Source organism: Flavobacterium sp. P21, from assembly GCF_050632225.1.
GTDB lineage: Bacteria > Bacteroidota > Bacteroidia > Flavobacteriales > Flavobacteriaceae > Flavobacterium.
Genome location: NZ_CP192585.1, coordinates 1268774 through 1499459, shown reverse-complemented (window position 1 = coordinate 1499459; position 230686 = coordinate 1268774). Strand labels below are relative to the sequence as shown.

Here is a 230686-nt window from a genome sequence, read left to right as displayed (position 1 = left end):
ATTAGAGTTTAAAGAAAATAATATTCCTTTTGAAAGAGAAAAGGAATATTCAATTGAATATAAAGGAACTATTTTACCTCATAAATTTTATGCTGATTTCATTATTAATGAAGATATAGTTTTAGAGGTAAAAGCTATAAAAGAATTTTCAAGTGAACATATTGCTCAGATTTTAAATTATATTAAGTTATCTAATTCAGAAGTAGGATTGCTGATTAATTTTCAAACAAAATCCCTCCAATATAAAAGATATATTTTATAATTTAGAGAATCTGTGTTAATCACTTTAATCTGTGGCAAAAGAAAAAAATAAATGGAAACAGTTCAAGCAATAAAACAACGATTTGAGATTATTGGAAACGATCCGAAATTAAATCGTGCTATCGAAAAAGCCATTCAGGTTGCTCCAACTGATATTTCAGTAATGGTAACTGGGGAAAGTGGTGTTGGTAAAGAAAATATTCCTAGAATTATACATTCGCTTTCGCACAGAAAGCATGGTAAATATATTGCCGTAAACTGCGGTGCAATTCCGGAAGGAACCATTGATAGTGAACTTTTCGGTCACGAAAAAGGAGCTTTTACAGGCGCAACAAGCACACGTGAAGGTTATTTTGAAGTGGCAGACGGCGGAACAATCTTTCTTGACGAAGTTGGAGAATTGCCATTAACAACTCAAGTAAGATTACTTCGTGTTTTGGAAAATGGTGAATTTATAAAAGTAGGTTCATCTCAAGTTCAAAAAACAAATGTTAGAATTGTTGCCGCAACCAACGTGAATTTATTTAATGCGATCGAAAAAGGAAAATTCCGTGAAGATTTGTACTATCGTTTAAGTACAGTTGAGATTACTTTGCCTCCTTTGAGAGAACGAAATGACGACATTCATTTATTGTTCAGAAAATTTGTCGCCGATTTTGCTCATAAATACAAAATGCCACCATTAAGACTAGATGATGATGCGGTACAGCTTTTGCAGAAATTCAGATGGAGCGGAAATATTCGTCAGCTTCGAAATGTTGCTGAACAAATTTCTGTTTTAGAAACGAATCGCGACATTAGTCTGGCAACTTTACAATCTTATCTACCAGCAGAAGGAAGCAATTTACCTTCTGTTATTAGCGACAGCAAAAAAGAAAGTGATTTCAGTACAGAAAGAGACATATTATATAAGGTACTTTTCGATATGAGAAGCGATTTGAACGATTTGAAAAAACTGACCTTGGAACTCATGAAAAATGGTTCTTCAAAAGTGCAGGATATCAATCCAAATTTAATTCAGAAAATATACGGAAACCAGCAAAACGACAGCGAAATTGATTTTGAAGAAGAACCAAGAACTGCAGTAATGACAACTCCAGCTGTTCGTGAAGAAAACTATCAAATTCAAGACGACAATTATTTATTTGCCGAAACTATCGAAGAAGAAGAGATTTTACGTTTGGAACAAAAAGAAATCGAAATGATCAAAAAATCATTAGAGAAAAACAAAGGAAAACGTAAAGTCAGCGCCGATGAACTAGGCATTTCTGAAAGAACATTGTATCGAAAAATCAAACAATTCGATTTATAAAATAATTAAATTACAATTCCGAAATTCCAAATTCCAATTACTTATATTTGGACACAATTGGAATTTGAGATTTAAAACATTGGAATTCCCTCTTCAAATAGTATGAAAAAAATATATTCTTTATTTGCACTTTTGAGTCTGTTCTTATTGAGCGGATGCAATATTTACAACTTCACAGGAACAGGAACTATTGATGCAAAAACTTTTCAGGTTAACTTTTTTCAAAACAATGCTGATTTGGTTGAACCTGGAATCGACAGACAATTTACATTGGCACTTCAGGATTTGATTATGAATCAAACGAACCTGAATTTGGTAAGCAATAGTGGTGATTTGGTTTACGAAGGTGAAATCGTAGATTACAGAATAAGCCCGATGACAGCAACAGCCGTTGCAGACAGACGGCGCTGTTGGAGCCGCACAAAACCGTTTGACAATTCGTGTAAATGTTCGTTTTACAAACAAGAAAAACGAAAAGGATGATTTTGAAAGAACATTTGAATTTTACAATGACTTCCCAGGAACAGATCTTCCAACGGGAGCTGTTTTAAGTAATGCAATCCAAACTATTTTTGAAAGAATTACTCAGGATATTTTTAATGAGTCATTGGCTAAATGGTAATTTTGCTTGTTTAATCGTTTAATCGTATAACCGTTTAATCGATAAAACAACTAAAAACAAATCAACGATTAAATAGTTAACCGATTAAACAAAAAAATAAATAATGAACGTAACCGATTATACATACCTAATCAATAAACCTGACACCGTTACAGAAAAACAGGCCGAAACATTAGGAAGTGTTTTGAATGAATTCCCGTATTTTCAAAGTGCGCGCGCATTGCGATTAAAAGGACTTTACAAACAAAACAGCTTTAAGTATAATTATGCCTTAAAAGTTACAGCAAAGACATACCACTGATCGCTCGGTTTTATTTGATTTTATTACTTCGGAGGAATTCACGCCAATTCAGGGCGCGTATTATGACCGAAAGCTGAGGGACCTTTTAAACATCACCGTTTTTGATGTCGAAATTATTTCAGCGGAAGAAAAAAGAAACTTGCCGAAGTCCGAATCGATCCAATCGAAAAATCAATTTTAGATTCTATCAAAGAAGCCACAAATGTAACTTTTGAAGAACCAATAAAAGTAGAAGAAAAACCAATTGAATCTGTTATTGAAGAGCCAATTGAACTTTCTGCCAAAGAAGAAATTCCGGTTGTTAAAGAAACACCTATTATTAAGGAAAGTCGAACTTTTCTAGAAGACAGATTAGACGATGAAATTCCGAGTATTCGAATTGATCCAATTGAAGAATCAGTATTTAATGCAATTAAAGAAGCAGGAAATGTAGTTTTTGAAGAAGCTAAAACTATTGCAGAACCAACTGCAATTGAAATAATTCCAGAAACAACAATTATTGCAGAAGAAACTATAACGGAAGAACCTACAACAATCGAAATTTCACAAACAGTAGCACCTGTTGAAGAAACTGTAACGATTGAAGAATCAAAAGAAATCGAAGTTCCGGAAACTATAATTGCAATTCAAGAAACTGAAACAATCTCAGAACCAGAAAAAATCGAAATTCCTGAAGCAGTAAAAACTGCAGAAGAGAATCTAGAAATTGGAAAACCATTGGATTTTTCAGGAAATGAAACACATTCATTTCAAGAATGGTTGCAATTAGCAAGAACTGAGCCTATTGACAGAACCAAAGAAGCGCTAATGGAAAATAATTTAACGAAAAATCCTGTTGAAATTGCAGAACAAACGTTAGGAACAGTTAATCCAGAAGAAAAAATAGAGGAAGAGAAAAAGAAAAAGCGGAAATAATCGACCGATTTATTGAAGCAAATCCAAAAATCTCTCCGATAAAGCAAACAGCAATAACTGCAACTGCCCAGCTTGACATCAATAAAGACGATAGTTCATACTTAATGACAGAGACTTTAGCCAGAGTATATTTGGAACAAAAAAATACACAAAGGCAATTCAAGCATATGAAATATTAATTTTGAAATATCCAGAAAAAATTACTTTCTTTGCAGACCGCATATCGGATATAAAGATTTTACAACAAAATAACAATAACAATAATTAAGTAATGAGCACATTTTCAATTTTTTTAGTTTTAATCACAATAGTTTGTTTTCTATTGATCGTAGTAATCATGGTACAGAACCCTAAAGGAGGAGGATTATCTTCTACTATCAGTGGAACTCAAATGTTAGGTGGTGTACAAAAAACAACAGACTTTTTAGATAAAAGTACTTGGACATTAGCTACAGTTTTGATCGTTTTAGTTATTCTTTCAAGCTTAAGCTTTACAGGTTCATTAAATGATACTGGATCTAAGATTATTGAAAAAACAGAAGCTCCTGCAAATACACCTGCAACACCAGCACAGCAAACTCCTGCTCCAGCGGCACCAGCTAAATAATTATAGCTTGATATAAAAATCTAATGCCAGCCTGTCAAAGCTGGCATTTTTTTTAAGAAATAATGTCAGTTTATTGAGCATGGCACAATTTCTGAAAGTTTATTGAACAATAAAAAACGTATAATAACTTAATTAATAATATAAAATCATGGCTTTAAACATTAAACCGCTTTCAGACCGCGTACTTATCGAGCCTGTTGCGGCTGAAACTAAAACTGCCTCAGGTATTTTTATTCCAGATACTGCCAAAGAAAAACCACAAAAAGGAACTGTAGTTGCAGTAGGAAACGGAACTAAAGATCACACTATGACTGTAAAAGTTGGTGATACTGTTCTTTACGGAAAATATGCAGGAACTGAATTAAAATTAGAAGGTACTGATTATTTGATTATGCGCGAAGACGACATCTTAGCAATTATCTAAAAAAATATTGTATTAAGTACGAAGTATTAAGAATTAAGAACTTCGATAACTTGAAACAAATCAAACTTTAAACAAAATTAAAATGGCAAAAGATATAAAATTTGATATTGAAGCACGTGACGGTTTAAAACGTGGTGTTGATGCATTGGCAAATGCTGTAAAAGTAACTCTTGGACCAAAAGGTCGTAACGTAATCATCGGAAAATCTTTCGGTGGACCAACTGTTACTAAAGATGGTGTTTCTGTTGCAAAAGAAATCGAATTAAAAGACGCTCTAGAAAACATGGGAGCGCAAATGGTTAAAGAAGTAGCTTCTAAAACCAATGATTTAGCTGGAGACGGAACTACAACTGCTACAGTATTAGCTCAAGCTATCGTAAAAGAAGGTCTTAAAAACGTTGTCGCGGGTGCAAATCCAATGGACTTAAAACGTGGTATCGACAAAGCTGTTGAAACAATCGTGGCTGACTTAGCAAAACAAGCTAAAGTTGTGGGAAGCGATTCTGACAAAATCAAACAAATTGCTTCTATCTCTGCTAACAATGACGATGTTATTGGTGAATTAATCGCTACAGCTTTCGCAAAAGTTGGAAAAGAAGGTGTAATCACTGTTGAAGAAGCAAAAGGAACTGACACTTTCGTTGACGTTGTTGAAGGAATGCAGTTTGACAGAGGATATCTTTCTCCTTACTTTGTAACAAATCCAGAGAAAATGGAAGTTGAATTAGACTCTCCATACATCTTATTATACGACAAAAAAGTTTCTTCTTTAAAAGAATTACTTCCAGTTTTAGAGCCAGTTGCTCAATCAGGAAAACCATTATTGATTATTGCTGAAGATGTTGACGGAGAAGCTCTTTCTACTTTAGTAGTAAACAAATTAAGAGGTGCTCTTAAAATTGCTCGCTGTAAAAGCTCCAGGTTTTGGAGATAGAAGAAAAGCAATGTTAGAAGATATCGCTATCTTAACTGGCGGAACTGTAATTTCTGAAGAAAGAGGTTATACACTTGAAAATACAACTATCGATATGTTAGGAAACGCAAAAAGAGTTTCTATCGATAAAGACAATACAACTATCGTAAGCGGTGCTGGTGAAGCAGATATCATCAAAAACCGTGTGAACCAAATTAAAGGTCAGATGGAAACTACTACATCTGATTACGACAAAGAAAAATTGCAAGAGCGTTTGGCTAAATTAGCTGGTGGTGTTGCTGTTCTTTATGTTGGTGTCGCTTCTGAAGTTGAAATGAAAGAGAAAAAGACAGAGTTGATGACGCTTTACACGCAACTCGCGGTCGCTGTAGAAGAAGGAATCGTTGCTGGTGGTGGTGTTGCTTTATTAAGAGCTAAAATTGCTTTAGCTGATTTAAAAGCCGACAACGCTGACGAAGCTACTGGAATCCAAATCGTTTCTCGCGCTGTTGAAGCTCCATTAAGAACTATCGTTGAAAATGCTGGTCTTGAAGGTTCTGTTGTTGTAGCTAAAGTTTCTGAAGGAAAAGGTGATTTCGGATACAACGCAAAAACTGACGAATATGTAGATATGCTTACTGCTGGTATTATCGATCCTAAAAAAGTAACTCGTGTTGCATTAGAAAATGCGGCATCTGTTTCTGGAATGATCTTAACTACAGAATGTGCATTAATTGATATTAAAGAAGAAAATGCCGGAGGTGGAATGCCAATGGGAGGCGGAATGCCAGGAATGATGTAATTCATTCTCTTCTTAAAACTTAAAAGCGCCAGATTTCTTATCTGGCGCTTTTTTTGTTTGCCACGAATTTCACTAATTTCCACGAATTAGTTTTAATCTTTTGCGCATAGTTCAATTAGCCACAGATTAAAAGGATTTTTATTTCATGCGGATCATAGACTATAAAAATTTAAATTAATCTGCTTAAATCTGTAAAATCTGCGTGAAAATTTTTAATGTACCCAATAAAGAAATCCTTTTAATCTGTGTAATCTGTGGCAACTTCTTTTACACAAAGCATTAGTGGAAATTCGTTCAATTCGTGGCAACTCTTTTATTTAACATTCTCTTTTTCTTTAAAAAATCTGTTATCAATACCTTTGTTGCTTCACAATAATATAAAAAATGAAAAAGCATTTTACCTCACTCCTATCCTTAGTTTTTCTTTCACTTTCTTTCGTTTTACAAGCCCAAAACAATAAAGACAATTACGTTGTTTTAGTTTCTATGGATGGATTTCGTTGGGATTACGGCAAACAATTCAATCTTCCTAATTTAAAGCAAATTGAAAAAGTAGGTGTTCATGCCAAATCAATGAAACCTTCTTATCCGAGCAAAACCTTCCCAAATCATTATTCGATTGTAACAGGTCTTTATCCAGATCATCACGGAATCATCAATAATGTTTTTTATGATGCTACTTTAAACCAAGCTTTTTCATTATCAAGCGATGCAAAAAATGATTCAAGATTTTATGGTGGAAATCCGATTTGGAATTTAGCCGAGCAACAAGGCGTAAAAACAGCTTCGTTCTTCTGGCCAGGTTCTGATATTGACAAAAGAAATCCAAGTTATTTCAAAAAATACGATAATAAAATTCCGCACGAAGCGAGAATCGATACCGTTATGAAATGGTCTGCAGCCTTCCAGAAAAACAGCGTCCTCATTTGGTGACTTTATACTTTGACGAACCAGATCATACGGGGCATAATTTTGGCCCGCTTTCGCCTGAAAACAAAAAAATGGTCATCAAAATGGATTCTATAATGGGTGAAATATCTCGAAAATTAGATCAATTGCCTATCGGAAAACAAATCAATTTGATCATTGTTTCAGACCACGGAATGGCAAATATAAGCAATGACAAAAAAGTAGCGGTTTTAGATTATTTGAAACCAGAATGGTTGGGTTATAAAGATGTTGTAAATCCAATTATGAGTTTGCAAGCAAAATCTGGCTATCAAGACTCTATTGCCAATGCTTTGAAAAAGTTCCTCATATCAAATTCTGGAAATCATCTGAAGTTCCCGAAAGATTGCATTACGGAACAAATTCGCGCGCGCTTGATTTTGTTATAGAAGCCGATAAAGGATGGAGTTTAGTAACGAAAGAATCTCAAAACATCAAAGGCGGAACGCATGGTTATGACAATAATGAAAAAGATATGCACGCTATTTTCTACGCAAAAGGGCCGGCTTTTAAAGTAAACAAAAGAGTCAAAACATTTCAGAATGTTTCGGTTTATCCTTTAATTGCTCATATTTTAGGTCTTCAAACAGGAGAAATCGACGGAAAATTGAGCGATGTTTACACAATGCTCGCTAATTAGATAATTTTCTTATATGATAACAGCAAACCCAACAGATTTTGAATCTGTTGGGTTTCTTACTTTAAAATCTTTGCCAGCAAAACGCATATAAGTTACTACAATAAACGCACTTATATAATTATCTAATCGGCAAATTTCCAAATTATCTAATCATCTTACTTTAAAAAAACTTGCATGGTTTTTGTGAATTACAGATTAATATTACAATTAATTCTATAGCTTTATGGTAATTAAAATTGTTCCTAATATTTTCTGTATGAAATCAATCATTCGGTTTTTTAGTTTACTATTTTGTGTACATTCCTTTTCACAAGAGATTAGCAATCAAGATAAAATCACCAAATATCTTTCTGATTATTTTTCAGAGGACCGAGAGATTATCCATGTACAATTCAATAAAAATATTTATACAAATAACGAAGATATTGCCTTCAAAGGATACATCTTAAGCAAAAACAACAACATTCCAAATAGCTCTACTACAAATGTTCAATTAGTCGTTTATAATGATGAAGAACAAATAATTCAAAAACAATTGCTTCTTGCACAAGAGGGCATTTTTTCTGGCGGAATTCATTTAAATGAAAAATTCAAATCTGGTAAATACTATTTTCATTTTTATACGAACTGGATGAATAATTTCAAGGAAGATGATTCCTTTAATCAGACCATCGAAGTTATTGACAAAAACAATCCGTATGTTTTTGAAACCAATGAGCCGAATTGGCAAACAGCAGAAATAAGCTTGTTTCCCGAAGGCGGAATTATACTTAGTGATGTCGTCAATACGATTGGAATTAAGATTACAGACTGCAATAAAAAAGGAATAGAAATAACAGATGGCGTTATTTTGGACTCTAAAGCAAATGAAATTTCAAACTTTCGCACCAACAAAATGGGAAATGGTGTTATTTATTTAAGAGCACAATTAAACGAAAAATACACGCTAAAAATAAATACTGACAAATTAAAAATACAACAGCCTCTTGGCAAAATTGCAGAAACCGGATTAATCCTAACTCAAAAGGATTATACCGCTAAAAACAATTTGCTTGTTGTTCTAAAGACAAATGAAAAAGGGCTTCAAACCTTTCAAAATAAAAAATTCATTGTGCTCATTCAGCAAAATGGTAATTTAATGCAACACGAGGTTACCTTCAATAATAACAAAACAGAACAGCCAATTTTCTTTGATAAAAAATCCCTATCAAATGGCATTCATACGATCAGACTATTAGATGAAGATTTGAATGAGATCACAGAGCGATTAACTTATCTTGAAGAAGATCCGAATCCGTTGACAATATTTCAAACTAAAGCAACAGCTAACGACAGCATTATATTATCTGGGAAAGTGGAAACTAACAACGCACATTTGAGTATTAGTATTCTGCCGGAAAAAAGCATTTGCAATAATCAAAAAAATCAATTTTTGGAACTTATTATTTAAATACCTATTTAGACAAACCAGTAAGTGATACTTATTTTTATTTTAATCCAGACAATAAAACCCGAAAACGAGACATCGAACTCTTATTGGTTACACAAAACAGAGGCAAATACTTATGGGAAAACATTAAAGCAGGTCCGCCAAAAATCAGTTATGAATTTGAAAAAGGAATTACCATAAATGGGAAAGTGGAGAGAGAACAAAAACCGAATTCTAAAAATAAAATTTCTCTTTTTTCATTAAAAACCAACCTGTTTGATGAAACTTTTATTGATCAGAATAATGATTTTAAATTCGAGCATTTTTTTGTTCAGGATTCTACTGTTTTAGGCCTACAAATGAGCAATGAGAAAAACAACACTTTAACTACTAAAATAGAAGCACGAATTGCTAGAAATGAACCTCGCTTTGCTTTGGGACCATCATTCGAAAAAACATTCTGTCCAATAAAAAAAGTGCCTGAAAATGTTTTTAATTTCCCACCGCCTAAAATAAAAGCTACTACATTAAAAGAAGTAGAAGTGAAAAATACTCCCCAAAAAGAAGTCTTTATTCATAAATCAGACGTGAGCTTTATGGCTAGAGCCTTTAAAATTGACGGCAAATCACATCAGACTTTGCTAAATTTTCTATCTTCAAATGGCTACAATACAGGCATTGATCCCAGTACTAATACCGTACGTATAGCAGATCGCAGAGATGCTTATAAAGGTTGGGCACCGGGTTCTTATCTCACAGCGACTCCTCCAAATGTGTATATTGACAATTTTTTACTTTATGATTTTAATGATCTTTACTATCTTACGTTAGATCAAATAGATGAAATCTACATTGACCGAACCGGAAGCTCTGATGTTACAGCTCTAAGAGGACATGGCACAATTAAAATTTTCATGAAAACCGGGCAAAAAAACGAATATTTCAAAGTAAAACATACCTCATTAATTGTAACAAAAGGTTTTGCGCAAAATTTCACATACAAAACTGTACCATTAGAAGATCAGGTCGAATTTAATTATTTCGGAACATTGAATTGGTCACCAAACGTCGAATTAACCGATCATTCAGATTTTCAAATTAAAATTCCAAAGAATGGTCAAAAAGAAATAACAGTTTTAATAGAAGGTTTTACTAATGATGGATATTTAATTTCAGAAGTTAGAAAAATTCCTATTGGAGTAAATAATTAGAAAATTTGCCAATTAGAAAATTAGACAATCCTTTTTCTGTACAAAAACAAACCCGACAGGTTTAAAAAAACTGTCGGGTTTGTTGCGTTAATACCTTTGCGCATAAGACGCACTGCAGTACGTCTCTAAGGATATGCATGCTATTAATGCAATTATCTAATTATCTAATTAGCATATTTACAAACTATCTAATTATCTTCAAATTCTTTATTCAACTTGTACTAAATTTTATAAAATAAAAATTTCTCTAATCATTTTGGTCGTGATATATTTTTTGTTTCAAAAAACCTTAATCTACAATAAAAAAAATTTTTAGAGACAAAGTGATGCACAAAGCTCCAGTAATTTTGCCGAAATTTTAGAGGTAAAAGGCAATATGCTTTCTAATTATTTACTCAGAGTGAATTAACAATAGGACACATCAAAAAAACATTCACTCTAAACTGAAATAATTTTATCACCCTAAAGAAAATATTAAAGACATGAAAAACAAAAAATTTATTACAAAAATGAAGAAAATTACTTGTCTCCTATTATTAATTCAGAGTGGATTTATGATGGCGCAAACAAAAACCGTTGTTACCCAAAATGGGGAAAAGGTCACTATTCATCCTAATGCCAATAACGGTATAACAGCAAACGCAGGTTATATTCAACTAGGAGGAGAATTAATACAGGCTACAAAAATAAAAACAACGTCATCATCTACTCTTGCTTTAGATGGACTTATAGCAGGATCTAACACAGATAATGTTTTAGTAATTGATAGTGCCGGGATAATACGTTTTATATCTAGAGCAGAATTTGCCGGTGACAATCTTGGTAATCATATTGCTGAAAAAGATTTAGATATGAATGCTAAAAATATTGCTGGAGCCGCAAATATTACTGCTACAGGAAAAACAAGTACCGCAACAGCTCAAATCTCTACAGGCGCTACAACTGGTTATATCGCTACATCAGTAGACGCGACTGGTAATGTTGTTTGGACAGATCCTGCAACAATTTCTACAAAAGGTGACAATCTTGGTAATCATATTGCTGAAAAAGATTTAGATATGAATGCTAAAAATATTAATGCGGCTACAAATATTACTGCTACAGGAAAAACAACTACTGCAACAGCACAAATCAGTACAGGTGCCACAGCTGGTTATATAGCTACATCAGTAGATGCGGCAGGTAATGTTGTTTGGACAGATCCTGCAACAATTACTACAAAAGGTGACAATCTTGGTAATCATATTGCTGAAAAAGATTTAGATATGAATGCTAAAAATATTAATGCCGCTACAAATATTACTGCTACAGGAAAAACATCTACTTCAACAGCTCAAATCTCTACAGGTGCCGTGACTGGTTATATAGCTACATCAGTAGATGCTCGCTGGTAATGTTGTCTGGAAAAATCCTTCAGAAATTACTACTCAAGGCGACAACCTTGGTAATCACATTGCTACAGAAGATCTAAATATGAGTTCTTTTAATGTTAATGCTCGCTAAAAATATTACCGCTTCAGGAAAAACAACTACTGCAACAGCTCAAATCACTACAGGTGCTGTAGCTGGTTACGTTGCGACATCAGTAGATACAGCTGGTAATGTTGTTTGGACAAATCCAGCAACTTTTGCAACACAGCTAACTATTGACGAATTTACCACTACATCAGCTGGAACAGCTTCTTTTACACTAAGTATAGAACCACAAGCGTTAAAAACACAAATGTTTGTAAATGGTGTCGCTATTTCTAAAGAAGCATTTTCTGTAACTGGTACTACTGCAACATATGATCCTTCTAAAAATGGTTCATATGTATTAATGGCAAATGACCTAGTAAAATTTGTTTATCTAAAATAATAGTTTTTTAAGAATTTTATCGAAACAGATAAAGCTTCAAAACAATAATAGACAATAAAAAAGTCGCAAACCAAAATTTGCGACTTTTTCACTTTAAAAAACTTACTATTTTCAATATTTGTAATCGTTTCATTAAAAAATCTTTAATGTGGCTTTAAACGCTATGTTTTTTTTAGCTCAACAGACCTTAAATTAAAAATTATTTTTCAACTTTTTCTTCATTTAATAGCACTTCTCAAAGAAGTAAATTATTTTATTTTCTAATTATCAGGAAACCACTTTATAAGTAGGATCTTCAATAACATTTACCTTAATAACAGCATCGGCATTTTTTAGTAATTGCCTGCAGTCTCCGCTTAAATGCTGTAGCTCTACTATTTTATTTAGCTGAGTGTATTTTTTGGTCAAATTGTTCAGTGCTTCAATCGCTGACATATCAGAAACACGGCTTTCTTTAAAATCAATAATCACGTGATTAGGATCATTTTGAATGTCAAATTTTTCTAAAAAAGCAGTAACCGATCCAAAAAATAATGGCCCATAAATTTCATAATGCTTTACGCCATTTTCATCAATATAATGACGTGCCCGGATTCTTTTAGCACTTTCCCAAGCAAAAACCAAAGCCGAAATAATCACTCCAATCAAAACTGCCAAAGCCAGATTGTGCAGTACGATTGTAATTAAAGCCACTAGAATTCCAACAAAAATATCATGTTTCGGCATTTTATTAATAATCTTGAAACTTGCCCATTCAAAAGTGGTAATAGCCACCATCATCATAACTCCCACCAAAGCCGCCATCGGTAATTTTCCTATTACAGGCGCTCCAAAAAGTATAATCATTAAAATAGTCAAAGCGCCTATAATTCCTGAAAGTCTGGCTCTAGAACCTGCTCCAAGATTCACTAGAGTTTGAGCAATCATTGGACAACCACCCATTCCGTAGAAAAAGCCGTTTAAGATGTTCGAGCTTCCTTGTGCAATGCATTCGCGATTGCTATTGCCTCGAGTTCCCGTAATTTCATCAACTAAATTCAACGTAAGCAAACCTTCAGTCAAACCCACTGCCGCAACAATTACGGAATAAGGAAATATGATTTTTAAAGTTTCAAAAGAAAGCGGAATATTCGGAATGTGAAAAGGAGGAAATCCACCTTGAACTGATGCAATATCTTCAACTGTTTTAGTTTCAATATTAAAAATAATTACGATCGCAAAAACAACCATAATAGCCACAAGCGAAGCTGGCACTGCTTTTGTAATTTTAGAAAAAACCAAAACAATTGAAATTGTCAATGCAACCAATCCTAACATAATGTACAAAGGTGCTCCTTGAAGCCAAGAAACTTGCCCATTTACTACAGTTTTAAATTGTTCCAATTGCGACATGAAAATTACAACTGCTAAACCGTTTACAAAACCAAACATCACTGGCTGTGGCACTAAACGAATAAATTTTCCGAGTTTAAAAAGTCCGATACAGATTTGAACAATACCGCCGAGTGCGACAGCGGCAAAAACATATTCAATTCCGTGCGATTTCATCAGAGCAATTAAAACAATCACCGTTGCTCCTGCTCCACCCGAAATCATTCCCGGTCTTCCTCCAAAAATTGCTGTTACCAATCCCGCAATAAACGCCGCATACAACCCAACCAAAGGCGGAAATCCAGCCAAAATTGCAAAAGACAACGATTCTGGAATCATTGTCATAGCAACGGTTAAACCGGCTAAAATTTCGTTTTTGTAATTGACTTTTTGAGTAAAATCGAAGAGTTGGAATGCTTTTTTCATAGGGCACAAAATTAGAAAATAATGTGCGAAAACAACGCAAAGCTAACTATTAAGTAATAGTATTACTGAACATCGAAATATTAAAATAACGACTCCATTTCTATTTCGATCAAAAACAGATTAAAAATTTTGTATTCTATCCAACTTTTTGAGACTACAAATTATCATTTAAAAAAAAGACAACACTATTCATTATTTTTTTGCACATTATTATACTTTAAAAAAAGCGCAATTCTATATTCAACAAATTTCACCTCATAAATTTTATCTTTCTCATGATATGTAAAGTAGGCTTTTTTCAAACAAAATACTTGATCTTAACATCGCTCACAAACCAAATAACTCAGTGGCTTACAACAACATAAAAACAAAAAACCTAATTGCCAAACAATTCAAAAACAAAAAAACCAAACTTATTCTAGCACAATTAAAACTTCTAGCGGCAAGACAAACTTTAAAGCATATATACTTTTGTACCGAATAAAACAAACACTTTTAATCACATTTTTATCCTAAAAAAATTAATTAAAATTCTATGAAAAGGTATTTTATAATAACCGCAATTTGCTTGTCATTAAATTCTTTATCTTCATACGCACAAGTTGGCATGACAACCAATAATCCTAATAAAGATTCAGCTTTAGATTTAAACATAACAAACGGAACAAATACAAAAGGCTTATTACTACCTAAAGTTGCCTTAACAGCAATCAACATCGCATCTCCTATGTTAACGCATGTCGCAGGAATGCGTGTGTACAATACAGCCACTGACGGCTCAGGAGTAAATGCCGTAACACCTGGACAATACTACAATGATGGTTCCAAATGGGTTCGTTGTGCAGACGACAACTTGGGTAACCACATTGCAACTCAAACACTAAACATGGCCAACAATAACATTACTGGCGCGACAAATATCTCTACCCAAACAGCAAAAATTGCAAAAGGAACAGATAATGGCACCCCAGCAACTGGTAATATAGCAACTGCCGCTGATGATTCTGGTAATATTGTTTGGAAACCAGCTAATACCTTGCCAGGAGCCATTAGCAATGTAATTGAATATTTTGGTTCAGGTAAAGTGAGTGTACCTGCTAATACTCAAAAAAGTGTGCTTGCGGCAAAAAGCTTTAATGTACCCAGATTGTCTACATTAGTTATTACTTCTTCGGCTCTAGGAGCACCATCCGCTGTTGGAGCACCTGTACAAGGATCAATTGATTTATATTTTGATGGCGTTAAAGTTATTTCAACCTATTATTCAGGAGCAGATGCACCAAACAACTTATTATGGGGATTAAGCAATTTCTCTACTAGTAAAAAAGTAATTCAAAACGTAGCGACCGGAACTCACACAATTGAATTGAAAGCAAAAAGTTGGTACAATACTACAATGTTTAATACGGATCCTTACGCAGACAAATGGGCTGGCGCCCTCAGTACTGACACTCAGGCTTTAGCTTCGAGATTGACTGTAGTTGTATATAATCAGTAATATTCTGTTTTTCAGTACTTCTTTCTAGAACGCTTTAAACAATCATTTTTGTTATATCCACGCATCCAAAACAAAAAAACCAAATTTATTGCACAATTAAAACTTTAGCAGAAAAACAAACTTTAAAACACATATACTTTTTTTGCCGAAAAAACAAACACTTTTAATCACATTTTTATTCTAAAAAAATTAATTCAAAATTTTATGAAAAGGTATTTTATAATAACCGCAATTTGCTTGTCATTAAATTCTTTATCTTCATACGCACAAGTTGGCATGACAACCAATAATCCTAATAAAGATTCAGCTTTAGATTTAAACACAACAAACGGAACAAATACAAAAGGCTTATTACTACCTAAAGTTGCCTTAACAGCAATTAACGTCGCATCTCCTATGTCAGCACATGTTGCAGGAATGCAAGTGTATAATACAGCCACTGCCGGCTCTGGAGTAAATGCCGTAACACCGGGAGAATATTACAATGATGGTTCTAAATGGATTCGTTCTGAAGGCGACAACTTGGGTAACCACATTGCAACTCAAACACTAAACATGGCCAACAATAACATTACTGGCGCGGCAAATATTTCTACGCAAACAGCAACAATTGCAAAGGGAACAGATAATGGAACACCAGCGACTGGTTATGTAGTAACTGCCGCTGATAATTCTGGTAATGTTGTTTGGGGAGCACCTAATACCATGATAGGAACGATTAGCAATGTACTTGAATATTTTGGTTCAGGTAAAGTGAGTATACCTGTTAATAATCAAAAAAGTGTGGTTTCGTTACAAACCTTTACTGTGCCTAGATTGTCTACATTAGTTATTACTTCTTCGGCTCTAGGAACACCAGCCAATAATGGAGCACCTGTACAAGGATCAGTTGACTTATATTTTGATGGCAATAAAGTTATTTCATCCTTTTATTCAGGAGCAGATGCACCAAGTGGGTCATTATGGAGATTAAGTAATTTCTGCACTAGTGAAAAAGTAATTCAAAACGTAGCGACTGGAACTCACACGGTTGAATTGAGAGCAAAAAGTTGGTACAATACTACAGTGTTTAATACAGATCCTTTCTCAGACTCATGGAATGGTGCCACAAGTGGTGACACTCAAGCTTTAGCTTCGAGAATAACTGTAGTTGTATTTAATCAGTAATATTGTATTTTTCAGCACTTCTTTTTAGAGCGCTTTAAACAATCATTTTTGTCATTATTTTTCGAAATAAAGATGCACCATACTTCGTCATTTCTGTAAAAATATCAAAACAAAAGTGAAGAAATACAAATCTGTAAGGCAGGTATTTTGAAAATTGTTATAGACAAACAATAACGAATTATCTAAATAAATTAGATCTCGTTTATATCTACACAAAAATAAAGTAATGATAAAGTGAATTTATAATCCTTGGCCTACACAACAATAAAACAAAAAGCAAAAAAGCTGTAAACTTAAAATTTACAGCTTTTTTTTGTTATCTTGAGAAACAAGGAATCATGTAAAACCCGAAAAACGTTGCTGGCATGGATTAAAAATCTGCGCTAAAGCTTGACCCTAAAATTCTTTCAAACAAGCTTTAATCCAAGGCTTTTTAATCAAATAAATCATTCCAACCTCACGCAAGTATAACCAAGGCAGTTGACATAATCGATAATATTATCAAATTCTATATCAACGCCTTCAACTCGCAATATTTTATCGCAGTCTTCTAAATCAAAATTAATTTTATAGTCAGGAAATTGCGTTTGTATAACGGCAATAACATAGTTCTTGTCGGCTTCTTTCTGCACATTTGTTTTGAAAACTTCAACTATCATGGGGCCAGCTTTGATTCTCTTTTTCCTTAAAAAAAGTTTGTAGTGATATCGAAACTTAAAGTTAAGTAAAAACTTTCAGAGTTGAAATTTTTGCTTAAGTAAACTCTTTCAATATATAATAAAACTTCCGTTTTAGGATACAAATTCAATTCTTAGATAAACTTTTATTGTAAAACAACAAAATACTACTTACTAAACAATTAAATTTAATATTGTAGTAAAAAACCGTATAAATACGTAATGTAATCTTTTTAAATTATAGTAAACTTGTAAACAATTAACTCCGAATTTAAATAATCAAAAGTAACTTTTTAAACTATTAACTTATGGGAAATCAAAACTTAGAATTAGACGGTGAATTATTCTTAAGCGGTTCAACACCACCATTATCTCCATCTTACCAAAAGGAAATCGAGAGCACATACTATTCAGAAAATGCTTTGTTTGGAGAAACTACAAGATATCAACTTGAGTACCCCGCAAATAGTGAAACAACACTTTATGAAAGAGTATTATTTGTTACCAAAGACCCTACAAGCCTACCTAACACAAGAGAAAAATGTGTTAAATGGTGTTCAGCAGGACCAATTAAAACATGCTGTGGCTGGAAAATACAATATAAATGGCTATATGTTACAGGAGTACTTAAAGTTTCAACAGCAAGACCAGTAAATATTCAAGAAGCAATTGAAGATTGTTTAAAACAAGGTGCAATAGTCGTCGCCATTACAACTATAATTTCAGGCGGAAGTGTTGCCATTCCAGCCGCTGAAGCCGCTTTTAAAGCATGTCTAGCTTCAAAACTTGGCGAAAATCTTTTAACAGTAAGTATAACATTACATCATAAAAGAGGAGATTGGGAATAATGCTATTCATTATAAAAGCATTTAGTTCAAACGACTAATCTGCTTAAAAAATTTAATCAATTTTGAAACATAAAGCTCGACAGTAAATGTTGAGCTTTTCAAATTTATTAAAACCCAGTAGAAATACTCAATGCTGAATTTCTATTTATTATTATAATTTCCTAAAAAAAATAATTGAATTAGAACTCCAAAAAAATTAGCATCTAAAAATAATAGCCATGCTTAAAAGTCTTGACAATACTCAACTCGTAAAAATATAAACTTAAAATTATGAAAAATTGTGTTTTTGATTTTCATATCTTTTTTTAATATCAATCATGCTTTTAGCAGGAGCATTTGGTGGCTTTCTTAATTATCTAAATAATTTTGACACCGTAGAAGAATCTAAGAATTCAAAATTGGCAATTTCGAAATATATTTTTCTTGGAATTGGCGCGGCTTTTCTTGTACCACTTTTTTTAAAAATGATTGCTAGTAATTTAATAACTATTGTGAATAAATACGACAATTGTAACTATTTAATTTTTACGGGATTTTGTTTAATTGCGGCTATTTTCTCCAGAAAATTCATAACAACATTGGGCGAAAAAATACTCGAAACAGCGAAAAGAGCTGAAAAGATTGCAAGTGAAAGCAAACAAGAATCAAAAACTACTCAACTAGAACTAAATAATACGTTAGATCGTATTGAAGATGCAAATCTCGCTATTCATATAAACACAAGAAAAGAAGCGATTGCTCCAGCAAAAAATCCCGAAAAAGAATTATACAATCTAGTGAATTCATACATTATAAAAACAAGTATTCCAGATTACACCGAAAGATTAAAGCTAAAAGCTGAATTTGGAAGAAAAATGGGCGAAATCATTATTACCAATGGATTACCAAAAGAAAAACTTTTAAACGAATCTAAAGATGAAGGTATGTTTTTAGCTCTAGCTTATTCTGTACAATTAAGTCCAGACGTAAATGGTTTATCAATTTTGAATAAATTATCACCAAAAGTTTCTCAACTATATACTAAATATGCAATTTTATTAGGATATAAAACTCTTGCTCGAAATGGTTTTATTATTAGAGAAGACGTAAAATCTATTTATAATATAATTATCAAATTTAAAGAAACGGCTGACAAACCATTATTAAGAAATATTGACGAAACTATAACAGTTTTAAAATTTATTGATCAAAATATTGAATAATCAATGCTTTATCAAAATACAAAAACAAACTTAAAATCGTAATTATGAATATAGATGATAAAGACGATATAATGTTGCTATTTGATAAAAATTATGGACGCATAACCAATCTTTTAAAAATCTACAAATATTTGGAAGAAAATAAAGGTAAGGGAAGAAGACCGACTCATAATTTAGACATTTTACGAACTTCAATAGTCTTTATTCATTCAACTCTAGAAGATTATTTACGAAATATTTTAACTATAAAACTTCCAAATTCAGACCCAATAACATTAAATAATATTTCTTTACCAGGTATTTCAGAAAATGGGTGAAAGACAAAATTTGACTAGGGGACTTAGTAGCTTTTAAAAGGCTAAAAGTTGAAAAAGTCATAGAAAATTCTGTAAAAGAACATTTAAATTATGTTAGTTTTAATAACACCACTGATATATCTTCAAATTTGAAAAAAATTTCCATTACCATAACTCCAGAAATCGAGAGATCATTCCCTCCTTTAACTGAATATATAAAAAGAAGACACAATATAGTTCATAATGCAGATAGAGAGATTGAAGTCAAAAAAGGCCACCATAAAATTAAATCAATAAATTATGATAAAGTAATTAAATGGCAAAAAATTTTAGACCAATTCGTCTATAATGTAAATATGCAATTTAAAATTAATCAAATTTTATTTTATACTCAAAAAATGAAAAAGATTTTTCAAACAACCCCAAATTACTTACAGTCAATTTTATAAAAAAATACTGTATGAGAATTACTAGAAAAATAAACTTTTTACTTAACGACTATTGAAAAAGCAATGAAAAACAAAGGGAATAGACAATTTTAGTTTTATCTCGCATTAATCGTAAGTGCTTTTTCTAACAAGTAATTAATTACTTAAAAAAATAAGCGAAGTATCAAAAAAATCTTTTAAAATCTATTTTTAGCAAATAATAACAAAGAACGAGTTTTTTACTTCCTTCAAAATAACAAAAACAACTTAATACTTTATTTGAAATAAACTTAGCAGAACAGAATTATTCCTCTCTCTTCTTATAAACCGCAACCTTATCCTCTAAATACATAATTTCTTTTTTAAGGCTTTCTATTGTTTCTTTTCGAGAATCGGCGAGATCTTTATAATGTGATGAAAAATTATAATCTGAAGATTCTGATTGCAAATCGATAGTTCGTTTCAACATCGGACCTTCATTTTTTATCAACCATTCACAGCTATATTGTGGATAAATTTCAACAATTTTGCTAATCCATTTTGCCTGTATGTCGCTGTTTTTAGCAATAGCACGAGATAGAACACCTTTGCTTGCGCCAATTTTTTCTTCTAGTTTAGTTATCCCAATCCCTTCATTATTAGCCAAACATTTAATATTATCTAGAACTGTACTCATTTGTGTAAGAAATTATTTTCAAAATATTTAGTTTGTTGAAAATTATCATCTATATTTGTTTCCATATTTAAAACAAACTAAACAATGGGTAAAAGTAAAACAAAAAACTATAATTCCTACAATTCTACTATATTAGAAGCTTTATTTTTAAAATACGAAGTCTCAAAATATTACATCAGACAGTGCATAAACGGCTCTGTGCAAGGAATTAAAGCAGACAATATCAAGAAAGATTATTATATAATGGAAAAAGCACATGAAGATGTTGTTTCTCAACTCATTAAAAAAACATTAAAATAAATTGCAAAAAATAATACGGTTCTATTAAAAAAATTCGTTCCTATTGCATAATAGAATGAATGTGTTTTTGAGATTTAAATCCCGAGGCCTTCTCGCTATCGGGATTTTTTTCATCTACATCACAAAGCGAATCATTTACCAATAATTTGCATTCATCCACAAAAACAGGTATAAATACGCATAGTCACAATTTTATTTTATAGTAAAATTGTAATATCATTTATTCTTGTAGAATAAGATTTCCTAAGGGAAATCAGGTAAATTTTGTCACTTTTTTTTGGAACTTTAAGTGGGATTTTAATCGCTGGAACCGATTTTAAATCTCACTTTTTTATTTCTCCTTTATTTCAAGCTTTTCTCTAAATCAAAAAAAACTTTTTCGAAATCAAATTTCAGGCAGTATTTTTGCATGCTGTAAACGCCACGCATTAAAGCCCAGAATCAAGATGATCCTAGAACATTATATTCCGTTCAACAAAGAATTTTTATTAGAACAGCAAATTGTCGCTTTCGCTAAAAATTCTGAAGAAGAAGATAATTTTAAAAAATTGTTTGATATTATCGAACATTATTATCACTACGAATCTTTTAATCTGAATCGAAATCTGAAACAAAACTATGCTTTGTTTGATCCGGATTTGAGCAAAAAAGAGCGAAAGCAATTTATTGGCAAAAGTGATTTTTCGGCATTCAAGGAAACATTACTTAAGGTTTTAGAACGTGGAAATTATTACAGAATTGATCAAAAAACACTAGAGGAAGCTTTTACAGAATCTGATTTGATTGGTTTGAATCTCGAAATTGATTTCAACGCCTTCAAAGATTTTGAACTTTATGCTCGTGGGCATCATAAAGCGACAGAAAAAGTCAAAAAGTATTTCTTCTGGAAAAAAGAAATTGAAGTCGAATATTACGATCGGGTTTTAGTTTACCTTAATTATAGCGACGCCGATTTCCTTAATAAAAAGAAAGTCAAATTAGGCAAAATGCCAATTGATCCGGGTTCTATTTCCTTAAAAATCTTTAAGCGTGTTCCAAAAAATGACCTTGAAACGATTTTCCCGAATGCAATTCCGAGAATGTCAATCAAGGATAAAATGCTGTTGTGGATTCCTGGAGTTTTTGGTGGAATTTCATTACTAAGTGCAAAAGTAATTCCGGCTTTAATCAATATGTACAATGCTTATGAAACGGGCGAAACCATAGATTTATTAAACAGCAAAACTTCCTTAAATCAAGGTTTGATTGCACTGGGAATTTTATCTGCTTATTGTTTCCGCCAGTACAACAATTTCATAAATAAAAAAATCCGATATTCTAAATTGCTTTCTGATAGTTTGTACTTCAAAAATCTCGGAAACAACAGTGGTGCGTTTTATTCGCTCCTGAATTCATCTGAAGAAGAGGTTTTAAAAGAGACTATTTTAGCTTATTCTTTTTTACACAAAAGCGAAAAACCTTTAACCGCCAAAGAACTTGACCATCAAATAGAATCTTGGTTTAAAACCAAATTGAATACCGATTTGGATTTTGATGTCAATGATGCTTTATTAAAATTGAAAAATATCGGCCTCGGAATTGAAAATAATGGAAAATGGAAAGTTATTCCATTGCAAGAAGCGCTTGTCACAATTGATGAATTGTGGGATACTATTTTTGAGTATAACGTAACTCAAAAAATCTAATTTTGTTTCTCGCAGATTTGGCAGATTAAGCCGATTTTTTTGAAAATATACTTTTGAATCCTCTTTATATTGCCTTTAAAATAAAAAAATAAATCCGCTAAATCTGCCAAATCTGCGAGAGAAATTTTATTCTGTTTAAGTAAAAAGATTTTTCATTAGATTTACGTCAACTAACTACTAAAACCAAAAAAAATGAGAACATTAGATCAATGGTTTGCAGAATATGCCGTAAGTCATCAAAACCCAAAAAACAAAGCGATACATTATGTTTGCGTTCCTGCAATCTTTTTTTCGATTGTTGGTTTGTTAATGAGCATTCCGAGCGGTATTATCTCAAATTCGCTAAAACTAAACATGCCTATTATTGAAAATTGGGCTTTTGTGGTTTTGCTTTTTGTTCTTGTTTTTTACATTCGCTTATCGATTGCTATGGCGGTAAAAATTGCTGTTTTTTCGGGCATTTGTCTGGTTGCAAATTATTACATTGCCCAATTTGTGCCTTTATGGATGTTTTCAATTGGCGTGTTTGTCATCGCTTGGATCGGACAATTTTACGGACACAATATTGAAGGCAAAAAACCTTCTTTTTAAAAGACCTTCAGTTTTTATTGATCGGCCCTGCTTGGGTTGTCGAGAATATTTTTTCTAAGAAATAAAACTAAAACTTCCCGAGATTTACTAAAACTGTTTTCAACATGGGATTATTTTCACTTTTACTTTTTCCTATATTTTTTGCCATTTCAAACCGCTTCATCCTCAGATTATATTCTCCTTTGTGATAAGCTTGATTGATTGTAGAATAATAAACTGCTGGACAAATAATACTATTTTCATATAGTTCCAAGCAATTATTAATTGTCCTTTACTTTGCTAAAATATGAAATCGGAATTAAAATATTTCATTATATTAGCTTTATAACCAGAAAAGAATTACTAATCATAATCAAACATAAATATGGAAAATAAAAGCGCATTACGATTCACTTTTTCGATTATCGCAATCATTTTAGGCGTAGTATTGTTTAAACAATTTGACTTTGAAACACTAAAATTTGAGAAGCCAGCTTTGGCTATTATTTATATTGTTGTCTTTTTGTTTTCGATTTATGTACTGATTAAGAATTCCAAGAAGAAAACTGAGAAATAGAAGTAAGTTTAGAAAGCAACTTTATTTATTCATAATATTTTTGAAACAATCATATGAAAAATTTTCTTTTGCTAATTTTCATATTCTTAATTATTTCTTGTGATAAAAAAATAGAAAAGAACGAAACTTCAACAACCAAGACAAATCAGACTGTAGATTTTTTCGAACCTGCAGATCTTGGTGCTTTTGGCTCGAAAACGAGATTAATTATTTATGCTTATTTTGATGAATGTGGCGAGTGGGGCGGTCATAATGAAAGTTTTGAAATATTCGCAAAACCTGACAAAGAATTCTACGCAAATTACAAAAGAACAAAAGTCGATTGTAACAAACTTGGAGAACTGTACGGAAAGCCCGAGTTCCAGCAACCATACATAAACAAAGAAATTAAATTGGCTAACAAACAAAAAATTGCAATCAACAATTACTTATCACAACTAATAAAAAGTAAAATTAAAGAAGGATTTCCTGGAAATGCAGGACAAACTTTTGGCGCGATTAAAACTGATTCTACTTTAGTAATTGACGTTTATGATGGTGATAGAACGAATCTAAAAAATTACAATAATTTACTTAAGGAATTTAATTTGGAAATTGTCAAATATGAGTACCGATAAGTAACTTATATTCATTAAAAGATTAGTTTTAAAAGAATAAAAAGTGTAAACCTGTACATTTATCAGTTTAAGCTTTTTTCACTGTTACCCGTACGAAAAGCATTCAACAAATAAAAAATCCGTTTGATAATCGATGAAATAAAAATCCTATTTTTGAGAATATCCAAACTATATCTAACTTTTAAATTAAAAAAGTGTAAATCAAACAAGTTATTTTAAAATGATAAAAAATTGGTTTAAAAACTTTTTCAACACAACCAAAGTCGATTCTAATATCATAAAACAAGCCATTATTGATTATCGAATTCAAGGGAAATATTTAATGTTTGAACTTGGAAAAAAATTTGATCTTGACATAAAAAAAATAGATGATTATAAACAACTAATATCCCGAAGTAATGAAAATATTCCACGAAAAGGAAAACTATCGGAGCGTTGGAATTATTGTTTTCATGGTGGAGAATGTCGCTTTTACAACAAAAAACATCAACAAACAGTTGAGGTTGTTTTATGCAATTCTCCAGAATTTGGCCATATCAATGCTTGGTTTCTTTGGTCTTTTATGCAATCAACTGAAAAGTATAAAAACGAAGCAAAAAATATAGAATGGCAAGAGTTAAAAGTAATGATTAACAAACTATATAAAAGCGGGCAAATTAAAAATATCGAATGACAACAGAGAAAACATATAAATAATCCGCCCGAAAAATCTTCATTTATAAAAGTTTTAACCCATAAAAAGCCTGAGAATCAACATTCCCAAGCTTTTCAAATTTTATGGTGACCTTGACCGTACAAAATTCGAACTTTTATTAGAGGATTTAAAGATATTGAATGATATCTAATTTTGTGATTTAAACTTGAAATTACTATTAGGTTAGATATGTTTTTGTTGATTCAATAAAGTAGCAAGTCTCGCGAAATTTGCACTTAAGTTAACTAGAAGTATTCGTTAGATAAAAAATCTATTTGATGATATGTAAGTTTATTATCATATATTTGATAATACATGAACCTAACGTTTGTCAGATATATCTACCTAATTTTGGGTAAAAAGTCTAAAGTTGTCAGTAGTACAGCTATAAGCATTTTGAAAACCAACAAACTTTGAAAAACCAACAAATAATGAGAAATTTAATTTGCAAATTAGTCCTGCCGTTAACCATAATATCGTTTTTAATATTCAGAAAATGGTGGTATGTTTTTCCTGTTGACGCGCCCGACTCGATGATGTATGGATTTCCTCTCCCTTATGTTTGTGACGGCTGGTTTACATCAATGTCAAATCAATTTTTTGTAATGGAATTTATTATCGACTTGTTAATTTACTTTTTGTTTTGGTTTTTATTGATCCTCAGTATAAATCGTTTTTTTGTAAAGATTCGTATCCCACAAGTTTTAACGATAATCTTAATGACAATTAGTATATTATTTTTTTCTGGAGCTATATTTATTGTAGGTATTTCGGAAAATATTTTTAAAATAAAAAGGGAGTTTGATCTTGAAGTTAAAGAAACGGGATATAATTTTATTTGGCAAAATACACAACGACCGAACGTTAACAAATATATTAAGAAATAAAAACGGCTTATAGCGACTGTTACAACGGATTTAGGCAATTGGCTAATGGAAAATATGGTTTTGTGTCTGAATGATTTGGCAAATCCGAAGAGTGGACTAAATTTAGTCCCAAACCCGCTGTAGAGGAACGTTGGCACCAAGTTAGAAAAAACGAAAGGATGAAAATAACAATAATTATTATTTTACTGTCTTCAATTTTTTATTCATGCGAAAATTTTGAAAGATCTAAGAGAAAATCTATTTACTCTGAAACAGAAAGGAATTTTGAAACTGTTTCCTTGAAGAATAAATTGGTTGATTCCTTAATTAAATTTTCAAGTTTGGATGAATTTTTACTTAGAGATCGGGATAGTAAATTCGTTTTATATGGCGGAGAAATAAATAATACAAAAATTGGATTTATTGCCGTTACCGATTCAACATTATTCTTCTACCAAAAGTTCAAAAATAAATGGATTCTTAATGATAGCATTCCTTTTGATACTTATGCTTTTTCCTATGAAGTTATAGATTTAAACGGAGATAATAGAGATGATTTTATTATAAATAGTGCTAGGGATACTCATGGACAATCAATACCATATGTATTTATTTGCAACGAGAAAAATATTTTGAAATATAGAAAAGACATTAAATTATACAATATGACTTATGATCGTGATAAAAAGTTTATTAGAAGCTTTTATGAAAGTTGCGCATATTGTGTACATTCAAAAGAATTATATCGCTGGGTTAATGATTCATTAAAATTGATTGAACGTGTTGAATTAGACTTAACAAATGAAAATATTATTAAAACAAAATATTATAAGGAAATCAAAGGAAAATTAATCAATTACAAAACTATAAATGGTGATGCAGTATACGAAAAGGCACTTTGGATCGAGTAATTATAGATAAATAACCTGCTAACAATCCTTGATGGAATTCGAACTAAAATTACTTTTAAACAGTGAGATTTTGTAAAAATAAAAAATCACCGAAGGATTTCCGAACCACAAAAAAGCCTGAGAATCAAAATTCTCAGGCTTTTCCTTTTTTTGTGACCTTGACGGTACAGAATTCGAACCAATTATTGGAGGATTTAAAAATTTTAAATGATCACTAATTTTGTGATTTGAACTATTTATTAGTCTTGAGTTATCACTAATTCATTAATGCGGCAAGCATCAGCTAAATTTTCTCCCGCATTAGTACGAAAAGCATTCATTAAATTAAACCTCTTTTAAGAAGTTCATTTATTGTTTTATCATCAAGACTATCATCAGATATACTTGAATCCAGAATAGCAATATTGTTAGAAAGCTCGATAGATTTCAATTTATTATTTTCTAATTTAAGTCTTCCCAATTTCTTATTTTCTAAAAGATTGATGCTTTCCAACAATGTATTTTTTATACTTAAATCATTAAGCAAAATGTTTTTTGACAAATCAATTAATATTATTGGATTTTCATCAATATAAAGTCTTTCAAGCAACGAATTATTAGATAAATCAACTTTTGACAAACCACTTGAACTAATAAACAACTCAAGTAATTGGGTATTATGTGTTAGATCTAAATGAGTATGATTAATTTTTTCTGAAGACTCAGGCTCTGTATCTCCACCTAAATGAAGATATTTTAAGTTTATATTTTCTTCAAGATTAATTCTTGAGAAGGCATTATCAGTAATACGTAATTCTTCTAACAGAATATTTTGAGAAAGGTCTATTTCGGATATTTGATTCCAAGTTATATCCAATTTCTTCAATTTTGGAAATCTTGTAACATCTAACGAATCTATTTCTACATTTTCTAACGTAAGATCCTCTAATTCGGCTAATCCATTTTCATGCCAGATACAATGGCCGCCATATGAGCAATAGATTTTTTTAAGCATTTTGTTATTCTCATTTACGCTGGCTGAGATTAACATATGACTGATATGTAATTCTTCAAGATTTATATTTAAACTTAAATCTATATCATCTAGCTCATTTAATCCATCCAAAAATAATTGCCTTAGATTTAAGTTTGTTTTTAAATCTAAACTTTCCAGCAACAGATTATCTAGTTTTAAAACTTCAAGCCTTGTATTTTTTGAAAAATCAATTTCTGTAAGATGCTCACTTCTTTCAATGGTAATTTTTTTTAATTTTTCATTAAAAGTCAAATCTAATTCTTCTAAATCATAAGAATCTATAATCAGTATTTCCAGATTGGGAAAATACTTGATTTCATCGATACAAGTCAAATCATGACCTTCACAATTAAGCTCTGTAATTGATGCAACAGATTCTATGTTTAAATCAAGTATCATTTTTTTAAAGTTTTCATCTCTAAAATTAATCTGTGATATTTTCTTTTCTTTTGAATCCGATTTAAATCGACCAAACCAATTTAATATGCTATCCATCTAATACTTTTTTTATGTTTATATCTCTTGACCTTTTGGACATGTAAAAAAAATAGAATTTTGTTTTAAAAATCAATCTATCTCTAAATTCTTCAGACCGTTTATCGAAACTTACACACTCAATCGTCTTTAGATCACACTACACTAATTCATAATCATTACTTTATCTTTTTAATTAGAATTCATTTTTTTAATGATACAAAAAAGTAGGAGACAATAAATTAAGAGCGGTGGAGCAGAACCCGCGTAAATAAACGTGAAATTCCTTTTTAGTTTTACAAGCAGTCATTTTTTTATAACTACTGGTTTTATTCGGGTTTGTTTATTGATAAATAGCCGCTAAAAACAATTCCTTTATAACTCTCGCCTTCATCATCGTTAAAGATAACATAAGTCAAATTACCTTTTCTTCCATTCTTATAGATATATTCTGTACTGTAATCACTCTCTTTTTCGACCATTGCCCCATAAGGAAGTTTTGTAATAAAATACTCTTTGTTTTCAAAAAAGTCGTCGCTGTAGGTATTGTCATACATTTCTAAACCTTGCGGCGCAGTTACGAATCTTTCTCTGTTTTCATGTGGATCAAAAACTAGAATGTTTTCAATTTCTTTAAGATCTATATATTTTACACCTTCATTTTTTAGAAATATCTTCGCAAAGTATTTAGTTGATGTTCCTTGTTTTTGCACGTTTATTTCTCTTAAATACTTAAATGAAATACTTGAAGAAATTATTTTATAATTATTTGTGCTCTCAAGTTCGTATACTTTTAAAGAGTCTTGATCTGCATAAATTTCGTCGTTATTGTTTTTGGTATTGTATAATGATTTAGGCGGCTTTTCAACGGGAAAATCAGCTTTGCTTAATAAAAGGTCAACTGATAAAAGATTGAAAAAGTATCCTTTTGATGGATTCTCTTTGCTTTTAAAATAATCACTTATTTTTTTACCATCAAAAGACATATAACTGAAAGTGTAATTCTTTCTGTAGAACTCATAGCGTTCTTCATACTTAATTGGATAATCAGAAATAACATTCTTTGTTAAAGTATCGGTAATAGAAACAGTCCCGTCAAAGAAATTTTCATCATTGATGTGATAGCCTTCTCTTCGATAGCTTGATTCGGAATCCCCTCCATAGCTTTCGGCAAAAAATTTATGCTCTACTCGATTCAATTTATTTTCCCCATAAAATAAAGTCAATGTATCTGTTTTGTATTTTAAAACCAAACTTTCTTTTTTGTTATAAGGGACAAAAAAATCTCCTTTTTCTAATTCCGCTTTTACTGTTTTTTTATTATTGCTGTTTCTTTCTTTTGACAGGAAATGAAAAGAATGGTTATTATTAAAATTAGTTTTTTCATGTAGTTTTTTAGCTAAAATAATGTAATTATTGCATGTTATATTTATAAATAACTGCGTAAAGCATTTTATTCTTTACGCAGTTCTATAATTTGACCGATCTTTAGCTTGGTTTTATCACTAGACTAAATATACTATGGTTATTGCAAGAATAGATATTCTTTGTATTCGTGTATGTCTTCAAACTAATTTGGACTTTTCCTAAAGGAGTGTTTTTTTTTAATTATTTCAAAGATAAATTTAATTTTTGATTGGTTTTGTTTTTCAAATTTTGGCATTCATTTTTTCTTTTTTCATAGGCTTGTTTTTTTAAGTTTTTCCGTTCTTTTAAACGGCTTCTCTGGAATATTATATTCCTCAACTATTTGCGTTAAGTCATTAAGATTCCAGCCGGCTTTTTAAATCGCTTCTTAAATTTTTTTTCCGTGTATGTTTGGATATGCTAATTTCATGGAGTTCCAGTTTAAAGGTAACCTGAGCATAAAAGCTGAAAAAGAACCTAAAACTTAACAAATCCATGAAGGGGTTCGAACCGAAATCTCCTGTGAATATAGGCAGTTTCAAAGATAGAAGAAAATGTTAAAAATTTTCGAACCGCAAAAAAAGCCTGAGAATCGGCATTCTCAGGCTTTTAAAGTTTTTAGTGACCGCGGAGGGGTTCGAACCCCCAGCCCTCAGAGCCGAAATCTGATATTCTATCCAGTTGAACTACGCGGTCAGTTTATTTTATGTTTGTGATTTTAGAATGCAAATTTAATCTAAAATCTACATTCTAATCCCGAAACTTCGGGACTAAAATTATATTTACGAAAGTAATTTCTTCACAATTGTAGAAATGGTTTTTCCTTCAGCAGTTCCGCCCAATTGAGCAGATGCCAATCCCATAACTTTACCCATTGAAGCAATTCCAGAAGCTCCTGTTTCAGTGATAATTTTTGCAATAACAGCTTCTACTTCCTCTTCGCTTAATTGAGCTGGTAAAAACTTCTCGATTACTGCTACCTGAGCCAATTCTGGTTCAGCAAGGTCAGGACGATTTTGCTCTGTAAAGATTCTTGCGCTTTCTTTACGTGTTTTTACTAATCTCTGAAGTAATTTAATTTCGTCTTCTTCAGATAAATCTTCTTTAGATCCAGAAGCAGTTGAAGCCAATAACAATTCTGATTTAACAGCTCTTAAAGCTTCTAAAGCTACAGTATCTTTTGCTTTCATGGCGTTTTTGATTTCGTCCATGATTTGTGTTTGTAAACTCATGTTTATGTTTTATTTAAAATAAGCCAATGCCTATTAATTGATAGATTAATTTGGAATTTTTATTTAACTAACTCTATAGTTTGTCAGGCTGAGCGGAGTCGAAACCCTTTCCAACGAGAAGCCCTTCGACTACGCTCAGGGTGACAATATTGTTTTAAAAGTACTATTTAAAAGTCAAATTTCTAAATTCTGTGCGAAGATAAAAAAATAACCCGAAAATTAAATCCAATTTTCGGGTCATCCTTATATTAAGATTTTGAAAACTAATCTACGTTGTCGTGCAAAAATGAATTATTTGAACGCAATTGCAAATCGTTGTTGCTGTCTGTTCCTACAGAAATTCTAGAATTAGTATTATTAGATTGAGAATTCGATAAATCAATTCCTAATCTTTTGTAAGCTGGCTCTTTTTCCAACTCATCAATTCTTGAAACATTATTGTGGAATTTATAATTAAATTCTTTTAGTTTCTTTCTTCTCTCTTCGGCACGCAAACGCAATGTTTCTTCAATTGTCAATTCCATTGGAGAAACTTCAGCTGTTGTTGTGTAATCTGCTTGAGCAACAAAATCAACTCTTGGCTTCAAAGTGATGTTTAATTCTTCTGGCACAGTATCTTCAACCACTTTTTCAACTGGTTTCGAAGCCATTAAATCATTCTCCACTTCCATATATTCTTCTAAAGAATATTTGATGATTCCGTTGTCAGAAAGTTCTGTAACCGGAACAAATGAAACTGGATCATTTACTTTAATATTACGTGTTTCGTTTGTTAACTCAAAAACGATTTTATTTTCTTGTTCTGCAACTGGCTCTTTTTTCACTTCAGGCTCACTTCTGAAAAGTGGCAAATCAAATGAAAAAGTCGTTTGCTCTTCTTTTTCAAAAGTTCTTTGCTGTACTGGTTTTACCTCTTGGTAAGCTGGCACTTCTGGAGCAGAAATTTTAAAATCGATATCTGTAATTGGCGAAACGATTTCAAAAGTTACATCAAGATTTTTGATAAACTCAGACATCACTACCAATTCTTCTTGATTGATTGTTGGTGGCGTTACCGGAGCAACTGGAGTTTGAACTACGGGAGCAACCGTATCTTCCATTAAATCAAAAACAACTTTATCTTCAGATTTTGCAATAGGTGTTTCTGCATTCAAATCAAAAGATGCAAGCGGTTTGTTCGTCAAGTTGTGAACACTTCTTTGTTCGTCTTCTAACGTGTGAATAATTTTCTTTGGCTCAGTATTAACGATTTCGTTTTGTTGTTCAACATCAAAACCAGTCGCAATAATAGTTACAGCAATAGCCTCACCAAGAGCTTCGTCTTCACCAACTCCCATGATAATATTTGCGTTGTAACCAGCCTCCGCTTGAATGTGATCATTGATTTCTCCAATCTCATCAAGCGTTATTTCATTAGATCCAGAAACGATAAGCAACAATACGTTTTTGGCTCCTGTAATTTTATTGTCATTCAACAATGGAGAATCCAATGCTGATACAATTGCATCTTTTGCTCTGTTTTCACCTTCTGACACTGCAGATCCCATAATCGCAGTTCCGCTGTTTGCCAAAACTGTTTTAGCATCGCGTAAATCGATATTTTGAGTATAGTGGTGCGTAATTACTTCAGCAATACCTCTTGAGGCAGTTGCCAAAACTTCGTCAGCTTTTGAAAACCCAGCTTTGAAACCTAGATTCCCGTAAACTTCTCTTAATTTATTATTGTTAATTACGATCAAAGAGTCAACTTGCTTTCGTAATTTTTCGATTCCTAAAAGTGCTTGCTCCTGACGAACTTTCCCTTCAAATTGAAACGGAATCGTCACGATACCCACTGTTAAGATTTCTCTTTCTTTTGCTAATTGTGCGATAACTGGAGCGGCACCTGTACCTGTACCACCACCCATACCAGCAGTAATAAATACCATCTTAGTATTGCGATCCAACATTTTTTCAATATCGGCAATACTTTCAATAGCAGACTGTTGTCCTACATCAGGATTTGCTCCTGCTCCAAGACCTTCTGTTAAATTCATACCCAACTGAATTTTGTTAGGCACCGAACTATTTTGAAGTGCTTGCGAATCTGTATTACAAACGATGAAATCAACGCCTTTAATACCTTGCTTAAACATATGGTTGATAGCGTTGCTACCTCCTCCACCTACACCTATTACTTTGATTACATTTGATTGGTTTTTTGGCAAATCAAATGAAATGCTTCCAAATTCTGAGTTGCTCATCATCTTTTTGGTTTTTAATTCTTATTTAGTACATTTTTTACTTCTTGACTTGGGGCAAAAAGCAATCCTTTTCTCTTTTCTCTATTCGGCTTATATTTATTCAGCGTTGTCTAAAAAATCTTTGATTTTATCGACGTATCTGTCAAAAAATGATCTCCTAATTTTGGTTTCTGTAGATTCTGCTTCTACTTTATTTGTTCTTGTTTCTCTTAGTTCTTCAACAGTTTCTACTCTTTCAACGTAGTTTTCTTCAACTTCGTATCGTTGCTGAACTGGTTGTTGTGCTTGAACCGGAGGGTTTCTGTAAACTACTTTTGGCTGTTCATTTACAATTTCCATCCTAACAGCGCTTTGTGTACTGTTTTCAATACTGTTCATCACTAAACCAACAGCTGTTGCAAACAATGGGCTTGAAATTTCTTCGCTTGAATTTCCTGCTAAATGTTCGTTTGGATATCCAATTCTGGTATCCATTCCAGTAATGTATTCAACTAATTGTTTGATATGTTTTAGTTGTGCTCCACCTCCAGTTAAAACGATTCCTGCAATCAATTTTTTGCGTGGATCTTCGTGTCCGTAAGCTTTGATTTCTGCAAAAACCTGTTCGATAATTTCCACCACACGTGCATGGATGATTTTTGATAAGTTTTTAAGCGAAATCTCTTTCGGCTCTCTTCCTCTTAAACCAGGAATAGAAACAATTTCGTTGTCTTTATTTTCTCCCGGCCAAGCTGATCCGAATTTTATTTTTAAAAGCTCTGCTTGTTTTTCGATAATCGAACAGCCTTCTTTAATATCATCTGTAATTACATTTCCTCCAAAAGGAATAACCGCAGTATGGCGAATAATTCCATCTTTAAAAATGGCCAAATCCGTAGTTCCACCTCCAATATCGATTAATGCAACACCCGCTTCTTTTTCTTCTTGGCTCAAAACAGCATCTGCCGAAGCCAATGGCTCCAAAGTCAATCCTGACAATTCAATTCCTGAACTCTGAATACATCTTCCAACATTTCTGATTGAAGATGCCTGACCAACTACAACGTGAAAACTAGATTCTAATCTTCCGCCGTACATTCCGATTGGCTCTTTAATCTCAGATTGCCCGTCGATTTTGAATTCTTGTGGCAAAACGTGAATAATTTCTTCACCCGGCAACATTGCCAATTTATTCACCTGATCAATTAAAAGCTGAATATCTTTTTCGCCAATTACTTCCTCCGGATTATTACGGCTGATGTAATCTGTATGCTGAATACTTCTGATATGTTGCCCAGCAATACCCACAACAACATCTTTTATTTTGTAACCTGAATTGTTTTCCGCCTCAAGTATTGCTTGCTGGATTGATTGAATAGTTTGCGTGATATTATTTACCACTCCTCTTGCAACTCCCAAACTTTTGGATTTTCCAATACCCAAAATTTCCAATTTGCCATACTCATTCTTCTTGCCTATCATGGCAACTATCTTTGTCGTTCCAATATCTAGACCTACTGCAATGTTATCTTTTTCCATTTTCTATTATTTTGTGCAAACTACTTGTTCCGTAAACCTAAGGTCAATTTTATTGTATTTGTATAACGAACTATCTAAAACTGCTTTTTGAAAAAACGCTTTATAGTTTCTAAATTTCTTATCAACATTCATCGTTCTGCCAAAATCTATGAAGTAATCATAATTTCGATTAAACATTTTTAGGTCGCCATTAGGCATAATTTGTATTGCAATGATGTTTTTTTCAAAAACGCATCGTCATAAATTGTGCGAAATAAAGCGACTAAATCTTCGTTATTTTTTTCATTTATTGCCCCTGAAACAAGAGGAACTCGCGCTGTAAAATTGTCTGACAAAGGCATTTTATTTCCCTCGTAGTCAATATAAAAAGATCGATCACCATCAAGAATCCTTGCTATTGGTGTCTTCTGTTTTACCCTCGCTTTTAGAACACCATCGATACTTACAAAAACATCTGACTTCTCAATCATGTCTTGCGCATCAAGGGTTTTCTCTATCTTATTCAAATCTACTTCATCTTTTCTAATACTACTAGCGTCTCTTTTATTTTCTATCAACAATTTATTAACCGTTTCTGCTTTGACAAAAAGAGCATTTTCTCCTACAAAAACAACTACAGATTTCTTCAATTTTCTATCTCCATTTCGATGTTGGGCGAAGGAATATAGAAAAAGAACTAGTCCGAAAATAAGTACTAATCTAATATTTGTCCAATTAAATATTTTCATTTAGCATCTGTTTAATTGATGGTACCATCTCTCCAATATCACCTGCTCCTATTGTTACAATTATCGGCGCATCGTTTGCTTTGATTTGTGCCAATAAATCTTCTTTTGCGACAATTTTTTTGTTCGAATTTGTCATTTTGCCTAAAAGCCATTCTGAAGTCACTCCTTCCATAGGAAGTTCTCTTGCCGGATAAATATCCATTAAAAATACTTCGTCAAACTGAGACAAGCTTTCTGCAAATCCATCCACGAAATCCTTTGTTCTACTGAACAAATGCGGCTGGAAAATTGCCAAAACTTTCTTTCCCGGATATAATTCTCTAACTGCTTGATGAACAGCATTAATTTCTGTTGGATGATGTGCATAATCATCTATGTAAACTAACTTATCCGATTTAATCTGATAAGAAAAACGTCTTCTGATTCCTCTGAATGAAGCAATGGCTTTTGCAATGGACTCGGTCGGGGTGCCGAAAGTTTTTGCCATCGCAATAGCCATCAATCCATTCATTAAATTGTGTTTTCCAGGCAATCCAAAATGAAGATCTTTTATTATTTCTGATGGCGTTTGAACATCAAAAACATAGCTTCCATCTTCAATTCGAACATTGTAGGCCTTATATACCGCATCTTCGTTTATCGCACATTGAACGCCTTCTAAAGGCAATTCTTTAGTAATAAACAGATTGTTTTTATCTTCTACTTTTGAAGCAAATTCCCTAAAAGAATCTTCAATAGCATCACTTGTTCCATAAATATCCAAATGATCTGCATCCATTGAAGTTATACAGGCAATATTTGGATGCAAGTGTAAAAACGATCTATCAAATTCATCAGCTTCAACAACTGTCACGGTTTTCCCCGTTCCAATTAAATTTGAGTTGTAATTTTCTACAATTCCACCAACAAACGCCGTAACATCTGCTCCGCTTTCAAATAAAATATGTCCTAAAATACTTGATGTTGTCGTTTTGCCATGTGTTCCAGCAACTGCGAAACTAAATGTGTCTTTGGTGATAATCCCTAAAACCTCGGCACGTTTTTTAATTTCGTAATTTCTTTCAATAAAATAATTCCACTCTGAATGCGATTTCGGCACTGCTGGAGTAAAAATCACCAATGTATTTTCTACAAAATAATCAGTAGGAATCAAATTAATATTATCCTCAAAATGAATATCAATACCACTTTCAATTAATTCACTTGTAAGCATTGATGGCGTTTTGTCGTAACCTGAAACTTGTTTTCCAATATATTTGAAATAACGAGCCAGAGCACTCATTCCGATGCCTCCGATACCTATAAAATAAACGTTTTGTATTTGATTTAAATTCATAATTCAGTCTTAATGTCTTAAAGTCAAAAGTTTTTAAAGTCGCGCACTTTGCGTCTTTAACTTTTGACAACTCCTATTTAATTAACTTCACAATTTCAGCCACGATGTCTTGTGTAGCTTTCGGTTTTGCAAGTTTTTTAATGTTATCACTCAATTGTTTTTGTTTCCCTTCATCTTTTAACAACGCTTCAAAAACAATACTAAATTCGCCGTCTAATTCAGATTCTTTCAACAAAATTGCACCTTTTGCATCTACAATTGCTTGTGCATTTTTGGTTTGATGATCTTCGGCCACATTTGGCGACGGAATAAATATTACTGGTTTCCCAACAATACATAATTCTGAAACTGATGACGCGCCGGCTCTTGAAATAATCACATCCGCGTACAGCGTAAACAAAATCCATTCTTTCAATGAAATCAACCACTTTTACATTTGGCTGATTGTATTTTTTATAATCTTCAAAATATAATTTTCCGCATTGCCAGATTATTTGAACACCTTGCGAAAGAAAATTTTGCAATTCTTTTTCAATTAATTGATTGATTCTGCGTGCACCTAAACTTCCGCCCAAAACCAATAGTGTTTTTTTATTTGGATCCAAACCATAAAACGCAATTGCTTCGTCGCGTTTACTGTTAATATCGATTAAATCCTGACGCACTGGATTTCCAGTCAAAATAATTTTATCTGCTGGAAAAAAACGCTCCAAATTATCGTAAGCAACACAAATCGAATTTGCTTTTTTACTCAACAATTTATTTGTTATCCCCGGAAAAGAATTCTGTTCCTGAATAACCGTTGGAATTCCTGCTGATCCTGCCGCTTGTAATAATGGCCCACTAGCAAAACCGCCAGTTCCAATTACAACATTCGGTTTGAACTTTTTAATGATTCTTCTTGATTCCAATAAACTTGTCGCCAATTTTAACGGAAACATCATATTTTGCAAAGTCAATTTGCGCTGTAATCCAGCAATCCAAAGACCTTTAATCTCATATCCTGCCTGAGGCACTTTCTGCATTTCCATTTTATCTTTGGCACCAACAAATAGAAATTCTGCATCAGGAAATTGTAATTTTAATTCATTTGCAATCGCAATTGCAGGATAAATGTGCCCTCCTGTTCCTCCTCCGCTAAGTATGAATTTATACTTTGTCATCGTTCTAAAAATTACACCTTTTTAAAAAATCTTTATATTTTAATCTTATCTATTTAAAACTGCATTCATCGGATTTCTTGAATTATCTTCGATTGAATACATTGCCTCTTCTTCATATACTTCATCCGCAGGCAAATCTTCTTCTGCTAATTCTTTGTCAATTAATCTTTGAAGCGCTTCTTTTCGTCTCTCCTTCTCTTCTTTTTCTTCAGCTATTTCTTCTTCTTTTTTTGTAACACTAATGATAATTCCGAGACCTAAACATGTCATCCAGATCGAACTTCCTCCTGAACTTATCAGTGGTAATGTTTGTCCTGTAACCGGCAACAATTCAACTGCAACCGCCATATTGATCATCGCCTGAAATATCATCGGGAAACCGAGCCCAACGACAACAAGTTTTCCAAACAATGTATTGGCTTTATGCGATGCGATCACAAATCGGAACAAAAGCAATAAATACAAAATCACTATTGCTACGCCGCCAACCAATCCATATTCTTCGACAATAATGGCATAAATAAAATCGGAAGAAGATTGTGGCAAAAAGTTTTTCTGAACACTTTTTCCAGGCCCCAATCCGCCAAGTCTTCCAGATGCAATTGCAATTTTTGCTTTCTCAATCTGATAATCGTCTTCGTCAGGTTTATCAGTGGTAAAGTTCATAATACGACTTTCCCAAGTTGAAACCCTGCTGAAAAATCTCGAATCAGGAAAAGCTTTTGCAACTAAAAGGAAAAATGCCAACATCGCTACTCCTGAACCTATAATAATTCCGATATGTTTTAACGGATATTTCCCAATGAACGTAAGCATTAAAACCATTGCAAAAATCAACGCTGTCGTTGAAAAGTTAGCAGGCAGAATTAATGCCAATGTAATAAATACAGGAATCCAAAGCTGAACAAACGACACTTGAAAAGGTTCGTTTTCTTCTTTAGTTTTTGACAAATATCGCGCTACAAATATGAACAAAACAATCGAAGCCAATGTCGAAGTCTGAAATGTAATTCCGATAAAAGGCACCTGAATCCAGCGGCTCGCATTTGCTCCGGCAATAACTGTTCCTTTTAACAATGTATAAAGCAATAAAAACCAAACTATTGGCAAAGCAATTTTTGAAATCGCTCTGAAATAATGATACGGAACCCTATGTACCCAGTAAATAATCAAGAAACCAATACACACATGCGCTAAATGTTTCACTAAATAACCCAGTGTATTTCCTGTTCCGTGACCTATATATGCTAAATTACTACTCGCACTAAAAACAGGCATAAACGAAAACAGCGCTAATAAAGCCACGAATGACCATATTACTCTATCTCCTTTTAGTTTGTTTACTAGCTCCTTCATTTAATTTTAGATTTCTGATTTTAGATTTTAGATTGCTTTTTAAAACCTTTAATTTTATTGATTGATTCTTTTATTTACTGTTTTTAAACTGCTTACAAAAATTGCTGTTAATTCATTGGCTTCTTTCAAAATCATTTCTAAATCTGATTTATCACTCCAATCTTTTTCTTTTATAATTTCTAACCAAAATAAAGTTTCATCAGCTTCTTCTAAAACAATATTCATCTTGGAAATAAATTCTTTATCGCTTCTAGCTCTACAAACTGCTCTATAATTTGCTCCGACTGATGTTCCACTTCTTACAATTTGATTTGCAATTACTTTTACAATATATGTATTAGATAATTTTTCGGCTAAACCAATTATACTCAAAGAGAATGCTTTTGTTCTCAATTTCATTTCATCCGTCGTCATAATCAAAAAGAACTTTTATATTTTTTTAGTTCAAAGTTTAGCAACAATCTAAAATCTGAACTCTAAAATCTAAAATTATAAATTATGTACCGCTTGCTTGAATTGTTTTCCACGATCTTCGTAATTTTCGAACAAATCGAAACTTGCGCAAGCTGGAGACAACAAAACAGCATCACCCTTTTCTGTTAATCTTTGGGCAGTTTTCACTGCATCATTCATATTATTTACTTCCACCATAATATCAACAACATTTCCAAAAGCTTCAATAATTTTGCGATTATCAATTCCTAAGCAGATAATTGCCTTAACTTTTTCGCGAACTAACGACATTAATTCGTTGTAATCATTTCCTTTGTCAACTCCACCCACGATCCAAACAGTTGGCACATTCATGCTGTCTAAAGCAAAGAAAGTCGCATTAACGTTTGTCGCTTTCGAATCGTTGATATATTGTACATTCTGAATTTTTAATACTTTTTCTAAACGGTGCTCAACACCTTGGAAATTAGATAGACTTTCACGAATTGTTGCATTTCTAATTTGCATCAATTTTGCCACAGAGCTTGCTTGCCATTGCATTTTTCATATTATGTTTTCCTTCTAACGCAATGTGTTCTGTATCCATTGTAAACTCTTCTTGGTTGATCTTTATTTCCATTTTGTTGTTATTTATAGAAGCTCCTTCTTTAAGATTTTTAGTCAATGAAAAAGGAATTAATTTCGCTTTTGTTGTATTATTTTTTAACCACTCTGTGCTTGCCTCATCATCAGCATCATAAATCAGATAATCACTTTCAGTCTGATTCATTGTTATTCTGAACTTCGAATTGATATAATTTTCATATTTATACTCATATCGATCTAAGTGATCCGGGCTGATATTCGTAATTATGGCAATATCTGGCCTATAATCTATGATTCCATCAAGTTGAAAACTGCTTAATTCAAGAACGTATGCATCAAATTTATTTTCGGCCACTTGCCAAGCAAAGCTTTTTCCAATATTTCCTCCCAATCCCACATTCAATCCAGCCGATTTTAGTAAGTGGTAAGTCAGCATTGTAGTTGTCGTTTTACCATTGCTCCCTGTAATTCCAACTGTAAGCGCTTCCGTATAAGGCTTCGCAAATTCAATTTCCGAAATCACTTTTACTCCGGCCGCAATCAGCTTTTTTACTATTGGAGATTTCTCAGGAATTCCAGGGCTTTTCATCACGACATCGGCGTTCAGAATTAAATCTTCTGTATGCTGTTCTTCTTCCCAAGCAATTTTATTAATGATAAGAACTTCTTTATAACTTTCTTTTATCTTTCCGAAATCAGATACAAAAACATCATATCCTTTTTTCTTTCCGAGAATGGCGGTCCCCACACCACTTTCTCCTCCTCCAAGCACAACCAGCCTCATCTATCTTAATTTTAAAGTAACGATTGACAATATGGCTAACATGATGGCAACAACCCAGAATCTGGTTACGATTTTACTTTCGTGGTACCCTTTTTTCTGATAATGATGATGAAGAGGCGACATCAAGAAAATTCTTCGTCCCTCGCCATATCTCTTTTTAGTAAATTTGAAATAACTCACTTGTAAAACCACTGAGAAATTCTCTACTAAAAAGATTCCGCATAATAATGGAATCAATAATTCTTTACGAGACGGCAATCGCTAAAACCGCTATAATTCCTCCAATTGTCAAACTTCCTGTATCTCCCATAAAAACAGATGCTGGATAAGAATTGTACCAAAGAAATCCAATCAAAGCCCCAACAAATGCCGATATAAATACAGTCATTTCTCCCGAATTTGGGATATACATGATATTCAAATAATTAGAAAAAATGATATTACCAGAAACGAATGTAAATATGCCGAGTGCGAGCACCGATATTGCAGAAGTTCCGGCGACAAGACCATCAATTCCGTCTGTTAGATTTGCTCCGTTAGAAACCGCTGTAATGATGAAAATTACAACCGGAATAAAAATCAACCAAGCCCATTTTTCATATCCTTCGCCTGTCCAAGCCAATAGTTCAGCATAATCAAATTCGTTATTTTTTACAAAAGGGATTGTCGTTGCTGTTGATTTTTCCTCAACTGGTGCCGGCAAAATAACCGTTGTATTTTGTGATGCTTTAAAAACATCAGTTCTTCCAGTATCTGTTCGTACTGTAACAGCCGGGCTAAAATAAAGAACCGCACCTACGATTATTCCCAAACCAACTTGACCAATAACTTTAAAAATTCCTTTTAGACCTTCTTTATCTTTTTTGAATATTTTAATATAATCATCAATAAAACCAATTGCACCCATCCAAAGTGTAGTCACAATAAGCAATACGATGTATATATTATGCAAGCGTGCAAACAACAAAACAGGCACAAGGGTTGCAAAAATGATAATCAAACCTCCCATTGTTGGCGTTCCAGCTTTTTCATTTTGCCCTTGAAGACCAAGCTCACGAACCGTTTCACCTACTTGTTGACGACGCAAAAAGTTGATAATCCTTTTTCCGTAAATCGTAGATAAAAGCAACGAAAGCATTAAAGCCAAAGCCGATCTGAAAGTGATATATTGAAAAACTCCCGTTCCAGGTATATCTAATGTTTTGTCAAAATATTCAAATAAGTAGTATAGCATATTTTTCTATTTTTTAAATTCCAATTCGTAAAGTGGATTTTGGATTTTGGAATTTCAGTTTTGTTATTTCCCTAGTTGTTCTAAAATTTCTTTTACAGTTTCCATATCATCAAAATGATGGCGAACACCGTTTATCTCTTGATAAGTCTCGTGCCCTTTTCCTGCAATAAGAATAATATCATTTGGCTGAGCCAATTGACAAGCGGTTTTTATTGCTTGTTTTCTGTCCGTAATTCTTAGAATCTTTTTATAATTCTGTCCTTCAACTCCCGCTTCCATTTCATCTAAAATCACTTCAGGATCTTCGTTTCTTGGATTATCAGAAGTTAAAATTGCTTTATCGCTCAATTTTGAAGCGCTTTTTGCCATAACCGGCCTTTTTGTTTTATCTCTATTTCCGCCACAACCAACAACAGTGATTAACTGTTCATTTTTTGTACGAATGTCGTTTATCGTTTTTAAGACATTTTCAAGCGCATCCGGCGTGTGTGCATAATCAACTACCGCTGTTATCTTTTCATTTGAAACTATATATTGAAAACGACCCGAAACACTCTCTAAATCAGACAATAATCGTAACGCTTCCAGACTATCAATTCCTAATTCTACAGCTGTTCCATAAATTGCCAAAACATTGTATGCGTTGAAAGTACCAATTAGCTTTACCCAAACTTCATTATCATTAATTTTCAATAACAAACCTGATAATTGGCTTTCTAAAATCTGCGCTCTGTAATCTGCGTAAGATTTTAATGCGTAAGTCAGTTTTTTAGCAACAGTATTTTGCAACATTACCGATCCGTTTTTATCATCAATGTTTGATAACACAAAAGCCGATTTTGGAAGCGAATCAAAAAATGATTTTTTCACATCTCTATACTCAGCAAAAGTTGGATGATAATCTAAGTGATCGTGTGAAAGATTCGTAAAAATGCCTCCCACAAAATGCAAAGCTTCAGTACGTTTTTGATGAATTCCGTGCGAACTCACTTCCATAAAACAGTGCGTCACTCCTGCTTCTATCATTTCATTTAAAAAATGATTTATTGTAATCGAATCTGGTGTTGTATGCGTTGCTGGATATTCTGTTTCATCAACCATAATTTTTACAGTTGAAAGCAAACCAACTTTAAAACCTGCTTTTTTGAACAATTGAAACAATAATGAAGCAATTGTTGTTTTGCCGTTTGTACCCGTTACGCCAACTAATTTTAGTTTTGCCGATGGATCTTCAAAATAATTAGCGACCATAAAAGCCAACGCTGTATTGGTATCTTTTACCTGAATATAAGTTACATCATTTGCAATATTTGCCGGAAACGTATCGCAAATAATTGCTTTTGCTCCAAGCTGAATTGCCTTTTCGATGTAATCATGTCCATCAGAAAGTGAACCGCGAATGGCCACGAAAATATCATTTGCCTCTATTTTACGTGAATCAAATTCGATTTTCTGAATAGCAACATCCGTTGAACCTTTTACAGATTCAATAGCTACTTTATATAATATGTCTTTTAATACTTTCACGATAATTCTAATACAATTGTTGCGTTCTTGCTAATATTTTGACCAGCTTGAATCGATTGATTCTTCACTTTTCCAATTCCATTTACTTTTACTTTCAAACCTAAATTTTCAAGCAAAGCAATTGCATCCATTCCTGGCATTCCTTTTAAATTCGGAATTACATTTGTTTTCGTATTTGATACTTTATCAAACTTTGCATAACTGATTTCCTGCTTTGGAATCCTAGAATCCAGCTGTTTTATTTTATTTGTTGAAGGCGCATCTGTAAAAATCTTTTGAGCAATTCTTTTAAAAACCGGCCCTGCAACGTCTGCTCCGTAATAATTGTTTTTAGCTGTATTTGGTTTATGCACTACTACAATACAAGAATATTTTGGATGATCTGCCGGAAAATATCCTACGAAAGATGAAGCATAATACAATGCCGATTTTCCTTCTTTCCCACCATAATTCATCTGAGCAGTTCCCGTTTTTCCTGCCATCGAAAAATCTTTCGAATACAACTTAGAACCTGTTCCTTTTTTTACCACATTTTGCAAAACAGCTTTTACTTTTTTAAGTGTTTCTTCAGAGCAAACCTTTGGATTAATTACTTCTGTATCAAACTTTTTAATTGTTTTATTCCATTCTTTAATTTCCGAAACAAATTGCGGCCTTACCATTACACCATTATTTGCTACCGAATTATAAAACGCTAAAGTTTGCATTGGCGTCACTGAAACCGAATAGCCAAAAGCCATCCACGGAAGTGATATTCCCGACCAACGTTTTTCTCCAGGTTGAGGAATAATTGGCCTTCCTTCTCCTTTAAAATGCAATCCTAGAGGTTTATCCAAACCAAAACTTTTAATATGATCTACAAACTTAGATGGATTATTTTTATAGTTATCATAAACCGCCTGAACCATTACCGTATTTGACGAAAGTTCGAATCCGCGCGCTAATGATACTTTTCCATAACCTCCGTTATGCGAATCACGAACAGATCTTCCATAGTATTTAACCACACCACCATGACTGTCATAAACCGTACTTGTATCAGCAACTTTATCCTCTAAAATGGCCATTAAATCAACCAATTTAAAAGTCGATCCAGGTTCATGAGATTCTGCTACAGCATAGTTAGTCGTTTCAGTATATGTTCCATCCTCGCCTCTACCTAAATTTGAAATCGCTTTTACATATCCCGTTTCTGTTTCCATTACCACCACACAACCGTGATCTGCTTCATACTCTTCAAGCTGTTTCAACAAAGCATGATGCGCAATATCTTGAATAAAAACATCTATAGTAGAAATTACATCGTAACCATCAATTGGATCTACTTCGTTTACATCTCGAATAGGTTTCCACTGTCCTTTTGCAATTTTCTGCTTTAAGATTTTTCCATCTTTTCCATTCAAATAGCTTTTAAAAGCCCATTCGATTCCTTTTCCAACTTCAATTCCTGTTGCTGGATCAATTCGGTCGTAACCAATAGTTCTTTCTGCAATTTTACCAATCGGATGTTTTCTAACTGTTTCTTGTTCAATTATAATTCCACCTTTAAAAGCGCCTAAATTGAACAATGGAAAACCTTTAATTTTTACATATTCTGTATAACTCAGCTTTCTAGCAACCAAATAATAACGGTTTTTATTTGCTCTTGCTCTTCTTAATTCTTGTTCGTAATAACCTGCAGGTCGATCCAGAACAGTTGCTAATGAATCTGAAAGCGCTTTTACGTATTTCTCAAAAGTTTCTGTTTTTGGCGCTTTTGCATCAAAACGAATTTCATAATTCGGGATTGATGTTGCCAATAAACTTCCGTCAGCCGAATAAATATTTCCTTTGTTTGCCGGAATCACAAAATTTCTTACTGTACGCTGTTTTGCCAGTTGTCTATAATGATCGCCTTGAACCCACTGAATATTGGTTAATTTAACAACAATAGCAATTGCCATCAAAAAGATGAAAACTGCTACGAGGTAAATTCTGTAGGATATATGTTTATCGTCTACTGCCATATTCTTTTAAAGAAACTTTTTCTTCTTCTTTTTTAACTTCTATTTTTATTGGAGGAACCGTTGATGGAAAAATCTGTTTTTCAAGCATTTTATCCGATATTGTCGATTCCATTTTTAATTTCATCAATTCTGAACGTCGGTCAACAAATTCTGATCTCAATTCTTTTACTTCATTATTCAGTTTTGCAATTTCAAAAACCTTTTGTTCGTATCGCTGTGTATTTGCAATCATCAAAATGGCCAACAAAATGATGAAAACAATGAAACGCCAGTTTTTAATTGCGTCGTCATTGATCAAGAATCTTGCTTTTAATATGCCAAATACTCCACTTTTCATTTCTACCTATATATTATATCTTTTCAGCAATTCTCAATTTTGCGCTTCTCGCTCTATTGTTGATTTTGATTTCAGCGTCGTCTGGAACAATCAATTTCCCGATAGTCTTAAACGGAACTGAAAAATTCCCGTAAAAATCGCGTTCTGGTTCTCCTTCAAACATTCCGTTTTTAATGAATCTTTTTACCAATCGATCTTCTAAAGAATGATAAGAGATTACTGAAAGCCTTCCACCCGGATTCAAAATTTCTAATGACTGTTCAATAAATTCTTTCAGAACGTCCATTTCTTGATTCACTTCAATTCTGATTGCTTGATAAATCTGAGCCAATACTTTGTTTCTAACTTTTTCAGGCAAATATTTCTTCAAGGCTTCTTTTAGCTCATCAGTTGTTTTGATTGGATAATCTCTTCTCGCTTCAACGATTGTTCTAGCTAAAGCTGGCGCGTTTTTCAACTCCCCATAATCAAAAAACACGACGTAAATCCTGTTCTTCATATTCGTTAACCACTCGATAAGCATTCAAATCATTTTTTTGACTCATCCGCATATCAAGTTCGGCATCAAATCTGGTTGAAAAACCTCTTTCAGGAACATCAAACTGATGTGACGAAACTCCTAAATCTGCCAAGATTCCATCAACACCTCTAACACCATGAAAACGCAAGAACCTTTTTATAAATCTAAAATTCTCATTAATTAAAGTAAACCTTTCATCTGGCAGTGCATTTGCAAGTGCATCTTCGTCTTGATCAAAAGCAAACAATTTTCCATTTGGCCCCAAGCGTCTCAAAATTTCTTTTGAATGGCCACCTCCGCCAAAGGTCACATCTACATATATACCATCAGATTTAATGTTTAAACCATCAACTGTTGGATGAAGCAAAACCGGATTATGATATTCCATTGTCGTCGTCATTAATATTTCCCATTACCTCCTCGGCTAAATCAGCAAAATCCATATCTTCGCCGCTTATTGATTTTTCATATAAATCTTTATCCCAAATTTCCACAATATTAACCGCAGAAGAAAAAACAACATCTTTAGAAATACTTGAAAAAGCAACCAGATCTTTCGGCACCAGCAATCTTCCTAATGCATCAATCTCCACCATTTTAACCCCAGCAGTAAATCTTCGAATGAAATCATTGTTTTTTTCACAAAGCGATTAAGCTTGTTGATTTTTTGCATCATCAAATTCCATTCTTCCATTGGATATAATTCTAAACACGGCTGAAAAACGGAGCGTTTCAAAACGAAACCGTCTTGAAGCGATGAAGCCAATTGCTTTTTCAAAGGCGCAGGCATCATTAGCCTTCCTTTAGCATCGACTTTACACTCATATGTCCCAACAATTGTGTTCAAAAAAATCAATTAAGATGTTATAGGACAAAAATATAAAAAATATTACCACATTTTACCACAATATACCACTTTGTTAATAAGTTTAACCACTTTTCTACCACCTTCACTAAGCCATAGACAATCAATAGTTTAACTTATTAATAGCGTTTTCTTAATAACATTAATCATTCAAAAAAATTAAGCACTATTTTTCTTAAAAAAATGATTTTTATATCGATTTCTTAACATTTGGCTTTTTTATCAAAAAACACCCTAAAAGCTGATTTTTAACCACTTATAAATTCTACGTAAATTATCTAGTTAAAAAACGGTGGCAAAAATTCATTTTTATTTATTTAACCCTATATTTGTCCAAATTGAAATTGGCATTAGATTAAATGGACAAACACTACAAAAAAGAAGGCAAATACAGCTATTTTGAAGCTGGAGAAGGAACTCCTATCGTAATTTTACACGGGTTAATGGGAGGCCTTAGTAATTTTGATGGTGTAGCGCAATATTTTCCGTCGAAAGGATACAAAGTGGTAATCCCGGATTTGCCAATCTACACGCAAAGCATTTTAAAAACAAACGTAAAAAGTTTTGCCAAATACGTAAAAGATTTTATTGCTTTTAAAGGTTTTGACAAAGTTATTTTACTAGGAAATTCATTGGGAGGACATATCGCATTGTACCACACAAAACTATACCCGGAAAAAGTTGCAGGACTTGTAATTACCGGAAGTTCTGGCCTTTACGAAAGCGCAATGGGAGATAGCTACCCAAGAAGAGGCGATTACGAATACATCAAAAAGAAAGCTGAAGATGTGTTTTATGATCCTGCTATTGCTACTCCAGAACTGATCGATGAAGTTTATGCAACTGCTAATGACCGAATCAAATTAATCAAGACTTTAACGATTGCCAAAAGCGCAATTCGTCATAATATGGCTAAAGATTTACCAAAAATGACAGTAGAAACCTGCATCATTTGGGGTAAAAATGATTCGGTAACACCTCCAAATGTTGCTGAAGAATTTGATAAATTATTGCCAAATTCAACTTTGTATTGGATTGACAAATGTGGACACGCCGCTATGATGGAACATCCTGATGAATTCAACGAGATTCTTGAAAAATGGCTTACTGAGCAGAAATTATAGTACCTAACTTTCCATTTTTAAGAAAGTTTAAAAACAAAAAAACATGAAAATTACTTCTGCCGAATTCATTGTCAGCAATTCTGACGCTTCAAAATGCCCGGCTGAATTTTTGCCAGAATACGCTTTTATTGGCCGATCAAATGTTGGAAAATCCTCTTTGATCAATATGATTACCAATCATAAAAATTTAGCAAAAACATCTGGAAAACCTGGAAAAACACAGCTGATAAATCACTTCAAAATCAATAATAATTGGTTTTTGGTCGATTTGCCAGGTTATGGATATGCAAAAGTTTCTAAAAAAACAAAATCTGTTTTTCAGCAATTTATCACCGATTATTTTGAAAACAGAGAACAGCTTGTTTGCGCTTTTGTCTTGATCGACATTCGCCACGAAGCTCAAAATATTGACATTGAATTCATGTCCTACATGGGCGAAAGCGAAATTCCGTTTTGCATTATTTTTACCAAAGCAGACAAAATCAGCAGAACAAAAGTTGATTCGCATATTGTCGCCTACAAAAAACAAATGTACGCTAACAACTGGGCCGAAATGCCTCATTATTTTGTTACCTCATCAACAGAATCAATTGGAAAAGAAGAACTTTTAACTTACATAGACGAAGTAAATCAGGAAGTATTCAAAAACAACAACCAATTTTAAATTCCAAATTTTAAAAATACACTAAACAAAATCCCAAATTCCAATTTAAGACTTGGAATTTGGGATTTTTTTATTGGATTTTCTTTTCCTATTTTTGAACGAATTAACTTATTTTCCATGAACAAAACCAAATTAATCTGTAGTATCACTTTCCTTTTTATTTTTTTGTCCTCTTGCAGTAAACCATCATTTCTTTTTTTAACACCTAAGCAAACCGGAGTCGATTTCACTTCAGGAAAATGGCTTTTAAACGAAATAGATGCGCCTAAGAATTCCAAAGATCGCCTGACAGATGAATCTATGAAATTCTTCAGAAAAAACCTTGGAGAGCGCATATCATATATCCACGATGTAAATGGATTGCTTGTTCCTCGAAAAATTCCTTTGAATCCTAATAAAACAAAATTAAAAGAATTGAAAGAAGGTACAGGATTTGACTTCTTCATCAATATTTCTACAAAAAAGAATAAAAGCGACTTCTCTACAATCGAATTATATCAGAGTGATAGTGAAACAGGAAAAAATGAAGCTTCGGTAATTGTCGAAATTTATGATTTGAATCTGCAACAAATAATCTATTCACAAAACGTAGTGGGAATTACAAGAAAAGAAGCTTCAGAGCCAATGTGGCAAACCGAAAAGTCAGATAAACTTATAGACAATATAGCATTCTATAAAAACTCCAACCAATTGATGACAAAAGCTTTGAAGAAAATTTTTAAAGACATAGATAAAAAATCAGTCAAATAACTTTAAAATGATCAATAAAAAAATTCCAAATTCCAATTTTAAAGCTTGGAATTTGGAATTTTTTATTTTAGAATTTCCGACTACTTTGTAAGTTCCAGTTTTTCTGCAAAATAATCACAGAAATCTTTCATTGTATCCGACATTTTCTCGTCGTCTGTTGCACGTTTGAAAGTGTCAGCCATTGCCACTAAAGTCTGGTGGAAAAAGATTTTCATTTCATCCACTGGCATATCTTTTGTCCACAAATCAATACGCATTGTTTCTTTGGCTTTACTGTCCCAAATAGACAACATTATTGCTTTCGCTTCTTCATCACGAACCCCGCCGTCTTGTGCACTCCATGATAATTTTTCTGGAACACGGTTTTCGTCTAATTCTATATTGAATTTAATTTCTGAATTTATTGTATTTGACATTATTTCTTAGGTTTATATTTTGACTTTTCAAAAATCTCTTTTGCATTTACTTTTAGCAATTCCTGCAAAGATACATTGTTATTTTTCATGTACGAACGCACCATCTGCCATCCAATCCATGCGCCTACTCTTCCTGGCGATTCATTATCAATCTCTAAATAAAATTTCGAAAACGGTGCTGGCGCAATAAATCGAGTTGTAAGTTTTGGATCATCACTGTACAACATCTCTTTTTCTAAAAAATAGCGCCACATGTAGGCTTCATTTTCTTCGCACCATTTTATTTGCTCTGGCGTATATCCAATTTTATCGGCATCTGAATATTCAGGCAAAAGCAAATCTTTAGCATAAAGTTGCTTCCCTTCGAAAATCATTTGCGAAATCAAATTTCGATCTGGAAAAGCCGGGATATTTCTGTATGTAAAACTAGAAACTACATCTGGCATTATTTGTTTCTCTTCAAAATTTTGCTTCAAATAAGCAGGAAACTCATAAAACTTATGCTCTTTTCCTAAATACAATTCCAAAGCCACAATAACTAGACTATCAGCATAGATTGCTTTAGTATTATAATCCATTTCTCCAATTACCGTAATTACTTTTGGCGTTTTCGTTTTAGGGAAATAATATTTTACGTGCTGAAAAAGCGAATTAAACTCTTCGCGCACCGGTTCAAAATTGGAGTATTTTTTTGCACCTCAGCATATACTTCACGCCAAATTGGTTCTTGCATTTTTTGGATCCAGACAGCATCGTCATTTCCTGCCGGAAAGAAGTATGGATATTGCTTTTTTAATTTCCCAAGATCTTCTGGCTTGGCTTCAAAAAATGCTTTATCAAAACGTTCAACTTTAATATCTACTGGAATTTCTTCAACTTGTTTTTCGACTTTGCTTTTTTGTTCACAAGACAAAAAAACAAACACAGAAGCACTGCAAAGCGATATAATTTCATTTTATTTTAATTAGATTTGTGTTGCATAAATTTAAATAAATACATACTTAAAAATATTTGTGCAAATATACATCCCTGTATCTTAAAACTTGAACTATTATGGCTAAAAAAAGTACAATTCAAACAGAAAAAGTAAACATCCACATTGTAGAGTGGCTAAAAAATTATGCTGAGAGCGCAAAAGTAAATGGTTTTGTAATTGGAATTTCTGGCGGAGTGGACTCTGCGGTGACTTCGACTTTGTGTGCTCAGACAGGTTTACAGGTTTTATGTGTTGAAATGCCGATTCATCAGGCCGAAAGTCAAGTTTCAAGAGCAAAAGAGCATATTGAACAATTAAAAAAGCGTTTTCCAAACGTTTCAAGCGTGCAAACTGATTTGACTGCTACTTTTGAAGCTTTTAAAAGCGCAGTACCAAAAACTGACGACGAAGCCAAAGTCAATCTTTCTCTAGCAAACACGCGTGCTCGTATTAGAATGACTTCATTATATTATTTGGCTGGAATTCATGGCCTTTTAGTTGCCGGAACCGGAAACAAAGTCGAAGATTTTGGTGTTGGTTTTTACACAAAATATGGCGATGGAGGAGTTGATTTGAGTCCGATTGCTGATTTAATGAAGTCCGATGTTTATGCTTTAGGAGAATTTTTGCAAATCCCGCAATCAATTTTAACAGCCGCACCAACCGATGGATTATTTGGTGATAATCGTACCGATGAAGACCAACTTGGGGCAAGTTATGACGAACTAGAATGGGCGATGTTAGCGGCGGAGTCAGGAAAGACGGCGGGTGACTTTGATGGAAGAGAAAAAACGGTCTTCGAAATTTATAAACGATTAAACACCAGCAACAAGCACAAAATGGAATCAATTCCGGTTTGTTTGATACCAAAAACGTTAAAATAAAAGTTTTAACATTTGTCAGCTATAAACTACAGAATTTATTTATTAATTTTACCGTTCCAAAAACATGATAACAATTCTAAAAAGGTAAAAATTATGATTAAAGTATGTCTAGCAGACAATCATCCTGTGACGCACTTTGGCGTTAAGTCTTATTTTAAAGACCACGATCAAATTTCAATTGTTGCCAACGTAGGCAATTTTTCAATGGTTAGAGATATTCTTCAAACGAAGGAGATCGACATCCTAATTCTAGATTTAGAGTTAGAAGGCCTTTCGAGTATCTTTGAAGTGAAATCTATCTTGAAAAACTTCCCAAAAACAAAAATTGTAATTTTTAGTGACCTCGCTGAACAAATGTATGCTCCAAATGCAATTAAAGCGGGGGTTTCGGGGTATGTACACAAAACAGAAAAACTTGAAACTTTAGGTCTTTCTATTATTAAAGTACACGAAGGAAAAATTATTATCAACGAAACAGTTCGCAAAAACATGGCCCTTATTGCTAAACAAAGCAAGAGCGAACGTTTGTACAGAAAACTTTCTAATCGCGAGATTGAAGTTTTACGTTACTTAAGTGACGGTAAGAAAAACAATGAAATTTCTAAAATCTTAAATCTGAACGAAAAAACGATCAGTACTTACAAATTAAGATTATTGACTAAATTGAACGTTACTAATTTAGTTGACTTAGTAAACAAAGCTAAGACTTTAGAAATTATTTAATTTAATGTTGATTTGCTTCGGCAATCAACAGTAATAAAAAAGCTCTGTATTGTTTATCAATATAGAGCTTTTTGATTTTTTAGTGATAAGGAACAACTACTCTTCCTAATTTCTTCGAAAAATTATTCAGCAACTTAGAATAATCTACAACCATCGACAAAACTTCTGAATTATCATCTTGTGGATCCGTAATCAAGGAGTTTTTCAAATCGTGAATAATTTTTGACACCAAAAACCATCTTAATGAAAATATAGTATCGGAAACATTTTGCTCAATAGTCACATTTTTATGTTTCGGAAAAATATTTTGTCCTTCCCAATCGTGAATGACCACTTTTTCATCTTCCATTAAAATATTTGTTACTTCTTGAGCAAATTCTGGTTGCAAGTGCATCAAATATTTGTCTAAACTGAAAACTTCATTTTGATTGAAAAAATTGATCAAGTTTTTGAAAATATCTTGGAACAACTGATTCGAAAGTTCAATTTCGTCTTCTTGCAAACTCAAATAGATTTTTTCAAAAACCCTATATTTTCGTTTTTCGGATACTTCTTTGACATTTCCTTCTTCATCTGCTTTCAAGAAAACATCTTCAAAATCTTCTTCTACACTTCCGTAAAGCAATAACAATTCAATGACTTTCCTTTCAAAACCATACAAAATATCAACTTTTTGAGACGGTTCTTGGTAGCCCATATCTCCCGGATAATCGTAACCTTCTGGCGGGCCAGTTCTTGGATCTTCTGGATCTCCTCCAGAAAAACTTCCTGCATTTTGTGGAGGTTGGTTTCTATGAACTTCAAAAGGTTTTTGCTCTTGTTTTTGCTTTTTATTTGCTTCTGCAATATCTTTTTGAATCAGCTGTGCTAGTGTACTAACTAAAACTTGCTCTGAAATATCCATTATTCGGGCACATTCCTGAACATATACTTCACGCTGAATACGGTCTGGAATTTTAGAAATACTCGCAACCATATCGCGAATCAAATCGGCTTTTTTGATCGGATCGTTTTTAGCTTCGTTCATCAAAATCGAAGCCTTAAACTGTATAAAATCTTTACTATTGTTTTCGAGATAAGCAACTAGTTCGTCATGAGGCGTTTTCCTTGCAAAACTGTCTGGATCTTCTCCATCAGGAAATGCACAAACTCTTACGTTCATGCCTTCTTCCAAGATCAAATCGATTCCTCGAATGGTCGCACGAAGTCCTGCGGCATCACCGTCAAAAAGTACCGTAATATTTCGGGTAAGACGATTAATCAATCGGATTTGATCTGGCGTTAAAGCAGTTCCTGATGACGCCACAACATTCTCAATTCCAGATTGATTAAACTGAATCACATCGGTATAACCTTCAACCAAATAGCAATTATTTAGTTTTGCTATCGATTGTTTTGCCTGAAAAATACCGTAGAGCACTTTACTTTTATGGTAAATATCACTTTCAGGCGAATTCAGGTATTTTGCCGCTTTTTTGTCATTGGTTAAAATTCGTCCTCCAAAACCTAAAACACGTCCCGACATACTTTCAATAGGGAACATTACACGTCCCTTAAATCGATCAAATGGACGGTCTTCTCGTGGAATGGTTAAACCTGTACTTTCTAAAAACTCTAATTTATATCCTTTCCCTAATGCTTCCTTTGTTAAAGCATCCCAGGTTTCTGGCGAATATCCTAAACTAAATTTCTTGATGGTTTCATTTGTAAAACCTCTTTCTTTAAAATAAGAAAGCCCAATCGCTTTTCCTTCTTCCGAATTTAAAAGCGTTTTATGAAAATAATCTTTTGCAAATTCTGAAACCAAATACATACTTTCGCGAACATCCGTCATCGCTTTTTCAGCATCTGTTTGTTCCGTTTCTTCAATTTCAATATTATATTTTCGCGCCAAATAGCGAATCGCTTCTGGATAGGTAAATTGTGAATGCTCCATTAGGAATTTAACCGAATTCCCTCCTTTTCCGGTACTAAAATCTTTCCAGATTCCCTTTGCCGGCGAAACCATGAACGACGGAGAACGCTCATCTGAGAATGGGCTCAACCCTTTAAAGTTACTTCCGGCACGTTTTAAATTAACAAAATCGCCAATAACCTCCTCTACGCGAGCAGTTTCAAAAACAGCATCAATTGTACTTTGTGAAATCAAAACGTAAATTTATTTTTAAAGTTGAAAGCTTGTAAAAGTACATAAATCCTTCCTGAAATTTATTTATTAAACTAAAAAAAGTGCCTCTTTCGAAGCACTTTTTCTACTAACTAAACTTAAACTCGTAACTTAATTAAAATCAAAACGAAGTCCCATTGAAATATTGTTTTCCTTAACTAAATTGTCCTGAAACAACGGATTCAAATCGTATTTTACATATAAGCTTAATTCTTTATATCCTATGTAAGAGCTTACGCCATAAATGAAATTATTTACATTGTATTCGCCTTTAGCTTTGCTTTTATATTTTAAATCGTCTTCTTCGAATTTCAAAATTTGTTTTGATTTTACATTGATTCCCGTGTAACCTCCAATTCCAAAACGGAAACTTTTATGTGTCTTAAAATAAGTCTTTCCATCTTTTACTGTTGGCCTCGTAAAATCAAATTCCAAATGCACTGGCATTACTAAATACACATTTCTAAAACGTGATTCGGTTAAATTTACGGCATTGGTTTCTAAATTGGTTTGATCGCCGTTTACCACAAAATAGCGGTTATCTGTTGGGCGAATGTTATTGTACATTAACGAAAGTCCATACTTCGCATGAAGCAAATTATCATTTTTCATTAATCTTGAATTATAAGTGAAACCCCACTCATAAAAATGCGAACCTATAAAACTGTAATTTGAATCCTGATATTTTCCGTCAACCATCATATTATTCAAACCCAATGCAAAAACAAATTGCGAAGTGGTTCTTTTTCTCCACGAAGAGAATCCTTGCATTTATTATGGTTCCAGTCGTTTTTATCCCAGTAAATAACAATTTTGCTTTTCTTGATAGAATCTTGTTCTTTCAGTTTTCCATCTACTTTTTGTTGTACAAGATCATTCAGTTCATTTTGTGCCAACGTTACTTTTTCCTCGATAATTACTGCTCTGGCCTCTGCCAATTCTTTTTTGCGTTTGTCCGCTTGTTCCTGCGTGATTTTCCCTTCAGACAATTGCACATTTACTGCTTCAACTTCTTGTTTTAAGGTTTCTTTTTCTTCTTTGGTAACTTTCTCGATTTTATTGGCAATTTTCTTCGCTTTTGATTCAAAAGTTTCCTGACTGAAAACCTTGCTGACAAATAAGAAAATTAAAATTACGAGATGAATGGTAAAATTTTTCATGATTGATTTGATTGATGATGATTAATTATTAATTGTGAATTATGAATTGTTAATTGCGAAATGCTTCTCCATCGGGTTAAAACCCGACGCTACAATATGAATCGTCCCTTCGGGACTTTAAATCTATATTCTTTATTCCATTCTCCTTTCTCTTGCTTCTTGCATCTAAAAATCTAAACTCACTCCTGCTGATTTCTGTTCGCCAAAGCCACTTTTACTGTCTGATAATTTTTATTGACTCTTGTAATTACTTTTTCACGAAAGGATTCTTCTAATTCGCCGTCAACTTGATTCAGCAAATCATTGGCATTGACTTTAATTTTTGCTTTTGGTTTAGCCGAATTTTCAGCTACAACCTTATTTTCAGCAGTTTCTAATAGTTGATCTACGCTTTCTTTTTTAGGCGTTTCAGCAACTACATTTTGATTGTTGGTTGACTGTTTTTCTTGATTTTTTTGATGATGATTGAAGACTCCGCTACTTGATTTGATTCATTTTTACTGATTTTATCTGATTTCTGATGATTGATTTTTGCTTCTTGATTTAAGCTTTCTTCTGAATGATTTTCTGAAGTTGCGATTTCATTTTTTGAAGAATTGATGTTGTTCAAAATTGGCTTTTCAACAGAATCTTTTTCTGCTTCTTTTACAACGACTGAATTTTTAGGCGCTTCAATTGTATTTTCTTTTTGATGAAAGAAGAAAGTTCCAACCAACAAAAATCCCACAACGCTCGCCGCGATATAAAGCCATTTTTTGTTCGATTTTTTCTCAGACGTTAGTTGAATTGTTTTCTTTTCTTCGGCAACACTCAACATGGCATCTAATCGATCCCAGGCTTTGTTGCTTGGCTCAATTTTGCGCTGATTTAGTTTCTCACGGAAATCCTTTTCGAAATTATTCGGTTCCATTATCTTGTTTTTTTAAAATAGTAATTTGTGTTTGCGACATTTTTCTAGCGTGCGATAATTGCGATTTTGATGTTCCTTCATTAATTCCTAACATCTTGGCAATTTCATTGTGTTTGTAGCCTTCGATTGCATATAAATTGAAAACCATTTTATAGCCATCCGGCAAGGCATCAATTAAAAACTGAATTTGTTCGACTGTAAATTGGCTGTCGATTTCGTTGAAACTTTCTTCGACAAAAAATTCATCTTCGGCAAATTTTACTTTTTTCTGAACTCTTAAATACGAAATACATTCATTAACCATTATCCGGCGGATCCAGCCTTCAAAACTTCCTTTGTGCTCAAAGTTTTTCAGATTCGTAAATACTTTCATGAAAGCCGTTATCATTACATCTTCTGCCAGCTGAATATCCTTTATATATTGCCTGCAGACGCTTAGCATTTTCGAAGCATATTTACCATAAATCTGCTGTTGTGCTTGACGATTATTCTCGACAGCCAACTTTATGATTTTGGTTTCTTCTTGATGTAACGAAATAATTTTCATTAATAAGCTTTTGGTTTTTGGTTTTAGAAACAGACTTCTATTAGCATAGACGATTATCGATTTGAAATGGTTGCATGGGAGTGAAAAAAATCAAAAAAATAAAATCTAAATCCCAAAAATCGGGTAGAATCTTTGGAATTTATTCTATGTAAACTTAAATAAAATTCTTCTGAATAGGCCTAAACATGCATTGTCTCTACTTAAAAGCGTTATTTCAACAATTATTTAAATTAATACCTATTTACGTATTAAATATTTTATATTTACGTTTGAAATTTTACCAAAAACAACCTAAATCTAATTAAAAATGAAGAGTTTAAAAGACAAAATTGGAGGAATTGTAATCCTTATCGTGGCAATTGCATGCTGTAAACAATGTACATCTGAATACATTAAAGGAGGAGACAACAAAGCCATTTCAAACTATGAAAAAATGATTTTTGACAAATCTACAGCAGTAGCAGAATTATATCCTGAATACAAAGAGGTTACAGTCAAAATTGCCCATGTACCAATTAAAACTTATGAATTCAGATATCATTTTGAAGTTGATGGAAATAAATATGAAGGAGAACATACTTTTAGTACTGATTTGCCAAAATCAAATACTTTAAAAATTTATTATTTGAAAGATGATCCAAATTTCAACTTACAGGATCCACAAGCTAAATTAGACTCAGAAAAAGAAAAAAACACCTCAAACAGCAGTTTATATTGGGCAATTGGATGGGGCGTATTTGCTTTATTGATGCTTTTAGGCCTTATTGATGAATTTAAGAAAAAACCTCAACCTCAACCTGAAACAGAAATTGAACCAGCAGAGTAAATTTGCTTTATCATAAAAAAAAGACCTCTTTTAAAATTTTAAAAGAGGTCTTTTATTTTATAGCTACTCAATTATCTAATTGGCAAATTCCCCAATTATCTAATTAAAAAAATTATTTCTTTCTCTCAATAACATAATTTACCATCAAAGTCAAAGCGTCTTTATATTCAGAATCTTCGAAGTTTTGAAGCAGAGAAAGTGCTTCTTGCTGAAATTCGACCATTTTGTTTTCGGCATAAGCCAAACCATTATTATTTTTTACAAAAGCAATAACTTCTTTAACTCGTTTTTTGTCTTTGTTATGGTTTTTGATGGAGTTTATCAACCACTTTTTTCTTGCGGAGTACAAGTATTTAAAACGTGAATTAAAGGCAAAGTCATTTTTTGCTCCTTAATATCTATTCCGGTTGGTTTTCCGATGGCTTCTTCGCTGTAATCAAATAAATCGTCTTTAATTTGAAAAGCCATTCCAATCAATTCTCCGAATTTGCGCATGTTTTCTACCTGAACATCATCTTCAATTACTGCTTTCGCGCCAAGCGCACAACAAGCCGCAATAAGCGTTGCAGTTTTCTTTCGGATAATTTCGTAGTAAACATCTTCGGTAATATCGAGTCTTCGGGCTTTTTCAATTTGAAGCAATTCGCCTTCGCTCATTTCACGAACGGCAACAGAAATAATTCGGAGCAAATCAAAGTCGCCATTATCAATAGAAAGCAACAAACCTTTTGAAAGCAAATAATCTCCAACCAAAACAGCAATTTTGTTTTTCCAAAGCGCGTTGATAGAGAAAAATCCGCGTCGGCGATTACTGTCGTCCACCACGTCATCATGAACTAAAGTTGCCGTGTGAATCAATTCAATTACAGAAGCACCGCGATACGTTCTCTCGTTTACAACACCTCCAGAAACCATTTTTGCAGTAAGAAAAACAAACATTGGGCGCATTTGCTTTCCTTTTCGATTTACAATATAGTATGTAATTCGGTTCAGCAATGCAACCTTTGAAGTCATCGATTCATGGAACTTTTTTCAAAAAGTTCCATTTCGTTAAAAATGGGCTGTTTTATTTGGGAAGTAATATTCATTTCGATTCCAAATATACTATTTTAAATAAAAAAACGTTATCAATTTTATGTTAGTATATCAACAATTTGTGCACTAATATAAATTCACACCAAAAACACCAAATTTTATTTAAAGCCTAATTTGAATTCAATTAATTAAAATCACGTAAAACTAATTTATTATGAAAACAAAAATTTTATGTATTGGAACGTTAGTCGCTTTATCTTTTTTTGTCAGCTGTAACTCTGATGAAAAAATGAATGACGGATCATCTGCGAGCAATTACCAAAGATGAAATCATCAAAAATTCAAAAATTGACGCTTCAATTGATGATGTAACCAACATTGCCGAAGATCAATTTAGCGCACAACAAAATGTAACTGCCAAACCTAGCGGTATGGTAAAAAATTTCCTTCCGAGTTGTGCTACGATTACAACAGTATTAACTAACAACACCTGGACAAGAACGGTCGATTTTGGCGTAGAAGGTTGTACGCTTGAAAACGGAAATACCGTAAAAGGAAAAATGGTCATTTCTTTCTCTAATGATTTTGCGTCATCCACACAAACGATTAGTTATACTTTTGACGGATTTTATCACAATGGCAAAAAGCTTCAAGGAAGCAAAAGCATAGTTCGAACTGTAAAAACAACCGATTTGCTTGCAACTGCACATCCTGTTTTTACCGCAAGCAATCGATATGACAATCACTTTTGATGACGGAGGTGTTTACACTCGAAAAGGCACGCTAGTTAAAGAACAAGTTGAAGGTTTTGATACTTGGTTCAACTGGGACGACAATGCTTATTTAGTAACTGGAAGCGGTACAACAACTTTCCCTAATGGAGATACTTTTTCTGCGGAAATTACAACTCCACTACAATTTAAAGCATCATGCAAAACATCTTTCCCTGTCAAAGGAGTTTTGTCTATAACCAAAAATGGCGCAACAGCTGTTGTTGATTATGGTGACGGAACATGCAATACTCTAGCAACAATTACAAAAGACGGCGTAACGGAAGAAGTCGATTTGAAAAAATAGAATCCTTTTTGCCCAAAAAAAGCATTAAAAACAAGATCGATCTCGTTTTTAATGCTTTTTTGTTTTATCAATATATGAGATGTGTAGTCCCTACGGGACATATTAGTATTGCGTATATTATTTCTACCCATATGTTGCTCCTAACGGAGCATATTCATTTTGACTATCTCGGAGAAATGCAATGAGATATTTTTTTACCAAATTTATTTACAGGATATATTCCGTAAGGAATAAAATATCGGTAGAAAACAAATGTGTTATATAATAATGTCCCGTAGGGACTAAACTATTACGCTTCTTTATTTGCCAATTGTCCACAAGCGGCGTCAATATCTTTTCCGCGTACTGCGTCTAACTTTTACCACAACTCCAATATTTTCCAATGCTTTTATGTAGGCCATAATTGACTCTTCTGAAGCTTGCTGAAATTCGCCGTCATCAATTGGATTATATTCTATCAAATTGACTTTACAAGGCACATATTTGCAGAATTTCACCAATGCATCAATCGAAGCCTTATCGTCGTTGATTCCTTTCCAAACTACATATTCGTACGAAACTTTGCTTTTTGTTTTTCTGTACCAATATTCCAATGCTTCACGCAAATCTTTCAAAGGGAAATTTTTACTGAAAGGCATAATCTTCGCACGGGTTTCATCAATTGCAGAATGTAGTGAAACTGCTAATTTGAATTTCACTTCATCATCGGCCATTTTTTTGATCATTTTCGGGATACCCGATGTCGAAACCATAATACGTTTTGGCGACATTCCTAAACCTTCTGATGAAGTGACCATATCAATCGCTTTAATGACATTGTTGTAATTCATTAAAGGCTCTCCCATTCCCATAAAAACAATATTTGAAAGCGGATGATTGTAATATAAACGGCTTTCTTTGTCGATTGCCAAAATCTGATCGTAGATTTCGCCTGGCTCCAAATTCCGCATACGCTTTAATCTTGCTGTTGCGCAAAAATTACAATCTAAACTACAACCAACTTGACTAGAAACACAAGCCGTAGTTCTAGTTTCTGTTGGTATCAAAACTGATTCTACCACTAAGCCGTCATGCAAGCGAACAGCATTTTTTACAGTTCCATCGTCGCTACGTTGCATGGTATCAACCTTAATATGATTAATTACAAAATTCTCTTCAAGCATAGTACGCGTTGTTTTGGCAACATTTGTCATGTCTTCAAAACTATGTGCTCCTTTGCTCCACAGCCATTCATAAACTTGATTTCCACGGAAAGCTTTGTCATTGTTTGCGACAAAAAAATCACGCAATTGTTCTTTTGATAAGGCTCTTATGTCTTTCTTTTCGATTTGCATGCTCGCAAAGGTAAGTATTTGTTCATTTCTAATATTATAAACAAGCCTTCAATCTTCAAAAATCAAATAATAAAAAAATCAAAATTTAAAATTCAATTAATAATAACATCCTTTTTCTATAAGAAATCGATTTCAATAAAAAATGAAAACGTTGTAGTTAATATGTAAGAATTTAATAAAATTTTAACAATGATTTTTATCATAAAACTCAGTAAAATATAAGTTGACCTTTGAAACAAGTTAAAACATCATTATTAGTACTAAGCAAAAATTAACTTAATTTTTACAATATAAATATTACAAAATGAAAACTACAAAAATCAAATTGATCACAGCTGTAATTACCTTTTTGGGAATTACTTCGTTTGCTTCAGCTCAAAAATCATACACTTTAGATTCTAAATCTACTTTTTCTGTTGCGGGAACCTCAACACTTCATGATTGGGAAATGAAATCAGGATCTGGAACTGGCTCAGCAAATTTAACGATCGCCAGTTCAAAGCTAACTGAAATAGAATCTTTGTCTGTTACTCTTTTAGCAGAAAGCGTGAAAAGCGAGAAAAAAGCATGGACAAGGTAGCGTATGAAACTTTGAAAACAGATAAAAACAAAAACATTAAATATGTTTTAAAATCTGCCGAAAAAGTAAACGAAACAACTTGGGAACTAACCGGAACTTACACAATTGCCGGCGTAAGCAAAGTTTTAAAAACTACTGTTAAAACATCAATTACCAAAGACGGATTAAACATGCAGGGATCAAACAAAATCACATTTGCTGATTTTGGAATGAAATCTCCAACTGCCTTATTAGGCACAATAAAAACCGGGCAAGATTTAACTATAAAATTCAATTTAAACTTTAATTTATAACCGCCATGAAGAAGATTTATGCTCTATTTATTACATTAGCAAGTACATTTGCTATGAATGCACAAGTGAGTTTTGGTCATATCCAAAATCAAATTCCAAGAAATCAAAAAGGAATCAATCAATTTGATGTTAAAAAAGATACTGTCGCTTACAAAGGATTAAGTGTTGACATGGGTGCCGCATTTGCGCTTCAATTTCAAGCTGTAAATTCATTCAATGATCAAAAAGATTTAGCCACTGCGCCAGGTTACAGATTAAATAATCTAACCAACAATTTCAATTTACCAAATGCAAACTTTACAATTGGAGCACAATTGTATGATGGTGTACGTGTGAACTTAGATCTTTATTTAGCATCTAGACACCACAACGAAACTTGGGTAAAAGGAGGTTATTTACAAATCGACAAATTAGACTTCATCAAGAAAGATTTCCTTGCCGATTTCATGAAATACACTACAATTAAAATTGGTCAGATGGAAAATAACTATGGTGATGCTCACTTTAGAAGATCTGATAATGGAAATGCATTCATGAATCCGTTTGTAGGAAACAACATCATGGACGCTTTTATTACTGAAATGGGAGCTGAACTTTATTATAACAGATCAGGTTTTGTCAGCATGATTGGAGTTACTAATTCTAAATTGAACCAAAACGTTCAGGAAATTGTAGCGACTACTCCTACTGCATCAAAACCAGATAATAATACAACAATTAGCCCTTCTATTCTTGCTAAATTAGGTTGGGACAAACAAATCAATGAAGATTTAAGAATTAGATTGACTGGTTCTTACTATCACACTGCAAATTCTAGCGGAAATTTATATGCATCTGACAGAGCAGGAAGCCGTTTTTATGGTGTAATGAGCCACTCAGATTACAATATTATTAATCCAGCTACTGGAGCGATTGTAAGCACTGTTGCAAACAATTTTGACCCAACTGCAAATAAAGACACTGGAAGATTTAATCCTAATTACGGAAACTGGGCAACATCATATATGGTTAACCCTTTTATCAAATATAAAGGTCTTGAATTCTTTGGAACTTTAGAATTTACTTCTGGAGGTGATTATAAAGGTACTGATGATACAAGAAAAGTGAATCAATATGTTGGAGATCTTGTATATCGTTTTGGAGAAAATGAAAGATTTTATGTAGGTGGAAAATACAATTTAGTTGATGGAAAACTTTCAAATGCAAGCGCACAAGCAATTCAAATAAACAGATTTGAAGGCTATGACGAGGTTGGTTTATGACTAAAAACGTCCTAGCTAAATTAGAGTATGTAGACCAAAACTATAAAAACTTCTCTCAATTTAACGGAGCAACTCCAAACGATCTTTTTGGTGGAAGCTTTAAAGGGTTGATGTTTGAAGCAGTAATTCTATTTTGATAAAATGCCCAATAGATTTATTTTTTAATTATGGGTTTAGCGACTTTCTTTTTATTAGGAAGCGCTAAACCCTCTTCTTTACAGATGATACAACCTTGCTAATAAACAAAATAAAAATAGAAATTACAGGAATATCAACTGTAGGCAAATATAATTGCTCAAATACTTTTTCCACAAAAGACACGATTTGCATTAATTCAAATAAAAAAAACACTTTTACTACGGCAATTAAAATGGCAAGTTTCGATTGTGGAAACAAAATAATGACTAAAGATTTGCAAGGCACCGTTAAGGCTCAAAAATTCCCAAATAGTATCGTTTCTATAACTGATGTAAAACCAAACGGTAAAAATTACAAATGCAAACTCAATTTTATTGTTACCGATAAAACATTGAAATACAATGATTTTATTTTATACAATTCTGACAATACTATTCAAGGAAAACTTAATCTAAAATTTTCTGATCTCGAATTGGTACCTCCTACAAAAATGGCAGGTCTTATAAAAGTCAAGGATGACATTGTAATAAATTTTATTCTTTACAAAAATTAAAACAAATACTATCTAATTAAAGACCTATACTAGAGAGGACAGAGATGTTTCTCCTTTAGTATAGGTTTTTAATTAAATCTTAACCATGATTTTTATCAGCTCTCATACGATTTGTTCAAAATACCTTTGACTCAAGAAAAAGATAGGATTTACAAACTATCTAGTTTTAACTAAATACCACATAAAAATGAAAACGATCAAATCAATTTTATTAGCCGTAGTAATTACATTATCTCTACAAGTAAACGCACAAAAAAGATATTCTCTCACAAAATCAACTTTTGAAGTTGCAGGAACATCTAATATACACGATTGGGTAATGCGCTCTTCAGATGGCACGGGTAGCGCCATTTTTACCATCACTGATTCAAAACTTGTCGATATTAAAAACTTAACTATTACATTGCCTGCCGAAAGTATAAAAAGCGACAAAACCAGTATGGATGATGTCGCTTACGAATGTTTAGACACCAAAACGCATAAAAACATAAAATACACTTTAAAATCGGCTGATAAAATAAACGAAATAACTTGGATTTTCACTGGAACATATACCATTTCAGGTGCCAGCAAAGATTTTAAAACACAAGTAAAAGTGACAACTATTGACAACGACACTTTTGTATTACAAGGCTCAAATCGAGTAACTTTTACTGATTTTGAAATGACGCCACCATCGGTCGCCCTTGGCGTAGTACGAGCTGGCAAAGAGTTAACTATTCTTTTCAATATTACTCTAACCGATTTTGCAAGAAATGAAAATGTGCTAGTGATCAAATAAATGCATTGGCAACTAGGTAAAAATTATACTTAAAAAAATCTTAAAGTAAATAGGTTTTCATTCTAACAGAAAATTTTGGCACAAGAATTGTCTAGCACATTTAAGGAAAAATAATCTTACAAAGCGCGCACTAATTTTAAAATTTGTAATTTTATTATTTCGACGATATAACCTTTATTTTTTAATAAACCTAAAAAAGACAATTCATTATGAAAAAACAAATTTTAAGCTTAGCTGTTGTTGCTTTATTAACTTTGGCTGTACAATCTTGTGGCAATAAAGAGCCAAAACCTGCAGATGACGAATTAACACTTGGAAACAAAGTTGACTCATTAACTTCAGATATTGAAGAAGTAAAAGACAGTGCAGTAAGCAAAACTGAAAGTGCCGCTCAGGATGTTAAGGATGCTACTAAAAAGGTCGCTGACGATGTAAAAGATGCAACTAAAAAAGCCGCAGATGACGTAAAAGACGCAACTAAAAAAGGAGCTCAAAAAGTTGAAAATGCGACAAAAGCGACAAAAGATGGAACTGTAAAAACAGCAAAAGAAGTAAATGAAGCTTTGAAAAAATAATTTCATTTAAAAATCGAATTCAAAACCATTCGCCAAAACGAATGGTTTTTTTATACCCAAAAATTCAGTTTATAATTTTGTATTTTTGCTTCAAATTAATAAGACTCGGAAAATGCATTTTATTTCACAAGAACTTGAAGATTACATCGAACAACATTCTGAAAACGAACCAGCGTTATTAGCAAAACTCAATAAAGAAACCTATCAAAAAATTCTTTTGCCAAGAATGTTGAGCGGTCACTTTCAAGGACGTGTTTTGAGCATGTTGTCTAAATTGATTCGTCCAGTAAATATTCTTGAAATTGGAACTTATACTGGTTATGCGGCTTTATGTCTTTGCGAAGGAATGCAGGAAAATGGACAATTGCACACTATTGACATCAAAGAAGAATTGGTTGATTTTCAAAGAAAATATTTTGATGCATCTCCCTGGGGAAATCAAATTTTTCAGCATTTAGGTGAAGCCATTGATATTATTCCGACGCTTGATGTAAAATTTGATTTGGTTTTTATTGATGCCGATAAAGAAAACTACCTCAATTATTGGGAAATGATTGTTCCGAAAATGAATAAAGGCGGCATTATTTTATCTGATAATGTTTTGTGGAGCGGTAAAATTCTGGAGCCAGTTCACCCAAACGATGTAAGCACAAAAGTTCTTTTAGAATACAACCAGCTTTTGAAAGATGATCCTAGAGTGGAAACGGTTTTATTGCCAATTCGTGATGGATTGACGGTTAGTCGCGTTTTATAGAAAATTAAAAAAATTAATTGCCTCCAGCTTTAGCTGGAGGAACGAAATTTAGATTCCAAGGCTTTAGCCAAATTTAATACTCACTAATTTGGCTAAAGCCATTTCTTTGCAATATTATTTTACCCCAGCTAAAGCTGGAGGCAATTAAAGTTTTTTTTAAATGAATTATATAGACAAAATAAACTCTGAAGGTTTTTCAATTGTAAATAACGTTTTTACAGAAAATGAAATTGAAAATCTAATTTCATTGATTGAAAACAAAACTGCAAATAATCCAGAAAATGCCACTTTTAGAAAGTCTCAAGATTTATTTGCCATCAGACAATTTCACAAAGAAATCCCTGAAACTTTAGATTTTATTTTTAATAAAAACTTAAATCAAATTATTGAATCCAATTTTGGAAAAGGTTACTTTATAACAAAATCCATCTATTTTGATAAACCAGAAAAATCAAATTGGTTTGTAGCTTATCATCAAGATTTGACTATTTCTGTGGATAAAAAAATTGAAGCTGAGAATTTTGAAAATTGGACTGTAAAACAAAATCAGTTTGCCGTTCAGCCTCCAAAGGAAATTTTAGAGGATAATTTCACTATCAGAATTCATATAGACAAGACAACAAAAGATAATGGCGCTTTAAAAGTCATAAATAATTCGCATTCAAAAGGAATTTTGAGAATCGAAAATTTAGATTTTGAAAAGGAAACCGAAACGATATGCGAAGTTGAAAAAGGCGGCATTATGATTATGAAACCTTTGTTATTTCATGCTTCAAACAAAACTACAAACAACGAAAGGCGAAGAGTAATTCATATTGAATTCAGCAGAGAGCAACTTCCTCAAGGACTTGAATGGAGTGAAAAAACAATAATTCAAAATTGATTCTCACAAAAAACAAAAGGCTTTAACCAAGTAATAGATAAATATTTGGCTAAAGCCTTTTGTTTTGACCCATAAAAAAACTCCAGCTAAATGGAGTTTTTTTTATAATTTATATTAAATTCTTAGCATCTTAGTAGCTTACAAACTTAGAATCTTTTTTTATCCCGGAAAATACTGTGGTTTCAATTTTCGATAAACTAAATAAATTAGCGATCCGAAAAGAGCTCCAAAGAAATACCCAGCCAAAATATCACCTGGATAATGCAATCCTAAATAAATTCGGCTGTAAGCAAAAATTAATGGCCATAAAAAGATGAATCCCAAATACTTGAAGCGGCTTTTTAAAACCAAGAATAAAAAAGTTGCAACGGCCATGGTATTTGTCGCATGCCCAGAGAAAAAACTATAAGATGTTCTCACCTGAACAATACGGATAATCGATTTTAATTCGGGATTATTACATGGGCGCAAGCGCTGAAAAGTATGTTTGAACAAATTGCAAGTCTGATCTGTAAAAGCAATCAAAACCGCAATGAAAAGCAATAAATACAAGGTTTGTTTCCCTCCTATTTTTTTATAAATAAGATAAAACATTAATAAGAAAAGAGGTGTCCAATTTAACTGGCTTGTAATAATCAGCCAAAGTTTATCGTATGTTTCAGAACCTAAACCATTCAGATACACAAAGAGATTTGTATCTAATTCTTGTATTTTTTCAAGCATATTACATTTGACGTTTTATAGGTCCTGAAAGCGAATCAATATCTTCTTTTACTTTATCAATTTCTGTAGCTGTATCTCCTAAAAGATTTCCTGAATCTCCTAAAATATTCGATTTTGCTTCATTGATTTGAGCATTGATATTCCCTGTTATACTGTTAAGAGATTTCGTATCAAGTCCGTTTGCTTCAGCTCCTTTTTGAATCTCGCTTTTAATATCATTGGTAGCATTTTTTAATTGCGCCATAGCTTTACCCATTGTACGAGCAATTTCTGGCACTTTATCTGAACCAAAAAGCATTAATACTATAAACAGTATGAAAACTAATTCTCCTCCTCCTATACCGAACATATCTTTTTAATTTTGTGTGGTCACAAAGATATTAAATTTTGTTGCGTAGAGTTTTAAAATTTACTTAAAAAAAATAGGACTACCAGCATAACGGACTAATAATTCAATTAAGCACACAGATAATGCGGATTAAACGGATCTTTACCGATTAAATATAAAAATCAGTTTAATCTGTGTCATCCGCGCGCCATTTTCAAGATAAGCACAAGTAACGGATAGTCATAAAAAAAGACTCTTTTCAGAGTCTTTTTTAGTTTATTCTTAATCAAATTTTGATTTTTCTTCTGTTTTTGGCCAAGCATTGTTGGTTACATCAATATCAGCAGTCATTAATTTTGGGTCAATCTGAATACTTTTGATTGCTTTTGAAGTTGCATAAACTTTTTTAGCCGTATCATTATTCTTTCTCCAGATTTGTGCTGGGTACTGATAATTATCTTTTGAACCATCTTCGTACGTAATCTCTACTAAGATTGGCATAATCATTCCTCCTGGTTTATTGAATTCTACTTCGTAGAAATATTTAGGAGATTTTAAACCTGCTTTTTCATCTGCTGTAAAAGTTTGATTTACATAATCCGATAACAATTTTACGTCGTCAACTTTTAAAGCTTTCTTGCTTGATGCGCTAACCTCAGCGTTATCTCCAGAAACTAAATATACGAATGGTCCTTTATCTAAACCAAAACGTCCTTTTCTAACTTTTACATCTTTTAAATCCGTAGTTGGAGTCTCAGAAACATAATATTGTTTTACTTCTTTAATTCCGATATCTACAAAATCAGTTGAGTAAAACCATCCTCTGAAAAACCAATCCAAATCAACTGCCGAAGCATCTTCCATAGTTCTGAAGAAATCCTCTGGAGTTGGATGCTTGAATTTCCATCTGTTTGCGTATGTTCTGAAAGCATAATCAAACAATTCTCTTCCCATAACAACTTCTCTTAAAATATTAAGACCTGTAGCTGGTTTTCCGTAAGCATTGTTACCAAATTGAGCAATTGTTTCAGAGTTAGACATAATTGGCTCTAAAAACTTTTGATCACCGCTCATGTAAGGAACAATATTTTTTGCTGGTCCACGTCTTGATGGGAAATTTGAATCTAATTCCTGTTCAGCTAAATATTCTAAAAATGAATTCAAACCTTCATCCATCCAAGTCCATTGACGCTCATCTGAATTTACAATCATTGGGAAGAAAGTGTGCCCAACTTCGTGGATAACTACACCAATCATTCCATTTTTAACTTCTTTGCTTGTTACACCATTTTCGTCAGGACGACCAAAATTCCAGCAAATCATTGGGTATTCCATTCCTTGATCTTCTGCAGAAACTGAAACTGCTTTTGGATAAGGATAATCAAATGTATGAGAAGAATAGCTTTTTAAAGTATGTGCAACAACCATTGTAGAAGTTTCTCCCCAAAGCGGATTCGCCTCTTTAGGATAAACAGATTCTGCCATAACAATTTTTCCACCTAATTTAACAGCCATTGCATCGTAGATGAATTTTCTTGAAGATGCAATTCCGAAATCACGAACATTTTTCGCACTGAATTTCCAAGTTTTTTCTTTTCAGAGAAACCTTTTTCAGCGACTTCTGCTTCAGCTTGCGTCACAATTACAACTGGTTTGTCAAATGATTTTTGAGCTTGCTCGTAACGTTTAACTTGTTCAGCCGTGAAAACTTCGCTTCTATTAGTCAATTCTCCTGTAGCATCAATCACGTGATCAGCAGGAACTGTAATGTTTACATCGAAGTTTCCGAAAGGAAGAGCAAACTCTCCACTTCCCCAGAACTGCATGTTCTGCCATCCTTCAACATCATTATAAACTGCCATTCTTGGGTAGAATTGAGCAATTACATATAATTTATTTCCGTCTTTTTCGAATAATTCATAACCAGAACGTCCACCTTCTTTTCTGTAATTATTGATGTTGTACCACCATTTTATAGCTAAAGAAATTTTTTCACCTGGTTTTAAAGGAGTAGCCAAATTAATACGCATCATTGTTTCATTGATCGTATATGACATTGGGTTTCCTTTTGCATCTTTTACTTGCTCAATATTAAAACCACGCTCTAGATCTTTTTTAAGATATTTATTCGCAAATCCTTCAAGTGGCAAAACCTGACTCAATTTTTCACCTTCTGCTAAAGAAGTCTGTCCGTTTGCTCTTGCTTGATTTTGATCAAGCTGGATCCATAAATATTCCAAACTGTCTGGTGAGTTGTTAGAATACGTAATCACCTCAGAACCTGTTATTTTTGAATTTTTATCGTCTAGTTCGATATCAATTTTATAATCTGCTTGTTGTTGATAATAAGCTGGTCCTGGAGCTCCAGATGCAGTACGAAACATATTTGGAGTAGCCAACAAATCATACATTTGGCTGAATTTGTTTGTGTCATACTTTCCTTGTTGTCTTGGAGCTGGCGGGGTATTTGCTTTTTCCTGAGCAACCAACATCGCTGGAAAAAGTAATAATAGCGAAAGTTTTTTCATAAAAGTTTAATGGTAATTTTATCAGGGTGTGAAAATAACAATTAAAATGATAATTTCACCTATCCATTAATACTTTAACACTTCTTTCCTTGAAGATTCTGTAAAAAGCACACTCTTTTTTGTGCCAAACGCTGAAATATGTGTAATGTTTTGCTGTTCAGCATTCCAATCTACTAAAATCGTGTTTGAAATTTCGAGTGTTTTGAATTTATCAATATCTTTTATTCTAGAGTAACAAACCAAAACATCTCCAGATTCTACTTCTTTTGATAAGAATGTAATCACTTTTGGCTGGCCGTTAACTTTCATGGTAAAATTCTCAGCAAGATACTTTTTCAAAAGTTCAACATCTTCCGCCGTTTCTTTTTCAGTACCAATGAATGTTTTTTTATGGTATTTCTTCTCTATTCCGTTATTCAAATCATCAACAAAAATTCGAGATGTAATTTGAATCATTTTTTTCAGCGACATAATTTACCTGGAAAACGCCCATGTAAAATTTATGAAAAGCAAATGCCGAGAGCAATAAAAATAAAACCCCAATTAAGGGGTAAATCAATCTTTTTTTCATTTTTCAGTAACATTCGATTTTTTAAATTCCTTATTCTTATTGATCAAAAAATCGATCAATTCAAATTTTTGATCTGGATCAACGTGTCGCTTAGACTCTGGATCATTAGAACAATACATTAAAAACAAATCTATTTCATCTTCTTTCAGCCCCAAAGTTTTAGTAAAAAAATCAGGTTTGAAATTATCTTTTGTGTAAGCAACAAAAGCAATATCTGATATTTCTTCTTCTTTTACATCTTCTTTTTTCCTTAAAAGTTTTTTGACGTCTTTAAAGATTCGAACAAAATCAGTTCCGTATTTTATAGTTTGGTCTGAATACATTGCTGTATTTTTTGCCGTTGACTGCTTATCATCTTCAAATTGCATATCTACGATTGCTTGCGAGCCGACTCCTAATGCTTTTACTTTTAAATCTTTATGAACAACAACTTCTTTTAATTGATTATTTACCAATTCTAACGGAACTGTAAAAAGAATTTGCGCGCAATCTTTTTCAGTCAGCACAATTTTTTTAGACTGAAACGCCATTCCGGTAAAGACTAAAGTGTCTTTTGGCCTTGCCAAAATATCAAACAATCCACCAACACCTATAAAAGTTCTGGCATTTGCATTAATATTCATTACATGACCGCTTTCTATTGCTAATGATGAATTTACCACTTGTCCGTGAAGTGGCTTTCTTTCTGTATTTTGCCCTAATGCAATTTGACAAAACAAGCAAACAACGAATACTGATAAACTATTTTTCATTTTCGAGGATAATTAAATATTTTCTGGCTAGATCTGTGATCAAAAACATACTCATTGTTTTGTTCTTTGTATTCAAAGATACAGCAAATTGAGCATCATCCACACAAAATAATTGAAATCCTTTTATATAATCTACAGGAATTTTCAATCTTTCAGTATAATAATTCTCTTCAAAAAGGTATTCTAATTTCCTGAAAAGCATCTCTTTTTGCTCCACAACAACTTCTTTTTTAAGCATTGCGGTACGTCCAGAAATTTTATTCAATATTTTATCAATTGAGGTCGAAGTGGCTGTGTAAACCTTTCTCTCTGCAGGCGTATATGTTTTTTGTCCATGCGGGACAATTCCGAGATTTTCAGTTGTAATTTGTGGATTTTCATTTACAACAACTTCCTTCAATTCAATTTCTTTGGCAGTCATTTTAATCTGAATTTTATCTAAATTCAAATCTTCAGCAGTAATTCTATGTTTTAGCGGATCTAAATTTACAGATGAAAAAACCAACACATCTCCTTCTTTTACAGCAATAGAAAACATTCCGTTAACATCTGAAATGGTAGAAACTTGGGTTGCATTGTTGACAATGTTTACACCATCAACAGACGTTGACTGCTCAAAAATTTGCCCAAGCATTTCTTTTCTGACCAAATTTTGACTAAAGCCAAACTGCATCAGAAATAAAAAAATAGTATATGTAAAGTATTATTTGATTTCACTGGCAATCATTTCTTTATATTTTGTTGCCAATTCTGCCAGCAAAAATTCTGTCGAAGTTTTATTCTTTGAGTTCAAAATCACCGTAAACTTATCATTTTCGACGGCATAATACTCAAAACCTTTTACATATTCACTAGGAATTTTCAAAACATTTACAAAATGCTCAATAGTAAACATGCGCTCCAAAAGCTTCATAAAGGCCTCTTTTTTCTCCACTTCAGCTTCTTTTTTAAGCATCGCCGTTCTTCCTGAGAAAAAATTCAGCAAAGGATCTGCCGAAATCGATCCTCCTGCCATTGTTCCTCCATTTGCTTGCGCATCTAAGGCAGTTGCAGTACGAAGTCTTCTTTCTGCCTGAGTGTATGTTTTTTGCCCGTATGGAACAATTCCTAAAGATTCTGCATTAATTCCGTTATAATTTCTAATCACAACTTCCTGGAGCTGATGCATGACCATACTCAATTTTACTGTAAAATTAAGATCTGAAAAATTATCAGCCGTCAATAAAATTCTTTTTCTTTGAATTGTATTGATGAAAAAACAAGAGTTTCTCCAACATTTGCCAAAATAGAAAAACCACCAGACTTGTCTGTCACAGTCATTGCCTCGGTTTGCGCATTAACCACATAAATCCCTTCCAAATCAGCACAACTGGAAACAATTTTCCCGTTAATGACCGTTCGTTCTTCAACTTGCGAAATGGCATTCTGTCCACAAAACACCAACAAAAAACAAGCAATTTTATTAATCAAAATGACAAAAAATTAAAATTATTCTTAAAGCCGTAAAAATATCTTAATGTGTTCAAAATTTAATATTAAGAACTTGGTAAAAATATGTTAATTAAAGCTTGGCAATCTTCCCAAAAATGAGAGTTTTTAATATCTTTAGCGTACAGAATCTGATTTTAAAAAATTATGAAAAGCATTATTATTGCAAGCACCTCTACACTTCATGAAGGCAGTTATTTAGAGTACTTATTACCTACCCTGCAATCTCATTTCAAAAACTGCAAAAGCATTTTGTTCATTCCTTATGCACGCCCGAGTGGTATTTCGCATGACGAATACACACAAAAAGTTTCACAGGCTTTTGCAACTATTAACATTTCAGTAAAAGGAATTCATGAATTTGAAGATGCAAAAGATGCAATCAAAAATGCAGGCGGCATATTCACAGGTGGCGGCAATACATTTTTACTTGTAACGCGACTTTACAAAAATGACATTATGCGACTTCTTGCCGAAACTGTAAAAAACGGCACGCCATATTTAGGAACAAGCGCCGGAAGTAATATTTGCGGTTTGTCAATGCAAACTACAAACGACATGCCTATCATTTATCCGCCAAGCTTTCAGACTTTGGGATTAATTCCATTCAATTTAAATCCGCATTATTTAGATCCAGATTTGCAATCAAAACATATGGGCGAAACGCGCGAAACTAGAATTAAGGAATTTCACGCTTTCAATGCAATTCCAGTTTTAGGTTTAAGAGAAGGAAGCTGGCTCGAAGTAAAAGGCGAAAAAATCACTTTGAAAGGAGATTTAACAGCACGTTTGTTCAAACAAAACCAAACCCCGATCGAATTAGAAACTGAAAGCGATTTGAGCAACTTAAAGTAAAAGTTCAATATTTTAAATTGCTTCGCCTATTCGCTATCGCTCGGGTCCAAATTCCATTTTTGCACTTATCCATTTTGGAATTTGGAGTTTAAAAATTGGGATTTGCATCAGCTAAAAAAAACAAAAAAGCCTCAAACATTGTTTGAGGCTTTTGAAGAGCGAAAGACGAGGCTCGAACTCGCGACAACCAGCTTGGAAGGCTGGAGCTCTACCAACTGAGCTACTTTCGCATTTGTGCTTGCAAATATAAATAATTTTAATTTCTAAAAAAATAAAATCTAAAATTATTTATTTTAGAGCGAAAGACGAGGCTCGAACTCGCGACAACCAGCTTGGAAGGCTGGAGCTCTACCAACTGAGCTACTTTCGCATTGGTGGTGCAAATATAAAAAGAAAGTTAAGTTAAAAACAAGCTTTTGGGCAAAAAAATTCAATAAAAAACAACAATAATTTATAACATATTTAAAATTAAAAAGTTATAAATTGAAAAAAATTAAAAAAAATCATGACTATTATTAAAGAAATCTCCTCAAAAGAAACTTATGCTGTTCGTCAACCTGTTTTAAGAGCAGGAAAACCTATTGAAAGTTGCATATTTGAAGGCGATGATTTAGACACAACACATCATTTTGGTTTATTTGAAGATAAAAATTTAACAGGAATAATTTCATTATTTCAACAAACCAACTCTATATTTGCCGAAAAAAATCAAGCCCAAATTCGTGGAATGGCCGTTTTAGAAACGCATCAGAAAAAGGATTTGGAGAAGCTCTTGTGAAGCATTGTGAAAATTACTGCAATGAAAACAATGTTGATTTAATTTGGTTTAACGCACGAACCGCCGCTGTTGGTTTTTACAAAAAATGAATTACAAGGTTTCAGGAGAACCTTTTGACATTAAAGATGTTGGCGAGCATTATTTGATGTTTAAAAAATTATAAAATGAAAAAAATTTACTTTCTTTTAGTGATATGTGTGTTTTTTGGCCGCAAAAAAGACGAGCCGAAAATTATTCCTGTTGTCAAAAAAAGGCACCTGCAATCATACTTACCGATGAAAGAAAAGTTGAAATTGATACCGCTATAATAGGCGCTTACAAAAGCGAAACCCTTAAACAGTTTTATAATTCATCTGAAAATAAAACTGTTTGGGGAAATCTTAAAAAGAGAACTTATGTTTTGTCGCAATTGCAAAATTCAGACAAACTAGGCTTAGATCCAGAAGATTACAAAGCTTCACAATTACAAAAATTCGAAAAAAGAATTGGTTCGCTTAGCGATACTGATTTAGCAACTTATGATATTTTGCTGACTTATAATTTTGAAAAATACCTGAATCATCTTTTCAAAGGAAAACTAGATCCTAAAACAATTTACACTGATTGGGATTTGGACGAAAAAGTTTTTGATGTAAATGATGTTCTTATTAAAGCTTTCAATAAAAACAAATTAGATAGCATTGTCGATAACATTCAGCCAAAATCTGAGACCTATAAAGAACTGCTGAAAGCACTTGAAATCATAAATACATTTCCAGATGAAAATATTGACAAGATAACTACTGATTCTTTGACAAAAAAATAAGCTTAAATGAGAGCAATGTTGCATTAATAAACATCAAAAAAAGACTTTTGTTCTGGGGCGACATGACTGGAAAAGACAGCGTTTTGACTAAAATTTACGACAACAAAACATTTGAGTCAATCAAAAGATTTCAGGAACGTCACGGATTAGCAACTGACGGCGTTATTGGACAAGGAACCATTAATGCCTTAAACTATTCTAAAGAAAAAGAAAACAGCAAATTATTGCCAATTTAGAACGCTGGAGATGGTTTACTAGTGATTTTGCCGAAAACTATTTCATTATCAACATACCTGATTACAGTTTAAATGTTGTTGAAAATCGAGATACAACTTTAGTTCGCAATGTCGTGGTTGGAACTAACAAAAGAAAAACACCTATTATAACCTCAACACTTAGAACTGTGGTTTTTAACCCAACATGGACTGTTCCTCCTACTATTTTAAAGGAAGATGTTGTTCCTGCAATGAAAAGAAATCGAAATTACTTAGCAAATAAAAACATTACCATTTATGACACTGCCGGACATGTTGTTGAGCCAAATTCTTGGAACGAAAACAAACCTAACAATTACCGCTATGTCCAAAGTCCAGGCTACAATAATTCATTAGGAGTTATGAAAATTTTATTTCCAAACAACCATAGTGTTTATTTGCACGATACGAATCATCGAAACTATTTTGGACGAAGCAATCGTTCTTTGAGTTCTGGTTGTGTACGTATCGAAAATCCTCTGGAACTGGCTGAGCATATTTTAAATGATACTGTACGATTTTCAAAAGTAAAAATTGACACTATAATTGCTTCTAAAAAAACGATGAGTTTCAAAATTGAAAAAAAGTACGCACTATATCAATGGTATTGGACAGCTTGGAGCAAAAAAATCAGCTCATTTTTAGAGCTGATATTTATAATCTGGATTCGGATTTGTATACTAAATTAAGAAATTAGCTTTTCTTCCATTGAGAAACTTCTTGATGGATGATAAATATACAAACACGATTTTCCTTTTATTGCTTCGATTATTTCATCTGTCAATTCAAAAGGAATTGCAGGACAACCTTGGCTTCTTCCTAATCTTTTATGATCTCTTATAAATGACTCTGACACATAATCAGCTCCATGCATTACAACACCTCTTTCACGAGCATTGCTGTTAAAACCTTTTTCTAAACCATCAAGACGCAAAGATGCTCCGTGTTTTCCTTGATAAATTTCGCCTGTAGCATAAAAGCCTAAACTGCTTTTATATGAAGAGTTGTTGTTTGAAAATGAAGTAGCAAATTCTTCACCCGTATTTCTTCCGTGAGCTACTAATGACTGAAATAAAATTGTATTAGTTGATAGGTCAATTACCCAAAGACGTTTCATGTTTGACGACAAACTAAAATCGATCAAAGTCAAAATATCTTTTTGAATTACTCCTTTTTCTTTTAAAAGGTAAAATCCTTTTAAAGCTTCAGAAAAAGTCTTTAGTTCTGGCAACTGAAAATGATTTGCATTTAAATTGCTGTACACACTTTCCACTTTAGCATCAACTGTAAGTTTTTCAACTTTAGCAATGCTTTTTGCTGTTGCAGTTTTAATTTCGGGAGTGTTTTTTGAATCTTTACCAAAAGACAACAGGAAAAACACAAACAGGGGATAAATTTTGTAAATCATTGAATTTCTTTAGGTTAATATTTAAATTTGGGTAGGGCAAAAATATAAAAAAATTATAGCGATCGAAACTCAATAGGCTGAATCAGTGCATTTTTGCCTAAACTTTAACAGAATAACAGTAAAAAATTTGCATTTTTGGCCTAAAACTGATTTTTTTGTAAGATTTTTACTTGTGTAAAAAATCTAAACGTTTTTAGGCATTTTCTTAAAGAAAATACAATTAAACATTATTTTTGACGCTCAAAAGTGTAACAATCAAACCAAATCAGAGTCTATTACTGCAGTAATATCATTTTGAAAAGCCATTTTCTTTTAAAATTCCATGAAAAAATTAGTTTTCTTAAGTCTTCTTTTATCCGTTTTTTGCAGTTATAGCCAAAAGAAAACCCTTCAGGCTCAATCTACTGCGGAATCAATTTCTATTGACGGAAAATTAGATGAAGAAGCTTGGGCAAACGCTCCTATTGCCTCTAATTTTATCATGTTTGAACCCGATAATGGCAAACCAATCACTGAAGCAAAAAAACAGAAATTAAAGTTCTTTATAATAATGACGCCATTTATATAGGCGCCATGATGTATGACGATGAGCCAAACAAGATTTTAAAAGAAATATCACAACGAGACAATTTTGGAACTGCTGATATTTTTGGTGTTTTTGTAAATGGTTTTAATGACGGCCAGCAAAACTTTGAGTTTTTTGTTTCGGTCGCAGATGTTCAGGGTGATTGTATCATGACTGATGCTATTGGAGAAGATTATTCGTGGGATGCTGTTTGGTTAAGCAAAGCCCGAATTACTGACAAAGGCTGGATTGTAGAAATCAAACTTCCTTATCTTGCTCTGCGTTTTTCTGCAGAAAATAAACAAACTTGGGGAATCAATTTTTTTAGGGAAGTTAAGCGAGAACGCAAAAAATACACATGGAATTTAATTGACACCAAAATTGGGACATTTACACAGCAAAATGGAGAATTAGCAGGAATTGAAAACATCAAACCTCCTACTCGACTGTTTTTTATGCCTTATGCTTCATATTATTTAAATGCGACTGACGGCCAAAAAACCTACGGCACAATGAAAGGCGGAATGGATATAAAATACGGAATCAACGATGCTTTTACACTTGATGCTATTTTAGTTCCTGATTTTGGACAAACGAAATATGATGACCGAATTTTGAATCTTAGTCCGTTTGAACAACAGTTTAATGAAAATCGTGCTTTTTTTACAGAAGGAACTGACTTGTTCAATAAAGGAAATATTTTTTATTCGCGTAGAATTGGCGGAAGCCCATCAATTGATCCGGAGCTAAACGACAACGAAGAAGTTATTGAAACGGTTCAAAACGTGAATCTTATTAATGCCTTAAAAGTTTCAGGAAGAACAAAAAAGGATTGGGAATTGGAGTTTTGAACGCCGTCACTGAAAAAACATATGCAACAATTAAAGATACTATTTCAAACGAAACACGTCGTGTAATTGTTGAACCATTGACTAACTATAATGTCTTGGTTCTAGATCAGCGTTTTCGCAAAAATTCATCCGTTACCTTTATTAATACCAATGTTACTAGAAATGGCCATTATAGAGATGCCAATGTAACTGGTCTGGCTTGGGATTTAAACACAAAAGCAAACACTTACAGCTTATATGGAAATGCAAAATACAGCCATATTAATATGGAAGAAGACAAAAATGGTGTTTTTACCACTATTGGTTTTGCAGAAACTAGCGGAAAATATCGCTACAGTATCGGTTCTGATTTTGTGACCAAAGGTTACGACCCAAATGACCTCGGAATCAATTTTTATACTAATTATTATAACTTTTATGGAAATGCAAATTATAGAATTCTAAATCCGACAAAGCTTTTCAACAGCTTCAGAATCAACTATAATATGTATGCTGAATTCAATAAAGAATCTGGGCTAATTCAAGACAATAGTATCAATGCAAACGTAAATCTGACAACGGTAAAAAACAATTATTATGGTGGCGGAATTACAGTTTATCCTATGGAATCACACGATTATTACGAGCCAAGAGCTGATAATAGATATGTAATTATTCCGAGAAAAATTGAAGCATGGGGAAGCGTTTCTACCAATTACAACCACAAATTTGCAATCGACTTAAATCCGTCAATTGCGATTTTGGATGAACCAGGTCGAACTTCATATGGAATTGACATTGGGCCAAGATATCGTTTTAACGACAAATTATTGTTGACTTATTATTTTAGTTTTTTCAGAAAAAACAACAACAAAGGCTATATTGACAGCGTTGATGCAGATGACAATGATACCACTCCAAATACTATTGTTTTTGCCAATAGAAATGTGGTTACGTACTCAAATACGCTTGGCGGAAAATATGCTTTGAACAGCACCATGACTCTAAATTTATCTGTTAGACAATATTGGTCTTATGCTGAAAACAAAGACATTTTGCAACTTCAGGACAATGGCACCTTAACACCTTATCCAGATTATGATAAAAACAAAAATTCAAGTTTTTATTCCTGGAATGCTGATTTATCTTATTCTTGGTGGTTTGCTCCCGGAAGCCAAGTTTCGGTACTATATCGCAATAATGCTGATAATTTTGAGCGCATTATCGACAAACAATATAAAGACAATGTAACCGCTTTATTGAATAACGAGGCTTTAAAACATGCTTTTTCAATCAGTGTCAAATATTTTATTGACTACAATGCTGTCAAAAATAAGTTCAGAAAGAGAGCTTAGCGTGAATTAATTTTAAAAAATAAAGGCTTCTGCAATTAAATTATTATTTTTTGATACGCTTCATTTTATTAAATATAAATGTATCGTCGCTCCCTTGCAAAGTTTAGAAATGACTTATCTTTGTAGAAAACAAAAAGTAATGAACAAAAAAGTTATCCTTATGATTTTAGACGGTTGGGGAAAATCTCCTGACCCTAAAGTATCTGCAATAGACAATGCAAATGTTCCTTTTATAAACAGTCTTTACAAAAATTACCCAAGTGCACAACTTAGAACTGATGGCTTGAACGTTGGTTTACCAGAAGGTCAAATGGGAAACAGCGAGGTAGGTCATATGAACCTTGGAGCTGGAAGAATTGTTTACCAAGATTTAGCCAAAATTAATTTAGCTGTAGCGAACAAAACTCTTGCAAAAGAACAAGTTTTAGTTGACGCCTTTACATATGCTAAAGAAAACAATAAAAAAGTACACTTTTTAGGATTAGTTTCTGACGGAGGCGTGCATTCACATACTTCTCACTTGCGCGGATTAATCGATGCTTCTCAAGAATATGGTTTAGATCAAGTTTATGTTCACGCTTTTACAGATGGACGTGATGTTGACCCAAAATCTGGAGCAAAATACATTCACGATCTTGAAGATTATATTAAAGATACTCCTGTAAAAATTGCTTCAATCGTTGGACGTTACTACGCAATGGATCGTGACAAACGTTGGGAGCGTGTAAAACTGGCTTACGACTTAGTTGTGAACGGCGTAGGAACTCCATCAACAAATGCTGTTGCGAGTGTTCTTTCAAGCTACGAAAAAGATGTTACAGACGAATTTATCGAACCAGTTGTTATCGTTGATGAAAATGCAAGACCTCTTGCTACAATCGTAGAAGGCGATGTTGTTATTTTCTTCAATTTTAGAACAGACAGAGGTCGTGAACTTACTGAAGCGCTTTCGCAACAAGATTTCCACGAGCAAAACATGCACAAACTAAACCTTTATTATGTAACATTGACAAACTACGATGAAACGTATCAAAACGTAAAAGTGGTTTACAATAAAGATAATATCACAGAAACTCTTGGTGAGGTTTTAGAGAAAGCAGGCAAAAAACAAATCAGAATTGCTGAAACTGAGAAATATCCTCACGTAACTTTCTTCTTCTCTGGAGGTAGAGAAACTCCTTTTGAAGGTGAATCTAGAATTTTGAGAAACTCTCCAAAAGTTGCGACTTATGATTTACAACCAGAAATGAGCGCTTACGAATTAGCAGATGCTCTTGTTCCTGAATTGAACAAAGGCGAAGTTGATTTTGTTTGTTTAAACTTCGCAAACGGAGACATGGTTGGCCACACCGGAATTATGGAAGCCGCAATTAAAGCTTGTGAAGCTGTTGACGCTTGCGCGAAAAAAGTTATCGATCTTGCTCTTGCAAATGACTACACAACAATCGTCATTGCGGATCACGGAAACTGCGAAACAATGATTAATCCTGACGGAACTCCAAACACGGCTCACACAACAAACCCAGTGCCGATTATTTTAGTTGACAAAGAATTGAAAAACATCCAAAATGGTGTTTTAGGTGATATCGCTCCAACAATTTTAGAATTAATGGGTGTGCAACAGCCAAATGCTATGACTTGTCATTCATTATTATAATTTTTTAAACCATATAAGTGATATAAGTTCATTTAAAAAAACTTAAAAAATCTCGCAAAGACGCTAAGTCGCAAAGAACAATAAACTTTGCGCCTCTGCGTCTTTGCGAGAACTATTTTATACATACTCTGATTGTCATCCTGAGCGGAGTCGAACGCTGATGAAACGTAAAAAGGCTTCGACTCCGCTCAGGATGACATGCGTATTAAAAGTGTTTTTTTATCAAAAAATAAAATAATGATAAAGTCAGCTCAACACCATAAATCACAAGCCCAATAAAACCTCCAACCAAAGTTCCGTTGATTCTGATGTATTGAAGATCTTTTCCGATTTCTAATTCTAATTTCTCGGAGACTTCTTTCCATCCCAGCTTTTTACGGTTGACGAAATCAAATCTCCAATTACTTTTTTATTGTTCAAAAGCATTGATAATAAATCATTCTTGATAAATCCGTTGATTTTATCGATCATTACAGCGTCTTCCTTAATTCCATTCCCAAAAGTTTGAATCAAATCTGCAACGTTATTTTTTATTGACGAATCGTCGCCACGACTTAAATCGTTTGTAATAGAAAGTTTAATTTCATCCCAAATTCCGTTGATGTAATCCTGAACTTCTTTTTTCCAACAAATCCCAAAATCATATCATTGATTTTAATTCGCATTTCTTCAGAATTTTTGACTTTTTCTAAAAAATTAAAAATATACTCGTCAATTTTTAAACGCACTGCACTTTCTGGCTTCTTTGCTTCATTCAAAAAATCCTGCAAACCGTTAAAAACACCTTCAGTGATGCTTTTATCAGCCAATCCAAAACTTAAAAATGGAGTTGAAGCTTTTACTTTCTGTCTGATTAAATCCTTGTTGTTAGTCAATTCATTGCTCATTACTTCGAGAAGATTCGTGAGCATTTGATTTTTTAAATTTCCTTTTTGCAAAGGCTCTAATGCCAATGCCACCCATTCGCCAAAATTTATTCCTTCTATTTTTTCCTTAAACTGAACTTGAATAAATCGCTTTACATCCTCATCTTTAATGGTTCTTAGAATTCCGGGTATAACACTAACTGCAACAGCATTGGCAATATTATTGGCATTTTCCTCATGTGAAAGCCATTCTGATGCTTTGGTTGCAAAATTGAATTCGTCCAGTTTAACTTCTAATTTTTCACGGTCAAGAAATTCCTCAGAAACAAAATTCCCAAGGTTCTCTCCTATTTCATTTTTCTTGGTCGGAATAATTGCCGTATGCCAAATCGGAATTCCCATTGGGTGACGAAACAAAGCCACAACCGCGAACCAATCGGCAATTCCGCCCACCATAGCCGCTTCGCTGAAAGCCTGCAACATTGGGATTTTAAAATAAATAGCGATTAAAAACAACAACACTGCAATACCTAAAAGCCCCAAAGCATTTCGCTTCATTTTCTTCAGCGCTTTTACTTTGGCTATATCTTTATCTGTAATAGTTTCCATGATTATATGTGTTTCTACTACTAATTTATGGCTTTTTTCTTAAAAGCTCTTGTATTAGTAGCCACGAATTCACGAATTTTCTTTTTATCTCTAAAATCTAAATTTGGTGAAATTGAATTTCATCAATTTAGATTTAGATAAATTCGTGAATTCGTGGCAAAAAAATTACTCAAAAAATGAGATAAAAATTGTACTTTTGCGAACTGAAAAATGGAAAAAATATGATTATCCAAAAAACTAGAGAGGAAATTGAATTAATGCGCGAAAGTGCCTTAATCGTATCTAAAACATTAGGAATGATTGCTTCTGAAATCAAAGAAGGAGTTACTACATTATATCTTGACAAATTAGCCGAAGAATTTATTCGTGATCACGGTGCAGTTCCAAGTTTCCTTGGATTGTACGATTTCCCAAATTCACTTTGCATGAGCCCAAACGCTCAGGTTGTTCACGGTATTCCTAATAATGTTCCTCTAAAAAATGGTGATGTTATTCTCGGTTGATTGTGGCGCTTTCAAAAATGGTTACCATGGAGATCATGCCTACAGTTTCGAAATTGGAGAAGTTGCACCAGAAGTTAAAAAACTTTTACGTGTTACTAAAGAATCTCTTTACGTTGGAATTAGAGAATTTAAAGCTGGAAATCGTGTAGAAGATGTTGGAAATGCGATTCAAAAATATACTGAAGCTCACGGTTACGGAGTAGTTCGTGAATTGGTTGGTCATGGTGTCGGACAAAAAATGCACGAAGAACCAGAAATGCCAAATTACGGAAAACGAGGACGCGGAAAGCTTTTTGTTGAAGGAATGGTCGTAGCAATCGAACCAATGATCAACATGGGAACTAGAAACATTAAACAACTAAAAGACGGCTGGACAATCTTGACTGCTGACGGCAAACCTAGTGCGCATTTTGAGCACGATGTAGCTTTGGTTGACGGAAAACCTGAATTATTATCTACTTTCCAATACATCTACAAAGCTTTAGGAATCGAAAGCAACGAAGAAGATGAATTTAGACAAGTTCCTTTAGTACTATAATACAACCCGAATCAAACCTGTGAAAAAACTTTTCAAATTAGTTTTAAATACTATTCCAAGACCATTATTAATTCGTTTGAGTTATGTGGCACGACCAATTTTAGCATTATCTTTAAGAGGAAGTAAATATACTGATCCTATCGACGGAAAAAGTTTTAGATCTTTTCTGCCTTACGGATACGGAAAACAACGTAACAATGTGCTTTCACCAAGCACGCTTTCTTTAGAAAGACACCGCTTACTTTGGCTGTATTTAAACGATCAAACTGATTTTTTTACAGCACCTAAAAAGTATTGCATTTTGCTCCGGAACAAGCTTTTTACAAAAGATTCCGCAAGCAAAAAAACTTAGATTACACGACAACCGATTTGCTTTCGCCTCTTGCTGATGTCAAAGCAGACATTTGTAATCTTCCTTTCAAAGACAACGAATATGATGTTATTTTGTGCAATCACGTTTTAGAACATATTCCTGATGACACAAAAGCAATGCAGGAATTATATCGTGTTTTAAAACCAGGCGGAATGGCAATTTTGCAGATTCCCCAGGATTTATCTCGTGAAGTTACATTTGCAGATGATTCTATTACAGATCAAAAAGAACGCGCTAAAATCTTCGGACAATACGACCACGTTCGTGTTTACGGACGCGATTATTTCGATAAATTAAGAAGCATCGGGTTTATTGTTATCGAAGAAGATTATACCAATAAAATTGCACCAGAATTAGTTGAGAAATACTGTTTGGCGAAAGGCGAAATTATTCCGCTTTGCTTTAAACAGGAAAACTAATTTTTTCACCAAATAAGTTCATTTATAAAGAGTTTTCAAATTATTGATATTTTGAAAACTCTTTATTTTTTTGCCAAAAACCAAATTACAAGCCTAACCAAATCCCTAAACCTTGGAACCTACAAAACCATTTCAGTTCTGTTTTGACATCAGTTTTGAAAAAATCTGAATGCCTATATCCCAACAGCATATATCGTTGAAAATACTAGTGAAATCAAATATCTAGACAAAAAAGCAACAAAAACAATAATTGAAAGTTTCGGAATTGATTTCGAAAATTTAGATTCCAGTTCCAAAAGAATTCTAAACATTTGTGAATCTTTAAAACCTGAATTTGTATTTAAAAAATTCAGTGCAAAAGTAAAATCAGCTAAAACAATTGCCGATTTGCAGAAAGACTCCAAAATTGATTTTGCTATTCGCCAGCACTTAAAAATTAATTTAAGTCCGTTTTACAGCTTAATTGTACAGGAACAATATCCCTTATCTATTGACTTAGGACCGGAGAAAGATTTCTATCGTTCTAGAGTCAACATTGATCCGCTGGATTTTGAGCCTCAAATTCAATTCGACAAACATTCAGAAGGCATCACTTATACACTTTCTTTAAAAGAAAATGAAACTACATTTTTGCCAATGGACAATAAAGTAGATATTCTTTCTGATGAGCCAGGCTGGTTAATTGTCAATAAAAAACTAGGACAATTAAAAGAACTAAATGGCAAAAAACTGACTCCATTTTTAAAGAAAAAATCAATTGAAATTCCATCAAAATTAGTTGATGATTATTTTAAGAATTTCATTCCCGAAATAGCAAAAAAAATTGACATCGAAGCCAATGGATTTGAAATCGAACTTCGCGACCAAATCGCTTCTTGCACAATTCAGCCTATTTTTGATTTCTTTAAAAACTGCTATTATCTCAATCTTTATTTTGATTATAACGGATATGTTTTTGACGCAAGCAAAACCAAAAAAACACATTCTTTTGTTGATTTCGCTGTAGCGAATGAACCAAAAATTATTCAATTTAAGAGAAGTCACGAAGAAAATTCATATACAGAAAAATTACTCGAAATTGGTTTAGAAAAAATCAAAAATGAATTGTTTGGATTAAACTCTGAAAAAGAAACTTCCGATCCTTATGTTAATATCCAACTCATTATTGACAACAAAGAAAAACTAGAAAGTTTAGGTTTTACAATTCAAAATCTAAAACTAGAAAGCAAAGAAATCATTACAGAAAGTAATACGATTTCTATTGCAAAAGAAACAAAAGCAGATTGGTTCGATATTAAAATCATTATTACGATTGGCAATTACAAAATCAATTTCAGTGAAATTATTCCGAATATAAAAAGCAAAGAAAGGCTTTTCCAATTGCCAGACGGAAACTATTTTTTGATTCCGTTAGAATGGTTTAGTAAGTATGGCTCTTTGGCAAAATTGGCCAAAACAGAAAATGGCACAGTACTTTTACGAAAAAGCAATTTTACGGCTTTAGACGGAATTTCGGAAATAAACAATGATTTAGACCAAATTCATCAAGCCGAATTTACCGCTTCAGAATTAATAAAAGCAACTTTAAGACCTTATCAAATTGATGGAGTAAAATGGCTTTTGGGTCATTTCAATTCTAATATGGGCGCATGTCTGGCCGATGATATGGGACTTGGAAAAACTTTACAGACTTTGTCAGTTTTGGTTTCTGTGCAGGAACAATTAGGTTTTACAACCAAAACAACCAATTTTGACTTATTTTCAAACGAAACAACTGTCGAAAGAGAGCCTTTAAAAGCTTTGATTGTTTTGCCTTCTTCATTGGTTTTTAACTGGTTTAATGAAGCCGGAAAATTCACGCCACACTTTTCAAAAATGCAATATATCGGCAATGACCGTAAAATTTTAGCGAGCAGAATAAATTCAACCGATTTGATTTTTACAAGTTATAGCATCATTCACCGAGATATTTCTATTTTAGAAAAATACGACTTCCGTTATTTGATTTTGGACGAAAGTCAATATATTAAAAACAAAAATTCTAAGATTTTTAAAGCTATAAATAAAATCAGTACCGGGCATAAAATCGCCCTAAGTGGTACACCAATCGAAAATTCGCTTGACGATTTATGGTCGCAAATGCAGTTTATCAATCCGGATATTTTAGGAAGCTATGCCTTCTTTATGGAAAACTTCAAAAATCCGATTGAGAAAAAGCAGAACGAAGAAGTTTTAGCAGAATTAAAAAACCTCATCCAACCTTATATTTTAAGACGAACCAAAGAACAGGTTTTAAAAGATTTACCAGAATTGACCGAGCAGATTTATTACTGCGATATGGATCCTGAACAGGAAAAATTATACGAGAAAGAGAAATCTAAAGCTCGTAATTTCTTGCTTAAAACGGATGGATCTCCTGATAAAATCAGCATTATCAATACTTTGATGAAATTGCGTCAGTTGAGTAATCACCCAAAAATGGTCGATCAGGAATCTGAGATTGATTCGGGAAAATATATTGCAGTTACTAATTATCTTGAAAATTTAGTCAAAGCAAAACAAAAAGTAATCATTTTTAGTTCATTTGTTACGAATTTGAGTTTTTATACTGATTGGTGTAAAGAAAATAAAATAGAATTCTGTGAAATTACTGGAGAAACTCCAGCAAGCAAAAGGGAACAAGAAGTAAAACGTTTTCAGGAAAAAGAAAATCCGTTGTTGTTTTTTATTTCGCTTAAAGCGGGAGGAGTTGGATTAAATATTACCAAAGCTTCTTATGTTTTATTTTTAGATCCTTGGTGGAATCCTTTTGCCGAAAAACAAGGTATTGGACGAGCACACAGAATCGGGCAAATGAATAAAGTAAATGTGATTCGTTTTATTTCGAAAAATACGGTTGAGGAAAAAATCATCAAACTGCAGGAAAACAAAAAACTGCTATCAGATTCTCTTTTAGAGGAAAGCTACATCAATGATGAAATTGAAGGCAATTTAGAATACATTTTGGGTTCATAATTGTTAAACCCAATAGATTGGCATATTTTTCGTTGTATAAAATTGCTATATTTACAAATCTTACAATCTATCAAATGCCAAAATTTTTATCTATAAGTTTTCTTCTGCTTTTTATTTTTACTTCGGCGAAAGCCCAAGAAGTCCAAAACGAAGTAGATCCTCCATATAATATCAAGACCGCATCATTCGTTCAAAACGACTCAAATGTGGTTCCAATTTTTGAATTGGGTTCGGTATTTTCATTTCAATTTGATGATTTATTTGGCAATGAAGCAAATTATTATTTTGAATTGGTTCATTGTGATTACAATTGGATTCCGTCAGACATTCCGAAGACGGAATACATTCGCGGTTTTGACAATCAAAGAATTACTGATTTTTCTAATTCATTCAATACGCTTCAAGGTTACACGCATTACACGTTGACTTTTCCAAATCAATTCACAACACAGCTTAGAATTTCGGGCAATTATATGCTAAAAATCCTGAATGAAGATAGAGAAGTTGTTTTCTCCAGAAAATTTGTTCTTTACGAAAATCATTCGACAGTTGCCTGTTTGGTAAAACGCACCCGAAATCTCAGCAATATCGATTTTAAGCAAAATCTTGAATTTACTATTTTGTCAAATGACATTACTTTTCAAACCCCTTTGCAGAACATAAAAGTGCTTTTATTGCAAAATGGTGATTTTAAAACAAGTATCAAAAATGTTCCACCGCAATATACTATTGGAAATCAAATGGTATATAAATATGATAAAGAAACGCAATTTTGGGGAGGCAATGAATTTTTGTATTTTGAAAATAAAGACATTCGTGCGGCTAGTAATAATGTCGCTAAAATGGGTTCCAATAATGATGTTTATAGCTCTTATTTGTACACCAATCACGCAAGAGGCAACCAAATTTATACACTTTATGAAGATGTAAATGGAAATTTTGTAGTGAAAAACATCAACGGATTCAAACAAGAAATCGAAGCTGATTATGCTTGGGTTTACTTCACACTTTCGGCGCCGGCCTTTCAATTAAACAAAGACATTTATATTGTTGGAATGTTCAATAATTACAGCCTTTCACCAGAATATAAAATGGATTATAATCCAGACAAAGCGATCTTTGAAAAAGCCGTTATGATCAAGCAAGGTTTTACAAATTATCAATACAGAACAGTTGATAAAAAAGGAAATATCGATTACGAAAATGCCGTTGACGGGAATTTTTATCAGACTGAAAATGAATACACCATCTTGGTTTATTACAAAGAAACTTCAGATCGTTATCAAAGAGTCATTGGAAAAGGAAACGGAAACTCAATAAACATCGTAAATTAAAACAATGTTAACGTTTTCACTTCAATCATTTTTTTCGTAGCTTTGCACATATAACGCACACATATATACCACTTTAGTATGGTTTCTCAAATTACAAGAGGCATAAAAATATCAGTTTTAACTAGTTTTGAAGGAACTTACTTCAAAAACTACAAGATTCATTTTGCTTTTAGCTATGTAGTTACAATTGAAAACCACAGTAAAGATTCTGTTCAATTGACTTCTCGCCATTGGGAAATTTTTGATTCGCTAAATGACTTAGATATTGTGGATGGCGAAGGCGTAATTGGTAAAAAACCGGTTTTAAAACCAGGCGAAAATCATACTTATAGTTCTGGTTGCTTATTATCATCACCTTATGGCGCTATGAAAGGCCATTTTAATATGATCAATTTTACTACAACAAAAACATTCAAAGTAATTGTTCCTACTTTTAGAATGTGTGCTCCTTTTGCGTTGAACTAATTTATAGTTTAAGCAATCTTTTTTTCATTTCATAAAACTCAAGAAAACATTTAATTTTTGTTTAAATCATTTCGATTTTATGCAATTAAAATGTTAATTATCCTGCAACTTAAATCATCCGTTTATCAAAATACAACTTTTTAATATTGTATTGTGATAAATTCAAATTATCATTTGTACTTTTGTAAAAAATTGAACAAAATCGTAATTTTAAAATAATTTATCCCATGTTAAAAGGATTCTTTCATGTACCAAAAGCGGTAAACGAGCCAGTTAAAAGCTATGCACCGAACTCACCAGAAAAAGCCGCAGTTCAGGCGACTTACACTACAATGTGGAACTCTCAAATTGACGTTCCTTTATATATTGGAAGTGAAGAAATCAAAACTGGAAATACAAGAAACATTACAGCTCCACACAATCACAAACACGTTGTTGGGAAATATCATTTAGCTGAAAAACAACATATTGAAAAAGCGATTGCAAATGCACTTGAAGCAAGAAAAGCATGGGCAAACATGGCATGGGAACAACGTGTCGCTATTTTCTTAAAAGTCGCTGAACTTATCGCAGGACCATACAGAGCGCGTATCAACGCCGCAACAATGATTGGTCAATCTAAAAATATTCACCAGGCAGAAATCGATTCTTCTTGCGAATTAATCGACTTCTTAAGATACAATGTTGAGTTTATGACTCAAATCTACAACGATCAGCCAAAATCAGATTCTACTGTTTGGAACCGTGTAGAATACAGACCATTAGAAGGTTTTGTTTACGCAATTACTCCATTTAACTTTACTGCTATCGCCGCAAACCTTCCTGCAAGCGCCGCCATGATGGGTAACGTTGTGGTTTGGAAACCAAGTGACAGCCAAGTATTTTCTGCAAAAATCATCATCGATGTATTCAAAGAAGCTGGAGTTCCAGACGGCGTAATCAACGTGGTTTTTGGAGATGCTTTAATGATTACTGATACAGTTTTAGCGAGCCGTGATTTTGCTGGTATTCACTTTACAGGATCAACTCACGTATTTAAAGATATTTGGGCTAAAATTGGTGCAAACATTCACAATTACAAAACTTACCCAAGAATCGTTGGTGAAACTGGAGGTAAAGATTTTATCATTGCACATCCAAGTGCAAACGTAAAACAAGTAGCTACGGGAATTACTCGTGGAGCTTTCGAATTCCAAGGACAAAAATGTTCTGCTTGCTTCTAGAGCTTATATTCCACAAAGTTTATGGCCAGCTGTAAAAGAACAATTAATTGCTGACGTAAAATCTATGAAAATGGGTTCTCCAGAAGATTTCGGAAACTTTATTACTGCAGTTATTCACGAAGGTTCTTTTGATAAATTAGCTAGTTATATTGACCAAGCTAAAAAAGATGCCGACGCTGAAATCATTGTTGGAGGAAATTACGATAAATCGATTGGGTACTTTATTGAGCCAACGGTTATTGTAACAACAAATCCAAAATATACTACAATGGAAACTGAGTTGTTTGGACCAGTTATCACGATTTACGTTTACGAAGATGCTAAATGGGAAGAAACTCTTGAATTAGTTGATACTACTTCTGAGTATGCTTTAACAGGAGCTGTTTTCAGCCAAGATCGTTATGCAATTGAAGTGGCTACAACTAAATTACAAAATTCTGCTGGTAACTTCTACATCAACGACAAACCAACTGGAGCTGTTGTAGGAATGCGACCGTTTGGTGGAGCAAGAGCTTCTGGAACTAACGACAAAGCTGGTTCTGCGTTGAACTTATTGCGTTGGGCTTCTCCAAGAACAATTAAAGAAACTTTTGTAACTCCTGAGGATTACAGATATCCTTTCTTAGGTTAATTTTTTGTTTCAAGTTTAAAGTTTCAGGTTTCACGTTTGTGACCTGTCCATATAAAAAAGCCGAATCTTTTAAAAGATTCGGCTTTTGTTTTTATCTGAATTTATAAAAAGATTACTTCTCCTGAATGCAAATCATAATAAGCTCCTATTATTTTGATTTCGCCTTTGTCTGCCATTTCTTTTAAGATTGGACTTCTCGCTTTAATATTTTCAATTGTTTCCAAAACATTAGTCTTGGCAACATGTTCTACAAATTCATCATTTTTAGATGTTTTATCTCCTTTAAAATCTTTCGATTTTGCAATTGCGGGTTTTATTTTGGATAGCATTGCAGTTATATTTCCCAATTTCACATCATCGATTGCCGATTTTATAGCACCACAGGATTCGTGTCCAAGAACCAAAATTAATTTTGCTCCAGAGACTTTGCATCCAAATTCCATACTTCCTAGCAAATCTTCATTGACAAAATTCCCAGCAACTCTTGCAACAAATAAATCACCAATTCCTTTATCAAAAACATCTTCAACCGGAATTCGGCTATCTAAACAAGATAGGATTACCGCCTTAGGATATTGACCTTCGGTTGCATCACGAACCAGCGCCGAATGATCTCTTAAAGTCAGATCATTATTTCTGAAGCGTTTGTTCCCATCTTTTAAACTTTGAATGACATAATCTGGAGTCAGTGCTTTTTGTTCTTCAGCCGTCAAAACTTTTTCTTTTAACGGAACTAATTTTTCTATTGAATCTACGGTAGTAGTTTGTTTAGCATCTTTTGTTTCTTTCTTTTGACAAGAAACGGCAAGAATCGATGCCAGCATAATCGTAAAAAGTGTTTTTTTATTCATTAGTGATAATTTTAAAAGTTCAACAATTAAAAAATGGATCAAAAACAAGCAACTATAAACGATTTTTTCTTTTTTTGAATCTAAAATTAGGAAAAAAAACTCATTCTGTAAGAAGATTCTTTTATAAAATAAAATTGTAGTACTTTTCCTATATATCTAATTTTCAATACCATACGAAGTCAAAAAAACCTATTTTATTATTTTTAAAACTTTTTATTCCGTTCCAAAAACTGATACACTCATAAATTTGCCAAAAAAACATTCTATACAAACTAATTAGTAACATATGAGAAACTTAAACAACCTACCGGAAGTGATTTTAAAATCAAAAAGTGTTGGGCACCCTATCGATTTTAAATGGAATAATAAAAAAATGGAAAAGTTTTTGGATCCATTAGAAGGAAATGAAGAATTAGAAAATGTATTGTCTCAAATTAGTCACAAAGCCAGTATAGGATTAACCGCATGACTTTATTAGAATGGGTTTCATGGCGTTTTACAGGTTATTCGACATCTGCAAAAGATATTCAAAAACGTATAGAAGCGCTTTGGTGTTCTATTCGCGATAGTCATGAAACAGATCCTTTAGTTTTTGACACTGACTTAAGCTTATCTGATTCTGGCTCTGTAGATGGACCTTTATGGGTCGCGCTCATGAACGTGACAATGGTAGATGCAAGATATAGAAAAGGCTCTTATTTTCTTCAAAGCGAACTTGTTGGATTAGTATTGCTTGCCCGTTATATTACACCGAAGAAAAAGTTTTTCGACAAATGGTTTAACGGAACAATTACAGCTTTACTAAACTCATATCCTTGCCCTTATAACTATCACGATGCTGATCAAAGCGACGAGGGTATTTATGATTCTTCTAAAGAAACAGTTACATGCAGAGAATTTTTCTTTGATTCAAAATTTCATTACACGCCTGCGACCTGCGAAATCGCATTAGATAATTTCATCAACAATTTAGATCATAAAGCTAATCCGTTTTTGCATTTATCAAAAAAGGCATCTTAATTTTAGCCACTTAATTCAAAAAATAACCCGGAAGAATTTTATCAATTCTATCCGGGTTATACTTATTTGGTCTTTTTATTTATGGTTTAAACTTTAATGGCAAATGCACCACCTTTTTAGTTTCAAAAAATTCATCATCAAAATGATCTGCTAAATCGTATAAAGTAGCACTTGGAAAATCTTTCAATTCTTCTGCCAAATCTCCACCTTTTAAATATAAAATTCCATTTTTTAAAGTGTGCTTGTTTTGCTTTTTGATTTTATCTTTTATCCAAGACACAAAATCAGGCATATTAGTTACGGCACGGCTTACAATAAAATCGAAATCCCCTTTTACCAATTCGGCACGTTTTTGCTCTGCTTTTACATTTTTTAGTTCCAAAGCCTCAGCAACACCCTGCACCACTCTGATTTTTTTAGCAATAACATCAATTAAATAAAAACGGGTTTCAGGAAAAAGAATCGCTAACGGAATTCCAGGAAAACCTCCGCCTGTTCCAACATCTAAAACTGTTGTGCCAGGCTCGAATTTCATGATTTTTGCAATTCCAAGCGAATGCAAAATATGTTTCGTGTATAATGAATCAATATCTTTTCTAGAAATTACATTGATTTTTTCATTCCAATCGTGGTATAAAAAGTCTAATTGCTGAAATTGTTTGATTTGAAGATCGGTCAAATCAGGAAAATATTTCAATATCTCATCCATTGCTCAAATTTTTAACAAAAGTACTACTTTACGATTGAAATATTTAACTCAATTTTGCAAATTGAAAATTTATAATAATTACCTTTGAAACCTATTTAAAATAATTATGAATAACACTGCACCTACATTTGCAAGGCAAGACAATTTAAAGTTTTTTAGAACACTTAATTCTCGGGTAAACAATTACTTCAAAGAGAATAATATTCAAAAAACCGGAAACTGGAAGTTACATCTAAAAGCCGTTATCCTTTTTGCAGTGTTTCTTACTCCTTATTTTTTGATTCTAACACTTAACATGCCTTTTTGGGTAATGCTTTTATTATCTATCGTAATGGGTATTGGAATGGCAGGCGTTGGAATGAATGTAATGCATGATGGAAATCATGGTTCTTACTCAAACAAAAGCTGGATCAACAAACTAATGGGCGGTACGATTTATGTTTTGGCAGGAAATGTTTACAACTGGCAAGTACAGCACAATGTATTGCACCATACATACACAAATATCCCAGGCCACGATGAAGATTTAGATGCGGGACGAATCATCCGTTTCACAAAGCATGCTGAATGGCATAGTTTTCACCGTTTTCAACATTATTATTCTGTTTTCTTATATGGATTATTGACTTTCAATTGGGCAATTACAACCGATTTTAAGCAAATGAGAAATTACTTAAAAAGAAAATTATCTTACGGAGAACCAAAAAGCCCAAAAATTCTTTGGACAACTTTAATTATCACAAAAATTATCTACGCATCGATCTGGATTGTATTGCCAATCGTGATTGGAATTACATGGTGGAAAGTACTTCTTGGATTTTTTGTAATGCATTATACAACAGGATTAATCTTGAGTATTGTATTTCAATTAGCACACGTTGTGGATCATACAACTAATCCAGAACCAAACGAATTAGGCGAAATGGATAATACTTGGGCCATTCACCAATTGTACACTACAACTAATTTTGCACCAAAAAATGCAATTGTAAATTGGTACACTGGCGGATTAAACCATCAAATTGAGCATCATATTTTTCCAAATATCAGTCACATCCACTACGGTAAAATTGCAAAAATTGTAAAAGAAACAGCAAAAGAGTGCAACTTGCCTTATTATGAATATAAAACAATGCGAAGTGCTGTTATTGCTCACTTCAAGCATTTACGTGAGTTGGGAATGAAGCCAGAATTAGCATAAAAACTAAAAAAATCTATTAATAATTAACCTTCCTTAAACAACACAGCAAATTTAAGGATATCAAAATTTTTATAATGAATCATATTCTTTCGGACAGAATCAACAACCTTGCGACTTCGCAGACATTAGCAATGGCCGCTTTGGCAAGAGAATTAAAAGCACAAGGAAAAGACATTATCAGTTTAAGTTTAGGCGAGCCTGACTTTAATACACCAGATTTCATCAAAGAAGCTGTTAAAAAAGCAGTAGACGAAAATTATAGCACCTATTCTCCAGTAGAAGGTTACCTTGAATTGAGAGAAGCAATTTGCAGAAAATTCAAAAGAGACAATGGATTAGATTACAAACCAACTCAAATTGTTGTTTCTACAGGAGCAAAACAATCTTTATACAACATTGCGCAAGTAATGTTAAATGATGGTGACGAAGTTATTTTACCGGCACCATACTGGGTTTCTTATTTCGAAATCGTAAAACTTTCTGGTGGAGTTCCTGTCGAAGTTCCAACTTCTGTTGAAACCGATTTCAAAATGACACCAGAGCAATTAGAGGCGAGCAATCACACCAAAAACAAAAATGATGTGGTTCTCTTCTCCATGCAATCCTTCAGGTTCTGTTTACAGCAGAGAAGAGTTAACAGCTTTGGCTAAAGTGTTGGAAAAACACCCAAATATTTACGTAGTTTCAGATGAAATTTATGAGCACATCAACTTCTCAGGAACTTTCTGCAGTATCGGTTCTATCCCAGGAATGTTAGAAAAAACAATCACTGTAAACGGAGTTGCAAAAGCATTCGCAATGACTGGATACAGAATTGGTTATATTGGAGCACCAGAATTCATCGCAAAAGCGTGTACAAAAATTCAAGGGCAAGTAACATCTGGAGCAAATTCAGTTGCTCAAAGAGCTACAATTACAGCGGTAGATGCAGATCCTAGCGTTTTAAACCACATGGTTCAGGCTTTTCACACACGTCGTGATTTAGTTGTTGGATTATTAAAAGAAATTCCAGGCGTAAAAATCAACGTTCCAGAAGGTGCATTCTACGTATTCCCAGACGTTTCTTCTTTCTTCGGAAAAACTTTAAAAGGACAGGAAATCAAAGATGCGAACGATGTTTCTATGTATCTTTTAGCCGAGGCAAACGTTGCAACAGTAACTGGAGATGCTTTCGGAAATCCAAACTGTATTCGTTTTTCTTACGCAACAAGCGACGATATTTTAAAAGAAGCATTACGCAGAATCAAAGAAGCTTTGACTGCATAAACATATTCTAAGTTTTATTAAAACGGCTTAAGGTTTAAAAGTTTCATCACTTTTATTACTTTAAGCTGTTTTTTTATGGACTTAATTTGGGCGTGCCCCTCCGGGTCGGGCTATCCGCTACAAGTCCTCGCACTTCCTTCGTCAGGCTGTGGGCTTTCCACTGCTATCCCTCACGCAAACCGATAAGCGAGATAATCCATTTTCAAAAGAAAAAAATCCCCAAGATCTGCCAAATCTGCGAGAAATACCAAATAGACCTTTCAAAATTCCCATTCCACAATATTATAAAATCCCGATTGTAATCCTGTAAAACATAGCATGTTATAAATTACAAACTTTGTAACATATTAATTTCAAAAATTATGTGTCATGATACATGCAGAAGAAACCACAACAGAAACAATTAAAACATTAGAGGGATTAATTTCTATTCTTGAAGACGGAAAACTAGGATACACAAATGCGGCAGAACATGTAGAAAATCTAGCCATGAAAGCCGATTTTCTTGATTACGCCCGAGAACGTGCCCTATTCATTGTAGAACTGCAAGACGAAATCAATAAACTTGGTAAATCTACAGATACATCTGGCGGAGGTCCACTTGGTGCTTTACACAGAACTTGGATCGACATTAAATCTTCTTTTACAGGAGGTGATACAAAAGCAATTATCAACGCTTGTGTTACGGGTGAAGAAGCCGCAATTGAAAAGTACAAAGCGACACTCGAAGAAAATCATCTTGAACACAGCCAAGTTTACATTGTTTCAAAACAATTAAACAGTATTCAAAACACTTTATCACAAATTAAAATGAGAGCTAATTAATATCATTTAAGCTTTTTATTTTAGAAAACTGCTTAGTCTATTTATAGGTAAGCAGTTTTTTTGTTTTTTGTTAAAACTGAAAAAATAATACTATTTTAGTTGCAACCAATTTCTAACCAAAAAGCTATTTTTTATGACCTTAAAATTACGCAGTATTTTTACTTGTACTATTTTTATTTTTTTATTTTCCACCCAAACAAAAGCACAAACAACAGGCAAATTTATTAAAGCATCTATAGGTTACGGATCAAGCGCTTCCTATTATATCGAAGATTATGGAAGTCAAGATGAAGTAGATGTTATGGGAGGCGGTCTTTATCTTCAGGGCGAATACATTATAGGAATAAAATCATGGTTTAGCATAAGACCTTACGCCGGCGCCATTTTTGAATCTGTTGATAAAGATCAAAATGTACAAAATCAACCTCAATATAAAGTCACAACTAATGCTTTTTTAATGGGAGGAAAAGTTCGTATTTGCGCACCAATTCCATGGGTTGCCCCATTTATTGAAGGTGGAATCGGAACGTCGATAGGTAAATTTGAAACCTTTACACCAAACGTTAATTTTAATAAAAGTACTATTTTAATGCATATTCCTTTCAGTGTAGGATTAGCAGTCGGAAGACATAATAGTTTTGAAATTGGTATTTCTGGATACTTTCATCCAGCCGCAAAACAATCAACTGGAATATTTGCTGTTGGATATACTTTCCCTTTAGATTAAAAAAATATTAAATAAAAAAACAACACATTATGAAAATTTCAGCCATAATATTTTCATTTCTTTTCATTGTTCAAGTTTCTTTTAGCCAGACTAATTCAATTGAAAATCCTCCCAAAAGAACTTGGAAAATTTTAATAAAAAATGGTAAATCTGCTGAGGAAAATTTTACATTGGTTGGGAAAACGATATTAGAGAATGATTTTCAAATTGAAAAAAAGGACAAAGAATTTTTATCAATTCAAACATCACCAAAAAATTTAAAAAAGTTAAATGCTCTTTACTACTTAAATTTTCTAGTAAAAGACAGTTTAATAATTTTGACCGGAATGTCAAAAATTAACTTATCATTAAATTATGGAGGCGTTACTTCTGAAAGTTCATATGATAAAATAATTAATCAAGGAATGAGGGGTTCTGTAGCTAAAGAATCTTTCAACGAAATGTGGAAATTTGCAGGATTAATTCCAAAATCGGAATACCAATTCATTACTGATTAACTTAACAAATCTAATTTAACCATACCATATTAAGTTAACAATTTCAAAAAAATCGCCTCATCGCTAGCAAACTCGAATAATTTATTAGACCTTTGCACACTTTTTTCGGGAATACCACAAAAGTCTAAAGTTTTAGAAATGAAGAAGAAAATCGAAATATTAGCTCCTGCTAGAGATTTAATTGGAGGAATCGCGACCATAAATAGTGGTGCCGATGCTGTATATATTGGTGCACCGCAATTTGGAGCACGTTCAAATGCCAACAATTCAATCGAAGATGTTGCTGAACTTGTAAAATATGCGCACTTATTTAACGCTCAGGTTTTTGTAGTTATCAATACCATTTTATATGATAACGAATTAGAAACTTGTCGCGCCATGATCTGGGAATTATACGACATTGGTGTCGATGCCTTGATTATTCAGGATATGGCGATTATGGAAATGGACTTGCCTCCTATCGTACTTCACGCCAGCACACAAGCTAATAATCGTGATGCTGATAAAATTAAATTCTTAAAAGACGCTGGTATCAAACGTGTAGTTTTAGCACGTGAATTAAACCTGCATCAAATTAAAACAATATACGATCACGCTGATGTTGAATTAGAGTTTTTCGTAACGGGAGCTTTATGTGTATCCTTCAGCGGAAACTGTTATATGAGTGTGGCAAACGGAGAACGTAGCGCAAATCGTGGTTCTTGCGCTCAAAACTGCCGTTTACCATACAACTTAATCGACGGAAACGGAGATACTTTAATCCGAAACAGTCACTTGCTTTCTATTAAAGATTTAGATATTTCAGATCAGATTCCGAATTTGATCGAGGCCGGAATCGTTTCTTTCAAAATTGAAGGAAGATTAAAAGACGTAGCTTACGTTAAAAACAACGTATCTTATCTTCGTCAGAAATTAGACAGTTATTTAGAAGGTCCAGGAAGCGATAAATACACAAAAGCTTCTTCTGGAAAATGTACTTATACTTTTGATTCTGCATTAAACAGAACTTTCAATCGTGGTTATACTGATTATTTCGTAAACGACAGACACAGTTCTATTGGTTCTTGGGAAAGCCCAAAATCAAAAGGACAATACATTGGTAAATTAATCCGAACTGTTGGCGGTGCTTACGAAATCGAAAACGGCGAATTATTAAACAACGGTGACGGACTTTGTTTCATCAACGAAAATAACGAAGCCGACGGAATCTACGTAAACAAAGCCGAAAACGGAAAAGTTTACCCGAACGTTCTAAAAGAAGTAAAAGACGGAACTTTTATCTACAGAAACAACGACGCCGCTTTCATCAAAATTGTAGAAAGAGAAGACAGTGCCGTTCGTAAATTAAGCACCACTTTATTGCTTACAGAAACTGAAACTGGTTTCCAGTTAATCGCAACAGACGAAGACGGAAACGTAAGTACCGTAGATTTAGAACATCCAAAAGAGCAGACAAAAACGGGCGAATCTATCGAAGAGAACATCAAAACACAATTGGCAAAAACAGGTTTCACACCTTATACTGCTGATGAAATCAATATTATGTTTTCTCAAAACTGGTTCCTTCCTATTTCAAAAATCAACGAAATGAGAAGAACGGTTTACGATCAGTTGACAGAAATTCGTCTGGCAAATTACGTTCGTGAAGAACACCAATTGGTAAAAACGTCACATCCTTATCCAGAAACTAAACTGGATTTCATGTACAACGTTTCAAACAAAACAGCTCGTAAATTCTACGAACGTCACGGTGTTACCGAAATCGAAAAAGCTTTTGAATTACAATGGGATCCAGGAAAATCTCGTGTAATGACAACGAAATATTGCATCAAATACGAATTGAAAAAATGCCCAATACACCAAAAAGACATCGTAGGCATTAAAGTAAAAGAACCTTTGGTTTTAAAACAGGGAGAATTAGAATACAAACTAAAATTCAACTGTAAACCCTGCGAGATGGAAATCTGGGAAAAAGATGCCGAATTTGAGATTGAAGAAGATCATTTTCATTGATTTTTTACCACAAAGATTCACAAAGAAATACACAAAGGTTCACAAAGATTAATTTTAAAATCTTTGTGAACTTTTTTATTTTGGGCGTGTCCCTCCGGGTCGGGCTATCCGCTACAAGTCCTCGCCTGTTCGTTCCTCACGGCTCCGGGCTTTCCACTTCTATCCCTCACGCAAACCGTAAAACGAGAAAATTCATTTTCAAAATCAAATTTTTGAATTGCCTCCAGCTTTAGTTGGAGGTCAAAATAAAGATTCTATATTGGCTTTAGCCAAACTATAAATTCGGCTAAAGCCACCAACTTATTCAATTCTACTCCCTCCAGCTAAAGCTGGAGGCAATTCAATCACTTAACAAAACTAAATCTGCCGAATCTCCAAAATCTGCGTGAGAATAAATGCCATTTTATTTATCTTTACTCTTCAAAAGAACTTTAAATGGAATCAAACAAATACATTCAAAAATACGCCATCATTGCAGGAATTTTTGTGTGTGCTTTTTTTCCATTTTTAATTTTTTCAAAAAGCCTCTTCATCGACTTATGTATTCAAATATGTGATTTTGGTATTTTTTGGAATCCAATCTTCTGGGGAATTCTATTTCCTTTATTTATTGTTTTTCTTTTTTGGAATACAGCAAAGAAACTTAGTTATTCACTGAATCAAATCACTTATTTCCAAGCTTGTTCTCAATTTTCTTTTGGTGTAAGTTCAAAAATCATAATAGCTTTTTTTACAATTTATATAATCGGAAAATTTATTAATGGAATGTCTGCTCCATTGCAATCACAATTTTTAGATGATATAGTATTTTCAATACTAATAATCCTATTTCTCTCATTTACATTAATGATTTTAACCTTTATAAGCAGTTTAATAATTGTAAAAGCAAGTCAAAACATCCAAACTTTAAATCAAACAAAATGAAAATATTACTCCTCGGCTCAGGCGAATTAGGCAAAGAATTTGTCATTGCTCGCACAACGAATCGGACAAACCATAATTGCAGTTGACAGTTACGAAAACGCACCAGCCATGCAAGTCGCACATGGTTTTGAAGTCATTAATATGTTAGACGGCGAAGCACTTGACCGAATCGTAGCCAAACACCAACCTGATTTTATAGTTCCTGAAATAGAAGCCATTCGAACTGAACGTTTTTACGATTACGAAAAACAAGGAATCACCGTTGTTCCATCAGCGAAAGCGGCCAACTTTACCATGAACCGTAAAGCCATTCGTGATTTAGCTTCAAAAGAACTGGGATTACGAACAGCAAAATACCAATACGCAACGTCAGCCGAAGAACTGCAAAAAGCCGTTCAAGAAGTTGGAATTCCCTGCGTAGTAAAACCGCTAATGTCTTCATCTGGAAAAGGACAATCGACTATCAAAACAGAAAGCGATATCGAAAAAGCTTGGCAATATGCTGTTGCGGGTTCTCGTGGCGATGTTATTGAAGTTATCGTAGAAGCCTTTGTAAATTTCGATTCTGAAATTACGCTTTTAACGATTACGCAAAATAATAATCCAACTTTGTTTTGCGCTCCAATTGGCCACAGACAAGAACGAGGCGATTATCAGGAAAGCTGGCAACCAGCTTTAGTTTCTGAAAAAGACTTATACGAAGCTCAAGATATGGCCGAAAAAATTACAGAAGCTCTTGGTGGCGCAGGACTTTTTGGTGTTGAATTTTTCTGACCAAAGAGGGCGTTTATTTCTCTGAACTTTCTCCGCGTCCACATGATACTGGAATGGTAACTTTAGCCGGAACGCAGAATTTCAACGAATTTGAATTGCATTTAAGAGCTATTTTAAGTCTTCCAATTTTCGAAATCACTTTAGAAAAAGCCGGAGCAAGCGCCGTAATTTTAGCATCAGAAGATTCTACAAATCCAACTTTTACCGGAATCGAAAAAGTAGTCGCTTTACCAAAAACTGATTTCAGGATTTTTGGAAAACCGACATCAAGACCTTACCGAAGAATGGGTGTTGTTTTAAGTTATGACACACTTTCGACTCCAATTAACGAAATAACAGAACGCGCCAAAGAAACGGCAAAATTAATAACTGTAAATTCTTAAAAAATGAAAAAACTTATATTCATGACTTTCCTTTTTATTGGAATTTCATCTCAGGCTCAAGACAAAAAGAAATTTGATCAACCAACCGTAGTAGAAGCTTCTTGCGGAGAATGCCAATTTGGAATGAAAGGCAAAAGCTGTGATTTAGCCGTTCGTATTGATGGAAAATCTTATTTTGTTGAAGGAACAAAAATTGATCAGCATGGCGATGCTCATGCAAAAGATGGATTCTGCGACCGCAATCAGAAAAGCTTCTGTTACAGGGCAAATCAAAGGAAACAAATTTATCGCTACTTCTTTCACTTTAATAGACGATAAAAAATAATGGCATTAATTCTCGAAAATATTGCCAAACATGTTTCTTTGACACCAGAAGAACAAGCACTTTTTTTATCGAAACTGGAAATAAACACTTATAAAGCAAAAACGGTTTTATTGAACGCTGGCGAAGTCTGCAAACATTCGTATTTTGTAAACTCAGGGATTTTAAGAAGCTTTAATATCAACGATAATATTGTTGAACATGTACTTTCTTTCGCTTGCGAAGGCTGGTGGATGAGCGATATGTACAGTTATTTTTCACAAAAACCGGGACAGCTTTTTATTGAAGTTTTGGAAGAAGCCGAAGTAGTTTCATTATCCAAAGAAAATCAGGAAAAATTATATCTTGAAATTCCAAAACTGGAACGTTTTTTCAGGATTTTAATTGAGAATTCTTTAGTTGCCAATCAACAGCGATTAATGGACAACTTGAGTTTACCTGCAGAAGAACGTTTTGAAAAATTCACTAAAAAATATGGACCATTGGTTCACAAAGTTCCTCAAAAACAAATTGCTTCTTTTATAGGTGTAACACCAGAATTTTTCAGTAAAATGAAAGCCCGACTTTTGAAGAAATAATATTTAGCCACAGATTTCACAGATTAAAAAGATTTTTTCTAGCCACAAATTACACAAATTTTCACAAATTTTATTTCAATATTATTCCGATTTAATTCGTGGAAATTTGTGTAATTCGTGGCAACATTTTTTAATCATTCTAATCTGTGAAATCTGTGGCAAAAAAAACACACGGCTCAAAACGAACCGTGTTGTTGTGAATTAAAATTGCTCAACCTCTGTAGAATGTTCCATTGCGGTTATTGCTGATTTTCCAAGCATAACAGTGTTTTGAACCGCATCAAAATAAGAAGTCCCAACAAAAGCTTGATGTTTTACAGCTCTGAATCCGTTTTGTTGTAATGCGAATTCACGTTCCTGCAATTCAGAATAACCTGCCATTCCGCGCTCTTTGTAGGCTTTAGACAATTCAAACATACTTGTATTCAAAGCATGGAAACCTGCTAAAGTAATGAATTGAAAACTATATCCCATTTCGGCCAAATCTTCTCTAAACGTTTCCATTTCGGCAACTGATAATTTCTGTCGCCCAATTGAAAGATGGAGAACAATTATAAGCCAACATTTTGTCTGGAAATTCTTTTTTCATGGCTTTTGCAAATTTTCTCGCATAATCCAAATCCGGATTACTGGTTTCCATCCAAATTAAATCGGCGTAAGGAGCATAGCTCAAACCTCTTGCAATTCCCTGCTCGATTCCATTTTTTACGTAGAAGAAACCTTCAGGCGTTTTTTCTCCAGTCAAAAATTTCCTATCTCTCGGATCTGCGTCGCTTGTTAATAAATTTGCCGCATCTGCATCTGTTCTAGCAACAATTAAAGTTGGAACCCCCATAACGTCTGAAGCTAATCTAGCCGCAATTAGTTTATTGATTGCTTCTTGAGTCGGAACCAAAACTTTTCCGCCCAAGTGTCCGCACTTTTTAGCAGAACTTAACTGATCTTCAAAATGCACTCCAGAAGCTCCCGCTTCAATCATCGATTTCATTAATTCGAAAGCATTTAAATTTCCGCCAAAACCTGCTTCGGCATCGGCTACAATCGGCACTAAATAATCTTTTTTATCTTCAATTTTATTTACAATCTGAATCTGATCGGCGCGCAATAAAGCATTATTGATTTTTTTACTACCATTGGCACACTATTTACAGGGTAAAGCGATTGATCAGGGTACATTTCTCCTGCTAAGTTTGCATCAGCGGCAACCTGCCATCCGCTTAAATAAATCGCCTCTAAACCCGCATCGACTTCCTGAATCGCTTGATTTCCAGTCAAAGCTCCCAAACCCGCAACATAATCCTGACTTTTTAACTTTCTCCATAATTTTTCAGCACCCATTTTCGCAATAGAATGCTCAATTTTATACGATCCCTGAAGCGTCACTACTTCGCTCGCAGTGTAAGGGCGTTCCACACCTTTCCATCTTGGGTTCGTAATCCAATCGTTAATCAATTCCTGAATTCTGTCTTCTGTTGTTTTCATAAATGATATAGTTAAGTTGGTTAGTAAGTAATAGTGTTCACTACACAGCTAAAAGTGTTCAGTTTTTAACTTGACGTATTTTTTTAACACATAGAGACATAGTTATGCTTTGCGGTTAAAGGCGTTTCACTTGTTTCAATACATCCCGATAGCTATCGGGACTATGTGTGAAAAACTAGTTTTTTCTTCTTCCTTTTTTATGTAAATACTAAAACCTATGTTTCTATGTGTTTAAATTGTTTAAGACTAAATTTTATCTGCCTAATCTGCTAAATTTGCGGAAAAAAATTATTCGCTCGCAGATTTGGCAGATTGAGCAGATTTAAAAAGTTTTATAGATATTTATAGCAAGGAATCGTTAAGAAATCCACAAAATGCAGGTTTACAACCAATCTTTCCAGCATTTTTTCTGCTAATGGAAATTGCTGTTTTTCGTGATTTTCCGCTCCTAGTTCTTCCTTGATTTTTCTGCATTCATCTAAAGCCAATTCGTGATAATACGCCAAATCTAATTTTCTGCCATTATCCAAAATCACTTTATTCTGAAGCCATTGCCACAATTGCGATCTTGAAATTTCGGCAGTTGTCGCATCTTCCATCAAATTATGAAGCGCCGCAAAGACCTTGTCCGTTTAGCCATGAAGCCAGATATAAAACCGCTACATTGATATTTTTTCGAACACCGTTTTCAGTTATCATTCCAATTGGCGGTTCAATCAAATCAGCTTCTGTGATTTTTCGACTTTCTCTTTTTATATGAATCTGATTAGGAGTTGGCATTCCTTTGTCAAAAATCTCTTTAGCAATTGCAACCAAATCTGGATGCGCAACCCAAGTTCCGTCGTGACCATTTCGAACTTCGCGTTCTTTGTCGGTTTTTACTTTTGCGAAAGCAACTGCATTTGCTTCTTCATTATTTCTAATCGGAATTTGAGCCGCCATTCCGCCAATCGCATGAATTCCTCTTTTATGACATCTCTGAATTACCAAATTTGAATACGCATTCATAAAAGGCGAAGTCATATTTACTTGATCACGGTCTGGAACTATGAATTTTGGATTTTTTCTAAACTTTTTGATGTAAGAGAAAATATAATCCCAGCGCCCGCAGTTCAAACCAACGATATGTTCTTTTAATTCATAAATGATTTCGTCCAATTGAAAACTTGCCGTTATGGTTTCAACTAAGACCGTCACTTTTATCGTTCCTCGTTTCAGATTTAAATAATCTTCTGTAAAATCAATTACAGTATTCCACCAGCGCGCTTCCAGATAATGTTCTAATTTCGGAATGTAGAAATACGGTCCTGAGTTGTTTTCTAAAAGTCTTTTATGATTATGAAAAACATACAAACCAAAATCTACCAAAGAACCCGAAACTTCCTTTTCTTCAATCAAAAGATGCTTTTCTGGCAAATGCAAACCTCTTGGGCGAACAATCAGCGTTGCGATTTTTTCATTCAAATGATAGGATTTTTGCTTTACCAAATCCGTATAAGTAATTGTTTTGTTTACTGCATCGATTAGATTTACTTGGCCATCCATTAGGTTTTGCCAAGTTGGAGAAGTGCTGTCTTCAAAATCGGCCATAAAAGTTTTCGCACCCGAATTCAGGGCATTGATAATCATTTTACGATCAACTGGGCCAGTAATTTCAACTCTTCGATCCAATAAATCTTTAGGAATTTCTCCAGCTGTCCAATTACTTTCTCTGATGCTTTTGGTTTCTGGAATAAAAACTGGCATAATTCCCTGATCAAAAGTGACTTGTTTCTGTTCTCTCTGTAAAAGCAATAATTTTCTTTGCGATTCAAATTTTTTGTGCAATTCGATAATAAACGCAGTTGCTTCTTCTGTCCAGATTTTTGGATAAGCAAGTTTTTTGTCGGCTAGGAATTCTATAGCCATTTCAGTGATCTCTAATTGGTTTTTCATAGCTCCAGATTTTAATTTTTTATTTGACTAAACAGTTTTTCTATTCAATCTTTTTTATTCCATCAAAACAACTCAATCATAACTAATTCATAATTAATAAGTTTCAACGATACAATATTAGAAAAAGTTTTTTACAAAACAAGCGAACGTTCGCTAAAAATGAAAAATAATTTTTTGGCGATTATTTTTAGAATAACTATATTTGGTTCATGGATATCGAAAAAGACTATATAAAGCTGATCTTCGGACTAAAATTGAAGCAAGTCAGAACGCAAAAAAATCTGTCGCTTTTTGGCCTGGCCAAATTGACAAATCTTTCAAAATCGTATTTAAATGAGATTGAAAAAGGAAAAAAATATCCAAAAACAGATAAAATTCTTCTTTTATGCGAACATTTGGACGTGACTTATGACCAAATGGTGTCTTTAAAACTCGACAACAACCTCGCTCCAATTGGCGAAATCTTGAAATCCGGAATTTTAAAAGAGATTCCGCTAGAGCTTTTCGGAATTCAGGAGGCAGATTTAATTGATATTATTGCTAATGCACCCGCAAAAGTCAATGCTTTTATTAGTACGATTATCGAAATCGCACAGCATTATAATTTAAGTCGTGAAAGCTTCTTTTTGGCCGCTTTACGTTCATATCAGGAAGCGCACAGCAATTATTTTGAAGATTTAGAAGAAAAAGTAATTGCGTTTTCGAAATCATTTCAAATTAATCTCGATTCTAAAATCAGTATTGAAGAATTGGAAGCAATTTTAAAAGAAGAATACGAATATAAAATTCAAGAAATTGCTTTTACAGACCAAGAAGCTTTAGATGATTTGCGTTCGATTTATGTCCCAAAAAGCAAAACTTTATTGCTTTCTACCGAACTTGATGCTCCGCAAAAAGCTTTTATTTTAGCTAAAGAAATTGCCTATAATTACATGAAGATTTCTGATCGTCTGTTGACGTTTAGCTGGATTAAATTTGACAATTTCGATCAGGTTCTGAATAATTTTTATGCTTCTTATTTTGCCGGCGCTTTATTATTACCGAGAAAATTGGTTGTAGATAAAATCAATCTTTTTTTAGAAAATGAAAATCCGAAACCGGAAGAATTTGTTTCTTTGATAGAAAGTTTTGAAGTTTCACCAGAATCTTTTTATCAGCGATTAACTAATTTATTGCCCAAAGATTTTCAGTTGAAAAACCTTTTCTTCTTGAGATTGTCACACAAAATCGGATCTGATTTTTATCAAATCAATAAAGAATTACACATTACGCATCAACAAGAACCGCACGCCAACGAAACTAACGAACATTATTGCAGAAGATGGGTTTCGGTTAAAACAATTGACGAAGCCATCAAACAAAACAAATCTCATTTTTTTGATGCTCAGATTTCGAGTTATGCCAATAGCGGAAACGAATATTTGGTTTTTTCATCGGCTACAAAAGATCCTTTTGCAGAAAATTACATCAGAAGTATTTCCGTTGGAATCTTAATCAATCCGACAATGAAAAAGAAATTCAAATTCATTGACGGAAAACCTTTGGTCAAACGAATTGTTGGTGTAACTTGCGAGACCTGTGCCGTAAAAGATTGTTTGGAAAGAAGCGCTCCTCCTATAGTTTTAGAAAAGGAAAAGCGCCATGAAAATACCGATGCAGTTGTACAGCAGTTTATAAATCAATACAGCTAAAATTTTATGAAATATTTTGCCTTACTAATAACCTTGTTTTTTATCAACTTCAACCAAAAAGCGGACAAACTCAACGGTCGTTATAATTATTTGATTGAAGAAGATAATGTTTATAACCAAAAAGATAAAATTTCTTTTAATGATAGTGTCTTCAAATTTGATAACAAGTATTTGCCAAAAGGTAAAATATCATACGGCAATGTAATTTTATTGGATCATTTCATTAATCGAGATTTAATTATAAGTATTCCGAAAGATCAAATTGCAAAAGACACTATTGAATTTTTTATGCATGACAAACAAAGTCCAGTTTCTAATTACCTTGATGTAGTTACTGGAAAAGGGAAATTGATTAGGATTAAATAATTTATTCCTTTCTTTTTTATCATGTATTATTTGTCATTGCGAGGAACGAGGAATCTCCGTGAGTGGCTCGACAAAGATTGCCGACATACTATACGGAGCTTCTTGCGGAGATTCCTCGTTCCTCGGAATGACAAACTACACGGCCATACTTTATGATCAATCATAAATACAACTTCTTCTGAAAACAAAAAATTCTCGTTTAGCCCCGATAGAAGTGGAAATCCTTTTGTGGTGGGGTTCACCACAAAAGATTACTTCGTCAGTTCGCTATCGCTCGTGTGCAACGGACAGCGGGACTAGACATCTTTTGAAAACTATACTTCTGCTCCAGAAAATAATTAGATAATTTGGGAATATGCCAATTAGATAATTTTGACAATCTGGAAAATTCTTCGAAAAAACTTAGAAACTTAGCATCTTAGAATCTCAGCACCTTTTTTCTTAACCTAGATTAAGTGCTTTTCCTTTACATCGACCGTATCTTTGTACTATAAAATTAACAAAAGGACAAAATCATGGAAAATATAGTATTGCACAAAGCAGACACAAGAGGAAACGCAAATCACGGATGGTTGAACGCTTATCATAGTTTTAGCTTTGCAAGCTGGTACAATCCGGATAGAATTCAGTTTGGAGCGCTTCGTGTTTTGAACGATGATACGATTGCAGGTGGAATGGGTTTTGGAACGCATCCGCACGATAATATGGAAATCATTACAATTCCGCTAGAAGGTGATTTGGCCCACAAAGACAGTATGGGAAATACTGAAATCATCAAAAATGGCGATATTCAGGTAATGAGTGCCGGAACCGGAATTCAGCATAGTGAGTTTAACCCAAATGCAGATCAGCAGACTAAATTGTTGCAGATTTGGTTGTTTCCAAACAAAAGAAATGTTACACCACGTTATCAGCAAATTACTTTAGATGTTGCCGACAGACATAACAAATTGTCTCAGGTTTTATCTCCAAATGCAGACGACGAAGGTGTTTGGATTCACCAAGATGCTTGGTTCAACATGGGGAATTTTGATGCCGGAATCGCAACAGAATATAAAATCAAAAAAGAAGGAAACGGAGTTTATGCTTTCGTTTTAAAAGGAAATGTAACCATCAACGGTCAAGAATTGAATTCTCGTGATGCGGTTGGAATTTCAGGAACTGACACTTTAACTATTAAAGCCAATACAGACGCTGAATTTTTATTGATGGATATTCCGATGAATTACTAATTCAAGATTACAATTAATATTTTTTTAGAAACGATATTTAAGTTGGTTTTCAGCTTATTATCGTTTCTTTTTTGTTCCAATTTCATCGAAACTCAAAAAAGAAAACGTAATTTTATTAGATGAAAATTTGCCTTAATTCACTTAAAACTAACTATTTAAAACTTTCAATCATGAATCCAAACAACCTAACTAAAGAATATACAAACGGCGAAGTAACGATTGTTTGGCAATCTGGAAAATGCATACATTCGGCCAATTGTGTAAAAAACAATCCAGATGTTTTTCGTCCAAAAGAAAAACCATGGATTACTCCAGAGCAATCTACAACTGAGAAAATAATTTCTACTGTTAATAAATGTCCGTCGGGAGCGTTGACATTTTACATGAATAACAAAAGCTAAGTTTTACGCATTAGTTTTTTGCCACAGATTGCACGGATTAAAGTGATTTTATTCGCCACTAATTACTCGAATTTCCACGAATTAAATTAAATAAAAATTAGTGAAAATTCGAGTAATTAGTGGCGATATCTTTTGCTTAATCTTTTTAATCTGTGCAATCTGTGGCAAAAAAAATCACCTTTTTTATTTCTTAATCTAGGTTAAGTGCGTTACACTTACTACCACCGTAACTTTGTCCTATCAAAATGAAATAAATTAATTATTTAAATATTAAAAAAATAAAATTATGGCAACTACAAAATGGTCAATTGACCCAACTCACTCAGAAATTGGTTTTAAAGTTAAACACATGATGTTTACTAATGTTTCAGGAAAATTTGGAACTTATGATGCTTCTGCAATTACAGAAGGAGAAGGTTTTGATAATGCAGATTTCAGTTTTTCTGCTGATATCGCTTCAGTAGACACTGCAAACACAGATCGTGACGGACATTTAAGAAGCGGTGATTTCTTTGACGCTGAGAATCATCCAAAATTAACTTTCAAATCTTCTGCTTTCAAAAAAATCAATGATGGTGAATTTGAACTAACTGGAGATTTAGACATTAAAGGTGTTTCTAAAACTGTGAAATTCCCAGTTGAATTTAGCGGAGTCATGACTGATCCTTGGGGAAATACTAAAGTTGGTTTAAGCATTGAAGGAAAAATTAATCGTAAAGATTGGGGTTTAAACTGGAACTCAGCTCTTGAAACAGGTGGTGTTTTAGTTGGAGAGGAAGTAAAATTAAACATTGAATTACAATTCGTAAAACAAGCTTAATACTTTATAATAGGTTTTAATTTGGTTGGTTAAGAAGCCTGCACTTTTTTAATAGTGCAGGCTTTTTTTTGCCACAAATTGCGCGAATTTCCACTAATTTTTTCTTTCAAACTGGAAATGTTTTTTCTGCCACAGATTAAAAGGATTAAAAAGATTTTTTCCTGCATTGGAGAATAAATAATCTGTGAAAATCCTTTTAATCTGTGACAAAAATTAAAATAATAATTCGTGGAAATTAGTGTAATTCGTGGCAAACTAATCAACGCCCTGTATTTCGAAATTCGGTTGGGGAGATTCCGGTTTGTTTTTTGAAGAATCGCGAGAAATAGGAATAATCTTCGTAGCCGACTTTGAAGGCTACTTCATTTACAGCTAATTGTTTGTCGATCAACATTCTTTTGATTTCTAGAATTACTCTGTCCATAATTACTTCTGTTGCTGTTTTTTGAAGAATTTCATTGCAGATTCTATTCAGATGCTTCAACGTAATATTGAGTTTTTCTGCATAAAACGAAGGCAACTTTTGGGTCCTGAAATATTGTTCTAAAAGCGATTCAAACTTGTTGATTTTTATATTGTATGAATGCGTTTGATGCGAATAGGTTTCTCCATATTTTCTCGCTACTTCGACATGAATGCAATCCAATAAATTCAATAATTTGTCCAATTGGTATTTGTTGTCTTGGCTATTTTCCTGAATCAGCAAATCGAAATATGGAAGGATTTTGGGAATTTCCTTTTCTTCAAAAACCATTTCTGGCCGGTTTTGAATGGAATGATAAAAATTATAATCGTTGATCTTTTTCTGTCCGAAATACAAATTGTACAATTCCTGCGAAAAGATAATTACAAAACCTTCAATATCTTCGGATAAATTCCAATGGTGCATTTGTCCTGGTTGAAGCACAAACAAACTCCCTCTTTTGATTTCAAACTGGTCAAAATCGACTTCATGCAATCCAGCCCCTTTTGTAAAAAATACCATCAAATAGGAATCATGACGATGTGGTTCTTCGACAAAACTGTGACTTTTTAAATGTTCTTTAAAAGTATTCACATAAAAATCGCGATGAATATCATTACAACTGAAATTCTGAACACTATAAATGGGATACTTTTTCATTTTGGAATTTGGAATTTATTCTTTGAAAATTTAAATCAAAAATGTCTTTATTATGCTATAAGTAGCGAAGATACTAAAAAGACTTTTACCTTATTCCAAATTACCTTTGTATAAATAAAAAACATCAAAGTCATGTCAAGCGCATTAACTCATATTTTAAGCAACGAATGTCCGATTTGTCACAAAGGAAAAGTTTTTACAGACAAAAGTATTTTTTTGACTTTTGGTCTTCCAAAAATGAATGAATACTGCAGTCACTGTAATTATAAGTTTCAAAAAGAGCCTGGCTATTTCTTCGGCGCCATGTATGTAAACTACGGATTAACAGTAGCTCAGGGAATTGCAACGTATTGTATTGCACAATTTTTCTTTGAGAAAAATTTCGATTTAAGAATCATTCCAATCATTGCTGTTGTCATTACTTTGCTCACTTCTTTCAATCTGCGATTTTCACGATTAGCATGGATTTACATGTTTAAGGATTATACGAAATAAAAAAGTATTATTTTTGCCTTTCAATTGAAGCTAATTTTCAATTCCAAAAAAAATAAAAAACAAATTAGACAAATGAAAGCATACGTATTTCCAGGTCAAGGGGCGCAATTCACAGGAATGGGTAAAGACCTTTATGAAAATTCGGCTTTAGCCAAAGAATTATTCGAAAAAGCTAATGAAATATTAGGTTTCAGAATTACAGATATTATGTTTGAAGGTACTGCCGAAGAACTAAAAGAAACTAAAGTTACACAACCAGCTGTATTTTTACACTCTGTTATTTTAGCAAAAACTTTAGAAGATTTCAAACCAGAAATGGTTGCAGGACATTCATTAGGAGAATTTTCAGCTTTGGTTGCTAACGGAACTTTATCTTTTGAAGATGGTTTAAAATTAGTTTCTCAACGTGCTTTGGCAATGCAAAAAGCTTGCGAAATCACACCATCTACAATGGCGACTGGTTTTAGGTTTAGCAGATAATGTTGTAGAAGAAGTTTGCGCTTCTATTGACGGTGTTGTGGTTGTCGCCAACTATAACTGCCCAGGACAATTAGTAATTTCTGGTGAAACTACTGCTGTTGAAAAAGCATGTGAAGCCATGAAAGCCGCGGGAGCAAAACGTGCATTAATTTTACCTGTTGGAGGAGCATTTCACTCGCCAATGATGGAACCTGCAAGAGAAGAATTAGCCGCCGCAATTGAAGCAACTACTTTCTCTACTCCAAGCTGTCCAGTGTACCAAAATGTTACAGCAAACGCTGTTTCTGATGCTCGCCGAAATTAAAAAGAACTTAATTATTCAGTTAACTGCTCCTGTAAAATGGACGCAATCTGTACAACAAATGATCGCCGACGGTGCTACTTTGTTTACTGAAGTTGGTCCAGGAAAAGTTTTAACTGGTTTGATTAACAAAATCGATAAAGAAGCTGTTACGGCTAATGCTTAATTAGTTTTCAGTCGCGGTCTCAGTTTTCAGTTAAAAAAACCATATACATAAAAAATCCTCATAGACTTTGAAATTGGTTTATGAGGATTTAGTTTTACTATATCATTTCCAAGGATAAGCTTTTTATTCTTTTAGACATTTCAGCTTTAAATTCTTCTGGCGTAAATCCGTTAGCAAATTCAACGTCAAAATTCTCTGGCCACCATTCTCTAATTCTTCTTTTGGATTCTACTTTTGCTTCTTCAAGAGTAAATCCTTTGGCAAACTCGGCATCAAAATCAAAAGTTTCGGGATCTATGCCCTTAAATTTTGGCTTTTGAACTTCGTATTCTACTCTTGGCTCTTTAAGTTTGTTATTCTTTTTATTTTCTTTATCCAAACTCATTATTCCTACATTTTTAATTCTTACAAATTTACAAAACAAAATGAATCAAAATTTACACAACTTTCTTTTCTTTCTTCTTGTAATTTACAATAAAAACGCCAAGAATAATAAGTGCTGTAGCAATTATAAAATCAATTGTAATGACTTCGTCTAAAAGCAACCAGCCCAGAAAAACAGCAATTATCGTGTTTATATAAGCCAAAATAGAAACTTGAACCGCGGTAACATGCTTCAAAGCATAACTGTAACTAAAAAAAGCAATCACCGAACCAAAAATCGACAAATACAAAGCCGCAAAAATACTTCTCGAAGTCCAAGAACTGAAATCTGGATTTGGTGAAAAAATAGAAGCCAAAACCAACTGAATACAAGACGCAGATGTAAATTGATAAAATAAATTAAGCACAATATTGTTTGACTTATTAGCGTGTGTTTTGGTGTAAATTGTTCCTATGGCCCAAGCTAAAATTGCAAATCCCATGAACATCATTCCTATTCTGTAATCGGCATCCAAAAATGATCCTAGTCCGTCTTTGAATATAAAGACAACTCCAGAAAACCCAATCAACACTCCAACAAATCCCTTAAGACTCATTTTTTGCAATCCGACTAAAATACTTCCTAAAAAAATCAATATTGGAGACAAAGCACTTATTACTGAAGCTAATCCACTTGGCAAAGTCTTTTCGGCAATTGTGGTAAAACCATTGGCAATTACAATCATTAAGACTGAAGGTATAAGCTGTTGTTTGAAATTTCCCCAGCCAATCCACTTTAATTCTTTTTTAAACAATAAGATCATCATCATAATCAATCCTGCCAAACCTTGACGAATTGAAGTGACAAACCAAGGCGGAATCGTTTCAACAGCAACTCTGATTCCTAAAAATGTCGTACCCCATATAACTCCAACCGCAGTTAGAGCAAAAATCAATTTATAATCTAAACTTTGTTTCATGATAATCAATCAGCTAAAAAAAATCCCAAACTATATTACTATAACTTGGGATCTTAAAATTTTATAATTTTAAAGTGTTGAATTATTTATTCCTCACCTTTTGTTCCCATTTCCATGCACTTGCCATTGCTTCGTCAAGACTTAATTCAGCCTTCCATCCTAAGACATTATTTGCCTTATCTGTATTTGCGTATGCTTCTGTAATATCACCTTCACGACGAGGCATCATCTTATAAGGCAGATTTTTACCGCTGACTTTTTCAAAACTGTGAATGACTTCCAAAACAGAACTTCCTTTTCCAGTTCCTAGATTGAAAGTTTCAACTTTTGCCAAATTCTTTTTATTCAATAAGCGTTGCAAAGCAATTACGTGTGCTTTTGCCAAATCAACAACGTGAATATAATCACGAACTGCTGTTCCGTCTGGTGTTGGGTAATCATTCCCAAAAACAGATAATTCTTGGCGTAAACCTACACCTGTTTGTGTAATAAACGGAACTAAATTTTGAGGAACACCCAATGGCAATTCTCCAATTTCTACTGATTTATGCGCTCCAACTGGATTAAAATAGCGCAATAAAATTGCACTAATATTAGTAACTTTTGCAGTATCTGTAATGATTTCCTCTCCAATCTGTTTTGTATTTCCGTAAGGAGACATTGCAGTTTGAACTGGAGCATCTTCTGTAATTGGCATTTTTTCGGCTTGACCGTAAACGGTACAAGACGAACTGAAAATAAAACTAGCTTCAGGTTTTTGCTGTAATTCCTGCAACAAATAAACCAAACTGCTAATGTTGTTTTCATAATACAACAAAGGTTGTTCAACACTTTCACCAACGGCTTTTGAAGCCGCAAAATGAATTACCCCAGTAACATCATTATGTTTTTTAAAGAAATCCTGAACGGCACTTTTTTCTCTTAAATCAATTTTTTCGAACAAAGGTGTTTTTCCTGTGATGGCCGTAATGCCGCCTAAAACATCTTCTGAAGAATTAGAAAGATTATCAATTATCACTACTTCGAAGCCTTCATTTTGCAATTCGACTACGGTGTGAGAACCAATAAAACCTAATCCTCCTGTTACTAATACTTTCATTTTTGTGGTTGTTTTTATGTAGTTAATTTATAAGCTTGTCTTGCAATAAGAATCCAATTATTTTTTTGTTTTTGCCAAACCAACATTATTCCAATTTTAATATCCTTGTCAATTCCACCATCTTTAGTATGAGCCGACAGAACATGTCTAACTATAGCAACGTCATTCTGAATAGATATAGTTTGATTTTGAAAATCTATAGACACAAAATCAGATTTTCCGCTAACTATTCCCTCAATAAATTCAGTTTGATTTTGAAAATTGCCATTAGAATGAACATAGGACAATTGACTTGAAGTTAAAGCTTTTAATTTCGCTCCATCCGCATCGATCATTGCCTGACGCAAAATTTCAACTTGACTGCTGACAGCATTTTCATCTTTAGAATTTGTTTTTTGAGCAAAAACCGAAACTTGGAAAAAAATCATGAAAATCAAAAGACTTGTTCTTCTCATCTTTTTATTTATTTAGAAATTCTAAAACAGAATCAGTAATAAATTTAATCTGTTCGTCATCAAGTTCTGTATGCATTGGCAAAGCAATCACTTCCTGCACTAACTGATTCGTAACCGGAAACTGTTCTTCTTTATAACGAGGATCTAAATATGCTTTTTGAGAATGCAACGGAATTGGATAATAAATCGCACACGGAATTCCTTTATCCAACAAATGTCGCATCAAAGCATTTCTATCGGCATTAATAATTCTTAATACGTATTGATGAAAAACGTGATCATTTTCATTAGTATCAAAATCTGGCGTAATGATGTGTGCGTTTCCTGCAAAAGCCGCATTGTATTTTGTTGCCGCTAAACGACGTGCTTTATTATATTCATCAAGCAAAGGCAATTTTGCATTCAAAACTCCAGCCTGAATACTATCCAAACGAGAATTTACTCCCACAACATCATGATGGTAACGCTCGTACATTCCGTGGTTTACAATTCCGCGGATGATATGAGCCAATTTATCATCATTAGTAAAAATTGCCCCACCATCTCCATAGCAACCTAAGTTTTTAGAAGGAAAAAATGAAGTTGCCGCAACATGACCAATTGTTCCTACTTTAGTTTTTGATCCAGATTTAGAAACATAATCTGCTCCAATTGCCTGAGCATTATCTTCAATTACATATAAGTTATGTTCAGCCGCAATTTCCATAATTGCATCCATATTTGCAAGCACGTCCAAATAAATGAACCGGAACAATTGCTTTCGTTTTTGGTGTGATTGCTTTTTTAACAGCATCGATATCAATATTCATGTTTACCATATCAACATCAACTAAAACTGGCGTCAATTGCAACAAAGCAATAACCTCAACAGTAGCCGCAAAAGTAAAGTCAGCTGTTATCACCTCATCTCCTGGCTGAAGACCAAGTCCCATCATTGCAATTTGCAAAGCATCGGTTCCATTTGCACACGGAATTACGTGTTTTGCTCCTAAATAATCTTCAAGATTTTTTTGAAACTGATGAACCAAAGGTCCGTTGATGTAAGTATTAGTATCTAAAACTTCCTGAATTGAAGCGTCAACAGTAGATTTTATTTTTTCATATTGACTCTTTAAGTCAACCATTTGTATTTTTTTCATTTTGAATAACATTTAAAATAAAGACCTGTTTTTTAACAGAATCTCCAAAAGGAGGAACAAAAATAGTTATTAATAGCTTCAAACCAATGAAAATAGTCGAAAGAAATGTAATTTAGCCACAAAAATTATGAGATGCTTTTTTTATACAATTTAGCCCTACACATAGCAGGATTTTTCTTAAGAATCATTGCGTTATTTAGTCCGAAAATTAAGCTTTTTGTCGAAGGCCGAAAAGACGTTTTCTCTATTTTAAAAGAAAAAATCAAACCAGAAGACCAAACCATTTGGTTTCATTCGGCTTCATTGGGCGAATACGAACAAGGACTTCCTGTGATTGAAAAAATAAAAGAAAAATATCCAGCACATAAAATTGTTGTAACCTTTTTTCACCATCTGGGTACGAAGTGCGTAAAAACAACACAGTTGCAGATGCTACTGTTTATCTTCCTTTGGACACAAAAAGCAATGCAAAAAAGTTTTTAAAATTAGTTCATCCAGAAATTGCCTTTTTTATCAAATATGAATTTTGGCTAAACTATTTAAAGGAATTAAAAAAAGCAAAACACCAACTTATCTGATTTCGGGAATTTTTAGAGACAATCAAATGTTCTTTAAATGGTATGGAGGTTTCTACAGAAAAGCATTAAAAGCCTTTACTTATTTTTTGTGCAGAATGAAAAATCGAAAGAAAAAATTGAAGCAATCGGATTTCAAAATGTTGTTGTTTCTGGAGATACGCGTTTTGACCGCGTTGCGACAATTTTAGAAAGAGATAATAAAGTTGATTTTATTGCAGAATTCAAAAACAACCAACCCACAATTGTTATAGGAAGTTCGTGGCCAAAAGATGAAACTTTATTAGCGGAATACATCAATCAAGCTTCTGAAAGCGTAAAATTTATCATTGCGCCTCATAATATCAAAGAAGATCAAATCTCAAGTTTGAAAACACAAATCACAAAATCAACCGTTTTGTTTTCAGAAAAAGAACAAGCTGGCGATTTATCAAATTACAATGTTTTTATAATCGATACAGTTGGTTTATTGACCAAAATTTACAGCTACGGAACAATTGCTTATGTCGGAGGCGGTTTTGGAAACCCCGGAATACATAATATTTTGGAACCAGCCACATTTGGGATTCCAATTTTAATTGGGCCAAATTATTCGAATTTTGCAGAAGCTGTTTCATTAGTACAATTGGGAGGATGTATCTCTATTTCCAATTATACCGAATTAAAGCAGAATTTCGACCGATTACTTACAGATAAAGCGTATTTTGAAGAAAAAAGCCAAATCTGCAAATCTTTTATTCGTGACAACAAAGGAGCAACAAACTCCATCATGAAAATAGTTTCAGAAACAGTCTAAAAGACCACAAACCCATTTAGAGATCGTTGCCATCAAAAAAGCCCTTAAAAAAGCTAATATGAAGCCATGTCTTTTGAAGAATATCTCACAAAAAACAAAATAAATTGCAAACAAACGAATACGTACAGCTTGTTTTTTTGCCGATTATGCAACAAAAAATAATTTACTCAAAAAATACTACAATATAATATTTTTTTCGTATTTTGGCATGTTTTTTGATAACTAAGATAATCGTGAGCAACGAAAATATTTTAAAAAAAGTGAAAAAATATTTTACATATTAAAAAATTTATATCTTTGCCACGAATTAATAATTAACCTTTTATAATAAAGTAAGATGAAAAAAGTATTTTTAAGTTTAGCTGTTGTTGCTGTATTAACTGTTGTATCTTGTAAAAAAGCTGACGCTCGTCGCTGAAGCTCCTGCTGTAGATTCTGCTCGCTGTTGCTGTTGATTCAGCCGTCGCTGTTGTTGATTCTGCCGCTCGCAACTGTTGATTCTGCTCGTCGCTAAAGTTGATTCTGCTCGTCGCTAAAGTAGAAGAAGTAAAAAAATAATTAGAACCTAAGTTCTAAAAATTTTAAAACCATCATAGCGATGGTTTTTTTTATGCCCAAAAATTAGCAAATTCCAACAAAACAAAATTCCAAATCCCAATCACACAACTTGTTTTTGGAATTTGGAATTTTATTTTGTTTTGTTTTATTGGAATCCTACTTATTCGATTTCTTCCTCTTCAAGAGGCTCATCTTCAAAAATTGCTTCATTTGACGAAAAATCCAAAATTTCCGATCTCGAAGAATATGTCACAATTTCCTTTATCCCCTTTTGCAAAAGCAATTCCGTACTGTATTTACGACTTGTTGCAAAATGAACCTCACCCAGCATCAATTTAAAAAAATACTTCCCACCAGAGCCTTTAAATTTCAAAAACTTCGCAGACTCAACATTTGCTTTAAATCTCTCAATATCTTCCTCGCATTCAAATCGCAACTCATAACTCAAACTTGTAAAAATTACTTTCCCTTTTCGCGAAGTAAAAGTAAATTTATATTCATCATTAAACCGCCTGCTGATCACAAAAGCACCCATTTAGAAATTTTAGATTTTAGATTATTGATTTTAGATTCTGAGATTTCTAATAAATTTAGCACTCAAATTTATCATTCACAAGTATGCAAATAAAAAAAGCCTCTTCAAAAGAAGAGGCTTTAGTACTCAGAGCGGGACTTGAACCCGCACGAACATTGCTGTTCACTGGATTTTAAGTCCAGCGTGTCTACCAATTTCACCATCCGAGCATTGTATGGTTTTAGAGCGAAAAACGGGGCTCGAACCCGCGACCTCGACCTTGGCAAGGTCGCGCTCTACCAACTGAGCTATTTTCGCATTTCAATTCTTTATAAGAACCGCAACACTTGATTTGTTTCGTATTGCGAGTGCAAATTTAGGACATTTATTCAATTACACAAGCGTTTTTTGAAAAAAAAGTTTACTTATTTTATAACCTTCTGATAACCTAAACTTTAAAATTGAAAATTTTTGATTTTATTTTTTGACCAACATTCTTTTGATCTCGTTCAGCTTCATCAATGCTTCTACTGGTGTTATCGCATTTATGTCAAGCCCCAAAATCTCTTCTTTTATTTCCTCCAACAAAGGATCGTCCAAATTGAAGAAACTCATCTGCATTTCATCATTTGCCGATTTTATTCCGTTCAAAGCGTCACTTGAATGATTCTTTTCTAATTTCTTTAAAAGCTTTTGCGCTTTCGAAATAACCAATTGTGGCATTCCAGCCATTTTTGCAACATGAATTCCAAAACTATGTGCACTTCCTCCTTTTACCAATTTACGGACAAAAAGAACAGTATCTTTTAACTCCTTCACCGCCACATTGAAATTCTGAATTCTCGGAAGTGATTCTGTCATTTCATTTAATTCATGATAATGCGTTGCAAATAACGTTTTAGCTTTTGAAGGATGTTCATGCAAAAACTCGGCAATAGCCCAAGCAATCGAGATTCCGTCATACGTACTTGTCCCTCTTCCAATTTCATCCAAAAGGACTAAGCTTCTGTCTGAAATATTATTCAAAATAGAAGCTGTTTCATTCATCTCTACCATAAAAGTAGATTCCCCCATCGAAATATTATCAGAAGCCCCTACCCTTGTAAAAATCTTATCTACAATTCCCATTCTAACGCTTTCAGCAGGAACAAAACTCCCCATTTGAGCCAACAATACAATCAAAGCAGTTTGCCTCAAAATAGCCGACTTACCCGACATATTGGGTCCGGTAATCATAATAATCTGTTGGGTTTCTCTGTCCAAATAAACATCATTTGAAATATACGGCGTTCCAACCGGCAATTGCTTTTCAATTACAGGATGTCTTCCTTCTTTGATTTCCAATTCAAATGTATCGTCAATTTCTGGACACACATATTTGTTTTCTATCGCCAATTGCGTGAAAGAACACAAACAATCCAATTGCGCCACAAGATTGGCATTCATTTGAACTGGCTTTATATAGGTTGCAATCCAAGCTACTAATTGCTCAAACAAATCGACCTCAATTTTATAGATCCTTTCTTCTGCTCCTAAAATTTTAGTTTCATATTCTTTTAATTCCTCTGTAATATAACGTTCCGCATTGACCAATGTCTGCTTTCTTATCCACTCTGCAGGAACTTTATCTTTATGCGTATTTCGAACTTCAATATAATATCCAAAAACATTATTAAAAGATATTTTCAAAGAAGAAATCCCTGTACGCTCAGATTCTCGCCTTTCAATTCCTTCTAAATATTCTTTTCCAGAAGTTGATATTGCACGAAGTTCGTCAAGCTCTTCATTAATACCGCTTGCAATAGCATTTCCTTTTGCGATCGCGACCGGCGCATCTTGATTTAAAGTTACCTTTATTTTTTCGCGGAGCAAATCACAGGCATGCAAACTATCTCCAATAATTTTTACAGCTTCCTGCGGACTTTCGAGCGCCAAAGTTTTTATCGGGATAACGGCATCTAATGATTCTTTCAGATAAACAATTTCACGTGGCGAAACTTTTCCAGCGGCAATTTTAGAAATCAAACGCTCCAAATCAGAAATTTGCTTAATCTGATATTGAATATTGTGCAGGATTTCAGGATTAGATTTTAAATATGCAACAACTTCATGTCGGCTTTTTACTTTATTAGCATCTTTTAAAGGCAAAGCAAGCCAACGTTTCAACAAACGCCCCCCATTGGAGAAAGTGTTTTGTCTACAACATCTAAAAGCGTGACCGCATTTGGATTGTAGCTGTGATACAATTCTAAATTTCGAATCGTAAAACGGTCCATCCAAACATATGCATCTTCAGCAATTCGCTGAATTGCCGTAATATGCTTGCACACGATTATGTTGTGTCTCTGACAAATAATATAGAATTGCTCCAGAAGCGATAATTCCTTCTTTCAGTTCTTCAACACCAAATCCTTTTAAAGAATTTGTTTGAAAATGTTTTGTCAGTGTTTCTAAAGCGTAATCTTCTTTATAAATCCAATCTTCCAGATAAAAACTATGAAAATCTTCTCCGAAAGCATCTTTAAAATCGCCTTTGTTTGCTTTTGGAACCAAAACTTCACTCGGATTGAAATTCTGCAAAAGCTTATCAATATACTCCGCATTTCCTTGAGCAGTCAAAAATTCTCCTGTCGAGACATCCAAAAAAGAAATTCCGATATTTTTATTGGCAAAATAAACTGATGCCAAGAAATTATTTGATTTAGATTGCAAAACCTCATCATTCAAAGAAACACCTGGAGTAACCAATTCAGTCACGCCACGTTTCACAATAGTTTTGGTCATTTTTGGGTCTTCAAGCTGATCACAAATTGCTACGCGAAGTCCCGCTTTAACCAATTTTGGCAAATACGTATTTATCGAATGATGTGGAAAACCAGCCAAAGCTGTTTCGGTATCAGAACCAGCACCTCTTTTGGTCAACGTAATTCCAAGAATTTTAGAAGATCTGATCGCATCTTCTCCAAAGGTTTCATAAAAATCCCCAACTCTAAAAAGCAGACATGCATCAGGATATTTTCTCTTGATTTCGTTGTACTGTTTCATTAAAGGTGTTTCCTTCACCACTTTTTCTTTAGTCGCCAAATCGATATATTTTAAATGAAAATTAAGACAGCGAATTTATAATTTTTTAGCGGCATAATGAAGGCTTCAAAAATTAAAATATTTTAAGAGATTTTTAAGTTGACATTTAAGAATTTTACATAGATTTGTTTTATCATTTAAACAAAGACTATAAAAATGAAAAAAATAATTTTATTTGTAATGCTAGCTGTGGCTGGAGTTACAGCTTCTAACGCACAAAGCACTAAAAAAGGAGCGGCTAAAGTTGCTAAAGTTGAAGGAGCAGGAATGCTTTTTGAAACAGAAACTATTGATTACGGAACAATCGCTCACAATGCTGACGGAAAACGTGAATTCGTTTTTGTTAACAACGGAACTAAGCCACTTATCATCACTAACACACAAGGTTCTTGTGGATGTACAGTTCCAACTACACCAAAAGAGCCAATCGCTCCAGGTGCAAAAGGAATTATTGGAGTAAAATATGCTACTGACAGAGTTGGTGCTTTTACAAAAACTGTAACTGTTACTTCAAACGCTGAAGGACAACCAACAAAAGTACTTACTATTAAAGGTACTGTTTTACCAGATCCAGTAAAAAGCTAATCTGAAATAAAACAAAATAAAATAATTGAAAAAGCTTCCTTATCTTTGGAGGCTTTTTTTATGACCTGAATGCAACAAAAATGAGAAAACTTGAAAATAGCGAATTAGACCGCAAATCGATTGAAGATTTTAAAAAATCAGACAAAACACCTTTAATTTTGGTTTTGGACGACATTCGCGACTTACACAATATTGGTTCTGTTTTTAGAACTGCCGATGCTTTTTTGATTGAGAAAATCATTTTATGTGGTATCACGGCTACTCCGCCAAATAAGGAAATTCACAAAACTGCTCTTGGCGCTACGGAAACTGTAACTTGGGAACATCATGAAAATGTTTTGGAAGTCATAGAAAACCTTAAAAAAGAAAATGTTTTGACACTTGCGATAGAACAAGTAGAAAGCGCTATTTTTCTTCAAGATTTCAAAGTAGAGAAAAATCAAAAATATGCATTGGTTTTTGGAAACGAAGTTTACGGTGTAGCTCAGGAAGCTGTTGCAATTTGCGATGGCTGTATCGAGATTCCTCAACTTGGAACCAAACATTCTTTGAACATCTCTGTAAGTGCCGGAATTGTGGTTTGGGATTTATTTCAAAAACTAAACTGGCCAACGAACAATTAAGAATATTTTGCCTAAAAAAATGTGATTTTAAAGCTGTTTTCAGGCTTTAATTGTTAGAAATTGAAATATTTTTTTATTATTATAAAAGTGATACTTTTATAAAATGAAAAAAAATTACTCCCTTAAAACATATATCTCATTAGCTTTTCTGCTGTCTAGTTTCTTTGGATTTGCTCAAATTACGGCAAGTGCTCCTATCGTCAAAGCAACCGGAGATCAATTATATTGCCCACAAAACACAATAAATATTGTAACTGATTTCAATATTATAAATGATCCAGCAGAAACAGGAACTAAAGGCGTTTATATTCAAGTTTCCTCTGGATATTCAAGTGGTTTTGATCAGCTTACTTTAGCAAATCCTGCCACTCACCCTAATGTAACAACAAGCTGGGACTCAACAGCAGGAAAATTAAGCATAACAAGTCCATCTGGAACTGATGTTCTATATTCTGATTTAATTGCCGCTGTAAAAGATGTCGTTTTTACGAATTCATCAGCAACAGCATCTGGAACGCGAACTTTTTCTATTACTATTGGAAACGCCAATTATTTACCATCAACACAACACTTTTATTTATACGTTCCAAGTATCGGTATTACTTGGACTTCGGCAAGAGATGCTGCTGCTGCAAGTACTTATTATGGACTTAAAGGCTATTTAGCAACTATCTTATCTGCAGATGAGGCCAAATTAATTGGAGAGCAAGCTTCAGGAACAGGATGGATTGGAGGAAGCGATGCAGAAACTGAAGGCGTTTGGAAATGGGTGACAGGTCCTGAAGCTGGAACTGTTTTTTGGAATGGTGGCCCAAACGGTTCAACACCAAATTACGCTTTTTGGAACACAGGCGAACCCAACCAACAAGGAGATGAAGATTACGCACATATTACACAACCTGGAGTAGGAATACGCGGTTCATGGAACGATTTATCAAACACAGGATCACTAACACCTGGCGACAACTATCAACCAAAAGGTTATGTAGTTGAATATGGCGGATCTGCCGGCGAAGCACCTTTAGAAATTGCGACAAGTACAAAAATTACAATTCCGGAGGCAACTGTTTTGACTCCAAATCCAATTTGTGATTCAGGGAGTTTTACTTTAAATGCAACAGCTACTACAGGAGCAACAATCAGTTGGTACACTCAAGCAAATGGCGGAACAGCTATTGCTACTGGAAGCCCATACACAACTCCAATATTAAATACCACTACAACATATTATGTAGATGCTGGATGTCAAAGCAACCGTAAATCAGTTACTGTAGTTGTTAACAAAACTCCTGCAACACCAACTGTAGCCGAATCAAATGTTTCACGATGCGGACCAGGAAATGTAACATTGCAGGCTACTACTGATGTAGGACTTATCAGCTGGTACACAACTCCATCGGGAGGGACAAGCGTTTGGACAGGAAACATTTTTACTGCGCCGAACATTACTTCCTCGGCTGTTTATTACGCTGAAGCTTCAAACAATGGTCGCCTAAATCCAACCCGAACTCCTGTAAATATTACTGTTTATACACCTCCTGTAGTTACAGACGAAACAGTTGTATTGTGTCAATCTAAAAAGAAAATTCTTGATGCTGGAATAGCTGGAATGACTTATTTATGGTCAACTGGCGCAACAACTCAAACCATTGAAATAGGAACCGGAGGCACATATACTGTTGATGTAACAAGCCCAGCTCCGCAAAACTGTACGAGCCGAAAAACAATTATTGTTGAAGAACACGAAATTCCACAGATAGATCGAATCGATGTTGAAGGAACAAGAGCTATAATTTATCTTAAAAAAGAACAATCTTACTTTGAATACTCTGTTGATGGTTCAAATTTCCAAGATTCAAATATTTTTTATGATGTGCCAGGCGGACTGCAAACTGCCTATGTGAGAGAAAAAGGTGGTTGTGGCGGTACAGCAAAAAACTTTGTCGTTTTAGTTTTCCCAGCCTTCTTTACTCCAAACAATGACAGTTATAATGATGTTTGGGAAGTAACTGGAATGGAAAACTATCCACAAGCTCAAGTCACGATATTTGATCGTTATGGAAAACTATTAGCGCAATTATCTGTCTCAAGAATGAGTTGGGATGGGAATTTCAACCACGCCCCGCTTCCTGCTTCAGACTATTGGTATGCACTAAAAATTGATGATAATCATCCTATTCTAAGAGGACATTTTACATTAAAAAGATAGAACTCATTTTTAAGCGTTTCATATAAGGTTTTCAATTAAAAAATGTATTTTTAAACATGAAAACTCAATTCTTTTACAATAGCACTTTGATCCTTATATTACTTTGTGGTAATGTATTATTTGCTTTTAGTACAAGACATTTGCCTGAAAGAAAACCTAAAAAAGAAACATCAAAAAAAACAACGGCAGTTGCATCGGCAATTACTGCAACTGGAGATCAAGTATATTGTCCGCAAAGCACTATAAAAATCGTAACCGATGTTGCCATAAATGCAACAGAAGAAATCAACGCGATCTACATACAAATTTCTTCTGGATATGAGATTAATGAAGACGTATTGACTTTAATTGGTACTCATCCTAATTTAACCTCAAACTGGAATCCTGATTCTGGCACTCTTGTTATTTCAAATATTGCCGGAAAAACAGCTTCTCTCTCTGAATTTATTGCGACCATCAAAGCTGTTGAATTTAAAAACAGTTCATTGGATCCAAAAGGTATCAGAAATTTTTCTATAAGTTTAGGACAAGCCAATTATTTGCCTTCATCAAAACATTATTATCAATTTGTTTCTAGTCCAGGAATTTCGTGGGGAGAAGCCAAAAGAGCTGCAGCTGACGAGCAATTATTTTGGATTAAAAGGTTATTTAGTAACTATTACTACTTTAGACGAAGCAATATTTGTTGGCGAACAACTTTCAGGAACAGGATGGATTGGTGGAAGCGATGCTAGAAAAGAACCCTATTGGCTATGGGAAACAGGTCCAGAAGAAGGCACTCAGTTTTGGTATGGCCGTGAAAGCGGATCAACTACAACTTTTGCTTATTGGAATGATTATAAAGAACCGGATAATGGTGGCGAATTAGCCCTAAAAGGAGTTGAAGATTATGCCTACATTACACCAGCGGGATTTGGCCAAAAAGGAAGATGGAACGACGCTTCTCTTTATGGAAGTTCTGACCCAACAAATGTCAATTATCCTCGTGGCTATATTGTTGAATATGGAGGAATGCCCGGCGATGTTTATCCGCAAATAAGTACAAGCACTTCCTTAACTATGCTTTCAATTACTGAAACCAAAGCTCCTGATATTTGTGGATCAGGAACTACAATACTAGAAGCTAAAAGTGCCACAGGAACAATAAATTGGTACATTGACGAAACTGGATCAAGTTTAATTGCAACTGGTCCTAATTTCACAACTCCAATTTTAAATACAAATGAAACATATTATGTTGCCACTGAATACAATGGATGTTTTTCTAAAAGAATTCCAGTAGACGTTAGAGTAAATAAGGTTCCAGAAGTAACTTTTGTTTCAAATCCAGCTCCTGAATGTGGTTCTGGAATATTTTTTTAGAAGCTTCAGTTTCTGAAGGTGATCCAAACTGGTACACTTCTGAAACCGGAGGAATCGTTGTAGGAACTGGCTCTTTATTCATTACGCCTTCCATTTCTTCAGATACAATTTATTATGTCGAAGCCAATAATAATGATTGCCGCTCTACAGCAAGAACGCCAATTAAAATAGAAATAATTCCGCTTCCTGATGTTAAAAATGAGGAAGTCGTTTTGTGCGCTCCAAATTCGGCTATACTTGATGCCGGAATTAGTAATATGAGCTATCTATGGTCAACTGGAGAGATGACTCAAAAAATAACGGTTTCGCAATTAGGAACTTATTTCGTTGACGTTACTGCATCTACACAAGGAAATTGTTCCAATAGAAAAACAATAAAAGTAATTGAACCTCTAGTACCTGAAATTCAAAAAGTAGAAGTTGATAATAGAACAGTAACTATTATTCTCAAAAATCTTGACAGCGATTACGAGTATTCAATTGATGGAGTAAATTTCCAAAATTCTAATGTTTTTTACAATGCCCCAGGAGGTTTGCAAACGGCATATGCTAGAGAAAAAAGCGGTTGCAAAACTGCTTCAAGAAGTTTTATTGTTCTGCTTGTTCCTGCATTTTTCACACCAAACAATGATTCATACAATGATGTTTGGGAAATAATCGGAATTGAGAATTATCCCGAAGCAGAAGTGACTATTTTTGATCGCTACGGAAAATTCATAACACAGTTGAACATCTCAAAAAAATATTGGGATGGCACACTAAACAAAGTACCATTACCTGCATCAGATTACTGGTACGCTTTAAAAATTGATAATACACAACCTATTTTGAGAGGTCATTTTTCATTAAAAAGATAATTATGGACATAGAAACAATTCGCGAAATCTGTCAAAAATTAACTGGGACAACAGAAGATATTAAATGGGATCATGATCTTGTATTTTCTGTTGGAACCAAAATGTATTGTGTCGTTGGACTTGATCAAAATCCAACTTCGGCTTCGTTTAAAGTTTTGGATGAAGAATTTGAAGAAATGAACAATAAACCCGGCTTCAAACCTGCCCCTTATGTAGCAAAATACAAATGGGTTTTAATTGATGACATTACAAGAATGAAAAAGTCTGAATGGGAAAAATACATTCAGCAATCGTATAATCTCGTTCAGGAAAAATTAACAGCAAAACTTCGAAAACAACTCGGGATCATATAATGAGATAATTTGTCAATTTGATAATTAGAAAATGCTATTGAAACCACATAAAATTATCTAATTTTCTAATTGACACATTCCCTAATTGAGGTATTACCCAATTTTCTTCTGTATTTCATTTAGAATAAAAAGATAGTCTTCGTGTTTTTTTACAAAATCACGATCTGAAACATCTATGATCAAAACGTTCAAATCGGTTTGCGATTTGATGTAATCCAAATAACCTGTATTAATTTTATCCAAATAACTCGCTTCGATGTTTTGTTCGTAACTTCTACCACGTTTCTTGATGTTTTGCAACAATCTTTCTGTATTCTGATATAAATAAATATACAAATCTGGCTTTGGCATTTCTTTGTAAATAATGTCAAACAACGTTCTGTATAATCGATACTCGTCTTCCCCAAGCGTTATTTTAGAAAAAATGAGCGATTTAAAAATATGATAATCGGCAACGATAAAATCTTTAAACAAATCAAATTGTTTCAAATCGTCTGATAATTGCTGATAACGATCGGCCAAAAAAGACATTTCTAACGGAAACGCATAACGGTTTTGATCTTTATAAAATTTTGGCAAAAAAGGGTTGTCTGCAAAACCTTCCAAAACAGTTTTAGCATTAAAATCCTCGGCAATTTTATGAACCAATGTCGTTTTTCCGGCTCCGATATTTCCTTCAAAAGCAATATAATTGAAATTTTCCAAAGCAATTTCCTGCAACGGACTTTTCAAGTTTTGAACTGCGGTACAAATGCTATCATCTGGAGAAACTTCAATCAATTCTTGAATCGTTTTCTGCAAAACGGGATGTTTCCAATCTAATTTCAAATCGTTAAACGGCAACAAAACAAAATTCCTATTTTGCATCAATGGATGCGGAATCTGCAATTTTTCAGTTTCAATAATTTCAGCACCAAAAGCAATTATATCGACATCAATAACTCGAGACTGATATCCTTCCTGATTAGATCGAATTCGGCCCAATTGTTTTTCGACTTTTAAAACCTGATTCAGTATTTTTTGCGCCGATGAAGTACTGTGCAAAAGCAGTGCACAATTATAAAAAGCATCACTTTCAAATCCCCAAGCGGGAGTTTCATATAGTTTTGAAACCCTGATAACAGTGCCCACCTCTTGATGTATTAAAGCAATACAACTTTCGATATTTGCTAATCTGTTTCCTTGATTACTTCCTATTGATAAAACGACTTGATGCTGTGACTTCATAATTAATGCAAAGTAACTAAAAACAATTTAGAATCGGTTATATTATTTATCGAGTTTGAAAATGTAAAATCTACAAATATTTCATAAATTGGATTCTATAATTAAATCGCATTTAAATATATTTGTAACGAAAGAGGCTTTTTTGCTACTTATTAAAAAAATACACTTATGAAGTTTTTAGGAAATGTAATTGCCACAGTGATTGGTATTTTTGTATTTATCATGATATTCTTTTTGGAGTAATCCTTATTGGGGCAATATTTGGAGGAGACGATACGGTTTCGGTTAAAAAAGATTCGGTTATCGAATTGAATTTAAAAGAAATCAAAAACGACTATGCCGGAAAATATAAAGATCCTTGGGTAACTGTTTTTTCAGAACAAAAAGGAATCGGCATAACCGATGTCATCAATGCCATAGAAGTCGCAAAAACGGACGACAATATCAAAGGAATTTCAATATTAAATGATGAATCTTCATTAGGACTTGCACAATACAAAGATTTGAGAAACGCTCTTGAAAGCTTTAAAAAATCAGGAAAATTTGTTTGGGCTTACGCCAATACTTATTCGCAAAAAGAATATTATTTAAATTCCGTTGCCAACACCGTTTATTTGAATCCTGCAGGCGAATTAGACTTTAAAGGACTTTCATCTGAAGTAATGTTTTTCAAAGATTTCCAAGACAAATCTGGAATTCATATGGAAGTTATTCGTCACGGAAAATACAAAAGTGCTGTCGAGCCATTTTTAGAAAATAAGATGAGCGACGCTAACAGAGAACAAGTTACTGCATTATTAAATTCAATTTGGTCAACGGTTTCTGCCGATATTTCAAAAAGCCGAAATATTCCGCTTCCTAGATTGAATGAAATTGCAAATGGATTGTTGGCAAGAACTCCAGAATTGGCAAAAGCAAATGGATTGGTTGACATTGTCGCTTATGAAGACGTTTATCATGACGCTATCAAAAAACAATTGAAAGTAACTGGCGATGATGATTACAATAAAATTTCAATTGAAGATTATACCCAAAATAATGTCACTACAGCCTTAACAAATACTGCAACTGACGAAATCGCAATTATTTACGCTCAAGGCGAAATTGAAAGTGGCGAAGGCGATGTCAACGTTATTGGCGAAGGCTCAATGAGAAGAGCACTTCAAGAAGCTCGAAAAAATGATGACGTAAAAGCAATTGTTTTAAGAATCGACAGTCCAGGAGGAAGCGCTTTGACTTCAGATTTGATTTGGAGAGAAATTGAAGTGACTAAAAAAGTAAAACCTGTTGTGGTTTCAATGGGGAATTATGCGGCTTCTGGAGGTTATTATATTGCTTGCAATGCTAATAAAATTTTCGCCGAAAGCAATACTATTACGGGTTCTATTGGGGTTTTTGGAATATTGCCAAACTTCAGTCCGTTAGCTAACAAATTAGGGATCAATACCGAGCAAGTAAAAACACACGAAAATGCGGCAAATTATAGTCCATTTGTTCCTGTTGACGAAAAATTTAAAGCTTTTACTCTAGAAGGAGTTGAGCAGATCTATAAAACATTTGTAACGCATGTTGCTGAAGGAAGAAAAATGACTTTTGAGCAAGTTGACGCCATTGCACAAGGAAGAGTTTGGTCTGGAAGCGAAGCTTTAAAAATAGGCTTAGTAGACAAAATTGGTGGATTAAATGATGCAATTACCGAAGTCGCTAAAATGGCTAAAATAAAAACATACTCGACTCAAAATTATCCTGAATACGAAAAGACTTTTGGGGATCTTCTATCAAAAATGCCTTTTGCAAAATCTAAAGAAGCTTTCATCAAAGAAGAAATCGGCGAAGAAAACTACTTGATGATTGAGCAGATCAAAAAACTTCAAAAACAAAAAGGAGTTCAGGCGATGATGCCTTTTGGAATTAACATTAAGTAATTCAAATCTTAAAAAATGAAAAAGATCTTTTTGTTTTTGAGCGCTTTACTCTTTTCTGTTGTAAATGCTCAAAACACAGAACAACATACTTTTAAGGAAACTAATGTTACTTTAAAAATCAATATAGACCAACTTTACGGCACCCTGACTGTTCCTGATGTAACAAAAAGGTGTCCTGTTGCTTTAATCATTTCGGGTTCTGGCCCAACGGATCGAGACGGAAATAATCCGAAGATGAAAAACAATTCGTTGAAAATGCTTGCTGAAGCTTTGGCAAAAAACGGAATCGCATCATTACGATATGACAAAAGAGGAATTGGCGAAAGCAAAGCATCAGCACTAACAGAATCGACTTTGGTTTTTGAAAATTATACAGAAGATGCCAAAAGCTGGATCAACTTTTTGAAACAAGACAAACGCTTTTCACAATTAACAGTTATTGGTCACAGCGAAGGATCATTAATCGGGATGATTGCAGGCGCGAAGGCGAACAAATTTATTTCGATTGCAGGAGCGGGCGAATCTGCAGACAAATTGTTAAAAGAGCAGATTTCTTCTAAATCAAATAAGCAGATTGAAGAAATGACTTTCCCGATTATTGACAGTTTAAAAGCAGGAAATAAAGTAAACAAAGTTGACCCTCTTTTAAATTCCCTATTCAGGCCAAGCATTCAGCCTTATTTGATTTCTTGGTTTAAATATGATCCTCAAACAGAAATTAAAAAACTGACTGTTCCTGTTTTAATCCTTCAAGGAAGCAGTGATTTGCAAGTAAGCATTACTGACGCCGAAAATTTATCAAAAGCAAACACCAATTCTGAATTGGTAATTATAGACAAAATGAATCATATCCTGAAAATAATTGATGGTGATAATAAAGCAAATTTTGACAGCTATAATAATGAGACCTTGCCAATTTCAGAAGTATTGACTAACAAAATTGTTTCCTTCATAAAAAAACAGACACAACACTAATAGCAAATCCGTTTGATAATTTCAAACGGATTTTTTATTTCAATAAAAATAATCCATTTCTTACTTTTTAAGAAAACTTTATCTTCGCTCTTTGGCAAAAAAAACTATTTTTGCAGAGTCTGATTTTAAGTAAACCCTCAAATCTATAAATATGTTAAAGAAAATTTTAAAAGTAACCGCCATTGTAATTGTGGTTTTTGTGGCCGCATTATTCGCCATTCCTTACTTCTTTAAGGATCAGATCAAAGCAAAAATTTCGGAAGCAATCAATGAAAGCGTTGATGCGAAAGTAAGTTTTGCTGACGCCGATTTAAGTTTGTTTAAAAACTTTCCAAATGCGACTGTTGGGATTGAAAAATTGGTAATTATCAACAAAGCGCCGTTTGAAGGTGACACATTGGTTTCTTTAGGCCAATTAAACTTAAAAATGAGCATCAAAGAACTTTTCAAAGGAAAAGACGAACCGTTGAGCATTCAAGGAATTACATCTGAAAATGGTTTAATCAACATTATTTTTAATAAAGACGGTGTTGGAAACTTCGACATTGCTTTAAAAGACAAAAAGGAAGAAACCAAAGACGAAAAAAGCAAACCTCTTGCTTTAAAAATACAGAATTATAAAATCGAAAATTTCACTTTTAGATATATCGATCAAGGTTCTAAAATTAAAATGGTTATCGACAGTTTAAACCACGAAGGAACTGGAGATTTCACCAATTCAAAGTTAGATTTGACAACAAAATCTACTGCAAAAGTATCTTTGGATATGGACAAAATCAATTACATGAAAAATGTAAAACTGACTTTGGACGCAATTTTAGGAATCGATCTTGAAAAGAGCAAATATACTTTCAAAGAAAACAAAGCTTTAATCAATCAATTGCCTTTAGAATTTGACGGATTTATTCAAATGACTGAGAAAGCGCAGGTTTATGATTTGAAATTTAAAACCCCGACTTCATCATTTACAAACTTCTTAGGTTTGATTCCTTCAGCATACGCATCAAGTTTGGAAGGTGTTAAAACAACTGGAGATTTTACAGTTAATGGTTTTGCAAAAGGAGAATTGACAGATACTACTGTTCCTAAATTCAATATTGAAATTGCTTCAAGCAACTCTTCATTTCAATATCCAAACTTGCCAAAATCAGTTCAAAATATCGTAATTGACACTAAAATCATAAACGAAACAGGAATTCTAAACGACACCTACGTCAATTTAGACAAACTGTCTTTCAGAATTGATCAAGACGTTTTTAACGCTAAAGCGAATATTAAAAACATTACAGTAAATCCAATTGTTGATGCTTGCTTTGAAAGGAACAATCAACTTGGCAAATCTTTCAAAAGCATATCCAATTAAAATGGATAAACCACTTGCAGGTATTCTGAAAGCTGATGTTACGACTAATTTTGACATGGCTTCTGTTGAAAAAAGTCAATATCAAAACATCAAAAATGCTGGAACTATGAGTTTGTCAGGATTTAAATATACTGACGAAAATGGCAAAGCAATGAACATCAGCACCGCTTTAGTTGAGTTTAATCCAAGCAAAATCAACTTAAAACAATTTAATGCAACTACTGGAAAAAGTGATCTTGCGATCAATGGAGTTTTAGAAAACTTCTACGGTTTCATGTTCAAAAAACAAGAATTGAGAGGAAACTTTAATATGAGTTCAAATCAATTAGCTGTTGATGATTTCATGACCGCTGGCGAGCCTGCAAAAACAGAAACAAAAACTCCAGCAAAACCTGCTGAAGCAATGAAAATTCCAGCATTCTTGAACTGTACCTTAAACGCAAAAGCAACAACGGTTTTATATGACAATTTAAAACTTAAAGATGTTTCTGGAAAATTGATCATCAAAGATGAAAAAGCACTTTTGGAAAACTTCAAAACATCAATTTTTGGAGGAACAATTGGTTTGACAGGAGCAGTTTCAACAAAAGAAAAAGTGCCAACATTTGATATGAATTTAGGTTTCAATCAAGTTGATATTGCACAGACATTTACGCAATTAGACATGATGAAAAAAATTGCGCCAATTGCTGGAATCATTAATGGTAAACTAAACTCAACTATTAAATTAAATGGAAATCTAGATGCTAATGAGTTAACTCCAGATTTAAAATCTATTTCGGGCGATTTAATTGGACAATTGCTTTCTACAACAGTAAATGCTAAAAACTCCACTTTGCTTAATTCGCTTAGCTCAAACATTAAATTTATCGATATGAATAAGGTAAATTTAAATGACATTAAAGCGACTCTGACTTTTGATAACGGAAAAGTAAATGTAAAACCTTTCGATATTAAATATCAAGACATTAAAGTAACAGTTGGCGGAACTCACGGTTTCGATCAAACGATGAATTACAACTTGAAATTTGATGTTCCAGCCAAATATTTAGGAAGCGAAGCAAATGCTTTGATAGCAAAAATGTCTCCTGCTGATGCTTGCAAAACTGGAAAACATTCCGATCAATGCGATGATAACAGGTAATTTTTCGAGCCCAAAAATCAGCACAGATATGAAAACAGCTGTTAGCAGTTTAGCAACTCAAGTTGCCAATCAGCAAAAAGAAAAATTAACGCAAAAAGGTACTGTTGCTTTAACTGATTTGATCAATAAAAACACAAAAGCAAAAGATACAACTCAGGTCGCAAAAACTGAAAAAGAACAAAAAACTCAAGAAGTAACCAAAAAAGCAAGCGACTTGCTAAATGGATTATTTAAGAAGAAAAACTAAATCTGAATTGATTTCATAAAAAATGCTCGCCCTATCCAGAGCAGACATTTTTTGTTTATATCAGATAAATGTTGTTATTTGTTCAAAATCGAATTTATTATTTGGATATAATCAGAAATCGAGTTTGTATTAGTGTCAACTCCAACACTGTTATTTCCGTACGGCTCATATTTTTTAATATTTGCTCCTGAAAATAATCCAACAGTAGCTACTTTTGAAGCACTTGCCAAATGCATGATGCCACTGTCTGCTCCAATAAACACTACGCTATTAGCCATTACAGAACCAATCTCGCGAACATCTTTACTATAAAATGATGGCGCCTGAAAATTTATTTGAGATACATTTTCAACTGGCAAGATTTCAAAAATATTGTAATCTGCTTCATATTCCTTTTTCAAAGCCGCATAAAACTCTTCCCACCATTCTACACGATAGCATTTTTCGCCAGTTGCAAAAGTAAATATGGCAATCGATTTTTTATTTTCATCAACAATTCCATTCAAGATTGCTTTTCCTTTTGCAATTTCATCTTGTGACAATTTTAAATCAATAAGAGCTACTGGCTCTTTTTTATCTTCAATACCTAATTGGCTTAAAGCATATCTAAAATTATAAACTGGATATTTTGCAATATGAGCATAGTCTTCATAAGGCAACTGCACATTTTCTGGCAAGTCACCAAAAAATTTATATTTCATGACTGAGAATTTCACTGCCAATCTTCCTGACGATGAGTTTTGATCGACATTAATTACGGCATCGTAATTTTGTTTTCGAATCAATGTCCAAACTTTCAAATATTTGATTAATTCCTTGAAAGGTTTTTTAGGCAAATGAATTATTTTGTCGATGTTTTCATAATTTTCAAAAACAATTGGAGCTAGCGTTCCTTTGACAAATAAGTCGATTTTACAATTCGGAAATGTTTTAGTCACTTCTTGTACCAAAGGTGAAATTAAAATCAAATTTCCTAATCTTTGATTAGGTCTAGCGATTAATATTTTTTTGATTTCACTTTTAGTAATTGGCTCGCCGTTTTGCATATTTGAGCGACCAATATTTTTGGTTAAATTACGCATTAAACTGCGTCTGAATCCGTTAACTTTTTTTAAGTTACTCATTCATTTTGTTTTTAGAATTAAAAAAGTTCTTGCCTGACTTGGTAATTCAGTGGTATTGAACTGGCCAAATGTAAGTTAAATTTTTCTTAAAATTAAAATCTTTGAATAAGTAAATATTACATAATTGTAAATTAATTTAACAGAATTCACATCATTAATTTTAAAAAGCGCCGAAAATACAAGTATTTTGGCGCTTTTTTATATTTAATAGACCGAGGTCAAAAATAAATAGACGAATGCTAGATAATACTAGACATTTATGGTAACCACATAACCTTCTGAACCACGAATGTTAAAAACTGTTCCGTTTTCAAATAATAAATATTGTCCTTTGATCCCAACTAATTTTCCTTGAAATGAAGGTGTCTTATCTAAATTCAAACTATTGATTTTTGCTGGATAGCTCAACACCGGATAATTTAACTCGTAAACATCATTTTTTTCACTGTAAAAATAATCCTTTACTTCATCTGGAATCAAGCTTTCTACTTTTGATTTTTCAAGAATCAAATCACATGATTCTGTTGTGTTTTGAAGCATTTTCCTCCAATTTGTCTTATCTGTATAATGATCTTTTAGAGCGACCTCAGTAATTCCTGCTAAGTAACGATTTGGAACCTCAACAATTGCAATTGCCTGCGTTGCACCTTGGTCGATCCATCTTGTTGGAACTTGAGATTTTCTGGTCACGCCAACTTTTACTTCAGTTGAAAAAGCCAAATACACAATATGAGGCTGTAACTGGGCTTTTGATTCAAAATCTAAATCACGATCTGCAATTCCTAAATGGGCTTTACTCAATTCTGGACGCATGATCCAATCACCTGAAGCGACACTTGAATAAAAGCATTCATAACAAAAACCTTGTCTATATATTTTTTTCTTTTTGCCGCAATTTAAACATTGAAAACCTACAAAATTTATCTCAATATCCTTATTCAATAATTGATTCATACTTAAGAAACTATCTTCGAAAACCAAATAATATTGAATTGGATTTCCCATTTCTGTCTGCATTTTTGTAAGTACTCCTTGATAAGTCATTGTATTTTAGATTGCTGATTTTAGATTTTAGATTTACTTCTTTTGAGTTCAGAATTTAATTTTTAATTCAATTTAATTAGAATCTTTACTCAACATAGAATGGTTTTTTTTACAAAAAAATACTATTTTTGATAATATGACAAAGTTAGTGTTTGTCTATTGATATTCAAATTTTAAATTTCTTGATTTTGCGTGAGACGTCAAATCTAAAATCTAAAATCAGCAATCTAAAATCTAAAATTCACTCATGCCTGTATCTATCATCAATTCTTTCGCATCTTGGGTCCTTAAACAAAGGATACACCAAATTGAACTTTTTCTAAAATATCCGAATGAAGTTCAGGAAGAACTGTTGCATAATTTATTGACAGCTTCAGAAAATACAGTTGTAGGAAAAAATATGATTTTGTTTCCATAACTTCTTATCAAACTTTTGCAGAAAGAGTCCCGATTTCAACTTATGAAGAATTACAACCGTTGATTGAGCGCACGCGTCAAGGCGAGCAAGGCGTTTTTTGGGAAACTCCAATTAAATGGTTTGCAAAATCGAGCGGTACTACAAATGCCAAAAGCAAATTTATTCCGGTAAGCAACGAAGCGCTTGAAGATTGTCATTATAAAGGAAGCAAAGACTTACTTTGCCTTTATTTGAATAATAATGAAGATTCTGAATTGTTTTTAGGAAAAAGTCTTCGCTTGGGCGGAAGTTCTCAGATATACGAAAACAACAATACTTTCTTTGGAGATTTATCCGCGATTTTGATTGAGAATATGCCAATTTGGGCTGAATTTAGCAGTACACCAAGCGACAAAACTTCGTTGATGAGCGAGTGGGAAAGCAAAATTGCGGCAATCATCAATGAAACCAAAAACGAAAATGTAACCAGTTTTGCCGGAGTACCTTCCTGGATGCTGGTTTTAATGAATAAAGTTTTAGAAAATACAGGCAATCAAAACTTGCTGGAACTTTGGCCAAATCTTGAAGTTTATTTTCATGGAGGCGTAAGTTTTTCTCCTTATAGAGAGCAATACAAAAAAATCCTGCCAAGTTCTGATTTTAAATATTACGAAATTTACAATGCATCTGAAGGCTTTTTTGCCATTCAGGATTTGAATTATTCAAGTGATTTATTGCTGATGTTGGATTACGGAATTTTCTATGAATTTATTCCGATGGACACTTTTGGAACTCCAAATCAAAAAGTCGTTCGTTTGGCCGATGTTGAATTGAATAAAAACTACGCCATTGTTATTACGACTAATTCTGGTTTATGGCGTTATTTAATTGGTGATACGATTCGTTTTACTTCATTAAATCCTTACCGAATAAGAGTTACAGGAAGAACCAAACATCATATTAATGTTTTTGGCGAAGAATTGATGGTCGAAAATACGGATCAAGCTATCGCTAAAGCGTGCCAAGTCACTCAAACCGAAGTTATCGATTATACGGTTGCTCCTATTTTTATGCATGACAAAGAAAAAGGCGCACACGAGTGGATGATTGAATTCAAGAAAAACCCAGCTGATGTAGGTCTTTTCCAAAAAGTTCTAGACGAAACTTTACAGACTTTAAATTCAGACTATGAAGCGAAACGCTACAACAATATGACTTTAAACCCTTTGGTGATTAATGTTGCCAGAGAGAATCTTTTTTATGATTGGTTGAAGGAAAGAGATAAACTTGGCGGCCAACACAAAATTCCAAGACTTTCCAATCAGAGAGATTATTTGGAGCAATTGAAGGAGATGTAATTTTTTTACCACGAATTGCACAAATTAACACGAATTAAATATTTTTTTCTTATTTCTCAAAATGAATGATCCAGACAAAATATCGAATGAAAACAAAAATTGGTTTATTGCTGAAATAATTGAAAAATGCGAACCGATTACAAGAAATGAAGAGCAAGAATTACGAAGAGTAAAAACTTGGGGGAATTTTCATTTGATAAAAGCTGAAAATTCAAAAATAGCATATGAAAAGGCCGTTAATATAGGAAAATCAGGTGAATACAAATTTGTAAATTCGGATAATGTAGAAATGGAATGGATTTTTATTGGTATCGCAGATTTAATTCCGATTTATGATGAAAATATTGAAGATGGATGCGAAATAATGTTTGAAGATTATGGCTTTATTAGCAACAAAAGAGCAATGAAATTTGCTATAACCAAACATGTACTTTTAGAAAAAATAAAAAGATCAAGAGGAATATAATGTATTTTCTTGTTTTTTTGAATTGCCACTGGCTTTAGCTAGTGGTTCAAATAATATCTGCTGTTGGCTTTAGCCAAAATAAACATTCCTAATTAATTTGGCTAAAGCCGAAAATCTATTTCAATCAAATTTCCTCCAGCTAAAGCTTGAGGCAATTCAATTAAAATTGCTTCTAAATTTATTGTTTCTTTAAAAAACGTTAATTCCACTAAACCGTATGAGGGATAGCAGTGGAAATCCTTTTTGTTTTTTCTTTAAAAACAAAAAGATTGAAACGGATAGCCCGACCCGGAGGGGCATGCCATTATTAAGATGCTGAGTTGCTGAGTTTCTAAGTTGCTGAGATTTTCTCAATATTGTCATTTCGAGGAACGAGAAATCTCCACAAGTAGCTCCGGCATGCTGAATCAGCTTTGTAGAGTTTCTTGTGGAGATTTCTCGTTCCTCGAAATGACAAAAAATGGGCTGAATTTTCTTTGTCAGGCTTTGCATTTACATCATATCAATATATCGATCGTGATATCCTAAAAGATATAAAACACCATCCAAACCTAAACTTGAAATTGAGGTTGAAGCGCTTTCTTTAACTTTTGGTTTGGCGTGGAAAGCGATTCCGAGGCCGGCTAAATTTAGCATTGGCAAATCGTTTGCTCCGTCGCCCACTGCAATGGTTTGATTAATGTGGATTCCTTCTTTTTCGGCAATTGCTTTTAAGTGTTCGGCTTTTTTCTGACCGTCTACGATATCGCCGATATATTTACCTGTCAATTTTCCGTCTTTTATTTCTAATTGGTTGGCGTGCACATAATCTATTCCCAACTCTTTTTGAAGATATTCTCCAAAATAAGTGAAACCTCCAGAAAGAATTGCAGTTTTGTAACCGTAATATTTTAAGGCTTTCATCAAACGATGCGCCCCTTGCGTAATTGGTAAATTTATGGCAACATTTTGCAAAACCTCTTCGCTCAAACCTTCAAGCAAAGCCATACGCTTTTTGAAACTTTCGTTGAAATCAATTTCGCCATTCATTGCTGATTCTGTAATCGCTCGCACTTGATCTCCTACTCCATTCAATTCTGCCAATTCGTCGATAACTTCAGTTTGAATCAAAGTAGAATCCATATCGAAGCATACTAAACGGCGATTTCTTCTGTAAATATTATCCTCTTGGAAAGAAATATCAACATTTAATGTTCGTGAAACTTCCATAAAACTTGCCGTCATGTCAATTTTATTTACAATTTCGCCAGTTACAGATAATTGAATGCAAGAGCGTGGATATTGTTCTTTTTCAACAATAGAAGTTCGCCCTGTCAATCGTATAATAGAATCAATATTCAGGTTTTGATCTGACATAATTTTAGTTACGGCCGCCAATTGAGAAGCGACTAATTTTTCGCCTAAAATATTGATAATGTATCGTTGTTTTGATTGTGATTTTACCCACGTTTCATAATCTTCGATAGAAATTGGAATAAATTTCACTTTAATTTCCAATTCGTAAGCTTTAAACAGCAAATCTTTCAAAACCGGTGCAGAAGAAGAACCTGCGGCAATTTCGAATAAAATTCCTAAAGAAAGTGTATCGTGAATATCGGCTTGGCCAATATCTAAAATATTAGCATCATAAGCCGCCAATACAGCTGTCAAACCTGCTGTAACTCCTATTTTATCGTGTCCTGAAACTTTTAATAAAATAATTTCTTTATCCTCTATTGCCATTTTTTCTTTATTGATTTTGAAGCGACAAAAATCGGCAATCTCTCGTTGATAAAAAAGAATAATCCTTGTTTTTTTGAAAAGAAAAAGCGCATATTAATGCGCTTTTTTGAGGAATTTAACAATAATGCATTACGATTGAAATAACGTAACAAAGTGACTTTTTTCTGCCACGAATTCACGAATTTTTTCTAAACACTATATTAGAATATAATTCGTGAATTCGTGGCTAAAAACTATTTTTGATTTTCGTCAAAATTCACCATCCAGTTGATTCCGAATTTATCTTTGAACATTCCGAAATAAGCGCCCCAGAAAGTTTTGTTCATCGGCATTTCAACTTTTCCGCCAGCTGAAAGTCCGTTGAAAATTCGGTCTGCTTCTTCTGTGCTTTCTGTGTTGATTGAAATTGAAAAATTCTCTCCAAAAGGCAGATCTCCAAATCTTGTCGAGCTGTCGCTTCCCATTAAAACAGTGTCGCCAATTGGCAGTGAAACGTGCATAATTCTTTCAGCATCTGCCTCAGAAACTTCATCACAGCCTTCTTCTTTCGGCATGTCTTTAAATTTTCCGATATAAGGAAATTCTCCTCCAAAAACGGATTTATAAAATAGGAATGCTTCTTCGCAATTTCCATTAAATAACAAATAAGGGTTTACTGTTGCCATGATATTTTTGTTTAATTGTTGATTGTTAATTATAAATTGTAATTCTCTTTATTTCTCTGCTAACTCTTTTACTTTCTCTAAACCTTTAGGAAAAGCTTCTTTAAAATAATCGATATACTTTTCGACAACGTCAACGTGTGCTGTCAAATCAGTAAATCCATCTTCTGATGTTAAACGATACGTTTCCATTGCACCACTCCACTTTTTTGTTTCTTCATCGAGTGGCAGTTCTTTGAAATCTTTAATCTCTCCTATATGCTTAAAAGCCATATATTCATTTGGGATTTTCTTCTCAATAAGACTATTCATTCCTTCTCCATTTGGTGACATGAAATGAATTTTGTCTCCTTCATTCCAATCACTTACAGCATATGAACCTTCGCAAAAAGCACCTGTCCATTCCTTATAAGTGTCATCATTCCATAAAACCTCCCAAACTTTCGTCGCGGGAGCTTTAATTCTACTCTTAAATTCTAATGTTTCCATAATTACGATAATTTACTAAAATCCATATACAAAACATTCCATCTATGGCCATCTAAATCTGCAAATCCGCAACCGTACATCCAGCCTTGACTTTCTGCTGGTGTCTGCAAAAACAGTTCCGCCGGCTTCGGTCACTTTTTTAGCTAATTCGTCAACCTCTTCTCTGCTTTCGGCATCAATAGAAATCAAAACTTCAGAACTTAGCTTTGTATCTGTAAGTGCATTTTGAGAGAAACTAGAAAAAAGCATTTCCTCAAAAAGCATTACTACAAAATGTCCTTCACCAACCACCATGCAAGTTGAACTTGGCGTGTCGTGCTGTTCATTAAACGAAAAACCTATTTTCCAGAAAAAATCTTTCGCTTTTGCTACATTCTTTACAGGAAGATTCAACCATATTTGTTTTGTCATTTTTTTAGATTTTTTGTGTTAAACAATTTATTTTAAACATTAGTTATGTAAGTCAATTTAAGTTTAATCTGCAATATAATCTTTGAACCTCTGCACCTTTGAGTCTTTGCACCTTTGAGCCTAAAAATTAATTATTCTCTACGTAATTTTTAAAATTATCCAAAATCGCCTGCCAGCCTGCGCGTTGCATTTCTTCAGGATTTACTGTTTCGGGATCAAAACGTTCAATGATTTCTACACCATCTGCTGTTTCAGTATACGTAATTTCAACTTTCCTGCCATCGCCTAAAACATACGAAAGCGCTTCTTCAGGTTTTACTAACGTAAATTCGCCTCCAAAATCAAAACTCATACTGCCATCTTTAGTCGCCATAGTCGATTTGAATTTTCCGCCTTCTCTCAAATCAGCTTCTGCATATGGCGTGTGCCAGTCTGGCGAAGCAAAACTCCATTTTGTAATATGTTCTGGTGTGTTCCAATATTCCCAAACTTTTGCTATCGGTGCGTTTACTGTATTTTTAATTGTTATCATTATTTCTAAATTTAGTTTTGAAAATCTTTTAACTGTTTTCTGTATATTTTTTAAAGTTATTCAGCACATCCTGACACCAATTTTCCTGCATACTTTCGGGATCAGTTTTATTTGGTTCAAACTTTTCAGTAATTTTCACCTTATCGCCAAAATCCTCAAAATAAATACTTCCAATTCTGTCATCTGAAAGTTGGTATTCTATTAAACGGAATTTTTCAATTTTAGTGTATATTCCTTCAAAATCAAAACTGCCAGTGTTGTCTCTTGATGTCATTTCGTACTTAAACTTCCCCTCTACCTTCAAATCATTATCAGCATAAGCCGTGTACCAATTGTCAAAAGCCGCATTCCAGTTCTGAATGTGTTTTGGTGTAATCCAAAAATCCCAAGCTTTTTCTATTGGTACCTTAACTGTAACTTCTACCGAAATCATTTTAATTACCTGGAATCTGACTTTCATCCATAAAGAAAAGCTCCCAATGATGGCCATCTAAATCCAGAAAAGCTCTTTGGTACATCCAGCCATAATCTTTCGCTTCTATGTAATCAGTTCCGCCAGCGCCGACCGCTTTTTTTACTAATTCGTCAACCTGCTCTCGGCTTTCTACCGAAATAGAAATTAAAACTTCGCTAGCTGTTGCCGCGTCACAAATTTGCTTATGAGTAAATGTTTTGTAAAACGCTTCAACCAAAAGCATCACATTTATATCTTCACCAATTATCATGCATGTTGCTTTATCATCAGTAAATTTTGGATTAAATGAAAAACCCATTTTAGTAAAAAAAGCAATTGAACGATTTAAATCTTTTACCGGAAGATTTAAGAATATCTTTGTTTTCATCTTTATAAAATTACAAATTAATCAAAGCAAATGTAAAATTTTAAGATTAGTTTAAAACGACAATAAAAGTCAACTTTAGGGTCATTTAAGACAATTTGATTACTTTTGTAAGAATTACAATCTTCCAAAAAAGAAAAAGTCATGAGCAAGAAAACAGGTTTGATAGTACCGCACGACTATAAATTATTGAGTATAGCGACGATTTTAGAAGTTTTTGAAACGGCCAATAAACTAAGCAAAGATGCTGAAAAACCTTTTGATATTATGCTATTTCAATCGGTTGAACAAATTACGCAGGAAAAATTATTTGGATATGATGTTCATGCCATCGAGGCTTCAAACATTGATTTGGAACTGATTCTGATTCCTGCTTTCACTACTGATGATATGAGTGGCATGATCGCAAAAAACCGAAATTTTATTCCGTGGTTGAAAAAACAGCATCAATCTGGAGCTGAGTTGGCTAGTTTTTGTACTGGCGCCTTTTTGTTTGTCTGCATCTGGATTATTAAACGAAAAATTGGCTACTACTCACGTTGACGCCTGCAGTGCTTTTACAAAAGCTTTTCCGCTAGTAAAATTAAAACCCGAAGAAACTTTGACTGCCGATGGAAGTTTGTATACAAGCGGTGGTTCGACTTCGTCATTCCATTTGCTTATACTTTTAGTCCAAAAATACTGTGGCAACGAAATTGCGGTTCAAATTGCCAAAATATTTTCGATCGATTTGAATCGATACAAACAAAGTTATTTTAGCACATTCAGACCAAATCATTTGCACAATGACGCTTTGGTAGCGCAATTACAGCAAAAAATTGAAAGCCAGTATCACACCATTGAAAAACTGGAAGAAATCACAAAAGACATTCCAACAAGTGCGCGCAACATGACGCGCCGATTCAAGCAAGTAACTGGAATTCCGCCAATTGAATATCTGCAAAATATTAGAGTCGAAAGCTCCAAAAAATATTTGGAACAAACGCAGACTTTCAATTTCAGAAATTATCGAAAAAACAGGATACAACGATCCAAAAGCATTCAGAAAAGTATTTTATAAAATGGTTGGAATGAAACCTATTGAATATCGTGAGAAGTTTAGGGTTCAGTAATTTTTAGGAGCAGAAATATCAGTTTCGACAGAAGTCTTGTCCTGCTCTACACTATATCTTTTGTGGTGAACCCCACCACAAAAGGATGCCGTTTCGATCAGGGCTAAATGAGAAGTTTTTGTTTTCAAAAGGCCTAAAAATAAAAAAACCTGCTCAAAAAAATGAACAGGTTTATAATTGCACTTTGTCAAAGTTATTTGAATACTTTAAGAAGCAATTTCCATTCGTTTCAATAAATTTTTACTCAAAGTATGTTCTGCATATTCTTTGTCAATTGTCAAAGTCGTATCATCAGAACTTGGCAGTTCATACATTGCATCTGTCAAAATTGCTTCACATAGCGAACGCAATCCACGAGCTCCTAATTTGTATTCCAAAGCTTTATCAACAATAAAATCCAAAGCTTCATCTGTAATGGTGAATTCAACATCATCCATTAAGAATAATTTTTGGTATTGTTTTACCAAAGCATTTTTAGGCTGTGTCAAAATAGCACGCAATGTTTCTCTATCTAAAGGATCCATGTGTGTTAAAACCGGAAGACGACCAATAATCTCAGGAATCAATCCAAAATCTTTAATGTCCTTCGGAATAATATATTGCAACAAATTGTCTTTGTCGATGTTATCTGCATTCTTAGAAGTTGAATAACCAACTGCTTGACGATTCAAACGTTTTGAAATAATACGCTCAACTCCATCAAAAGCTCCACCTGCAATAAACAAGATATTTTGCGTATTCACTTCAACAAATTTTTGGTCTGGATGTTTACGCCCTCCTTTTGGTGGTACGTTTACGATCGTTCCTTCTAATAATTTAAGCAACGCTTGTTGAACACCTTCTCCAGAAACATCACGAGTTATTGACGGATTGTCGCTTTTACGAGCAATTTTATCAATTTCATCAATAAATACGATTCCTCTTTCTGCTTTGGTTACATCATAATCTGCGACTTGCAAAAGACGAGTCAAAATACTTTCAACATCTTCTCCAACATAACCAGCTTCTGTCAATACAGTTGCATCAACAATTGCCAAAGGAACGTCTAACATTTTTGCAATTGTTTTTGCAACTAATGTTTTTCCTGTTCCGGTTTGTCCTACCATTATAATGTTACTTTTTTCAATCTCAACTTCATCGTCTAATTGCTGTTGCATTAAACGCTTGTAGTGATTGTAAACCGCAACCGACATTACTTTTTTAGTCTGATCCTGACCAATAACATATTGATCCAAGAAAGCTCTAATTTCTTTTGGTTTCTTTAAAATTAAGTCCCCAACCAGTTTAGCATTTCCGCTGGATTTTAACTCTTCTAATACGATTCCGTGCGCTTGCTCAATACACTTATCACAGATATGTGCATTAATCCCGGCAATTAATAAATTAGTTTCTGGCTTTTTTCTTCCACAAAACGAACATTCTAAAACTACTTTTGCCATTCTTTATTTAAGTTACTAAGTCGCAAAGATACTAAGTTTCTAAGCTTTTTATTTTAATTAAAACTTAAAAACTTAATTCTTTGCGACTTAATATTTATTTTTGTTTGAAGTTTAATTTTGTTTCAAGTTTCAAGTTGACCTTAGGACCTTAGTTCCTTTGCAACTTTGAACCTTTTAAAAATTTATCCTCTTCTTAATACTTCGTCGATCATTCCGTACTCTTTTGCTTCGTCTGCTTTCATCCAGTAATCACGCTCACTGTCTTTGTGCACTTTGTCAAAAGTTTGTCCAGAATGGTGTGAAATGATGTTGTATAATTCATCTTTTAATTTCAACATCTCACGTAAGTTGATTTCCATATCTGTAGCAACACCTTGCGCTCCTCCAGATGGCTGGTGAATCATTACTCTTGAGTGAGGCAATGCAGAACGTTTTCCTTCTGCTCCTGCACATAATAAAACCGCTCCCATAGAAGCCGCCATTCCTGTGCAAATTGTAGCAACATCTGGCTTGATGTATTGCATAGTATCATAAATTCCTAAACCTGCATAAACACTTCCTCCTGGAGAGTTTAAGTAAATCTGAATATCTTTTGAAGCATCAGCACTTTCTAAGAATAATAATTGTGCTTGAACGATATTTGCGATTTGATCGTCGATACCAGTTCCTAAAAAGATAATTCTGTCCATCATTAATCTAGAAAAAACATCTAATTGAGAAACGTTCAACTGACGCTCTTCGATAATGTATGGAGTCATATTAGTTGGATTCATCGTCGCAACGATTTTATCGTAATACATTGCGTTTACTCCTTGGTGCTTTGTAGCAAATTTTTTGAATTCTTTACCGTAGTTCATATTTTTAGTTTATAAGGTGAAAAGTCTAAAGTCAACAAGTGACTCAAACGAATTAAACAAAGTTCATACCTTTTTATAAAGGATGCCAATTTGTCTTCTTTTTAAAGATGCTAAGATTCTAAGGTGCTAAGATTCTAAGTTTTTTTTAAACTAGGAAACGTTTGCCAACTTGAAACCTGAAACAAAAAAAGAACGTCAATAGAAGAAAAACTTCCATTGACGTTCAAATATAATTATTTTTATCTTTCAGTTTCTGTAATAAAATCTTAATTTTTAAAAAGTATACTTCTTAACTTTCGACTTTAGAACTTTCGACTTTCAGACTAAAATTTATTCTCCGTAAGACGCGACGATAAATTCTTCGTAAGTAACCTCTTTAGTTGTTGGGTTAGCTTTTTCTTTGAAAATATCTAACATTTTAGTCGCTACAACTTGCTCAGAAAGTCTTTTCACTTCGTCTTGGTTAGATAAAACTCTAGCCACGATTCCTTGAACTTCTTCGTCAGTTGGGTTTGTTTGACCAAATTGAGCCATTTGCTGTCTGATAGCGTTTGATGTAAACTCTTTCAAATCCTCAAATGTAATTTGGATATTGCTTTGAGCTAAAGCTTTTCCTTCGATTAATTGGAAACGCAAACCTTTTTCAGATCTTGCGTATTCAACTTCTGCTTCTTCAGCAGTTAATTTTTTCTCTCCAACAGTTTGCAACCATTTTTTCAAGAATTCAGCTGGCAAATCGAATTTTGTGTTCTCGATCAAGAAATCTTGAACGTCTAATAATAATTTTTGGTCAGCTTGTTGAGCGAATTGAGACTCAGCATCTTCTTTAATTTTAGCTTTTAAATCTTCTAAAGAAGCAACTTTTCCTTCACCAAAAAGTTTGTCAAATAATTCTTGGTTTAATTCCGCAGGCTCAGAACCGTTGATTGCTTCAATAGTAAAGTTAACTTCAACATCTAAACCGTGAACACCTTCGTGACCAACTTTTAAGTAATCCATTAATTGGTGATCGTCTTCGAATAAACCTTTTGTGCTTACTGTAACAACATCTCCAACTTTTTTACCTGTGAATTGTTTTTGAGCTTTTTTGCTGAATGCATCTACAGCAATTGTAGTTGTATTATTAATCCCGTTTGCTTCGCTTGAGAAAGTTCCAGTCAAGTCAGATTTTGCATCAGATACTTCTTGAGGAACTGCTTTTCCAAATTGTTTTTGGATACGCTCTACTTGTCCGTCGATTAATTTATCGTCAGCAGTAACAATATATTTTACGATATTATTTTTAGCTTCTAAATCAATTTCGAAGTTTGGCACTAAACCAATTTCGAACTCAAAAGTTAATTCTTCTGCATTCCAATCAAGGTTTTCATTTACTTTTGGAAGCGGAGTTCCTAAAAGATTTAATCTTTCAGATTGAATATAACGCTCTAAAGCCAAATCAACTACTTTTTTGATCTCTTCTTGCTTAATAGCTTTTCCGTACTGTTTTTCAACAAGATCTTTAGGCACAGCCCCTTTTCTAAATCCTTTTACTTGCGCCAAAGGCATTTTTTCGTTAATTCTTTTTGCTACTTGACCTTTATAATCCATATGAACAACGTTCATAACAATCGTCTCGTTTACAGCGTCTATTGCTACTCTTTTAATATCCATCTTCTTCTTTAATTTACATAATAAAATTGGGTTGCAAAATTATAAAATTTTTGCAACCCAACCAAGTTTTTAATCTATTGTATTTGAAGCAGTTTTAATCTGCTCAATTTGTTTTATTTATCGTCTCCCAGTATTTTATAAGTGATCGATTGCAGAACAGACAAAATAACACTAAAAATTAATGCCGTCCAGAATGAATCGACTGCGAAACCACCAACAATTTTAGTACATAACAGAATCATTACTGCATTTATGACCAACAAAAACAAACCAAGTGTCACCACTGTTACCGGCAAAGTCAAAATCACCAAAATTGGTTTTATAAAAATATTCAACAAGCCTAAAACTACTGCAACAATTACAGCGGTTCCAAAACTAGTGACAACAACCCCCGTCAAAAGGTTAGATAATAATAAAACCAAAGCCGCAGTAACAAGAAGTCTAAGTAATAATTTCATAGTTTTTCAGGTTTAAAATTCATTTAAAAGTAATAAAATTTTTATCAAAAATAACTACTCCTTTAAAAACGTAGTAGTCATTTCGAAAAACATTTTAGGGTTTTCGGCATGAAGCCAATGTCCTGCATTTGGAATTGTTTCTAGTTTTAAATTCGGAAAATGCTCTTTTATTGCATCAATATCTTCATCCTGAATATAGCCAGAATTCCCTCCTCTTATAAATAATGTTGGATTATTGAAAACCAAACCTTCTGCCAAAGGTTTTCCAATAGCATCCAAATTATTATTAAAAACCTCTAGATTAAATCTAAAAGCCAATTGTCCCGGCTCTTTCCAATATAAATTTTTAAGCAAAAATTGGCGCGTTCCAAAATCTGGCACATATTGCGCAACGATTGCTTCAACGTCATTTCGGCTTGGCTTAACAGAAAAATCCACTGCATTCAAACCTGCCAAAATATCTTGATGATGTTGTTTATAAAATCTCGGACCAATATCGGCTACGATTAATTTATCGACAATTTCAGGATGTGTTGTAGCAAAAAGCATTGCTACTTTTCCTCCCATTGAATGTCCAAGCATGTCAATTCTTGTCAAATTATTTGCTTGGCAATATTCAAATACATCTTGAACCATTGCTTCATAACTCCATTCATCTGAATGAAAACTGCGCCCGTGGTTTCTTAAATCTAAAATATGAACCTGAAAACCGGCTTCTACATATTGTCCAGCAAGTGTTTTCCAATTATCAGACATTCCAAGAAAACCGTGCATGATGATGAATGGTTTTCCTTCACCTTCTATTTTTGAGTATAACATTTATATATTTTTTTCTTTGAGAGGCTTTGCGAAAATCTTTGTGCAACTCTGTGTAATATTCCACAAAGACTCACAAAGAAATCGCGAAGATTCACAAAAGTTATTTCAATTTATTCAGATACATATTTACCGTATTATCCAATCCAAGATAAAGCGCTTCCGAAATTAAGGCGTGACCAATAGAAACCTCCAATAAACCTGGAATATTCTCTTTGAAAAATTTGATGTTATCTAAACTCAAATCATGTCCAGCATTGATTCCTAAACCTAATTCGTTTGCCAATACTGCGGCTTTTGTGTAAGGCTCAATTCCGTTTTTATTCCCTAATTCGTATTGATGCGCAAAAGCTTCGGTGTATAATTCAATTCTATCAGTTCCTGTTTTTTTGCTCCTTCAATAATTTCTAAAACAGGATCAACAAAAATCGAAGTTCTGATTCCGTTTCTCTGAAATTCCTGAATAACTTCAGTCAAATATTCTTGATTTTTGATAGTATCCCAACCTGCAGAAGATGTAATTGCTCCAATTGCATCAGGAACCAGCGTCACTTGATCAGGCTTGCATTCTAAAACCAAATCAATAAAATTATGTTGCGGATTTCCTTCAATATTATATTCTGTCGTAACAATTGCTTTTAAATCGCGAGCGTCCTGATAACGTATGTGACGCTCGTCTGGACGCGGATGAATAGTAATTCCTTGAGCTCCAAATTTCTGAATATCCACAGCTACTTTTAACAAATCAGGAACATTCCCACCACGTGCATTTCTTAAAGTTGCAATTTTATTGATATTAACACTTAACTTTGTCATATAAATAGATAATTAATTCTAGTAACACTATATTTGTAATGACAAAAATACAAAGTAAAACGTCGTAGTTTTTCGTATTTTTTGATTATTTTGCAAAGGAAATATCTTCAATTGATTTATGACAGAAATTACAAACTATATCACCAATGATTACAGAGCGATTGATAGTCAGGAAACGATAGCCTCGATTCAGGATTTTTTTATCGATGTGAATTTTTCTCATTTCCCAATTTTAGAAGATGGGATTTTCATTGGCAGTATTGCGGCTGATGACATTGAAACTTTTGACACCGATAAAAAAGCAATTGACTACAAATATACTTTAGAACGCTTTTTCGCCCGAAAATCAATGATTTGGCTTGACGTTCTTGAGGTTTTTGCCAAAAATCACACCAATACGGTTCCTGTATTAGACGAAAACAACAGTTATATTGGCTACTATGAAATGGAAGATATCATGAAATTCTTTCAGGAAACTCCATTTTTAAAAGAACAGGGAGGAATCATAATTGTTCAAAAAGGGCTTTTGGATTATTCTATGGGGCAAATTGCTCAAATTGTTGAGAGCAACAACGGCAAAGTCCTTGGCTGTTTTATTTCTGAAGCTGATCTTGAAAATGTTCAGATTACAGTAAAAATCGGAACTGGTCCTTTGAATGAGATTATCCAGACTTTCAGACGATATAATTACGAAATTATTTCTGAACACCAAGAAGATGCTTACATCAACAGCTTGAAAGAACGCTCAGATTACTTAGACAAATATCTCAACATATAAATTATGAATGTGCCAATGAGAAAATTAGCCAATTAGATAATTTTCGCATTTTAAAACAATTATCTAATTGACACATTGACAAATTATCTAATTTAAAAAGAATGAAAATAGCCATTTACGGACAATATTATCAAAACAGCACCGAGCCTATTATAAAAGACATTTTTTTGTTTTTTACTACCAATAATGTTGAAATTGTTATTGAAGAGAATTTTCTGGAAATGCTTTATGAAAAACAGCTTGTAAAAAAAGAGTATAAAACTTTTTCATCGAGCACTATTCTAGACAATAGTTTTGAAATGCTGATTAGTATTGGCGGAGATGGAACCGTTTTAAGATCTGCGGCTCTGGTCCGAAATTCTGGCGTGCCACTTTTAGGAATCAATGCAGGCCGATTGGGTTTTCTTGCTAAAGTTCAAAAAGAAAACATCGACATCTTATTGCAGTACGTGATCGATCAAAATTATACTACTTCAGAAAGAACTCTTCTTGGATTAACTTCTGAACCAAATAATGAAGCTTTCGCAGAATTGAATTTTGCAATGAACGAAGTAACTGTCAGCCGTAAAGACACCACTTCGATGATTACTGTAGAAACGTATTTAAACAACGAATACCTAAATTCTTATTGGGCCGACGGATTAATCATTTCAACACCAACAGGCTCTACTGGATATTCTTTAAGTTGTGGCGGACCTATTTTAACGCCAGATGTAAAAAGCTTAGTCATAACACCAATTGCCCCACACAACTTAACTGCAAGACCGCTTGTTATTCCTGATGATACCGAAATAACTTTACGCGTTTCAGGAAGAGAAGATCAATACTTAGTTTCTTTGGATTCAAGAATTTCATCTGTAAAAAACGAGTCTATTTTAAAAATCAAAAAAACAGATTATAAAATCAAAATGGTAGAGATTCCTGGCGAAACTTTCCTGAAAACATTAAGAAACAAATTGCTCTGGGGCGAAGACAAGAGAAATTAAGCCCTTTTCTGACACCCGACTATACGATAATACCACTTTTTCTCGTTCTGCATGTATCGAATCCGCATTAAATGTCTCAAAATCATAATGTAAATTGAAAAAAAGCACATTTAACTAAAGCGACGTTGATTCGTATCGATAATTATTATATTTGCACGCAATTTTGAATTAAATGAAGAAAATTTTTAATTTATTGTTATGTTTTTTCCCCTTTATTACACTTCATGCTCAAATAAATGAGTTAGGTGTTTTTCTTGGTGGAAGCAACTTTATTGGCGACGTCGGAAGTACGACTTATATCAATCCAGACAAACTGGCTTTTGGTGTATTATACAAATGGAATAAAAGTCCGCGTCATGCGTACCGCTTTTCGTATACACAATCTACTGTTTCCGGAAATGATGTAGACTCAGAAGAATCAGGAAGATACAATCGAGGATACAGCTTTAGAAACAACATCAAAGAGCTTTCTGCCGGTTTAGAATTTAATTTTTTCGATTTTAATCTGCACGATTACCATACAAAAGTTACACCTTATATATATACAGGTTTAAGTTACTTTTTTTATGATGATCTATACATTCAAGGAGGCTATACCTACAAGGACAAAACTTCAAGTTCGATTGCCATTCCGATGACTTTAGGAATCAAATCAAATGTAACGCCTCACTTTATTATAGGAGCCGAAGTTGGTGCCCGCTATACTTTTACAGATAATATTGATGGAAGCTATCCTTCAAACAGCAATCTTTCGAATTTGCGTTTTGGAAATTTAAATAATAATGACTGGTATGTGTTCTCTGGCATTACACTGACTTATACCTTTGGACAAAAACCTTGCTATTGCGCAGAATAACAAAATGAATTTACTAGACTCTATAGATCACAAAAATTTGCCTAAACACCTTGCCATTATTATGGACGGAAACGGACGTTGGGCTAAACAACAAGGTTTTTTACGCGCTTTTGGCCATGAAAACGGTACAAAATCAGTAAAAAAACAATTACAACCTGCGCCAAACTTGGCATAGAGTATTTGACATTATATGCTTTTTCTACTGAAAATTGGAATCGACCAAAATTGGAAGTTGAAGCATTAATGAAAATATTGATCAATTCATTAAAAAAAGAGCTAGTTACTTTACAAGAAAACAATATCAGACTAAACGCTATCGGGAATCTTGATAAATTGCCAAAATCAGCCCAAAAAGAACTTTTAGACGTTATGGAGAAGACGAAAAACAACACTCGTCTTACGCTTACACTGGCTTTAAGTTACGGATCGAGAGAAGAATTGGTAAATGCCGTGAGAATCATCAGCGATAAAGTTAAAAATAATATAATTTCATTAGACACTATTGACGATTCAATTATAAATGAGCATCTTTACACGCAAAATTTACCTGACGTAGATTTATTAATACGAACAAGTGGAGAACATAGAATAAGTAACTTTTTGCTATGGCAGATTGCCTACGCAGAATTGTATTTTACGAATGTCTTATGGCCAGACTTTAAAGATCAAGATTTATATGAGGCTATCATTAGTTATCAAAAAAGAGAACGTAGATTTGGAAAAACAAGTGAACAAATTAAATAATTTTTTAGTGTTACAAAAGAGAATACCACAATTAATCTGTACCCTATTATTTTTGGGTAGTTTTTCACAAATAAAAGCACAAGAGCGAGTTCCTTTTGATCAAGGAAAAAAATATATTCTTGCTAAAGTTTCTGTAGTTGGTAAAATAAGCTTCAATGAACAAACAGTTGTTACTTTCTCTGGCCTTCAAAAAGGGCAGGAAATTACTGTACCTGGTGAAGAAATCAGTAGCGCTATTAAAAAATTAGGTAAACTTGGCCTTTTTGACGAAATCTCGTTTTACATCAATAAAGTTGAACACGACAGTATCTATCTAGACCTGAATATTGTTGAGCTTCCTAAATTGAACGAAGTTAAAATCGTTGGTGTCAAGAAGAGCAAAATTGAGGGACTTATTAAAGATAATAATTTGACAAAAAGCAAGATTGTCAATGAAAACTTGATTACGACGACTAAAAATTATATTGAAAACAAATATAAAAAAGAAGGCTACTATAATACAAAAGTTACTATTACAAATACACCTGACACCACTGCTGGAAACCAAGTAAACATGTTGGTTCGAATTGACAAGGGCGATAAGGTAAAAATTAGCAGTATTGATTTCACTGGAAACAAACAACTTACTGACACTCAATTAAGAGCCGCAATGAAAGACACGAAACAAAAAAACGTACTTCGTGTTTTAAAAGCATCAAAATTTATTCCTGAAAAATACAAAACTGACTTAGAAAAAGTGATTGCGGCCTACAAAGAAAAAGGCTATCGCGATGCTCGTATCATTTACGACTCTGTTACTTATAATAAGGACAAAAATATGCTTGCCATAAAAATTAATGTCGAAGAAGGAAACAAATACTACTTTGGTAACATTAAATTTTTAGGAAATACTGTTTATTCTGACCAATTTTTACACCGTATTTTAGGTATTAAAAAAGGAGAAATTTACAACGGAGTTTTACTAGAAAAACGTATCGCAGACAAATCAAAACCTGATGCAGAAGACATTACAAACTTGTACCAAAACAATGGTTACTTGTTCTCTAATATCAACGCGGTAGAGACTAGAACAGCTAATGATACAATTGATTTTGAAATTAGAGTAACAGAAGGTCCAATTGCTTATTTCAACAAAATATATGTTACAGGAAACGACAAAACAAATGACCACGTTATATATCGTGAGTTAAGAACTAAACCTGGAAACAAATACAGCAAAGAAGAATTAGTTAGAACAATTCGTGAAATTGGTCAGTTAGGTTTCTTCGATCCGGAATCTATCAAACCAGAATTTAGAAATGTAGATGCTGGAGCCGGAACAGTAGATATCGAATACCAACTTGTTGAAAAAGGATCTAGCCAGGTCGAGCTTCAAGGAGGATACGGTGGAGGTGGTTTCATCGGAACTTTAGGTCTTTCATTCAACAACTTCTCAGCTAGAAATATATTCAACAAAGAATCGTACAAACCACTTCCGATGGGAGATGGTCAAAAAGTAGCACTTCGTTTACAAGGAAGTACATATTTCCAAACGTATAGTTTGTCATTTTCTGAGCCATGGTTTGGAGGAAAGAAACCAGTACAATTTAGTTCTGCCATTTCATACAGTAAACAGTTCAACAACAATTATGCAACAAGAACTGTTGATAAAAGCAAAAGTTTTAATATTTTTACTGTACAAGTTGGTTTAGCAAAACGTTTAACAGTGCCAGATGACTTCTTTGTATTATCACAATCTGTAAGTTATCAGCATTATGACTTGAACAACTATTACACTGGATTGTTTACCTTTGGTAACGGAGCATCACGAAACCTTGCTTACACCATCGGTCTTACTAGAAATAATAAAGGTACAAACCCTATTTTCCCAATGTATGGTTCGGAATTTAGTATTTCGGCAAAAGTAACACCTCCGTATTCATTATTTAACGGAGTTAATTATTCTGATTTAGGAAATCAAAAAGAATACAAAAAACAATATACAGGTACAAACGGATCAGATGATTATGGTCAACCACTTAATAATGGTGATTACTATAAAACTGACGCTCAAGGAAAAACGGTTAGTGTAGGATCTGATTATGCAAGTGCTGATACAGATCAGGCTAAGGTCGATCAAAAGAAATACAACTGGTTAGAATATTATAAAATTAAATTCAAAGCAGACTGGTATACTAAAGTTTATGGAAAATTAGTCTTAAGAACATTGACAGAATTTGGTTTCTTAGGAGCTTATGATCAAGCAAGAGGAGTTGTACCGTTTGAGCGTTTTTATTTAGGAGGAGACGGAATGGCGCAATACTCAATGGATGGTAGAGAGACTATTGGTTTAAGAGGTTATCCAAACGGATCATTGACTCCTACAAATGTCGCGGGTCAACAGATTGGAGCAACAATCTATAACAAATTCTCTATGGAGTTACGTTATCCTATTACACTAAAATCGTCAGCATCAATTTATGCGTTGACATTCTTAGAAGCAGGTGCATCTTATCCTCAATTTAAGGATTACAATCCGTTTGATTTGAGCCGTTCTGCAGGTGTAGGATTACGTGTATTCATGCCAGCATTTGGATTATTAGGAATCGATTTTGGTTACGGTTTCGACGCACTTCCTAATTCTGTTACCAATAAACCAAATGGATGGGAAACTCATTTCATTATTGGACAACAATTTTAGACAATTAGCGTTTGGTTAAAAATCATCAATAAAGTTATGTTATGAGAAAACAGTTTTTATTTTTATTTTTAGCCTTGATTGTAGCAAATACAAGTCAGGCACAGACAAGAACGACAAGAATTGGCTATATAGACATGGAGTATATTCTTGAAAACGTTTCTGACTATAAAGAGGCGACAGCTCAATTGGAGCTGAAAGCTCAAAAATGGAAACAAGAAATTGAATCCAAAAAATAGAAATAAACAAACTGAAAGAAAGCTTAAAAGCAGAAAAAGCACTTTTGACAAAAGAGCTTATTGATGAAAGAGAAACTGAAATAAAATTTCTGGAAACAGAAATGATGGATTATCAGCAAAAGCAATTTGGTTCTGATGGAAATCTGATTCACCAAAAAGCCGCATTGGCTAAACCAATCCAAGATCAAGTTTTTACGGCAGTACAAGATATCGCAGAAGCTAAAAATTATGATTTTATTTTTGATAAGTCTTCAGATTTGACAATGCTTTTCAGCAACAAGAAATTTGATATTAGCGATCAAGTTATTCGTATCTTAAACAGAACTGACAAAAGAGAGCAATTGACTAAAAAACAATTGAAAGATCAGGAAGTTAAAGAAGCCAAAGAAAATGCTATTGACGAAAACCCAGCGATGGCTGATCGACAAAAAGCACTTGATGAAAAAAGAGTCATGAGAGAAAAGCTAATTGAAGACAGACGATTAGAACAAGAGGCTAAGAAAAAAGAATACGACGATAGAAGAAAAGCCATACAAGCCGAAAGAGAAGCTAAAAAAATGGCACGGTTTCTGAACCTGCAAAAACAACTGAAGCAACCTAAGACTACTGAAGCCGTCAAAACTGACGGAACAACCGCAAAACCTGCGACAACTACTGAAACTGCACCAGCAACAACTGAACCAGCAGTAGATAAAGCGACTGAAAGGCAAAAACTTTACGAACAGCGTAAAAAAGAACTAGAAGAAAGAAGAAAGAAAATATTAGAAGAAAGAGAAGTACTAAAAAAGCAAAAGAAGCCGAAACGCAAAAACCTAATACGACCAATAATTAATTAATATTTTAAAAATGATGAAACAAATCAAAACTTTACTAATTGCTTGCCGTTCTAATTTTAGGAGCAAGTAACACAATGAATGCACAGGCTAAGGTTGCCCATGTTGATGTTAGCGAGATTATGTCGAAAATGCCTGCTATGCTAGATGCACAAAATCAATTGCAAAAATTAAGTGGTACATACGACGCTGAATACAAAAAAATGGTAGACGAATACCAAACTAAAATCAAAAAGTACGAGCAAGAATCTACACAAGCTACTGAAGCTGTTAACACAGAGCGTGCTAAAGAAGTTCAAGACATGCAAAAAAGAATTGTTGATTACAGAGACAATGCACAAAAAGAACTACAACAAAAAGACAATGACATCATGAAACCAATTATGGAGAAAGTGAAAGCTTCTATCCAAAAAGTTGGAAAAGCTAAAGGTTACCAATACGTTTTAGACGGTTCTAGCCTTATCTTAGCTGATGGTCCAAACATCACTGCTGATGTTAAAAAAGATTTAGGATTCTAATAAACGAATTCTTCATTATTAAAAAACTGCTCAAACTTTCAAAAGTATCGAGCAGTTTTTTTTACAATAAATTAAAATAAAAAAAGAAAATAATTCGCAGATTTCAGCTAAATTCAAATATCAATTTATTTCAAAAAATACTAAATTTGTATTTATGACAAACAATAATCCTATAGGCGTTTTTGATTCTGGAATTGGAGGAACTTCAATCTGGAATGAAATTCATAATCTCCTTCCAAACGAAAAAACTATTTATTTAGCCGATAGCAAAAATGCTCCCTATGGTCAAAGAACCAAAGAAGAAATTGTTGCACTCAGCAAAAAGAATGCAGAATTTTTAATTGAAAGAGGCTGTAAATTGATTGTTGTAGCTTGCAATACAGCAACAACAAATGCTATTCGTGAACTACGTGCTGATTACGATATTCCGTTTGTTGGCATTGAGCCTGCGATTAAGCCTGCGACAAATAATTCAAAAACTCAAGTTATTGGTATTTTAGCTACTAAAGGAACTTTGAACAGCGAGCTGTTTAATAAAACTGCCGAAATGTTTCAGAATACCACAATCATTGAGCAAGTGGGTCATGGTTTAGTACAGCTTATTGAAGACGGAAATTTAAACTCGCCAGAAATGACAGCGCTTTTAGAATCGTACTTAAAGCCAATGATCGATGCTAATATTGATTATCTTGTTTTGGGTTGTAGTCATTATCCGTACTTGATTCCTCAAATAAAAAAATTCTGCCGGACCACATCCAGATTATAGATTCTGGTGAAGCAGTGGCCCGTCAGACCCAAAATATTTTGCGTGATAAAGTTGGTTTCTCAGATCTTAAAGACGTTGCGCCTGAATTTTATGTTAATTCAAATCCTGCAGTATTAGAATCAATTTTAGACCACAAATATCCAGTGATCAAAAAAGACTTCTAAGGAGTTACTCAAACTTTCGCTTGACGAACCATATTCCGTCTAAGGATAAATTCAGAGATAATTTATGATAATTTTCTTTAATTAAATTATCCGATATTCTCCCTTTTTGTCCATACGAATAGGATATATTCAGGGTTGTCAATGTATTTTCTATCGGTAACGAAAGACCAATTGAAACTGTCGCATTATTTATGCGTTTGCCATCTACTTCAAGATATCCGTTATCAAAATTGGCTCCCATTGCATATTGAACACGGTCCCAATATTTTCGGTAATCTTTTTTTGCCTATAAGTAAAACCAAGCGCAAATCGGTCTTGGTTTACAAAATTCCCGTACAGTTCAGATTGTTTGGTATCATCCCAAAAGCTCTTTTCATAATCTAAAGTCATATTTAAATTATTCTTGAAACGTTTGCTAATCCCCACTCCTATTTCTAAAGGCATATAGTAATCGTCTATATCTGACGCAACCTCTGACTGAATTGTTGTTGTCACATCATCTGCAATAGTTGCAACGCTTTGTACTTTTGAAGCATTGACTTGAGAAGGAAGCTTGATCACTGGAGCAATTGTAAAAGTTGAATCGATTTTATATTGCGCGCCGAATGTTGCTCGAACACCTTTATAACTAGTTTTCTTGCTAATGGTTGTGAGTGTGTTTGTAATCAGGTAATGCCTTTCATCTGTAGTGCTTCCGAATAATACTGAGCCAGCAAAACCAACAGAAAGTTTTTTCCCAAATCGATATCCATACGAAAAATCAAAATTATTCAATCCGCCAGATCCAACTGCGGTTAAGTAGTAATATTCCTGGCTTCCTTCTATCGGCAATTTTAGATTTGAAATTTTAAAAGCCGCACTCGAATATGGACGCAATGCCATACTAAATCCTGAGTTTTTAGTAACCGGAAAAGCAAAAGCCATGTGTGAAAACTGGAAATTATTTCGCTTTTCACTACGCGAGTCGCTTTGATAAATAGTTGTTATAGCTTTTCCTCCAATATCAAACATAAAGTGATTTAAAGAAGTAAAACCTAATGATGCGGGATTTAAATTATTGATAAAAGTATCTGATGGCAATGCCATACCCGAGGAACCAATTGAAGGAAGAATTCCAAAATCAGAATCATACACACTACCCACTCCATAAAGCGAATAAGGCGAACTTGAAATACTTTGAGAAAATGAAGTCAGCGACAACAAGATGAAGCAACTTAAATAAATGATTTTACTTTTCATTTAATAGGAGATATAATAAATTTTCAATTGAACTTTATTGTTTGGGTGTTTTTGATCGCCTAAAACGATTCGATTTACTGTTTTGTAAATTCCTGGCAATGTTAAAATCAGAGAGGATTTTGAATCTGTTGTTTTTAGCATTTCTTTCTGCAAAAAGTTCCCAACCGGAATTGAATATCCAACATCTTCATTGAACTCGTCACTTTTTTTATTTAAAACACCATAAACCGTAGTTCCAGCAGAATTTACTAAAGAAGTACTTATTCGGTTTAATTTATCTGCTACAAAAACAGACAAAGAATCTGCCAAAGGATATTTAGCCGAATAAGTATTATTGACAGGTTTTAAAATAAGTTCAGCATTGACAATTGCTCCATTATCTGAAATATATTTGAGTTGCTTAATGTTTGGAAAATCAATTCTGCATGCGAGTCCTGTTCCCGACTGAATAAAACCTTGCCGATCTGTGAGCGAACTTGATAATTTACTGCTCGAAATAGGCAAATTCTGAATCAGAGTTCCTGTTTTATCTAACGAAATAGAATTAAACTGCCTTGTTGCGTCAGCAATTGTAAAATCTAATGTATAAGATATCTCTTCAGTGTCTGCTTGATATTTGGAGTAGTACAACCGTACTTTGCTGGTCGAAACATGAAAGCCAATCATGCTCGAAGAATTTGTTGTAGAAGGAACAATAACCAATCCCTTGAGATATTCAGAAAAACTATCAAAATCTGTAATTTCTCTCTTTTTTAATTTCTGAAAAAGTGCAGAACCAAAAGCATCACTCATTTTTATTGTGATAGAATCTTTTTCTAGTGGCCTTGGCTTATACGAAATACTTCCTATACTTTCATCACCATAGGTCAATGAAGAATTATTGTAGAAATTTTCATCTTCGGTATTTGGTTTTACTCTTTGCGTTAATCTGTGAACATTAAGTGTCTGCACACTTGTCGTATCTCCATAGTAATAATTATCGTATTTTAAAATCACGGCAATCGAATCAAACACGTAATTCACAGTTTCAGTATCAGAACCGCCACCTGAATTTAAGGTATAGGAGTCGGCGACTAACTGAAAGTAACTATTTGATTTTACTTTTCCCAAAATAGGATCATCATAATTTCCAACTAAAATTCTGCTCTGATTTGAAGTAATCAATGAGTCAAAATTTATTGTCGCCATATCAACCGTAACAGTGTCGATCATAATAACTTTATTGTTCACGGCCAAATAATCAGACCCCACAACAAATTCTCCAGCATCGGTATCTGTACCGCACGAAATAATCGTGATCGCAAAAAAGAACATCAATATAAACTTGTGCATAATAAAATTTTTGAGCAAATATAAAATGCCTCATTCTGCACGGCACTATAACATATACAGCCATGCTTTTTTGCACTACAAACAGCAAAAAATCATCTATAATACCTTAGCACAAACAAATCTTCAATTCAGCCTTAAAAAAGGCAATTTAGTCTATCAAAAAACGCCATACATATATATTCTTTTTTTAAAAGCATCAGCCACCTACTTTTGAACCAATAATTATGCAATGAGAATAAGGCTTTTAATATGTTCGTTTTTTACAATTTCATTTTTTAGTATGAAGGCTCAAGAAACTTTTTCGGCAAATGTGAATGTAAAAACAGAACCTACTGATAAAATTGATTTTAATGAGAGTAGTATTTCGGTAGTATTTAATAAAAAAATAAACACTAAAAATCAGCTCACCAATACAACTGAATATTCTAAGCTGAATGTAAATTATGATTTTAATAATTTTTCGGAACTTGAAAATTTAGATCGGTTTAATCAATTTCACAATAAAACAGATTATTCGTTTCAAGCTTGGGAAAAAACAAAGTTGAAATTTTCGCTTACGCCAATGTTTAGCTATCAGCAAAATTTAGAAGCATCTGATTTTACGCTTTTGGGAAGCTTTGAAATCAACCAGCAATTGAGTTCTAATACAAATATTTCACTTGGAGTGGCGCGATCTACAGTTTTCGGAAATCCAAAATTCATTCCTGTTGCGGCAATAAACTATAATTTAAGTGAAGAAAGCACTATTTCGATTGGATTTCCGGATACCAAAATTTCATACTCAAATAATATCCGAAACAAATTCAGTTTAACAAACAGCTTCAATGGTAGCTTTTACAATTTAGACCAAAAGTCTGATTTATATTATAATGCATCAAGAATGAGTTTGTCACAAATGACTACAGCATTTGAATATGAGCGAAATGTAGATGGAAATTGGTTTTTGAATTTTAAGGCTGGGTATGATTTCAACAAAAATTACAAACTCACCGATTCTGAAGACCACACTATATACAATTTTAATACTGGAAACGGATACATTTTAGGAATTGGGATCAAATACAAACAATAAATAAATTTAATACATTATGAATAATTTGAAAAAAGGAATATTATTCGCGACTCTATTTTCAGCTCTTGTTTTTGTAGGTCGCAGTAATGATGATGACGATGACGATTTGATTGGAAACTGGATTAAAAAGTCGGCATTTGATGGCCCTGCGAGATCTAGTGCCACAAGTTTCGTTATTGGTGATTATGCATATGTAGCAACTGGTTATACCGGCGATGTGTATTTAAAAGATTTGTGGGCTTATAATTCAAATGGCGATTATTGGGAACAAAAAGCTGATTTTATTGGTGTTGGAAGAAGTTCTGCATCAAGTTTTGCTTTGAACGAAAAAGGATATGTAGGTCTTGGTTACGATGGAACAAATAAATTAAAAGATTTTTTCAATATGACCCAACAAGCAACAGCTGGACTCAAAAAACAGATTTTGCTGGAACTGGGCGTTATGGCGCACTTGGATTTCAAGTTGGCGGAAAAGCTTATTTTGGAACTGGTTATGACGGAAACTATCTGAAAGATTTCTATCAATATAATGACCAAACAAATGCTTGGACATTAGTAAACGGTTTTAGTGGAAACAAAAGACGTAATGCTACTGTTTTTATAATTGGCGACAAAGCTTATTTAGGAACTGGAATCAACAATGGTGTTTATCAAGAAGATTTTTGGGAATTTGATCCTGCATCAGACGCTTGGACTAGAAAACGTGATATCGATAAAGACATTGATGACGATTACACTTACAATGATGATTATGCCGTAACGCGTTCAAATGCATCAAGTTTTTCAATGAATGGCTTAGGATATGTTGTAGGCGGCGATGGTGTAAAAACGGTTTGGGAGTACAACCCATCAACAGATCTTTGGGTTGAAAGAACTTCTATGGAAGGTGCGACCAGAACAGATGCTGTAGGTTTTGCAATCAACAACCGCGGATTTTATATGCTTGGACGAGTTGGATCAACTTATTTTGATGATGCCTGGGAATTTAAACCACTTGACGAACAAAGCGACGATGACAATTAATACAAAAAAACAATTCTTCTGGAATAAAATCCAGAAGAATTTATTGTTTATTTTACTTGTTTTGCAATTCGGCGCATGCACAAAAGCAGAAACATTTAAAATCGATTCTTTCCAAACTAAAACAGGCTGGGGATATACGATTTCAGCCAAAAACAAAATCCTAATCAAACAGTCTATCATCCCTGTAATCAGCACTGTAAAAAGTTTTTCATCTGAAGAAGATGCATTAAAAACTGCACATTTAGTGGTTAGCAAACTCGACCAAAATATGTCGCCAACTATAACGAAAAATGATTTAATTTTATTAAAAATAAAATTGTAAATGAAGCTAGACGCCATTAAAAATACTAACTCAAACAAAATTCTATTTCATTGCATCATATGGATTTTCTTTATATTGACTTCTTTAATTCAATTTTATGAAAGTCCTTTCAAAATCAATACTGATTTTTATGCGCAATGGGTTACCGGAATTATATTGTTTTATCTCAACTATTTTTACTTGGTTCCAGCTTTGCTTTTAGAGAAAAAATATTGGCTATACTTTATTTTTGTTTTGGCTCTTATCGTATTGTTCATGGTCATCCGAACTAATTATTTCCTTCCGGAATTCAGACATTTAAGACCTGAAAATATGGGAGCGCCAAGAATGATGCCTGATCCTAAATTTTTTCCAAAAGGAGGACCTCATTTTAGAACCGAAATTAGGCGACAACCTCTTTTCTTTAAAATTGGCCCTTCTTTTTTCTATATTTTAATTATTACTATAAGCGCAATTATTAGAACATTGGCTGAATTTTATAATAATCAGCAAAATAAATTAATTGCCGAAACTCATAGAACAAGTACTGAATTGATTTATTTGCGAAAACAAACAAATCCGCATTTTTTATTCAATTCCTTAAACAGTATTTATTCATTAGCACACAAGAAATCTGATTTGGTCCCTGATGCCATCGTGACATTATCTGAACTCATGCGATACATGTTGTATGAAACGGATAACAAAACGGTGGCTTTAGAAAAAGAGATCAATTATATTCAGAATTATATTGAACTGCAAAAACTTCGATTAAACAATATTGAAGACATTGTCATAAATGTGCACGGCGATACTCGTAATAAATTTATCGAACCACTGCTTTTGATTTCATTTGTTGAAAATGCCTTTAAATATGGAACAGATTACAAAGGCGCCAGCGCACGTAAAAATCAAAATTTTCATTCATGAAAATAGTCTCGATTTTTGGATCGAAAATACAATCGAAAACTATGTTAAAGATCCTGAAAACTCAGGAATTGGTTTGGTCAATATTCAAAGCCGACTTGATTTGCTTTATCCAAACGCGCATCAGCTTACTATAACACAAGATAATGCCTATTATCGAGTGCATCTGAATTTAAATTTGGATCAAATTCAAACCGCTATAAATTAAAAATTTTATGCTGAAACGTTAAGAGATAATTATAAAATAAAGACTTATTTTATGAAAATTTTAAAACTTAATTAATTGATTTCAAAGTACTTTTGAGCACCAAAACAAAACTTTTTATAATCTAATTTCCAGCAGAATGAAATGTGTAATTATTGATGACGAACCTTTAGCAGTTGAATTATTAGAAGATTTTGTCAAGAAAGTAGATTATCTTGAATTAGTCAGCACTTTCAATAATGCTATTGATGCTGTTTCTTTTATCAATCAAAACAATGTCGATTTAATTTTTCTAGACATTCAGATGCCACATTTCTCCGGAATTGATTTTTTGAATACTATTGAAAAAAGCCTTTGGTCATTTTCACTACTGCTTATTCTGATTATGCTGTAGAAGGTTTCAATCTTGGAGCTGTAGATTATTTGGTAAAACCAATTCCGTTTCATCGTTTTCTAAAATCGGTTGTAAGAGCACAGCAAATTGTGAATCCAGCAACTGCAATCCAAGCTATTTCTGAAAATACAACAGCTCCTGAATTAGAGCAGGATTTTATGTTTGTAAGAGCCGAATATGAAAACGTGAAAATGAATTTTTCGGATATCTTATTTATTGAAGGATTGAAAGATTATGTAAAAATCTACACAACAGACAATAAATTCACGCTGACTTTAATCAGTTTAATAAAACTTGAAAACTTGCTTTCCAGCAAAGGTTTTTCACGAATTCATAGATCTTATATCATCAATATAAAACATGTCAAATCGATACAAAAAAATAAGGTTTTGATTAGTGACAAGCGAATTCCAATCAGTGAAAGCTATAAGACTGCTTTTTTTGAAAAAATCAATTTGTAATTTTAAATTCCAATAAAAAAATCCCAAATTCCAAGTCTTATAAACAATTGGAATTTGGGATTTTAAATTTTTAATATTTATTGTTTATTCTTCGTTTTTAAACCAACCAGAATACATTACATAATTATTCGAAATACGCTCGATTTCCCCTGCAAAATTAGACTGATCAATATCTTTTACTTTTTTTGCCGGAACACCTGCATAAATAGTTCCTGACTCTACAACTGTATTTTGAGTAATAACCGCCCCTGCCGCAATAATGGCATTACTTTCTATTACGCAATTATCCATTACAATAGCACCCATTCCAATTAAAACATTATCATGAACTGTACAACCGTGAACAATGGCATTATGGCCAATTGAAACATTATTTCCAATAATTGTTGGATGTTTTTGATAGGTGCAATGAATAATTGCTCCATCTTGAATATTTACTTTATTTCCAATTTTAATAAAGTGAACATCACCGCGAACAACGGCATTGAACCAAACACTACAAGAGTGTCCAAAAGATACATCACCTACAATAGTCGCATTTTCAGCAACATAGCAATCTTCTGGGATCGAAGGCGATTTTCCTTTTACAGACTTGATCAACATAACATATTAATTAATAGCAGGACAATTACAATCGTAACGTTCTTTTTTGCAAAATAAATTGATTCCTAAAGTAATTTGGTGATAGGCACCTGTATCGAATTTTACATCACCCATAACTTGTGAGTAGGTATACGCAAACATAAAATTGTTATAATTGATTCCAATTATCGGCGTAAAATATTGCAGTTTTTGCGCCTTTACACCACTTCCTGTACTGTATTGTGCGCCATCAAAACTTCTTCTGTATGACAATGCGGCCCATAAACTTCCAAAATCCATGTTTTTATAGCCTTTAAAATTCAAGTCGATTGTTTTTTCTTTTGTCTTATCAAAAACCTGAAGCAATACTGAAGGCTCCCAAGTGAAGTTGTCATTTTTGCCAAAAACATATCCTGCACTCAGCAAAAACTTTCTCAAATTATCACTTTCGTAATCAGTATATAAATCTCTTCTAGTTTCAAGCAATCCCTGAACCGTTGCATGCGCATAAAAGTTTAAATAATTATACGAAGCTCCAACATCAACATTGAAATAAGAATCTTTTTGAATAGAACCGAAAACAATTGGATCAAAAGTTCCTCCAAATTTAGTTTCATCTAATTGACTCTGAATAACGCCTCCGCTGATACCAAATGAAAGCTGATTCAAATCAAGTTCATCTCTAGAAAACATAATATGATGCGCATAAGTAAGCTTTAGTCCTTTTTGAGAATGATATCCATTTTTATCATTAAAAACAATAATTCCGGCTCCAGAACGTTCTCCTACTCTACCATTAAAACTTAAAGTTTGCAATGATGGCGCATCTTCTTCACCAAACCATTGTTTTCTTGCTGTCAATCTAACTTTTGCACAATTTGCCGCACCTGCCATCGATGGATGAATCAAATAAAGGTTATCAGACAAGTAATCTGAGTAAACAGGAATTCCTTCTTGCGAATAGGAATAAAATGAGGTAATCAAAAAAATGAACAAAACCTTGATTCTAAATTTCATAAAGGCAAAATTGTTTAAGGAAATTTTTGACTCTTCTAATTTAATACGATTTATTTGTAAAGAGTCTTAATTATTTTATTAAAAAACCAAATATAAGTATTAGTAGAAAATAACTTTACTAAATTTGCAAAAAATATACGACCATGACAAAAATCACTATAAAAGAAACTCAAAACCCTACCATTCTTAAATTTGAGTTTGATGATTTCATCACAAGAAATCAAAATTTTGAGTTCAAAAACATTGACGAGGCTAAATCTTCGCCTCTTGCACAACAATTATTTTATCTTCCGTTTGTAAAAACAGTTTATATTTCAGGAAATTTTATTGCAATCGAGCGATTCAGTATCGTTGATTGGGATGATGTAAAAGACGCTGTAGCAGAGCAAATTGCGGCATTTGTTGACAAAGGTGGTGTTATTGTAAACATTGACGAAAACGCACCTAAAAAACAGCCAATTACGGTTTACGGAGAAACGACTCCAAATCCTGCGGCGTTAAAATTTGTTGTTAGCAGAATGTTGACTAGAAATGCAGTTGAATATAAAAATATTGATCAGACTGCTTCTTCTCCGCTGGCACAGGAATTGTTCAAATTTCCTTACGTAAAAGAAATTTTTATTGATGAAAACTATATTTCGGTAACAAAATATGAAATCAACAATTGGGATGAAATTACTTTGGAATTAAGAACTTTCATCAAACAATATATTGAAAATGGAGGAACTGTTCTTGACGAAAGCTTGATTGAAACTAAAGCCAAAAATGAAGCAACAAAAGATGAAGCATTTGACAAATTAGATGTTACTTCTCAGCAAATCATTAATATTTTAGAAGAATATGTAAAACCAGCCGTTGCCGCAGATGGTGGAAACATTGCTTTTGATTCATACAATGAAGACAACAAAACGGTAAAAGTAATTCTGCAAGGCGCTTGCAGTGGTTGCCCTTCATCAACTTTTACTTTAAAAAGCGGTATCGAAAATATGTTGAAAAGCATGCTGAATGATGAAGCAATTACAGTTGAAGCTTTAAACGCTTAATCTAAAAATAAAACAGTATTTGAAAACGCCCGCAAATTGTGGGCGTTTTTTTATTTAACCTTATATTAATCTTGTTTTCAGTAAATTATCAATAGAAAAACATTGAAATTCTGTAAAAAAGTTTAATATTGTAATTCTAAACCAATCAATAAAAAACTATGGGATTATCATCTTTTTTCAAAAATTTATTTGGCTCTACCAAAGAATCAGTAAATGAATTGGCAAATAACGCCGAAACTACTTTTGACCAAGCCAAAGAAGCCGCAACTCCTTATATTGAAAAAGCAGAGGCTTTTGCTGAAGAAACAATTGCGAAAGCAAAAGAAGCTTCAGAACCAATTATTGAAACTGCTACAGAATATGCACATCAAGCCAAAGAAACGGTAAGCGAATATGCCGAAAAAGCTTCTGATGCCATTAGTGATGTTATTGAAAGCATAAAAGAAGCTACTGCTGAAACCACAGATGATGCTAAAAAACTGGTTACTGAAACTGTTGTTGATGCAAGCGAGCCAGAAATTGAAGAAGCTGAGAAGGAATAAAACCGCATTCTTTTCTTATAAAAATAAATATTTTTTATATTTGCAAAATCTTACGCCTTCTCGCTTTGAGAAGGTTTTTTTATTCTTAAAATATAATTATGAGCCCAGAACAATTAGCAAGTTACACTACTCGATTGATCAATTTATTAATAGATTATTCTCCAAAATTATTCTCTGCATTTCTGATTTTATTTGTTGGATTATATGCCATTCGATTAATAAACAGACTGATTAGAAAAATAATGGTAAAAAGAAATCTAGATCCTACATTGACTAAATTTCTCGCCGATATTTTATTGTGGGCACTCCGAGTTTTATTGTTTGTAACTTTTATTTCAAAAATCGGAATTGATACTTCATCTTTTGTAGCTATTTTAGGAGCAATGGGACTTGCAGTGGGTTTATCGCTTCAAGGTTCGCTTTCTAATTTTGCCGGCGGAATGCTTATCATTGTTTTCAAACCTTTCAAAGTGGGCGATACAATCGAAGCTCAAGGAATTGTAGCAACGGTATTAGAAATCCAGATTTTTGTGACCAAAATGTTGACAGGAAACAACCAAACTGTTTTTGTGCCAAATGGCGCTTTATCAAATGGAACAATCATAAATTATTCGATGCAAGGAGAAAGAAGAGCCGATTTGACTTTTTCAATTTCGTACGATTCTGATATTAAAAAAGCAAAAGACATTCTTTTAGCTACTTTAAACAATAATCCAAAAGTGCTTAAAACTCCAGCACCAGAGGTTTTCGTAAAAAATCTATCAGCAAGTTCTGTGGATTTTGCGGTTCGTCCTTGGGCCAAAAATGCCAATTACTCCGCTGTTTTTTCTGAAACTTTAGAGAATTGCAAAACAGCTTTAGACCAAGCAGGAATTTCTGTTCAGCCTTATACAATTCAAAAATAAATATAGATTGTTATTTTTTTGATGACAACGTCATCATAAAATCTTTTAGATAATACGGTTCAAAATAAGCGACATCTACAGTGTCGCTTTTTTGATATTTATCAAAACTGATTTTACTCATTTCACGCGCAGAAGGATATTTGATTTCTTCTAAAAAGACAAAGTTTTCTTTTGTCAAAACTGGTTTGCATTTTTCGGCACAATCACCAACAAAATATAGTACCTCTTTATATTCTGCAAAAGAATCTTCTGTAATTACTTCGGCTTGAATTGCTCTTTCCGTTTTTAAATCGGCACTAAAAACTTCGTTGTAAACTTCCATTCTTCGGGCATCCAACATCGGAATTATTTTTCCTTCTGAAATAGAAACCCTTGAAGCCAAAGTTTCTAGCGTATCAACAGCGATCAACGGAATGTTTAAAGCGTAACACAATCCTTTTGCCGCCGAAACTCCAATTCGTAATCCAGTATAAGAACCCGGTCCTTGACTTACAGCGATTGCCACTAAATCCTGAACCGAGATTTTTGATTCGGCAATTACTTCTTCAATAAAAACATGAAGTTTTTCGGCATGCGAATATCCTTCTTCAGCAATTTCCCTGCATACAATGGTTTCTCCATTTTTTGCAATTGATACTGAACAATTTTTAGTTGCTGTTTCGATATTGAGAATAAAAGACAAAATATTTATTTTTTAAGTTAAAATTATTTGCAAAATATGGTCGCTATACCGATAAAAAGGAATGACAATATCCAGAACAGCCCAACTGCAATGAATAAACTGACAATCAAAAAACCGATATACAAGAACAGCTTTTTCCATGATGAAAAATAAACGTATTCTTCATTATAATATTCTGATTTATATATGCGATAATGAATATAAATCAGAAATAAGGCAATCGTTATTAATGCGGCGCCAAATCCATAAATCATTTCCATTGAAAACCCGCCATGTAATGCAATAATCATAGCAAGTTATTTCTTAGGAGTTTCTGCTTTTTTAAGCTTTACTTTATCACCAGAATTCAAATCTTTAGAAACCGTTGTATAAGGACCTGTAATTACAACATCTCCAGGTTTTAGTCCAGACATTACTTCAATATTAGTATCATCTTGGATTCCAGTTTTAATGATTCTAATTTTAGCTTTATCACCCACTTTTACAAAAACACATTCGTATTTTTTATCAACTTTTGGCGTCGCTTTTTTATCTTCGTTTGGATCGTCAACTTTAAATTCTTTTACTGCAGTTGTATCTGCTTTAACTACAACAGAACTGATTGGCACTGCCAAAACATTTGTTTTTGTTGTTGTTATGATGTCAACTGTAGCCGTCATTCCTGGTCTGAAAGGCGAATAAGCTTCTGGTTTTCCTTCTAATAAATCTTTATAAGAATCTTTAAGAATGCGAACTTTAACCTTAAAGTTAGTAACCTGATCTGAAGTCAAAGCTGTACTTGCAGAGTTAGAAATGCTGGTTACAATACCGCGGAATTTCTTTTTCAAATAAGCATCAACTTCAACATTTGCTTCATCTCCAATCTTGATTTTTACAATATCATTTTCGTTGACATCCACTTCCACTTCCATATTGTTCAAATTCGCAACACGCAAAAGCTCTGTTCCAGCCATTTGTTGCGTTCCTAAAACACGCTCTCCTAATTCAACATTCAATACTGAAATAGTACCATCTGCAGGAGAATAAATTGTTGTACGCCCTAAGTTATCTCTGGCTTCAGTAACAGATGCCGTAGCACTTTGAACATTGTAATAAGAACTTTGCTTTGTTGCTTTTGCGACTTCATAAGTCGAAATAGCTTTATCCCAATCTGATTTTGAAATTACGCCTTTGTCATACAAGGTCTTATTTCGCTCGTAATTTGCTTTTGCCTCTCTAAAGTTGGCATCAGATTGTGTCAAACCTGCTTTGGTTCCAGCCAAATTTGCAACCGAACGCTCTAGACCCGAAGTATACAAATCAGGATTTATCTTAACCAATAAATCTCCTTTTTTAACTACTTGACCTTCTTTTACGTTTAGCGCAATAATTTCGCCTGAAACCATTGAAGCTATTTTAACTTCGATTTCAGGCTGAATTTTTCCAGTTGCCGAAACGGTTTCAACAATGGTTGATGCCACAACTTTTGATATTTCTACTTCTTTGCCTTCATCCTTATTTCCAATAATTCCTGCTTTTGACAGACCTATTAAAGCGGCAATAACTATAATTGCGCCCCCGACTAAGAAATAAATTGTTTTTTTTGACATAGTAAATTATTTTGCAGGAATTGGAACAATTGGAATTCCAAAATAGAATTCAAGAATTTTTATTTTAAATATATAATCGTATTTCGTTCTAATAACTTCAGATTGCGCATTTGTCAACAACGTTTGCGCCTGAGTAAAATCAAATGAATTCATCAAACCAACATCATACTTTTCTTTAGCATAATTGTAAGCCTGTTGTCTTGCTTCTAAAGTTACTGTTGCGGCTTCATAAGTATTTAAGGCTCCTTTTGCATTTGTAAAAGCAGTGTAAACGTTACGTTGCAAATCTAAACTTTTTTGCTCTAAATCTATTTTAGATTTCTCTAAACTTACTTTATTTCGTTCAACATTATTTCTAACCGAGAATCCATTGAAAATTGGAACATTCAATTGCAAACCAAAATTATGTCCTTTATTGTCGCTAAATTGTTGGAATATCGGATCTGGACCTGTCGTATAAGGCTGATTTTGATCATCTAATTTTACTTGATCACTATAACTTGCTCTCGTATTAAAACCATAAAAACCAGTAAGAGTAGGCTGAAAAGCACCTTTAGCAATTGCTACATTCTTTTCGGCAATTTCAAGATTGGTTTGTGCCAGTTTTAATTCAGTTCTTGTTTCTTTTGCCTTATTATAAATATCAATTGGACTTTGTGCCATGATATTATTTTCATCTTTTGCATTTGTATCATCAACAACATCAAAATCAGCAAATTCTTTAAGCTGTAAAAGCTGAGCAAGACTCAATTTAGAAATCAACAAATTGTTTTCTGAAACTGCAATATTTTGCTTATCAGTTGCAATAGTTGCTTTCAGATCAAATAAATCGCCACGTGGAATTGTTCCCGCGCTCACCATTTCTTCTGAACGTTTTAGACGTTTTTCATCAATAGAAAGCTGTTCTGTTTTTATTTTCAAATCTTCTTTATAGCCCAAAATCTGAAGAAAAGCATTCGCAACGTTCAACGAAACATCTTCCTGCATTTTCAATAATTGATATTGAGATGCAATAATAGCAAGTTTTGTTCGTCTGTATGTATTTTGGTTTTGTAGCCCTTTGTAAATATCAACTCCAGCATTTAAACCTACAGATGAGTACTGCGTTGTCTGATTACGCAAAACTCCTGTAGTCACATCCTGGTTCAAACCAATATTCCATGAATGCGATGCATTTCCGTTTACTGATGGAAGATATCTGCCAAACGCATCTTTTTTATTTATTTCAGCATTTTGAACATCTAATTCCGAATTTTTAATCGTGATATTATTATCCAATGCATATCGTACACATTCCTCTAATGTCCATTGTTTTGTCTGCGCCTGACCTGACAATCCAAATCCGAAAAGCATGGCAAAAACAAGACTATTTATTTTATTTATTTTCATATATTTTGAATGAAGCACAGCAAACGAGCCACGCAAATTTAACATTTTAAAAACCCAAAAACTCCTTTAAATAATCAAATTATTTTTTATCCTTATCTCCTTCGTTAATCAAGCCTTGATTCCAGATTTTGATTTTATCAGAAGCCGCAACGCCACTTTTAACTTGAACATAAATTCCGTCACTAACACCTAAAACTAAATCTCTTCTCTGAAATTTTTGCGGTGCCATTTCAACTTCTACATAAGGTTTTTGAGTTTTCTTGTCAAACTGCACAAGCGATTCTTTAATTGCTAAAACTTTGTCTGCTTTTTCCAAAATAATCGATGCATTAGCACTTAAACCAGCTCTGATAAAAGTATCTCCTTTATTTTCTAATCTAGCTTTTATTTCAAACTGAATAGCGCCATTTTCTGTAACTCCTTTTGGCGCGATGTCTGTCAAAGTCGCGTCGAATTTTTTGTTTTCAATAGCTCCAACTGTAATTTCAATCGGCATTTTTTCTTTGATTTTACCTACTTCTGATTCGTCAATTTTTCCAATGAAAATCATTCTTCCCACATCAGCCACACTAGCAATTGTAGTTCCCTCGTTAAAATTATTACTTTCAATAACTTGGTTTCCAACTTTTACAGGAACCTGCAATACCATTCCGTTTACTGTTGAACGAATCAATGTATTTGCATAACTTCCTAAAGATGTTGTTGTTCCTGTTTTTACGATATCCAAACTTTGTTTTGCGGCCAAATAATTTTGTTTAGCTTGTTTATAAGCCACTTGAGTACGCGTCAAAATCATTTGCAGAAATTACATCCTTATCAAACAATGTTTTTTGTCTTTGATAGATTTTCTCTTGATTGTCCAATGCAATTTTTGCTGTCTGCACTTGATTTTGCGTACTGCTTACGTTTGAAACATTGGCAACAACTCTAATTTTAGCAATCATATCTCCAGCCTTAATTTTCTCTCCAGCTTTGATATACACTTCTTCAATAATTCCTGAGATATTTGGTTTGATTAAGACCTCTTCATCAGGCTGAATATTACCAGTTGCGATGGTATTTTTTACTATCGTTTTAATCTCTGCCTTTTCTGTTTGATAAACGATTGGTGACTCTTGATTTTTAGCATACAAATAATAAAGTGCACCAAAGAAAATTATTGCAATAAAGATTAAAATGGTTACGGTTACTCCTTTTTTCATTTTGTTTTTGGTTTAATCGATTATATTTTGATTGATAATTTATTCTGTTCGTAAAGCGTCAACTGGCTTCACATTAATTGCAGTTTGAGCTGGAATAAATCCGGCCAGCAAACCTGAACCCACTAATATTAATAAGGCAACAAATACAACTCCCAAATCTACGCTCGGACTCGCAAACATCGTATTGTCGCCTGGTGGCATGGAATCTAAAGCCATATTTAAAAGAGCGATGATTCCTGTGGCGACGGCAATTCCAAGCATTCCTGAAATAATAGTTAAAAAGATAGACTCCGATAAAATTTGTCCACGAATTGTCGCCGGAGTTGCTCCCAAAGCTCTTCTAATTCCAATTTCTTTTGTACGTTCTTTAACTACAATAAGCATAATATTCGAAATTCCGATTACTCCAGAAATCAGAACCAGAGTTCCAACAAAATAAGCAATGATTTTCAAGATATTAAACAAACTCTGCACTTTATTAAACTGCTCGTACAAATCGAAATTCCCAACTGCTCGGTCATCTGCAGGATTTATAGAATGCAAAGCTTTGATAATTTCAAGAATTTTCGGTTTTAAATCGGTAATCGATGTTTCATCTTTTGCTGTAAGTGCCATCCAACCTACTTTATCCCCATAATTAAAAGCTTGTTGGAAAGTTGTAAATGGAATAAATATATTCTTTTGTTCCTGTTCTGCATTTCCTCCTTGTTGTTTAGATTTATAAACCCCAACAACCATAAAATTTATGCTGTTAATTTTAATATAGGTTCCAATGCACTCTTCTTCTTTTCCATAAAGTTCGCTGATAACACCTTGACCAATCACGCACACTTTTCTTTTTCCTTCAATATCTTGTTGATTTACAAATCTTCCTTTTATGATATCCATCGGCTGTTGCTTAATCAGTTCCGGATAATCTCCATAAATGGTAAATGCCGATGTTTTTGTACCACGCACCACATTATTGGTCCCGTTAAAATCACCTAACTGATTTCTTGGTGAAACATATAATAAATCTGGCAAAGCGGCTTTTAATGCCGCAACGTCGCTATTTCTAAAATCATAACGGCGTGTTTTTGGCAATCCTTTATATGCTTTTGACGTTGTCTGACTCCACATGAACATTGTATTTGTCGCAATTCCGTCAAAACCTTTTTTATTCCATTTTCCAGCCCATTTCCTGCGCCTAGCAGAATCACCAAAATGAAAATTCCCCAAAAAACACCAAAAGCCGTCAAGATCGTCCTGAAAGGATTTGCGGTCAATGCCTGTAAAATTTCGTCCCAATTATCTTTCTTAAACATAATTATTCGTCTCTAAGTGCTACAATAGGTTTAATTTTGGCCGCTCTGTATGCCGGAAAAAACCAGCCATTGCGCCCGCGAATACAAGTAATACAAGTGTTGTCAATGCCACACTGAAATCGACTTCTGGATTTCTAAAATATTCGCTTTGTACCATTGGCCCAACAAATTCTAATAACATTAAACTCATCAACAATCCAACAAAACCAGCAATTGTGGTAATAAAAATAGATTCATGAAGTATCATTGTAATAATAGAAAATGGAGATGCACCTAATGCTTTTCGAATTCCAATTTCTTTAGTTCTTTCTTTAACTATGATCAACATAATGTTGCTAACTCCAACAACTCCGGCAATAATAGTACAAATACCAACCCACCAAAAGAACAATCTGATGTATAAATTCAAATCATAAAACTGTTTTGCATCTTTTACTGAATTGTATGCACCAATTCCACTATCATCATCAGGAGCAACCATGTTTTTGCTTTTCAACAAATCTTTTACATCCTGAGTAAATTTTTCAGATTGTGCCAATGCTTCATCATAATCATTAGTTTTCTTCAAGTTAAAAGACATATAACTAATTTTATCACCTCCACCAAAAGCTCTTTGCACAGTAGTTCTAGGTAAATACGCTCTGGATTCTTCTCTTTCTCCTCCAGGATCTGTAAAAATACCCACCACTTTAAAATTGACATTGTTGATTGCGATTTCCTTACCTAAAGCATCTTTATCTTTAAACAAATCTGTTTTGACTTTCATCCCAATCACTGCTACTTTTTCATTGTTAGCCAAATCGTTACTATTTATAAATCGTCCTTGAACAACTGTAAGATTTTCTACTGAACCATGATCAGGATCTACTCCTCTGAATTGATAACTTGCAGATTCTTTACCATAACTAATCGTACCACCCCAAAAATTATATGAAGCAGAACGCAAATCTAATTTATCCTCAAATTTTTGAACAGACTGATTATAATCACTATTTCTAAGCTGAATTTGTCTTCCCGGATTTAACCCTTTGTATTCTTTTGTTGTCGTTCCAGACCAAACCTCGATAAGTCCGGCAAGCATCGCGCTCAAACTGCTTTTCAATTCCATTCTGAAGCCCTTTTCCCGCTCCAAGCAAAATCACCAAAATAAAAATTCCCGATGCTACAGAAACCCCGGTAAGAAAAGTTCTTAACCGGTTTTTGGAGATTGCTTCAAATATTTCTTGCCAACGCTCAATATTAAACATAAGATGAAGCTCTAACTTGTTCTACTTTTTTATCATCGATAATTAATCCATCTTTCAGGACCACATTTCTTTTGCACATAGCGGCAATATCGGGTTCGTGCGTAACGATCAAAATAGTTTTACCTTCATCGTTAATTCCTTGAATAAGTTCCATTACTTCATAAGAAGTTTTAGTATCCAAAGCTCCAGTTGGCTCATCCGCAAGCAAAACTTTTGGATTTGAAGCTAACGCTCTAGCGATTGCAACACGTTGTTTTTGACCTCCTGAAAGCTCATTTGGCAAGTGGTGTGAATGAGAACCCAAACCCACTTTTTCCAAATATTTCATAGCAATGTCATAACGCTCTTTTCTTTTTATTCCTTGATAATATAATGGCATTGCCACATTATCAAGTGCACTTTTATAATTGATCAAATTAAAAGACTGAAACACAAAACCTAAAAATTTATTACGATATTTAGAAGCTATAGTTTCATTCAGTTTTTTAATTGGAGTTTTATCTAAAATATAACTTCCAGAATCAGCCTCATCTAAAATTCCCAAAATATTTAGGAGGGTCGATTTACCAGATCCTGAAGATCCCATGATAGCTACAAGCTCACCTTCTTCAATATTAAAATTTATCCCTTTTAACACATGCAGTTCTGAACTTCCCATTTTATAGGATTTATGCAAATCTTTGATTTCGATCATGGTATTGTTAATTTTTTAAAACAATAATAATATTTTTTATAAGTAAATTATGATAACAAAACGTTAATAATTTCATTTTAATATTTAAATAAGACGGCAGTCTTTCGCAATTGTTACACTTTTTTACAATTATTTAATTGTTTTCTTAATTTTGTGTCACTCAAAAAAATTGTACCAATGAAGCTTACTTCAATTTTCGCTTTATTTATAGTCTGCTGCAATCCTTGCTGGCTGTTCCACATCTCAAAAATTAGAAACTTTAAAACCAGAACCCGATGACGCTAGTCCGTTGGTTTATGACGCAAATCCGTCATTCATAAATTTGCCGATAAACGTAAAATTGGCTGATATCGAAAATCAGACAAATGCTCTTTTAAATGGATTAATTTATGAGGACAACAATATCGAAGATGACGACATTGAAATGAAAGTATGGAAACAGGCTCCAATAAAAATCCAGAACGATCCTTCAAATCCAGACAAAAAAATCAAAACTATTTTGCCTTTAAAAGCAACTGTAAAATATCGAATTGGAACAAAAAAACTAGGAGTTGAACTTTATGATACTCGTGAATTTAATTTAAATGGAGTTATCACATTATCGAGCGATGTTGCTTTGACGAATTGGAAATTAAACACTAAAACCGAATTCAAATCATTAGATTGGAATGAAAGTCCAACTATGATGGTCTTTGGGAAAAGTATGCCAATTACATATTTGATAAATCCAGCAATTTCAATTTTCAAATCAAAAATCGAAAAGAAAATCGATGAATCAATTGAAAAATCAATGGATTTCAAACCAAATGTTTTGACTGCGTTAGAAAAAATATGTACGCCATTTCAAATGAGCGATACGTATGAAAGCTGGTTACGAATTGCTCCAATTGAAGTTTATTCGACAAATGCAAAACTGAAAAATGATTCTTTTTTATTAGACATGGGAATGAAATGCAACATGGAAACCATTGTAGGGAAACAACCAGAATCTAAATTCAATGCGAATAAAATTGTTTTGAAACCTGTTGCTAAAATCCCAAATCAGGTTAGTGCCAATATTGCGGCAATCTCAACTTATGCAGATGCTTCCAAAATCATGACGAAAAATTTTGCCGATCAGGAATTTGGATCTGGAAGCAAAAAAGTGACTGTGAAAAATGTTTCCATTTGGCATAAAGATGGGAAGATGGTTATCGCGTTGGATGTTTTAGGCTCAATAAACGGAACATTATACCTTAATGGATTTCCGCAATACAATCCGCAAACAAAAGAAATTTATTTTGATAAACTCGATTATGTTTTGGATACCAAAAGCAAATTAATGAGAACTGCAAGCTGGCTTGGACAAGGCTATATTTTAAGAAAGATGGAAGCAAGTTGCCGTTATTCAATCCAGCCAAATTTGGAGGAAGGCAAAAAAAGCATGGTCGCGTATCTTAAAAACTATTCGCCAATGCCAGGTGTTTTTGTTAACGGTAAAATGGAAGACATTCAGTTTGACAAAATTCAATTGACAAATCAGGCGATTATCGCCTTCATAAAAATAAACGGAACGGTTAATGTCTCCGTTAATGGATTAAAATAAAAAAAGCAGTCTAAATTTAGACTGCTTTTTTCTTTTTAGACTGGTACATTCTGTAAATCAGAAAACCAATTATACCTACAAGTAAATACGGAATAACCATTAAATATACTATTCCGTCATTTACAGCTTCAGCCTTTTTTGTATTTGAATCTCCCGCCAACGCCGCACGACACATAGCACATTGCGCATTTGCAGAAATTCCAATAAGGAAAATACAAATTCCAAAAAACAACTTTTGAAGTTTAGAATTCAATATTTTAAAATTTGATATTTTATTTTTAATGCGCATAATAAGGGGAAATCATTAAGTAAACTACAACTCCTGTAACCGCAACATACAGCCAAAGCGGAAAAGTTATTTTAGCTAATTTTTTATGTCTGTCAAAACGTTGTGCTAATGCCCTAACATAAGTAAATAAGACAAGTGGAATAATTGCTATCGACAATAAAATATGCGTTATTAAAATAAAGAAATAAACATAGCGCAAAATACCTTCACCACCATATTTAGTAGAATCTGCCGTCATATGATATGCAACATACATCACTAAAAAAGCAACAGACAAAGCAATCGCAAAAGTCATTAAACGTTCATGCAAAATACGTTTTCCATTTTTAATTGCCATTACGGCCCAAACCAGTACAATTGCTGTTAAACCATTTATAGTTGCATAAATTGGCGGCAACATTGACAATGGTTCAACATTGTAACCAAAATCTTTTAGTTTTACACCAAATAAAATCGCTACCACAACCGGTATTACAACTGAAACCGCAATAATAAATTTATTGTATTTTTTTCTATCGAATTATCTTCCATTTTTATTCTGCTAATAATACTTTAATATCTTCTTGAATTTCTCTAACTCCTTTTTTATCTAATCCATCATAATACAAAATAGGATTTCCAAATTCATCTTTTCTGCATCGGATTTTACCGTCTTTGTCAATCAAGGCAAACAAACCTGAATGCTCAAAACCGCCGCTCACTTTATCATTTTCTCCAGCATACAAATTGAATCCTTTGTTAGACAAATCCATAATTGTGGCTTTATCACCTGTAAGGAAATTCCAATTTGAAGATTTTACTCCTATTAATTTCGCATGATCTTTTAAGACCTTTGGCGTATCATGATTGGGATCTATAGTAATTGAGACGATTCCAAAGTTTGGATTTCCAAAGAAAGTCTTTTCGATTTCCAACATGCTTAAATTCATCTTTGGACAAATTGAAGGACAAGTTGTGAAGAAAAACTCCAAAACATAAACTTTTCCTTTATACGTTTCATTTGAAACTTTTGCACCATCTTGATTCGTTAGTTCAAATTTAGGAGCTGGTCCAATCGTCAGCAATTTAGTTGCGTCTTTTGAGTCTTTCAAACCAACATTATCCAAGCGGTTTCCTTTTACAACTTCTCCGTTTTTAATTCTGTCAACAATTTTTGGCACTGCATAAATTCCAAAAATGAGAACGATAAACGAAATTCCGATGTATGATTTATTTTTAAACATGTAGGTAAAAATTAAAGTTGTTTAGTGGCATTGTGATTCTTTTTAAGAGTCGCGCGGTATTCGTATAAAATGATTTTGAAATCATCTAGCATTTCATTGCTCAACTCTGATGGATGAAAAGTATCGTAGCCTTCCTTATATTCATCTTTGTCTTTTCTGCCTCTTAGATTCCTTTCTTTATCGACAATAAAAACATTTGGAGTTCCAAGATTCTCATTTAATTTTCCTTTCAAATGAAGTCCATCATAAAACTTTTGAATTTCTTCCTTTGAAGCAAATACAAAATTCCAATTTTTAACATCTGTAAAAGGAGACAAAGCATCAACTATTTTTTGAGCTTCTTTTTCTGTTCCAAGCGGGCATAAAATCACAAACTGAAGATCTTCAAAACCGTTATAACGTTTGTAGATTTTTTCATTTAGATTAAAGTAATTTCCTCGGTTCTCTAAAATATTTGTACCTCCAAAACCAAGTACCGTAATTTTTTTATTAAGAGAAATCTTTTTTCCGTTTAATGAATTCCAATTTCCAAAATCAGCCACTTTAGGTGTTATTACAGGAAGTGTTGTGAAACTATTTACACCAGAAGCAAAAAATAAATAGGCTACAATTGGCAAAACAAAAAGTACAAAGAGAACTATATTTTTTTCATTGTTTATGCAGGAAAATATTGAGGTACAAAAATAAAAAAAGCTCCGCAAATCGGAGCTTCTTTTCGAATTAATATCATGTTAAAAATTCCATTTAATAGTAGAATCTTTAAAAACCCCATAAATATAATGTCCTTCTGTCAAAAGAATAAACAATAAATATAAAACTAGGAAAATAACAGGCGATACAACAGACCATCTAAGACTGCTTTTTTCACCTTCCATGTGCATAAATGCCCATACAATATAATATGCTTTGAAAATTGTAAGGATATAGAAAATCCAGTTCAGTAAATTCAAACCTACAAAATGATTACCTTCTAAAACTGCAGGTTTGTAGATACCAAGAATAACCTCTACTGTAGTTACTACTGATAGTAATGCAAAAACAAACCAGATTCTTTTTGTATTTGATACGTATTCGTGACCGTGTGCCATAATAATAAATCTTAAAAAATTAAACTAAGTAGAAAACTGTAAATACGAATACCCAAACTAAATCTACAAAGTGCCAGTATAATCCAACTTTCTCTACCATTTCGTAGCTTCTTCTTTTCTCGTAAGTTCCTAATAATACATTAAAGAAGATAATGATATTAATGATAACTCCAGAAAATACGTGGAATCCGTGGAATCCAGTGATGAAGAAGAAGAAATCAGCAAATAATTTACTTCCGTATTCATTTCTAGTTAAGTTCGCTCCTTCAACTACATATTTTGCAGTCGCTAAACGAGTTTCAGATTCTGCTCTAGTTAAAACATGTTTGCTTTTTTCCCGTTTGTTTCAATAATCTGCTCTGTTCTGATCAATAATTCAGGGTGTGCTTTAAAACCAGCTTGAACTTCAGCAACAGTATAAGTTGGTTGCGTTTCAGCATCTTCAACAAACCAAGTTCCATGACTTCTTGTCAAAGCTTCTCTTTGTTCTGGTAATTTTACAGCAAATGCTTCAAGAGCTACTCTTTTACCATCTTTGTCAACAAACTGCAATAAACTTCCACCTGCCGTTTCCACTGCGCCATATTCACCTTTAATGAAGTTTTTCCACTCCCAAGCTTGAGAACCAACGAAAATTAAACCTCCAATAATAGTCAAGAACATATAGATTGCAACCTTTGTCTTTTTTAATTGATGACCAGCATCAACAGCCAAAACCATGGTTACAGATGAGAAAATCAAGATAAAAGTCATTAAGGCTACATAATACATAGGAGCCTCAACGCCATGTAAAAATGGGAAGTGAGTAAACACTTCATCAGCCAAAGGCCAAGTTTCAATAAATTTAAATCTAGAAAAACCATAAGCGACAAGGAATCCAGAGAATGTTAAGGCATCTGATACGATGAAAAACCACATCATCATTTTACCATAACTTGCTCCTAATGGTTGGATATCATCTCCGCCTCCCCAAGTTTTTTCGTTGTTATTTGCAGTAGTAACTGTCGCTTCCATAAAAGATATTCGTTAAAAAGTTCCCAAATTTACGTTTTTTTCTTATTTAAAGAAATATAAAAATAAAAATAAATATACCCACAATAAATCCAAAAAGTGCCAATACATCGCACCTAGTTCTATACCAAGAGTTTGAGTCGAATTGTATTTTTGTTTAAAATGATTATAAATTATAATTAAAAGTGAAATTAATCCGCCAGCCAAGTGCAATAGGTGCGTTACAGTCACTACATAAAGAAAAGTTGTAGTAATTGAGCTACCTTGCCCTGTAAAATAATATCCTTTTTCAACGATTTGTCCAAATCCTTGAAATTGCAACACTACAAACAAAACTCCTAAAACCAAAGTTCCCAAAAGCAAAGCTGTAACTTCGCTTCTTTTGTCTTTCTGAATTGCCCTTTTTGCTAAATAAAAAGTAATACTGCGACCGATAATTACCGCTGTACTATAATAAAATGCTGATGGAAGTTCAAAATCCTTCAACCAGTCGGCTCTTGATTTACTTACCACAAATGCACTTGTAAGTCCTGCAAACATCATGGTCATACTCACCATGGCGAATAACAAAATCAGTTTTGCCGATTTTGATTTTCTTAATTGTTCCTCATTTGCTTTAATTGTCATTTCCATAACTATCTTAAAAATTTATCTACTATAAACACGATTTGCAATAGTGAAATGTACGATACACTCACCAGCATCAACGTTCTCGTCGCTTTTGCAGTTCTCAATTGATACAATTTCACTGCATAAAACAACATCCATAATCCCAACAAAAACACCAAAATTGTCGCAATTGGAGAAATAAACAATTGTCCTGTATAGCCCAAAACTGGAAGTAATGACGCTATAATAAGCCAAATCGTATATAAAATAACCTGCAAAGCCGTTCCTTTATCTTTTTTCCTGTTGGCAACATAAAGATTCCCGCTTTTTCATAATCTTCATACAAAAACCAGCCAATTGCCCAAAAATGGGGAAATTGCCAGAAAAACTGAATCAAAAACAAGGTTCCTGCTTCAATTCCAAACTCGCCTGTAGCCGCAACCCATCCTAACATAAATGGTATTGCACCAGGAAAAGCACCCACAAAAACAGATAACGAAGTAACTGTTTTTAATGGTGTATAGATACTTGTGTATAAAAATATTGAAATCGCGACAAACATTGCTGACTTAGCATTGATTGTGTAAAGCAAACTGATTCCGATAATCGTCAGCAGACTTGCCACAAACAAAGCCATTTTAGGAGACATACGTCCAGAAGGAACTGGACGGTTTTTGGTTCGATCCATTAAAGCATCGATATCTTTTTCAATTACTTGATTGAATGCATTTGACGCACCAACCATACAGTAACCGCCAATTGACAAAACAAGCAAAACACTCCATTTAAATGGGTGTTCATCATTTACACCTAATAAATATCCAGCAATTGAAGAGAACAAAACACTAATAGCCAAACCAGCCTTAGTAATCTCTTTGAAATCCAGAAATATTGATTTTAGTGAAATTGTATTTTTTGTAGCGTTCAAACCTTTATTGTTTGTATATTTTTTTTGAGTGCTTGCAAATGTACAAATTAGATTGTAGAATCTAAACCAATAAATTTAGATTTTTTTCAATAAAACCTTTACAAAATAAGGACTTGCAAATCTTTAACACAATTATTTCGAAAAATCCTATAAAAATCCTAGTAATCAAAATACCAATTGAAAATATCTGAACGCAATCCTATAGTAAACCAAGTCGTACTTTGTTTAAAAGTTGTTGGTGTATCTTGAGTCGGATCGAAGTTTCTATAAATAAAGCTTCCGAATAATTTTAGATTTGTCATTGGGTTAATCAAATAACCTCCTTGGATATCTGCAATAAAAACATCTGTTTTATTTCCTTGGCCAACTTTAACTCCTTTATCATATGGGCGTTTTACATCATAGCTTTTATAAATATCACCTCCATAATTGTAACTATCCTGTGCAGTATTAAAATCAAGTCCGCGTTTTCCAATATTAAACTTAGCATCACCAAAAAGACGACCTTTATGATATCTTCCAATTACTACAAGCTCATTGAAATTTCCGCCCCATTGATGTCCAATACTTTGATTATTGTGACCGTAATTTGTAATTACTGCACTATGCGAGTACACATAAGGACGAACATGATTGTATTCTACCTGCAATAAAAGATCTTTTACATCAAATGCGTTGAAATATTTCCCTCCAATTTGAAAACCAAATTTGTTTTTCCAGCTTTGATCTCCAGCCTTCACATCAGAAACTGAAAATTCATCAATCAAAAATTGCGAATATAAATTTATACTGTTATTCCATTTGTATTTCCCTGTAATCCCCAACATCGCGTTTCCACTTCTTGAAGAAGAAGTAAACTCAACAGTTCTGTAAAAAATAATTGGGTTTACAAAATTGACATCAAATCCTCTATTATTTGTATCTGTCCAAACCACCGATTCAAAGAAACCTAAATTCAATCTATTTGAAACATTCCAACTTAAATAATGGTTTGCCATAAATTTTGTTGCGTATGTTTTATCAACCGTAACCTCTGGACGGACATCTTTGAGCCACATGTATGTATTTGTGTATTTGATTTTCCAGAAAGTCGTATTAATTTTAAAATACGGATATGGGCTCGCTCCATCACCTTCTAGCAATGAACGATATCCATCACCAATAAAATTCCTTCCATAACCCAACTGAAGATCAAAAAACTTATATGGAGCATATGTAATATCGGCTTCAGCCAAAGGAAAATCATACGCATCTGTTTTAAAACGCTTTGCAATACCAACTCCTGGAATAATCGCCGGATTTCCTCCAGATGGCTTTAATGATTCAGCATAATCGTTAAAATATCCTGCAAAACGACCTTGACTTTCAAAAATTGTCGTTGTGAAGTTTAATTTTTTGCCAAGACCTCCTCTAAAATTTAGAGCACGTGTATTTACATACGTATAAGAAGCATCAAGATCTGAAGCTTTTCCTAACTGCAAATCAACAATAGGGTTTAAAGCCAGCCAATAATCTTCTCCTTGAATTTGCACTAAATTTTCATTCCACCATTTTCTTCCCAGCCAAGTTGTAGCCTTCTTTTGAAGCGACTCGTTTACAGCTCTTAAATTATAATATTTCGAAACCTCGGTATAAGTGTACGGCTTTGAAGCAGTATGGCTATTACTTCCTACCTGATTCATAGCACCATCAAATTGTGCGTAATAACTATGAGAAAAAGGAATATTTAAATAACTATCAAACTCTGGATTATTGTATTTTTTGTACACAATACTATCCAATTCCGTCATAGGCTTTTCAGCTGGCTTTAAAATTTGCGATGCCGCCAAAGCTTCCGCCGCTAACTGTTCAGAACTTTTTAAAGGAATATTAATCGTAATGGTGTACTTTGAATATGTAGGCTTTCCGTTGTAAGTTGACGGCTTGATTGTTGGAAACTTTGCAAAAACACGTTTTGCGGCTTCAGACAACTCCTCATTTGCAGTATTTACATAAATCACTTTAAAAGCTCCCGTCGCATCAACTTCAAAAAGCACTTTTACCTCTCCTTTGTAATTTGCCTGCTTTAAATTTTCAGGTACTTCAAAATTCTGAAAAACAAAATCCTGAACTTCTTTGTAAAAACAATCTTCTAATTTTTTATCCATTAAATTTTCGCAATTCTGAAAAACAGGAAACTGTTCACTTGTAAATCCAGATTTTACCGAAGTAGCATTATTTTCTTGTGCAAAAACAAACAAAGAAGTCATCATTAAAACAAAAGTAAGGGCGCTTTTGTTTATTAAGTAGGTTTTGGTTTTCATTTAATATTGATTTGGGGTATTCTCTCCGTTAGCAATTGCCTTTGTCGCTGAAGTTCCAATTCGTTTAACTCCTAAACGAATCATTTCTATTGCATCATCATATGATCTCACACCGCCCATACTTTAACTGGCAATGGCGATGCATTTTCTAACATTATAATAATTACGGGAACCGTAGCTCCATTTGGCAAACCATTTTCTGTTTTATAAAAACCAGTGGATGATTTTACAAATACTGATTCGTAATTCTCTTCTTTAAAATTAGATATCACAACATTTTTTATCAAAGCTGACAGCTGAATAATTTCTTTATCTGTCAAGGCGACTGTTTCAATAATCCACTTTACAGTTTTATTGTGAGCTAAGCCAATTTGAGTACCTAATAAAATTTCATTTTTAACTAAGGCAATGTCACCATTTTTGAAAGCTTCATAATTGCAGACAAAATCCAAATCATCTGCCCCGTTTTCAATAGCTTCATTTGCCTCTTTAATTTTGGTTTCTAAATCTGATTTGCCTTCTGGAAAATCAATTACAGTACCAACAAGTAAAGCTGAATGAGCTTTCAAAATCATTTTTTTAGCTAAGCTGACCTGTTCTGGTCGAATCATAATCAATTTAAATCCTTCCGCAATTGCTTCTTCAATTACTTTTTCAACGACAGCATTATTTTCTGCTTCTGAAAGCCCAGCTTGCGAAGCAGTTTTAAGATACGTTGAATCAAGGTATTGCTTAATGTTCATGATTTTCTATTTCATCAGATCGGCACAAAAATACATTTTAAATTCAAAAAACAGCACTATTATTAGGCTTCATTTTAGGATAATAAAAAACCCACCGAAGTGGGTAATTATATTCCTATTATTTTATCGATCTGCTTCCTAAAACCTATAGCAGAAAATACTCCGGCAGTCGCACCAATTGTATTTGCTAAAACATCTGTTACATCTGGAGTTCTCGTAGTTGTCAAAACTCCCTGCAAAATTTCAATTGTAATTCCAAAGAAAACTGAAAATATAAACGAAATCAGATAGGCTTTATAATCATTTGAATGTTGCCCTTTAAGTTCTTTTTTGAAAAACAAAATCCACGAAATCGTAAATCCAAAATGAAAACAAAAATGAACAATCTTGTCTATACTTGGAAAATCTATTGCTGGAATATTACCTGAATTTGTCAAACAAAAATAAGTAATGATGCCTGAACAAATAATTGCCCAAATTAAAAGAAGTTGTTTAGGCACCGATAAGTTGTTTGTAAGTCGCGTCAGATAATAATGTATCTATTTCAGATGCATCAGCAATTTTAATTTTGATCATCCATCCTGCTCCATAAGGATCAGAATTTACCGTTTCTGGAGCGCTTTCTAAATCATCATTGAATGCAATAATTTCACCTGTTAAAGGCAAAAATAAATCTGAAACCGTTTTTACAGCCTCAACAGTTCCAAAAACCTCATCTTTTGAAAGTGTCTGATCTAAAGTTTCTACCTCAACATACACGATATCCCCTAACTCTTTTTGTGCAAAATGAGTAATTCCTACAGTCGCAACATCTCCATCGATGCTAACCCATTCGTGATCTTTTGTGTACTTTAAATTTGCTGGTATGCTCATAATAGTATGTTTGAAAATTGATAATTTAATAAATAAGTCACAAATGTAATAATCTTCTAATAAAATTTAGTTCAGAATCCTAAATTTAATTTCCGAAATTATATCTGAGCGTAAATCCTGACCTAATATTTGTAAGCGGGAAAGAAGTCGAAATAACTGCTTTTGAAAATGAATGGTCATAATAAAATATCGCTGTCAAATTTTTGCTGAAAGCATAATCTGCTGTTAATTTTAATGCCCAAATATTTTGACCCGCCGCCAATTGGTTATTGTCATAATCTAAATAACGCACTAATGTTTGATTATTTCGATATGAAAAATCGGCTTTTATATTAATGTCACTTTTTATAATTCCTGTTGGGTTATCGGCCAATCGAGATGAAAAGATAACATCTTTAAAACGATATCCCATACCTACCACGTATTCAACTCCTCGCACTTCAGTCAATAAATTATTATCAAAACTCATTGATAATGCACGATCTCTTTTTACTTCTGTCAACAAACGGAATGAATTTTTCAGCTCAAAATCAACACGAATCAGCGGGCTGAATTGCTCTACCAAATTGACATTTGACATTATCGTGCCGTTGTAGAAATTCGTATTAACATCTTGACCATTTGGGTTTTCATGATAATCAAAGTTAGATCTAAACTGATTTATTGTATAAGATGCACGGTAGTTATGCTCGCAATGAGAAACGTCTAAATTTATCTTTGAAATACTTATAACGCATCAAACCATTGTATTTTATACTCCAGTTTGGAATCGGGAAACTTCTAAATATATCTGTAGAACTGCTCGATGCATTTCCTCCTGAATAAGCCGCCAAAAATGATGGCAATAAAACAGCCTGGTTACTTTTTGTGTAACCAATTGGATACCCAACATTCGCAGTATAAATAGCATAATTTGGATCACCAACCGCCGGAATTGGGTTGTTTGCATCTCCATACCTTGGTATTTCATTTCCTGCACCATAGTGCTCTTCAGCCAAACGATTGGCAATAACCAAACGATTATTTCTAAACTCGTCAAATGCCGCAGATTGTGTTTCATTGCTTGTAGCAAAAGATGTTTTAATCAACACAGTTGAAATCGAAAACATTCCATACGTATATGGCGACAAAGGCGTATATTCTCCATTTATCACACTATATTGTTCTGATGAATTTTGCGAATAAGCACGATCCATAGCCAAATCAATTTTTAAATCAGGCAATAAATCAATATTTGCCGTTACCTTCAAAAGCTTATTTGTAACCTGTGTGAAATTTTGGTTGAAATTCTCGTAATTAGTCAACCAACCATTTTTTGCAGATTCATAACGAACATCATCTTGGCTTCCAAAAATAAATCCTAATGAAGGTTTTGATGTACCGAAGAAACCAATACTAGGTGTATAACCCGGCAATACGGTTCCGCTATTTTTAGTATAATTAACCTGAACGGTTTTTAGACTTGTTAAAACACCAATCAAACCATCATAAAACGGACTATTATTAGTCGCCACTGTTTTTGTTGGAGTACTTACCACTTTTTCCCCTGGTTTTGGCGGACCAGCAGGTTTAGGTTGTGAAGCTTTTTTGCACCAGGTGTAAGTCCAAGATATTTATACAACAAATTCATATTTAAAGTTGAAGACAATGTATTTGAATTTGCATTCTGAATCGTATTTCCTAAATTGTACTGAACTCCATTATCATCAACAAATTCAGCCATTGCCGTAGAAGAACGTTGCCAACTATAATCTGCTTTGTATTCATAATTCGCTTTTACGAAACTCAAAACTGGAATTTTATTAAGCGGAATTTCATAATTCAGCACTAATTGTTGCATATGTTGATTTGGAGTTCCTAAATCAAAATAATCATCCCAGATATTAAAATCTTCTTTTGGCGTTTTATCTTCATTCAAATAATTTTTCACAATATTATTTGATGCTCGCTGTATAAGTTAACTTTAACGATTTGGTTAAATTGAAACCAAAGCCATATTGGTAATTAAAAGCAAAATTTCTTCTATAAAGCGGGTCAAGACCAATTCCTTCAACTTCAACAAGCCTGTATTGCTGACGGTTGCTTTGTCTTAAAATATTTGTATTGAATGTGATATTTGAAGGCAAATAATTAAAATTGAAATCGCTCAGCATTTTCCAATAATCACTTTTTTCATGAATTTGGTCTGCTTGAATGGCACAACTTCTTTTGGCTGAAAATTATAGGCATAATTCACAGCTGAATTGGATTGTTGGTCACGATAATCTTCTACTTCATAATCATGACGCGCTACTTCATTATATGATTGTGAGAACGTGAAATTTTCTACATCATAAACATGAGGTTTTTGCTCTGGAGCTCTGTCTTTTCTAACACCAATAAAGTTGATACTCTTACGTTTTGTATAATCTACTGCACGAGTTCTAATATTGTCTTTCTCTGCCGGATCAGTAGTTTCTTTAATCAACTGATCTAATTTGATATCCTGATTGAATGGATCATATTCTGGCGTAATAACTTCTTCACCAATAGCATAGTTAAATGGCAAATTAATTCCCCATTTATGAGGCATTAATTTTCCTAAATTCAAATTCGTTACAATATTATATTGCTGAATATCTTCTCTGTCTCTTTCGTTTGCACCTTGCTCTAAAGATCCAAAACCAATCGTGCTTTTTCTTCCCGTTGCAGAAACTGTTGCAAAATCAGCCATATTGGTATCCACATTCAGCAATGCGCCCATTCCGCCTTTATTGTCCAAATCTGACATTCGAAGTTCATTGAACCAAACTTCTCCTTTTATATCTTTATGATCAGCCCTACTCTTAACTCCGACCATCAAATTTCTAACCAAACCAAAATTCGGATTTCCCTTAATACCTAATCTTAATTTACTGTCACCATCACCTCCACTTGAAGCTAAATCCGGGTCATCATCAGGATAATATACCCCATTGATATCTCTTTTTGGAGAGTTAACATCCAAAGGCATAGCCTTGATTTTCATACGAGTTAATAATTCAAGCGCCAAATCAATGTTATTTTCTTCCATCCAAACCAAATCAGGACTTATAGTACAAGAACCTCCTGTTGGTGTCACTTTTAAGGGAATTTCGACTTGATAGTAGTTTTGTGTGAAATCATTACCAAAACGAATAAAACCAACCATTTCGTCGTCTAATAAATTCGCTTCATTTGGCAATGATTCTGCATGCAGGAACATTTTTAACTTTTTGTATTGACGCATATCAACACTTACATTTTTGAAAACTGCTCTTGAATCCAAATACTGCAATCCGCCACCTCCAATTCGCACTGCTAAAGCTTGTTCATTTTGGTTGATTATGGTATTATTGTTATACAATTGCTCTCTTTGAACTCCTGGAGGTATAACATAATTTACTGGACATTTTGTACCGTTCTCCTGAATGTTAACTGCCGCAACATCAAACTGAACGCCATCATCATCTGGATTTGGATCGTTTGCATCAAGTGTTCCAGTATATTTTCTCCATTCACCTCGCACTAAATCCAAAGCTCCAAAACGAACTGTCATTTGATCATTAAAACCAGTCATAAACATACGCATGAAACGAATCGATCTAAAATCAGATATGTTTCCAATTGTATTTTGAGGAGATGCTACTGGGATCTTAAACTGAATCCATCTTGCAGTTGTAGTTCCACCATTTGGCAATTCGACATTACTTACTTCACGTATATCTGTAATATAATTTGATCCAACTTGCATTCCTGGCTTAAGTTCAACACTGTATTCATAATAAGCATTAATAGTGCTCATGGTATTATCACGATTAATATCCTCCACATCTGGCAATGTTGTAGAACCACGATTTGGATCATCAATGCTTACAGCTGAATTATTTTCTGTACCATTGTATCTTTTGTAACGATCGAGAACTCCTCCTTCAACATTTAAATAATATTTATAGTTATCTGCGGCGGGATCTTCTTCGTTTGAGTAATTAGTATAAATTGAGCCTTCTTTAGCATCCGGCAAACCGTCAAGACCAACATCTTGATTTCTACGATTATCTGGATTAGTATCAAATGCATAGATCAAAGACTGCGAAGCCGGCACATCTCCCCAAATCGGTTGTGGATTTACCATTACTTGATCAGGACCTAAACCATTTTCGTATTGTTTTCTGCCATCTTTTAAAACATCTTCTGAAATTTCACCTAAGTTGAAATAAATTTTCCCAGTATTATTTGCTGGTGCTTGTCCATTTCCTACATAAGGATCTAATACCCAAAATTGAATATATTCAACATTTCCTTGCTCAAAATTGGTCGAGTTTAACGCACGCATAATTCCCCCGAAATTAGAAGACGGATTATTCGTTCCGAAATTTGGGTCATTATTATAAGGTCCTCTATCTGATGGAAAATAGGTTAAATCAAGCGTATTAATTACTTGAATCTGACCTTGTGCAATATCTGTATTCGGATATAGCTCTTTACTATAAATTCTTCGGGTTGTATTTAAAGATAAATCATCGTTTGAAATTCCGCTTGGTTTTGACGAATAAAAAACGGGATCAATAGTGTACCACGCCAATTTTGCACGTTTGAAACCGTAATCTAATGTATTCGAATTAGCATTAAAAGTATTATCGTTTATTGAACCCACAAAAGGTGTCGAAGCCAAACTCCATGCATAAGCAGACCTCATATCAATAGTAGTTTGCGAACCTTCAAAATCATCAACATAAATAGTTGCTTCACCTTCAAAATCGCTTGCTTTTGGCGCATCAGGCTTTAGAAAAGCAACTTCACCACGAATCGAAAGATTTGATGGAACATCGGTATCAATATTTGGAAGTTTATTTACTAATCTTGTAAAAAATGGAACCTCAGTAGCATAATTTCCATTGAATCCGAAAATTGTATTGTTCACAGATTCTTGACCGTAGCTTGATTTTTGCGTAAATGGCTTTTCAGACATTTTTAAATAAGAACCTCCAACAACAAATTTATCTGAAATTTTATGCTCAACATTGAAACCTATAAACCTTCTAGTTTGTTGGCCAAAAATTGAGTTATTCTCTAACGAAACTTCGATTGGTGTATTTGAAGCTTGAAGTGAAGGATCTAAAATTTGAACACGTCCTAATTGATAATCGACGCTGTAATCAATTCCTTCAACCAATCTTCTTCCCGCCGCCATTACCACAACAGATCCTTGAGGCACATTGAAAGCTCCAATCGGGATTCCGTTGCTTCCTGAAGATTTGTATTTTCCTCGTAATAAGAATTTATTCTTGTCACTATCCTGTAAAGCACCAGATTGCGTATTGCGATACATGTTTCTAAATACATATTTCTGCTGATTCGCATTATATGTACTCGGATCATTATAGGTTTCACCAGAACCTTGATTTTGCAATTTTTTAAACAACAGTTCCCCAAAAGGCTCTTTTGTAGTAAAAATAATTCTACCGTTTTGAACATCAACCGTAATACCTGGCAAGTAGTCAAAGAAACCGTCTCCACCTGTTTGTGGATCGTTATTGTAGTTCAATTTATCCAAATTAAAGACATTCAATAAAGGTGTCTGATCTACTTTATTGTCTGGCGTTGGATTAGATGGAAAAGAAGTTCCTGCAACTGGCGAAATATAGTTTATAGGAGAAGGATCTGTATATAGAATGTTCATTCTAAAATCATCCTGCTTAATTTGATAAGCTTGCGGAATTTGATAAACGTTTTTCATCATCAAGTTCCAAACTGGATTTTGCACATTTGTCAAATTGCTCTTCAGCATTTTCAAAATCAAACTCTGAGTAATAATCGCCTGATTTGAATTATTGTTTCCTGTAACAACAGTTGCATCAACTCCATCACTTCCAAATTCCCCTACTTGATAAATCTTGCCTCCTTCAGTATATTCATAAGCAACAGCCAAAATTTCATCATTTGCCAAACGTTGTTGCAACGATATATATCCTAACTGTGGATTAAAAGTAAATTCGTTTGCGGTTAATTTTCTAGCATTTTCTAATATCGAATAATCAGTTCCTTCGCTAACATTTGTATTGTTAAATCCTGATTTTGCCGTAACAATTTCTCTGATGTTTGAATTTAAAAATGAGCCTGACTGTCCAATTGCTTCTGGATTATAAGCATTGTTCTCATTTTCTGCAGGAGAATCGATAGGTATTGAAGGATTAAAGAATCCTGTTGTTGAACTGATCACTACAACTTCATTATCTGGAACACCACTTAAACGGCCTTCACCTAAATCTTGAAGTGCGACTATGTTACGAAGGTTATTGTTAGTTGTACTTACTCTGTTTTGTTTGTTGGTTACCCAAACTTCGATCCGAGTAATTTGAACACGACTATTTATTACCGGATATGTTTTTAATGACTCATCATATTTATCTCTAAAATATTGTGACAAGAAAAAGTGTCTGTCATTGTCATAATCCAATGCATATAAATCAAAGTTTTGAACTGTACCACCTCCTTCGGCTACAACACTCTTCGTTTGGGATTTTTGTTCAGAGAAAACACCTGTAATTGTCGTTTTGCCAAATTGCAATTGAGTTTTCACCCCAAATAAACTTTGTGCTCCACGAATCAATGTACTGTTTAAAGGCATGCTAACATTACCCACTTCGACTTTCTGAATGATATCATCTTCTGAAGGCGTGTAGGCAAGTTTAAATAAGTTTTGAAAAGCAAATGTGGATTGGGTGTCATAATTAGCATTTACTTCTAAACGCGTACCCACTTTTCCCATCAAACTCATACTGATACGCTGATCAAAGTCAAACGTAAGACTGGATCTGTTTCTAGGTGAAAATGAAGGATTGTCTTGCTTGGTGTATCGTATACCCAAATCCATCTCTACAGAACCTGTGGGCTTTACATCGATTGTATTGCTTCCAAAAATACTTTCAAAGAAGTTTGAATTTACGTAATATCTTGGTAATAAATTCTTTTTTGTCGCTTCACTACCCGCTTTTTTCCCATCAATTGCATCAGCTTTTTTCTGAAATACTCTCGTCGAGATTCTTTCAAAACTAAATCCTCGTACTCTTTGGGTGTTAAAATAATAGGATAGTTGACAGGAAAGCCGTCAACCGAATTGGTATAAATATAACGATCTGAAATTGGATCGTATTTATATGCCGATAGTATGCTTGGAGGATCCTTCAGCTCTACTTTTCCTGTAGAATACTGAGTTTTGGTTGTATCTTGAACTGCCGGATTTACTTGCGCTCGCAAAACATTGCCGCAAAATAAAACCAGTAAAAAAATACAAATTTTACGCATACAATTGGTTTATGTTAGTTGTGTTACAAGCTTTTTAATGCTTTTTTTATGATGGTTTCTGCCGTAGCTTCTGGGTCTTCTTTTACAATCCTTTCCACTACTTTTTCAGATGCTTTACGAACAAATCCTAAAACTTCCAAAGCAGATAACGCTTCATCTCTATTTGTATTGTTTTGAATTACTGAAACTTCATCCAAATCGTACAACTTTAACACTTTTTCTTTTAAATCAAGTATAACTCTCTGGGCAGTTTTGTCGCCAATTCCTTTAATTGACTGTATAACTGCTACATCTCCAGATGCAATAGCATTTATAATTTGTTTAGGTTCTATTGAAGACAACATCGTCCTTGCAATATTAGCGCCTATACCAGAAACCGACAACAACATTCTGAATATTTCGCGCTCTGACTTTTCTACAAAGCCAAATAAAGTATGCGCATCTTCTTTGATTTGAAGATGCGTATACAATTTTATAAAATCAGCATTAGGAATTAGCGAAAAAGTATGTAAAGAGATATTTACATGGTATCCCACTCCACCACAATCAATTACGACTTCTGTGGGATTCTTTTCAACCAGTTTCCCTTGCAAATGTGCTATCATAAAAATAATTTATAGTACCAAATATACACAAAAAGTAAGACAATAATATCTTATTCTTGTAAGTCTATTGGGCTAATTTATTTTTTTAATTTCTTTTTCTTGAGCATCTATCACAGCAATTGCCGCCATATTTACCATTTCTTCAACACTTGCTCCTAATTGGAAAATATGCACTGGCTTGCCAAGTCCCATCATAATTGGACCAATTGAACCGGCTTTATTTAACTCTTTCAACAACTTATAAGTAATGTTTGCCGACTCTAAATTAGGGAAAACCAAAGTATTAACTTTTTTGCCTGCCAATTTAGAGAAAGGGAATTTTTCTTTAAGCATTTCAGAATTTAACGCGAAATCTGCTTGAATCTCTCCATCTACAATTAATTCAGGATGATTTTTATGCAGATAAGCAACCGCCTCTCTAACTTTTGACGCATTTTGATGTGTTGATGATCCAAAGTTTGAATATGAAACCATTGCAATAACAGGCTCAATACCAAACATTTTTGCTGTTTTTGCCGTCATCAATGCAATATTAATTAAATCTTGAGCAGACGGATTAATATTGATCGCAGTGTCTGACAAGAACATTGGTCCACGTGCTGTAAGCATCATATTTGCGGTTGCAACAAGTGAAGCGCCTGGAGCTTTTTCAATCAATTGAAGCATTGGTTTTACCACACTTGGATAACTTCTTGAATATCCTGTAACCACAGCGTCTGCTTCGCCTTCATTTACCATCATGGCGGCGAAATAATTTCTTTCGCGCATAAATTTTTGAGCGTCAAGCAATGAAACACCTCTACGCTCTCTTGATTCCCAGTATGAATTTGCAAAACGATTACGTCTTGCTTCTTCTTCGTTTGTTTTAGGATCAATGATTTCTAAATCTGCATCAAAACCTAATTCTGATTTTAATTCCAAAATAGTTTCTCTGCTTCCTAATAAAACTGGAATACCAATTCCGTCTTCATAAACAATTTGTGCTCGCTTTTAATACATTTAATTGATCTGCCTCAGCAAAAACTACTCTTTTAGGATCTAATTTCGCTCGGTTTGTAATCAAACGCACCATTTTATTATCGTTACCCATACGCTCACGAAGTTTATCTTCATAAGCGACCCAGTCTGTAATAGGATTTTTTGCAACTCCAGATTCCATTGCCGCTTTTGCAACTGCAGGAGCCACAACTGTGATCAATCTTGGATCAAATGGTTTAGGAATAATATATTCTTGTCCAAAACCAAGTTTTGTTGCTCCATAAGCTACGTTAACTTGTTCTGGAACTGGTTCTTTTGCCAAAATAGCTAAAGCTTTTACCGCGACCATTTTCATAGCTTCGTTAATTTTTCTAGCTCTTACATCAAGTGCACCTCTAAAAATATATGGGAATCCAAGCACGTTGTTAACCTGATTAGGAAAATCAGAACGGCCTGTAGCCATAATAACATCTTTACGAGTTTCTACAGCTAAATTATAATCGATTTCCGGATTTGGATTTGCCATTGCAAATACAATCGGGTTATCTTTCATTGTCAATAACATTTCTGGCGACAAAATACCTCCTGAAGATAATCCGATGAAAACGTCAGCGCCTTTTACAGCTTCTGCCAATTCAATCTTTGGGCCATCAATCGCGTATTTTAATTGTAATTCTGAAAGCGAAGGATTGTCTTTTGTCAAAAGTCCTTTACTGTTATACATTAAGATGTTTTCTACTTTTACACCTAATGAAACATATAAATCTGTACAAGCAATTGCCGCAGATCCTGCACCTGAAACTACCATTTTTACATCTTCAGCTTTTTTGCCTGCCAATTCAAGTGCATTAATCAAGGCCGCAGAAGAAATGATCGCTGTTCCGTGCTGGTCATCGTGCATTACCGGAATATCTAATTCTTCAATAAGTCTTCTTTCGATTTCGAAAGATTCTGGCGCTTTAATATCCTCAAGATTAATTCCTCCAAAAGTTGGAGCAATATTTTTTACTGTCTGAATAAACTCTTCAACATTTTTTGTATCAACTTCGATATCAAAAACGTCAATGTCAGAGAATATTTTAAATAACAAACCTTTCCCCTCCATTACAGGTTTTCCTGCCTCAGGCCCAATATCCCCAAGTCCTAAAACAGCTGTACCGTTTGAAATTACGGCAACTAAATTTCCTTTTGCTGTATATTTATAAACGTTTTCAACGTCTGCCGCAATCTCTAAACATGGCTCTGCAACACCTGGCGAATATGCCAATGACAAGTCTCTCTGGGTTGCGTATTTTTTTGTTGGAACTACCTGAATTTTTCCTGGAGTCGGCTCTGCGTGATACAGCGGCGCTTCTCTTCTTTTACTCTCTTTGTTCATTATTTTTAGCTTTTATTCTAGCTTACAAAGATATAAGTCTTAGTTTAAAATGGGGCGTTTTTAGTGCTTTCTTTTGTTAAAATAACAATTTGAGCTATCAAAAAAAATAGTCCTTCAAAATCAGGACTATTTATAAAAGTATATTTTTGGATTTTCTTTTATTGCGAAATATAAGAATTCAAGTGATTTATGGTATCTTTTTGAATCTCGATTATTGCTTTTACAACATCGCTGATTGAAATAATTCCCACTACAGTTCCATCTTCTAAAACTGGCAAATGTCTGAATCTTTTTGTGCTCATAAGCTCCATGCAATCTTCAATATTATTTGAAAGATTTACTGTGATAACATTGCTTTCCATAATTTCATGAACAAAAGTCTCTTTTGACGATTTGTCCTTCAAAACAATTTTTCGAGCATAATCCCTTTCAGATAATATTCCTTTTAGGTCAGTTCCATCAATTACAAGAATTGCCCCTATGTTTTTTTCTCCCATTACTTTCAATGCTTCATAAACTGTTGTAGATGAAAGTACGGAATAAACATTTCTTCCTTTTGCGTTTAATATTTGATTTACAGTCATATCTGAAAAAATTTAGATTTATAAAGTTATAAAAAATTTGACACAATTTGTTGTCCATCTAAACTTTTTAAAAACATAACACATTCATTTTAAACAAAATACATCGATTTTTTATTTTTCAAAATTATCCCGCAAAGAATGAAATTAATAAAGCGTTTTTTTTGTGAAAAATAAGTTTTTTTAACGCTTTTTCATCTCCATAAAAAAAGAGCTTTTTTCATAATATTGAGAAAAGCTCTTTTTGTTTTTATATTATAGACCAACAATTATAAACTCACTTCGTCTGTTTTGTTGATGTTCTTTTTCGGTGCACTTTACTCCGTCAGCACATTTGTTTACTAATTTAGTTTCACCATATCCTTTTGCTGTCAATCTGCTTTCATCAATTCCTTTGCTTATCAGCCAATCTTTTGTTGATTGTGCTCTTTTATCTGATAAAATTTGATTGCTTTCAGATGATGAACGGCTGTCTGTATGCGAACGAATATCTAATTTTACATTTGGATATTGATTCAAAACATCCACCACTTTTAGTAAATCTGGTTCAGATGTTTTTTTGATCGTCGCTTTTCCTAAATCAAAAAAGTTCATTGGAATATGAAGAAGTTTAGCCAAATCTGTACCAATTTTTATTGGGCCAATTTTTACTGGCTTTACCGCCGTTTTTTTGATTTCAATGGTTTTAGCGACTAAAGGCTTGAATATTTTTTGCATCGAAAAATCCAAGGTTGTTTTGCCATTTTCTTTTTTGAGCAATGCTGAAACATCTTTCATTCCATAATCACTTTTTGAAGCTCTTATCGAATATTTTTTGCCACATTTTATCTTTGGAAAAATGTAATTCCCTTTTTCATCTGTAGTTATTGTTGCAAGCGGATTTAAATTTTCGTCGAATAATGCCAAAGTTACATTTGCTAAAACTTCATTTGATTCAGAATCAGTAATGGTTCCCATTAAATCTTGTTCGCAAACCAATCTTTTGATTTCAGTGAAACGATAAATATCATCTAAACCGTGTCCTCCATCTCTATTAGAAGAAAAATATCCGTTTCTGTTTTTACCGTCAAGCGTAAATCCGAAATCGTCTTGTTTGCTGTTTACGGGCTCTCCAACATTTTGCACATCATCTTCGATCGTGTTGTCTGCATTTATTTTGGTAACAAAAATATCAAGTCCGCCAAGCCCCGGACGTCCATCAGAAGCAAAATAAAGTTCATTTTCAGCCGAAACAAATGGGAAAGTTTCTCTTCCTTCGGTATTAATTATCGGACCTAAATTTTGAGGTTGACCAAAAGTTCCGTCAGGATTTATTGCAACTTTAAACAAATCAGATTGTCCTAAAGTTCCTGGCATATCTGAGGCAAAATACAATGTTTTTTCATCAATGCTCAAAGCTGGATGTGCGGTGCTGTACTGATCGCTATTGAATGAAAGTTCTTTTTCATTTGTCCATTGGCCATCAATAAAATCAGCTTTATATAGTTTTAAAAGTGTTACTTGCTTATCATTTTGCCCTCTTTTTCCGTCTGTGAAATTATTTCTGGTAAAATACATTGTTCGGCCATCTTTTGTGAAAATTGGCGTTGACTCATTAAATTTTGCCTTTTGATTTTTACGAAGCAACTTTGGATTGCCAACACTTCCGTCTGCCATTAAATCCGAGACATATAATTTAGAGAATGATTTGTTTGTCCATTTAAAACTTGTTTTCGTAATTCCACCCGTATCTCGGGCTGAAGTAAAAACAATTTTTTTGTCATAAATTATACTTCCATAATCCGAATAAGGCGAATTTATTCCGGCATCGGCAATTTCATACCGTCCAGAATTAAACTTAATTTCGTCTAAATAATTTTTCTCATTTCTGATTAAAGAAGCTCTTTTTTCTGAACCTGCTTTTAGATTGAATTTTTCTAAAACTTCATTCGCCTTTTGATAATCTCCAGATGCTTTTAAACATTGTGCATATCGGTATAAATATTCAGGTTCTTGTTCTTCATTCATTCGGAACAATTCATCATAACACTGCAACGCCGACTGCAATTCACTTAAAAAATAATAGGAATTAGCCAGTCTTTGCACTATTTTTTCATCTTTTGTTCCTTTTTCTATAAGGCTTTCATATGCTTTTATGGCATCTGCGTAAGCATAATCATCATACTTTTTATCTGCGGAGCTTATGTTGGTCATTTGTGCATTTGCATTGAAGAAAAAGCAAACAAATAAAACAGAAAAGCTTAAAATTTTAATTCTCATGATTGTATCGAATTAGAAGAATCTTGGAGAGATCATTTTTTTATAACTGTTGAAAAACTCGTAACGAAGGAAAATTTCATGAGATCCCGAGTTGTATTTTCTTAAATTGGTTGTTTCGTGATCATATCCGTAACCAATATACATTCCTTTTGATACCTGAAAGCCTGCCATTGCACTTACTGAAGCACTCCAGCGGTAAGCAAGACCCACAGTAAATTTATCATAAAACATGAAATTCCCCGAGACATCTACCTGCAATGGTGCTCCTTGAACCATTTTTGTTAATAGCGCGGGCTTGAATCTTATGTATTCTAATTTGTCAAGATTAAATACATAACCTGCAATAAAATAATAATTGATTTTGTCTTTAAAAATAGCAGTAGTATTATCGTCATAACGATTTGTTTCGATAAAATTAGGTATAGAAAATCCTAAATAAGCTCGATCAGAATGCCAATAAACTCCGGCACCAACATTTGGCGAAAATTTATTTTGCAAATCTTGAAATTGCTCCTCTCCTTGGTTTTCGAAACTCAATTTGCTTACATCAAGATTAAAAAGATTCGCAGTTGCTTTTACTCCGAATGAAAGTTTAAATGATTCAGAGGTTGGGATACTATAAGACAAATCTGCAGATAAAGTGTTTTCAACTGTTGGTCCGATTTTATCATTGACCAAAGAAACACCTAATCCTAATTTACTGTTAGTGCTTAAAGGAGTGTTTAATGAAAAGGTACTTGTTTCTGGCGCGCCATCAAGTCCGATCCATTGTGTACGATACAATCCAAACAAACTTAAAACGCCTCTAGAACCTGCATAAGCAGGATTCACCGAAATTGTATTATACATATATTGCGTATACTGCGCATCTTGCTGAGCGGAACACACAACCGAAAAAAACATGAAAATTAAAATTAATTTTTTCATTTAGTAAGCTTTAAAAAACGGCTCAGCTAAAAGTCAAGCCGTTTATTATTTTTTATTTATTTAAATACAAGTAACCTGACTGCTCGTGCTGATTTGAATCATTATCTTTATATTTCAACGTATAGAAATAAGTTCCTCCTGGTAATCCATCTGATTCTTTTATCGTAACTCGTCCTCCTGAAAACCCAACAAAAACTCGATCTTCATTGTTGTAATGATCAATATCAAATACCAAGACACCCCAGCGATTGTAAATTTCAACCGTATTGTCAGGATAACATTCTATTCCTTGAATATAGAATCTTGCATTTTTCAAATCTCCATTTGGAGAAAAAGCATTCAGCACTTTTACCTTACAGCCATCTAAATCCAATACTGTAGGATTATCTCCTGTATTGCTCATATCATCAGATTTATCTTCGACTTCAACTCCTCTTGCACTTTTTCCAAGAGCAGTTGCTTGATTGCTTACTTTGCCTGCAATAATATCACTCTGAGTAATTTTATATTTGGCCGTAAAATTATTGTCGTTTGATTCACCTACTTCCAAGTTAATTGCCTGTCCAGAAACAACAACACCTGGCAGTGGATCTGTAATTGCAATTCCTTTTAATGGAACGTTACCTGTGTTGGTTACTTTAAATTTATAGCTGATGGTTTCGCCTGCATTTGCAAATCCATTTGCATTTTCGTCATTAAATACTGCTGTTTTGATAATCGCAATATTTGGAACTTCAACAAAAACATTCAATGTTGATGAACTGCAATTTGATGAATTTGCTTTTTCACATACTTGGTAAACTAAAGCATAAGTTCCTGCAGGTGTATTTGGTTTGACATTTACCGTTCCGTCTGCATTAAATTCAAAATATGGGCTTTTTGGCGTATTAGAAATCACCACATTTGCTGGATCAATCGGCAAGCCATTCCATAAGTCATTATCTAAAATGTTTACAAACTCAAGCTGTCCGTTAACTCCATCTACACTTACTTGCAGGTCATCTTTCGTAACAATCTGTGGTGCTGGTGCTGGATCTTCTGAATTCACCACCGTTACATTCACAACTGCTTGACTGCAATTTGATAAGTTTGAAGCTTCACAAATTTGATATGTCAATTGATATGTCCCTGACGCTGTTCCTGTTTTAACATCGACAGAACCATCTGCATTTAAAATCAAATTCGGATTTGCAATTACGGTAGTTAAAACAACTGCTGTTTGATTTACCGCAATTCCATTCAAACGGTCATTGCTAAATATATTCAATGCAGTACTAATACCTTTTTTAGCATCGATTGGTCCTGCGCTGTCATTGTTCGCTTTGATTATAAATGTTGGTCTTGCGTTACACTGTGGTGTTGCAGGCGGATAACTCACTACAACATTTACAGTTGGGTTTAATGAAAACTCCATTGTTACGCCAGTTCTGGTTTTTTCAAATCCATCTGCACCTTCTATCCATCGTCCATTTGTTAATAACCATCCTGGCCAATCGACTCCAATTCCGTTACTGTCTACGATTGCTCCTGGCCACAAAATGTTTCCACTTAAAGGCAAATTAGTTTGAGTAGCCACCACATTGTTGTCACTGTCAATCCATTTTACAGTCAATAAATTATTTGTAGTAAAATTATCTGGTGTTACATTGTATGACACGTATGGCACATCATTAGAGCAATAGCTGTTTGTAGTTACTGTCATTGTTGGAAGAACAACTGAAACTTTAACATTAGCCGTTGCGCAATTTGTTGTATTTAATTCACATACTTGATAAGTAAGTTCATAAGTTCCTGCTGGTGCATTTTCTTTTAACACTATTGTTCCGTCTGGATTTAATGTTAAATATCCAGTTGGATCTGCAACTGTTACTGAAAGATTTACATCAGACGCCGCGATTGATAATCCATTTTTAGTATCATTTCCTAAAACATTTACAACTGTCACTGGATGGTTGACTCCTGCAATTGGGCCAGCTAAATCATCTTTCAATACCAATAAATCTCCCGTCACTAAAACATAACTTTTCACTGTATCACAGTTGAGTGCATGATCATTATCACAGATCGTGTATTCCACTTCGTAGCTTCCTGAGGCTGTGCCTGGAGCTACCGTAATGGTCTTGTCTGCATTCAAGGTTAATCCTGATGGAAGCACGCTCACTAAAGTGAAGCTCACTTCTCCTGCGCCAGTTCCTACCGTCACTGGGCTTCCGTTCAGCGTATCGTTTGCTGTAAGGGATGCTGTCGTACCTCCTGCATTGCTGTTGATGGCTGTAGTTGTTTCAGTCACCGCATCGATTACTGGTATTACTATCGGAGCGTTTACAGTCAAGCTGACTGTCGCTGTCGAGCAGTTTGATGTATTGGTCTTGTCGCAGATTGAATACGTCAGCGTGTAAGTTCCTGCTGGAGCATTCGCGCCAAGCGTCACTGTTCCTGTTGCTGGATCAAGCGTCAGATGTCCTGAACGATCCGCAACGGTTGTCGTTATTTTTACTTCAGATGCCGTCAATGGCTGTCCGTTTCTGGTGTCGTTGTCTGTAACTGTAATAATTGTCTGAGCTGTGGTTGACTGTGCAACCGAAGCAGGATTGTCTGCATTGGCTACCAAAACATCGCCTACAACCTGAACGTAGCTCTTCACTGTATCGCAGTTCAGTGCATGATCATTGTCACAGATCGTGTATTCCACTTCGTAGCTTCCTGAGGCTGTGCCTGGAGCTACTGTAATGGTCTTGTCGGCATTCAGGGTTAATCCTGATGGAAGCGTGCTCACTAAAGTGAAGCTCACTTCTCCTGCGCCAGTTCCTACCGTCACTGGGCTTCCGTTCAGCGTATCGTTTGCCGTTAGGGATACTGTTGTGCCTCCATTGTTCCTGTTGATCGCTGTAGTTGTTTCAGTCACCGCATCGATTACTGGTATTACTATCGGAGCGTTTACCGTCAGACTGACTGTCGCTGTCGAGCAGTTTGATGTATTGGTCTTGTCGCAGATTGAATACGTCAGCGTGTAAGTTCCTGCTGGAGCATTCGCGCCAAGAGCCACTGTTCCAGTCGTCGGATCTAAAACTAAATATCCTGAAGGATCCGCAACGGTCGTCGTTATTTTTACTTCGGATGCCGTCAATGGCTGTCCATTTCTGGTGTCGTTGTCCGTAACTGTGATGATCGTCTGTGGCTGGTTCGATGCCGTTACTGCTGATGGCGAATCTGCATTGGCAACCAGTACATCTCCCACAACCTGAACGTAGCTCTTCACTGTATCGCAGTTCAGTGCATGATCATTGTCGCAGATTGTGTATTCCACTTCGTAGCTTCCTGAAGCTGTGCCCGGTGCTACTGTGATTGTCTTGTCGGCATTTAATGTCAATCCTGATGGAAGCGTACTGATAAGCGTGAAGTTCACTTCTCCTGTTCCTGTTCCTATCGTCACCAGGCTTCCGTTCAGCGTATCGTTTGCTGTAAGGGATGCTGTTGTGCCTCCATTGTTGCTGTTGATGGCTGTTGTTGTTTCGGTCACCGCGTCGATCACAGGAATCACAACCGGAGCGTTTACCGTCAGGCTAACTGTTGCTGTCGAGCGACTCGATGCATTGGTCTTGTCGCAGATCGAATACGTCAGCGTGTAAGTTCCTGCCGGAGCATTCGCGCCAAGCGTCACTGTTCCAGTCGTTGGATCTAAAACCAAATATCCTGAAGGATCCGCAACGGTCGTCGTTATTTTTACTTCAGATGCCGTCAACGGCTGTCCGTTTCTAGTGTCGTTGTCTGTAACTGTAATAATTGTCTGAGCTGTCGTTGACTGTGCAACCGAAGCAGGATTGTCTGCATTGGCTACCAAAACATCGCCCACAACTTGGATATAGCTCTTCACTGTATCGCAGTTCAGTGCATGATCATTGTCGCAGATCGTGTATTCCACTTCGTAGCTTCCTGAGGCTGTGCCCGGTGCTACTGTGATTGTCTTGTCGGCATTTAATGTCAATCCTGAAGGAAGAGTGCTTACAAGGGTGAAGCTTACTTCTCCTGCGCCTGTTCCTATCGTCAGCGGGCTTCCGTTCAGCGTATCGTTTGCCGTAAGGGATGCTGTCGTGCCTCCATTGTTGCTGTTGATGGCTGTTGTTGTTTCAGTCACCGCGTCGATTACTGGTATTACTATCGGAGCGTTTACCGTCAGGCTGACTGTCGCTGTCGAGCAGTTTGATGTATTGGTCTTGTCGCAGATAGAATACGTCAGCGTGTAAGTTCCTGCTGGAGCATTCGCGCCAAGCGTCACTGTTCCTGTTGCTCGATCAAGCGTCAGATGTCCTGAAGGATCCGCAACGGTTGTCGTTATTTTCACTTCAGATGCCGTCAGAGGCTGTCCGTTTCTGGTGTCGTTGTCCGTAACTGTGATGATCGTCTGTGGCTGGTTTGATGCCGTTACTGCTGATGGCGAATCTTCATTGGCAACCAGTACATCTCCCACAACCTGAACATAGCTCTTCACTGTATCGCAGTTCAGTGCATGATCATTGTCGCAGATTGTGTATTCTACTTCGTAGCTTCCTGAGGCTGTGCCCGGAGCTACCGTAATGGTTTTGTCGGCATTCAGGGTTAATCCTGATGGAAGCGTGCTCACTAAAGTGAAGCTCACTTCTCCTGCGCCAGTTCCTACCGTCACCGGGCTTCCGTTCAGCGTATCGTTTGCTGTAAGGGATGCTGTCGTACCTCCTGCATTGCTGTTGATGGCTGTTGTTGTTTCGGTCACCGCGTCGATTATTGGTCTTTCAATTACTATCTCTACTGTTGCAGAATCACAAATACTAGCATTTGCAGTCATACAAATTGTATAAGTAATTAAATGTGTTCCCGCACTTGTATTAGGTGCGACCGTAATTGTTCCATCAGAATTAAATACTATTCCTGTTGGAAGCGAACCTGTTGATACACTAATATCTGTTGGTAAAAATGAAGATCCATTTATTTTGTCATTAACAAAAACAGTTGAAATAGTTCCTCCTACAGCTCCATTTATTGTAGATGGAGTATCATTCTCAGCACAAATATAATCTAAGATTTTAACGTCTGAAGAAGCCACTGATTCGCAACCTAAATTATCTGTTACCTTATAATTATGAGTGTTACCTGCCATTAAACCAGTAATTGTAATTGTCGCAGTATTTCCTGTTATATTCCCTGGATTAATAGTCCAATTTCCTGTTGGCAAACCGCTTAATTCAACACTAGCCGTCGCTGATGAACAAGTTGGTTGTGTAATTAAGCCAACTATTGGACTTGCAACAGTAGTCACCGTCAATTGAAGCTCCTGATCAGCCGTGCATCCATTATTCAGAATCGGATAAGTCCCGCTTATTGTATAATCTGTCGAGTTCGCCGACCATGTATAGGTGTCGCCAGAGCATATAGTTGCTGTGGTTATTATTTTTGCAGGCTTAGGAGTGACAGTCAGGTTCAGCACCTGGTCTGCAGTACACCCGTTGTTTGAGATTCTTGTTCCGCTTTGGGTCGTGCTGTAGACCGTATTGTTGGCAGTCCAAGTATAAGTTTCTCCCGAACAGATTGTTGCATTCGTTACCACATCTGCAGGCTTAGGAGTGACAGTCAGGTTCAGCACCTGGTCTGCAGTACACCCGTTGTTGCTGATTCTCGTTCCGCTTTGGGTCGTGCTGTAAGCCGTATTGTTTGCTGTCCATGTATAAGTTTCTCCTGAACAGATTGTTGCATTCGTTACCACATCCGCAGGCTTAGGAGTAACAGTCAGGTTCAGCACCTGGTCTGCAGTACAGCCGTTGTTGCTGATTCTAGTTCCGATTTGCGTTGTGCTGTAGACCGTATTGTTGGCTGTCCATGTATAAGTCTCTCCTGAACAGATTGTTGCATTCGTTACAACATCTGCAGGCTTAGGAGTGACAGTCAGGTTCAGCACCTGGTCTGCAGTACACCCGTTGTTGCTGATTCTCGTTCCGCTTTGGGTCGTGCTGTAAGCCGTATTGTTTGCTGTCCATGTATAAGTCTCTCCTGAACAGATTGTTGCATTCGTTACAACATCTGCAGGTTTTGGAGTGACAGTCAGGTTCAGCACCTGGTCTGCAGTACACCCGTTGTTTGAGATTCTTGTCCCGTTTTGTGTTGTGCTGTAGACCGTATTGTTGGCAGTCCAAGTATAAGTTTCTCCCGAACAGATTGTTGCATTCGTTACAACATCTGCAGGTTTTGGAGTAACAGTCAGGTTCAGCACCTGGTCTGCAGTACAGCCGTTGTTTGAGATTCTCGTTCCGTTTTGTGTTGTGCTGTAAACTGTATTGTTCACTGTCCATGTATAAGTCTCTCCTGAACAGATTGTTGCATTCGTTACAACATCTGCAGGCTTAGGAGTGACAGTCAGGTTCAGCACCTGGTCTGCAGTACACCCGTTGTTGCTGATTCTCGTTCCGCTTTGGGTCGTGCTGTAAGCCGTATTGTTTGCTGTCCATGTATAAGTCTCTCCCGAACAGATTGTTGCATTCGTTACCACATCCGCAGGCTTAGGAGTAACAGTCAGGTTCAGCACCTGGTCTGCAGTACAGCCGTTGTTGCTGATTCTAGTTCCGATTTGCGTTGTGCTGTAGACCGTATTGTTCACTGTCCATGTATAAGTCTCTCCTGAACAGATTGTTGCATTCGTTACAACATCTGCAGGCTTAGGAGTGACAGTCAGGTTCAGCACCTGGTCTGCAGTACAGCCGTTGTTTGAGATTCTCGTTCCGTTTTGTGTTGTGCTGTAAACTGTATTGTTCACTGTCCATGTATAAGTTTCTCCTGAACAGATTGTTGCATTCGTTACCACATCTGCAGGCTTAGGAGTGACAGTCAGGTTCAGCACCTGGTCTGCAGTACACCCGTTGTTGCTGATTCTCGTTCCGCTTTGGGTCGTGCTGTAAGCCGTATTGTTTGCTGTCCATGTATAAGTTTCTCCTGAACAGATTGTTGCATTCGTTACCACATCCGCAGGCTTAGGAGTAACAGTCAGGTTCAGCACCTGGTCTGCAGTACAGCCGTTGTTTGAGATTCTCGTTCCTGATTTGCGTTGTGCTGTAGACCGTATTGTTGGCTGTCCATGTATAAGTCTCTCCTGAACAGATTGTTGCATTCGTTACAACATCTGCAGGCTTAGGAGTGACAGTCAGGTTCAGCACCTGGTCTGCAGTACACCCGTTGTTGCTGATTCTCGTTCCGCTTTGGGTCGTGCTGTAAGCCGTATTGTTTGCTGTCCATGTATAAGTCTCTCCTGAACAGATTGTTGCATTCGTTACCACATCCGCAGGCTTAGGAGTAACAGTCAGGTTCAGCACCTGGTCTGCAGTACAGCCGTTGTTGCTGATTCTAGTTCCGATTTGCGTTGTGCTGTAGACCGTATTGTTCACTGTCCATGTATAAGTCTCTCCTGAACAGATTGTTGCATTCGTTACCACATCTGCAGGCTTAGGAGTGACAGTCAGGTTCAGCACCTGGTCTGCAGTACACCCGTTGTTGCTGATTCTCGTTCCGCTTTGGGTCGTGCTGTAAGCCGTATTGTTTGCTGTCCATGTATAAGTTTCTCCTGAACAGATTGTTGCATTCGTTACCACATCCGCAGGCTTAGGAGTGACAGTCAGGTTCAGCACCTGGTCTGCAGTACAGCCGTTGTTTGAGATTCTTGTCCCGTTTTGTGTTGTGCTGTAGACCGTATTGTTCACTGTCCATGTATAAGTTTCTCCCGAACAGATTGTTGCATTCGTTACCACATCCGCAGGCTTAGGAGTAACAGTCAGGTTCAGCACCTGGTCTGCAGTACAGCCGTTGTTGCTGATTCTAGTTCCGATTTGCGTTGTGCTGTAGACCGTATTGTTGGCTGTCCATGTATAAGTCTCTCCTGAACAGATCGCCGCATTCGTTACAACATCTGCAGGCTTAGGAGTGACAGTCAGGTTCAGCACCTGGTCTGCAGTACACCCGTTGTTGCTGATTCTCGTTCCGTTTTGTGTTGTGCTGTAGACCGTATTGTTGGCAGTCCAAGTATAAGTTTCTCCCGAACAGATTGTTGCATTCGTTACAACATCTGCAGGTTTTGGAGTGACAGTCAGGTTCAGCACCTGGTCTGCAGTACACCCGTTGTTTGAGATTCTTGTCCTGATTTGCGTTGTGCTGTAGACCGTATTGTTGGCTGTCCATGTATAAGTCTCTCCTGAACAGATTGTTGCATTCGTTACCACATCTGCAGGCTTAGGAGTGACAGTCAGGTTCAGCACCTGGTCTGCAGTACACCCGTTGTTTGAGATTCTTGTTCCGTTTTGTGTTGTGCTGTAGACCGTATTGTTCACTGTCCATGTATAAGTTTCTCCCGAACAGATTGTTGCATTCGTTACAACATCTGCAGGCTTAGGAGTGACAGTCAGGTTCAGCACCTGGTCTGCAGTACAGCCGTTGTTGCTGATTCTCGTTCCGCTTTGGGTCGTGCTGTAAGCCGTATTGTTTGCTGTCCATGTATAAGTTTCTCCTGAACAGATTGTTGCATTCGTTACCACATCCGCAGGCTTAGGAGTAACAGTCAGGTTCAGCACCTGGTCTGCAGTACAGCCGTTGTTGCTGATTCTAGTTCCGATTTGCGTTGTGCTGTAGACCGTATTGTTGGCTGTCCATGTATAAGTCTCTCCTGAACAGATTGTTGCATTCGTTACAACATCTGCAGGCTTAGGAGTGACAGTCAGGTTCAGCACCTGGTCTGCAGTACAGCCGTTGTTGCTGATTCTCGTTCCGCTTTGGGTCGTGCTGTAGACCGTATTGTTGGCAGTCCAAGTATAAGTTTCTCCCGAACAGATTGTTGCATTCGTTACAACATCTGCAGGTTTTGGAGTGACAGTCAGGTTCAGCACCTGGTCTGCAGTACACCCGTTGTTTGAGATTCTTGTTCCGTTTTGTGTTGTGCTGTAGACCGTATTGTTGGCAGTCCAAGTATAAGTTTCTCCCGAACAGATTGTTGCATTCGTTACAACATCTGCAGGTTTTGGAGTAACAGTCAGGTTCAGCACCTGGTCTGCAGTACAGCCGTTGTTTGAGATTCTCGTTCCGTTTTGTGTTGTGCTGTAAACTGTATTGTTCACTGTCCATGTATAAGTCTCTCCTGAACAGATTGTTGCATTCGTTACAACATCTGCAGGCTTAGGAGTGACAGTCAGGTTCAGCACCTGGTCTGCAGTACACCCGTTGTTGCTGATTCTCGTTCCGTTTTGTGTTGTGCTGTAGACCGTATTGTTGGCAGTCCAAGTATAAGTTTCTCCCGAACAGATTGTTGCATTCGTTACAACATCTGCAGGTTTTGGAGTGACAGTCAGGTTCAGCACCTGGTCTGCAGTACACCCGTTGTTTGAGATTCTTGTTCCTGATTTGCGTTGTGCTGTAGACCGTATTGTTGGCTGTCCATGTATAAGTCTCTCCTGAACAGATTGTTGCATTCGTTACCACATCTGCAGGCTTAGGAGTGACAGTCAGGTTCAGCACCTGGTCTGCAGTACACCCGTTGTTTGAGATTCTTGTTCCGTTTTGTGTTGTGCTGTAGACCGTATTGTTCACTGTCCATGTATAAGTTTCTCCCGAACAGATTGTTGCATTCGTTACAACATCTGCAGGCTTAGGAGTGACAGTCAGGTTCAGCACCTGGTCTGCAGTACAGCCGTTGTTGCTGATTCTCGTTCCGCTTTGGGTCGTGCTGTAAGCCGTATTGTTTGCTGTCCATGTATAAGTTTCTCCTGAACAGATTGTTGCATTCGTTACCACATCCGCAGGCTTAGGAGTAACAGTCAGGTTCAGCACCTGGTCTGCAGTACAGCCGTTGTTGCTGATTCTAGTTCCGATTTGCGTTGTGCTGTAGACCGTATTGTTGGCTGTCCATGTATAAGTCTCTCCTGAACAGATTGTTGCATTCGTTACAACATCTGCAGGCTTAGGAGTGACAGTCAGGTTCAGCACCTGGTCTGCAGTACAGCCGTTGTTGCTGATTCTAGTTCCGCTTTGGGTCGTGCTGTAGACCGTATTGTTGGCAGTCCAAGTATAAGTTTCTCCCGAACAGATTGTTGCATTCGTTACAACATCTGCAGGTTTTGGAGTGACAGTCAGGTTCAGCACCTGGTCTGCAGTACACCCGTTGTTTGAGATTCTTGTTCCGTTTTGTGTTGTGCTGTAGACCGTATTGTTGGCAGTCCAAGTATAAGTTTCTCCCGAACAGATTGTTGCATTCGTTACAACATCTGCAGGTTTTGGAGTAACAGTCAGGTTCAGCACCTGGTCTGCAGTACAGCCGTTGTTTGAGATTCTCGTTCCGTTTTGTGTTGTGCTGTAAACTGTATTGTTCACTGTCCATGTATAAGTCTCTCCTGAACAGATTGTTGCATTCGTTACAACATCTGCAGGCTTAGGAGTGACAGTCAGGTTCAGCACCTGGTCTGCAGTACACCCGTTGTTGCTGATTCTCGTTCCGCTTTGGGTCGTGCTGTAAGCCGTATTGTTTGCTGTCCATGTATAAGTCTCTCCCGAACAGATTGTTGCATTCGTTACCACATCCGCAGGCTTAGGAGTAACAGTCAGGTTCAGCACCTGGTCTGCAGTACAGCCGTTGTTGCTGATTCTGATTCCGCTTTGGGTCGTGCTGTAGACCGTATTGTTTGCTGTCCATGTATAAGTCTCTTCTGAACAGATTGTTGCATTCGTTACAACATCAGCCTGTTTTGGATTAACCGTCACATTTACAGCAGTTCTCGCGCTCTCGCATCCACTCGTTGTCTGACTTACATAATAAGTTCCTGTAGACAATGTTTCTGTTCCTGCATATGCGGTACTTGCTGAATTTGAACTGTACCATTTGATTCCTGCTCCTGAAGGTGCTAAATCACTAACTGTTTTTGCATCAATTGAACAGAATGCCTGGTCTGAAGCTGTCGGAGGCGAAGGAATGGTATTTACAGTTACATTCACTGCTGTTGAAGATGCGCTTAAACAGCCAGAAGCATTTGTTACCTGAACACTATAGCTTCCTGAATTTGAAACTGTAATTGATTGGGTAGTTGCCCCATTGGACCATAAATATCCTATTCCGCTGGTTGAAGTTAAAACAACATTTCCTCCTGTACAGAATGTTGTTGACCCTCCTCCGGCAGAAATGCTTGGCGTTGCTGGTGTTGGGTTTACTGTTACCGCAACTAAAATTCTAGAGCTTTCGCAATTATTAAGCGTTTGGCTTACATAATAATTCCCTGACGCCAAAGTTTCGGTTCCAGTATAAAGCGTGCCACCTGAACTAGCACTATACCATTTTAAATTTGTTCCCGAAGCAACTGTTAAATCGCTAACTTTTTTAGCATCTCCAGCGCAAAATGACTGAGAATTAGCAGTTGGAGCAAACTGTATTATATACTGTAACTGCTACTGCTGTTCTAGCACTTTCGCAACTATTCAAAGTCTGACTTACATAATAAGTTCCCGTAGTTAACGTCTCTGTGCCTATATAAAGGGTCCCACCTGTACTAGCACTATACCATTTTAAACCAGTTCCTGTTGCAACTAGATTACTGACTTTTTTAGCATCTGGCAAACAAAATGATTGAGACGAAGCGGTTGGTGTCGCTGTATTATTTACAATAACTGCTACAGTAGTTCTTGTACTCTCTCCACAGTTGTTAGTCTGGCTTACATAATAATTACCTGTTGATAAAGCTTCATTTCCATTATAAAGCGTTCCTCCTGTACTAGCACTATACCATTTTAAATTGCTACCTGTTGCACTTAAATTACTTACTGTTTTTGAATCTGTACCACAAAATGTTTGTGAAGATGCTGTTGGTGCTGATGGAATATCGTTTATTGTAACTGCCACTAAAGTTCTTGCACTTTCTGTACAAGAACCCGCTGTCTGGCTTACATAATAATTTCTGGTAACTAATGTTTCAGTTCCCAAATATTGTGTTCCTCCCGTACTAGCGCTATACCATTTCAAATTGTCTCCTGAAACAACTAAATCACTTATTTTTTTATTTTCAGCGAGCACAAAATGTCTGTGCTGAAGCAACTGGTGCTGAAGAAGAACTTATGTTTACCTGTACAGAAGTCCTATCACTTTCACAACCATTTGCGGCTGTTTGCCTTACATAATATGTTCCCGCAGTTAAAGTAGTATTTGGGTCATATTGCGTACCGGAGTTATTATACCATTTCAAATTACTTCCTGTTGCCACCAAATCACTTATTTTTTTGTTTTCAGAAGCACAAAATGACTGGGGAGAAGTTGCTGTTGGTGCAGAAGGTTTTAATTTGATAACCACAGAGTCAGAAACCTCACTTATACAACCTGAACTATTTACCCTCCTAACCGAATAAGTTCCATCAGTGGTAACAGTAATTTCTCTTGTCGTTTCTCCAGTAGACCATAAATAACTCCCTGAATTACCTGATGATCTCAAAATAACAGATGTAGATGAACAAGCCGTAGCTGAACCACTTGAAAAAGTAATTGATGGCTTGCTTGATGGCTGAACAATACTAACGGAAACTGATTTTATAACTGTGCATCCTTCTGCTGAAACTGCTTTAATATAATAAGTTCCTCCAGATGTTACCGCATTGGGATTGGTCAATACTGTTGTCGCCAATGCATTTGTCCAATATGAAAAAGTCAAATTATTAGAACTCCCAGCAGTTACAGTAGAAGCCGTTAAATCAGCTGAAGGTGCACAAGCTGTCACTGCATTGGTTACAAGAGTAACAGCAGGATTTGGATTCACTGCCGCACTAGCCGAATTATTTGCTGTATTTATGTCTATTGAAGCTGGCAATGAAGCTGTATTTGTATAATTGCCAGATGCATTTACAGTCGCCGTAACTTTTAATGTTACAGATGTTTGTGCATCTACATCACCAATACTCCAGATCCCTGTTGTAGAATTATAAACTCCAACAGAAGGCGTTGAACTTACATAAGTATAGCCCGAAGGGAGCAAATCATTTACGGAAACTCCCGAAACATTATTTCCTCCCAAGTTACTTACTTTAACTGTAAATTCAACATTCGATCCTATACATGGAGTTGCATTATCAACCGTTTTTGTAATTCCAAGGTCGGTACATAAAGTAACACTAACTGGTTTGGATTGTGTTTGAGCTCCACACGCTAAAGTAGAAGATACCGTGTAGTTACCCGTTTTAGTAGCCGTATAAGTAGATGAATTTGCTCCACTAATTGCTGTTCCGTTAAAATACCATTGGTAGGGAGCAAAATTTGCAGGAGTTGTAAGTTCTGCAGTATTGTTAGTACATCCACCCCCTGAAATATATGTTAAAGTTGGTTCATCTGGTTGCGCGACAAAATTCGAGAAAAATCCTGCCATAGAAAATCCTCCTGCCTGCCGCACGATCGAAACAGTGAGCTTGGCATCACTGGCAATAGAAAGAACTTCTGGACTTCCTATTTGTACACTATTAAAATTAATCAAATACCATCCTGTTGTACCTATTTGGTAACGAGGAGCAATACCAGATATGTTTGCAATATTAGTGCCATTGACAGTTACAATTTCTGTAGCGCTTCTTAAAAGAATATACCCAAAGTAATCTAGTGTTCCCTCCTGGTAATTTTTAAATTTTGCAGTTTCTATAAAATTAGACCCCCCACATTCAGAGACTGGTGCAATTGTTGAAATATCAACCTCGCAAGATTGTGCTGTGCCTGAATAAACTGCAACTCTTTTATCTGCAAACACACGTGATGATGTGAAACTTGTAACAGAATTACCATTATTAGGAACACCATTTTTAAAAGTATAAAACTTACCTGCTTGTGGTAAATTTACATTAACAGTAGACACTAATGCTCCTGTAGTTGAATATCCATTTATTGTTAAATTTGTATCATCTTTTGTAGCAACAACTGTAGTTTGCTCCGCTGTATCATTCCCCGTTCCTCTTACAAGAAAATATTCGGTTCCTAAAACTGCTTCGGGAGGTATTTGGTTGTATGCTCCATCTCCACATCCATCTGGCATATCTATTCCAGCGGCTGTGTTCATTACAGCAGGATTTGAAGTTTCTACGAGAGTTCCTATTGGCGCCTTAAACAAATAACTTTGTCCAGCATTTAACGTCGCTGTGATAGTATTATCTATTTTCACAGTCGTGTTGTTTGCCGTAGCCATAACACTGTAAATAGGACGTTGATCACCCAAACTTCCGAAATTCCCTAAAGAACCATCTCTATAATAACCTACTCTAAAACGAATACCTAAACCGGCATCACCAAAACTAGTTAATGTCGCATTTCCTTTAATGTTAGCATCGACATTTTCTCCTCTTATATAATCATCTGAGGCAACATTCCTTAAGTTCACAGCGGTAGGACCAGTACTTGTAATAATTAGACCTGCACCATTTAGAACAGTATTTAAAGCATTCATCGGAAGAGTAGATGCATTAAGTTTAAATCTATAAACTGCAGGAGCTCCTTTTGTAGCTTTCAAAGTAGCTTCAAAAGTACCGTCGCTTTTGGCTAAAGTTATAGTTACTTCGGTAAGCGAATTGGTAGAAATTACAATTTCGTTTGCCTTGCTAAAATACTGCCAAGGTGCTGGTGCTATATAATGTTTTGTATAGAACTGAGCCGAAGCACTAAAACTAATCAGTAATAAAAATGCAATAAAAAAGTATAGTCTAGAAAATCTAGACTGATTAAAAGTAGAGTTACGCATACGCAAGTGAGATTTGAAAGCAAATATTGTAAGCTGGAAACCCAACCAAGGTTTTCAGCTTATAGGACAGATACGAAAAAATATAGGGATTGGATCTTGAAAAAAAGACAATATCTTTCTTCAGATTTTTATTAAAATCAAAATGTGTTTGAACCGTTTTAGGTCCAAAACATAAAAATTGTCTCATAGGTTATTTGGTAGTTTTGGTGTCGCGAAAATATATAAACACCTAATAACTAGCTACATTAGTCGACAAACTACCTATAAAAACGTTGAATAACACCTTTTTTCGACTAAATTCAATTTTAAAAATCATTAAAATTATTTATTTCACAATAAAACAGAAGAATTTTCTTAAATTATTACAAATAACCTATATTTTTTTAAATATTTGAAACAAAAAAACAAAATACCTTACAAAATCAACCAATATTAAGTTGCGAAAAAGATTTTAACATTTGTTTGTTTTTTGACCTACAAATGATCTTGTTTTTTTACATTAAAATTTGGATTTTATAATAGCATATTATTTATTAAATTATTTTACTAAGTACGAAAAGCAATAAATTATTTTACATTTATCTCTTTTGTTCATTTTTCCCCATAAAAACAATAAAACTATGTCTATCAAATACTTATACACAGACGTCAAAGAAATTTTATAGCCTAAAAACTTGAAATTCATTTTAAAATTCTTTTTTATTCATTGACAGTCAAGATTACAATAAATATATTTTGGATGAGTAAAACGTATTTAAATTTACATTGGATAGTTGGCAGAAAATTAAATTTAAAAATTTGCCATAAAAACAAATCATGAAGTAATAGGTAATTGGTCGATAAATATTATCGACAAAATACATTCAGTGTATTTTATTTCTTACAGATCGGTAAAGACACACGTATCAAGTTAAAAATTAGCGTCTTACAAAAATGTGCCATGTTAAAGCGGAAATTCATACGTGAAAAAAAGTATAATTAGACCAAATTTTCACCTTACTACAAGTTTCATTTTTATTTTAAAAAGGAGATATTTCGCTTTAATCCTTCAAACTTTGTTCTTTTGATCGGAGAGTTTTTAAAAACAATACGAAAAGTTTCTTCTGTAATTTCCGTCCAATCTTTTTTGGAAAAAGAAAGCAATTCAGGGTTTGGATTAAAGAGGGGTTCTGAATGAGGTTTCGAAAATCTGTTCCACGGACAAACATCTTGACAGGTATCACAGCCAAACATCCATTCGTCAAATTTTCCCTTCATTTCATTCGGAAGATTTTCTTTTAATTCGATTGTATAATAAGAAATGCATTTACTGCCGTCGACAACATACGGAGCTACAATTGCCTGCGTAGGACAAGCATCAATACAAGCAGTACATGAACCGCAATGATCAGTTACTTTGTAATCATATTCTAAATCGAGATCTAAAATAAGTTCTGCTATAAAATAGAAAGAACCTACTTTTTGCGTTATCAAATTGCTGTTTTTCCCAATCCACCCCAAACCGCTTTTTGCCGCCCAAGCCTTATCTAAAACTGGGGCTGAATCAACAAAAGCTCTACCAGAGACTGCTCCAATATTTTCTTCTATTGAATGAAGAAGTTCTTTCAATTTTTCCTTAATAACAAAATGATAGTCTTGACCATAGGCATATTTCGAAATTTTAAAACTATCCGAATTTTGGGATTCCGATGGGAAATAATTAAGAAGAAGTGAGACTATACTTTTTGCGTCATCAACAAGCAAAGTAGGATCTAAACGTTTGTCAAAATGGTTTTCCATATAAGCCATCTGGCCGTTATGATTATTATTTAACCATTTTTCCAGACGAGGAGCCTCTTCTTCCAAAAATCCAGCTTTCGAAATACCGCACGAAAGAAAGCCGAGCCTTTTAGCTTCGTCTTTTATAAACTTTGAATATGTCTCTTTCGAATTAATACTCATCTTTTAGACAATGAAATTTCGATATTAACTGGTTTCAAAGTTACCAGTGGATTGAATTCTACTACAGCTGTATTTGATGTAATATGATAGCGTTTTACAATATGAGAAATTGCTAAGCACATTTCGTAAATAGCGAAACCAGCTCCAATACACATGCGTGGTCCAGCTCCAAAAGGATAAAAATATTGCATTGACTGTTTCTTTTGCTCACCAAGAAATCGTTCTGGAATAAATTTATCAGGATCTTGCCAATATTTTGGATTTCGATGCAGTTCATAAAATGAAACTCCAATCAAAGTTCCTTTTTTGATTTTAAAGCCGCCAATACTATCGTCTTCGAGGTTTTGCCTATCTGTAATCCACGCTGGAGGATATAAACGCATTGATTCATTCAAAACCGCATTTGTATATGTCATCTTTTGCAACTGTTCAATAACACTATCCGTTTGCGATTCAATTTCAGTAATCTCATTAAAAACCTTTTGTTGCACTTCAGGATTGCATCCTAAAAAATGAAGTGTAAAAGTCAATGCGTTTGCAGTTGTTTCATGCCCAGCTATAAACAAAATTTTTATTTCATCTATTAGCTGTTGTATCGACATACTTTCACCAGTATCTTCATACCGAGTTTCTAAGAGCATATTTAGCAAATCATTAAAATCATCATTTGAAGCATTTCTTGTTTCTATGATTTCTTTAATGATCTTATCATTTTCTTCTGCTAATCTTAAATGTTTTTTGACCTGACCGCTCAAAGAAAACCATAATGCTTTGTGAGGAAGTCTGATTTCTTTGACCAAGAACTTTTGAACTTCTTCAATTATAAATTTAATTCTATGCAGTTTTTCTTCCGAAATTGAAAATTCAAATAATGATTTTGCCACAACATTAAATGCCAATTGGCTCATCACAGGAAAAGCGTTAAAAGTTTCATTTTCTTTTAAAGCATCAATTTCAGAAATGATAGTTGCATTCATATTATCAACCAACATATTCATTTTTTGTTTATGAAAAGCAGGCTGAATAAGTCTTCGTTGTTGCAACCAAAAATCACCATCACTTGTCAAAAGACCTTTCCCTAAATATTTAGAAAGATAAACAGATTGAAATTTTGACTTGTAATAATTCTTCTGATTTTTAACTAAAATATACTGTGCGACATCATTATCCCTTGACAGAATTAAGTGCTTTGAAAATCCAATTTTTAAAGAAAATGAATCTCCTAATTTGCCAAAATATCGTTTATGATAAGGTATCGGATTTCTTCGAACGCCCTCGGAATCTTTAAAAAATCTGAGTATTGATAATTTATTAGGATAAATATATTTTTTAGTAGCAGACATTTTTAGTAGAATTAGAACAATTCACCTTGAATATTGATCTTTATATTTCCTTGTTTGTTAATCCAATTTATTGTGCAGTAAGACCCATTCCGTAATATCCTTTATATTCTGAATTTCAGTTTCAGGTGTATTCATACCAACATCATGTCCTTTACCCTCTCTAATTATAAGTTTCGCATCTACACCTTTTCTTTTTAATTCATTATAAAGATTTTTTGATTGACTAACATCAACTATGTTATCAGCATTACCATGAATTAACAATGTAGGTATATTTGAAATATTACTAAACGGACTAATCTTGGTCACTGCAGGATTATTTCCATTTGGATTAATTTTAGATCCAGCCAATTTTTCGATAATATCCAAATGCCCATTATTTTTTCTAAGTTCCAACGTCTCCGCAGAATCCAATCTCGAAGGTGCACACAAGGCCACTATAGACTTCATATTCTTGTTTGTATAACCATATAATAATGCCAAATGAGCACCTGCACTAATTCCAACAATATGGTATCCTTTTTGGGCATAACCATATTTAACAGAATTTTTCGAAACATAAGCAACAGCAAAATTGATATCTTCTAATAAATCTTTAGCAGAAATAGTATCATTTATATAACGATAATCAACATTAGCAACAACAAAACCTTTATTAGCGATATCTTTAGCATGCTTATTTGTATATTCAAGCCCGCCCATCGACCAAGATCCTCCATGCAGAAGAATTACAACTGGTACATCTTTCAAATTCCCATTGGGAACATACAAATCCAAAATTTGCTGAGACGATTTTCCATAAGAAAGATGTGGAAAATAACTCGTTTGGCCAAAAGAGCAAAAATAAGCAAACAGCAAAAATAAAAAGTAATGCTTCATAAGATGCCTTTAAAATAATCCCCCTTGAATATTTGTATTAACCTTTCCTAAATGCTTATAAGCCTTCTCTGTAACTTCACGGCCACGAGGAGTACGCATAATAAATCCTTCCTGAATCAAAAATGGCTCATATACTTCTTCAATAGTTTCACTGCTTTCAGAAACAGCCGTTGCTAAAGTAGAAAGTCCAACTGGTCCGCCTTTGAATTTATTTATAATCGTCAATAAGATTTTATTATCCATTTCATCTAGTCCATGTGCATCAACATTTAATGCCTTCAAGGCGTATCGTGAAATTTCAAGATCTATTCTTCCATTTCCTTTTATCTGAGCAAAATCACGAACACGTCTTAATAATGCATTTGCAATACGAGGTGTTCCTCGGTCGCGACCTGCTATTTCAATTGCGGCTTCTAAGTCAATTGGTGTTTTTAAAATTGAAGCACTTCTTTCAACAATTGTAGTCAAAAGTTCTGTAGTATAATATTGTAAACGAGACGAAATTCCAAAACGCGCTCGCATTGGAGCAGTTAATAATCCGGAACGTGTAGTGGCACCAATAAGTGTAAACGGATTCAAATTTATCTGGACCGTACGTGCATTTGGTCCTGATTCAATCATAATATCGATTTTGAAATCTTCCATTGCCGAATATAGATATTCTTCAACAACTGGGCTTAGTCGGTGAATTTCATCAATGAATAAAACATCACGTTCATCTAAATTAGTAAGCAAACCAGCTAAATCTCCAGGTTTGTCTAAAACAGGTCCAGAAGTAATCTTAATTCCCACTTGAAGTTCATTGGCTAATATATTTGCCAAAGTAGTTTTTCCAAGACCGGGAGGTCCATGAAAAAGAGCATGATCAAGCGCCTCGCCACGCTGATTAGCGGCGGCTACAAAGACTTTTAAATTTTCCAAAACTTGATCTTGTCCAGCAAAATCATCAAATGATAGCGGACGCAATCTTTTTTCAAGATCTAATTCTTCTGAGTTATATCCTTTAGTAGTAGGATCTAGATTTTCATTCATCCTACAAAGATATAGAAAGTAATCAGTTTCTAAAACAGTAAAACTGAAGGTTTAAAACTTTAACTAAACAAAAAAAGGCTATCATTTCTGATAGCCTTTTTAATATTTTTAGTGGTGTAAAACTTCTTCACCTTCTTTCATTGGTACATTTTGAGGAACAAAATCTACATCGTGATTAGGGTTACTGTAGTCATACGGCCAACGATATACGTGAGGAATTTCTCCTGGCCAGTTTCCGTGAATATGCTCAACTGGTGTAGTCCACTCTAAAGTTGTAGATTTCCATGGATTCTGAACTGCTTTCTTACCGTAGAAAATACTGCTAAAGAAGTTGTATAAGAATACTAATTGGAACGCACCTCCTACAAGAGCAAATGTTGTAATTAAAACATTCACATTTTGTAAATCATCAAATAATGGGAAGTTTGTATTAGTATAATAACGTCTTGGCAAACCAGCTAACCCGATAAAGTGCATTGGGAAGAAAACTCCATAAGCACAAACTGCAGTTACCCAGAAGTGGATATAACCTAAGTTTTTATTCAACATTCTTCCGTACATTTTAGGGAACCAGTGGTAAATACCAGCAAACATTCCGTAAAGTGCAGAGATACCCATTACTAAGTGAAAGTGAGCAATTACGAAGTAAGTATCGTGAACGTTAATATCTAAAGTACTATCTCCTAAAATGATTCCCGTTAAACCTCCAGTAATGAAAGTAGAAACCATTCCAATAGAGAACAACATTGCAGGGTTAAACTGTAAGTTACCTTTCCATAATGTAGTGATCCAGTTAAATGCTTTTACAGCAGATGGAATTGCAATCAATAAAGTTGTAAAAGTAAATACAGAACCTAAGAAAGGATTCATACCTGAAATAAACATGTGGTGACCCCAAACAATAGTAGATAAGAATGCAATTGCAAGAACTGACATAATCATCGCTCTGTAACCAAAGATTGGCTTACGAGAGTTTGTAGCCATAATTTCAGATACAAGACCCATTGCAGGCAAGATTACGATATAAACCTCAGGGTGACCCAAGAACCAGAATAAGTGTTCAAACAATACTGGTGAACCTCCTTGGTAGTGTAGAACTTCTCCAGCAATATAAATATCAGACAAGAAGAATGAAGTACCAAAACTTCTATCGAAAATCAATAATAATGCCGCAGATAATAATACTGGGAATGAAATAACACCAATAATAGCTGTTACGAAAAACGTCCAGATTGTAAGTGGAAGTCTAGTCATAGACATTCCTTTAGTTCTTAAGTTGATAACAGTAACAATGTAGTTTAATGATCCCATTAAAGAAGATGCAATAAAAATAGCCATTGAAACTAACCATAAAGTCATACCAGTTCCAGAACCAGGAATTGCTTGTGGTAATGCACTTAATGGAGGATAAATTGTCCAACCTGCAGAAGCTGGTCCAGCCTCAACAAATAAAGAACAAACCATTACAACAGCAGACAAGAAAAACAACCAGTAAGAAATCATATTCATGAATCCTGATGCCATATCTCTTGCTCCAATCTGAAGTGGAATAAGCAAGTTACTAAAAGTACCACTTAAACCAGCTGTCAAAACAAAGAATACCATTATGGTACCGTGAATCGTAACTAATGCTAGGTAAATATCATTTGCCATTACACCGTTTGGTGCAAATTTATCGCCTAATAGAACATTAAAAATTTTGAAAGACTCCTCAGGCCAAGCCAATTGCATTCTGAAAAGCAAAGACATTACGATACCAATGATTCCCATGATAATACCTGTAATCAAGTATTGCTTAGCAATCATTTTGTGATCAATACTAAAAATATACTTAGTAATGAACGTGTCTTTATGATGATGTTCGTGCTCGTGATCGTGTCCGTGATCGTGACCGTGCGCTTCTGCTGACATATATGTGTACTTTAAATTTTCTAAATAATATTATTTCATCGCAACTTTAGCTACAGTCGCTTTTACAGTATCAATAACCGCTTTCACAGTATCTTGTACTTTTGCAGTAGTATCTGTAGTTGGAGCAACTCCTTCAGCTGGTTTTTCAGCCGCTTTTGCCGCAGACAATATCTTGAGCTAAAGTAGTTTTTTCACTTAACCATTTCTTATAATCTTCAGGAGTATCAACAACAACTTTCATTTGCATGTTGTAGTGAGAAGCTCCACAAATTTTATTACATAATAATAAAAAATCAAAAGTATAAGGATCTAAAGCTGTTCCGCCTTTAGCAACTAATTCAACGCTCTTTTCAGCTCTAAGTTTGTTGATTTTTGCAACTTTCTCCTTCATAAAATCCAACTCTCTGTATTCAGCAGTTGTATATGTTGGAACAAAAGCAAATTCAGTAACCATACCAGGAACACAGTTCATTTGTGCTCTAAAGTGAGGCATGTAAGCCGAGTGTAATACATCTTGAGAACGCATTTTGAAGTGAACTTTTTTCCCTTTAGGAATGTGTAATTCAGTAACTACGATATCATCTTGAGAATTCTTATCAGACATATCAACACCTAAAGTGTTAACTCCTTCGATCAATCTTACATTCGCTTTTCCCAATGTATTATCAGCACCAGCGTATCTTGCAGTCCATTTAAATTGTTGAGCGTATAATTCGATTTCAATCACATCTTCATCTTTGTCAACAAACATAATATTGTTCCAAGCATATAATCCATAAAGAATTAAACAAGCTAAAACTACAGATGGAATAATACTCCAAATTGCTTCAAGTTTGTTACTATCTGCAAAAAACAATGCTTTTCTGTCTTTATGTCCTCTATTCTTGAAAGAAAACCAATATAATAAACCTTGAGTAATAACTTGAACTGTGAAGATCAAAACCCAAGTAATATTCATTAAGTTATCTACTAAAAGTCCATGCTCAGAAGCAGGAGTATGAAGTGCTAAATTACCCCATTTCAGTAAACCGTAAATCGTAAATATATAAATGAAAGCTAAAAAGCCAAACATAATATATCCTTGAACATTATTATCATTATCTGATGCAACCTGAGAATCGTCCGAAGAAGAACCTACCTGAGTAAGGTCAAATATCTTGGTCAATTGCCATAATGCAACTGCTAATAAAACTACAACTATAATTACCAACAAACTTGTCATCTGTTTACTTCTTTAAATATTAATAATGAAAATGTTTACTTTCTTCGATGAAAGGATTTCTTTTTGCTAACAAAGGAGCTTTAGTTAATGCAGTAAATACAACAAAAATAAATAAACCTAAGAAGAAAAGAATAGATGCAATTTCAGGAACACCAATAAACCATTTGTCTCCAACTGTACCAGGCATAATCATATTAAAGAAATCAACATAGTGACCCAATAAGATAACAATACCAGCCATTACAATAACCCAATTAAGACGTTTGAAATCTGTGTTGATTAATATCAATAATGGGAAAACAAAGTTCATAACTACAGCACCAAAGAATGGCAAGTTATATAATTGAATTCTTGTTACAAAATAAGTAACCTCCTCTGGAATATTAGCATACCAGATTAACATGAATTGAGAGAACCATAAGTAAGTCCAGAAAACACTAATACCAAACATAAATTTAGCTAAATCGTGAATATGGCTTGTATTTACATACTCTAAATATCCTTTTGATTTTAAGTAAATTGTCACTAAAGCAATAGATGTAATTCCACTCACAAAGAAAGAAGCAAATACATACCATCCGAACAAAGTACTGAACCAGTGTGGATCAAATGACATAATCCAATCCCAAGACATAATAGACTCAGAAACAATAAAGAACACTAAGAATCCTGCAGATGCTTTGAAATTCTTTTTGTAGTAAAGATCATCATTAGCTTCATCTTGTGCTAAACAGTTTTTTCTTGAAAAGTGACGGTAGATGTTCCATCCTAATAAGAAAACAAATGCTCTTGCAATCCAAAATGGGAAATTTAAATATCCAGATTTTCCAGCAATAATCGCATCATAGTTTGGACTTTTTGGATCAGTAACTCCTTCGCCTAACC

Annotated in this window: 184 protein-coding genes, 5 tRNA genes and 41 pseudogenes (2 of these 230 cut by a window edge); 115 read left to right on the top strand and 115 right to left on the bottom strand. The window is 34.1% G+C overall.

Annotated elements, in window-relative coordinates; all coding sequences use genetic code 11:
* From ACQ9BO_RS07300 to ACQ9BO_RS07285, 4 genes and pseudogenes are all read left to right on the top strand, one after another.
* Nucleotides 1–262, top strand: the 3' portion of a protein-coding gene (locus ACQ9BO_RS07300; protein ID WP_431245085.1) for a GxxExxY protein. 77 nt of this gene lie to the left of the window's left edge; only the last 262 of its 339 coding nucleotides appear in the window; the start codon falls outside the window, past its left edge; it ends in the stop codon at nucleotides 260–262.
* Between the two features lie 51 nt (nucleotides 263–313).
* A complete protein-coding gene (locus ACQ9BO_RS07295; RefSeq protein WP_431244171.1) occupies nucleotides 314–1573 on the top strand; it encodes a sigma-54 interaction domain-containing protein in 1260 nt (419 codons plus the stop codon).
* A 102-nt stretch (nucleotides 1574–1675) separates the two neighbouring features.
* Nucleotides 1676–2195, top strand: a pseudogene (locus ACQ9BO_RS07290) (LptE family protein).
* 103 nt (nucleotides 2196–2298) lie between these two features.
* Nucleotides 2299–2496, top strand: coding sequence for a hypothetical protein (locus ACQ9BO_RS07285; protein ID WP_431244170.1), 198 nt, complete (start codon nucleotides 2299–2301; stop codon nucleotides 2494–2496).
* Nucleotides 2497–2609: 113 nt separating this feature from the next.
* Here ACQ9BO_RS07285 and ACQ9BO_RS07280 read toward each other — a convergent pair whose 3' ends face one another.
* Nucleotides 2610–2780 carry a hypothetical protein gene (locus ACQ9BO_RS07280; protein ID WP_431244169.1) on the bottom strand — a complete coding sequence of 57 codons (171 nt, stop codon included), beginning with the start codon at nucleotides 2778–2780 and terminating at the stop codon, nucleotides 2610–2612.
* 433 nt (nucleotides 2781–3213) lie between these two features.
* Between ACQ9BO_RS07280 and ACQ9BO_RS07275 the strand changes: the two genes are divergently transcribed.
* The 13 genes from ACQ9BO_RS07275 to ACQ9BO_RS07215 all read left to right on the top strand — a co-directional run bounded on the left by ACQ9BO_RS07275 (nucleotide 3214) and on the right by ACQ9BO_RS07215 (nucleotide 12243).
* Nucleotides 3214–3411, top strand: coding sequence for a hypothetical protein (locus ACQ9BO_RS07275; RefSeq protein WP_431244168.1), 198 nt, complete (start codon nucleotides 3214–3216; stop codon nucleotides 3409–3411).
* 271 nt (nucleotides 3412–3682) lie between these two features.
* A complete protein-coding gene (gene secG, locus ACQ9BO_RS07270) occupies nucleotides 3683–4018 on the top strand; it encodes a preprotein translocase subunit SecG (RefSeq protein ID WP_431244167.1) in 336 nt (111 codons plus the stop codon).
* 148 nt (nucleotides 4019–4166) lie between these two features.
* Complete coding sequence (locus tag ACQ9BO_RS07265) at nucleotides 4167–4442, top strand: co-chaperone GroES (RefSeq protein ID WP_008467105.1); 276 nt, start codon at nucleotides 4167–4169, stop codon at nucleotides 4440–4442.
* An 82-nt stretch (nucleotides 4443–4524) separates the two neighbouring features.
* Nucleotides 4525–5376 (top strand): chaperonin GroEL, encoded by an 852-nt coding sequence (gene groEL / locus ACQ9BO_RS07260; protein WP_431244166.1) that lies wholly within the window; start codon nucleotides 4525–4527, stop codon nucleotides 5374–5376.
* A complete protein-coding gene (locus ACQ9BO_RS07255) occupies nucleotides 5342–6157 on the top strand; it encodes a TCP-1/cpn60 chaperonin family protein (protein ID WP_431244165.1) in 816 nt (271 codons plus the stop codon). Before groEL ends, ACQ9BO_RS07255 begins: the two co-directional genes overlap by 35 nt.
* 384 nt (nucleotides 6158–6541) lie before the next feature.
* The gene (locus ACQ9BO_RS07250) at nucleotides 6542–7090 is read left to right on the top strand and encodes an ectonucleotide pyrophosphatase/phosphodiesterase (protein WP_431244164.1); all 549 of its coding nucleotides are present in this window, start codon (nucleotides 6542–6544) and stop codon (nucleotides 7088–7090) included.
* Complete coding sequence (locus tag ACQ9BO_RS07245; protein WP_431245084.1) at nucleotides 7087–7494, top strand: alkaline phosphatase family protein; 408 nt, start codon at nucleotides 7087–7089, stop codon at nucleotides 7492–7494. Before ACQ9BO_RS07250 ends, ACQ9BO_RS07245 begins: the two co-directional genes overlap by 4 nt.
* Nucleotides 7452–7745 (top strand): hypothetical protein, encoded by a 294-nt coding sequence (locus ACQ9BO_RS07240; protein ID WP_431244163.1) that lies wholly within the window; start codon nucleotides 7452–7454, stop codon nucleotides 7743–7745. The genes ACQ9BO_RS07245 and ACQ9BO_RS07240 overlap by 43 nt, the downstream gene beginning before the upstream one ends.
* Before the next feature lie 256 nt (nucleotides 7746–8001).
* Nucleotides 8002–9195, top strand: coding sequence for a hypothetical protein (locus ACQ9BO_RS07235; protein ID WP_431244162.1), 1194 nt, complete (start codon nucleotides 8002–8004; stop codon nucleotides 9193–9195).
* 86 nt (nucleotides 9196–9281) lie between these two features.
* A complete protein-coding gene (locus ACQ9BO_RS07230) occupies nucleotides 9282–10385 on the top strand; it encodes a hypothetical protein (protein ID WP_431244161.1) in 1104 nt (367 codons plus the stop codon).
* Between the two features lie 509 nt (nucleotides 10386–10894).
* The gene (locus ACQ9BO_RS07225; RefSeq protein ID WP_431244160.1) at nucleotides 10895–11779 is read left to right on the top strand and encodes a hypothetical protein; all 885 of its coding nucleotides are present in this window, start codon (nucleotides 10895–10897) and stop codon (nucleotides 11777–11779) included.
* Entirely contained in the window at nucleotides 11766–11888 is a 123-nt protein-coding gene (locus ACQ9BO_RS07220) for a hypothetical protein (RefSeq protein WP_431244159.1), read from the top strand. The genes ACQ9BO_RS07225 and ACQ9BO_RS07220 overlap by 14 nt, the downstream gene beginning before the upstream one ends.
* A complete protein-coding gene (locus tag ACQ9BO_RS07215) occupies nucleotides 11878–12243 on the top strand; it encodes a hypothetical protein (RefSeq protein ID WP_431244158.1) in 366 nt (121 codons plus the stop codon). Before ACQ9BO_RS07220 ends, ACQ9BO_RS07215 begins: the two co-directional genes overlap by 11 nt.
* 267 nt (nucleotides 12244–12510) lie before the next feature.
* Here the strand turns inward: ACQ9BO_RS07215 and ACQ9BO_RS07210 are convergent, their stop codons facing one another.
* Entirely contained in the window at nucleotides 12511–14040 is a 1530-nt protein-coding gene (locus ACQ9BO_RS07210; protein ID WP_431244157.1) for a SulP family inorganic anion transporter, read from the bottom strand.
* 535 nt (nucleotides 14041–14575) lie between these two features.
* Here ACQ9BO_RS07210 and ACQ9BO_RS07205 point away from each other — a divergent pair.
* Nucleotides 14576–15538, top strand: coding sequence for a hypothetical protein (locus tag ACQ9BO_RS07205; RefSeq protein ID WP_431244156.1), 963 nt, complete (start codon nucleotides 14576–14578; stop codon nucleotides 15536–15538).
* Nucleotides 15539–15742: 204 nt separating this feature from the next.
* On the top strand, nucleotides 15743–16705 hold the full coding sequence (locus tag ACQ9BO_RS07200) for a hypothetical protein (RefSeq protein ID WP_431244155.1): 963 nt from the start codon (nucleotides 15743–15745) through the stop codon (nucleotides 16703–16705).
* 446 nt (nucleotides 16706–17151) lie between these two features.
* Here ACQ9BO_RS07200 and ACQ9BO_RS07195 read toward each other — a convergent pair whose 3' ends face one another.
* Nucleotides 17152–17364, bottom strand: a complete 213-nt coding sequence (locus ACQ9BO_RS07195) for a hypothetical protein (RefSeq protein WP_431244154.1) — start codon at nucleotides 17362–17364, stop codon at nucleotides 17152–17154.
* Between the two features lie 326 nt (nucleotides 17365–17690).
* Here ACQ9BO_RS07195 and ACQ9BO_RS07190 point away from each other — a divergent pair, with 326 nt between their 5' ends.
* The 4 genes from ACQ9BO_RS07190 (at nucleotide 17691) to ACQ9BO_RS07175 (ending at nucleotide 20177) form a co-directional block, all read left to right on the top strand.
* On the top strand, nucleotides 17691–18230 hold the full coding sequence (locus ACQ9BO_RS07190) for a hypothetical protein (protein WP_431244153.1): 540 nt from the start codon (nucleotides 17691–17693) through the stop codon (nucleotides 18228–18230).
* Between the two features lie 308 nt (nucleotides 18231–18538).
* Nucleotides 18539–19432, top strand: coding sequence for a YEATS-associated helix-containing protein (locus ACQ9BO_RS07185; protein WP_431245083.1), 894 nt, complete (start codon nucleotides 18539–18541; stop codon nucleotides 19430–19432).
* A gap of 44 nt (nucleotides 19433–19476) precedes the next feature.
* Nucleotides 19477–19749, top strand: a complete 273-nt coding sequence (locus ACQ9BO_RS07180) for a hypothetical protein (RefSeq protein WP_431244152.1) — start codon at nucleotides 19477–19479, stop codon at nucleotides 19747–19749.
* A gap of 128 nt (nucleotides 19750–19877) precedes the next feature.
* Nucleotides 19878–20177, top strand: a complete 300-nt coding sequence (locus tag ACQ9BO_RS07175; protein WP_431244151.1) for a hypothetical protein — start codon at nucleotides 19878–19880, stop codon at nucleotides 20175–20177.
* Nucleotides 20178–20460: 283 nt separating this feature from the next.
* On the opposite strand, the gene ACQ9BO_RS07170 is transcribed toward ACQ9BO_RS07175, so the two are convergent.
* Nucleotides 20461–20832: a hypothetical protein gene (locus tag ACQ9BO_RS07170; protein WP_431244150.1), complete on the bottom strand. Its 372-nt coding sequence runs from the start codon at nucleotides 20830–20832 to the stop codon at nucleotides 20461–20463.
* A gap of 84 nt (nucleotides 20833–20916) precedes the next feature.
* On the opposite strand from ACQ9BO_RS07170, the gene ACQ9BO_RS07165 reads away from it, so the two are divergent.
* The 6 genes and pseudogenes from ACQ9BO_RS07165 (at nucleotide 20917) to ACQ9BO_RS07140 (ending at nucleotide 27052) form a co-directional block, all read left to right on the top strand.
* Nucleotides 20917–21132: a hypothetical protein gene (locus ACQ9BO_RS07165; protein ID WP_431244149.1), complete on the top strand. Its 216-nt coding sequence runs from the start codon at nucleotides 20917–20919 to the stop codon at nucleotides 21130–21132.
* A gap of 446 nt (nucleotides 21133–21578) precedes the next feature.
* Entirely contained in the window at nucleotides 21579–22817 is a 1239-nt protein-coding gene (locus ACQ9BO_RS07160) for a DUF3754 domain-containing protein (protein ID WP_431244148.1), read from the top strand.
* A gap of 192 nt (nucleotides 22818–23009) precedes the next feature.
* A pseudogene (locus ACQ9BO_RS07155) lies at nucleotides 23010–23473 on the top strand (DUF962 domain-containing protein).
* Between the two features lie 544 nt (nucleotides 23474–24017).
* Nucleotides 24018–24581: a hypothetical protein gene (locus ACQ9BO_RS07150; RefSeq protein ID WP_431244147.1), complete on the top strand. Its 564-nt coding sequence runs from the start codon at nucleotides 24018–24020 to the stop codon at nucleotides 24579–24581.
* A 220-nt stretch (nucleotides 24582–24801) separates the two neighbouring features.
* Nucleotides 24802–25254: a DUF6896 domain-containing protein gene (locus ACQ9BO_RS07145; protein ID WP_431244146.1), complete on the top strand. Its 453-nt coding sequence runs from the start codon at nucleotides 24802–24804 to the stop codon at nucleotides 25252–25254.
* Nucleotides 25255–26320: 1066 nt separating this feature from the next.
* Nucleotides 26321–27052 (top strand): XAC2610-related protein, encoded by a 732-nt coding sequence (locus ACQ9BO_RS07140; RefSeq protein ID WP_431244145.1) that lies wholly within the window; start codon nucleotides 26321–26323, stop codon nucleotides 27050–27052.
* Nucleotides 27053–27371: 319 nt separating this feature from the next.
* On the opposite strand, the gene ACQ9BO_RS07135 is transcribed toward ACQ9BO_RS07140, so the two are convergent.
* The 18 genes and pseudogenes from ACQ9BO_RS07135 to ACQ9BO_RS07050 all read right to left on the bottom strand — a co-directional run bounded on the left by ACQ9BO_RS07135 (nucleotide 27372) and on the right by ACQ9BO_RS07050 (nucleotide 47817).
* Complete coding sequence (locus ACQ9BO_RS07135) at nucleotides 27372–28562, bottom strand: hypothetical protein (RefSeq protein ID WP_431244144.1); 1191 nt, start codon at nucleotides 28560–28562, stop codon at nucleotides 27372–27374.
* 308 nt (nucleotides 28563–28870) lie between these two features.
* Nucleotides 28871–29794: a hypothetical protein gene (locus tag ACQ9BO_RS07130; RefSeq protein WP_431244143.1), complete on the bottom strand. Its 924-nt coding sequence runs from the start codon at nucleotides 29792–29794 to the stop codon at nucleotides 28871–28873.
* 776 nt (nucleotides 29795–30570) lie between these two features.
* Nucleotides 30571–30644 (bottom strand) — tRNA-Arg (locus ACQ9BO_RS07125).
* 86 nt (nucleotides 30645–30730) lie between these two features.
* Complete coding sequence (locus ACQ9BO_RS07120) at nucleotides 30731–31180, bottom strand: GatB/YqeY domain-containing protein (protein ID WP_431244142.1); 450 nt, start codon at nucleotides 31178–31180, stop codon at nucleotides 30731–30733.
* A 263-nt stretch (nucleotides 31181–31443) separates the two neighbouring features.
* Nucleotides 31444–33426 (bottom strand): cell division protein FtsZ, encoded by a 1983-nt coding sequence (ftsZ, locus tag ACQ9BO_RS07115; protein WP_431244141.1) that lies wholly within the window; start codon nucleotides 33424–33426, stop codon nucleotides 31444–31446.
* A gap of 93 nt (nucleotides 33427–33519) precedes the next feature.
* The gene (gene ftsA / locus ACQ9BO_RS07110; RefSeq protein WP_431244140.1) at nucleotides 33520–34941 is read right to left on the bottom strand and encodes a cell division protein FtsA; all 1422 of its coding nucleotides are present in this window, start codon (nucleotides 34939–34941) and stop codon (nucleotides 33520–33522) included.
* Between the two features lie 6 nt (nucleotides 34942–34947).
* A pseudogene (locus tag ACQ9BO_RS07105) lies at nucleotides 34948–35669 on the bottom strand (cell division protein FtsQ/DivIB).
* Nucleotides 35656–37005, bottom strand: coding sequence for a UDP-N-acetylmuramate--L-alanine ligase (gene murC / locus ACQ9BO_RS07100; protein ID WP_431244139.1), 1350 nt, complete (start codon nucleotides 37003–37005; stop codon nucleotides 35656–35658). The pseudogene ACQ9BO_RS07105 and the gene murC overlap by 14 nt, the downstream one beginning before the upstream one ends.
* A 73-nt stretch (nucleotides 37006–37078) precedes the next feature.
* Nucleotides 37079–38168: pseudogene (gene murG / locus ACQ9BO_RS07095) on the bottom strand (undecaprenyldiphospho-muramoylpentapeptide beta-N-acetylglucosaminyltransferase).
* Between the two features lie 45 nt (nucleotides 38169–38213).
* Complete coding sequence (locus tag ACQ9BO_RS07090; protein WP_431244138.1) at nucleotides 38214–39524, bottom strand: FtsW/RodA/SpoVE family cell cycle protein; 1311 nt, start codon at nucleotides 39522–39524, stop codon at nucleotides 38214–38216.
* Between the two features lie 54 nt (nucleotides 39525–39578).
* Nucleotides 39579–39938 (bottom strand): four helix bundle protein, encoded by a 360-nt coding sequence (locus ACQ9BO_RS07085; protein WP_431244137.1) that lies wholly within the window; start codon nucleotides 39936–39938, stop codon nucleotides 39579–39581.
* Between the two features lie 75 nt (nucleotides 39939–40013).
* Nucleotides 40014–41346: pseudogene (murD, locus tag ACQ9BO_RS07080) on the bottom strand (UDP-N-acetylmuramoyl-L-alanine--D-glutamate ligase).
* Nucleotides 41347–42580, bottom strand: a pseudogene (gene mraY / locus ACQ9BO_RS07075) (phospho-N-acetylmuramoyl-pentapeptide-transferase). It lies immediately after the preceding pseudogene.
* Between the two features lie 63 nt (nucleotides 42581–42643).
* Entirely contained in the window at nucleotides 42644–44107 is a 1464-nt protein-coding gene (locus tag ACQ9BO_RS07070; protein ID WP_431244136.1) for a UDP-N-acetylmuramoyl-L-alanyl-D-glutamate--2,6-diaminopimelate ligase, read from the bottom strand.
* Nucleotides 44104–46113 (bottom strand): penicillin-binding protein, encoded by a 2010-nt coding sequence (locus ACQ9BO_RS07065; protein WP_431244135.1) that lies wholly within the window; start codon nucleotides 46111–46113, stop codon nucleotides 44104–44106. The genes ACQ9BO_RS07070 and ACQ9BO_RS07065 overlap by 4 nt, the downstream gene beginning before the upstream one ends.
* Nucleotides 46104–46450 (bottom strand): annotated as a pseudogene (locus tag ACQ9BO_RS07060) (FtsL-like putative cell division protein). Before ACQ9BO_RS07060 ends, ACQ9BO_RS07065 begins: the two are co-directional and overlap by 10 nt.
* A gap of 76 nt (nucleotides 46451–46526) precedes the next feature.
* Nucleotides 46527–47358, bottom strand: a pseudogene (gene rsmH, locus ACQ9BO_RS07055) (16S rRNA (cytosine(1402)-N(4))-methyltransferase RsmH); the annotation flags it as partial.
* Nucleotides 47345–47817 (bottom strand): annotated as a pseudogene (locus ACQ9BO_RS07050) (division/cell wall cluster transcriptional repressor MraZ). The pseudogenes rsmH and ACQ9BO_RS07050, both read right to left, overlap by 14 nt.
* Before the next feature lie 377 nt (nucleotides 47818–48194).
* Here ACQ9BO_RS07050 and ACQ9BO_RS07045 point away from each other — a divergent pair.
* The 3 genes from ACQ9BO_RS07045 to ACQ9BO_RS07035 all read left to right on the top strand — a co-directional run bounded on the left by ACQ9BO_RS07045 (nucleotide 48195) and on the right by ACQ9BO_RS07035 (nucleotide 50373).
* The gene (locus tag ACQ9BO_RS07045) at nucleotides 48195–48959 is read left to right on the top strand and encodes an alpha/beta fold hydrolase (protein WP_132989404.1); all 765 of its coding nucleotides are present in this window, start codon (nucleotides 48195–48197) and stop codon (nucleotides 48957–48959) included.
* 43 nt (nucleotides 48960–49002) lie between these two features.
* Nucleotides 49003–49623 carry a ribosome biogenesis GTP-binding protein YihA/YsxC gene (gene yihA / locus ACQ9BO_RS07040; RefSeq protein WP_431244134.1) on the top strand — a complete coding sequence of 207 codons (621 nt, stop codon included), beginning with the start codon at nucleotides 49003–49005 and terminating at the stop codon, nucleotides 49621–49623.
* A gap of 117 nt (nucleotides 49624–49740) precedes the next feature.
* Entirely contained in the window at nucleotides 49741–50373 is a 633-nt protein-coding gene (locus ACQ9BO_RS07035) for a hypothetical protein (protein WP_431244133.1), read from the top strand.
* 80 nt (nucleotides 50374–50453) lie between these two features.
* Here the strand turns inward: ACQ9BO_RS07035 and gldC are convergent, their stop codons facing one another.
* From gldC to ACQ9BO_RS07020, 3 genes are read right to left on the bottom strand one after another with little or no spacing between them, the layout of a single operon-like run.
* Nucleotides 50454–50789 carry a gliding motility protein GldC gene (gene gldC, locus ACQ9BO_RS07030; protein ID WP_162847875.1) on the bottom strand — a complete coding sequence of 112 codons (336 nt, stop codon included), beginning with the start codon at nucleotides 50787–50789 and terminating at the stop codon, nucleotides 50454–50456.
* A complete protein-coding gene (locus ACQ9BO_RS07025; protein WP_431244132.1) occupies nucleotides 50789–51457 on the bottom strand; it encodes a gliding motility lipoprotein GldB in 669 nt (222 codons plus the stop codon). Before ACQ9BO_RS07025 ends, gldC begins: the two co-directional genes overlap by 1 nt.
* The gene (locus ACQ9BO_RS07020; protein WP_431244131.1) at nucleotides 51421–51702 is read right to left on the bottom strand and encodes a hypothetical protein; all 282 of its coding nucleotides are present in this window, start codon (nucleotides 51700–51702) and stop codon (nucleotides 51421–51423) included. Before ACQ9BO_RS07020 ends, ACQ9BO_RS07025 begins: the two co-directional genes overlap by 37 nt.
* Before the next feature lie 140 nt (nucleotides 51703–51842).
* Here ACQ9BO_RS07020 and nadE point away from each other — a divergent pair, with 140 nt between their 5' ends.
* Both nadE and ACQ9BO_RS07010 read left to right on the top strand, forming a co-directional pair.
* Nucleotides 51843–52649, top strand: a complete 807-nt coding sequence (gene nadE, locus ACQ9BO_RS07015) for an NAD(+) synthase (protein ID WP_431244130.1) — start codon at nucleotides 51843–51845, stop codon at nucleotides 52647–52649.
* 93 nt (nucleotides 52650–52742) lie between these two features.
* Nucleotides 52743–53372: a response regulator transcription factor gene (locus tag ACQ9BO_RS07010; RefSeq protein ID WP_026730588.1), complete on the top strand. Its 630-nt coding sequence runs from the start codon at nucleotides 52743–52745 to the stop codon at nucleotides 53370–53372.
* A 79-nt stretch (nucleotides 53373–53451) separates the two neighbouring features.
* On the opposite strand, the gene dnaG is transcribed toward ACQ9BO_RS07010, so the two are convergent.
* The 5 genes from dnaG to ACQ9BO_RS06985 all read right to left on the bottom strand — a co-directional run bounded on the left by dnaG (nucleotide 53452) and on the right by ACQ9BO_RS06985 (nucleotide 58156).
* Nucleotides 53452–55521 (bottom strand): DNA primase, encoded by a 2070-nt coding sequence (gene dnaG / locus ACQ9BO_RS07005; RefSeq protein WP_431244129.1) that lies wholly within the window; start codon nucleotides 55519–55521, stop codon nucleotides 53452–53454.
* A gap of 129 nt (nucleotides 55522–55650) precedes the next feature.
* On the bottom strand, nucleotides 55651–56310 hold the full coding sequence (locus ACQ9BO_RS07000) for a hypothetical protein (protein ID WP_431244128.1): 660 nt from the start codon (nucleotides 56308–56310) through the stop codon (nucleotides 55651–55653).
* A complete protein-coding gene (locus ACQ9BO_RS06995) occupies nucleotides 56247–56699 on the bottom strand; it encodes a hypothetical protein (protein ID WP_431244127.1) in 453 nt (150 codons plus the stop codon). The genes ACQ9BO_RS07000 and ACQ9BO_RS06995 overlap by 64 nt, the downstream gene beginning before the upstream one ends.
* Nucleotides 56700–57114: 415 nt before the next feature.
* Nucleotides 57115–57609 carry a hypothetical protein gene (locus tag ACQ9BO_RS06990; protein WP_431244126.1) on the bottom strand — a complete coding sequence of 165 codons (495 nt, stop codon included), beginning with the start codon at nucleotides 57607–57609 and terminating at the stop codon, nucleotides 57115–57117.
* On the bottom strand, nucleotides 57596–58156 hold the full coding sequence (locus tag ACQ9BO_RS06985) for an RNA polymerase sigma factor (RefSeq protein ID WP_431244125.1): 561 nt from the start codon (nucleotides 58154–58156) through the stop codon (nucleotides 57596–57598). The genes ACQ9BO_RS06990 and ACQ9BO_RS06985 overlap by 14 nt, the downstream gene beginning before the upstream one ends.
* 307 nt (nucleotides 58157–58463) lie before the next feature.
* Between ACQ9BO_RS06985 and ACQ9BO_RS06980 the strand changes: the two genes are divergently transcribed.
* Nucleotides 58464–58982, top strand: a complete 519-nt coding sequence (locus ACQ9BO_RS06980; protein WP_431244124.1) for a hypothetical protein — start codon at nucleotides 58464–58466, stop codon at nucleotides 58980–58982.
* 112 nt (nucleotides 58983–59094) lie between these two features.
* On the opposite strand, the pseudogene ACQ9BO_RS06975 reads toward ACQ9BO_RS06980, so the two are convergent.
* Nucleotides 59095–60070 (bottom strand): annotated as a pseudogene (locus ACQ9BO_RS06975) (polyprenyl synthetase family protein).
* 240 nt (nucleotides 60071–60310) lie between these two features.
* Here ACQ9BO_RS06975 and ACQ9BO_RS06970 point away from each other — a divergent pair.
* Entirely contained in the window at nucleotides 60311–60769 is a 459-nt protein-coding gene (locus ACQ9BO_RS06970; RefSeq protein WP_431244123.1) for a hypothetical protein, read from the top strand.
* Nucleotides 60753–61094, top strand: coding sequence for a hypothetical protein (locus ACQ9BO_RS06965; RefSeq protein WP_431244122.1), 342 nt, complete (start codon nucleotides 60753–60755; stop codon nucleotides 61092–61094). Before ACQ9BO_RS06970 ends, ACQ9BO_RS06965 begins: the two co-directional genes overlap by 17 nt.
* A gap of 289 nt (nucleotides 61095–61383) precedes the next feature.
* Here ACQ9BO_RS06965 and rlmN read toward each other — a convergent pair.
* Nucleotides 61384–62428 (bottom strand): annotated as a pseudogene (gene rlmN / locus ACQ9BO_RS06960) (23S rRNA (adenine(2503)-C(2))-methyltransferase RlmN).
* A gap of 304 nt (nucleotides 62429–62732) precedes the next feature.
* Here rlmN and ACQ9BO_RS06955 point away from each other — a divergent pair.
* The 9 genes from ACQ9BO_RS06955 to ACQ9BO_RS06915 all read left to right on the top strand — a co-directional run bounded on the left by ACQ9BO_RS06955 (nucleotide 62733) and on the right by ACQ9BO_RS06915 (nucleotide 68247).
* A complete protein-coding gene (locus tag ACQ9BO_RS06955; protein WP_431244121.1) occupies nucleotides 62733–63008 on the top strand; it encodes a hypothetical protein in 276 nt (91 codons plus the stop codon).
* Complete coding sequence (locus ACQ9BO_RS06950) at nucleotides 62996–63301, top strand: YceI family protein (RefSeq protein WP_431244120.1); 306 nt, start codon at nucleotides 62996–62998, stop codon at nucleotides 63299–63301. Before ACQ9BO_RS06955 ends, ACQ9BO_RS06950 begins: the two co-directional genes overlap by 13 nt.
* Before the next feature lie 5 nt (nucleotides 63302–63306).
* Nucleotides 63307–64563 (top strand): hypothetical protein, encoded by a 1257-nt coding sequence (locus tag ACQ9BO_RS06945; protein WP_431244119.1) that lies wholly within the window; start codon nucleotides 63307–63309, stop codon nucleotides 64561–64563.
* A complete protein-coding gene (locus ACQ9BO_RS06940) occupies nucleotides 64560–64700 on the top strand; it encodes a hypothetical protein (RefSeq protein WP_431244118.1) in 141 nt (46 codons plus the stop codon). Before ACQ9BO_RS06945 ends, ACQ9BO_RS06940 begins: the two co-directional genes overlap by 4 nt.
* A gap of 95 nt (nucleotides 64701–64795) precedes the next feature.
* Nucleotides 64796–65254: a hypothetical protein gene (locus ACQ9BO_RS06935; protein ID WP_431244117.1), complete on the top strand. Its 459-nt coding sequence runs from the start codon at nucleotides 64796–64798 to the stop codon at nucleotides 65252–65254.
* A 187-nt stretch (nucleotides 65255–65441) separates the two neighbouring features.
* Nucleotides 65442–66035: a YceI family protein gene (locus ACQ9BO_RS06930; RefSeq protein WP_431244116.1), complete on the top strand. Its 594-nt coding sequence runs from the start codon at nucleotides 65442–65444 to the stop codon at nucleotides 66033–66035.
* 209 nt (nucleotides 66036–66244) lie between these two features.
* A complete protein-coding gene (locus ACQ9BO_RS06925) occupies nucleotides 66245–66610 on the top strand; it encodes a hypothetical protein (RefSeq protein ID WP_431244115.1) in 366 nt (121 codons plus the stop codon).
* Between the two features lie 112 nt (nucleotides 66611–66722).
* Nucleotides 66723–67364, top strand: coding sequence for an O-methyltransferase (locus ACQ9BO_RS06920; protein ID WP_132989390.1), 642 nt, complete (start codon nucleotides 66723–66725; stop codon nucleotides 67362–67364).
* A 160-nt stretch (nucleotides 67365–67524) separates the two neighbouring features.
* Nucleotides 67525–68247 carry a phytanoyl-CoA dioxygenase family protein gene (locus tag ACQ9BO_RS06915; RefSeq protein ID WP_431244114.1) on the top strand — a complete coding sequence of 241 codons (723 nt, stop codon included), beginning with the start codon at nucleotides 67525–67527 and terminating at the stop codon, nucleotides 68245–68247.
* Between the two features lie 159 nt (nucleotides 68248–68406).
* Here the strand turns inward: ACQ9BO_RS06915 and ACQ9BO_RS06910 are convergent, their stop codons facing one another.
* The 8 genes and pseudogenes from ACQ9BO_RS06910 to ACQ9BO_RS06875 form a co-directional block, all read right to left on the bottom strand.
* Entirely contained in the window at nucleotides 68407–68970 is a 564-nt protein-coding gene (locus ACQ9BO_RS06910) for a phosphatase PAP2 family protein (RefSeq protein ID WP_431244113.1), read from the bottom strand.
* 1 nt (nucleotide 68971) lies between these two features.
* Nucleotides 68972–69319 (bottom strand): Sec-independent protein translocase subunit TatA/TatB, encoded by a 348-nt coding sequence (locus ACQ9BO_RS06905; RefSeq protein WP_132989387.1) that lies wholly within the window; start codon nucleotides 69317–69319, stop codon nucleotides 68972–68974.
* Nucleotides 69320–69580: 261 nt separating this feature from the next.
* Nucleotides 69581–71826 (bottom strand): annotated as a pseudogene (locus tag ACQ9BO_RS06900) (M1 family metallopeptidase).
* Between the two features lie 66 nt (nucleotides 71827–71892).
* A complete protein-coding gene (locus ACQ9BO_RS06895) occupies nucleotides 71893–72282 on the bottom strand; it encodes a DUF6702 family protein (protein WP_431244112.1) in 390 nt (129 codons plus the stop codon).
* 111 nt (nucleotides 72283–72393) lie between these two features.
* The gene (locus ACQ9BO_RS06890; RefSeq protein WP_431244111.1) at nucleotides 72394–73149 is read right to left on the bottom strand and encodes a hypothetical protein; all 756 of its coding nucleotides are present in this window, start codon (nucleotides 73147–73149) and stop codon (nucleotides 72394–72396) included.
* Complete coding sequence (locus ACQ9BO_RS06885; protein ID WP_431244110.1) at nucleotides 73139–73783, bottom strand: carboxypeptidase-like regulatory domain-containing protein; 645 nt, start codon at nucleotides 73781–73783, stop codon at nucleotides 73139–73141. The genes ACQ9BO_RS06890 and ACQ9BO_RS06885 overlap by 11 nt, the downstream gene beginning before the upstream one ends.
* Before the next feature lie 69 nt (nucleotides 73784–73852).
* Nucleotides 73853–74371 (bottom strand): hypothetical protein, encoded by a 519-nt coding sequence (locus ACQ9BO_RS06880; RefSeq protein ID WP_431244109.1) that lies wholly within the window; start codon nucleotides 74369–74371, stop codon nucleotides 73853–73855.
* Nucleotides 74368–74619 carry a hypothetical protein gene (locus tag ACQ9BO_RS06875; protein ID WP_431244108.1) on the bottom strand — a complete coding sequence of 84 codons (252 nt, stop codon included), beginning with the start codon at nucleotides 74617–74619 and terminating at the stop codon, nucleotides 74368–74370. Before ACQ9BO_RS06875 ends, ACQ9BO_RS06880 begins: the two co-directional genes overlap by 4 nt.
* A gap of 165 nt (nucleotides 74620–74784) precedes the next feature.
* Here ACQ9BO_RS06875 and pepE point away from each other — a divergent pair, with 165 nt between their 5' ends.
* A complete protein-coding gene (pepE, locus tag ACQ9BO_RS06870) occupies nucleotides 74785–75492 on the top strand; it encodes a dipeptidase PepE (RefSeq protein WP_431244107.1) in 708 nt (235 codons plus the stop codon).
* Between the two features lie 157 nt (nucleotides 75493–75649).
* On the opposite strand, the gene ACQ9BO_RS06865 is transcribed toward pepE, so the two are convergent.
* Together ACQ9BO_RS06865 and ACQ9BO_RS06860 are read right to left on the bottom strand one after the other, a co-directional pair.
* Nucleotides 75650–75722 (bottom strand) — tRNA-Gly (locus ACQ9BO_RS06865).
* A gap of 67 nt (nucleotides 75723–75789) precedes the next feature.
* Nucleotides 75790–75862 (bottom strand) — tRNA-Gly (locus tag ACQ9BO_RS06860).
* Nucleotides 75863–75997: 135 nt separating this feature from the next.
* Here ACQ9BO_RS06860 and ACQ9BO_RS06855 point away from each other — a divergent pair.
* The 4 genes from ACQ9BO_RS06855 to ACQ9BO_RS06840 all read left to right on the top strand — a co-directional run bounded on the left by ACQ9BO_RS06855 (nucleotide 75998) and on the right by ACQ9BO_RS06840 (nucleotide 78018).
* Complete coding sequence (locus ACQ9BO_RS06855; RefSeq protein ID WP_431244106.1) at nucleotides 75998–76270, top strand: hypothetical protein; 273 nt, start codon at nucleotides 75998–76000, stop codon at nucleotides 76268–76270.
* 193 nt (nucleotides 76271–76463) lie between these two features.
* Nucleotides 76464–77075, top strand: a complete 612-nt coding sequence (locus tag ACQ9BO_RS06850; RefSeq protein WP_431244105.1) for a hypothetical protein — start codon at nucleotides 76464–76466, stop codon at nucleotides 77073–77075.
* Nucleotides 77076–77122: 47 nt separating this feature from the next.
* Nucleotides 77123–77311, top strand: coding sequence for a peptidoglycan-binding protein (locus tag ACQ9BO_RS06845; RefSeq protein WP_431244104.1), 189 nt, complete (start codon nucleotides 77123–77125; stop codon nucleotides 77309–77311).
* Complete coding sequence (locus tag ACQ9BO_RS06840; RefSeq protein WP_431245082.1) at nucleotides 77296–78018, top strand: L,D-transpeptidase family protein; 723 nt, start codon at nucleotides 77296–77298, stop codon at nucleotides 78016–78018. Before ACQ9BO_RS06845 ends, ACQ9BO_RS06840 begins: the two co-directional genes overlap by 16 nt.
* Here the strand turns inward: ACQ9BO_RS06840 and ACQ9BO_RS06835 are convergent.
* Entirely contained in the window at nucleotides 78015–78737 is a 723-nt protein-coding gene (locus ACQ9BO_RS06835) for a murein L,D-transpeptidase catalytic domain family protein (RefSeq protein WP_431244103.1), read from the bottom strand. The genes ACQ9BO_RS06840 and ACQ9BO_RS06835 overlap by 4 nt on opposite strands.
* Nucleotides 78738–79059: 322 nt before the next feature.
* On the opposite strand from ACQ9BO_RS06835, the pseudogene ACQ9BO_RS06830 reads away from it, so the two are divergent.
* A pseudogene (locus ACQ9BO_RS06830) lies at nucleotides 79060–81487 on the top strand (DUF5916 domain-containing protein).
* Between the two features lie 139 nt (nucleotides 81488–81626).
* Nucleotides 81627–83144, top strand: a complete 1518-nt coding sequence (gpmI, locus tag ACQ9BO_RS06825) for a 2,3-bisphosphoglycerate-independent phosphoglycerate mutase (protein WP_431244102.1) — start codon at nucleotides 81627–81629, stop codon at nucleotides 83142–83144.
* A 222-nt stretch (nucleotides 83145–83366) separates the two neighbouring features.
* Here the strand turns inward: gpmI and ACQ9BO_RS06820 are convergent.
* A pseudogene (locus ACQ9BO_RS06820) lies at nucleotides 83367–84619 on the bottom strand (DUF445 domain-containing protein).
* A 221-nt stretch (nucleotides 84620–84840) separates the two neighbouring features.
* Here ACQ9BO_RS06820 and map point away from each other — a divergent pair.
* The 6 genes and pseudogenes from map (at nucleotide 84841) to pruA (ending at nucleotide 93120) form a co-directional block, all read left to right on the top strand.
* Nucleotides 84841–85660, top strand: a pseudogene (gene map / locus ACQ9BO_RS06815) (type I methionyl aminopeptidase).
* 19 nt (nucleotides 85661–85679) lie between these two features.
* Nucleotides 85680–86452: pseudogene (locus tag ACQ9BO_RS06810) on the top strand (class I SAM-dependent methyltransferase).
* 387 nt (nucleotides 86453–86839) lie between these two features.
* Nucleotides 86840–89467: a DEAD/DEAH box helicase gene (locus ACQ9BO_RS06805; protein ID WP_431244101.1), complete on the top strand. Its 2628-nt coding sequence runs from the start codon at nucleotides 86840–86842 to the stop codon at nucleotides 89465–89467.
* A 74-nt stretch (nucleotides 89468–89541) separates the two neighbouring features.
* Nucleotides 89542–90801 carry a DUF5103 domain-containing protein gene (locus tag ACQ9BO_RS06800; protein WP_431244100.1) on the top strand — a complete coding sequence of 420 codons (1260 nt, stop codon included), beginning with the start codon at nucleotides 89542–89544 and terminating at the stop codon, nucleotides 90799–90801.
* Between the two features lie 78 nt (nucleotides 90802–90879).
* Nucleotides 90880–91266 carry a Co2+/Mg2+ efflux protein ApaG gene (gene apaG / locus ACQ9BO_RS06795; RefSeq protein ID WP_012023834.1) on the top strand — a complete coding sequence of 129 codons (387 nt, stop codon included), beginning with the start codon at nucleotides 90880–90882 and terminating at the stop codon, nucleotides 91264–91266.
* Between the two features lie 227 nt (nucleotides 91267–91493).
* Nucleotides 91494–93120: pseudogene (gene pruA, locus ACQ9BO_RS06790) on the top strand (L-glutamate gamma-semialdehyde dehydrogenase).
* A gap of 101 nt (nucleotides 93121–93221) precedes the next feature.
* On the opposite strand, the gene ACQ9BO_RS06785 reads toward pruA, so the two are convergent.
* A complete protein-coding gene (locus tag ACQ9BO_RS06785) occupies nucleotides 93222–93971 on the bottom strand; it encodes a carbonic anhydrase family protein (protein WP_431244099.1) in 750 nt (249 codons plus the stop codon).
* Between the two features lie 286 nt (nucleotides 93972–94257).
* On the opposite strand from ACQ9BO_RS06785, the gene ACQ9BO_RS06780 reads away from it, so the two are divergent.
* The gene (locus ACQ9BO_RS06780; protein WP_431244098.1) at nucleotides 94258–94440 is read left to right on the top strand and encodes a hypothetical protein; all 183 of its coding nucleotides are present in this window, start codon (nucleotides 94258–94260) and stop codon (nucleotides 94438–94440) included.
* Nucleotides 94437–94991 carry a hypothetical protein gene (locus tag ACQ9BO_RS06775; RefSeq protein ID WP_431244097.1) on the top strand — a complete coding sequence of 185 codons (555 nt, stop codon included), beginning with the start codon at nucleotides 94437–94439 and terminating at the stop codon, nucleotides 94989–94991. Before ACQ9BO_RS06780 ends, ACQ9BO_RS06775 begins: the two co-directional genes overlap by 4 nt.
* A 79-nt stretch (nucleotides 94992–95070) precedes the next feature.
* Here ACQ9BO_RS06775 and rsmG read toward each other — a convergent pair whose 3' ends face one another.
* On the bottom strand, nucleotides 95071–95700 hold the full coding sequence (gene rsmG, locus ACQ9BO_RS06770) for a 16S rRNA (guanine(527)-N(7))-methyltransferase RsmG (protein ID WP_431244096.1): 630 nt from the start codon (nucleotides 95698–95700) through the stop codon (nucleotides 95071–95073).
* A 106-nt stretch (nucleotides 95701–95806) separates the two neighbouring features.
* On the opposite strand from rsmG, the gene ACQ9BO_RS06765 reads away from it, so the two are divergent.
* The 10 genes and pseudogenes from ACQ9BO_RS06765 (at nucleotide 95807) to ACQ9BO_RS06720 (ending at nucleotide 105210) form a co-directional block, all read left to right on the top strand.
* A complete protein-coding gene (locus ACQ9BO_RS06765) occupies nucleotides 95807–96901 on the top strand; it encodes a fatty acid desaturase family protein (protein WP_431244095.1) in 1095 nt (364 codons plus the stop codon).
* 74 nt (nucleotides 96902–96975) lie between these two features.
* Nucleotides 96976–98167: pseudogene (locus tag ACQ9BO_RS06760) on the top strand (pyridoxal phosphate-dependent aminotransferase).
* 369 nt (nucleotides 98168–98536) lie between these two features.
* A complete protein-coding gene (locus ACQ9BO_RS06755) occupies nucleotides 98537–98992 on the top strand; it encodes a ferritin-like domain-containing protein (protein WP_431244094.1) in 456 nt (151 codons plus the stop codon).
* Between the two features lie 133 nt (nucleotides 98993–99125).
* Nucleotides 99126–99719, top strand: a complete 594-nt coding sequence (locus ACQ9BO_RS06750; RefSeq protein WP_431244093.1) for a hypothetical protein — start codon at nucleotides 99126–99128, stop codon at nucleotides 99717–99719.
* 29 nt (nucleotides 99720–99748) lie between these two features.
* Nucleotides 99749–100216, top strand: coding sequence for a hypothetical protein (locus ACQ9BO_RS06745; protein WP_091492493.1), 468 nt, complete (start codon nucleotides 99749–99751; stop codon nucleotides 100214–100216).
* Between the two features lie 138 nt (nucleotides 100217–100354).
* On the top strand, nucleotides 100355–102229 hold the full coding sequence (locus ACQ9BO_RS06740; protein WP_431244092.1) for a peptidase U32 family protein: 1875 nt from the start codon (nucleotides 100355–100357) through the stop codon (nucleotides 102227–102229).
* A 435-nt stretch (nucleotides 102230–102664) separates the two neighbouring features.
* Nucleotides 102665–103153: a hypothetical protein gene (locus ACQ9BO_RS06735; protein ID WP_431244091.1), complete on the top strand. Its 489-nt coding sequence runs from the start codon at nucleotides 102665–102667 to the stop codon at nucleotides 103151–103153.
* Nucleotides 103150–104310: pseudogene (gene purT, locus ACQ9BO_RS06730) on the top strand (formate-dependent phosphoribosylglycinamide formyltransferase). Before ACQ9BO_RS06735 ends, purT begins: the two are co-directional and overlap by 4 nt.
* A gap of 3 nt (nucleotides 104311–104313) precedes the next feature.
* On the top strand, nucleotides 104314–104628 hold the full coding sequence (locus tag ACQ9BO_RS06725) for a DUF6370 family protein (RefSeq protein ID WP_431244090.1): 315 nt from the start codon (nucleotides 104314–104316) through the stop codon (nucleotides 104626–104628).
* 6 nt (nucleotides 104629–104634) lie between these two features.
* Complete coding sequence (locus tag ACQ9BO_RS06720) at nucleotides 104635–105210, top strand: Crp/Fnr family transcriptional regulator (protein ID WP_431244089.1); 576 nt, start codon at nucleotides 104635–104637, stop codon at nucleotides 105208–105210.
* Between the two features lie 201 nt (nucleotides 105211–105411).
* On the opposite strand, the pseudogene aceA reads toward ACQ9BO_RS06720, so the two are convergent.
* Both aceA and aceB read right to left on the bottom strand, forming a co-directional pair.
* A pseudogene (aceA, locus tag ACQ9BO_RS06715) lies at nucleotides 105412–106692 on the bottom strand (isocitrate lyase).
* A gap of 332 nt (nucleotides 106693–107024) precedes the next feature.
* Nucleotides 107025–108627 (bottom strand): annotated as a pseudogene (aceB, locus tag ACQ9BO_RS06710) (malate synthase A).
* A 209-nt stretch (nucleotides 108628–108836) separates the two neighbouring features.
* Between aceB and ACQ9BO_RS06705 the strand changes: the two are divergent.
* The 5 genes from ACQ9BO_RS06705 (at nucleotide 108837) to ACQ9BO_RS06685 (ending at nucleotide 113137) form a co-directional block, all read left to right on the top strand.
* Nucleotides 108837–110318 (top strand): helix-turn-helix domain-containing protein, encoded by a 1482-nt coding sequence (locus ACQ9BO_RS06705; RefSeq protein WP_431244088.1) that lies wholly within the window; start codon nucleotides 108837–108839, stop codon nucleotides 110316–110318.
* 6 nt (nucleotides 110319–110324) lie between these two features.
* Complete coding sequence (locus ACQ9BO_RS06700; RefSeq protein ID WP_431244087.1) at nucleotides 110325–110684, top strand: hypothetical protein; 360 nt, start codon at nucleotides 110325–110327, stop codon at nucleotides 110682–110684.
* Nucleotides 110685–111199: 515 nt separating this feature from the next.
* Nucleotides 111200–111916, top strand: coding sequence for a pirin family protein (locus ACQ9BO_RS06695; protein WP_431244086.1), 717 nt, complete (start codon nucleotides 111200–111202; stop codon nucleotides 111914–111916).
* 170 nt (nucleotides 111917–112086) lie between these two features.
* Nucleotides 112087–112317, top strand: a complete 231-nt coding sequence (locus ACQ9BO_RS06690; RefSeq protein ID WP_012023810.1) for a (4Fe-4S)-binding protein — start codon at nucleotides 112087–112089, stop codon at nucleotides 112315–112317.
* Between the two features lie 286 nt (nucleotides 112318–112603).
* Complete coding sequence (locus ACQ9BO_RS06685) at nucleotides 112604–113137, top strand: YceI family protein (protein ID WP_431244085.1); 534 nt, start codon at nucleotides 112604–112606, stop codon at nucleotides 113135–113137.
* Between the two features lie 259 nt (nucleotides 113138–113396).
* On the opposite strand, the gene ACQ9BO_RS06680 is transcribed toward ACQ9BO_RS06685, so the two are convergent.
* The gene (locus ACQ9BO_RS06680) at nucleotides 113397–114260 is read right to left on the bottom strand and encodes a helix-turn-helix domain-containing protein (protein ID WP_431244084.1); all 864 of its coding nucleotides are present in this window, start codon (nucleotides 114258–114260) and stop codon (nucleotides 113397–113399) included.
* A 132-nt stretch (nucleotides 114261–114392) separates the two neighbouring features.
* Here ACQ9BO_RS06680 and ACQ9BO_RS06675 point away from each other — a divergent pair, with 132 nt between their 5' ends.
* Both ACQ9BO_RS06675 and fabD read left to right on the top strand, forming a co-directional pair.
* Complete coding sequence (locus ACQ9BO_RS06675; protein ID WP_431244083.1) at nucleotides 114393–114755, top strand: DUF983 domain-containing protein; 363 nt, start codon at nucleotides 114393–114395, stop codon at nucleotides 114753–114755.
* Between the two features lie 72 nt (nucleotides 114756–114827).
* Nucleotides 114828–115702 (top strand): annotated as a pseudogene (gene fabD, locus ACQ9BO_RS06670) (ACP S-malonyltransferase).
* A 97-nt stretch (nucleotides 115703–115799) separates the two neighbouring features.
* On the opposite strand, the gene ACQ9BO_RS06665 reads toward fabD, so the two are convergent.
* From ACQ9BO_RS06665 to ACQ9BO_RS06645, 5 genes and pseudogenes are all read right to left on the bottom strand, one after another.
* Nucleotides 115800–116087 carry a hypothetical protein gene (locus ACQ9BO_RS06665; protein ID WP_431244082.1) on the bottom strand — a complete coding sequence of 96 codons (288 nt, stop codon included), beginning with the start codon at nucleotides 116085–116087 and terminating at the stop codon, nucleotides 115800–115802.
* A 52-nt stretch (nucleotides 116088–116139) separates the two neighbouring features.
* Nucleotides 116140–117045: a DMT family transporter gene (locus ACQ9BO_RS06660; RefSeq protein WP_431244081.1), complete on the bottom strand. Its 906-nt coding sequence runs from the start codon at nucleotides 117043–117045 to the stop codon at nucleotides 116140–116142.
* Between the two features lie 82 nt (nucleotides 117046–117127).
* Nucleotides 117128–118144: a UDP-glucose 4-epimerase GalE gene (galE, locus tag ACQ9BO_RS06655; protein ID WP_431244080.1), complete on the bottom strand. Its 1017-nt coding sequence runs from the start codon at nucleotides 118142–118144 to the stop codon at nucleotides 117128–117130.
* Between the two features lie 14 nt (nucleotides 118145–118158).
* Complete coding sequence (locus tag ACQ9BO_RS06650; protein WP_431245081.1) at nucleotides 118159–118572, bottom strand: nuclear transport factor 2 family protein; 414 nt, start codon at nucleotides 118570–118572, stop codon at nucleotides 118159–118161.
* Between the two features lie 31 nt (nucleotides 118573–118603).
* A pseudogene (locus tag ACQ9BO_RS06645) lies at nucleotides 118604–119738 on the bottom strand (DegT/DnrJ/EryC1/StrS family aminotransferase).
* A 132-nt stretch (nucleotides 119739–119870) separates the two neighbouring features.
* Here ACQ9BO_RS06645 and ACQ9BO_RS06640 point away from each other — a divergent pair.
* Nucleotides 119871–120316 (top strand): annotated as a pseudogene (locus tag ACQ9BO_RS06640) (3-deoxy-D-manno-octulosonic acid transferase).
* Nucleotides 120317–120404: 88 nt separating this feature from the next.
* Nucleotides 120405–121109 carry a 3-deoxy-D-manno-octulosonic acid transferase gene (locus ACQ9BO_RS06635; RefSeq protein ID WP_431244079.1) on the top strand — a complete coding sequence of 235 codons (705 nt, stop codon included), beginning with the start codon at nucleotides 120405–120407 and terminating at the stop codon, nucleotides 121107–121109.
* Between the two features lie 718 nt (nucleotides 121110–121827).
* On the opposite strand, the gene ACQ9BO_RS06630 is transcribed toward ACQ9BO_RS06635, so the two are convergent.
* The 4 genes and pseudogenes from ACQ9BO_RS06630 to mutS form a co-directional block, all read right to left on the bottom strand.
* Complete coding sequence (locus tag ACQ9BO_RS06630) at nucleotides 121828–122202, bottom strand: DUF1508 domain-containing protein (RefSeq protein WP_431244078.1); 375 nt, start codon at nucleotides 122200–122202, stop codon at nucleotides 121828–121830.
* Nucleotides 122203–122325: 123 nt separating this feature from the next.
* A tRNA-Leu gene (locus ACQ9BO_RS06625) sits at nucleotides 122326–122411 on the bottom strand.
* 15 nt (nucleotides 122412–122426) lie between these two features.
* A tRNA-Gly gene (locus ACQ9BO_RS06620) sits at nucleotides 122427–122499 on the bottom strand.
* A gap of 159 nt (nucleotides 122500–122658) precedes the next feature.
* Nucleotides 122659–125265: pseudogene (gene mutS / locus ACQ9BO_RS06615) on the bottom strand (DNA mismatch repair protein MutS).
* Between the two features lie 156 nt (nucleotides 125266–125421).
* Between mutS and ACQ9BO_RS06610 the strand changes: the two are divergent.
* From ACQ9BO_RS06610 to ACQ9BO_RS06580, 7 genes are all read left to right on the top strand, one after another.
* Nucleotides 125422–125850 carry a DUF1573 domain-containing protein gene (locus ACQ9BO_RS06610; protein ID WP_132989343.1) on the top strand — a complete coding sequence of 143 codons (429 nt, stop codon included), beginning with the start codon at nucleotides 125422–125424 and terminating at the stop codon, nucleotides 125848–125850.
* An 80-nt stretch (nucleotides 125851–125930) separates the two neighbouring features.
* Entirely contained in the window at nucleotides 125931–126473 is a 543-nt protein-coding gene (locus tag ACQ9BO_RS06605) for an RNA methyltransferase (protein ID WP_431244077.1), read from the top strand.
* 103 nt (nucleotides 126474–126576) lie between these two features.
* Nucleotides 126577–128682 (top strand): T9SS type B sorting domain-containing protein, encoded by a 2106-nt coding sequence (locus ACQ9BO_RS06600; protein ID WP_431244076.1) that lies wholly within the window; start codon nucleotides 126577–126579, stop codon nucleotides 128680–128682.
* Between the two features lie 56 nt (nucleotides 128683–128738).
* The gene (locus tag ACQ9BO_RS06595) at nucleotides 128739–129416 is read left to right on the top strand and encodes a hypothetical protein (RefSeq protein ID WP_431244075.1); all 678 of its coding nucleotides are present in this window, start codon (nucleotides 128739–128741) and stop codon (nucleotides 129414–129416) included.
* Nucleotides 129417–129693: 277 nt separating this feature from the next.
* The gene (locus ACQ9BO_RS06590; protein WP_431245080.1) at nucleotides 129694–130044 is read left to right on the top strand and encodes an immunoglobulin domain-containing protein; all 351 of its coding nucleotides are present in this window, start codon (nucleotides 129694–129696) and stop codon (nucleotides 130042–130044) included.
* Nucleotides 130020–130901, top strand: coding sequence for a T9SS type B sorting domain-containing protein (locus ACQ9BO_RS06585; RefSeq protein ID WP_431244074.1), 882 nt, complete (start codon nucleotides 130020–130022; stop codon nucleotides 130899–130901). Before ACQ9BO_RS06590 ends, ACQ9BO_RS06585 begins: the two co-directional genes overlap by 25 nt.
* A gap of 2 nt (nucleotides 130902–130903) precedes the next feature.
* On the top strand, nucleotides 130904–131254 hold the full coding sequence (locus tag ACQ9BO_RS06580; protein ID WP_431244073.1) for an MmcQ/YjbR family DNA-binding protein: 351 nt from the start codon (nucleotides 130904–130906) through the stop codon (nucleotides 131252–131254).
* 93 nt (nucleotides 131255–131347) lie between these two features.
* Here the strand turns inward: ACQ9BO_RS06580 and folK are convergent, their stop codons facing one another.
* Nucleotides 131348–132481, bottom strand: coding sequence for a 2-amino-4-hydroxy-6-hydroxymethyldihydropteridine diphosphokinase (gene folK / locus ACQ9BO_RS06575; protein ID WP_431244072.1), 1134 nt, complete (start codon nucleotides 132479–132481; stop codon nucleotides 131348–131350).
* Between the two features lie 168 nt (nucleotides 132482–132649).
* Between folK and sppA the strand changes: the two are divergent.
* The 3 genes and pseudogenes from sppA to ACQ9BO_RS06560 all read left to right on the top strand — a co-directional run bounded on the left by sppA (nucleotide 132650) and on the right by ACQ9BO_RS06560 (nucleotide 138135).
* Nucleotides 132650–134406 (top strand): annotated as a pseudogene (sppA, locus tag ACQ9BO_RS06570) (signal peptide peptidase SppA).
* Between the two features lie 15 nt (nucleotides 134407–134421).
* Nucleotides 134422–135381 carry an alpha/beta hydrolase gene (locus tag ACQ9BO_RS06565; protein ID WP_431244071.1) on the top strand — a complete coding sequence of 320 codons (960 nt, stop codon included), beginning with the start codon at nucleotides 134422–134424 and terminating at the stop codon, nucleotides 135379–135381.
* A 151-nt stretch (nucleotides 135382–135532) separates the two neighbouring features.
* Nucleotides 135533–138135: pseudogene (locus ACQ9BO_RS06560) on the top strand (AsmA-like C-terminal region-containing protein).
* Between the two features lie 74 nt (nucleotides 138136–138209).
* Here the strand turns inward: ACQ9BO_RS06560 and ACQ9BO_RS06555 are convergent.
* Nucleotides 138210–139259 (bottom strand): glycosyltransferase family 9 protein, encoded by a 1050-nt coding sequence (locus ACQ9BO_RS06555; protein WP_431244070.1) that lies wholly within the window; start codon nucleotides 139257–139259, stop codon nucleotides 138210–138212.
* 249 nt (nucleotides 139260–139508) lie between these two features.
* Nucleotides 139509–140303, bottom strand: coding sequence for a DUF2797 domain-containing protein (locus tag ACQ9BO_RS06550; protein ID WP_431244069.1), 795 nt, complete (start codon nucleotides 140301–140303; stop codon nucleotides 139509–139511).
* 247 nt (nucleotides 140304–140550) lie between these two features.
* Here ACQ9BO_RS06550 and ACQ9BO_RS06545 point away from each other — a divergent pair.
* Together ACQ9BO_RS06545 and ACQ9BO_RS06540 are read left to right on the top strand one after the other, a co-directional pair.
* A pseudogene (locus tag ACQ9BO_RS06545) lies at nucleotides 140551–142058 on the top strand (GH3 auxin-responsive promoter family protein).
* Between the two features lie 61 nt (nucleotides 142059–142119).
* Nucleotides 142120–142524, top strand: a complete 405-nt coding sequence (locus ACQ9BO_RS06540; RefSeq protein ID WP_431244068.1) for a DUF4288 domain-containing protein — start codon at nucleotides 142120–142122, stop codon at nucleotides 142522–142524.
* Between the two features lie 492 nt (nucleotides 142525–143016).
* Here ACQ9BO_RS06540 and serB read toward each other — a convergent pair whose 3' ends face one another.
* The 7 genes from serB to ACQ9BO_RS06505 form a co-directional block, all read right to left on the bottom strand.
* Nucleotides 143017–144246 (bottom strand): phosphoserine phosphatase SerB, encoded by a 1230-nt coding sequence (gene serB / locus ACQ9BO_RS06535; protein WP_431244067.1) that lies wholly within the window; start codon nucleotides 144244–144246, stop codon nucleotides 143017–143019.
* Between the two features lie 233 nt (nucleotides 144247–144479).
* On the bottom strand, nucleotides 144480–144911 hold the full coding sequence (locus ACQ9BO_RS06530; protein ID WP_431244066.1) for a VOC family protein: 432 nt from the start codon (nucleotides 144909–144911) through the stop codon (nucleotides 144480–144482).
* Nucleotides 144912–144959: 48 nt separating this feature from the next.
* Nucleotides 144960–145397 carry an SRPBCC domain-containing protein gene (locus ACQ9BO_RS06525; protein ID WP_431244065.1) on the bottom strand — a complete coding sequence of 146 codons (438 nt, stop codon included), beginning with the start codon at nucleotides 145395–145397 and terminating at the stop codon, nucleotides 144960–144962.
* A 42-nt stretch (nucleotides 145398–145439) separates the two neighbouring features.
* Nucleotides 145440–145808 carry a VOC family protein gene (locus tag ACQ9BO_RS06520; protein ID WP_431244064.1) on the bottom strand — a complete coding sequence of 123 codons (369 nt, stop codon included), beginning with the start codon at nucleotides 145806–145808 and terminating at the stop codon, nucleotides 145440–145442.
* 127 nt (nucleotides 145809–145935) lie between these two features.
* On the bottom strand, nucleotides 145936–146340 hold the full coding sequence (locus ACQ9BO_RS06515) for an SRPBCC family protein (RefSeq protein ID WP_431244063.1): 405 nt from the start codon (nucleotides 146338–146340) through the stop codon (nucleotides 145936–145938).
* Between the two features lie 28 nt (nucleotides 146341–146368).
* Nucleotides 146369–146773 (bottom strand): SRPBCC domain-containing protein, encoded by a 405-nt coding sequence (locus tag ACQ9BO_RS06510; RefSeq protein WP_431244062.1) that lies wholly within the window; start codon nucleotides 146771–146773, stop codon nucleotides 146369–146371.
* A gap of 1 nt (nucleotide 146774) precedes the next feature.
* Nucleotides 146775–147182, bottom strand: coding sequence for a VOC family protein (locus ACQ9BO_RS06505; protein WP_431244061.1), 408 nt, complete (start codon nucleotides 147180–147182; stop codon nucleotides 146775–146777).
* A 141-nt stretch (nucleotides 147183–147323) separates the two neighbouring features.
* On the opposite strand from ACQ9BO_RS06505, the gene ACQ9BO_RS06500 reads away from it, so the two are divergent.
* Entirely contained in the window at nucleotides 147324–147722 is a 399-nt protein-coding gene (locus ACQ9BO_RS06500; RefSeq protein ID WP_431244060.1) for a hypothetical protein, read from the top strand.
* Here the strand turns inward: ACQ9BO_RS06500 and ACQ9BO_RS06495 are convergent.
* Nucleotides 147714–147869 (bottom strand): hypothetical protein, encoded by a 156-nt coding sequence (locus tag ACQ9BO_RS06495; RefSeq protein ID WP_431244059.1) that lies wholly within the window; start codon nucleotides 147867–147869, stop codon nucleotides 147714–147716. The genes ACQ9BO_RS06500 and ACQ9BO_RS06495 overlap by 9 nt on opposite strands.
* Before the next feature lie 239 nt (nucleotides 147870–148108).
* On the opposite strand from ACQ9BO_RS06495, the gene ACQ9BO_RS06490 reads away from it, so the two are divergent.
* Complete coding sequence (locus tag ACQ9BO_RS06490) at nucleotides 148109–148291, top strand: helix-turn-helix domain-containing protein (RefSeq protein WP_431244058.1); 183 nt, start codon at nucleotides 148109–148111, stop codon at nucleotides 148289–148291.
* Nucleotides 148292–148497: 206 nt separating this feature from the next.
* Here ACQ9BO_RS06490 and clpX read toward each other — a convergent pair whose 3' ends face one another.
* The 6 genes and pseudogenes from clpX to ACQ9BO_RS06460 form a co-directional block, all read right to left on the bottom strand.
* Nucleotides 148498–149730: an ATP-dependent Clp protease ATP-binding subunit ClpX gene (gene clpX / locus ACQ9BO_RS06485; protein WP_431244057.1), complete on the bottom strand. Its 1233-nt coding sequence runs from the start codon at nucleotides 149728–149730 to the stop codon at nucleotides 148498–148500.
* A 182-nt stretch (nucleotides 149731–149912) separates the two neighbouring features.
* Complete coding sequence (clpP, locus tag ACQ9BO_RS06480) at nucleotides 149913–150587, bottom strand: ATP-dependent Clp endopeptidase proteolytic subunit ClpP (protein WP_431244056.1); 675 nt, start codon at nucleotides 150585–150587, stop codon at nucleotides 149913–149915.
* Nucleotides 150588–150917: 330 nt separating this feature from the next.
* On the bottom strand, nucleotides 150918–152240 hold the full coding sequence (locus ACQ9BO_RS06475) for a trigger factor (protein WP_431244055.1): 1323 nt from the start codon (nucleotides 152238–152240) through the stop codon (nucleotides 150918–150920).
* A 113-nt stretch (nucleotides 152241–152353) separates the two neighbouring features.
* Nucleotides 152354–152698, bottom strand: a complete 345-nt coding sequence (locus ACQ9BO_RS06470; RefSeq protein WP_132989319.1) for a phage holin family protein — start codon at nucleotides 152696–152698, stop codon at nucleotides 152354–152356.
* A 54-nt stretch (nucleotides 152699–152752) separates the two neighbouring features.
* Nucleotides 152753–153517 carry an alpha/beta fold hydrolase gene (locus ACQ9BO_RS06465; protein WP_431244054.1) on the bottom strand — a complete coding sequence of 255 codons (765 nt, stop codon included), beginning with the start codon at nucleotides 153515–153517 and terminating at the stop codon, nucleotides 152753–152755.
* Nucleotides 153518–153617: 100 nt separating this feature from the next.
* A pseudogene (locus ACQ9BO_RS06460) lies at nucleotides 153618–154330 on the bottom strand (pyridoxine 5'-phosphate synthase).
* A gap of 118 nt (nucleotides 154331–154448) precedes the next feature.
* Between ACQ9BO_RS06460 and ACQ9BO_RS06455 the strand changes: the two are divergent.
* From ACQ9BO_RS06455 to murI, 9 genes and pseudogenes are all read left to right on the top strand, one after another.
* On the top strand, nucleotides 154449–155108 hold the full coding sequence (locus ACQ9BO_RS06455; RefSeq protein WP_431244053.1) for a CBS domain-containing protein: 660 nt from the start codon (nucleotides 154449–154451) through the stop codon (nucleotides 155106–155108).
* Nucleotides 155109–155209: 101 nt separating this feature from the next.
* On the top strand, nucleotides 155210–156094 hold the full coding sequence (locus ACQ9BO_RS06450; RefSeq protein WP_320569945.1) for an NAD kinase: 885 nt from the start codon (nucleotides 155210–155212) through the stop codon (nucleotides 156092–156094).
* 172 nt (nucleotides 156095–156266) lie between these two features.
* Complete coding sequence (locus ACQ9BO_RS06445) at nucleotides 156267–156950, top strand: DUF6089 family protein (protein ID WP_431244052.1); 684 nt, start codon at nucleotides 156267–156269, stop codon at nucleotides 156948–156950.
* A gap of 4 nt (nucleotides 156951–156954) precedes the next feature.
* Nucleotides 156955–157694 (top strand): annotated as a pseudogene (locus ACQ9BO_RS06440) (isoprenyl transferase).
* Nucleotides 157627–160374 carry a BamA/OMP85 family outer membrane protein gene (locus tag ACQ9BO_RS06435; RefSeq protein WP_431244051.1) on the top strand — a complete coding sequence of 916 codons (2748 nt, stop codon included), beginning with the start codon at nucleotides 157627–157629 and terminating at the stop codon, nucleotides 160372–160374. The pseudogene ACQ9BO_RS06440 and the gene ACQ9BO_RS06435 overlap by 68 nt, the downstream one beginning before the upstream one ends.
* Nucleotides 160375–160415: 41 nt before the next feature.
* Complete coding sequence (locus ACQ9BO_RS06430) at nucleotides 160416–160610, top strand: OmpH family outer membrane protein (protein WP_431244050.1); 195 nt, start codon at nucleotides 160416–160418, stop codon at nucleotides 160608–160610.
* 44 nt (nucleotides 160611–160654) lie between these two features.
* Nucleotides 160655–161446 carry an OmpH family outer membrane protein gene (locus tag ACQ9BO_RS06425; RefSeq protein WP_431244049.1) on the top strand — a complete coding sequence of 264 codons (792 nt, stop codon included), beginning with the start codon at nucleotides 160655–160657 and terminating at the stop codon, nucleotides 161444–161446.
* A gap of 10 nt (nucleotides 161447–161456) precedes the next feature.
* Nucleotides 161457–161961 (top strand): annotated as a pseudogene (locus ACQ9BO_RS06420) (OmpH family outer membrane protein).
* A 154-nt stretch (nucleotides 161962–162115) separates the two neighbouring features.
* Nucleotides 162116–162891, top strand: a pseudogene (gene murI, locus ACQ9BO_RS06415) (glutamate racemase).
* A 204-nt stretch (nucleotides 162892–163095) separates the two neighbouring features.
* On the opposite strand, the gene ACQ9BO_RS06410 reads toward murI, so the two are convergent.
* Both ACQ9BO_RS06410 and ACQ9BO_RS06405 read right to left on the bottom strand, forming a co-directional pair.
* Complete coding sequence (locus tag ACQ9BO_RS06410) at nucleotides 163096–164130, bottom strand: aromatic hydrocarbon degradation protein (RefSeq protein ID WP_431244048.1); 1035 nt, start codon at nucleotides 164128–164130, stop codon at nucleotides 163096–163098.
* Nucleotides 164131–165462, bottom strand: coding sequence for a DUF4270 family protein (locus ACQ9BO_RS06405; protein WP_431244047.1), 1332 nt, complete (start codon nucleotides 165460–165462; stop codon nucleotides 164131–164133). It lies immediately after the preceding gene.
* A 280-nt stretch (nucleotides 165463–165742) separates the two neighbouring features.
* Here ACQ9BO_RS06405 and ACQ9BO_RS06400 point away from each other — a divergent pair, with 280 nt between their 5' ends.
* The 8 genes from ACQ9BO_RS06400 to ACQ9BO_RS06365 all read left to right on the top strand — a co-directional run bounded on the left by ACQ9BO_RS06400 (nucleotide 165743) and on the right by ACQ9BO_RS06365 (nucleotide 169845).
* A complete protein-coding gene (locus ACQ9BO_RS06400; protein WP_431244046.1) occupies nucleotides 165743–166534 on the top strand; it encodes a DUF6268 family outer membrane beta-barrel protein in 792 nt (263 codons plus the stop codon).
* Nucleotides 166535–166550: 16 nt separating this feature from the next.
* Nucleotides 166551–167045: a kelch repeat-containing protein gene (locus ACQ9BO_RS06395; protein ID WP_431244045.1), complete on the top strand. Its 495-nt coding sequence runs from the start codon at nucleotides 166551–166553 to the stop codon at nucleotides 167043–167045.
* A gap of 275 nt (nucleotides 167046–167320) precedes the next feature.
* The gene (locus ACQ9BO_RS06390; RefSeq protein ID WP_431244044.1) at nucleotides 167321–167557 is read left to right on the top strand and encodes a hypothetical protein; all 237 of its coding nucleotides are present in this window, start codon (nucleotides 167321–167323) and stop codon (nucleotides 167555–167557) included.
* Entirely contained in the window at nucleotides 167547–167879 is a 333-nt protein-coding gene (locus ACQ9BO_RS06385) for a DUF4907 domain-containing protein (RefSeq protein WP_431244043.1), read from the top strand. Before ACQ9BO_RS06390 ends, ACQ9BO_RS06385 begins: the two co-directional genes overlap by 11 nt.
* Nucleotides 167880–168788 carry a sensor histidine kinase gene (locus tag ACQ9BO_RS06380; RefSeq protein ID WP_431244042.1) on the top strand — a complete coding sequence of 303 codons (909 nt, stop codon included), beginning with the start codon at nucleotides 167880–167882 and terminating at the stop codon, nucleotides 168786–168788.
* Nucleotides 168733–168993 (top strand): hypothetical protein, encoded by a 261-nt coding sequence (locus tag ACQ9BO_RS06375; protein ID WP_431244041.1) that lies wholly within the window; start codon nucleotides 168733–168735, stop codon nucleotides 168991–168993. The genes ACQ9BO_RS06380 and ACQ9BO_RS06375 overlap by 56 nt, the downstream gene beginning before the upstream one ends.
* 136 nt (nucleotides 168994–169129) lie before the next feature.
* The gene (locus ACQ9BO_RS06370) at nucleotides 169130–169384 is read left to right on the top strand and encodes a LytR/AlgR family response regulator transcription factor (RefSeq protein ID WP_431244040.1); all 255 of its coding nucleotides are present in this window, start codon (nucleotides 169130–169132) and stop codon (nucleotides 169382–169384) included.
* Nucleotides 169345–169845 carry a LytR/AlgR family response regulator transcription factor gene (locus ACQ9BO_RS06365; protein ID WP_431244039.1) on the top strand — a complete coding sequence of 167 codons (501 nt, stop codon included), beginning with the start codon at nucleotides 169345–169347 and terminating at the stop codon, nucleotides 169843–169845. The genes ACQ9BO_RS06370 and ACQ9BO_RS06365 overlap by 40 nt, the downstream gene beginning before the upstream one ends.
* 84 nt (nucleotides 169846–169929) lie before the next feature.
* Here the strand turns inward: ACQ9BO_RS06365 and ACQ9BO_RS06360 are convergent, their stop codons facing one another.
* The gene (locus ACQ9BO_RS06360; protein ID WP_431244038.1) at nucleotides 169930–170448 is read right to left on the bottom strand and encodes a gamma carbonic anhydrase family protein; all 519 of its coding nucleotides are present in this window, start codon (nucleotides 170446–170448) and stop codon (nucleotides 169930–169932) included.
* 6 nt (nucleotides 170449–170454) lie between these two features.
* Entirely contained in the window at nucleotides 170455–171444 is a 990-nt protein-coding gene (locus ACQ9BO_RS06355) for a PorP/SprF family type IX secretion system membrane protein (protein WP_431244037.1), read from the bottom strand.
* Between the two features lie 143 nt (nucleotides 171445–171587).
* Between ACQ9BO_RS06355 and ACQ9BO_RS06350 the strand changes: the two genes are divergently transcribed.
* The 3 genes from ACQ9BO_RS06350 (at nucleotide 171588) to ACQ9BO_RS06340 (ending at nucleotide 173934) form a co-directional block, all read left to right on the top strand.
* Nucleotides 171588–172487 carry a NifU family protein gene (locus ACQ9BO_RS06350; protein ID WP_132989304.1) on the top strand — a complete coding sequence of 300 codons (900 nt, stop codon included), beginning with the start codon at nucleotides 171588–171590 and terminating at the stop codon, nucleotides 172485–172487.
* Nucleotides 172488–172645: 158 nt separating this feature from the next.
* On the top strand, nucleotides 172646–173029 hold the full coding sequence (locus ACQ9BO_RS06345) for a YtxH domain-containing protein (RefSeq protein ID WP_431244036.1): 384 nt from the start codon (nucleotides 172646–172648) through the stop codon (nucleotides 173027–173029).
* Nucleotides 173030–173127: 98 nt separating this feature from the next.
* Nucleotides 173128–173934: a mechanosensitive ion channel family protein gene (locus ACQ9BO_RS06340; RefSeq protein ID WP_431244035.1), complete on the top strand. Its 807-nt coding sequence runs from the start codon at nucleotides 173128–173130 to the stop codon at nucleotides 173932–173934.
* 10 nt (nucleotides 173935–173944) lie between these two features.
* Here ACQ9BO_RS06340 and tsaB read toward each other — a convergent pair whose 3' ends face one another.
* The 7 genes and pseudogenes from tsaB to ACQ9BO_RS06305 form a co-directional block, all read right to left on the bottom strand.
* Complete coding sequence (gene tsaB / locus ACQ9BO_RS06335; RefSeq protein ID WP_431244034.1) at nucleotides 173945–174616, bottom strand: tRNA (adenosine(37)-N6)-threonylcarbamoyltransferase complex dimerization subunit type 1 TsaB; 672 nt, start codon at nucleotides 174614–174616, stop codon at nucleotides 173945–173947.
* 296 nt (nucleotides 174617–174912) lie between these two features.
* Nucleotides 174913–176205: an efflux RND transporter periplasmic adaptor subunit gene (locus ACQ9BO_RS06330; protein ID WP_431244033.1), complete on the bottom strand. Its 1293-nt coding sequence runs from the start codon at nucleotides 176203–176205 to the stop codon at nucleotides 174913–174915.
* A gap of 6 nt (nucleotides 176206–176211) precedes the next feature.
* Nucleotides 176212–177594, bottom strand: coding sequence for a TolC family protein (locus ACQ9BO_RS06325; protein WP_431244032.1), 1383 nt, complete (start codon nucleotides 177592–177594; stop codon nucleotides 176212–176214).
* A gap of 79 nt (nucleotides 177595–177673) precedes the next feature.
* A pseudogene (locus tag ACQ9BO_RS06320) lies at nucleotides 177674–178796 on the bottom strand (efflux RND transporter periplasmic adaptor subunit).
* A gap of 39 nt (nucleotides 178797–178835) precedes the next feature.
* Nucleotides 178836–180100, bottom strand: a pseudogene (locus ACQ9BO_RS06315) (ABC transporter permease).
* A gap of 2 nt (nucleotides 180101–180102) precedes the next feature.
* Nucleotides 180103–181347 (bottom strand): annotated as a pseudogene (locus ACQ9BO_RS06310) (ABC transporter permease).
* The gene (locus ACQ9BO_RS06305) at nucleotides 181340–182041 is read right to left on the bottom strand and encodes an ABC transporter ATP-binding protein (RefSeq protein WP_431244031.1); all 702 of its coding nucleotides are present in this window, start codon (nucleotides 182039–182041) and stop codon (nucleotides 181340–181342) included. Before ACQ9BO_RS06305 ends, ACQ9BO_RS06310 begins: the two are co-directional and overlap by 8 nt.
* Before the next feature lie 220 nt (nucleotides 182042–182261).
* Between ACQ9BO_RS06305 and ACQ9BO_RS06300 the strand changes: the two genes are divergently transcribed.
* A complete protein-coding gene (locus ACQ9BO_RS06300) occupies nucleotides 182262–183626 on the top strand; it encodes a DUF4403 family protein (protein WP_431245079.1) in 1365 nt (454 codons plus the stop codon).
* A 16-nt stretch (nucleotides 183627–183642) separates the two neighbouring features.
* Here the strand turns inward: ACQ9BO_RS06300 and ACQ9BO_RS06295 are convergent, their stop codons facing one another.
* From ACQ9BO_RS06295 to ACQ9BO_RS06155, 29 genes and pseudogenes are all read right to left on the bottom strand, one after another.
* Entirely contained in the window at nucleotides 183643–183915 is a 273-nt protein-coding gene (locus ACQ9BO_RS06295; protein ID WP_431244030.1) for a hypothetical protein, read from the bottom strand.
* Nucleotides 183905–184378, bottom strand: a complete 474-nt coding sequence (locus ACQ9BO_RS06290; RefSeq protein WP_431244029.1) for a DUF420 domain-containing protein — start codon at nucleotides 184376–184378, stop codon at nucleotides 183905–183907. Before ACQ9BO_RS06290 ends, ACQ9BO_RS06295 begins: the two co-directional genes overlap by 11 nt.
* A gap of 70 nt (nucleotides 184379–184448) precedes the next feature.
* Complete coding sequence (locus ACQ9BO_RS06285) at nucleotides 184449–185138, bottom strand: SCO family protein (protein ID WP_431244028.1); 690 nt, start codon at nucleotides 185136–185138, stop codon at nucleotides 184449–184451.
* Nucleotides 185139–185149: 11 nt separating this feature from the next.
* On the bottom strand, nucleotides 185150–185755 hold the full coding sequence (locus ACQ9BO_RS06280) for a hypothetical protein (protein ID WP_431244027.1): 606 nt from the start codon (nucleotides 185753–185755) through the stop codon (nucleotides 185150–185152).
* Between the two features lie 114 nt (nucleotides 185756–185869).
* The gene (locus ACQ9BO_RS06275; protein ID WP_431244026.1) at nucleotides 185870–186226 is read right to left on the bottom strand and encodes a cytochrome C oxidase subunit IV family protein; all 357 of its coding nucleotides are present in this window, start codon (nucleotides 186224–186226) and stop codon (nucleotides 185870–185872) included.
* Between the two features lie 19 nt (nucleotides 186227–186245).
* Nucleotides 186246–187240, bottom strand: a pseudogene (locus tag ACQ9BO_RS06270) (cytochrome c oxidase subunit 3).
* Between the two features lie 42 nt (nucleotides 187241–187282).
* Nucleotides 187283–187870 (bottom strand): cytochrome c oxidase subunit 3, encoded by a 588-nt coding sequence (locus ACQ9BO_RS06265; protein ID WP_431244025.1) that lies wholly within the window; start codon nucleotides 187868–187870, stop codon nucleotides 187283–187285.
* Nucleotides 187871–187872: 2 nt separating this feature from the next.
* Nucleotides 187873–188774, bottom strand: a pseudogene (cyoE, locus tag ACQ9BO_RS06260) (heme o synthase).
* A 158-nt stretch (nucleotides 188775–188932) separates the two neighbouring features.
* A complete protein-coding gene (locus ACQ9BO_RS06255) occupies nucleotides 188933–191077 on the bottom strand; it encodes an energy transducer TonB (RefSeq protein WP_431244024.1) in 2145 nt (714 codons plus the stop codon).
* Nucleotides 191078–191820 (bottom strand): annotated as a pseudogene (gene deoC / locus ACQ9BO_RS06250) (deoxyribose-phosphate aldolase). It abuts the gene before it with no gap.
* A gap of 107 nt (nucleotides 191821–191927) precedes the next feature.
* The gene (locus ACQ9BO_RS06245) at nucleotides 191928–192320 is read right to left on the bottom strand and encodes a VanZ family protein (RefSeq protein WP_431244023.1); all 393 of its coding nucleotides are present in this window, start codon (nucleotides 192318–192320) and stop codon (nucleotides 191928–191930) included.
* Nucleotides 192313–192693, bottom strand: coding sequence for a glycine cleavage system protein GcvH (gene gcvH, locus ACQ9BO_RS06240; protein WP_431244022.1), 381 nt, complete (start codon nucleotides 192691–192693; stop codon nucleotides 192313–192315). Before gcvH ends, ACQ9BO_RS06245 begins: the two co-directional genes overlap by 8 nt.
* A gap of 85 nt (nucleotides 192694–192778) precedes the next feature.
* A pseudogene (sprA, locus tag ACQ9BO_RS06235) lies at nucleotides 192779–199998 on the bottom strand (cell surface protein SprA).
* Between the two features lie 23 nt (nucleotides 199999–200021).
* A complete protein-coding gene (ruvA, locus tag ACQ9BO_RS06230; protein WP_431244021.1) occupies nucleotides 200022–200603 on the bottom strand; it encodes a Holliday junction branch migration protein RuvA in 582 nt (193 codons plus the stop codon).
* A gap of 72 nt (nucleotides 200604–200675) precedes the next feature.
* Nucleotides 200676–202959: pseudogene (locus ACQ9BO_RS06225) on the bottom strand (NADP-dependent malic enzyme).
* Nucleotides 202960–203117: 158 nt separating this feature from the next.
* The gene (locus tag ACQ9BO_RS06220; RefSeq protein ID WP_132989273.1) at nucleotides 203118–203543 is read right to left on the bottom strand and encodes a CBS domain-containing protein; all 426 of its coding nucleotides are present in this window, start codon (nucleotides 203541–203543) and stop codon (nucleotides 203118–203120) included.
* A gap of 252 nt (nucleotides 203544–203795) precedes the next feature.
* Complete coding sequence (locus tag ACQ9BO_RS06215; RefSeq protein ID WP_431244020.1) at nucleotides 203796–205799, bottom strand: OmpA family protein; 2004 nt, start codon at nucleotides 205797–205799, stop codon at nucleotides 203796–203798.
* Between the two features lie 12 nt (nucleotides 205800–205811).
* Nucleotides 205812–206726, bottom strand: coding sequence for a PorP/SprF family type IX secretion system membrane protein (locus ACQ9BO_RS06210; protein WP_431244019.1), 915 nt, complete (start codon nucleotides 206724–206726; stop codon nucleotides 205812–205814).
* Nucleotides 206727–206778: 52 nt separating this feature from the next.
* Nucleotides 206779–213858, bottom strand: coding sequence for a gliding motility-associated C-terminal domain-containing protein (locus ACQ9BO_RS06205; protein ID WP_431244018.1), 7080 nt, complete (start codon nucleotides 213856–213858; stop codon nucleotides 206779–206781).
* 2048 nt (nucleotides 213859–215906) lie between these two features.
* Nucleotides 215907–218147 (bottom strand): hypothetical protein, encoded by a 2241-nt coding sequence (locus ACQ9BO_RS06200; RefSeq protein WP_431245078.1) that lies wholly within the window; start codon nucleotides 218145–218147, stop codon nucleotides 215907–215909.
* Nucleotides 218125–218784: a hypothetical protein gene (locus ACQ9BO_RS06195; protein WP_431244017.1), complete on the bottom strand. Its 660-nt coding sequence runs from the start codon at nucleotides 218782–218784 to the stop codon at nucleotides 218125–218127. The genes ACQ9BO_RS06200 and ACQ9BO_RS06195 overlap by 23 nt, the downstream gene beginning before the upstream one ends.
* A complete protein-coding gene (locus ACQ9BO_RS06190) occupies nucleotides 218774–221473 on the bottom strand; it encodes a hypothetical protein (RefSeq protein ID WP_431244016.1) in 2700 nt (899 codons plus the stop codon). The genes ACQ9BO_RS06195 and ACQ9BO_RS06190 overlap by 11 nt, the downstream gene beginning before the upstream one ends.
* Before the next feature lie 1014 nt (nucleotides 221474–222487).
* Nucleotides 222488–223414, bottom strand: coding sequence for a tRNA epoxyqueuosine(34) reductase QueG (gene queG, locus ACQ9BO_RS06185; RefSeq protein WP_431244015.1), 927 nt, complete (start codon nucleotides 223412–223414; stop codon nucleotides 222488–222490).
* Nucleotides 223411–224757, bottom strand: coding sequence for a cytochrome P450 (locus tag ACQ9BO_RS06180; RefSeq protein ID WP_431244014.1), 1347 nt, complete (start codon nucleotides 224755–224757; stop codon nucleotides 223411–223413). The genes queG and ACQ9BO_RS06180 overlap by 4 nt, the downstream gene beginning before the upstream one ends.
* A 57-nt stretch (nucleotides 224758–224814) precedes the next feature.
* Nucleotides 224815–225636: a prolyl oligopeptidase family serine peptidase gene (locus ACQ9BO_RS06175; RefSeq protein WP_431244013.1), complete on the bottom strand. Its 822-nt coding sequence runs from the start codon at nucleotides 225634–225636 to the stop codon at nucleotides 224815–224817.
* 9 nt (nucleotides 225637–225645) lie between these two features.
* Nucleotides 225646–226668: a Holliday junction branch migration DNA helicase RuvB gene (gene ruvB / locus ACQ9BO_RS06170; protein WP_431244012.1), complete on the bottom strand. Its 1023-nt coding sequence runs from the start codon at nucleotides 226666–226668 to the stop codon at nucleotides 225646–225648.
* A 108-nt stretch (nucleotides 226669–226776) separates the two neighbouring features.
* The gene (locus tag ACQ9BO_RS06165; protein WP_132990854.1) at nucleotides 226777–228579 is read right to left on the bottom strand and encodes a cytochrome c oxidase subunit I; all 1803 of its coding nucleotides are present in this window, start codon (nucleotides 228577–228579) and stop codon (nucleotides 226777–226779) included.
* Nucleotides 228580–228609: 30 nt separating this feature from the next.
* Nucleotides 228610–229801, bottom strand: a pseudogene (locus tag ACQ9BO_RS06160) (cytochrome c oxidase subunit II).
* A gap of 19 nt (nucleotides 229802–229820) precedes the next feature.
* Nucleotides 229821–230686 carry the 3' portion of a quinol:cytochrome C oxidoreductase gene (locus ACQ9BO_RS06155; RefSeq protein ID WP_431244011.1) on the bottom strand. 529 nt of this gene lie beyond the right edge of the window, so the window shows 866 of its 1395 coding nt (coding positions 530–1395); its start codon lies beyond the right edge, outside the window; the stop codon is at nucleotides 229821–229823.

Excerpts from the sequence above, each read along its gene's own strand:
- ACQ9BO_RS06700 (WP_431244087.1), top strand. The coding sequence starts at position 110,325 with ATGAAATATTTTGCCTTACTAATAACCTTGTTTTTTATCAACTTCAAC.
- ACQ9BO_RS06660 (WP_431244081.1), bottom strand. The coding sequence starts at position 117,045 with ATGAAACAAAGTTTAGATTATAAATTGATTTTTGCTCTAACTGCGGTT.
- ACQ9BO_RS07285 (WP_431244170.1), top strand. The coding sequence starts at position 2,299 with ATGAACGTAACCGATTATACATACCTAATCAATAAACCTGACACCGTT.
- ACQ9BO_RS06435 (WP_431244051.1), top strand. The coding sequence starts at position 157,627 with ATGAGGCTATCATTAGTTATCAAAAAAGAGAACGTAGATTTGGAAAAA.
- ACQ9BO_RS06340 (WP_431244035.1), top strand. The coding sequence starts at position 173,128 with ATGAGCCCAGAACAATTAGCAAGTTACACTACTCGATTGATCAATTTA.
- ACQ9BO_RS06580 (WP_431244073.1), top strand. The coding sequence starts at position 130,904 with ATGGACATAGAAACAATTCGCGAAATCTGTCAAAAATTAACTGGGACA.
- ACQ9BO_RS06630 (WP_431244078.1), bottom strand. The coding sequence starts at position 122,202 with ATGGGTGCTTTTGTGATCAGCAGGCGGTTTAATGATGAATATAAATTT.
- ACQ9BO_RS06350 (WP_132989304.1), top strand. The coding sequence starts at position 171,588 with ATGACAAAAATCACTATAAAAGAAACTCAAAACCCTACCATTCTTAAA.
- ACQ9BO_RS06745 (WP_091492493.1), top strand. The coding sequence starts at position 99,749 with ATGAAAATTTCAGCCATAATATTTTCATTTCTTTTCATTGTTCAAGTT.
- ACQ9BO_RS06980 (WP_431244124.1), top strand. The coding sequence starts at position 58,464 with ATGAAGAGTTTAAAAGACAAAATTGGAGGAATTGTAATCCTTATCGTG.
- queG (WP_431244015.1), bottom strand. The coding sequence starts at position 223,414 with ATGAGTATTAATTCGAAAGAGACATATTCAAAGTTTATAAAAGACGAA.
- ACQ9BO_RS06995 (WP_431244127.1), bottom strand. The coding sequence starts at position 56,699 with ATGAAAAATTTTACCATTCATCTCGTAATTTTAATTTTCTTATTTGTC.
- ACQ9BO_RS06360 (WP_431244038.1), bottom strand. The coding sequence starts at position 170,448 with ATGTTGATCAAGTCTGTAAAAGGAAAATCGCCTTCGATCCCAGAAGAT.
- ACQ9BO_RS06675 (WP_431244083.1), top strand. The coding sequence starts at position 114,393 with ATGTCAAGCGCATTAACTCATATTTTAAGCAACGAATGTCCGATTTGT.
- ACQ9BO_RS07045 (WP_132989404.1), top strand. The coding sequence starts at position 48,195 with ATGGACAAACACTACAAAAAAGAAGGCAAATACAGCTATTTTGAAGCT.
- ACQ9BO_RS07000 (WP_431244128.1), bottom strand. The coding sequence starts at position 56,310 with ATGCAAGGATTCTCTTCGTGGAGAAAAAGAACCACTTCGCAATTTGTT.
- ACQ9BO_RS06175 (WP_431244013.1), bottom strand. The coding sequence starts at position 225,636 with ATGAAGCATTACTTTTTATTTTTGCTGTTTGCTTATTTTTGCTCTTTT.
- ACQ9BO_RS06465 (WP_431244054.1), bottom strand. The coding sequence starts at position 153,517 with ATGTTATACTCAAAAATAGAAGGTGAAGGAAAACCATTCATCATCATG.
- ftsZ (WP_431244141.1), bottom strand. The coding sequence starts at position 33,426 with ATGATGAGCAACTCAGAATTTGGAAGCATTTCATTTGATTTGCCAAAA.
- ACQ9BO_RS07010 (WP_026730588.1), top strand. The coding sequence starts at position 52,743 with ATGATTAAAGTATGTCTAGCAGACAATCATCCTGTGACGCACTTTGGC.
- ACQ9BO_RS07160 (WP_431244148.1), top strand. The coding sequence starts at position 21,579 with ATGATCCTAGAACATTATATTCCGTTCAACAAAGAATTTTTATTAGAA.
- ACQ9BO_RS07195 (WP_431244154.1), bottom strand. The coding sequence starts at position 17,364 with ATGATAGTTGAAGTTTTCAAAACAAATGTGCAGAAAGAAGCCGACAAG.
- ACQ9BO_RS06505 (WP_431244061.1), bottom strand. The coding sequence starts at position 147,182 with ATGAAAACAAAGATATTCTTAAATCTTCCGGTAAAAGATTTAAATCGT.
- clpX (WP_431244057.1), bottom strand. The coding sequence starts at position 149,730 with ATGGCAAAAGTAGTTTTAGAATGTTCGTTTTGTGGAAGAAAAAAGCCA.
- gpmI (WP_431244102.1), top strand. The coding sequence starts at position 81,627 with ATGAACAAAAAAGTTATCCTTATGATTTTAGACGGTTGGGGAAAATCT.
- ACQ9BO_RS06510 (WP_431244062.1), bottom strand. The coding sequence starts at position 146,773 with ATGATTTCGGTAGAAGTTACAGTTAAGGTACCAATAGAAAAAGCTTGG.
- ACQ9BO_RS06205 (WP_431244018.1), bottom strand. The coding sequence starts at position 213,858 with ATGCAACAATCTGTTCAGGAGAGACTTATACATGGACAGCCAACAATA.
- ACQ9BO_RS07205 (WP_431244156.1), top strand. The coding sequence starts at position 14,576 with ATGAAAAGGTATTTTATAATAACCGCAATTTGCTTGTCATTAAATTCT.
- ACQ9BO_RS06385 (WP_431244043.1), top strand. The coding sequence starts at position 167,547 with ATGACAATTAATACAAAAAAACAATTCTTCTGGAATAAAATCCAGAAG.
- ACQ9BO_RS06520 (WP_431244064.1), bottom strand. The coding sequence starts at position 145,808 with ATGACAAAACAAATATGGTTGAATCTTCCTGTAAAGAATGTAGCAAAA.
- ACQ9BO_RS07225 (WP_431244160.1), top strand. The coding sequence starts at position 10,895 with ATGAAGAAAATTACTTGTCTCCTATTATTAATTCAGAGTGGATTTATG.
- ruvB (WP_431244012.1), bottom strand. The coding sequence starts at position 226,668 with ATGAATGAAAATCTAGATCCTACTACTAAAGGATATAACTCAGAAGAA.
- ACQ9BO_RS07295 (WP_431244171.1), top strand. The coding sequence starts at position 314 with ATGGAAACAGTTCAAGCAATAAAACAACGATTTGAGATTATTGGAAAC.
- secG (WP_431244167.1), top strand. The coding sequence starts at position 3,683 with ATGAGCACATTTTCAATTTTTTTAGTTTTAATCACAATAGTTTGTTTT.
- ACQ9BO_RS06610 (WP_132989343.1), top strand. The coding sequence starts at position 125,422 with ATGAAAAAAATAATTTTATTTGTAATGCTAGCTGTGGCTGGAGTTACA.
- ACQ9BO_RS07085 (WP_431244137.1), bottom strand. The coding sequence starts at position 39,938 with ATGACGACGGATGAAATGAAATTGAGAACAAAAGCATTCTCTTTGAGT.
- ACQ9BO_RS06765 (WP_431244095.1), top strand. The coding sequence starts at position 95,807 with ATGAATAACACTGCACCTACATTTGCAAGGCAAGACAATTTAAAGTTT.
- ACQ9BO_RS06295 (WP_431244030.1), bottom strand. The coding sequence starts at position 183,915 with ATGCGCATTAAAAATAAAATATCAAATTTTAAAATATTGAATTCTAAA.
- ACQ9BO_RS06470 (WP_132989319.1), bottom strand. The coding sequence starts at position 152,698 with ATGAAATTATTACTTAGACTTCTTGTTACTGCGGCTTTGGTTTTATTA.
- ACQ9BO_RS06605 (WP_431244077.1), top strand. The coding sequence starts at position 125,931 with ATGAGAAAACTTGAAAATAGCGAATTAGACCGCAAATCGATTGAAGAT.
- ACQ9BO_RS06600 (WP_431244076.1), top strand. The coding sequence starts at position 126,577 with ATGAAAAAAAATTACTCCCTTAAAACATATATCTCATTAGCTTTTCTG.
- ACQ9BO_RS06850 (WP_431244105.1), top strand. The coding sequence starts at position 76,464 with ATGTGTGTTTTTTGGCCGCAAAAAAGACGAGCCGAAAATTATTCCTGT.
- ACQ9BO_RS06540 (WP_431244068.1), top strand. The coding sequence starts at position 142,120 with ATGAATGATCCAGACAAAATATCGAATGAAAACAAAAATTGGTTTATT.
- ACQ9BO_RS06895 (WP_431244112.1), bottom strand. The coding sequence starts at position 72,282 with ATGATTCAAATTACATCTCGAATTTTTGTTGATGATTTGAATAACGGA.
- ACQ9BO_RS06695 (WP_431244086.1), top strand. The coding sequence starts at position 111,200 with ATGGAAAATATAGTATTGCACAAAGCAGACACAAGAGGAAACGCAAAT.
- ACQ9BO_RS07120 (WP_431244142.1), bottom strand. The coding sequence starts at position 31,180 with ATGAGTTTACAAACACAAATCATGGACGAAATCAAAAACGCCATGAAA.
- ACQ9BO_RS06325 (WP_431244032.1), bottom strand. The coding sequence starts at position 177,594 with ATGAAAATAAATAAAATAAATAGTCTTGTTTTTGCCATGCTTTTCGGA.
- ACQ9BO_RS06255 (WP_431244024.1), bottom strand. The coding sequence starts at position 191,077 with ATGAAAACCAAAACCTACTTAATAAACAAAAGCGCCCTTACTTTTGTT.
- ACQ9BO_RS06355 (WP_431244037.1), bottom strand. The coding sequence starts at position 171,444 with ATGAAATTTAGAATCAAGGTTTTGTTCATTTTTTTGATTACCTCATTT.
- ACQ9BO_RS06410 (WP_431244048.1), bottom strand. The coding sequence starts at position 164,130 with ATGAAAAGTAAAATCATTTATTTAAGTTGCTTCATCTTGTTGTCGCTG.
- ACQ9BO_RS06990 (WP_431244126.1), bottom strand. The coding sequence starts at position 57,609 with ATGGAACCGAATAATTTCGAAAAGGATTTCCGTGAGAAACTAAATCAG.
- ACQ9BO_RS06915 (WP_431244114.1), top strand. The coding sequence starts at position 67,525 with ATGAATTATATAGACAAAATAAACTCTGAAGGTTTTTCAATTGTAAAT.
- ACQ9BO_RS07265 (WP_008467105.1), top strand. The coding sequence starts at position 4,167 with ATGGCTTTAAACATTAAACCGCTTTCAGACCGCGTACTTATCGAGCCT.
- serB (WP_431244067.1), bottom strand. The coding sequence starts at position 144,246 with ATGGCAATAGAGGATAAAGAAATTATTTTATTAAAAGTTTCAGGACAC.
- ACQ9BO_RS06390 (WP_431244044.1), top strand. The coding sequence starts at position 167,321 with ATGAATGGCTTAGGATATGTTGTAGGCGGCGATGGTGTAAAAACGGTT.
- ACQ9BO_RS06885 (WP_431244110.1), bottom strand. The coding sequence starts at position 73,783 with ATGCTTGGGCAAATTTTTGAGCAGTCAACGTCTGTTGATGGTGTAAAC.
- ACQ9BO_RS07220 (WP_431244159.1), top strand. The coding sequence starts at position 11,766 with ATGCTCGCTGGTAATGTTGTCTGGAAAAATCCTTCAGAAATTACTACT.
- ACQ9BO_RS06705 (WP_431244088.1), top strand. The coding sequence starts at position 108,837 with ATGGATATCGAAAAAGACTATATAAAGCTGATCTTCGGACTAAAATTG.
- ACQ9BO_RS06800 (WP_431244100.1), top strand. The coding sequence starts at position 89,542 with ATGCCAAAATTTTTATCTATAAGTTTTCTTCTGCTTTTTATTTTTACT.
- clpP (WP_431244056.1), bottom strand. The coding sequence starts at position 150,587 with ATGAACTACGGTAAAGAATTCAAAAAATTTGCTACAAAGCACCAAGGA.
- yihA (WP_431244134.1), top strand. The coding sequence starts at position 49,003 with ATGAAAATTACTTCTGCCGAATTCATTGTCAGCAATTCTGACGCTTCA.
- ACQ9BO_RS06940 (WP_431244118.1), top strand. The coding sequence starts at position 64,560 with ATGACTAAAAACGTCCTAGCTAAATTAGAGTATGTAGACCAAAACTAT.
- galE (WP_431244080.1), bottom strand. The coding sequence starts at position 118,144 with ATGAAAGTATTAGTAACAGGAGGATTAGGTTTTATTGGTTCTCACACC.
- ACQ9BO_RS07140 (WP_431244145.1), top strand. The coding sequence starts at position 26,321 with ATGAAAATAACAATAATTATTATTTTACTGTCTTCAATTTTTTATTCA.
- ACQ9BO_RS06750 (WP_431244093.1), top strand. The coding sequence starts at position 99,126 with ATGACCTTAAAATTACGCAGTATTTTTACTTGTACTATTTTTATTTTT.
- groEL (WP_431244166.1), top strand. The coding sequence starts at position 4,525 with ATGGCAAAAGATATAAAATTTGATATTGAAGCACGTGACGGTTTAAAA.
- ACQ9BO_RS06720 (WP_431244089.1), top strand. The coding sequence starts at position 104,635 with ATGGCATTAATTCTCGAAAATATTGCCAAACATGTTTCTTTGACACCA.
- ACQ9BO_RS06890 (WP_431244111.1), bottom strand. The coding sequence starts at position 73,149 with ATGAAAAATAGTTTATCAGTATTCGTTGTTTGCTTGTTTTGTCAAATT.
- ACQ9BO_RS06775 (WP_431244097.1), top strand. The coding sequence starts at position 94,437 with ATGACTTTATTAGAATGGGTTTCATGGCGTTTTACAGGTTATTCGACA.
- ACQ9BO_RS06285 (WP_431244028.1), bottom strand. The coding sequence starts at position 185,138 with ATGTTTAAAAATAAATCATACATCGGAATTTCGTTTATCGTTCTCATT.
- ACQ9BO_RS06555 (WP_431244070.1), bottom strand. The coding sequence starts at position 139,259 with ATGAGTAACTTAAAAAAAGTTAACGGATTCAGACGCAGTTTAATGCGT.
- ACQ9BO_RS06500 (WP_431244060.1), top strand. The coding sequence starts at position 147,324 with ATGAGCAAGAAAACAGGTTTGATAGTACCGCACGACTATAAATTATTG.
- ACQ9BO_RS06180 (WP_431244014.1), bottom strand. The coding sequence starts at position 224,757 with ATGTCTGCTACTAAAAAATATATTTATCCTAATAAATTATCAATACTC.
- ACQ9BO_RS07165 (WP_431244149.1), top strand. The coding sequence starts at position 20,917 with ATGGGTAAAAGTAAAACAAAAAACTATAATTCCTACAATTCTACTATA.
- pepE (WP_431244107.1), top strand. The coding sequence starts at position 74,785 with ATGAAAAGCATTATTATTGCAAGCACCTCTACACTTCATGAAGGCAGT.
- ACQ9BO_RS06215 (WP_431244020.1), bottom strand. The coding sequence starts at position 205,799 with ATGAGAATTAAAATTTTAAGCTTTTCTGTTTTATTTGTTTGCTTTTTC.
- ACQ9BO_RS07180 (WP_431244152.1), top strand. The coding sequence starts at position 19,477 with ATGAATATAGATGATAAAGACGATATAATGTTGCTATTTGATAAAAAT.
- ACQ9BO_RS07065 (WP_431244135.1), bottom strand. The coding sequence starts at position 46,113 with ATGGCAGTAGACGATAAACATATATCCTACAGAATTTACCTCGTAGCA.
- ACQ9BO_RS06565 (WP_431244071.1), top strand. The coding sequence starts at position 134,422 with ATGAAAAAGATCTTTTTGTTTTTGAGCGCTTTACTCTTTTCTGTTGTA.
- ACQ9BO_RS06395 (WP_431244045.1), top strand. The coding sequence starts at position 166,551 with ATGAATAATTTGAAAAAAGGAATATTATTCGCGACTCTATTTTCAGCT.
- ACQ9BO_RS06525 (WP_431244065.1), bottom strand. The coding sequence starts at position 145,397 with ATGGAAACATTAGAATTTAAGAGTAGAATTAAAGCTCCCGCGACGAAA.
- ACQ9BO_RS06855 (WP_431244106.1), top strand. The coding sequence starts at position 75,998 with ATGACTATTATTAAAGAAATCTCCTCAAAAGAAACTTATGCTGTTCGT.
- ACQ9BO_RS06835 (WP_431244103.1), bottom strand. The coding sequence starts at position 78,737 with ATGATTTACAAAATTTATCCCCTGTTTGTGTTTTTCCTGTTGTCTTTT.
- ACQ9BO_RS06590 (WP_431245080.1), top strand. The coding sequence starts at position 129,694 with ATGCCCGGCGATGTTTATCCGCAAATAAGTACAAGCACTTCCTTAACT.
- ACQ9BO_RS07210 (WP_431244157.1), bottom strand. The coding sequence starts at position 14,040 with ATGAAAAAAGCATTCCAACTCTTCGATTTTACTCAAAAAGTCAATTAC.
- ACQ9BO_RS06550 (WP_431244069.1), bottom strand. The coding sequence starts at position 140,303 with ATGACTTATCAAGGAGTACTTACAAAAATGCAGACAGAAATGGGAAAT.
- ACQ9BO_RS06725 (WP_431244090.1), top strand. The coding sequence starts at position 104,314 with ATGAAAAAACTTATATTCATGACTTTCCTTTTTATTGGAATTTCATCT.
- ACQ9BO_RS06455 (WP_431244053.1), top strand. The coding sequence starts at position 154,449 with ATGACAGAAATTACAAACTATATCACCAATGATTACAGAGCGATTGAT.
- ACQ9BO_RS06220 (WP_132989273.1), bottom strand. The coding sequence starts at position 203,543 with ATGACTGTAAATCAAATATTAAACGCAAAAGGAAGAAATGTTTATTCC.
- ACQ9BO_RS06910 (WP_431244113.1), bottom strand. The coding sequence starts at position 68,970 with ATGCTTGAAAAAATACAAGAATTAGATACAAATCTCTTTGTGTATCTG.
- ACQ9BO_RS06265 (WP_431244025.1), bottom strand. The coding sequence starts at position 187,870 with ATGGAAATGACAATTAAAGCAAATGAGGAACAATTAAGAAAATCAAAA.
- ACQ9BO_RS06690 (WP_012023810.1), top strand. The coding sequence starts at position 112,087 with ATGAATCCAAACAACCTAACTAAAGAATATACAAACGGCGAAGTAACG.
- ACQ9BO_RS06305 (WP_431244031.1), bottom strand. The coding sequence starts at position 182,041 with ATGATCGAAATCAAAGATTTGCATAAATCCTATAAAATGGGAAGTTCA.
- apaG (WP_012023834.1), top strand. The coding sequence starts at position 90,880 with ATGGTTTCTCAAATTACAAGAGGCATAAAAATATCAGTTTTAACTAGT.
- ACQ9BO_RS07170 (WP_431244150.1), bottom strand. The coding sequence starts at position 20,832 with ATGAGTACAGTTCTAGATAATATTAAATGTTTGGCTAATAATGAAGGG.
- ACQ9BO_RS06585 (WP_431244074.1), top strand. The coding sequence starts at position 130,020 with ATGTGGTTCTGGAATATTTTTTTAGAAGCTTCAGTTTCTGAAGGTGAT.
- ACQ9BO_RS06450 (WP_320569945.1), top strand. The coding sequence starts at position 155,210 with ATGAAAATAGCCATTTACGGACAATATTATCAAAACAGCACCGAGCCT.
- nadE (WP_431244130.1), top strand. The coding sequence starts at position 51,843 with ATGGCTAAAAAAAGTACAATTCAAACAGAAAAAGTAAACATCCACATT.
- ACQ9BO_RS06925 (WP_431244115.1), top strand. The coding sequence starts at position 66,245 with ATGAAAAAACAAATTTTAAGCTTAGCTGTTGTTGCTTTATTAACTTTG.
- ACQ9BO_RS06650 (WP_431245081.1), bottom strand. The coding sequence starts at position 118,572 with ATGATTTTTTTCCAAGTTTCGGTTTTTGCTCAAAAAACAAATTCTAAA.
- ACQ9BO_RS06370 (WP_431244040.1), top strand. The coding sequence starts at position 169,130 with ATGAAATGTGTAATTATTGATGACGAACCTTTAGCAGTTGAATTATTA.
- ACQ9BO_RS06190 (WP_431244016.1), bottom strand. The coding sequence starts at position 221,473 with ATGCGTAACTCTACTTTTAATCAGTCTAGATTTTCTAGACTATACTTT.
- ACQ9BO_RS06970 (WP_431244123.1), top strand. The coding sequence starts at position 60,311 with ATGACGGATCATCTGCGAGCAATTACCAAAGATGAAATCATCAAAAAT.
- ACQ9BO_RS07150 (WP_431244147.1), top strand. The coding sequence starts at position 24,018 with ATGAAAAATTTTCTTTTGCTAATTTTCATATTCTTAATTATTTCTTGT.
- ACQ9BO_RS07190 (WP_431244153.1), top strand. The coding sequence starts at position 17,691 with ATGGGAAATCAAAACTTAGAATTAGACGGTGAATTATTCTTAAGCGGT.
- ACQ9BO_RS06965 (WP_431244122.1), top strand. The coding sequence starts at position 60,753 with ATGACAATCACTTTTGATGACGGAGGTGTTTACACTCGAAAAGGCACG.
- ACQ9BO_RS06445 (WP_431244052.1), top strand. The coding sequence starts at position 156,267 with ATGAAGAAAATTTTTAATTTATTGTTATGTTTTTTCCCCTTTATTACA.
- ACQ9BO_RS06430 (WP_431244050.1), top strand. The coding sequence starts at position 160,416 with ATGAGAAAACAGTTTTTATTTTTATTTTTAGCCTTGATTGTAGCAAAT.
- ACQ9BO_RS06905 (WP_132989387.1), bottom strand. The coding sequence starts at position 69,319 with ATGTTCGGTATAGGAGGAGGAGAATTAGTTTTCATACTGTTTATAGTA.
- ACQ9BO_RS06475 (WP_431244055.1), bottom strand. The coding sequence starts at position 152,240 with ATGGATATTAAAAGAGTAGCAATAGACGCTGTAAACGAGACGATTGTT.
- ACQ9BO_RS06755 (WP_431244094.1), top strand. The coding sequence starts at position 98,537 with ATGATACATGCAGAAGAAACCACAACAGAAACAATTAAAACATTAGAG.
- ACQ9BO_RS06165 (WP_132990854.1), bottom strand. The coding sequence starts at position 228,579 with ATGTCAGCAGAAGCGCACGGTCACGATCACGGACACGATCACGAGCAC.
- gcvH (WP_431244022.1), bottom strand. The coding sequence starts at position 192,693 with ATGAGCATACCAGCAAATTTAAAGTACACAAAAGATCACGAATGGGTT.
- ACQ9BO_RS06330 (WP_431244033.1), bottom strand. The coding sequence starts at position 176,205 with ATGTCAAAAAAAACAATTTATTTCTTAGTCGGGGGCGCAATTATAGTT.
- ACQ9BO_RS07235 (WP_431244162.1), top strand. The coding sequence starts at position 8,002 with ATGAAATCAATCATTCGGTTTTTTAGTTTACTATTTTGTGTACATTCC.
- ACQ9BO_RS06665 (WP_431244082.1), bottom strand. The coding sequence starts at position 116,087 with ATGAGTTTGGATAAAGAAAATAAAAAGAATAACAAACTTAAAGAGCCA.
- ruvA (WP_431244021.1), bottom strand. The coding sequence starts at position 200,603 with ATGATAGCACATTTGCAAGGGAAACTGGTTGAAAAGAATCCCACAGAA.
- ACQ9BO_RS07035 (WP_431244133.1), top strand. The coding sequence starts at position 49,741 with ATGAACAAAACCAAATTAATCTGTAGTATCACTTTCCTTTTTATTTTT.
- murC (WP_431244139.1), bottom strand. The coding sequence starts at position 37,005 with ATGAATTTAAATCAAATACAAAACGTTTATTTTATAGGTATCGGAGGC.
- ACQ9BO_RS07135 (WP_431244144.1), bottom strand. The coding sequence starts at position 28,562 with ATGGATAGCATATTAAATTGGTTTGGTCGATTTAAATCGGATTCAAAA.
- ACQ9BO_RS07090 (WP_431244138.1), bottom strand. The coding sequence starts at position 39,524 with ATGAAGGAGCTAGTAAACAAACTAAAAGGAGATAGAGTAATATGGTCA.
- ACQ9BO_RS06930 (WP_431244116.1), top strand. The coding sequence starts at position 65,442 with ATGAAAACGATCAAATCAATTTTATTAGCCGTAGTAATTACATTATCT.
- ACQ9BO_RS06945 (WP_431244119.1), top strand. The coding sequence starts at position 63,307 with ATGAAGAAGATTTATGCTCTATTTATTACATTAGCAAGTACATTTGCT.
- ACQ9BO_RS06955 (WP_431244121.1), top strand. The coding sequence starts at position 62,733 with ATGAAAACTACAAAAATCAAATTGATCACAGCTGTAATTACCTTTTTG.
- ACQ9BO_RS06380 (WP_431244042.1), top strand. The coding sequence starts at position 167,880 with ATGAAGCTAGACGCCATTAAAAATACTAACTCAAACAAAATTCTATTT.
- ACQ9BO_RS06950 (WP_431244120.1), top strand. The coding sequence starts at position 62,996 with ATGGACAAGGTAGCGTATGAAACTTTGAAAACAGATAAAAACAAAAAC.
- ACQ9BO_RS06595 (WP_431244075.1), top strand. The coding sequence starts at position 128,739 with ATGAAAACTCAATTCTTTTACAATAGCACTTTGATCCTTATATTACTT.
- ACQ9BO_RS06375 (WP_431244041.1), top strand. The coding sequence starts at position 168,733 with ATGGAACAGATTACAAAGGCGCCAGCGCACGTAAAAATCAAAATTTTC.
- ftsA (WP_431244140.1), bottom strand. The coding sequence starts at position 34,941 with ATGGAAAAAGATAACATTGCAGTAGGTCTAGATATTGGAACGACAAAG.
- ACQ9BO_RS06515 (WP_431244063.1), bottom strand. The coding sequence starts at position 146,340 with ATGATAACAATTAAAAATACAGTAAACGCACCGATAGCAAAAGTTTGG.
- ACQ9BO_RS06680 (WP_431244084.1), bottom strand. The coding sequence starts at position 114,260 with ATGAAAAAGTATCCCATTTATAGTGTTCAGAATTTCAGTTGTAATGAT.
- ACQ9BO_RS06780 (WP_431244098.1), top strand. The coding sequence starts at position 94,258 with ATGAGAAACTTAAACAACCTACCGGAAGTGATTTTAAAATCAAAAAGT.
- ACQ9BO_RS06735 (WP_431244091.1), top strand. The coding sequence starts at position 102,665 with ATGGAATCAAACAAATACATTCAAAAATACGCCATCATTGCAGGAATT.
- ACQ9BO_RS06920 (WP_132989390.1), top strand. The coding sequence starts at position 66,723 with ATGCATTTTATTTCACAAGAACTTGAAGATTACATCGAACAACATTCT.
- ACQ9BO_RS06405 (WP_431244047.1), bottom strand. The coding sequence starts at position 165,462 with ATGCACAAGTTTATATTGATGTTCTTTTTTGCGATCACGATTATTTCG.
- ACQ9BO_RS06400 (WP_431244046.1), top strand. The coding sequence starts at position 165,743 with ATGAAGGCTCAAGAAACTTTTTCGGCAAATGTGAATGTAAAAACAGAA.
- ACQ9BO_RS06685 (WP_431244085.1), top strand. The coding sequence starts at position 112,604 with ATGGCAACTACAAAATGGTCAATTGACCCAACTCACTCAGAAATTGGT.
- ACQ9BO_RS06740 (WP_431244092.1), top strand. The coding sequence starts at position 100,355 with ATGAAGAAGAAAATCGAAATATTAGCTCCTGCTAGAGATTTAATTGGA.
- ACQ9BO_RS06275 (WP_431244026.1), bottom strand. The coding sequence starts at position 186,226 with ATGGCACACGGTCACGAATACGTATCAAATACAAAAAGAATCTGGTTT.
- ACQ9BO_RS07145 (WP_431244146.1), top strand. The coding sequence starts at position 24,802 with ATGATAAAAAATTGGTTTAAAAACTTTTTCAACACAACCAAAGTCGAT.
- gldC (WP_162847875.1), bottom strand. The coding sequence starts at position 50,789 with ATGTCAAATACAATAAATTCAGAAATTAAATTCAATATAGAATTAGAC.
- ACQ9BO_RS06785 (WP_431244099.1), bottom strand. The coding sequence starts at position 93,971 with ATGAATAAAAAAACACTTTTTACGATTATGCTGGCATCGATTCTTGCC.
- ACQ9BO_RS06985 (WP_431244125.1), bottom strand. The coding sequence starts at position 58,156 with ATGAAAATTATTTCGTTACATCAAGAAGAAACCAAAATCATAAAGTTG.
- rsmG (WP_431244096.1), bottom strand. The coding sequence starts at position 95,700 with ATGGATGAGATATTGAAATATTTTCCTGATTTGACCGATCTTCAAATC.
- folK (WP_431244072.1), bottom strand. The coding sequence starts at position 132,481 with ATGAAGTCACAGCATCAAGTCGTTTTATCAATAGGAAGTAATCAAGGA.
- ACQ9BO_RS07200 (WP_431244155.1), top strand. The coding sequence starts at position 15,743 with ATGAAAAGGTATTTTATAATAACCGCAATTTGCTTGTCATTAAATTCT.
- ACQ9BO_RS07250 (WP_431244164.1), top strand. The coding sequence starts at position 6,542 with ATGAAAAAGCATTTTACCTCACTCCTATCCTTAGTTTTTCTTTCACTT.
- ACQ9BO_RS06345 (WP_431244036.1), top strand. The coding sequence starts at position 172,646 with ATGGGATTATCATCTTTTTTCAAAAATTTATTTGGCTCTACCAAAGAA.
- ACQ9BO_RS06530 (WP_431244066.1), bottom strand. The coding sequence starts at position 144,911 with ATGGCAACAGTAAACCCTTATTTGTTATTTAATGGAAATTGCGAAGAA.
- ACQ9BO_RS07215 (WP_431244158.1), top strand. The coding sequence starts at position 11,878 with ATGCTCGCTAAAAATATTACCGCTTCAGGAAAAACAACTACTGCAACA.
- ACQ9BO_RS06210 (WP_431244019.1), bottom strand. The coding sequence starts at position 206,726 with ATGAAAAAATTAATTTTAATTTTCATGTTTTTTTCGGTTGTGTGTTCC.